The following is a 230,686-nucleotide window of genomic DNA, read 5'->3' on the forward strand; positions in this document are numbered from 1 at the left end:
GGCGCATTTCGTCGATCTCGGCGGCGGTCTTGAAGTCGAGCAGTTCGACCTGGAACACGAGGTCGGAATTGGCCGGGATCGGGCCAGAGGCCTGCGCGCCATAGCCCAGCGCCGCGGGAATGCAGAGACGCAGGATGCCACCGCGCCCGATCATCTGGAGCCCCTGCGAAAAGCCGGGAATGACCTCGCCGACCGGCATGGGCGATTGCATGGACTGGTCGAAGACCGTCCCCGTCGCAGCCAGATAGCCGATATAGTTGACCAGCACGGTCGCATCGGCGGACGGCTTCGGCCCCTCGGCGGCACGCAGCACCGTATAGCCCAGGCCAGCCGGCGTGCGCGCGGCGCATTGCCGCTGGGCCGCCGGAATGACGGGGTTGAGAGGCAGGGGGATGATTCCGCCATTCGCCGCCACCGACTGGCTCGGGGCGGCGGGGACCGCCTTGTTCGTCTGCGCCGCCGCATGGACGGGCGCCGCCGCCAGCAAGGGGAAGGACAGGGTGGCGAGGAGATGGCCCAGGGCCCGCGATGAAAGCGTCATGCCCGACGCCGTAATCGGCCTTGCGGCGGCAGATCAAGGGGTGCCGCCCTTCGGCTCTATCGCGCCGTCTTTCGCATGAGTTGCATCAAGGCGGCGTCGAGCGCCGACAGGAAACGGGAGCGGTCCTCCTTGCCGAAGGGCGGCGGCCCGCCGATGCGGTCTCCCCCGGCCCGCAAGTCGCTCATGATCGCGCGGACGGCGACCGCATTGCCGATCGAACTGGTGGTGAACGGCTTGCCGTTCGGCGCGATCACCGCCGCGCCGGCCTTCAGACAGCGATCCGCAAGCAAAATGTCCGCCGTGACGACCACCGCCGCCCCGTCCGCCCGTTCGGCGATCCAGTCATCGGCGGCGTCGAAACCGTCGCCGACCACGATGCGGCTGATCAGCGGGTGCTGCGGAATGCGCAGATGCGCGTTGCTGACCACCGTGACCGGCACGGATAGCCGATAAGCGACGCGATAGATTTCCTCCTTTACCGGGCAGGCGTCGGCGTCGACCAGGATATGGGGGCGGTTCTGCACGGCGGGCCCTTGCCATGACCGAGTGTCGGACGGCAAGCACCCCCCTGCGGAACCCTTTGGCGGCCGCCGTCAGAATTTGGCGCGCACGCCGATCCGGTAGAAGCGACCCAGCGTGTCGTAGAGCGCCGGATTGACGTCCAGCCCGGTATTGGTCTGGGGCGAAGGTTCGGGGTCGTGGTCGAGCAGATTGTCGACCTTGAAGAACATGCTGACCGCGGGCGTGACGTTCAGCGACCCGCCGATATCGAGATAGAAGGCCCCCTTCATGAAGTTGCGGTCGATGGTCGGGTTGTTGCCGGTCGATACCGGGCAATTGGTCGAGCAGACGACATATTGGTTGCCGATCACGCCGTCGCTGAACCAGCGCTCCTGGATCAGCAGGCTGAATTTCTCGGTGTCGTAGCTCTGGATCGCCAGCCATTTCCAGTCGGGCGTCGCACCCGAATTGGCGCCCGCGCTGTCCACAGGGATCGTGCCGGGCAGGCCGGGATCGGTGACGAACTTGATGACGTGCGTGGCGAGCGCGCGCAGCGTCAGGTTGCCGTTCAGCCCCAGCGGATTGCGCCACTGATAACTGCCCTCGATATCGAAGCCGCTGGTCTTGATCGAGGCGAGGTTGAACGCCTGGACGTTGACGAAAATTGGGCCCCGCCGTGTTCTGGAGATTGAAGGCGCCGCACGTCTCGGTATTGCCCTGGAAGCACAGGTTGACGATCTGCGCCGCCGACAGGCTGGACACGACGTCGTTCACCTTGATCGTGTAATAGTCGAACGACAGGCTGAGCCCCGGCAGCCAGCTGGGCCGGGACAGGACGACGCCCGCCTCGGTGCTGCGTGCGATTTCGGGGCGGAGATTGGGATTGCCCAGGGTGTTCTGGATGATCAGCACCTGGGTATTGCGAAACGGATCGGTAAAGTTGGGGACCGTCGTCGTGGTCGGCGCGGCGAACAGTTCCGACAGGTTGGGAGCACGAACGTCGCGCGAGGTGACGGCGCGAAGGCGGAACCCGTCGAGCGGCGTGTCCCAGGTGCCGCCGAGTTTCCAGGCATAGACCGCGCCCGAGGTCGAATAATGCGTCGCACGCCCCGCCGCGTTCAGATTGGCGCGGCCCAGCACCTCCGAATTCACGATCGGCAGGTTCAGTTCCAGGAAGCTCTCATACACATCATATTTGCCCGAGCCGTTCTTGTAATTGCCGGCATACCAGTTGCTGCCCACCGCCGAATTGAGCGAGGGGTCGGCAGGATAGAGGGGGGAATTGGGGCTTATATCGGAGACGCCCGCGCCATAAGGGTCGGCGTTCACGCGATACGCCTCGCGCCGATATTCGATGCCGGTCGCGATCGACAGCGGCCCGGCCCACAGGTCGATCAGGTTGCCCGAGATCGTGCCCGCCGCCACGTCCTGGGTCTGGCGGGTATGCTGGAACGGCCCATTGGCGGGGACGATATAGGCGAGTGCCGTGGCGGAGGGCACCGCGCCGCCGAAGATGTTGATCGGCTGGCATCCGCTGGCCCGCGCGGCGGCGTCGGCGCAGACGATCTGGCCGTTGATCGTGGTGGCGTTGATCGCCTGGTTATAGCGGCCGGTCAGGCTGATATTGTCGACATCGATGTCGGTGACGTTGATCCCGTGCTCGTAATAGACATCGTAGTTCCAGGTGCCGCCGAACACCTCGGCCTTGCCCTTCAGCCCGCCGACGAAGCGGTACTGGCGCCGGTCGGTATTGACCTTGATGTTGGGCAGGATCGCATTGCTGAGGCCATAGCCGAACTGGGTGATGCCGTTCGCCGCGCACTGCTGCTGGATGGATGCGGGCAGATAGGGGTTGGCGCACTGGATCGTAAGCCCGGTCTTGGCCGCACCGGGATTGGGCTGGTTGCTGGTCTTCACCTGCGCGATGTTGGCGGTGACGTAGAGTTCGGCATCGGGCGCGATGTCATAGCCGATCCGGGTATAGCCGTTGATCCGCTCCAGCGCGGATTGCAGCGAGGTGCCCGATCCGACATGCCCCGACTGGTCGCCGCCGACACAGAAGCCGACATAGCATCCGACGACATTGCCCGCCGCGTTCTTCGCGGGCACGCCGTTCGAGCCATATTGGAAGGGGAAGGGGTTGCCATTGGCATCGAACGCGGTGCCCTGAAGCGGTCCGGAACTGATCAGGCCATATTTGGTGTATTGATAGGCTTGGCCATGGTCGCGGTAGAGGAATTGCGGCGTGCTGCCGTTGCGGATGCCGGTATCGACCAGGGTGGTGGCGCGATACCAGTCGCGACTTCCGGCCAGGTCCTCGCCAAAATTGCCGGGCCCGACACCCTGATCCTTGGCATATTCGCCGCTGAGGATCAGGTGCAGCCTGTCCCCGGCCAGCGACTTGCCGAACGCCGCCTGGGCCAGCACCTGACCATCGTCGCCATAGGTGGTGACGCCGGATTGCAAATTGCCCTTGAAGCCGGTGAAGCGCGTATCGGTGATGAAGTTGATGACGCCGCCCACCGCGTCCGATCCCCAGGAGGCTGAGGCGCCGCCGGTGACGACGTCGACCCGCTTGATCAGCAGTTGCGGAAACTGGCTGATATCGGGAACGCCGGTGACGTTCGCGCCGACCACCCGCTGCCCGTCGAGCAATGTCAGGGTGCGGATCGTGCCCAGCCCGCGCAGCGAGAAGGAACTGAGGCCCTGCTGGCCGCTCGACGTGCTGAACGTGCCGGTGGTCGCGCCGGTCGACCCCTGGAGCGAAGGCAATTGCGCGACGGTGTTGAAGATATTGGGCTGGGCGTTTTGCTGGATCTGCTCCTCGCCGATCACCGTGGTCGGGGTGGGGGCGTTATAGCCGTTCGCGATGATGCGCGTGCCGGTGACGATGATGTCCTTGGCGCTGGTCGTCTCTTCCTGCGGCTCGGGAGTGGCAGCGGGTGCCTGTTGCATGGGTGCGGCCCAGGCGGGCGTCGCGACCAGCGCCAGCGCAAGCGCCGCGAGGCTGGTAGCGTTACCGGATTTCGTCGTGACGCCAAGGCGCCGCTTGCCCATTTTCATCGATCCATCCCCTCATCGCGATCGGACCGCCCCCGTTCGACGGCGCGGTCCTTTCTTATCCCCCATCTTATCGCGGCGGCCGGGGCGGAGCATATACGACCATGGTCGGTATGGTGATCGCTCAGGGATGCGCGGCGTAGAGCGCGTGATGGGTCAGGATGAATAAGGTCCGCCCGTCCGCGCCGCCGAACAGCAATTGAAGAGGGCGGTCGGGCACGTCGATCCGCCCCTGCTCCCGCCCGTCCGCGCCATAGACGAAGATCTGGGCGTTCGCGACATAGACGCGGCCGTCCGGCCCTGTCGCGACACTCTCCCCACCACGATTGGCGAAGGGTTTCAGGTCGGTGACGGTGCCGCCAACGCCCAGCAGACCGGTATATGTCCGATCTTCCGATCCGTTGGCGATCGCGATCCGACTGCCGGGCTTTCCGACGATGAAGCCATAGGTGTCGAGCGTATCGGAAAAGCGCCAGCCGCGATGGTCCGCCGGCCCCTGTTGCCACACCCGGAACGCGGGCAGGGCAATACTGCCATCGGGGGCGACATAGGATGTCGGTTTGGCGGCGGCGATGTCACGCGCGAACATCTCGGCCAGCGTCGTGAAGCGGTCGGTGGCGGGGTCATATTGATCCCGGAACTCGCCATTGTTCCACAGGCTGGCGGGCATGGCGATCCGGGCTCCGGGCGGCGTCGCGGTGGTTGGCGACAGCGGTGCGATGGTGGCGGGCGCCTTCGGATCGATGCTGTAGACGGTCGCTGCCGCACCCGCCGAGGACAGCACCATCAGCTTGCCCGATCCATCGACCGCCAGGTTGACCGGATCGAGCGGAGCCTCCGATACGATCGACAACCCTTCCGCCTCGCTCCAGCCATGGATGCGGTGGAAATAGCGGTCGACGAAATAGAGCTTGCCGCTCGTATCCGTTGCACCGCCGCCCAGCGAATAGAAGCCATCGGCCAGACGGCGGACCGTCGTCAACGACGGGGAGGGGGCGGGCAGGGGCGCGGGAGTGACGTCCAGCGTCGCGAATTCGCGCTCGCGGACCTCGGCCCCCCGCGTGATGTCGCGGATCGCATTCCCATAGGGATATTTGCTGGCCCGCAAATAGGTGCCGCAGGCATCCGCCTGGCAGGTCGCAAAGCCGCTCTCGGCATTCACATGGACGTTGCGGAAACGGATCTCGTTCTCGCCATAAAGCGCGACCGCCGCCCGTGCAGGCTGGAGCGAGCGGGTGACGCGATAGGCGTGGAGGTTCGCGAACAGCACATCGTGCGAATTGCGTATCTCGAAGGCGACGGCATCGCGGCTCTCGCCCGCCTCCTCCTCGGTCTGCGGTGCCAGGAACTCCCAATGCGCGACGCGGTCCAGCACGATCTCGGCACGACGGTGATGCTCGGCGGAGAGTTGATAGACATGGCCCGGCGTTTCGGTGTCCGACACCGTCATGCCCGCCGAGGCATAGGTGTCGGGCGTCCACAGCCCGTTGAACGTACCGCCGCCGCCATCGGTCACCCACAGGCTGGGATAATGGCCGTCCCAGCGCTGCATCGGGTCGGGATCGCCGGTGTGATCGGCGTTATACGGATCGAAGCGGCTGCCATCGGCACGGAAGGTGCCGTGGCCGCCCTGGAACTTCACGTCATCGACCAGCGAGCGTTCGCCCGCGCGCCAGAGCAGCGCCGTCGCACGGGGATTGCGTCCGCCCGGCGCCAGCCCCAGGCCGGAGACGATCGCATCGCCGCCACGAGCGCTCTCGATCACTCCCTTGGCGCTGCCGACCCCGCGAAAGGCGGGACTGTCGTCGGTCAGGACGATCTGGGTCAGGCTGGGGTGCAGGCCGATCAGGACGCTGTCGGGGCGCAGGCGCAGCGTGTCGCTGACCCGGTAGAAACCGGCGGGGAAGTAGAGGACTGCATGGCTGTCGATTGCCGTTTGCAACGCGGCGGTGTCGTCGGTCGCGTCATCGCCCTTCACCCCAAGAGCGCGGACATTGGTCCAGTCCTCGACCGGCGGCAGCGACCGTATCGCGCGCGCGGCGACCCTGGGCGTGGACGACAAGGGTGTCGCATCGACCTTCGTCTCGTACCGCCCGGTCTGGCCTAGCGAAGGCACCGCCATGCCGTGGGTGAAGCGGCTTACCTGATAGCGGCGCGACGGACCTGCGACGTCGCGGCCGCTCTCGCGGAAACGGGCGAAGACGGGCGTGTCGATCGCGGTCGCCCCCTCGAACCCGATCTGGGTATAGGCATTGTCCTCGTTGCTGATGATGACGCCCGCGCGGCGAACCCGCTCGAACCGGACATGCTTGCCCCATAGCCAGTCGCCATAGCCCCGGTCGATCTCGATCCCGACGGGCGTGTCGCGGATCACCGTATTGACCAGCGTCAGCCCCGCCTCATGCTCGCGGATGGCGGCGTCACGCTGTCCGTCGAAGCTGGAATCAAGCAGCGTATAGGACCAGGCGGGCGAGGGCTTCTCGGTAAGGATACCATATCGTCCGCCATGGAAATGCAGGTCCTGCCCGAGATTGCCGACCTGATAGATGCCCGCCAGCGCATCGCCCAATCGAAAGTCGATATGCGCCAGATAGCTATGCTGCGCGGTGTGGAAACGGACTGCCGTAGCCGCCGGGTTGCCCGCGCCGATCTCGAAATCGACATTGGCCATGGCGGAATAGAAGGTGCCCGAATTGGCGTCGGCGATGGTCGGGTCGAAGGGCACGCTGGTCGGCGGCGGCACGGGAACGCGGGGGGCGTCCTTGCCCGCTTGCGGTGGCAGAGTGCCGGTAAAGAAGACCATGCTCCCGACTCCCTGCTGGAAACCCGGCGTTCGGGGGGCGAGCACGAAAACAGGGCGCGTCCTGCCCACGCCGAACAGCCGGACGCCGGGCCGCATATAGAGGGTGCGGCTCAGGCGATAACGGCCCGACGGCAGGAAGACGATGCCGCCGCCGCCCTGGCCCGCGACACGGTCGATCGCCTGCTGGATCGCCGCGCCATCGTCGCTTCGCCCATCACCCTTCGCCTGGACGGTCACCGCACGGGGATCGTCCGGCGCACGGGTGAAGACGGAGACACGGTCCGCCGCCAGCGCGGGCAATGCCGCGCTCCCGACCAACAGCAGCGAGACGGCAAGGCGAAGGCGGCGCGGCATGGCGGTCATCCTCTTGGACAGGAACGGATCGGGGACAGGGGAATTGCGATAGGCAAGTGCGCGATCGGGCGCGATTGCGACAAAGGTCGTAATGGCGTTTCGGCCGACCACGTCGGATAGCGGTGATCGGACAGGTGCGGCAGGAATGCCGGATGAAAGGACAGGGGTGACGGGTGACGGCGGGCAAAGGAATCGAAGCGGCGACCGACCCCTATGGCATCGTGGTGATGGGGGTTAGCGGCACCGGCAAGTCTACGCTGTCGCAGCGGTTGGGGGCCGAACTCCATTGCCCGGTGCTGGAGGGCGATGATTATCATTCGGCGGCGAATGTCGCCAAGATGCGCAGCGGCCATCCCCTGACCGATGCGGATCGCTGGCCCTGGCTCGACCGGCTGGGGGCGGCGATCGGGACGGAGGCGAAACGCGGCGGCGTGGCGGTTGCGGCGTGTTCCGCGCTCAAGCGAAGCTATCGCGAACGGCTGCGAAGTGCGGCGGGATTGCCCTTGTTCTTCGTGCTGCTTGATACCGATACCGATGAGATCGCGCGGCGGATGCGCGGACGTGCGGGGCACTATATGCCGCCCAGCCTGCTCGACAGCCAGTTGGCGACGCTGGAGCGCCCTCTGCCGGGCGAATGCGCGCTGACGCTCGATGCCGGGCATTCCCCCGATCGGCTGGTCGCGGAGGCGCTGACCTGGATCGACGGGGCGAGGCACGCCTGAGGTCCTCACGGCATCAGCCGTTTGCGCCCCTGCGACAAATGCCACCGCATGGCGAGTGCCGCTCCGTCCGCGTCGCGCGCCCGGATCGCGTCGACGATGGCGTCGTGCTCCTCCATCATCGCGCCGATCACCTCGGGCGGGCGCGAGCGCGAGATGTCGACCCCGGCGCGCAGGATGTGCATCACCTCGTCGTGCAAATGATCGAAGACCGGCAGGAAGGCCGAGTTGCCGGTCGCCTCGACGATCGCGCGGTGAAGCCACCAGTCCTCGTCGTGCGCGGGCGCATCCGACAACAGGGCGGCGCGGAGCGCGGCAAGTGCCTTCTCGATCTCGTCCAACTGGTCGCTCGACCGCCGGATCGCGGCCAGCCGCGCCGCCTCCGCCTCCAGCACGAAGCGTACCTCATAGGTGCCCAGGGTCTTGGCGAGTTCGTCCATCGGCATATGCGTGCCCAGCCGCTCCGACGGGCGGCGCTTGACATAGGAGCCCGCGCCACGCCGCGCTTCGGTAATCCCGTCAGAGGCGAGCCGGGCCAGCGCCTCGCGCACGATGGTGCGTGACATGCCGAACGTCTCGGCCAGCCTCGCTTCGGAAGGCAGGCGGTCGCCGATCCCCAGCCCCTCGTCGTTGATGATGCGGACGATCGCCGTATAGGCCCGGTCCGCCAGCCGCCCCTCGTTCATGCCCACCCCCGTTCAGACGATATGGCTCAGGATCATCACCAGCGCGAGGCCGACGACCGAGATCACCGTCTCCAGCATCGACCAGGTGCGGAAGGTGTCGGCGGTGCTGGTCCCGACATAGCTTTTGACCAGCCAGAAGCCGGGATCGTTGACATGGCTGAAGAACACCGACCCCGCACCGATCGCCAGCACGACCAGCTCGGGCGCGACACCCGATCCCGCCACCACGCCGGGCATGATGCCGACCGCAGTGATGGTCGCGACCGTCGCCGATCCCGCCGCCAGCCTGATCCCCACCGCGACCAGCCAGCCGAGCAGCAGCGGCGAGATGGCGTACATGGTCACCAGCCGCGCGAGCAGATCGGACAGCCCCGCGCTGACCAGTACCTGTTTCAATGCGCCGCCAGCACCGATCGCGAGAAGGATGGCGCCCGCCGCGCCCATGGTCTCGTGCCAGACCGCATCCTGAATCTTCGCCTCGCGCAGCCGACGTCCGAACAACAGGGGCAGGGCGAGCAGATTGGTGACGAGCAGCGCGATCACCGGATTGCTGGCGGCTACCAACCAGGCGCTGCCCTTCCATGCCGAGGATAGCTGACCCAGTTCCCCGGTCGCGATCAGCAGCACGGGGAGCAGGACGATGAACAGCGCCGCCCCCAGGCCCGGTGTCGCAACATCCAGGCGGTGATCGCCCAGCACCGGCGGGGCCAGCCGCACACCCGGCGTCACGATGCGCGCCAGCGCCGGGCCCGCGATGATCGCGGTCGGGATGGCGATCAGGATGCCGTACAGCATCGTCCTGCCCAGATTGGCCCCCAGCGCCTCGACCGCCAGCAACGGACCCGGATGCGGGGGGACCAGCGCATGGACCACGCCCAGCCCGGCGAGCGCGGGCATGATGAGGCGCAGCTTGGCCGCGTCGCGCGCCGGGCCATCCGGTGCGTCCATCGCCTCCGCCGCCGCCACGACGATCGGCAGCAACAGGACCAGACCGGTCTCGAAGAACAGCGGCAGGCCGATCAGGATCGCGATGCCCAGGGTCGCCCAGGGAGCGGCTCTCGCGCCGGTCAGTCGCAGGGCGCTTTGGGCCAGTGCGGCGGCGGCGCCCGACAAATGCAGCATCGCGCCCAGCGACAGGCCGAGCGCGACGACGAGGCCGGTTCCGCCGACGATATCGCCCACGCCCTTTTGCACCGCCTTGGCGATATCGGCCAGCGGCAGTCCGGCGAGAAGCCCGACCGCGAAGGCACCGCATAGCAGCCCGATAAAAGGATGGAGCCGCCCGCGAACGATCATCAGGACCGCCAGCATTATGCCTGCCAGCGCGGCGGCGATCAGCCTGACGTCACCGTCCGTCATCGCATCGCCCGTCGCAAGACGATGGTCATGCTTCGTGGATCGCGCATCGACACCCCTCCTTCGGCATTGGGGCGGTGCGTTCACCTGCCCATGGCTCATGCCGAGTTGTACGACAGGTTTCTGCGATCCGGCAACATAAAAGGGCTTGATCATGAACAATGGCTGGGCGCATGGTGAAAACCTGTCCAACCGAATCCCTCCATATGGGGCGCGTTCGGGGGACGATCGGACCATGTCGGCGTGCACGACCGACAACCGATGGCCAACGAGCCGCATGGAGGAGGATGACGATGGAAGGGATGCACTCGATCGCCCGTCAGCCCGCAAGTCCGGGCCTTGCCACACCCATGGCGGCGGCACTCGCGCAATTGACTCCGACCCAGATGAAGGTCCTGCGCGGCGTTCATTCGGGCCTGCTCAACAAGCAGATCGCGTTCGATCTGGGCATCGCCGAGGCGACGGTGAAGGCGCACATGACCGCGTTGATGCGCAAGCTGAACGTGCGCAACCGGACCCAGGTGGCGATCGCGGCACAGGCGCTCAGCCTCCACGCCTGATACCGGGCTTGATCCAGTTTGGCGACGTCGACGGCCCGGCGGTTACGATGAGGCCGAAACAGGGAGAGGATCATGAAAGCGAACTGGCTGCTCGGCGCGGCGGTGGTGATGGCGTTCGCGCCGTCGATGGCGACACCGGCCGCGGCACAATCCTCGAGATCGGTCTATAGAACCGCCCCGTCCGACCCGCAGGCGGTGACGATCCGTGGCGTAGGCGATGGCCGTGCCGACGATAGCTCGGCGATCCAGCAGGGGATCGATGCGGCGGCGAAGAGCGGCCATGGCGGCATCGTCTTCCTGCCGTCCGGTCGATACCGGATCAGCCGCACGATTATCCTGCGCTCGGGCGTGCGGATATTCGGCGTCGGCGCGACCCGGCCCGAAATCCTGCTGGGCGATGCCACGCCGGGTTTCGGATCGGGGATCGCCGCCATGCTGACCTTTTCGGGTGAGGACCAGTATCGCGCGGGCAAGCCGCCGGTGCCGGTGCCGACGACGGTGCCGTTCGACGAAAGCCTGTTCGACGCGACGTCGACCACCTTTTATTCCGCGCTGGCCAATATCGATTTCCGTATCGGAGCGGGCAATGCGGGCGCGGTGGCGGTGCGCTTCCGCGTCGCCCAGCATGGCTATCTGCGCCATGTCGACTTCCATCTGGGATCGGGCTTCGCCGGTATCTATCAGGCGGGGAATGCGGCCCAAGGCCTGCGCTTTTTCGGGGGACGATATGGTATCGTTACCGAGAAGACCTCGCCCGCCTGGCAGTTCACGCTGATAGATTCCGATTTCGTCGGGCAGCGCGAGGCGGCGATCCGCGAGCATGAGGTCGACCTGACGCTGGTCAACGTCGCGATCCGCGATACGCCGGTCGGGATCGAGATAGATCGCGGCTATTCGGACTCGCTCTGGGGCAAGCAGGTGCGGTTCGAGAATGTCCGCGATGCGGGCGTACTGATCTCGTCGGAAAAGAGTGTGTTCACGCAGATCGGGTTCGACGATGCGGTGGGGATCACGACGCCGGTCTTCGCGCGCTTCCGCGACAGCGGCCGGACGGTGAAAGGCGCGGGAGCGCGCTACCGCGTCGCGGACTTCTCCTACGGCCTGAAGGTCCCGGCGCTGGGTGAGATGGGCGACTTCGCGACGGATGTGCGCATGACGCCGCTGGCCAAGGCACCCGCCCGGCCCCGTCCCGCCATCCCAGCGCTGCCCGCCATGAACGCCTGGACCAATGTCCGTGACCTGGGCGTCAAGGGCGACGACACGACCGACGATACCGCCGCACTGCAACGCGCGATCGATACGCACCGCGTGCTTTACCTGCCGATGGGACGCTACCGGGTCGGCGACACGCTGAAGCTGCGGCCGGACAGCGTGCTGATCGCACTGCATCCCAGCCTGACGCATATCTATCTGGCGGATGACTCGCCCCCCTATCGCGGGGTCGGTTCCGCTCGCGCGCTGATCGAGAGTGCAAAGGGTGGGGCGGGGATGATCTCCGGCGTCGGGCTTTGGACCGGCGGCGTCAATCCGCGCGCCACCGCGCTTCTGTGGAAGGCGGGCGAGGCTTCGCTGGTGGATGACGTTAAGATCCAGGGTGGCGGCGGCACCGTGCTGACGCCCGGCAGTCCGATCGGCTTCGGCAGCGATCGCGCGCGGTTCGACGGCCAATATCCCAGCATCTGGGTGACGGACGGCGGCGGGGGTACGTTCAACGCGCTATGGTCGCCCAATACGCTGGCGTCGGCGGGCTTCCATGTCTCGAACACCACGACGCCGGGCCATGTCTATCAGCTTTCGGCCGAGCATCACTACCGCGCCGAGATCGTGCTGGATCATGTCGCGAACTGGGAGTTCCTCGCCCCCCAGACCGAGCAGGAGGTGCGCGACGGGGTCAATGCCGTCTCGACCGAATTCCGCCACAGCCGCAACATCCTGTTCGCCAATTACCATGGCTATCGCGTGACACGCACCGCCAAGCCGATGGACGCGGCGGTCAGGCTCTACGATTCGGGCGATATCCGTTTCCGCAACGTCCATGTGAACGCCGAGAGCGGCTTTGCCAGTTGCGACGAAAAGGGGTGCGGCACCTTCATTCGCGCCAGCAAATATCCGTTCGAGAACGCGATCAAGGACATGACCCGCCAGACCGAGGTGCGCGAGCGCGAGTTCGCCAGCCTGGACGTGCCGCCCGCGCCCGCAACGGCGGCGGTCCAGTCCGCCGTGGCGGTGTCGCCGGGCGTTCGCAGGCTGGCGGACGGCTTCTACTCGATCGCCGGAGGCGCGATGGATGCCAAGGGCAAGCTCTATTTCATCGATCGTTTCTTTCAGCGCATCTATGGCTGGTCGACGGCAGAGGGGCTGAACATCGTCGCCGACGCGCCGCTCGACGCGGTCAATCTGGCGGTCGATCGGTCCGGGCGATTGCTGGTCCTGTCCTCGGCGGGGCGTGACGGCACGGTGTACAGCATCGATCCCGCCCGCCCGGCGGCGGTCACGGTCATTCCGCCGACGCCATCGCGCCCGCATCAGGGAGCGACGACGCTGCTGCCGGTCAATGTCTGGGCCAATGGCGAGTTCGCCGACCGGATCGACCCGAAAAGCTATGCTTATCCGACCATGGCCGACCTCTTCACCGCCAAGATGGGCGAGGCCAAGGCGCAGGAATATGTGTCACCCGATGGTTCGCTGGTGCTCCCGGCCTTCCGCGTGTGGAACCAGGGGCCGGACGATCACCGGGGCTGGCGCTGGTCGGATACCCTGGATGCCCATGGTTTCGCATCCGCGCCCAGCGGCGGCGAGGTCGTCGTCACCAACGAGTCCGAGAACCGGACCTATGCCGGACGGGTTGGGGCGGACGGCATTGTCACCGATTTCCGCGTGCTGGCCGAACGGGGCGGGGAGAGCGTGACGCGCGATGCGGCGGGCAATCTCTATGTCGCGAACGGGCAGGTTTTCGTCTATGCGCCGGACGGTCGATTGCTACGCCGGATCTACGTGCCCGAGCGGCCGCTGCAACTGGTGATGGACAAGGACGGTGCCGGACGGTTGTTCGTCCTGACGCACCATTCGCTCTACGCCGTCGATCTTTGACCGTTTCAACGCCCCCATACGCCGGGTACGGCATGCCACCGCCTGGGCGATGGCCGCCGCAATGGCGCGGTCGTCCCCGGTGTCGGGGTGGGAGTCGCATCCCCGGAAGGACAAGCCCGTCACCGGCACGAAGCTGATCCGCCGTTCGCCTTCGTTCTTTAGCCGGTCGGCCACCTTGTCGACCTCGGCAGCGATTTCGCCATCGGCCAGATCGGTCGCCCAGAGGACGAAATACGCCTTGGGGTATTTGCGCCGCAGGTCATGGACGAAGGCGACATAGCGGCCTTCGAAATCGCGGTGCAGCGCATCGCGATCGGGCCAGCGTTCCCCGGCCTTCAATGGCGTGGTGAAGTCGTTGGTGGCCAGGGCGATGACGACGATCTGCGGGTTCCAGCCCGGAGAGCTTGCCGCGATATCGGAGTCGAACAGGGCGAAGGGATAGGCCTCCGGCAGCGTCGGCGCGGCAAAGCCGCCATAGTTGCGCACGATCCCCCGGCCCGAAATGGCGTTGACCTGATAGTCCGCGTCATAGCGCGCCGCCGTCACGCCCGCCGGGCCGAGCGAGGTGTTCGTCGTCTCCCAAATGGCGTCCTGGCCGCATTGCCGGGTGAGCGAGGTGTTTCCGTAGCCGACCGTGTGGGAGTCCCCGATGAACTCGATCTGTCGGGCGCGGGGATGTGGAGCGGCGAGGGGCGTCGTGCCGCCGGGGGCGAACAGGCCTCGAAACTCGGTCGGCCCCGCCTGGCTTTCGCTGACCACATCGACGCGGATGCGGTGTTCGCCCGCGCCCTGGGCGGTAACACGATACAGGCCGGGCGCGGGGCGGACGAGCGATATGGGCGCGCCGCCATCGATCGCGATGCGAAGCGAGACGGCACCCGGCCCAATCCCCAGATCGACGGCTGGCCCACGGAAGGCTCCCTCCCAATAGGTGCCGGGCCATTGCCGACGATAGCTGGTCCCATCGACCACGCGTCCGCCGTTATGGAGGGGCAGGGGATGCCCCGCTGGTGCCTCCGCCGCCAGCGGTCGGATCGCGCCCTGCGGACCGGTTCGAGCCTGCGAATCGGAAGGCAGGCCGGTCAGCAGCAACAGGCTGGCGGGGATTAGGCTGCGAAGCATCGTCTCTCCTAAAGGGACATTGTTCGTCTTGCCCCCCACGGATTGCTAACTCCGTCGATATCCGGTGCAATCAAAATCATCGGCCGGATTTGCCTTGTTGACAGTTTCGTCATGAAACCGGCACGGCAGGGAAAAGCGATAGGAGAGATTTGACGATGGCGTTTTCCCGGAGCCTGGCCATGATCGTGGCCGCGACCGCCCTGAGCAGCGGCGCGATCGGACAGCAGGCGGCCCCCGTCGCGCCCGACGCCGCAGCGGTGGCGCATCCCGATCTGTGGCCGAAGCTGTCCCTGAAGCGCCAGCGTGATCCCAAGGTCGAAGCGCGGGTCGAGCAGATCCTGTCGCGGATGAGCGTCGAGGACAAGGTGGGTCAGTTGATCCAAGTCGACATCGCCTCGATCACGCCCAAGGACCTGGAGACCTATAAGCTCGGCTCGATCCTGAACGGCGGCAATTCCGCGCCCAATAACGACGAATTCGCGCCCGCGCCCGAATGGCTGAGGCTGTTCGACGCCTTCTGGGACGCCTCGATGAAGCGCAACGACGGTCGCCCGCAGGTGCCGTTGATCTGGGGCACGGACGCGGTGCACGGCGCGAACAATATCGTCGGCGCGACGCTGTTCCCGCATAATATCGGGTTGGGTGCGGCGCGCGATCCAGAACTGATCCGCAAGATCGGCGCAGCGACGGCGGCGGAGACGGCGGCGACCGGCATCGACTGGAGCTTCGCGCCGACCGTCGCGGTGGTGCAGGACGACCGGTGGGGTCGCACCTACGAAAGCTATTCGGAAGATCCCGCGATCGTCGAATCCTATGCCGGACAGATGGTCGAGGGCATTCAGGGCCGGGTCGGCGGCGACTTCATGAAGCCCGGCCACGTCATTTCCTCGATCAAGCATTTCCTGGGCGATGGCGGGACCGGCGGGCGGGACCAGGGCGATACGCGCGTCTCGGAGGAGGTGCTGCGCGATGTGCACGCCGCCGGTTATCGCAGCGGCCTGGTCGCCGGCGCGCTGACCGTGATGCCCAGCTTCTCCAGTTGGAACGGCACCAAGATGACGGGCAACAAGAGCCTGTTGACCGGCGTGCTGAAGGACCGGCTGGGCTTTGACGGCTTCACCATCGGCGACTGGAACGCCCATGGGCAGGTGCCGGGTTGCAGCAACGAGGATTGCCCGGCGGCGATCAATGCCGGGCTCGACATGTTCATGTACTCCGGGGCGGGCTGGAAACAGCTCTATGACAACACGCTGCGCGAGGCGAAGGACGGAACCATCCCCGCCGCGCGTCTGGACGATGCGGTGCGCCGCATCCTGCGGGTGAAGATGCTGGCCGGTTCATTCGAGGCGGGCCGCCCGTCCTCCCGGCCCCTCAGCGGGCAGTTCAAGCTGATCGGCGCGCCCGAGCATCGCGCCATCGCCCGTCAGGCGGTGCGGGAGTCGCTGGTTCTGCTCAAGAACAATGGCGGTGTCTTGCCGCTGAAACCGGGTGCGAACATCCTGGTTGCGGGTCGCGGCGCGGACAATATCGGTCAACAGGCGGGCGGCTGGTCGATCACCTGGCAGGGAACCGGCGTCACCAACGCCAATTTCCCCAACGGCCAGTCCATCTGGTCGGGGATCGACGAGGCGGTGCGCGCGGGCGGCGGCAAGGCGACGCTGGCGGTCGATGGCCGCTATGCGACCAAACCCGACGTCGCCATCATGGTGTTCGGCGAGACCCCCTATGCCGAATTCACCGGCGACCGTCCGACATTGGAATATAGCCCGGAGGACAAGAGCGACCTCGCGCTGCTCAAGAAATTCAAGGCCGCCGGTATCCCGGTCGTCGCGGTGTTCCTGTCGGGCCGTCCACTCTGGGTGAATCCGGAGCTGAATGCGGCGGACGCCTTCGTCGCGGCCTTCCTGCCGGGAACCGAGGGCGGCGGCGTGGCCGATGTCCTGATCGCGGGGAGGGACGGCAAGCCGCGCCATGATTTCCACGGCAAGCTCAGCTTCTCCTGGCCCAAGCGCCTCGACCAATATGTCCTGAACAAGCGCGACCCCGGCTATGATCCGCTGTTCCCGATCGGCTATGGCCTGACCTATGCGCAAGGCGGAACGGTGCCGATGCTGAGCGAGGCGCGTCCGGCGGTCGCGGCGGGGGATCAGAACGCCCTGTTCGTGCGGGGCCGCGTCGTCGCAGGGGCGCGGCTGGACCTGGGCGGCGCGGTGCAGCAGAGCCGTATCGACCGCGCCGCACAGGAGGACAGCCTGCGCTTCGCCTTTGCGGGTAGCGGCCCGGCCCGCGCCGCGATCGAGGAGGCCAAGCCGATCGACGTGACGCGCGAGTCCAATGGGCAGTTGAGCCTGTTGCTCGATTACCGCGTGACGGCGGCGCCCACGGGCGAGGTCACTCTGGGCATGGAGGGCGGCAAGGCGGCGTCGGTGCCGATCACCGGTGCGCTCAAGGGCGCGCTCGGCGAATGGCGGCAGTTGGCGGTGCCGTTGCGCTGCTTCGCCGATGGCGGGGTGGACATGGCCGCCGTATCCCGGCCCTGGGTGCTATCGACCTCGGGCAAGCTGACGCTCGATATCTCTTCGATCCGGATCGCCAGTGCGCCTCCGGGGCCGGTGAGTTGCGGCGTGCGATGAGCCGGGGTGGTTGGCAGGGGGCGACCGGTCGCGGTCATCCCCCGCCTTGCTCGGCGTTCTCCAGACGAAATTCGACGCCGTCCCAGAAACGCTTCAGGCGATCCAGCGCATGTTGCCTGATGCGGCCGACCTCGTCGTCGGTCATCGCCTGAACCCCGGTCGCCTGCAACCGGCCGAAGTCGCGCAACATGCTCTGCGCCGTTGCGCGACAGGCGCCCACCGGGTCCTTGTCGCCGACAAGCAGCAGCGCGTACAGATTCTCCATGATGAAACCATGGGCGGCCAGATTGCCCGCAATGGCCTCCGCGAATTCGTCGTCCAACACCGATCTCCTTACGCCTTGGTAAGCGTCGGAGCGCGTTGGAAGTTGCAGGCCCCGCCGATCAGAGCCGAAGGCGCAATTCCGCCAGCAGCGTGCGCGGCTCGCCGGGAAAGCTGCCGGTCTGTGCGGAAAAGCCCGAGGCGGTATAGCGTTTGTCGAACAGGTTATCGACGCGCAGCATCAACTCCGCGATCCCCAGGCTTTTGGTGATCGAGGCATCGAAGATCATATAGGGCTGCACCGTCTGGCCCGACAAACTGATCCGGCTGGACAGATATTCGCCGCCGAAGCCGATCGCCGTGCCGATCGGCGCGATCTGGTAGCGTGTCCAGAAACCGAGCTGATGGCGCGGCGCATTGGCGAAGCGATCGCCGACCGCGTTGGTCAGCGACTGCCCCGCCACCGTGCCGGTGATCTTCGTGTCGTTATAGGCATAGTTGGCCAGCAGCACCCAATCGGGTGTCAGGTCCGTCGACAGGTCGAACTCGAACCCCTTGCTCGTTACTTCTCCGATCGGACGGAGTTGATCCACGCCGTTGACCGGCGGCTGGGACGGATCGACCTGAAGCAGGTTGCGCCGGATGATCCGGTAGAGCGCGGCATTGGCCTGAAGTCGCCCGTCCAGCAGCACCGACTTGACCCCCGCTTCGATCTGCCCGCCCGTCACCGGGGCGAAGGGGCCGCCCGCATCGACATTCTGACTGGCGGCGCTTTGCGGCTCGAAGCTGCCGGACCAACTCGCATAGAGCGACAATTGCTCCTGGGGCTTGAAGATCGCTCCTCCGCGATAGGTGAAGCGGCCATCGCGATAGGCCGAGCTTGCCGTCGTCCGTCCGCCGGTGGCGGTCGTCACGGCGTCATCGAACCGGTCATAGCGAACGCCGCCGACGATCAGCAGAGCGTCGGTGATGCTGATCTGGTCCTGAAGATAGCCGCCCTGCCGCTTGGTCCGCGTATCGGTGACGGCGAAGGGCAGGACGGCGACGCGCGCGACGTCGCGCCCGGTGACGGTGTAGACCGGCTTGCTCAGCGACAGCGGCGTGACCCCGTTCCGCAGGATCCGCGAGTCGAGGATGCTGGTCTCGTCATACCAGTCGGCACCGGCCTGGAATTTGTGGGTCATGCCCGCAATTTGGACTTTCGCGGTCGCGTTGGCCATGAACGACAGGCCGTCGACGCTGCGGATCTGGTCGCGGAACTCGCGCGCGATCAGATCTTTGCTCCCCGCCACGAAGCCGCGCGGTTCGTGATATTGCTGCGTCTCGGTCGCGTCGAAATAGCGGGCGCCCGCGTCGAACGTCACCGCATCGCCGATCGTGGTGGCGTAACGCGCCTGATAGGCCTGCGATTTCAGATGGAGGAAGTCGGTCGGCTCATTGGCGTTCCAGCGGATGTCGCCCAGGAAGTTGCCGTCATTGTCGACCGGCACGCCGCGAAGGCGGTTGGCCCGAAGGAAATTTGTCATAGACGGTCGCCTGGACGGTCAGCTTGCCGCCCGAATTGGTTCGGAACGACAACCCGCCATCGCCGATCAGCGCGCTGTTCTTCGTATTGTAGCGAAAAGGCTTCATTGCTTCATAGAAGCCGCCGATGCGATAGGTGACGACTCCCTCCGCATCGACCTTGCCCGTCGCCTCCGACGAAATGCCCGCCCGGTCATAGTTGCCGAGCGTCGCGACCATGCGCAATGCGCTCACCTCGCTCGGTGTCTTGGAGACATAGTTGACGATCCCACCCGGAGAGCCGGGGCCGAAGAAGAGACCCGCCGGACCTTTCAATACCTCGACGCGGCTGATGTTGAACAGTTGCGGGACCGAGAAGCCGATAAAGGGATTGCCGCGTTGCCCGTCGTAGAAGGACTGGTCCTGTCGAAAGCCGCGAAAGGTGACCCCGGCATAGCTGAACGCAGTGACGCCCGAGATATTGCGATAAATGTCGGTCGCATCCCGCGCGCCCTGATCCGTGAACAGGTCGGAATTGATGACCTGCAACGCCTGCGGGATGTTCAACGGGTCTTCGGCGGCCTTTCCGAGCGTGGTGGTATCGACCCGGTACAGACGCTGCGCCCGCCCGGTGACGACGACTTCCCTGTCTTGACCCGCGTCTTCTTCGACACGGTCGGACGGGAGGCCGGGCGGCTGTGCCATAGCGGGCATGCACACCAGTGCCGCGACCCAGCCAGCCGCCATCGTAACAAATTTCACATGCCACCCCTTTATTGCTATCGCCTCGCATTAACGAAATTAGGATTCCGATGCAACCGTGATGGTCGATGGTCGATGAAGACAGGCAACCGACCGGGGCTTGTGCATCGATCGCGCAGTGCCCGCCATCTTCCGTGAACGGAATGCGTTAAGGCGAGATCATGACCGACGCATCGCTCCCCGCCGCCCTCAGCAAGGGCTCTTCCGAATATCGACGCCTGACCCTGGCGATGCTCTTCGCCGGGTTCGCGACCTTTTCCACACTTTACGCGGTGCAGCCCTTATTGCCGGAACTCGCCCGGCATTATCGCCTGAGCGCCGAGGCCGCCTCGCTCGCCGTGTCGATGGCGACCGGGCCGCTGGCCATCGGCATTCTGGTGGCGGGGGCGCTTTCCGATCGATGGGGACGCCGCTCGCTGATGACGATCGCCATGATGGCGGCGGCGATCCTGACCCTCGCCAGCGCGGTCGCGCCAAGTTGGTACGCGCTGCTCGCGCTGCGGCTGCTGGCCGGACTGGCGTTGGCGGGGGTCCCTGCGGTCGCCATGGCCTATGTCGCCGAGGAGGTGGATGCGGGTTCGATCGGCTCGGCCATGGGCCTTTACATCGCGGGAAGCGCGCTGGGCGGAATGGGCGGCCGGTTGGTCGCCAGCCTCGTCGCGGCGGTGGCCGATTGGCGCTGGGCGATCGCGGCGGTGGGTCTGGCGGGGCTGGCCATGGCGGAGGCGTTCCGCCGTCTGGCCCCCGTGTCCCGGCGGTTCGTCGCGGGCGAGGCCGATTGGCTTTCGCTGCCGCGCGGTGCCGTGACCCTGTTTCGCGATCCGGCGCTGCGGCTGCTTTATGCCGAGAGCTTCCTGCTGATGGGCATGTTCGTCACGGTCTACAACTATGCCGGATTCCATCTGCTGGGACCGCCCTATCATCTGGGACAGGCGACGGTGGGGGCGGTCTTCCTCCTCTATGTCCTGGGATCATTGAGTTCGAGCTTGTTCGGCGGCCTGGCGGGTAGGGTCGGGCGGCGAAGGATATTCTGGCTTCCCACTGCGCTGCTGATCGGCGGGGTCGCGCTGACCCTGGCTGCGCCCCTCTGGCTCGTCGTCGCGGGGATCGCCGTCGTGACGATCGGCTTTTTCGGAGCGCACTCGATCGCCAGCGCCTGGGTCGGCAGGCGCGGCGGTGCGATGCGGGGGCAGGCGGCGGCGTGGTATCTATTCTTTTATTACATGGGGTCGAGCATATTGGGCTCCGCCGGGGGGATCGCCTGGACGTACAGGGGTTGGCCCGGTGTGGTCGGTTTCAGCCTGATGCTGGGACTGTTTGCGCTGATCGGCAGCCTGCTGCTGTTCTGGGTCCGACCCCTGACGGTCGAGCCGGTTTCGACGCCGGTCGTGCCGCCTCAGGCGTGATCGACCTCGCCGGAAGGTCGGACTATCGGCGATGGTCTCAACCGTCACGGTCCAAGGGCAGACGATGAAACGCTAAGTCGTTGCCGCAAGGGTCGATCGAGGGCAGGGAGGGGCATGTCCCCATCCGGCCCCGAACCGATCCCGTCACGATCATCGCCTCCTTTATCGCTTTTCGGGCTCGCCAATGTCGGGGGCGTGATCGCGTATCTGCCGCTGCTGACCTTGCTGGTACCCTTGAAGGTGGAGGCGATCAGTCCGGACGGGCGGATCGCGCTTCTGTCGCTGATCGCCGTGTCGGGCGCCGTGGTGGCGAGCCTCGCCAATATCCTGTTCGGCTGGCTCAGCGATCGGTCGGCGCAGGCGGGCCGGGGTCGGCGGCTATGGATAGCGATCGGCTTGGTCGGGATACTGGCAAGCTATGCTTTGATCGGTCTGGCGACGACCCCCGTCTCGGTGGTCGCGGCGATCCTGTGCTTTCAATTGGCAGTCAACGCCGTGCTTGCACCGTTGATGGCGATCATGGCCGAGGAAATCCCGGATGCGAAGCGGGGCATGGCCGGAGCATTGATCGCGCTGGGCAATCCGGCGGCGGCGGCGCTGTCCGCATGGTTGGTCGGCGAAGCGATGCTGGGAGAGGGCGGGCGGCTCGCGGTCGTCGGCGGAATGATCGCGGTCTGCGTCTTACCGCTGCTCCTGACCCGCGCGCGGGCGCTCAACGCGCCGATGGTTCCCGAGACGGCGCGATCACGCCCCCCTCGTCGGGACTTGTGGATCGCGGGCCTGTCCAGGCTGCTGATCCAGATTGCGGGGGTCGTGCCCCAAGGCTATCTCCTTTATTATTTCCAGACGATCGTGCCGCCCGCCGAGCGCGTCGATCTGCCTCGCTGGATCGGGCAGGTCTTCACATTGGGCTTCATCGTACCCCTGCCGATCGCATTGCTGTTCGGCCGCGCGGCGGACAGGCCCGAACGGCGCAAATATGTCCTGCTGCTGGCCGCCCTGGTCGCGGCGGCCGGGTTGGTCGCCATGGCCTCCGCGCAAAGCCGGGAGGCGGGGGCGGCGGCCTTCATCCTCTACACCGCCGGATCGTCGGTGTTCGCCGCGCTGCATTCGGGCCTCAGCTTTCAGTTGCTGCCCGATCCGCGTCATCGTGGAAGGGATTTGGGGCTGTTCAACCTGACCAATACCCTGCCGAGCCTTTTGGGAGCGATGCTCGCCTGGGTGTTCGCGACGCCGCAGGATTTCGACACCGTCCTGCTGGTGCTGGCCCTGATCACCATGTCGGGTGGGTTGGCGATCCTGGGTGTAAGGACATGGCGATGATGGGCTGTCCCGGCGTCACGGATGATCGGCGTTCCGACTGGGCGAGCGGGTGAAGGAATTGTAGAACCGCGATATGCTGAAGTTCCTGCGCCTGCTGACGGCACTGATCGCCTGTGTCCTTTCCAACGCCGCTCTGGCGGAATGTCGCATGGGCGCTGTGGATGCCTTGCCCGAACGCGCCCTCATCCATCTGCCTTCAAAGCCCTCGACCGTCGCGATGCCGTTGCTGGTGCTTCTCCACGGCAGCACCAGCAACGGTGCGGAGATGCTGCGGGACAGCGGGCTGGCCGAAACCGCGGACCGCCATGGCTTCATCGTCGTGGCGCCAAACGGGGGTATCCCGGCGGGCCGTGGCTTCGTCTGGATTATTCCCGGTGTCCCGACCGTCACGGGCGCATTGCCGCCGAGGACGGCTCGTGACGACATCGGCTATCTGACCGGGCTGGTGGACCGCATGATCGCGACCGGCTGTGTTGATGGCGCGCGGGTCTATGCGACGGGCCTGTCCGGTGGCGGGCGTATGACCTCGCTGCTGGGTTGCCACGTGCCGCACCGATTTGCCGCGATCGCGCCGGTCGTCGGCTTGCGGGCGGGTCGGCCGCTCGAAGGCGATCCCGACCGCGTCGATCCCTCGACGTGCCGCCCCGGAATTCCGATGCCCGTCCTCGCCTTTTCGGGCGACGCCGATACGACCAACCCCATCAGCGGCGGTGGTGCGCCCTATTGGCGATATTCGCAGACCACGGCGCTCGCGCGCTGGGCCGCGCTGAATGGCTGTTCGCGCCCCTATGCCCGGACCATCGACGCGAGCGACTATGAGCAGGGCTATACGCTGTGCAGGGGTGATGCGACCGTCGCAGTGCGCGTGAAGCGGGGCGGGGGGCATAGCTGGTCCACCGTCGATAACGAGGCGATGTGGGCATTCTTGTCCCACCATACGCGCTGACCTGCGGCGGTCAGGCGGCGAGGGCATAGCGGCGGCAATGGTCGAGATAGCCCGCCTCATGGCTACCCGCGAGCGACACGACGCTTTCCCACAGCCATGACGGGGTATCGAGCGCGCCCCGCCGATCCGCCTCCAACGTCTCCAGCCAGTCGCAACGGGTCCGGTCATCCATCTGCCGTGCATGGGCCTTGCCCACGACGAAAGCGAGATGACGCGCGGCCTTCACCGCCTCGCCCTGACTGAACTGGTCGACCTCCAGCTTCAGGTCATGCGGGGTCAATTCGCGGATGAAGAGCGAGCGCTCCAGCATATGCACCGGCATCATCCGCGCGCCCAGATAGGGGGACATTGCGTTCGCCGCCGTCACGACACGCTCGGCATCGTCCTTCGGCATGGCCGCGCCCGGTGCGGCGGGGGCGATGGGGGTGGTCGCTTCCTTCAGGTCGATCAGGGCATAGGACCAGTTGCCCTTGCCGGTCTTGAGCCCCACGATCGCAGCATAGCGCAGCAGGCCCAGCGAACTACACCCCTTCATCCAATAGGCCGCATCGACCAGGCGAACCCCACGCCCCTTTGGCTTGCCCTTCAGCGACAGGACCATCCGGGCGACGTCCTCATCGGCGAACAGCGTGGTCAGGGCCTCGCGTTCCTCTGGCGTCAAATCCCAGAATTTCTTGCCGAGCGGGATACGCGGCTCGACGGCGTCCAGCCGTTCCTTGGCAAGGTGCCGCCAACGTCGCCCCAATGCCTCCCGCTCGACGCTGCGGACGATCTCGGACTCGGCGCCCGGATCATCGCTGCCCGGATCGCGCATTGCGGCGGCATAGCCTTCGACCATTTCCTCCATCATCCGCATGGTGACGACGCCGGGCAGGTCGGAGCCACGCGCCGCCGTCGCCAGCGACAGCCCCAACCGGATCAGGTCATGCGCGGGATTGCCGATAACGGCCTGATCCAGATCGCGGATCTGGATTTCCACCGCGCCCTCGCCGTTCGCGACGGGCCCGAGATTGCCGAGATGGCAGTCGCCGCAAATCCAGATGTCCGGTCCCCGAGGAACCCGTCGGGCGGAAGGCGATTCCGCCAGCCATTCATAGAATTTCGCCGTATTGCCGCGAACATAGGCATAGGCGGATCGGGCCATTTTAAGGGTGCGTTTGGCCTCGAGAATGGCGAGACGTTCGGTGGGAAGGGGCATTTATGATGGAGCCTCGGACGATGGTTGAAGCAATAACGCCGCACGGCCCCAAAAGTGACAAAACATTGCTGAGCGGCATGCTACCTCGCCGAGCCGACGACCGCGCGCGTCACATCTCCCATCAGGCGCATGCGGGCGGGAATGGATTCCCGCGTGCTGGCGATCATGACGGCAACGGCGTAGCGGTGGCCATCGGGCGCGACCAACAGACCGACGTCGTTGTATCCCGTCGAAAGGCTGCCCAGATCCTGCCCGGTCCCCGTCTTGTGCGCGAGCGTCCAGCCGGGACGAAGCCCGGACTTGAGGCGGAGCGGCCCGGTCTTGCTCGAGCGCATGAGCGTCAGAAGCGAAGACGTCGATCCTGGGGTCAACAGCTTGCCCTGTGCCAGGAGCGAAAGGCCGAGCGTGACGCCGTTCGCCGACGCGCCGTCCATCGGTGCGGCCAGATAGCGACGCAGCGCCTTTTCCCGCGCTTCGTAAGTCATCGCGGCGCGGGCCTGGAGGAAGCCCCAGCCGCCGGCCCATTCGGGTCGCCATTGCAAACCGGTGGTCCGCGCCTGCAATTCCCGCTCGCCGGGGCCGAACTTGACGCCCGCTACGCCCTTTTGGGACAGCATGCGATTGATCGCATCGGGTCCGCCGACCCGCCACAGGAGCACATCGTTGCATGTATTGTCGCTGCGCGTCATGGCCCCTCGCAGCAACTCGCCGATGGTCGTCCGATAGCCCGTCTTGCCGACAAGGGCGCGGATCGGTTGGTGAAAGACGGTCAGGTCCGATCGATTGACGGTGATCGGATCGGAGAGCGACAGGCGACCACGATCGACCGCATCCATGACGGCGATCGCGACCCACAGCTTGCTGACGCTTTGTTGCGGGCGGGGACGGTCGCCTTCCCACGCCACGACCCAGCCTTCATCGATATCGCGAACGCTGATGCCCACCTCGCCCTTGAAGGTGCTGCCAAGAGCCTGAACCGCGTTGAGCAGGTCGGCGGAGGGCTGGGCGCGGGCGGGACGGGCCGGGACCGGCCTGGGACGCGGCGCGGCGGGGGCGGTGGTCTCGACCGTGATCGGTACGGCGGCGGGTGGCACGGGTTGGCTGACGGTGGGTACGCATGCGGACGACAGGATCACACAGGCGAGCACAGCGGTGCCGCCGAGCAGCGATTTCGATACCAACGCAACTTCCCTTTTTCGGCGTCTTTTAGCGGTCCGTCGGGAAAGCGACACCCGATCCCTTTTGTGTTCGACGCTCCTGTCGGTCCGCTCGTCGCAGGGCGGCGTCGGTGACGACCAAAAGCCGAAACAGGCTGGAACATTCGCGCAGCGCATGGCTTGGCGGTCCGAACATCGAAAGGCTGATCCATGTCCTCGTCCACACCCATCTGGTTCATCACGGGCTGCTCGACCGGCTTCGGTCGCGAACTGGCGAAGCTGGTCCTGAAGCAGGGAGCGCGGGCGGTCGTCACGGCGCGGCGGATCGGCGATGTGGCCGATATCGTCGAGGAGCATCAGGAGAAGGCGCTGGCGCTGGAACTCGACGTGACGAACGACGAGCAGATCGCGCCGGCGGTGAAGGCGGGACAGGAGCGCTTCGGCGGGATCGATGTGCTGGTGAACAATGCGGGCTATGGATATCAGAGCACGATCGAGGAAGGCGATGACGACGCGATCCGCAGGCAGTTCGATGTCAACGTCTTCGGCCTGTTCGCCCTGACCCGTGCCGTCCTGCCCATCATGCGGGCCGCGCGCCGGGGGCATGTCATCAACATCACGTCGGTGGCGGGGCTGATCGGCTATCCGGGTTCAGGCTATTACGCGGCGTCGAAACATGCGGTGGAGGGCTGGTCCGATGCGCTCGCGGTCGAAGTCCGGCCGCTGGGCATTCACGTGACCTGCGTCGAGCCCGGCCCTTTCCGGACCGACTGGGCGGGACGTTCACTTCAACAGACGCCCAGCCGGATCGCGGACTATGCCGAGACGGCGGGCAAAAGGCTGGCGAGCACGCGGGACATCAGCGGCTCCCAGGCGGGCGACCCGGTCCGGGCGGCCGAGGCAATGATCGCGATCACGCAGCAGACGAACCCGCCTCGCCATCTGGTGCTGGGCCGCTGGGGCTTCGACGCGGTCACTGACCGGCTGAAGCAACGTCATGCCGAGATCGAAGCGAATCGCGACCTCAGCCTGTGTGCCGATTTCCCCGAAAGCTGAGCCTTGGCGGTCCAGGCCGCCAGGGCGTCATGCCGCCCGGCGGCTGGCCGGGGTTCCGCTATGAAGCCACGCCTCCGCCTTGGCCAGAGCGGGCTGGTCGTCCACGTCGATCCAGTCGACATCGCTGCAATCCAGCGTACGGGCCGTCCCTTGCTCCGCCAAGACGCGCATCCCCTCGGTCAGCGAGGGGGCATCGAGCCCATGGAGGGCGTCGAACAGACTGTGTCCGATGGCAAAGACGCCGGTGTCGAAACAGTCATAGTCGCCCAAGCCCTTGCCGATCTCGACGATCCGCTCGCCCTGGGTCCGGACGCAGGTGACGTCGTCCAGATCGACCCAGTCGCTGTCGATCCGACGATCGGTCGCCAGCCGGGCCCCGCCACCCGAACCCGCTTCGGCGGTGCGCCGATAGAGTTCGGGATCGGCAAGGTGATCGCACATGGCGAGCAGCGCGTCCCGGCCGGCGAGCAGAGGTTCGGCCGCGAGCAGCGATACGCCGTTGGGCTTGCGGTAATCCGCCACCCGCACCGTCTCCACGGCAATCGGCCAATTCCCGGCGGCGAGGTGGCGCTCGATGCTTTCCACACCATAGCCGAGCACCACCACCGCTCGCCGCAATCCCGCTATCGCCAGCCCGTGCAGTGCATGGTCGATCAGCGCCCGGCCGCCCACATGGCACAGCGGCTTGTACGGGGCGGCGGAACGCAGGCGGCTGCCTTCGCCCGCCGCCAGCAGGATCGCGGTATCGATCATCTTACTGGATCGTGATGAAGTCTTCGACCGCCTGGGCGGCAAGATCGTCGGTCATCTGGGTGCGGGGATGCTTGCAGAAATAGGCAGATGCCGCGTCGATCGGACCGGCGAGGCCACGATCCTTGGCGAGCTTGGCGCAACGGATCATGTCGATGGCGACGCCCGCGCTGTTCGGGCTGTCCTCGACCGAGAGGCGGAGTTCGAGGTTCATCGGCACGCCGCCGAACATCGAGCCTTCCATGCGCAGGAAGCAGACCTTGTTGTCGTTCTGCCACGGCACATAGTCCGACGGGCCGATATGGACATTCTCATCGTCCAGCCGCTCGGCGGCGACCGACTGAACCGCCTCGGTCTTGGAAATCTTCTTCGAGGCGAGGCGGCGATGGTTCGACATGTTGAGGAAGTCGGTATTGCCGCCGGTGTTCAGCTGATAGGTGCGCTCCAGCTTGACGCCGCGCTTGGCGAACAGATCGGTCAGCACGCGGTGGACGATGGTCGCGCCGAGCTGTGCCTTGATGTCGTCGCCGATGATCGGCACGCCCGCCGCTTCGAACTTCGCCGCCCATTCGGGGTTGCTGGCGATGAAGACGGGGATGTTGTTGACGAAGGCGACGCCCGCCTCCAGCGCGCATTCGGCGTAGAATTCGCTCGCCTTCTGGCTGCCGACGGGCAGGTAGTTCATCAGCACGTCGGTCTTGGACTCGCGCAGCGCCGCGACGACCTCCTCCTTGGTCGGTTCCGGCGCGTCGGCGAGCAGGAAGGTGCGGTCGTCCTGATACTCGGCCATATGCTCGGCCACGCCGTCCAGGATCTTGCCCATGCGCACGGTCGCGCCGGTCGTCTCGATCGTTTCGCAGAAGATGGCGGTGCAGTTCGGCTTGGCGAAGATCGCCTCGGCCACGTCCTTGCCCACCTTGCGGGTGTCGACATCCCAGGCCGCGACGACCTTGATATCGCTGGGCCGATAGCCGCCCAGGTCCCAGTGCATCAGGCCGATCGTATCATTTGCCCCGTCGCGATAGTGCGACAGTCCCTGAACCAGTGAGCTGGCACAATTGCCGACGCCGACCACAGCGATATTGATGCTCGTCATTGGGTGTTCATGTCCTTCGAGTGGATCAGGTTTTGTTGATGGAAAGGGGTGTCGGGCCGGATCAGTCGGCGCTCCACCTGGCGATGCCAGACCAGCCCGATGAGCAGGACCAGCGTCAGCGGCCCGAGTTCGGCCCACCAGAACCAGCGGGGATCGCCCGCCAGACAGGCGAGGAAGATGGTATAGACGCGGACATTGGCGCTCAGCAGGCTCATCAACCGCATCGGCGGGACGGCCGCGACGCCATAGGTGGTGGCGAGCGACATGGGATCGCTCTGACGCCCCAACGCCACGTCGAAGCGTCCGGCAAAGCGTTCCAGCGTCCCCGCGACCCAATCATAACAGCGGACCAGCGGGTTGCGGCTGTGCGGCGTAGCGGCGGGGGCGGTCAGCCCCTTGCACCGGCGGTGGAACCGCGCCCGCTCGCTTTCATAATAGTTGGACTGGACGGCATGGGCCGCTCCGGCGGCGATCGCGAGCAGCCAGCCGCCCATCGTTCCGATCGACCAGGCCAGAACGATATAGATCAGCGCGAAGACGCCATGGTCGCACAGGCCGTCCAATGCCCGGCCGAGCGGACTCGCCGTACCCGTCGCGCGAGCGATCATCCCGTCCAGCCCATCGGCGATCAGCCAGCAGATGGAGAGGATCAGGCCGAACAGGACGAAACGCCAATCCTGCCACTGGGCATAGCTGATCGCCGCCGATGCCCCGAGAAGGAGGCCGCCGACCGACACCATATTGGCCGATATCCGGCGGGCAACGAACCAAGGCAGCAGCAAATCGGCCGCTGGGTGTACGATCCAGAGATTGGTCGGATCCTCGATCCGGCGATCCCGCGACCGGTCCGGTGGGGGACGTGTCATGCAGATGTCACATACAGCGCCTCCACGAGGTCCGGCAAGCGATTTGCCTGACCTTCCAATAAAAAGACCGGTCGCGTCGCTTTTCGGACGCGCGATGGAGCCGGGGGACGTCCAGCGCCATCCGCCAAGCTCGTTTTCGTAGAGGCCGCGTGCGATCAACGACTTGTGCGAGGTGCGGTCGCCGTTAGCTTGGGCGGCGGACAAAGGGGGAAGATCATGCGCGACTTCATGCTCGGACTGGCGATCACGGCTTCGGTCCTGGCTCAGCCCGCCGCGGCGCGGCAGGTGAAGGTCGAAGAGGTATCGATCGACCAGTTGCAGGCGATAATGGCGAAGGGGCAGGCGACCAGCGCCGATATCACACGCGCCTATCTGGCCCGGATCGCGGCGATGGATCGCAAGGGCCCGACCTTGCGCAGCGTCATCGCGCTCAACCCCGATGCCGTTGCCCAGGCCCGCATACTCGACGAGGAACGACGGCGCGGCCGGGTTCGCGGACCGCTGCATGGCATTCCGATCCTGATCAAGGACAATATCGAGACCGCCGATCGGGCCCCGACGACGGCGGGCAGCCTTGCCCTGGCCGACAACGTCACCGGACGCGATGCGCCGGTGGTCGCGCTGCTGCGGCGGGCGGGGGCGGTCATCCTGGGCAAGACGAACCTGTCGGAATGGGCCAATATCCGCTCGACCCATTCGATGAGCGGATGGAGCGCGGTCGGCGGGCTGGTGCGCAACCCCTATGCACTCGATCGTACCGCCTGTGGCTCGTCCTCGGGTTCGGGGGCCGCCGTCGCGGCGAGCTTCGCGGCGATCGCGGTCGGCACCGAGACCGATGGATCGGTGGTCTGCCCCTCGTCGGTCAACGGCCTGGTCGGGTTCAAGCCCTCGATCGGTCTGGTCAGTCGTACCCATGTCGTGCCGATCAGCCATAGCCAGGATACGCCGGGCCCCATGGGTCGCAGCGTCCGGGACGTCGCGACGATGCTGTCGGCCATGGTGGGCCGCGATCCCGCCGATCCGGCGACGGCGAAGGCCATGGCCCGCGACTATACGACCGGCCTGTCGACCAGCGCCTTGTCGGGAATGCGAGTCGGGGTGATCCGGCCCAAATCGATGTCGGCACCCCTGCGCGAGCGGTATGATCAAGCTCTGGACACGCTCAGGGCGGCGGGTGCCATTCTGGTCGATGTGACGGTGCCCGAACTAAAGGGGCTGGGCGATGCCGAACAGACCGTGCTGATGACCGAGTTGAAGGCCGATCTCGACGCCTATCTCGCCACCACGCCCGCCGCCGTGAAGACACGGACACTCGATCAGGTCATCGCCTTCAATCGCGAGCACGCGGTCGAGGAAATGCCGTTCTTCGCACAGGAATTGTTCGAGAAGGCGGCGAAGACGAAGGGCTTGAAGGATCCCGCCTATCTCGAAGCCCGGCGGACATCCCTGCGGCTGGCGGGCGAGGACGGTATCGATGCGATGTTGAAGACGGCGCGCGTGCAGGTGCTGGTCGCGCCGACCTATGATGCGGCGTGGCTGAGCGATCCGATACAGGGCGATCAGTATGACGGACCCTCGGCCTCCGAACTGCCGGCGGTGGCGGGGTATCCGCATCTGACCGTACCGATGGGGCTGGTCCGGGGAATGCCGGTCGGCCTGTCCTTCATCGCTAACGGAGATGCCGACGCGGTCGTGCTGGGGGCGGGCTATGCCTATGAACAGCGTGCCAGGGCCCGGCGGGTGCCGCGCTATCTGCCGCAGGCCGATGTGGGGAAGGGACTGGACGGACGGCAAGAAAAAGGCCCCGGCGGGAACCGGGGCCTTTCTCGTTCAGGGCGAAGCGCGTTTAGAAGGTGCCGCGCAGACCGATCAGGAACTGGCGACCGGGCTTGTACTGGGTGAAGGTCGCATTCTCGAACTGGAAATAGGACCGCAGCGTCGCATTGGTGAAGTTGGCGACGTTGATGGTCAACTGCGGCGCACCGGGGATACCGAAAATCTTGTCGAGGTCGAACGCCGACGAGAAGTCGTAGGTGGTATAGTCGGTCCCGAACAATGCGGCGGCGGGGATGCCGTTCTGCGCCGCGCCGCTATTCTGCGATCCCTGCCGCGAGGTGGTGGCGACGCGCAGCATCACGCCGTTCTTCTCGTAATAACCGGTGATGTTGTAGGTGAAGGGCGCGACGCCGAAGGCGATGGCCGGGCCGTCGCTGCGCTGGTCGACGATCGTGGCGTTGGCGTTGAAGCCGAAGCCCGTGATGCCGATCGCGCGGGTCAGGAAGTCGAGCGGCTGGACCCACTGGAACTCCAGGCCATTGATGGTCAGCTTGTTGGGCACGTTGACCTGCGACGTGACCTGGACCTGCGCCTGACCGGGCCCGCCGCGCGCGTTGATCGCGATCTGCTGCGTCGGGTTCAGCGTGTCATAGGTGATGCCATACTGCGCCAGGTTGGAGAAGGGCACGGTGTTGATCGCCGTCGTCGTGAAACCCTCGATCGACTTGCGGAAGGCATTGAAGCTGACCACGCCCTCACGACCGGTGTAATATTCGAAGCCCAGGTCGAGATTGGTCGACAGATAGGGCGCGAGCGCCGGGTTGCCGATCGACGCCTGATCCGCCGAGGGCGCGCCGAAATTGACGCCCGGAAGCTGCGCCGACGGATCGGGCCGGGTCATGGTGCGCGATCCGGCGACGCGGACCACCGCATGTTCGCCGACATCATAGGCGAAGGTCGCGGCGGGCAGCCATTCGGAATAGACGTTGCGCGTCTCGGCGATGTTGACGATGTTCGGATAGCGGCTGCCATCCGGGAGCGACCCGCCGCCCGCCGGCGCGTTGCGCGGATCGGGCAGCGAGACGCGGCCCGAGATCGTCTGGATCGTGTTGACGTAGCGCAGGCCGACATTGAAGCGTAGCGTGTTGCCGCCCAGGTCCTGCGCGCCGTTCAGGGTCGCGAAGGCCGACTTGACGACTTCGCGGATGAAGCCGCCGCTGGCGCCGGTGTTCGCCGCACCCGTCTCCGGCGCATTGTCATGAAAATACTGGTAGTTGCTGGCGGCGGCGAAGGCGGGCCAGTCGACCGTCACGAATCCGGCAGGGCCCGGCTTCAGATAGCTGGGTGCGGCGCTGTTGGGGATCAGCGATCCACCATAGCTGACCTGGCCGTTCGTGCCCGAACTGAAACCCGTGCCATAACCCGGATAGGTCGGATAACCGGCGGGCGCAGCACCAGGGGCGTTCAGTCCTTCGCACGGCGGCTGGGAGTTGGGCGAGGGGACGGCGACGTTGGGATTGTTGCCGCACACCGCATTCTGCCAGAACTGGCTGTTGTCGAAACCGCGGATCTGGCGCGACGTATTGTCATAGGCACCGCCGACCTTCAGGTTCAGCGCGGTGTCGCCCCAGGTCAGGTCGCCCCGGAACCCCTTGTTGATGTTGAGGCGGCGTTCGTCCTGAAGGTTGACGCGACTGCCCGCATACCAGCCGAAATTCTTCGGATCGTTCAGATCGAGCGCGCTGCTGATCGTCGGCAGGCCACCATCGTTCGAATAGGTGACGGTATTGCCGACGCCCAGCGGCGTAGACATCCCGACGGTCGGGCTTTCGCGGTGGAAGGTCGAGCGCGCGTAGTTGCCCTGGAAGTTCAGCTTGAGCTTGTCAGCAATCTCCCATTCGCCGCCGGGATTGACGCTCCAGAGGTGTGTCGTCTCGGTATAGGGGCGGAATTCGTTGAAGAACTGGACATTGGCGAAGGTGCCGCCGGTGACCGTGCAGCCCGCGCTGCAATCCGCCTTGTCGAACGTCAGATTGGTCGGGATGATCGCGCCGTTGCGGACGATCCACGCCATGTTCTCACGGGTCAGTTCGTTCTTCTTGTAGCCATAGAGGCCATCGAGATAGAAATGCAGCGTATCGGTCGGGCGATACTCCGCGCTGACGATCGCGTTGACGCGGTCGCGCGGACCCCGGATGCTGGTGAAGCGGCCAAGACGCGGCAACAGGCCGTTGTCGATCTGCTGGATCGTCGCGCCCGGATTGTTGGCTAGCAGGAAGGCGGAGTCGATCGTCGTACCAGGGACCAGCCCGCCCCCGGCTCCGTTCGGAACCACCGCCGGAATCGTCCAGTTGCCGCCGCCGGTGCCGTTGCATCCGGTCGCCGCGCCACACTGCGCGGCGGTCAGGGCAGGGTTAGTGTAGCCGATCGTCTCATACCCGCGCGTGTCGGTGAAGATACGCTGCGCCGAGACGCCCGCCAGGATGCCGAAGGTGTCGTTGCGCCAGCTTCCGATCAGCGATCCACGCGCGCCGATGCGATCTTCCGGCGTCTGCTTTGTGCCCTGGATGTTATAGGCCAGGAACGGCCCATTGCGGTCGAACGGCCGGGCCGAGCGCAGGTCGATATTGCCCGCCGCGCCACCTTCCAGCAGGTCGGCGGTGTAGCTCTTGTTCACGGTCAGCTTGGTGAACAGGTCGGTCGGGAAGAAGCTGAGATCGACCGAGCGGTCGGTGCCTTGCGCGTCAGTCGCGCCCGACGAGGCGACAGCGATCGGCGCGCCGTTCAGCGTAACGTTGGTGAAATTCGAACCGAGCCCGCGAATGGCGACGTTGGTGCCCTCGCCGGTCACGTCGCGGGTGATGGTGACGCCGGGAATGCGGTTGAAGGATTCCGCGATGTTGGTGTCGGGAAACTTGCCGATATCCTCGGCGAAGATCGAGTCGGTGAAGCCGGTCGAGGCGCGCTTGGCGTTGGTCGACTTGGCAAGGCTGGAGCGATAGCCGGTGACGACGATATCCTCGCTCGGCGTCCCCTGGGTCTGGTCGGTCTGCGGCGCCGGCGGCGTCGAGGGGCCGCTGTCCTGGCCATCCGCCGGGACCTGTTCCTGGGGTGGGGGAACAGCCTGGGCCAGGGCCGTAGAGGCGGTCACCGCGCCGACCGCCGTGGCGCACAGCAGCGTCAGGCGGCACAGACGGATATGGGGTGTGGATTTCATGTCAGGTCCTCTCTGTCGACCCGCTGCCGTTCGTCGCGGCATGCGGGGGCATTCATGTGATGATGAAGATGATCGAAGCGCCGCGATCAGGCGGTGGAGGCGGGTTGTCGTCGAAAGGGCGCGCGGCATCGGTCGAAGCCGGAAATGCTATTGCCCTGGAAACCATTCCGCTTCCCCCTCATGGCCGTCTGGCGCGGCATTGCTGATAGCGCTATCGATATGCCTATCGGTCAGGAAGTCAAATGCAAATTGGTTAGGCCGAACTGGGGAGCAGGAAATTCACAATGAAGTCACGATCGGGCGCGGCGTAGGGCTTGCTTCGACCCTACATAGTCGTGATTGCGTAAGAAAAACGTCCATTATCAATGAAGAAAATTCGCTTTTGGCAATCGGACGGACCAAACGGCAATCGTTGGTCAGATGGAAGGGCTTGGCGATTCGGCCGGCGTGCGACGACGCTGATGAGGCTCACCGGTCCGTCCGCGGACCCTGTCATTTCTAATGGGCTTGACCAGGCGCATATGGAAATTGCTGCGACCTGTACCACGCCAGATCATGCTCGGGGGGGCGAACGCCCGAGGGAAGCGGGCGATGGTTGACCGACATCCAATAGGCCAGGCTCGCATCCCGCCACCAGCGCGCCTCGCGTCCCTGAACGGCGAGATAGGTCGCGGTCTTCTGCCAGCGCTCCGCATCGATCCGGTCGCGTAGGCCGTCCCACTGCCGCTGCATCTGTTCGACATAGGCGACGCCCCGATCGTAACGCGCCACCAGATTTGTCCACAGGGTCTGCCCATTGGCCATGCGCCGGTCCCATGACACGTGATGGAACCAGAGGAGCATCGACTCCGGCGTCGTCTCGGGCTTGGCGAATACCCTGGCGACGGGCCCGGCATATTGGCCGACCGCGTTGCTGCCCGACGCAGTCCGATCGAATCCGATCCCGGCGGCGTCGGCCCGGTGATAATAGACGGGGTTCCATTCTGGCCGTGCCAGTTCCGACACCCAGGGGCCGGGCCCATAATGGTGGCCGGTCGCCATCAGGTGCGCCAGCCCGAATGCGCCGGTATAGTCGACGACCGCTTCGCGCGATCCCATCATCATGGCAGTGATCGTGTCGACGATCTGGGGATCGGTGCCGAAGGTCTGCGCGACCCATGCGCGGGCGATCCCCTCCGCCGACAGGTCGGGGTCCCAGGCGAGGCGACCGAAGGCATACCAATTGGCTTGGTTGAAGGTCGATCCGCTCCAGTCCCGGTCACGCCCGATATTCGCGACGCCCGCCATGCCGGACAGCTTGTGGTGCTCGGCTTGCCCGTCGACGACATCGGCCACCGTCTCGCCCGGCTTCTGCCCGGTGCGGGCGTCGAGTGTCTCCGTAAAGAGCGGGCCGAGATAGGCCAGGTGGGTCGCGAAGCCGAGATACTCCTTGGTGATCTGGAACTCGATCATCAGCGGCGTGCGCGGCATGGCGCCGAACAGCGGGTGGAAGGGCTCGCGCGGCTGGAAATCGATCGCGCCGTTCTTCACCTGAACCAGCACATTGTCGGCGAATTTGCCGTCCAAAGGCTTGAATTCGGTATAGGCCTGCTTCGCGCGATCCTCGGGGTCGGTCTCGGCATAGACGAAAGCCCGCCACATCACGATACCGCCATGGTCGCGCACGGCGGCGGCGAGCATGTTCGCGCCGTCGGCATGGCTCGCGCCATAATCGCGCGGGCCTGGCTGGCCCTCGCTATTGGCCTTGACCAGAAAGCCGCCGAAGTCGGGAATCGCGCGGTAGATTTCGTCCGCCTTGGCCTTCCACCAGGCCGCGACCGCCGGATCGCGCGGGTCGGCGGTCTTCAGTCCTCCGAGTTCGATGGGCGCGGAGAAGCGGACCGACAGGTAGACGCGGATACCCCATGGCCGGAACACTTCCGCCAGCGCCGCCGCCTTGGCGATATAGGCGGGGGTCAGGCTGTCGGCCTTGGCGTTGACGTTGTTGAGGACCGTGCCGTTGATCCCGATCGACGCATTGGCGCGGGCATAGTCGGTATAGCGCGGATCACGAAAGTCGGGGAGCGTCCACCAGTCCCAGAGCGATTGCCCGGCATAGCCACGCTCCACCGATCCATCCAGATTGTCCCAGTGGTTGAGGACGCGCAGTTTCACCTTGGGGCTGGAGCGGAGAGTTAGAGCGTCGGTTTTGCCGCCCGTCGCAAGATGGCGGATGAGCGCGAATGCCCCATATAGAACGCCCCGATCGCTATTGCCCGCGATGAGGAGGACCCGCTGCCCGTCCAGCGTCACATTGCGAATCAGATAGCCCTCATCACCCAGATTTTCGGCGGTGAGACGCAGTGACTGAAGACCGGAAGCCGACGTGGTTCCGATGACGATGGGCGGGGTTACGGCGGAAATGTCGCGACGAAGCTCAGATTCCGCCAGGCGGAGGGTGGGCGTATCGCCTAACCGCTTTATATTTATCTGTCTGACCGATGAAGGGGCTGGGCGCAGCCAAAGGGCATAGCCATCATCCGCACGCGCAGAAATCGGCAGCGTTGCCAGCGGGATAGACAGCGCTCCCAGCAATAGACGTATCCGGTTCATGCCATTCTCTCCCGCTGCACCGCCGATTGACAAGCTGGCGCTTGATCATCACGGTACCGCTATCAGACCAATTGGCAAGTCGATTGAACGACTTTTGGACAGAGGAGAGGGTGCGATGGCCCATAAACCGGACCTGCCCCACCGGGTCGTGGCGATGAATGCCCCCGCGCACGCCCTTCGCGCCTCGTCCGCCCATGGGTTTCTCGATGCCGCTCGTGGCGACGCCATCGCCGTCGTCATCGATATCGCCTGAAGGACCGTTCATGCCCAAAATCGTTGCCGCCCGCCTGATCGTGACCTCGCCGGGGCGCAATTTCGTCACGCTGAAGATCGAATGCGACGACGGCACCACCGGTCTGGGCGACGCGACGCTCAACGGACGTGAACTCGCGGTGGCCAGCTATCTTCAGGATCATGTCATTCCCTGCCTGATCGGCCGCGACGCGCATCGGATCGAGGATATCTGGCAGTATCTCTACAAGGGCGCCTATTGGCGGCGCGGCCCGGTAACGATGACGGCGATCGCGGCGGTCGACATGGCGCTGTGGGATATCAAGGGCAAACTCGCCGGCATGCCGGTCTATCAACTCCTTGGCGGCGCATCGCGCGAGGCGTGCCTCGTCTATTGCCACGCCAACGGCACCACTATCGAGGATACGATCGCCACCGCAATCCGTCACCGGGACGAGGGCTATCGCGCGATCCGTCTGCAATGCGGGGTGCCGGGGCTTGCTTCGACCTATGGCGTCGCCAAGGCGGGGCAGCGCTACGAACCCGCCGATGCCGATCTGCCGAGCGAGAGCGTCTGGTCGACCGAGAAATATCTGCGGATCGTCCCCGAACTATTCGCCGCCGCGCGTGAGGCTTTGGGTTGGGACGTGCATCTGCTTCACGATGTGCACCACCGGCTGACGCCGATCGAGGCCGGGCGACTGGGCAAGGATTTGGAGCCCTATCGTCCCTTTTGGATCGAGGATGCGACCCCTGCCGAGAACCAGGACGCCTTCCGCCTGATCCGCCAGCATACCACCACGCCGATCGCGGTGGGCGAGGTGTTCGATTCGATCTGGGATGCCAAGCATCTGATCGAAAACCAGTTGATCGACTATATCCGCGCGACCGTGGTCCATGCGGGTGGCCTGACCCATTTGCGGCGGATCGCGGCGCTGGCCGAATTGTATCAGGTCCGCACCGGCTGTCACGGCGCGACCGATCTGTCGCCCGTCACGATGGCGGCGGCGCTGCACTTCGGCCTGTCGGTGCCCAATTTCGGCATTCAGGAGCATATGCCCCATACAGAGGAGACGGATGCGGTCTTCCCGCATCATTACCGGTTCGAGGACGGCATGATGCATCCTGGCGACGCGCTGGGCCTGGGGGTCGAGATCGACGAGGAACGGGCAGCGACCTATCCCTATAAGCGCGCCTATCTGCCGGTGAACCGCCTGGAAGACGGCACGCTGTGGAGCTGGTGATATGAGCGACCTGACCCAGGCGGCCGAGACCGCGCCGGACACCGCCGCCCACGCCGTACCTCCGCCGCGCGGTCGGGTGCGATGGGTGATTTGCGGCCTGCTCTTCGCGGCGGTGGTGCTCAGCTATATCGACCGGCTGGTATTGGGGGTGCTCAAGCCGCAGCTTACCGCGCTCTATGGTTGGACCAATAGCGGCTATGGCGACGTCACGGGCTATTTCCAGGTCGCCTATGGCTTCGGCTTCCTGTTGTTCGGCTGGCTGATCGACCGGATCGGACCGCGCGCGGGGTATCTGGTGGCAATGGGGGCGTGGACGGTCGGGCATTTCGCCCAGACGCTCGTCACCTCGACCACCGGTTTCGCCATCGCCCGCATTCCGCTGGCCTTTGGCGAGGCGGGCACCTTTCCCTCCGCGCTGGCCGCCGCGTCGCAATGGTTTCCGAAGAAGGAACGTGCGTTCGCGATCGGTATCTTCAACGCCGGGGCGAATGTCGGGGCGGTGGTCACGCCGCTGCTGATTGGTTTCCTGATCGCCGATCTGGTGCTCGACTGGCGCTGGGCGTTCATCATCACCGGACTGTTCAACCTCGTCTGGCTGACCGCTTGGTGGCGGCTCTACCATCCGCCGCACGCCCATCCGCGGATCACGCCCGAGGAACGCGCCTGGATCGAGGCGGAGCCGGTCGAAACCACGGGCCGCGCGGGGTTCCTGACCGTCATGCGGCACCGGGAAGCCTGGTCCTATATGACCGGGCGCTTCCTGATCGATCCGGTGTGGTGGACATTCCTCTTCTGGCTGCCGGACTTTTTCCACAGCCGCTATGGCTATGACCTGAAGAGCTTCGGGCCGCCGCTGGTCGCCATTTACATCATGGCCGATGTCGGGGCGATCGTCGGCGGCTGGTATTCTTCACGCCTGCTCAAGCAGGGGATCGCGACCGGTCGGGCCCGCAAGCGGGCGATGTTCGTCTGCGCGCTGTTCGCACTGCCGGTCATGTTCGCGGCGCAGGCCAGCAGCATCTGGATCGCGGTGGCGATGATCGGTCTGGCCTGTGCCGCGCATCAGGGGTTTTCGACCAATTTGTTCGCACTGCCCGGCGATCAGTTCCCGCGTTATGCGCAAGGGACACTGATCGGCCTTGGCGGGTTCGCCGGGGCGACAGGCGGGTTCATCGCGTCGAAGGCGCTGGGCGTCCTGCTCGACCGGGTGGGCAGCTATCAGCCCTTCTTCATCGCGTGCGGCGTGGCCTATCTGGTCGCACTGCTGATCTTCCATCTGCTCAATCCGCGCTACCGGGACGTGCGGATCGCGACGTAAGGGCGGACAGGATCCCGGCGGCGGGCCGGGATCCTGTCCTTGGCGAGCGTCAGGCGCCGACGTTCAGCGACGCGGCGTCCAGATCGACCTCCAGTTCACGCGGCCAGAAGCGCAACTCGCCGCATTTCGCGACGAATGCCTTGGCCTCTTTCGCCTTGGCGAGGGCGATGAAGCCCTCGTCGCGGTCCGTCACTCCGGCGGCCTGGAACAGCGCCTCTGCATCGGCACTGTGACCGATGAACTTGCAATGCGCGAAGGCGTCCGCGACGAAGTCCTTTGCGGTCGCATCCTTGGCCAGCATCGTCACTCCGGCCGAGGACGGCAGGACCGCCACTGCGTCGTAGAGCACCGAGGGGCCGCCATCGATCTTCTGCTTGGCCGCGACCCTGGTCCCGTCGTCCAGCGTCACGCCACCGATCTTGGGCGCCACGACCTCCCACAGACCGCCCACGGTGTCGAGCGCCTTGGTCAGTCCGGTGAAGAGCTCGGCACTCGACCCATCGGTCAGCAAGATGCCCATCTTGCGCCCCTTGAAGTCCTTCGGGCCATTGGCGACGATGCTCAGCTTGGGCGATGGCGAAAGTTCGAGGGTCGGCTTGGCCGCCTTGGCGGATTCGGGCAGGTCGAGGCCCAGGCCATCCGCCACGGTCGCCGCCAGACCTTCGTCGATCAGCCGCAGGTGGGAGACGGCACGGGCGCGGATATCGACGCGCTCGACCTTCGACAGTTCGAATACCAGGGCGTCGCCGATATGCTTTTGTTCGATCGGCAACTGGCTGACGAAGAACTGACGTGCCTGGCTATAATGGTCGGAGAAGGTCTCCGCCCGGATACGCTGCTTGGTGCCCTGCACCTCGGCGGGGTAGCTGCGATAGCCGATGGTCGGATTTTCACGCGGGCCGCCGTCCGGACCCCAGCTATTGGGCTCGTAATTGGCGCGCCCCTTGGGATTGTGCATCGCCATATGGCCGTCTTGCTGGAAATTCATCACCGGACAGCGCGGCGCATTGACCGGGATATGGGTAAAGTTCGGCCCGCCCAGTCGCTTCAACTGCGTATCGAGATAGGAGAAGTTGCGCCCGTGCAGTAGCGGATCGTCCGAGAAGTCGATGCCCGGCACGACATTCTGAGTGCAGAAAGCGACCTGTTCGGTGCTGGCGAAGAAATTGTCCACATTTCGGTTGAGGGTCAGCGTCCCGATGATGCGGACGGGAACATCCTCTTCCGGGATCAGCTTGGTCGAATCGAGGTGGTCGAAGGGCAGCTTGTCGGCCGTTTCCTGATCGAACAGCTGCACGCCCAGATCCCATTGCGGGAAGTCGCCGCCCTCGATCGCCTGCCACAGGTCGCGGCGGTGGAAATCGGGATCGGCGCCGTTGATCTTGACCGCCTCGTTCCAGAGGACCGATTGCAGCCCCTGGCGGGGTTTCCAGTGGAATTTGACGAAGGTCGACTTGCCCTCCGCGTTGACCAGCCGGAAGCTGTGGACGCCGAAGCCCTCCATCGTGCGGAAGGAGCGGGGGATCGTCCGGTCGGACATCTGCCACATCACCATGTGCCACGCCTCGGGGCTGAGGCTCGCAAAGTCCCAGTAATTGTCATGCGCCGACTGGGCCTGTGGAAAGGCTCGGTCGGGTTCCTGCTTCACGGCATGTACAAGGTCCGGAAACTTGATCGGGTCCTGGATGAAGAACACCGGGATATTGTTGCCGACGATGTCCCAATTGCCCTGCTTGGTATAGAATTTGACGGCAAAGCCCCGCACGTCACGGGCGAGGTCCATCGACCCCTTGTTGCCCGCCACGGTCGAGAAGCGGACGAAGACCTCGGTCTGCTGCCCCACCTCGCTCAGCACATCGGCACGGGTATAGTCGGCCAGGCTGTCGGTCAGCTCGAACACGCCGTGCGCGCCATAGCCGCGCGCATGGACGACGCGCTCGGGAATGCGCTCATGATCGAAGTGGAAGATCTTCTCACGCAGGATGAAGTCTTCGAGCAGCGTCGGGCCGCGCTCACCGGCGCGCAGGCTGTTCTGGTCATCGGCAACCGGCACGCCCTGCTGCGTGGTCATCGTCCGTGCGGGGTCCTCGGTCGTCTGCTGCGTTTCCCCGCCATGCCCCTGGGGTTCGGCATAATGGGTCGGCATCTCGGCACCGGCGGGGAGGGGCGGGGCCTTGGCGGGCGTTTCGCCCTTGAGCTTTCCGGCATCGCCCTTGCTGCTCTTATTCGCCATGTTGCTCTCTTTCGCTATTGATCGGGATCATCCCGTCAACGCGCGAATCCCGACTTCGCCCGACATTTAAATGATTGATATGCGTCAAGTCGGGTTCGGCAGTGGACCTCGATGGTTCAGGGGATCAGGCGATTTTGGCGGAGTTGCTGGAAAAGGGCGTAGAACGCATCGTCGGTCGGTCGATAGTCGGTGAAGCCCAGGCGACGGCTCTTGCTCATGTCGGTCACCACTTCGATCGGGCGGCCGAGGTCCGCGTCGGTGTGCCATGGCGAGGCCAGCCGGTTCAAATCCGGCTCGACCAGCCCATCGCGCTCGGCGATCCGACGCCAGAGTGCCGCGTCGTCCGCCATTTGCTGTTCCAGAGGACGGACCGTGCCGTCGAAGGGGGCAGGCGTGACCCCGAACCACGCGGCGATACGGCCCCACATCCATTGCCACCGAAAGACATCGCCATTGACGACATTGAAGGCTTCGTCATGCGCCGCCTCCGTCTCGGTCGCCCAGAGGAGATGGCGGGCGAGTTGGCGGGCGTCGGTCATGTCGGTCAGCCCGGACCACTGCGCTGCGGAGCCCGGAAAAGTGAAGGGTCGCCCCGTCTCGCGGCATAGCGTCGCATAGACGGCGAGCGTCGTCCCCATGTTCATCGCATTGCCCACGGCCAGCCCGATGACCGTATGGGGCCGGTGGACGCTCCAGGTAAAACCGTCGCGGGCGGCGGCGGCGAAGACCTCGTCCTCCTGCGCGTAATAGAAATTCTCGACGTCCAGCCGCCCCTGTTCCTCGCGGAAAGGCGTCTGCGGCAGCGTGCCCTTCCCATAGGCTTCGAACGGGCCGAGATAATGCTTGAGCCCGGTGACCAGCGCGACATGGCGTGGCCCCTTGGGCTTGGGGAGGCCGTCGAGCAGGTTGCGAACCATCGCGCCGTTCACGCGGATATTCTCCGCCTCGCTGTCCTGGCGCAGCCATGTGGTAATGAAGACGGCATCGGGGTTCAGGTCGCGTAACGCCTCATCCGTGGCGGTCGCATCCTGCAGGTCGGCTGCGACCGGACGGACGCCGTTCTGTTCGTGAGGGCGACGGGCGAGCCCGTGAACGTCCCAACCCTGTTCCACGAGCAGTTTCGCCGTCGCGCTGCCCACGATACCGCTCGCGCCCACCACCAATGCCGTTTTCGTCATGAAGAACTCCTTGTCGCCAGAGAGTTAGGCATGGCTGGACAGGTGTTCCAGAAGGCACCATCTGGTGCCCTGGGTACCAGGGAGTAACCATGTGAAGCCAGGCACGGCGGACGACGAATGGCGGGAAGACTGCGCACCCCGGCGCGTCTTGGAACTCTTTGCCACCAAATGGACGAGCATGGTCCTGCACACCCTCCATGCCCGCCATCAGGGGGCGGCGCGGACCGGCATATTGCTCCGCAGCCTGCCGGGCATCTCGAAGAAGATGCTGACCCAAACCGTCCGCGACATGGAAACGAGCGGCCTGATCAGTCGCCACGTCCAAAGCGCGATCCCGCCGATGGTCGAGTATCGTCTGACGGAATTGGGCCGACGTTTCGTGGAGCCGGTCGAATTGCTGTACGGCTGGGGTCGGGACAATGCCGACGCGCTGGACCAGTTGTTACCGCGCCCCGGTTCCCGACGCGGTTAGCGGCCTTTCGATCGAACGCTCCGCGTGCAGCGCCACGGCTTCGCATAGGGCGTGGGTGGCGATGATCGCATCCGCCTGGGTTCGGCCGCCGTCGCGCACCGCCGTCAGGAAGGCGGTGCACATCGCCTCGAATCCGCGCTGTTGCCCGACCGGCGTCCAGTCCCCCCGGCGATGGCGGCATTCGGTGCCGTCCATATGGACCTGCTCGGAAATGTTGAGAACGGAGCGCCGCATGCCGTTCCCCATCACATCCAGCCGCTCTTCGTTCAGCCCGCTGTCCCGGTGCATGGTCCCGATCGCGGTGAAGTCCCGACCCGCCAGCATCAGGGTGACCGCCGTCAGCATTCCGCGCTCCACCTGGGTTTCGATGGACTGACGCTCCACCACGCCCGGCGCCAGGAAGAGAAGCGTGTCGATGACATGAATGAAGTCGTCGAAGATCACCCGGCGCGGCGTATCGGGCTGCCTATGGCGGTGCTTTTCCATGACGATCAGGTTCGCTGACGATCCCCGGAGCTCGGTATAGCTGGGTGCGAAACGGCGGTTGAAGCCGACGCTTAGTAACGTCTGCTGTCGCGCGGACAGGGCCACCAGTCGCTCGGCCTCCGCCAGATTGTCGGCAAGCGGCTTGTCCACGAATGTCGGTATCCGACGCTCCAGCAATGTGCGTACCAATGCGGGATGCGCTTCGGTTGCGGCGTGAACGAAGGCGGCGTCGAAGTCCGCGCCATCGATCGCATCCGCAAGGCTGTGATGCAAGGATGCGGCGTGGAAGGCCTTGGCCGCATGGTCGAGGACCTGCGCGTCGCGGGTCACCAGATGCAGTTCGATGTCGGGCCGCGTGCTCAATATCGGCAGATAGGCCTTGCGCGCGATATCGCCCAAACCGATGACCAGCACGCGCATTTCCATCTCCCTCGCTATCATGGCGGATTGCGCCACCTATCGCGAATGTCTACCAAATTCGGGTGCATCCTGTCCCATCCGATCCTTTCGAGGCGCGCGTCGAATTGTGCGACGCGCTGGATCGTATCGGGTCGGAGGACCGGGACGCGCTGAGCGAGCTTTATCGGATGACATCGGCCAGGCTGTTCGGCATCTGCCTGCGCATCTGCGGTGATCGCAGCGCGGCCGAGGATGTCCTCCACGATGTCTATGCGACGATCTGGAAAAGGGCCGGGGCCTATGAGCCGGGTCCCGCAAGCCCGATGGCCTGGCTCGCGACGATCGCGCGCAACCGTTCGATCGATTGGGTCCGGGCGCGGCGCAAGCGTCCCACGTCGCCGATCGATGAGGCGGCGGAGATCGCGGACGAGACACCCGACCAGGCCCTGACCGCTGAACGGACCGAAACCGCACGGCGTCTGCACGAATGCCTGGAGGCGCTGGAGGGGCGGCAAAGGGACGCTATCCGAACCGCCTTTTTCGACGGCAAGACCTATGCCGAACTGGCCGATGCCAAGGGGGTCCCGCTCAGTACGATGAAGAGCTGGGTCCGGCGCGGGCTGATGCAGTTGCGGGGGTGCGTCGGTGACGACTGAGCCCGATCCCGACATGATGGCCGCCGAACTGGTGCTGGGTTTGCTCGACGGAGAGGAACGCGCGGCGGCGCTTCGTCGCACCCTATCGGATCGCGATTTCGCGCGGGAGGTGGATTGGTGGCGCCGTCACCTTGGCGATCTGTTCGACGAGTATCGCCCGGTCCAGGCACCGCAGGATATCGTAGATCGGATCGCGGCACCGCCACCTTCCGCCTCACGGCGCCCGCTATGGGCGGCGGTTGCCGTGGCGATGGCGGTTGCGGCTGTCCTCCTGCTTCTCGTGCTCCAGCGACCGGAGCCGGTTTCACTCCCCCGGCCTGAGGCTCCATCCTCGAACGTCATGATCGCCGCGCTGGCGCCGAGCGACAAGCGCCTCACCCCGACCGGCGCGACGGTCGATACGGATCGGGGTGAGATTCGGGTCGCCGCGACCGAGCTGGCACCGCCGGACAAGGCCGCACAGCTCTGGATCATTCGGGATGGCACGCCGCGGTCGCTGGGGCTGCTGAACCGGGCGGGAGCGACGCGGATCGCGCTCCCCATCGGCGAGCGGGCGAACCTTCGGAGCGGGGCCGTGCTGGCCATTTCGATCGAGCCGCCAGGCGGATCGCCGAAGCCGGTGCCGACCGGTCCGGTCGTCGCCACCGGCACGCTCGCAGCAACCTGATCTAGAAGAGCAGCGCCCCGCCGGTGACGAGGCGCAGGCCGGGAGAGGCGTGATTGAGGCCCGCGACGGCCAGAACGTCCAATTGCATGACCTTTGTCGGTCGCCACGCGGCGGACAGCGCGGCCAAGGCCATCGTTTCGTGCTGATCAGGTTCGTTGTCGCGCTCCAGCGATAGCTCGGCGGTCGCGGTGACCTTTTCGGTGAATTTGTACCGCAGCCCGGTGATCTCGCTATAGGCCAGGTGTCGACCCATTCCTGACTGATTGGCGGCGGCATCCGCCTCGCCGGTCAAGGCGATACCGAGTTTCTCGGTCAGGTCATATTGGACCGGCACGATCACGCCGGTCGACCAGGTCCCCGCACCGACGGGATAGCGACCGGTAGGGGCGGTGACATAGGCCTGGACTCCGGCGGAAAAAGCCTTGCCCTTCTGCCCGACCAGATGCTGGCGGATCGCGAAGGTCAGATCGCCAATGCCGGTCACGCTATCGATGCTGCCGTCGGCCTTGTCCCGCGTGCGATCGCGGCCATAACCCACCCAGTCGAGTTGCAACTCGGTGTTCTTGCCGACGCCGACACGCGTCAGGATATCGGCGGTGACGATCCGGTCCTCCCGCTGGTCGGGTTGATCGTCGCGTTGCCAGTCCAGGGTCGAAACCTCGACATGGACGCGACCGGGCTCTGTAGTGCAACTGGAGCCGCCGATGCTCGGGCGGGTGGGGCAGAAGCGGGGTTCGTCATCTTCGGCGAACACGGGCGCTGCGGCGAGCGTCGCCATGACGCCGGCGGCCGCCATCATCGTACGTGCCACCCGCATCATATTCCCCCTAACCATTTGAAATACGACTTAGCCCTTTGTCCCGTCACCGTCCAACGCATCAATAGGGCGGGGATGTCCGGGCACGTTGCTCGCGCGCGGCGGAGGTCCACCAGGCCAGATCGTCTGCGAAGCGTGGAAAGGCGCGGGTCAGCGCGGCTCCGCCGTCGCCGGTCGGCTTTCCCTCTGCATCCAGTGTTTGGCTGATCCCGCCGACGGTCAGCGTGCTGGAGACGACCACCATACCCATCTCCGACAGCGTTCCATGCCAGGCGACGCTGGCATGCGCCCCCGCCAGCCGCCCCGCCGAATAGCTGGCGATCGCGGCGGGGCGCCAGAACCATTCCTCCAGGAAATGGTCCGTCAGGTTCTTGAGGCCCGGCTGCTGTCCCCAATTATATTCGCCGGTCACGAAGACGAAGGCATCCGCGTCGCGGATTTTGCTCGCCAGCCGCTCCATGGCCTCCGGCGCTTCACCCTTCGGATATTCCTTGTACATGCGGTCCAGCATCGGAAGGCCGATCGCCTTGGCGTCGATCAACTCAGGCTCCGCACCGCGCTCGGTGAAGGAGCGGACGAGGAAATCCGCCAGACGGATACCCTGTCGATCCGAGCGGTAGGAGCCGTAGAGGATCAGAATGCGGTCGGCCATCGCTCACCTCCGGGTCGTGGAACGACAGGATCAACGCCAGTGCGGGTCGGACGATCCCGCGCGCCTCATCCCTTCGCCGCGATCGCCCCCAGTTCCTCCAAGTCGAGGTCATGTTCTAGGTCATGCAACGTCTCGTCATCGATCCGCCCGGCGCGGTGCAGACGGACCAGTTCGGCGCGCCCCGCCTGCACGGCGGCGATGATGACGTTGAAATGGCTTTCGATTGCGACGGTGCGCTCCTCCGCCGTCCCTGCGAAATTCTCGCCCGCCGTCGCGCGCGTGCGATATCGGCGGAGCAATTGCGGATGGATGACCTGTCCTTCGGCGTCATGCGCCTCGCGCTCCACCGCCGCCAACTGGGCCCGGAACATCGCATGTTCGGCGGCATGAAGATCGAGTGACGGGCGGGATGCCTCGTCCTCGGCCGGCTTCGCCCACCGGATCATCCAACCGAGCGACGTACCCTGGACCAGCACCGTGACCAGGATGGCCACGAAGGCGGTCACCAGCATCAGGTCGCGGGCGGGCATGGTTTCGGGCAGGGACAGGGCGACGGCGAGCGTCACCACGCCGCGCATCCCCGCCCAACTCATCACCAGCGCGGCGCGATGTCCGAGCGGGCGGGCACTTCTCCATCCCATCCGGCGCAGTGCCGCGACGATCGCGTCGATGCCGAAAATCCATAGGAACCGTGCCACGATGACCGCCACCACGATCCACAGCACGGGCGCCGCCATCCGTTCGAGGAACGCCGCCGGATCGCCGACCCGCTCCAGCAAGCCGCGCAAGGACAGGCCGATCAGCGTGAACACCGCCGCTTCCAGCAGGAAAACCAGCACCTGCCAGAAGGCCAGCGCGCGGATGCGCACGCTCGCGCTGAAGACGACATGCTGGTGCCAGCCACAGGTCAGGCCGGCGGTTACCACTGCGATGACGCCGGAGACATGGAGCAACTCCCCAGCGATATAGGCGCTCCAGCATACCAGCAAAGTCGCCGCGATCATCAGCGTGTCGTCGCCCAGACGCCGGAGCAGCAGCACCCACAGCGTCCCGATCGCCGCGCCGACCGCAACGCCGCCGATGACCAGCAGGAAGAAACTGCCGGTCGCCGTGCCCAGGCTGAACGTCCCCGTGAGCACGGCGGCCACCGCGAAGCGGAACAGGACAAGCCCGGCCGCATCGTTCAACAGGCTTTCCCCCTCCAACAGGGTGGACAGCCTTCGCGGGAGCCGCACGCGCTGAAGCACGGCCCGCGCCGATACCGCGTCAGGGGGCGAGAGGATCGCACCCAATGCGACACAGGCCGCCCATGGCAGATCGGGCGCGAGCAATCTGGCGACTACCGCGACGACCGCCGTCGTGAAGAAGACGGCTCCGACGGCCAGCGACAATATACCCGCCATATGGCGGCGAAACGCAGCGATGGCGGTGAACCAAGCCCCGTCCATCAGCAGCGGCGGCAGGAACAAGACCAGCACCAGTTCGGGATCGATCGCGATGCTCGGCAGGCCCGGAACGAACGCGATGGCCCCGCCGCCCAGGATCAGTGCGGCAGCGGGCGGCAATGACAGGCGGTGCGCGAGATAGTGCAGACCGATCACCACGAGAAACATCGCGATGATCAACTCAAAACCCGCCGCTGCATGCATATCGCCGCTCCCCCGATTTGGCTTATCGGGGCAAAGCGGAAAAAGCCCGCCTAATCAATATGGATGCGCACCGACCCTGGAGGAAGTTCGACTACGGGCCCGTCCGACCGAAGGCCCAACCGCTTGCGATCCCCCGCGCGCGTTCCTCCAGCCTTTGCCAGACGGCACGCTCTTCCGCCGCATCGGCCAGCGCGCGATGCTCCGGCGTGGCTTGCTTGGTGGCGGTCGCCCATGCGACCAGATCCGTCGTCATCGGCTCCAGCCGCTCGGGCGGCAGCACGTCATGCAGGATGCGCGTCGCGCTCTCCCGCAAAGCGACATCGGTATCCTTCAGTCGCAGGGCGTGCCGGGGCAATCCCGCCGTGCGCAGCAACAGGCTGAGCCATTTCCCGTCCCAGGACGGTGCGCTGGCAAAGAGATCATGGCCGGAAAGCTGTTCCAGCATTCGACGCGCGACCATGTCATGGGGTGCGCCTTCGTTGTTCAAGGTCGCAGGCGAAATCCCGTGGATACGCTCCGCCGCCTCATCCCAGTCGTCCCAGGTCGGGGCGGGGGCGATCAGGTGGCTTTCCGACCGGCCATCCTCAAATATCCAGGCGACTTCGATCGGGTGACTCTTGTCGGAAAGCGAGGATGCCTCGAAATCCAGAAAGACGTTCATCGGTCGTCCTCCAGGCCCGCATACCAAGGCGCATAGATGGTATTACGCGCCATCCGGCGGTTCAGGTCCAGGCTGCCATCATCCCACCAGACCGGCCCGCGCTCGCCCAGGCCCGTCTTGGCAGACTGTACCCTGGAACGCGCGAGGCGAAGCGCCGCGTCGTCGCCCCTTTGCATCGCGCCACGCACCGCGCGCCGCGCATTCATGAGGTCGTCGACAAGCGCCTGCCGTTCTTCTGCCCCCAGATGGGGATTGCTCGTCCGCCACAACCGTCCCCGGACGACGATGTAACGGCCATCCGGTGTCGTCGGTGGCGCGCCATCGGCGGTCCGCGTCACTCGTTGCCGGCCTCCCGCTGCTGGGCGGCGCGTTCGGTAAGGGTCTTCAACGTTTTGTCGAAGCGTCCTTCGCGTTCGGCCTGGCGGAGGAACTGGACCTCATCGACCAGGATCTCGGATGGCGTCGGCGACCGGGCGAACTGCGCCGCCACGGCGTCGGCAAAGGCGTCGAGTGGCATATAGCCGGGCCGGTTGGCCTGCCCCGGCGTCAGGTCGGTCTGAACGCCCGGCGGGGCCAGTTCGATGATCTCGACTTTGCCCGCCAACTGGGTCCGCAGCGACACGGTGTAGGAATGGATGGCCGCCTTGGTCGCCGAATAGGTCGGTGCGGCAACGAGGGGCACATAGGCAAGCCCGGACGTGACGTTGACGATCGCGGCATCGGGAACGCCGATAAGATGGTCGATCAGCGCATTGGTCAGGCGGATGGGGCCCAGAATGTTGATCGCGAGGGTCGCCTCGGCATCGGACAGGTCGCGACGTCGCGTCAGGTCCTCGAACTTCATGATCCCGGCATTGTTGAACAGCACGTTCAGAGCGGGGAAATCTCTGACGATCTTCCGAGCGAACGCATCGACCGCTTCGGCATCCTCGACGTCCAGGACGGCGGTATGGATACGCTCACGCCCGGCGGCGGCGCGGTCCAGCGCGTCCTGACGCCGCCCGGCGATGATTACGGTATCGCCCCGATCGTGGAAGCGATGGGCCAGCGCCTCGCCTATGCCGCTGCCGCCGCCGGTCATCAGGATGGTGTTGCCGCTGGTCTTCATGCCGGATCGCTTTCAATTGCTGTGGTGCCGTGTGGGCCAAGGGGCGGCGGTTCACCGATCGCGATGGAGCAGCCCCCTGGCCGGGTCGATGGCCTGTCAACTCAAGCGGTGAAGGCACGTTCCGGTTGCGTGAATTTTCCGTCACGACATTCCAAGTTGCTGGCGCCGTTGTTCAAATCTCCAGCCTCAGCGACGCGCGAACGGTTCGGGGGGCACCCGGATAGATCCACAACCGGCTGTAGGAGCTGGCCGCATAGCGCGCGTCGAACAAATTGTCGGCCTCCAAACGGAACCGCAAGCTGTCGGTCACGGGCGCTTCGATGGCCGCCTTCGCCTTGGCATATTCGGGCAGGACCAGCGGCTGGGCGTCGAGCGATCCCGCCCGGTCGCCGACATAGGCGACACCGCCGCTCAACTGCCATTCCCGTCCGGCAAAGGGCAGGCGGTGGACGACGAGGACGGTACCCGAATGTTCGGGCACGCCGAGGACGGCGGGCGTGGCGAAGCTCTTGTCGTCGTTGCGCGCATCGACCCAGCTATAATTCGCGATGACCTGCCAGCGATTGCCCAGGCGCAGCGACGCATCCGCCTCGATCCCCCGGCTGTTCAACTGGCCCACGGGGGCGTTGAAGCCCGGATCGACGGGATCGGTCGTCAGGATATTGCTCTTGGAGATGTCGAACCAGGTCATTCCGACATCCAGTCCGGCCCAGCGTCCGGCGATGCCGACTTCATAGCCACGCGCTTCCTCGGGCTGGAAACCTTCCCCGGTCCGTCCGGTCCCTGAGTTCAGCAGGAAGGACTCGCCCCAATTGGCATGGACCGAAACATGGTCGTCCACGGCATAGCGGGCGCCCGCGCGGAACTTGACCGGCTGCTCGACGATCCGGCCCACGCCGCCGGTCTGGTTGTTGACGATCTTCTGCCGATAGGGATCGACCCGGGCACCGCCCACCAGGGTCAGCCGGTCGGTCACCGCCCACATGTCCTGGACATAGACCGTCCCCGCCCAACGGTTCTCATCATTATTGGTGAAGGGCAGCAGCGGCGCAGTGGTACCGCCGTAGCTCGATGCCGGATCGTAGAGATCCACCGCATAGGGCGACGCGGCGGAGGGATTGCGTCGCATCCACCGCTCGCCATAGGTCATACGATAGCCCTTGAGGCCCAGGCTGACCTGGTGCCGCCCGATCCGCCCGGCCAGTTCCATCCGGGCGGCCAGATCGTCGATCACGAAGTCGCGCGACCGCCGTTGCCGCCAGACCTGTGTGCCAACGATCCGCGACTGATCCGCCGAGAAGCCCTTGAGCGATCCGGTCCGCCAGACGATGCCGCCATTGAGCGTCCAGCCGTCACCCAGTTGCGCCAGTCCCGTCACCTGATGCCGCTCGTTGCGGAAGCGGGTGAGGCCGTTCGACGGCTCGCCATAATAGTTGGAACGGGGCAGGGCGTTGGCATCGTTGCCGACGGCCGGAATACCCCGGTCGAAGGGCGTGTCGAACTGCATGAACTCGGCGAGATAGGTCAGCCGTACCGCGTCGCTGGGCCGCCAGGTGAGCGAGGGCGACACGACTCGGCGGCGCAGCGTGATCGTGTCGCGCCACCCGTCGCTATCCTCCGCCGCGACGACGATGCGGGCGGCCAGGCTGTCGGACAGCGGCCCGGTGGAGTCGATCTCCGCGCGCCGGGTATTGAACGAGCCATAGGTGATCGTGGCCCGCGCGGCGGGCGCGAAGCGCGGTACCTTGGACACGATGTTGACACGGCCACCCGGATCGATGTCGCCGAAGATCGCCCCCGCCGGGCCTTTCAGTACTTCGATCCGCTCGACGGTCGCCGGATCGCGCGGCGGCACCATGCCGCGATTGGCGATGAACCCGTCGACATAGAATTCCGCACCGCCGTCCGGTGTGCCCAGAAAGCCCCGGATCGCGAAATTGTCGAGCACGCCGCCGCGATTATTCTGCTGGCTGAACCCGCTGACGAGTTCCAGTGCATCGTTCAGCCGATAGGTTCCGGCCGCCTGCAACACATCCTGCTCGAGCGATCGGCTCGACTGAGACATGCGCTCGGTCGCCGGATCGGAGGACAGGGTGCGGTCGATCGTGCTCCGTGTTCCGAGCACCACGATATCGCTGCGCGTCTCGGTCTCCTCGCGCGCCTCCCCCTCCTTCTGTTCCGCCAGCGCGGGGGTCGCACACCATGCCATTGCCAAGCCCAATGCGGAGATACGAAGACGCGAACTGGCCAGTGCAGTGAACATGGATGCTCCAGATAGGGAAGTGTCGACTACCCCTTGATGAAAGGGTATGTTGCAACGTCTCATAATCAGCGAGCGTGGCAAATCAACTGCTCAATTTGGAGGCAGCACGGTGGGGCTTGCCGGTCGAGCCATAAGATAATGGCCCGGTTTTCCTGCGAAAACCGAGCCATTGCCATGTGTCGCCTGAAGCGAGCGCCGTCAGTCGGAGCCGAAGATATCGCGTGTGAACAGCTTTTCGGGGACATCGGCCAGTTCGGGCGCGTTGCGGTTGGCGATGATGACATCGGACTCCGCCTTGAACGCGTCGAGATCGCGGATCACGCGCGATCCGAAGAACCTGGTCTTCCTCCAGCGCGGGCTCGTAGACGATCACTTCGATGCCCTTGGCCTTGACCCGCTTCATGATCCCCTGGATCGACGACTGGCGGAAATTGTCCGATCCCGCCTTCATGGTCAGGCGATAGACGCCCATCTTGCGCGGTGCGCGGGCGATGATCTGATCCGCCAGGAAATCCTTGCGGGTGCGGTTCGCGTCCACGATCGCGCGGATCAGGTTCTGCGGCACTTCCGAATAATTGGCGAGGAGCTGCTTGGTATCCTTGGGAAGGCAATAGCCACCATAGCCGAAGCTCGGATTGTTGTAATGCGTGCCGACGCGGGGGTCGAGGCCGACGCCCTCGATGATCTGGCGCGTGTCCATGCCGCCCGCGATCGCATAGCTGTCGAGTTCGTTGAAGAAGGCGACGCGCATGGCGAGATAGGTGTTGGCGAACAGCTTGATCGCCTCGGCCTCGCGTGCGTCGGTGAACAGGACGGGGGCGTCCTTCTTCTCGGCACCCTGGACAAGCAGTTCGGCGAAGATGCGTGCCCGCTCAGACCGTTCGCCGACGATCACGCGCGACGGATGGAGATTGTCGTACAGCGCCCGGCCTTCGCGCAGGAATTCCGGGCTAAAGATCACCTGCGTCGTGTTCAGGCGCGCGCGGACGTCGTCGACGAAGCCGACCGGGATGGTCGACTTGACGATGACGGTCGCGTCGGGCGCATGCTCCTTCGCCAACTGGATCACCGCCTCGACCGAGCCGGTGTTGAACTTGTTCGTCTCGACGTCATAGTTGGTCGGCGTCGCCACGATGACATAGTCCGCAGCCGCCAGCGCCTCGGCCGCATCGGTGGTCGCCGACAGGTTCAGCGTGCGGTTGGTCAGGAACTCCTCCAACTCGGCGTCGATGATCGGGGAGATGCGCGCGTTGACCTGCGCCACACGCTCTTCCGATATGTCGACCGCAACGACCTGATTATGCTGCGCCAGGAGAACGGCATTGGACATGCCGACATAGCCGAGGCCGAAAACAGCGATCTTCATTCGTCAAACCCCATATCCGTGGGTGGAGCCCGTTCAGGTCCGGTACGTCACTGCGACTAGCCGTCCCGGTCGATCGACCACAACCCCATTTCATGACGCGAAAGACAGGCAATTTGCCCAAGCGCGGGACTTTTATTGTTAAGCACTTAACCCTTGTCCCACGCTCCAGGAAATTAATTGATGCTGCAGTGCGATGCAATCTTGACTTTTCCGAACGTGCGAGGGTCCACCCCGGTTTAGCGATGGTGGACGCCTGATTAACGGCGCGTTGCCAAAAATTCAGGCTTTTCGACCTATTCCACGGTGAGACGCTGCTGCGGCGCAAAATATCTAGTCCCGCAGCGGCCTTGGGGCTACATTCTGCCTCATTCAAAGAAATCAGGGCAGGTCGGCTATCATGGATATGGGAAGATTCCATAGCAAGGCGCCGATGCAGAGGGTAAGGCGCTTGAGTATTCCAGCTTCGATATTGCGCTTTCGGGCGCTGATTACCCTCATCCTGATAGATTTGATCTGTGTCGCGGCAGGTTTTGCTGGAGCCGCCTATTTCCGCTTCGTCCTTTTGGGTCACACCCGCTGGACGCTTGCGATTGTGACATTGTTGTCAGTTTACTTCCTGACTTCCTTCTCGATCCGCGCCTATGATCAGGAAAACCTGACCAATCCGCGCCATGCTGCAGCGCAAGGTGCCAAGGCGCTGCTGCTCTCGGTCTGTGCGGTCATCCTGGTGGCCTTCGTTTTTCAGGCCAGCGAGGATTTTCCCCGCGTCGTCATAGCCCTGGGCGCGCTGATCGGGACCCTGCTGATCGCCTCCGCCCGTTATGCCTTCGTCCGAAATATGGCACAGCTTATCGGCGGCAACCCCTTTACCGTTATGCTGCTTCACGATGGCCGCTCGCCGATTCCGCAGGGAGAGTTTTCGCAGGTCATCGAGACCGGCGATCGTTTCGACCCCAATCTGCACGACCCGATCATGTATGATCGCCTCGCCCGGCTGGTCGCCAGTGCCGATCGCGTCGTGGTGGCATGTGCGCCCGATACGCGGATCGCCTGGGCGAATGCGTTGAAGGGGACGGGTGTCCAGAGCGAGATCTTCGTACCCGAACTCAGCCAGCTCGCGCCGCTCGGCATCTCTTCCTGTGCCGCGACGCCGACCATGATCGTGGCGGTCGGGCCGCTCGGTCTTTTCGATCGCTTTCTGAAGCGTCTGTTCGATATCGCGGTGTCGGGACTGGCACTGTTCCTGCTCGCGCCGGTGCTGGGGATCATTGCCCTGCTCGTTCGCCTGGACAGTCCGGGGCCGATCCTGTTCCGACAGGTTCGCATCGGATGGGGGAACGAGATGTTCCACATCCTCAAGTTCCGCAGCATGTATGTCGAGGGCAGCGATGGGGCGGGGCATCGCTCCGCCTCGCGCGATGACGACCGCATCACGCGCGTCGGGCGGTTCATCCGCATGACAAGCATGGACGAGCTTCCCCAGATCATCAACGTGCTGAAGGGCGATATGAGCATCGTCGGCCCGCGCCCCCATGCGCTGGGTTCGCGCGCGGCCGAGAAGCTGTTCTGGGAAGTCGATGGGCGCTATTGGCAGCGCCACTCGGTCAAGCCGGGCTTGACCGGTCTGGCGCAGGTGCGGGGGTATCGCGGTGCCACCCTGATCGAGGACGATCTGCGCAACCGACTGCAGGCCGATCTCGAATATCTGGAGCATTGGTCGATCTGGCGCGACATACGGATCGTGCTTCAGACGTTCCAGGTTCTGCTCCACCGCAACGCCTATTGAGGATGCGGCGGGGACGGAGGGCCTCGCTTGGCCCCTTGGTTCTGGCCGAATAGCGCGATCGACGTGGCCGATCTGGAGCGGACTTGCGGCTGTTCTCCCGTCCATCGGACCAATGAGATAAATCGCATTCCTGCCTAATAGGGTCCCGAATGGGGAAGGGGGCCCTACTTATCCCTTCAGCTTCGACGGCGCATATTCCTGATAGGAATGGCCCAATATGCCCATGGTCAGCCCGGCCCCCCGCAGCAGGTGGACCATCGCCCGTCCGCCCCAATAGGGCGAAACCAGCATCGCGGGCGACATCGCCGCGCCCAGGCCCATGCGGACCACGCCACGGGCCAGTTGCTTGGCCTTCTCACCACGCGACCCCTCGATCCGGGTCGCGACGGCGAAGGTGTTGCCCAGCCGATACTGGCGCTGCCGCTGCCACTTCATGGTCAGCCGGTTGACCGGGAACATGTCGTAGACGAGCGCCTGATCCGACCAGTGGATTCGGATACCCCGTCGCCAGGCCTGGTTGAAGAACAGATAGTCGCTGCCGCCGGTGAAGCGCATCCGCGCATCGAAGCGCAGATCGAGTTCGCGAAACCGCGCCAGATCGAACATGACGTTGTTCGACGCCGCGAAGTTCAGTCTCTGGCCCTCGGCATAGCGTTTGCGATCGTAAAGACGGCTGCGACGCAGCCAGTCGTCCACCGGCCCCTCGAAAACGGGCTCGATCGGTCCATAGACGCAATCGGCGCCGGTCGCCTCGCGCGTCCGCAGCATCGAATCGAGCCAGCCATCGACCGGCCATTCGTCGTCGTCCAGGAAACAGAAGAGCTCGGTCCCTTCGGGCGCGCTGTCCATCGCGCGATTGCGGGCGATGGGGATGCCCTGCTGCGGCTCGACGACATAATGGAGGTCATATTCGGGGCGACCGGCATGGGCCATCACCGCCTCTCGGCTGCTGCCCGACGCGTCGTTATCGACGACCACGATGCTGAGCCGCCAGGGTCGCGCGGGGTCGCAATGCTGGTTCCGCATGATGCGAAGCAGCTTGTCGATCCCCTCCGGTCGCCGAAAGGTCAGGACGCCCAAAGTGATGTGGATCGGGGCGCGGTCGGCGGACATGGCGCTCACCGGCCCAGCAGCGACCGGGCCGCGCCGGTGATGCGCTTGCGGATGACCTGCGTCGTCAGATTCTGCCGGGTCCAGCCCATGCCGCGTGCCTCGCGTGCGACGCGATCGATCTCGGCCAGCGTGTCGGTAATGCCCAGATGCGCATCGGCTATGCCGCCGGTGACCAGGCTCTTGCCCATCCGGCCCAATCCGTCGAACCGACGCGCCAGATGCAGGCCGGTCGCCATCATGATCTGCGGCTTCAGCGACTTGGCGCGATCAGTGTTGGTGTAGCGATTATTCTCGTGCAGCCGCTGGAAGGTCAGCGGGGTCTCGACCAGCACGCCTGGTGCCAGATAGGCCGCCGCGAACTTCAGGTAATTGTCGCTCAGCACGACGTCGTCGGCCAGCGGCATCGGCAGGATCTGCGACAGGATCGACCGATGGAAGGTCAGGCCGGACGTCGGAACGGGCAGGGTCGGGAAGCCACCCGCGCGCATCGTCTCGCGCTTGTCGATCGGCGTGATCGCGATCTCGTCGGGAACCGCCCCGCCTTCGTCATTCGTCACGCGGTCGAAACACCAGCCGACCTGCCGCTGGGCATAGATGTCGGCGATGCGCGTCAGTTTGCCGGGAAGAAAGAAATCGTCCGCGTCGAGCATCATCAGCACGTCGCCGGTCGACGCCGCAAAGCCCGCATTGAAGCTGGAGGCCTGTCCGCCATTGGGCTTGAGCACCGGCGTCACCGCGTCGCCATAGCTGGCGATCACCGAACGGGATTCGTCGGTCGATCCGTCATCGACCACGATGATTTCCGCGCCGAGGTGATTTTGCGACAACACGCTGTCGATGCAGGCGCGCAAATACCGGGCATAATTATAATTGTTGATGAGGACCGACAGCTTCATTGCACTTCCCCGTTTGCCCTCAAAAACATGTCGCTCTGCAGCATTAGCATAAGCGGGCGCATGTCCGCGATGACGAACCATTGCTGTCCCATAAGAAAATTCATTCCGGCTGATCCGCCGTCACCGCCTCGTCGGCACCGATCCGGCCATAACGGGCGACGATGCGCAGGTTGCTGCGAATGACGCGCGCGGGATTGCCGGCGACCAGCGAATTGGGGGGAACGTCCTTCGTCACCACCGATCCCGAGCCGATGACGCATTCGTCTCCGATCCGAATCCCCGGCAGGATGATGCTGCGCGCGCCGATGAAGCAGCGACGGCCGATCCAGGTGTCCAGGTACAGGCCGCGCGTCAGATCATGCGTCAGGATCGCCGCGTCGAACGCGACGTAGCTCTCCTCGCCGATATGCAGCCCTTTCGGGTTCGTCCGATCGAACTTCGCCGATAGGGAGAATTGCGCGGTGGGGTGGATGTCCATCCCCCAGAACCGGACATACCAGAAGCGCTTGGCTTCCACGAAGATGTTGCGCAGCTTCTTGAGGCGGTTGAGGCCCCATTGCGGCTTGGCTCCGCTGGTGCGTGCCACGATCAGTTCCTCCGATAATCCGCGAGGACGCGGTCGTAATAGTCTTCGAGCAGGCGGGTCTGCGCATGCAGGTCGAAACGCTCCGCCACCCATTCCGGGGCCCGCCGATGGAAAGCACACCAGCGGTCGTCGTCCGACAACAGGCCACCGACGGCGTTGACCATCGCGGCAACGTCCCGCTCTTCCGCGAGCAGTCCGGTGCGCCCTTCCTCCACCGCCTCGCCGACGCCGCCCGAACGGAAGGCGATCACCGGGGTGCCCACCGCCTGCGCCTCCAGATTGGCGATCCCGAATGCCTCGGCATGGCCGTTGTCCAGCGTCACGCTGCCGTGCAGATAGAGTTGCGCCCGGCCCAACTCGGCACGGATCGCGTTCTGGCTGAGGCGGGCGTGATGGGTCACGCGCGGCAGGTTGGCGCGGGCATAGTCCAGCGTCACCGCCGCTTCGGGGCCGTCGCCGATCATCACATAATCGACCGGAACGCCCCGAGCCGCGACGCGGGCCAGCGCATCGATCATGTAGCGATAGCCCTTATACTCGACGAAGCGCGCGATCGACACGACGCGGCCCGGGATGCGGGGGCTGGGATCGGGGTGGAAGAGGCCGCGATCGACGCCGATATAATGGCGATGGATGGACTCCGCCGGGAAGCCCAGGTCGAGCAACCGGTCGCGGATGAAGTCCGAAACCGCGATATGATAACCGCCCGCGCCCGCCATCTGCGCACGCCCCTTCGCAAAGAAGCGGACCTGGTTGAACCCGCCCGGCTTTTTCGGATCGCCGCGATAGGTCGCGTCGAAACCGTGGAAGGTCGTCACCAACGGCTTGTCCATCGCTCGGGCGAGCGGGGAGAGGACATAGCCATTCTTGCCGAAATGCGCATGGATCAGATCGGCACGGGCCAGCGGGGGAAACAGGGCAGGCGCCGCGATCCGTGGGATCTTCAACAAAAGCGACCCCGCCTTCATCAGCGGCGAATTCGCGATGGAATGGACGGGCAGGTCGGTTTCCGCACCATGGCCGTCACCCATGCGCTGGCCGACCAGAAATTCGGGCGAATAGCGTTCATAGCCGCGCGCCTGCGCCAGCACGAAAGCCTGACTGGGTGGAAGAAAGCGCTCGACGAAGATCGCGACACGCTTGCCGTCACGGCTCGGTGCGGCGCTCATCGGCCGGGCCCCGCCTGACGCAAAGCGCCCGCCAGCGCATCGAGCGCGGGCAGGGGCACCATATTCTCGTCATAGAGCAGCGCGCGGGCGCGACAGCCATGGCCCTGCGCCGCCTCGGCCTTGCTGAACTTCTCGCGAAGACCCCAGGTCGTCACCCCGCGCAACGTGCCCGAGGCCGATACGGTACGGACGAGGTCGGCGAAGGTCCGGCCATAGACGTCGGGATCGGGATCGCGCAGACGATGCGCGAACTTGCACGACCCGTCCATCTCCGTGATGTAGGTGCCCAGACCCAGCCGCTTGGTCTCACGCAGGAAGGCGCTCAGCGCGGGAGCGTCGAGGCGGTCGAAACCGGGACGGAAATGGGCCTGAAGGCCGATGGCATGGACCGGGACATTGGCGGCGCGCAATTCCCGCAACATGTCGAGCATCATCGCCCGCCGCGCATCGTAATTGGCGCCCGCCTTTTCGAGATGGGTTTCGTTGATGACGAGCGTCGCCTTCGGATCGGCCCGGTGCGCGCGCTCGAACGCCTCGCGCACATGGTCCTTGCCGAGCAGGCGATAGAAGACCGACGGTCGCCACTGGGCGGAGTCATATTCCATCACTTCGTTGACCACGTCCCAGGCATAGACCTGACCGCGAAAATGGCCGACCGTCTCGTCAATATGACGGTTCATCGCGTCGCGAAGCTCGGCGGGATCGGTGATCGCGTCGACCCAACGGGGCACGCGGTACCAGACCAACGTATGGCCATAGAGGCCCGCACCGATCTCCTTGGCGAAGGCGGCGATCTTGTCCGCATCGTTGAACTGGACATGGCCCGGCTGCTTTTCGGTGCCCACCCATTTCAAGGCATTGCGCGGGGTCAGCGACGAGCAATGGCGGCGAAACAATTCGCGCATGGCGGGGTCGCGCAAATCCTCGATATCGATCGCCGCGCCGAACCGGATCCCGCGCGTGAGATTGCGCAGGCTGAGGTCGTCGGCCGCCGCGCTCGGCCTCCCCATCGTCAGCGCCGTCGCGCCGCCACCCAGGAGCAATCCACGCCGGGTCAAGGCCATGTCCTTGGCACCCTTCGCCATTACCGCGCCCCGGCGCTGCGGATGATCGAATCGAGATGCTGCATCAATCGCTGGCGCCCGGGCGGGACCACGTCGCCACCCGGGGGCGGCGCGAGATCGCTGGCAAGAAGCGTGTGAAGCTCCTCTGCGGTCCGCGCGACATAGAGGCCGGGCCGCCCCTCCAGCTGCGACACGGTCGCCATCTGGTGATCGTTGCGATGTTCGCCATGCGCGGCGAGGCGCGGGAAGAGAATGGCGGGGCGACCGACCCGCTGACAGGTCAGGATCGTGCCGATACCGGCATGGGCGACCACGACCCGCGCGCGCCCGAAATAGGCGTCGACATCCAGCGGGCGGATGCGCGGACTCCATTCGATATTGCGGGGGACATAGGTCGACTTGCCGGTCTGGGCGAAGATCGGTTCGTCCAGGGTCGGGGCGATGGCGTCGATCGCCTCGATCAGCCGGTCGAAGGGCAGTTGCGTGCCGACGGTGACGAAGATCACAATACGGCCCCCGCGTGATGCGGCCCGTTCGGCTTGGCGAGATGGGACCATTGGGTCAGCCATTCGGTCGCGACGAATCGCGCCAATGTCCCACTTTTGGACAGTTGCTCGACATTGGCGACGCTGTCGATCCACACGGTTCGCGCGCCGATCAGACGTCCGGCGAGAAGACAGAAGAAACCAGGGGCCGCGCCGGTGGAGATGATGACGGCGGGACGTAGCGAGAATACGGTGCCGAACGACCGGATGAGGCACTTGAGGCTTTGAAGGGGTTCGTTGCGGTTGCAGTCGGGCAGGACGATCCCGTCGGTGATGCCCGCTTTTTCGAGCAGGTCCGGCTCGGTCGTCGCGAAGCGGGTGGCATGGGTGTCGAGCATGCTGCGGAGCAGCATCATCTGCTCCCAATGGCCGCCCTGCGATGCGACCGCGAGAACCCGAGGGCCTGATCGGCCGTCTGCGGATTTGCCGTTCAAAGCCATCTCGCAACCTCCCATTGCAAAGGGCGATCCTGTTCGCCCGACACCCCGCGACATGCGGCGTGTCTTTGAGGCGGTAGCCTATATCAGGTGCTTCGTAACCCGCAAAAGCCAACATTTATGGGACAGTTGCGGTGCAGCAAAATTTGCCCGAAGACGGTGCCGGCTGTACGGGCGCGCCTGTCCTATGACGGATCGGTGGCGTTCCGGGGGACGATGCGCATTACCTTGCGTCAAGGTCGGAGACACCGGTACACAGCCGGATGACCAACCACGGCGCAGGATATCAAATGGTCGGGACGGAGATACGAGTATGAACCCGCTGGTGCCTGTCGAACAGGATTCGGCCAAGATCATCGATATCGGCGCGGTCATGAATGCGGTCCGTCGGCGTATCATTCCCATCGCGATCACGATGGCGATCGTCCTGGTGCTCACCGCGATCAGCTACAAGATGGCCACCCCGCGCTACAGCGCCGAAGGGCAGGTGGGTATCGAGCGGACCAACGAGGAAATCGTCAACGCGCAGCAGGATCAGCGCCAGCAGCCGCTGACAACAGACTCGTCTTCGGTCGACACCGAAGTCGCGCAGATCCTGTCACCCGAAACGCTGGGGCGCGTCGTCGACCGGCTCGGCCTTGCAAAGAACCCGAACTTCGTCGGCACCGATCCGCTCGATCCGACGACCGCACGGAACAACGCGATCGGTGCGCTGACCGGGCAATTGTCGGCGAAGCGTGCGGGCACCTCCTATGCGATCGACGTCAGCTTTTCGTCGACCGATCCCGTTCTGGCGGCAAAGATCGTCAACACGGTCATGGACGAGTATCTGAACCGTCAGCAGATCCAGAAGCGTGACGAGCGGAACAAGGAAATCGCCCTGCTCAGCTCGCGCATCGCCAGCGCGCGCGGCGAATTGCAGGGTGCCGAAACCGAGGTCGCCCGTTTCCGTGCCGCGACCAACCTGGTCGATATCCAGAACCAGAGCACCAATGCGCAGCAGTCGATCGCAGTGCTGAACCAGCAGCTGGCCGACGCGCAGGCGCAACAGGCGGTGGCGGAAGCGCGCAACACCGCCCGCAGCGCCAGCAGCGCGGGCGCGGGGTCCGCCGTGACGTCGCCCGTGTTGCAGCAGCTCCGTACCGAAGAGGCGGCCTTAAGCGCGCAGCAGGCGTCGCTGTCCGAGCGTTATGGCGACCGCCATCCGCAGGTCATCGAAATCAACGAAAAGCTGCGCGAAACGCGCCGTCAGATCACCAGCGAAACCGCGCGGGTCCGCCAGAGCCTCGCCGCCGAAGCGGATGTGGCGCGTCGCCGGACCTCCTCGATCGTCTCGTCGCTGGGTGCGCAGAAGGGGCAGTTGCTGGAGGGCAATGCCGCCTCGGTCCGTCTTGGCGAATTGGAACGCAAGGCGACGACGCTGAAGGGCCTCTACGAGGCGCTGCTCGAACGGTATCAGCAGGCAGTCGCCCGCCAGGGCACCGAGCGTAGCGCGGCGTACATCATTGCCCGTGCCTTCGTTCCGCAAAAGCCGGACAGCCCCAAGAAGATCGTCTATGGCGGCGGTGGCCTGCTCGCCGCGATGCTCGCGGGGGCGCTGGTCCTTGCCGGGCTCGAAATGGCGGAGAATGGCTTCACCACGCGCCGCCAGGTGGAGCGGGCGCTCGGCCTGCCGGTATTGGCGTCGATCCCCGACCTGAGGACGCTCGACCGCAACCGGATCAAGTCGCCGACTCCGGCGACGATCAGCCATCATCTGGTGGAGCATCCGGGCAGCGTCTTCTCCGAGGCGTATCGCTCGATCCGTACGGCGTTGAAGGTCGGGCGCGAGGAGCAGTCGGTGAAGGTCGTCGCCATATCCTCGGCCCTGCCGGGGGAAGGCAAGACCTCGACCTCCTTCTCGCTGGCGCGTTCCTCGGCGCTGGCGGGGATCACGACGGTGCTGGTCGATTGCGATCTGCGTCGCCAGGCAACCAGCCGCCAGATGGAAGGTGCGATTCAATACGGGCTCGCCGACCTGCTGCGTGGCGAGGCGACGCTGGATCAGGTGCTGGTCCGCGACAGCGCCAGCGGAGCCTTCCTGTTGCCGCAGCGTCCGACCACCGGCGACACCGGCTATGACTTGATCGCGTCCAGTGCGATGCAGAACCTGGTCGAATTGCTCCGTGAGCGTTTCGATCTGGTGATCCTCGACACCGCGCCGTTGCTGGCGATCGCGGACTCCCGCGCGATCGCCTCGATGGCGGATGTCGCGCTGCTCGCGGTCCGGTGGCGCAAGACGCCCGCTCCCGCGGTTCGACTGGCGCTGGACCATCTGTCGATGGCGGATGCGCGCATCGGCGGTATCCTCATGACCATGGTCGATTTGAAGGCGCAGCGTCGCGCGGGTGCCGGTGACGAGCTCCGTTATTACGATCGTTATTCCAGCTATTATAACTGATCCCTGGGACCAGCCGGATCGGTAGCGATCCGATCTGTAGAGCCGCCAGTGCCTTCGTGGTGCTGGCGGCTTTTCGCTATCCGGCACCGCCGGTTCGAGCAGCCCCAGCCCTGTCCGGGACGCCCGTTGCCGCATAAGGCGTTGCAATGCGCGCATACCCCGATTAGGGCGACGCCACTTCCAGCCAACCCCCTATCAGGAGCTGCGTGACCATCATGGCCGCGAACCGTACCTTTTCGATCATCAAGCCCGATGCGACCCGTCGCAACCTGACCGGCGCCGTCACCAAGATGCTGGAGGAAGCGGGCCTGCGCGTCGTCGCGTCCAAGCGCATCCAAATGACCCGCGAGCAGGCCGAGGGCTTCTACGCCGTCCACAAGGAGCGCCCCTTCTTCAACGATCTGGTCGAGTTCATGATCTCGGGCCCGGTCGTCGTGCAGGTGCTCGAGGGCGAGAACGCCATGCAACGCAACCGCGACATCATGGGCGCGACCAACCCCGCCAATGCCGAGCCCGGCACGATCCGCAAGGAACTGGCCGAGTCGATCGAGGCCAACACGGTCCATGGTTCGGACTCGGATGAGAATGCGGCGATCGAGATCGCCTATTTCTTCAAGCCGGAAGAGATCGTCGGCTGATGGAATGGCGGCTGCGACGGGCGAGGGCGGGCGATGCGCACGCTTTGTCGCTCGTCGCAGCCGCGACGTTCCTGGAAACCTTTGTCGGGATCATCGCCGGTCCCGACATGGTCCGCCACTGTTCGACGAACAGCTCGCCGACCAAGTTCGACCGATGGATCGCCGATCCGCAATGCGTAGCCACGCTGGCCGAACATCGCGATGGCGCGGCGCCCGTCGGCTATACGCTGCTGACCCCGCCCGACCTTCCTGTCGAGACTTACGAACGCGATATCGAATTGCGCCGCATCTATACGCTGCTGCCCGCGCGCGGCACCGGTCTGGGCCATGCCCTGATGGCTCGGGCGATCGATGACGCACGGGCGTTGGGGGGCAAGCGGATACTATTGGGCGTGCTGGGCATCAACCATGTCGCGCGCGCCTTTTACGAGCGGGAAGGCTTCGAGCTCGCGGGCATGCGCCAGTTTCAGGTCGGCGACACGGTTTTTGACGACGCGATCTACGCCCGCGCCATCTAATCGTTCAGGGTCGGGCGCTGGCCCATGCCGCCGCCAGCTTGGCGGGTGTGCCCACCCGGTCCCGCAGCCGCAATCCCTCCAGGCGTAGCGTGCGACCGCGTAGCAGGCGTCCTTCGGTCCGCCAGATGATGTCATAGAGACCCGTCGCCGTCCGTGCGGTATCGCCGTCCCAGTAACGTGCGGTGATCAGCACCGGCAAACGCCCCTCGCGTTCGTCCGACCCGCCATCGGTCAGCGCCAGCAGCGGCGCCGCTATCGGTGCCGCCTCGATCGCGGGGGCGGAGAGGGGCGTCTGACGCTCGATCCCGGAGCCCTTGGGAAATTCGATGGTCAGGTCCGACAGGTCATGGCGGGGATCGCGAAGCGCGATACGGCGTCCGCCCTGTTCGACATCGGCCAGCAGATCGAGCCGACCACGCTCATGTCGCTGCGCACTGGCGGTGGCGGCCTTGTCCGCCGCGTCGCTCCGCCGTTGCGACCAGTTGAGATAGAGGGTCAGCGCGGCGACCATCAGCCCCGCCACCGCCACGAACTCCGCCAGCGTCAACAGTCGCCGCCGCGACCGCGCGCCGGGCGACGATGCGTCCCCGGCCTTGTCGCTCATCGTCCGCCCGCTTCCAGCAGAGCGGTCGGCGCGACCAATTCCCAACTCCGCGCGATCCGATCCTCGACCAGCCTCCAGTCGACATCGCCGCCCAACGGAATATCCGCCCAGCAGGGCTCGTTGCTGGGATCGGCGGTGCAGACGTGCAGCGTGGCCGCTTCGGTCGACACACGAACGAACGCCTCTCCCTCAACCAGGAAGCATGCTTCGCCATCCTTTGCTTCCTCGGTCGTGCCGGGCAACAGCATGGCGATGTCACGGACGCGGGAGAGGGGATCGGTCATCGGCGCACAAACTCCGTCAGGACGCGAGGATAGAGACGATGCTCCTCGACCAGCACGCGCGCCGCCAAGGCATCGGCGTCGTCGCCGGGCAGGATCGGCACTTCCGCCTGGCCCAGCACCTCGCCATCATCCAGTTCCTCGGTCACGATATGTACCGAGCACCCCGCCTTGTCGTCGCCCGCCGCGATCGCGCGAGCATGAGTGTCCAGCCCCTTGTACAGCGGCAATAACGACGGATGGATGTTGACGATCCGTCCGCGCCACTTCGCGACGAAATCGCCCGACAAGAGCCGCATGTAACCGGCCAGCGCGATCACCTCCACGCCCGCCTCACGAAGCGCGGCGTCGATCGCGGCCTCATAGGTGGGCTTGCCGATTCCCTTGGGCGACAGGGCGAAGGTCGCGATGCCCTGCTCGGCGGCCCAGGCGAGCCCCGCAGCCTCGGGCTTGTCGGACGCGACGAGCGCCACGGTATAGGCCGCACCCTCCGCCTGCGAGGCGACGACGAGCGACTGCATATTGGAGCCGCGGCCCGAAATCAGGATGCCGACCTTGACCGGCGTGTCAGGCCGCATGGGTCGCCGTCCAGTCGGCCTTGGCGCTCCAGGTGCCCGCCGAGCCCTTGACGGTGCAGCCGCGTTCGCCTGCCTCGACCCGGCCGATCGTCACGACCGTCTCGCCCGCCGTGCGCAGCGTTTCGGCCAGCGCCTCGGCCTGGTCGGCAGCCACGATCACCGCCATGCCGATCCCGCAATTGAAGGTGCGGGCCATTTCCTCGGGCTCGATCCCGCCCTGGGCCTGGAGGAAGGCCATCAGGCGGGGCTGTTCCCAGCCATCGGCATCGACCACTGCGTGAGCCCCCACGGGCAGGACACGCGGGATGTTTTCGAGCAGCCCGCCGCCGGTGATGTGAGCCAGCCCCTTGATGGTCCCCGCCTTGAGCGAGGGGAGCAGCGAGCGGACATAGATGCGAGTCGGGGCCATCAGCGCCTCGATCAGCAACCGCTCCTGATCGAACAGGGCCGGTCGGTCGAGCTTCCACCCCTTGTCCGCCGCCAGCCGCCGGACGAGCGAGAAGCCGTTGGAATGGACGCCCGACGAAGCCAGGCCCAGGATCACGTCGCCGTCCGCAATGCTCGCCCCGGTCAGCACCTGGGTCCGCTCCACCGCGCCGACGCAGAAGCCGGCCAGATCGTAGTCGCCGGGAGCATACATGCCGGGCATCTCCGCGGTTTCGCCACCGATCAGCGCGCAGCCCGCGATGCGGCAGCCCTCGGCGATCGAAGCGATTACTCGCTCGGGAACATCGCCCTCCAGCTTGGCGGTCGCGTAATAATCGAGGAAGAACAGGGGCTCCGCGCCCTGGACCACCAGGTCGTTGGCGCACATGGCCACCAGGTCGATGCCGACGCCGTCGTGGCGATCATGCTCGATGGCGAGCTTCAACTTGGTGCCCACGCCGTCATTCGCCGCGACCAGCAGGGGATCGGTGAAACCCGCCGCCTTGAGGTCGAAGAAACCGCCGAATCCTCCCAGGTCCGCATCGGCCCCGGGCCGCCGCGTCGCCTTGGCCAGCGGGCCGATCGCGCGGACCAGCGCATTGCCCGCGGCGATCGAAACCCCCGCATCGGCATAGGTGTAGGACGTGCCGGAAGCGGCGGGCGACGGGGTGGCGGACGGCGTGCTGTTGTCGGTCATGTTTGCCCGTTAGCTATATCGCGCTTGGATTTCCACGCCTGCTTCGCCAAAAGGCCGCGATGCGTTTGCGATTGCCCTCCGTGATGTTCGGTCTGGCCGCTCTTGCCGGCCTAGGCGTCGGGGGCGGTGCCGTGCTTGCCCAGATCGAGGGGCAGGCGCGCGGCGTCACCCCGATCGACAGTGGCGGCGCCTATGAGGTGACCGGCGTGTCCGTCGACGTGGCGGGCAAGACGGCGGAGGCCGCGCGTCTGGGCGGCTGGCGGATCGCGCAGCGCAAGGCATGGGCCGTACTGGCGCAGCGGCTGGGGCGTGGCGGCGTCGGCGCGTCCGATGGCCTGCTCGATTCGCTGGTCAGCGGCATCGTCGTCGAGAATGAGCAGATCGGCCCGAATCGCTATGTCGCGCGGCTGGGCGTGCTGTTCGATCGGGTGCGGGCGGCGGGCGTGCTGGGCGTGTCCGCCTATGCCGACCGGTCGCCGCCGATGCTGGTCCTGCCGCTTCAGGTGTCGGGCGGCACGCCGCAGATGTTCGAGGCGCGGACGCCCTGGCAACAGGCCTGGGCGCGTTTCCGCACCGGCAACAGTTCGATCGACTATATCCGGCCATCGGGCACGGGTTCGGACCCGCTGCTGCTGAATGCCGGGCAAATCGGGCGGCGGTCGCGCGGCTGGTGGCGGACGATCCTCGACCAATATGGTGCGTCCGACATCCTGATCCCCGTCGTTCATCTCTATCGCCAATGGCCCGGTGGCCCGGTGATCGGCCTGTTCGAGGCGCGGCATGGACCCGACAATGCCCTGATCGACACGGTGACGCTGCGGGTCGGGAGCACGGACGCGATCAACCAGTTGCTCGATACCGGCGTGGCCCGCCTGGACGGCATCTATCAGCGCGCCCTGGCCAGCGGGATGCTGCATCCCGACGCGACGCTGAACCCGCCGCCCAAGCCCGAGGAAACGGTGATCGACGATACCTCACCGGGCGAGGAACCGATTTCGGGCCTGGATGCGGTCATCGGCTCGACGGGTGCGGGGATCGCCGTCACGCTGCAATATGACGCGCCCAGCGCCAGTGCGGTGGCGAACGCAGAAAGTCTTATCCGCTCCATTCCCGGCGTCGTGCGCGCAGGCACGACCAGCCTGGCGCTGGGTGGCGTATCGCTGATGGCCGTCACCTATGACGGTGATCCCGAGCAGCTTCGTCGTGCGCTGGAACAACGCGGATTGCAGGTGTCCGGCTCGGGCACGACCTTGCGCATCCGGCGCGCGGCTCAGGTGCCCGCGCCCGCGCTCCCTTCGGATAATGCGATTACCGGATGAACCAGATGGCGTTGCCGCTGCAATGGCCGGCGGACCCCCGATCAGATGCGTTTCTGCTGACCGATTCGAACCGGATGGCGGCCAGGATGCTCGACCAGTGGGAGGCGTGGCCGACCATGGCCGCGATCCTGACCGGGCCGCGCAAGTCGGGCCGGTCGCTGCTCGCCCGCATCTTCGCCGCGCGCAGCGGTGGCACGATCATAGACGATGCCGAACGCATGCCGGAGGTGCAGATCTTCCACGCCTGGAACAATGCCCAGGCGGAGCGTCGGCCGCTGCTGATCGTCGCGGACGCGCCGCCGCCCCGCTGGCAGGTCAAGCTGCCCGACCTTCGCTCGCGCCTCGCCAACAGCAGCCTGGCCGAGATCGCCGCACCCCGACGACGAACTGGTCGCGGCGCTGTTCGAGCTGCTGTTCCAGCGGCGCGGGCTGGATGCCCGTCCCGATCTGATCGAGTGGCTGACGCTGCGGATCGAGCGTAGTCACCTTTCTGTCATCCGAGCAGTGGATATGCTGGATCAGGGGGCGATGGAACGGCGTGCGCGCTTGTCCATTCCCCTTGCACGATCCACCCTGACTGCGGCTGGCCTGATCGCCGAGCCGTAAGCCGCAAGCGAGCAAAGATGACCCGTCCAGCCCATATCGCGCAAATGTCCGAACCGGACGACGACCATTTCGCGGCTGAGCCGAACGGGCGGTATTTCAACCGCGAACTCTCCTGGCTGGCGTTCAACCGCCGCGTGCTGGAGGAAGCGTGCAACAGCGCGCATCCGCTGCTGGAGCGTCTGCGGTTCCTGTCGATCTCCGGATCGAACCTGGACGAATTCTTCATGGTCCGCGTTGCGGGGCTGAAGGGACAGCAGGCGCAGGACGTCGAGCAGCGCTCGGTCGACGGACTGACCCCGGCACAACAGTTGAGCGGTATCGTCGCCGAGGCGGATCGCCTGATGGCCAGCCAGCAGGAAGTATGGGGGGACCTGCGCGTCCTGTTGGACGAGGCGGGGATATTCGTCCTGCGGCGTGACGCGATCGACCAGGAAGCCAGCGCCTGGCTGGAAACCCATGTCCGGGAGCAGATATTCCCGATCCTGACGCCCCAGGCGCTCGACCCGGCCCATCCCTTTCCGTTCATTCCCAACAAGGGTCTGTCGATGATCTTCGACCTGACCCGCGTGTCGGACAAGGCACCGATCCGCGAGTTGGTGATGATCCCCGCGACGATGCCGCGCTTCGTCCGATTGCCGGGAGAGGGCGCGCGCTATGTCGCGATCGAGACGATCCTGCGGCGCTTCTCTGGGCTGCTGTTCCCCGGCTATGTCGTCAACGGTGCCGCGACCTTCCGCGTGCTGCGCGACAGCGATATCGAGATCGAGGAAGAGGCCGAGGATCTGGTCCGTTACTTCGTCAATGCGATCAAGCGACGTCGGCGCGGTCGGGTGATCCGGCTGGAGCTTGAGACGGGCATGCCGGACGAGTTGGCCGATGTGCTGCGTGACGAACTGGGCGGGGCCGACGCGATCATCACCGAGAGCGGCAATCTGCTGGGCATCGGCGACCTCGACATGTTGGTCGACGAGAACCGGCCCGACCTGAAATTCCCGCCCTATGCACCGCGCTTTCCCGAGCGAATCCGCGAATTTGCGGGCGATTGCTTCGCCGCGATCAAGGCCAAGGACATCGTCGTCCACCACCCGTACGAGACGTTCGAGGTGGTCATAGCCTTTCTGAAGCAGGCCGCCGCCGATCCCGATGTGGTGGCGATCAAGCAGACGCTCTATCGCGCGGGCAAGCAGTCGGCGGTGATCAACGCGCTGATCGCCGCTGCCGAGGCGGGCAAGTCGGTCACCGCCATCGTGGAACTGAAGGCGCGGTTCGACGAAGAGCAGAATCTCTACTGGGCCTCCGCCCTGGAACGCGCGGGCGTGCAGGTCGTCTATGGCTTCATCGACTGGAAGACCCATGCGAAGGTGTCGATGGTGGTGCGGCGCGAAGGGAACGACTTCCGCACCTATTGCCACTTCGGCACCGGCAATTATCACCCGATTACCGCGCGCATCTACACCGATATCAGCTTCTTCACCGCGGACCCGCTGATCGGGCGCGATGCGGCGCAGATGTTCAACTATATCACCGGCTATGTCGAACCGGCGGCCATGAACCGGGTCAGCCTGTCGCCGCGCGACCTCCGCCACAATTTGATGGCCTTGATCGATGCCGAGATCGCCCATGCCCGCGCCGGTCGTTCCGGTAGCCTGTGGGCGAAGGTCAACTCGCTGGTCGACCCGCAGGTCATCGAAAAGCTCTATGAGGCGAGCGGTGCGGGGGTGGAGATCGACCTGATCGTACGCGGCATCTGCTGCCTGCGCCCCGGCGTTCCCGGCATGTCCGAAAATATCCGGGTCAAGTCGGTCGTCGGCCGCTTCCTGGAGCATAGCCGCATCTGGGCGTTCGGCGACGGAAAGCCGCTGCCGCATGACGCGGCCAAGGTCTTCATCTCCTCGGCAGACTGGATGCCGCGCAATTTCGACCGGCGGGTCGAATATATGCTGCCCATCCTGAACCCGACCGTCCATGACCAGATATTGGACCAGGTGATGGTCGCCAATCTGCTGGACAATGAACAGAGCTGGGAACTGGAGCCGGACGGCAGCTATGTTCGCGAAGAGCCGGGCGACCAGCGTCCCTTCAACCTGCATCGGTATTTCATGACCAATCCTTCCCTATCCGGGCGCGGCGCCGCGCTCGACACCAGCAAGGCGGTGCCGACCCTGTCGCTCCGGCGGCAACGTTGACGCGGCTTCGCTGATCGATGGCGGAACCTCGCGCGCCGCGTACGGCGATCATCGACATCGGGTCCAACTCGGTCCGTCTGGTCGTCTATCAGGGACCGGCACGGCTGCCCGCGATCCTGTTCAACGAGAAGGTGATGGCCGGGCTGGGACGCGGTCTGGCCGCCACTGGGGCGATCGATCCCGCCGCCCTGGCCAAGGCGCAGGTGGCCGTGGCGCGCTTCGCCATACTGGCGCGGGAAATGGGGGTGACGAGCCTTCGCACCGTGGCGACGGCGGCCGTGCGCGATGCGGCCAATGGCGGCGAGTTGATCGCCTGTGCCGAGTCGCTGGGGCTAGAAGTCGAACTGCTGTCGGGCGAGCAGGAGGCCAAGGCGGCGGGCGAGGGCGTCCTGTCGGCCATTCCCGACGCGGACGGCATTGTCGGCGATCTTGGTGGCGGCAGCCTTGAACTGGTTCGCGTTCGGGAAGGGGATGTCGAGGATCGCGTATCCTTCCCGTTGGGCGTTTTGCGCATTCCTGCCTTACGCGAACGCGGCGGGAAGGCGTTCGAGCGGCACATCGCCCGGCTGATCGAGGATGCGGGCTGGGAAGGCCGGGGCAGGGGGCTGCCCTTCTATATGGTCGGCGGCTCGTGGCGCGCGCTGGCGCGGCTGGACATGACGCTGGCCGATTATCCCCTGCCGGTGCTTCATCATTACGAACTTACGCCGGTCGATATCCTGCGTCTGTCGCGGACCATTCCGCATCTCGGCAAGGCGCGCCTGCGTGAAGTGCAGGGCCTGTCGTCCAGTCGCGCCGCCACGCTGGGCGATGCGACCGCGCTGCTCAGCGTGTTGCTCAAGCATCTGGGGAGCAGCACCACGGTCGTCTCCGCCTTCGGTCTGCGGGAAGGGTTGTTGTTCGGCGCGCTCGACGCCCGGACACGTTCGCTCGATCCGCTGATCGTCGCGGCGCGGGAGGAGGGGCGGTTGCTGGGCCGCTTTCCCGAGCATGGCGATCTGCTCGACGGCTGGATCTCGCCCTTGTTCGAGGAGGAAGCGGCAGCCGATGCCCGGCTCCGTCATGCCGCCTGTCTGCTCGCCGATGTCGGTTGGCGTGCCAATCCCGAATTTCGGGCCGAACGCGGCGTGGAGATCGCCCTGCACGGCAATTGGGTGGGGATCGACGCGACCGGGCGCGCCATGCTCGCACAGGCGCTTCACACCAGTCTGGGCGGCGGGCTGGCCGTGCCCGTGCCGCTGACGGAACTGGCGACCCCGGCCCAGTTGAAACAGGCGACGAACTGGGGCCTGGCGATGCGGCTGGGTCAACGGCTGAGCGGCGGTCTGGCCGGGCCATTGGAGCGCACCGGGCTGGTCATGGGCGACACGACGCTCGCGCTCGCCATGCGGGATGAGGATCGGGGCTTTTATGGCGAAGCGGTCGAGCGCCGCCACGCCGCATTGGCCACGGCCTTGGGAAGGACGGCGGAGCGGATCAGCCGCACTTGAAGCGGATGATCCGACCCTGTGCGTCGGTCTCGACGTTCAGCCGGTCGGGCCGGAAGTCCATCGTGACGACCGTGTCGGGCGCGATGACCCGCAAAGTGCGCGCGCCGGAGGTCTTCATGACCTGATCCCGCATCGATTCGGCCCAGACCTTGCCGACGAGCCTGGCAACCTTGCCATCGCCACAGCCGAGATCGTCGGTCATGGTTTCCGTCCTGGGCGCGGGGGCACAAGCGGCGAGACCGAACGAAACGGCCAGGGCGAGGACGCGGATCATGATTCTTCCTCCGCGGTGCGGACCATCTTCAACTTGCCGCCCTTGACGACGAAGCCGGTCCGCCCCTCGACCAGATCGAGCGCATCGCGGCCGAACTGCTCGAATCGCCAGCCATCCAGTATCGAAAGGCCGCTGCGAACCCCCGCCGCGAGCATTTCCAGATCGTCGGCGCGGGCAAGAAGGCGCGGTGCCACATCGATGTCGCGCGCGCGGATCTTGAGCAACAACTTGAGCAGATCGGCCACCAGGGCACCCTCACGCCCCATGCCCGGCTTGCGATCGTCGCGCGCGGGCAGTTCGTCGGCGCCCAGCGGCGCGGCACTTTCCAGCGCATCCATCAGGCGACTGCCGATATCGTTGCTCGCCCATGTCGCCGACAACCCGCGCACCTTCGCCAGATCGACCTGCTTGCGCGGCGGATGGCCCGCCAGATCGGCCAGCGTCTCGTCCTTGACGATACGGCCGCGCGGCAGGTCCTTGGCCTGCGCCTCCAACTCGCGCCAACGGGCCAGCGCCTTCAGGCGGCCCAGCATGTCGGGCTTGCGGCCCGATACGCGCACCCGCTTCCAGGCGCAGTCGGGATCATTGGCATAGTGCGACGGATCGGCGAGCCGCTCCATTTCCTGATCCAGCCATGCCCCGCGCCCGGTCTTGCGCAGCCGCTCCAGCATCTTGGGAAAGATCGCCGACAAATGCGTGACGTCGCCGATCGCATAATCGACCTGGCGCTGGTCGAGCGGGCGGCGTGACCAGTCGGTGAAGCGCGCGCCCTTGTCGACCTGGATACCAAGCCAGCTGTCGACCAGGTTCGAATAGCCGATCTGTTCGCCTTGCCCCAGCGCCATCGCCGCGATCTGCGTGTCGAACAGCGGATGCGGGGTCTTGCCGGTCAGGTTATAGATGATCTCGATATCCTGCCCACCGGCATGAAAGACCTTGAGCACCGCGTCATTGTTGACCAGCAGGTCGAGCAGCGGCGTCATGTCCAGCCCCGGCGCCTTCGGATCGATCGCCGCCGCTTCCTCGGTGTCGGCGATCTGGATCAGGCAGAGCTCGGGCCAATAGGTGCTCTCGCGCATGAATTCGGTATCGACCATGACATAGTCGGCTTGCGACAGGCGGGCACAGAGATTGGCGAGCGTGGCGCTGTCGGTAATCAACGGATGAACGTGCATCGCCTGCACATAGCCCGGCCCGCGCGGGTTGACAAAGAGGAACGCGCGGGCGGCCCATTCGGGCACATTGGGATTGACAAAAGGGGGGTAGGCGGGGAAGCGGCTGGGCTTTCCCAGACGTTCAGAGAATGTTCGCCATGCACGCCTATCGTACTCATAACTGTGCCGCGCTGACGGCCGAAGCCGTGGGCCAGACGGTCCGCCTGTCCGGCTGGGTCCATCGCAAGCGCGATCATGGCGGCGTGCTGTTCGTCGACCTGCGCGACCATTACGGCATCACCCAGATCGTCGCGGATAGCGACACGCCCGCGCTCGCCATCCTGGAGAGCGTTCGGGTCGAGTCGGTCGTGACGATCGACGGCGTGGTCAAGGCGCGCTCGGCGGGCACGGTGAACCCTAACCTCGCGACCGGTGAGATCGAGGTGTTCGCGCGCGGCGCGACCATCCTTTCCGCCGCCGAGGAACTGCCCATGCCGGTGGCGGGCGAGCAGGAATATCCCGAGGATATCCGCCTCCGTTACCGCTTCCTCGACCTGCGTCGCGAGACGCTGCACGCCAATATCGTGCGCCGGACTCAGGTGATTTCCGACATGCGGCGTCGCATGGAGACGGCGGGCTTCACCGAATATTCGACCCCGATCCTCACCGCTTCCTCGCCCGAGGGTGCGCGCGACTTTCTGGTGCCAAGCCGCATCCATCCGGGCAAGTTCTACGCGCTGCCCCAGGCGCCGCAGCAATATAAGCAGTTGCTGATGGTCGCGGGCTTCGACCGCTATTTCCAGATCGCGCCCTGCTTCCGCGACGAAGACCCGCGCGCCGACCGTCTGCCGGGCGAATTCTACCAGCTCGACCTGGAGATGAGCTTCGTCACCCAGGAAGAGGTGTGGGAGACGATGGAGCCGGTGATCGGCGGCATCTTCGAGAAGTTCGCCGACGGTCGTACCGTCACCCCGATCGGCCAGTTCCCGCGTATTCCCTATTCGGAATCGATGCTGAAATACGGCAACGACAAGCCCGACCTGCGTAATCCGCTGATCATCACCGATGTCTCGGAGCATTTCACCAGCTCGGGCTTCGGGCTGTTCGAGAAGATCGTCGGCTCGGGCGGCGTCGTCCGCGCGATCCCGGCGCCGGGCACCGCCGAGAAGAGCCGCAAATTCTTCGACGAGATGAACGAGTGGGCTCGTGCCGAGGGCCATGCGGGACTTGGCTATGTCACTCGCAAGGGCGGCGAGTTCGGCGGCCCGATCGCCAAGAACCACGGCACCGAGGGGATGGAGGCGATCTATGCCGCGCTCGGCCTGGGCCCCGATGACGGCCTGTTCTTCGCGGCGGGCAAGGTCGAGGCGGCCACCAAGCTGGCAGGGCTCGCGCGCACGCGGGTCGCCGAGCAACTCGGCCTGATCGAGGAGGGCGCGTTCCGCCTGTGCTGGATCGTCGACTTCCCCTTCTACGAATGGGATGAGGACGAGAAGAAGGTCGAGTTCGCGCACAACCCGTTCTCGATGCCGCAGGGGGGGATGGAGGCGCTCAACTCCGCCGATCCGTTATCGCTCAAGGCGTATCAGTATGACCTGGTCTGCAACGGTTTCGAGATCGCCTCGGGTTCGATCCGCAACCAGAGCCCTGAACTCATGGTCAAGGCGTTCGAGCTGGTTGGCCTGTCCAAGGCCGATGTCGAGGAGCGCTTCGGCGGCCTCTACCGGGCCTTCCAGTATGGCGCGCCGCCGCATGGTGGCATGGCGGCGGGCGTCGACCGCATTGTCATGCTGATCTGCGGCGCTCAGAATCTGCGCGAAATCTCGCTGTTCCCGATGAACCAGCGCGCGGAAGATCTGCTGATGGGTGCCCCCAGCCTGCCCAGCACCAAGCAGATGCGCGAATTGTCGCTCCGCTCGACCGCCGAGCCGAAAAAGGATGTGGATCAGGTCGTCGCCGCTTCGGCGGGCTGATCCCGTCACTATCGCTGCGTAAAAAAGGGCGGGCACCGATTTCGGCGTCCGCCCTTTTCGTGTCGTGTCCGGGCCAGGGGCCCGGACCGACTCCCTTAAGCCGTGGCCAGCGCTGGAGTAGCGGGCTTGAACTCGCCCTGCTCATCCATGACGTGCAGCACGCCGTCCGCGATCGCGAAATAAGCGCCACGCAGGGTCAGCTTGCCGGCTTCCTCGCGGCTGGTGACGAAGGGGAAGGTGCGCAGATTGGCGATCGACGTGCGGACCGACTCCAGTTCCATCTCGCGCATCGCATCGGGACCGTCGCCATGCTTGGCGATGACCTTTTCGCGGGCGCCGTCGAGCAGGCTCACCCAGTCGGAAACGAAGCCGCCCTCACCCTGTGGGGCATGCGCGAAGCCTTGCGTCAGCGCCGCCTTGCAGCCGCCACAGGCGCCATGGCCCATGACGACGACATCGGTCACTTCGAGCTGCGTCACCGCGAATTCCAGCGCCGCCGACACGCCGTGATGACCACCACCCGTCTCGAACGGGGGCACGAGGTTGGCGACGTTGCGCACGACGAAGATTTCGCCGGGCAGCGTGTCGAAAATCTGGGCCGGATCGACGCGGCTGTCGGAGCAGGCGATCACCATCACCTTCGGGCTCTGGCCTTCCTTCAATTCGGCCCAGCGGTCGCGCTGGCGACGCCAATCGGAAGTCCGAAAGCGCTGATAGCCATCCACGAGGTCGTTAAAGTCGGTCATTGCTCTCTCTTATCCAGTTCAGGAAATCATGCTCTAGCAGGCGAACCCGAGCGTGGCCGTTTCGGTTCCATATCAAATTGTGTCTGTCGCGCGATACCTTGGACGCGCATCGCAGGCATTGTGTCCGGCGGGGACCATCGCTATTTCGCGGGGCATGAACGAGTTGACACCGTTGGTCGCGCCGGTGCGCGCGCGCAAGCCGGACTGGATCCGCGTCAAGGCTCCGACCAGCGCCGGGTTCGCCGCCACGCGCGAGCTGATGCGGGCCAAGAGCCTGACGACCGTCTGCGAAGAGGCCGCCTGTCCGAACATCGGCGAATGCTGGTCGAAGAAGCATGCGACCGTCATGATCCTGGGCGACACCTGCACCCGCGCCTGCGCCTTCTGCAACGTGAAGACCGGCATGCCGCGCAAGGTCGACGCGATGGAGCCGCAGAATGTCGCGGATGCCGCCGCGCAGATGGGGCTGAACCATATCGTCGTCACCTCGGTCGACCGGGACGACCTGCCCGATGGCGGCGCATCGCAGTTCGTGAAGGTGATTGAGGCACTGCGTCGCACCACGCCGAACACGACCATCGAAATCCTGACGCCGGACTTCCGCAACAAGGCGCAGGCCGCGATCGAGTCGATCGTCGAGGCGCGGCCCGATGTCTACAACCATAACCTGGAAACGGTCCCCCGGCTCTATCCGACGATCCGGCCGGGTGCGCGCTATTATGCGTCGCTGCGCCTGCTGGAGAGCGTGAAGCGCCACGACCCGTCGATATTCACCAAGTCGGGCGTGATGCTGGGCCTGGGCGAAGAGCGGCTGGAGGTGCATCAGGTGATGGACGACATGCGCTCGGCCGACATCGATTTCCTGACCATGGGCCAGTATCTCCAGCCGACGCCGCGCCATGCCAAGGTCGCCGAGTTCGTCACACCCAAGGCGTTCGACGCCTATGCCTCGATCGCGCGCGCCAAGGGCTTCCTGCTGGTCGCCAGCTCGCCGCTGACGCGCTCCAGCTATCATGCGGGCGACGATTTCGAGCGGCTGCGGGCGGCGCGCGAGGCGAAGCTGGCTGCCAAACGCTGATGCCCAAGCATAGCGAGACACGGCATCTGCCCTATACGCCGGAGCAGATGTTCGATTTGGTCGCCGATGTGGCGCGCTACCCGGAATTCCTGCCCTGGGTTTCCGCGATGCGCGTCCGATCGGACTCGGATAGCGAGACGGTGGCCGACATGATCGTCGGCTTCAAGGGGCTGCGCGAGACCTTCACCAGCCGCGTGACCAAGACCCGCCCCGAGTCGATCGACGTCGATTATCTCGACGGGCCGCTCAAATATCTGCGCAACAACTGGCGTTTCCGGCCCCAGGAACAGGGTTGCGCGGTCGACTTCACCGTCGACTTCGCGTTCAAGAACCGGGTGTTCGAGATGCTGGCGGGGCAGGTGTTCGGCACCGCACTCCGCCGCATGATCGGCGCGTTCGAGGATCGCGCCGCCAAGCTTTACGGCAGCAGCAACTCCAGCGCCAACAGCGCCGCCTGAAGCCGGATCGCGCCGCGCCCGATGTCGCCGAATTCGTGGCGCTCGGCCTTTACATCCTCGGGGTCGCCGTCACGTAGCGCACGGGCGAAGACGACGGTGCCGACCGGCTTCTTCGCCGTACCGCCGCCGGGGCCCGCCACGCCAGTGATCGCCACCGCCACATCGGCCTCGCTGGCCGCCAGCGCGCCCTGCGCCATACCCCAGGCGGTCGCCGTCGATACCGCGCCGAACGTGTCGATTACCTCGGGATTGACCTTGAGCATCGCGATCTTGGCCTGGTTCGAATAGGTGACGAACCCCGCCTCGACCACGTCGGACGATCCCGGAATTTCGGTCAGTGCGGCGGACACCAGCCCACCGGTGCAGCTTTCGGCCAAGGCGACGCGGCGACCCGCCGCGCGGTTCTCGGTCACGACCCGTTCGGCCAGGGCGATCAATTCCCGGGGCAGCAGCACGTCCATCAGCGGTTCCCGTTCGTGCAAAGCGGCAGATCGGGCACGGCGACCTGCCGCCCTCGTGCCTTTTCCGTCTTGAGATATTGCAGCGCGGTCACGACGACCGACGCCATGTTGCGCGGGGGCAGGGGGGCCAACTGCGTCACCAGCCGGTCGATCGTCCCGCAGTCCTCCAGCCCGATCCGCCCGACGATGAACGGCACGAGCAGCGAGGTCAGCAACGGACGGGCGTAATCCGACTGCAACAGCGTATCGATCGCCGGGTCCGACAGCTTGACGATCGCGGCACGGGCGGCAGGCCAGGCCTGATCCGCCGCGCTCTCATATTTGGCGATGAGGGTGCCTCCACCCCGGATCAGGCTAGTGGCGGGCAGTCGTGCTCCGCATACCCGACCGGTTTCGCGCAATATGTCGGGCATGGCGACCAGCGTCATCGCCTCCGCCTCGGGCGCGGTGATGCAGGAGCGGGCCTGAGCGCTCGCGATCTCCGGAGCGATCAATGCCGCAAGCGCGACGATCAGACCCAAGCGCTTCATGCGGGCATTCCCCCGGGGAGGCGCACGGTGGCGATCGCCTGCGCCGCGATGCCTTCGCCGCGTCCGGTAAAGCCCAGGCGTTCGGTCGTCGTGGCCTTCAGGCTGACCCGGCTCCGCTCGATGTTCAGCAGGCCGGCGATCCGTTCGACCATGGCGGCGCGGTGAGGGCCGATCTTGGGCGCTTCGCAGATGATGGTCAGGTCGACGAAATCGATCCGCCCGCCCTTATCGGCGATCAGCTTGGCGGCATGTTGCAGGAACTGGCCCGACTCGGCCCCCTTCCATTGCGGATCGCTCGGCGGAAAATGGGTGCCGATGTCGCCCGCCGCGATCGTGCCGAGCAGCGCGTCGGTCAGCGCATGGAGCGCGACATCGGCATCGCTATGTCCCGACAGCCCCTGATGATGCGGGATCAGCACGCCGCCCAGCCAGAGTTCTTCGCCATCTTCCAGACGGTGAACGTCGAAACCCATCGCGGTCCGGGTTTCCCATGCCAGTCGCATATCAGCGCCGGCCAAGTCGTCGGGATAGGTGATTTTCTCGAGCATGGCATCGCCCTGCACCAAAGCGACGCGCCCGCCAAGCCGTCGCACCATCTGCGCATCGTCGGTCGCCTCGGCATCGGCGGGCCATGCAGCATGGGCGGCGATGACCGATTGCAGGTGAAAGCCCTGCGGGGTCTGCACCCGGACGACGCCGTTACGCGGTACGGTTTCGCCCAGATGGACGCCGTCCGGCCGCAGGCTTTCCCGCGCCAGCGTATCCGCGACCGGCAGCACCGGCATCGCGCCATCGGCCGCTTCCAGCCCAGCCAGAACGCGGTCGATCACGTCGTGCGAGAGGCAGGGGCGAGCGGCGTCGTGGATCAGCACCTTCTCGACCCCGGCGAGAGCGAGTTGCCGCAAACCGTTCGCCACCGATTCGCGGCGGCTGGCCCCACCGGCCTCGCACCAGGCGCTTGGCAGAAGGTTGCGCACCGTCTCCAACTGATCCGCCGCGACCATGGTCAGCACGGGGCCAATCGCGGGATGTGCGGCAAAGGCGGCATGGCTCCATGCCAGCATCGGACGGCCGCCCAGATCGCGAAACTGTTTCGGTATGCCGCCGCCCATCCGACTGCCGCCACCCGCCGCGACGATCAATGCGGCGATCTTTCCATTCTCGCTCATAAGGCCGCGACCTAGCGGCTTTTCGCCCGTACCGCCAATCTTGCCTCGTGGTGCATGTTCGCGTAGAGGGACTGCTTATTTTTCAGGCAGTATGATGCGTAATCTCGCCCCCATTCAGGTCGGTCCGGTGACGATCGACAGCCCCGTCGTTCTGGCGCCGATGACCGGCGTCACCGACATGCCGTTTCGCACGCTGGTCCGCCGCTATGGTTCGGGCTTGAACGTGACCGAGATGATCGCCAGCCAAGCCGCCATCCGCGAGACGCGTCAATCGATCCAGAAGGCCGCATGGCATCCGCTGGAGGAGCCGGTGTCGATGCAGCTGGTCGGCTGCACGCCCTATGAAATGGGTGAGGCGGCCAGGCTGAACGCCGATCGCGGCGCGGCGATCATCGACATCAATATGGGCTGTCCGGTACGCAAGGTCGTCAACGGCGATGCGGGCTCGGCTTTGATGCGCGACCTGAAACTGGCGGCGGAGATCATTCGTGCGACGGTGGAGGCGGTGGATGTGCCGGTGACGCTGAAAATGCGGATGGGCTGGTGCCATGACAGCCTGAACGCCCCCGAATTGTCGCGCATCGCCGAGGATATCGGCGTGAAAATGATCACCGTCCATGGTCGCACCCGCAACCAGATGTACAAGGGGCAGGCGGACTGGGCCTTCATCCGCCAGGTGAAGGATGCGGTATCCATCCCCGTCATCGCCAATGGCGACATCTGTTCGGTGGACGATGCCGACATGGCGCTGGACCAGTCGGGCGCGGACGGAGTGATGATCGGGCGTGGCGCCTATGGTCGCCCTTGGCTGTTGGGGCAGGTCATGCATTGGTTCGCAACCGGCGAACGTCGCGAGGATCCGCCGCTGGGCGAACAATATCGTGTCGTTGCCGAACATTATGACGCGATGCTTGACCATTATGGTACCGAGACGGGCGTCAACATGGCCCGCAAGCATATCGGCTGGTACACACGCGGACTTCACGGCTCCGCCGAGTTCCGCAACAAGGTCAATCAGGAAGCCAGTGCCGACCGCGTCAAGGCGATGCTGTACGACTTCTACGTGCCGCAGATCGAGCTTGCAGCCGCGGCCTGATACGACGCGCCATGGCCGACCGGGTTTCGCGGCATTGTTCGCCGCCCTGCCGGTCGCGGTCGTGGTGGTCGATCCAGAGGATCGGATCGCCCATGCCAACGGGCTTGCCGAACAGCTGTTGAACCTGTCCGAGCGGTTGATGATCGGACAGCCGCTGGCGGCGATCCTGCCCCCGCCCGATGCGCCTCGCAGTCGCGACGGGCATGGCTTCGCCGTGTACGACACGGTCATCGCGACACCGCGCGGCCACAAGATCCGGGTCGATTTTGTCGAAGCGCAAATCCCCGATCATACGGGCTGGCGAGCGATCACCCTGCACAGCGCCGGACAGTCGCGCCGTCTGGCCCATGCCTCGGAACGCAGCGCCGGTGCGCGGGCCGCCATAGGCGCCGCCGCGATGCTCGCGCACGAGATCAAGAACCCGCTGTCCGGCATCCGGGGTGCGGCGCAACTCCTCAACGGTGGCGAGTTGACCACGCTGATCACCACCGAGGTGGACCGGATCGCCGCGCTCATCGATCGGATGCAGGATTTCAGCGATACCAGACCCTTGCCGCTGGCATCGGAGAATATCTATCCGCTGCTCGCCCATGCGCGGGGGGTGGCGCTGGCCGGTTTCGCGCGTGGTATCCAGATCGAGGAGCGGTTCGACCCTTCGTTGCCGCCCGCGCGGATCAATCGCGACGCCTTGCTTCAGATCGTCATCAACCTGTTGAAGAACGCGCGCGAAGCGGTTCGGTCCGTGCGCAACCCCCGGATCATCCTGACGACCGCCTATCGTCATGGCATGTCGGTCAGCACGGACGATGGACGGACCCGCCTGCCTCTGCCCATCGAAATCTGCGTGATCGACAATGGCCCGGGCGCGCCTCCGGACATCGCGGACCACATGTTCGATCCCTTCGTCTCCAGCCGCCGCGAGGGGCAGGGGCTCGGCCTTGCCCTTGTCGACAAGCTGGTCCGCGACATGAGCGGCATCATTCAATATGCAAGAGAGGGCTCGCCCGAAATGACCGTCCTGCGTCTGTTGCTGCCCCGGGCCGCCGTATGAGCCATGTCCTGGTCGTCGATGACGACGCCGCGATCCGCACCGTGGTCGGGCAGGCGCTGCGCCGCGCAGGGCATGAAGTCACGACGGTGGAAACGCTGGCCCGGCTCGACAAGATGCTGGCGGGCGGCGCGCCGGACATATTGGTGACGGACGTCATCCTGCCCGACGGTGACGGGATCGACCATATCCGAAGCGTCGCCCAGCGTTTTCCAACCCTGCCCATCATCATCCTGTCAGCGCAGAATACCCTGACCACGGCGGTGCGCGCGGCGGAGGTGGGCGCCTATGAATATCTGCCGAAGCCCTTCGACCTCGACGCGCTGACCAATGCGGTGGCGGGGGCGCTGGCGCGGCGGGGGGTGCTGGTCGAGGACGCCTTGCCGGACGACGATCGCGCGCTTCCGCTGATCGGTCGCTCGCAGGCGATGCAAAGCGTGTATCGCATCATCGCGCGCGTGATCGCGACCGACCTCACCGTGCTGATCTCCGGCGAGTCGGGAACCGGCAAGGAACTGGTCGCGCGGGCGATCCACGATCTGGGCCCGCGCCGCGCGGCCCCGTTCCTGGCGATCAACATGGCCGCGATCCCGCGCGAATTGATCGAGGCCGAGTTGTTCGGCCATGAACGCGGCGCGTTCACCGGCGCGGCACAGCGCAATGCAGGGCGCTTCGAACAGGCGGCCGGCGGCACCCTGTTCCTCGACGAAATCGGCGACATGCCGATGGAGGCGCAGACCCGGTTGCTGCGGGTCCTCCAGTCGGGCGAGTTCACCACCGTGGGCGGCGCGCGGACGATCCGTACCGATGTCCGCATCGTCGCGGCGACGAACCGCGATCTCGGCCAACAGGTCGTATCCGGCCAGTTCCGCGAAGACCTGTTCTACCGTCTCAACGTCGTCCCCATCGCACTCCCCGCCTTGCGCGAGCGGCGACAGGATATCCCCTTGCTGGCCCGGCATTTCCTGGAGAACGCCGCGTTGCAGGGTCTGCCGAGGCGGCGGATCGACAGTCAGGCGGTCGATGTGCTGGTGGCGCATGACTGGCCCGGCAATGTGCGCGAACTGGAGAATATGATGCGTCGCCTCGCCGTCCTGGCGCGCGACGAGGTGATCGATGCGGAGGCGATCCGCGCGATGATGGGCGAAGCGCGTCAGTCGCCTCATGGTCCGGACGACGCGCATGGCGGCGATCTGGCGGCTGCGGTCCGCAGCTATCTCGCGCGGCTTGCCGTGGAGCGTCCCGCGTCGCTGGATGACGGCTCGCTTTACGACCGTGTCATCGGCGAGGTCGAACGCCCGTTGATCGAAGCGATGCTGGCGCGACACGGCGGCAATCAACTTCGAACCGCCCGCGCGATGGGGATCAATCGCAATACCCTGCGCAAGCGGCTCGACACGCTTCACATTCCGGTCAGTGGCGATGACGAGTCGGCGGATTGACTAACGAAATTTTTACGAATTGTGGCTTGCAGGTCACGCTTCACGTTGTACGATTGCAACGATGTTGGCGTCCCTGAAGCCTGCCGGTCCCATCGAACCGCCGCGATCCCGCTTCGCGGTGACACCGGCGGTGGAGGTGGCGATCGTTATCGGTGCGATCGCCATCGCCGCCGGAGCCTATTGGTTCATCGACCAGCGGCATGATGCGCAGGGACTGATTGCGCCGCCGGTCATCGCCGGTCTGCTGGCCCTCAATCTCGTGCCGGGCATTCTGCTCCTGATGCTGCTCGGGCGGCGGGTCGCCATGCGGCGCGCGGCGGAGTCTGCGGTCGGCGGGGGCGGGCGGCTTCATGTCCGACTGGTGGCGATCTTCTCGCTCACTGCCAGCGTCCCCATCCTGCTGACCGTCGTGACGGCGTCGGTGATGTTCCAGTCGTCGGCGGAATTCTGGATTTCCGACCGCGCCCGCAAGGCGTTCAGCGACGCGATGGACATCGCCCGCCAGTCGCAGCAGCAGATCATCAACCGCTGGGTCTTTGCCGGGCGCGCCATGTCGCAGGACCTGGGGCGCAACCTGCCGGTGCTGCGCGAGAACCGGCGCGACTTCCACGATTATCTGGTCCAGCAGACGATCGTGCGCGACATGGAGGAGGCGGTCCTCTTCTCCTATGATCCCAAACAGGGCTTCAAATTCTACGACTTCTTCAATCAGCCGACCGATGCAAGCTTCCGAGAGTTGGTGACGCCCGAAATGATGGGCCAGGCCAGCCGGTCGAACCGGCCCGAAGTCGGTATCAACGAACAACGCGTCTGGGTCGTCACGCCCCTGCCGGACAGCAGCGGGATCATGCTCTACGTCGGGACCAGCGTGAACGCCGCGTTCCTGAGCAAACAGCATTTCGCCGCCGAAGATGTAGTCGAGGGCTATCGCGCGTTGCAGGGCCGGGCCCGGTCTCTCCAGCTGAAGTTCAACATCGCTTTGTTCTTCGTCGCCCTGCTAATCGTCGGGATCGCGGTGTGGATCGCGCTGGCGGTGGCCGATCGGCTGGTGCGACCGGTGGGCGAACTGGTCGATGCGGCCCGGCGCATCGCGGGCGGTGACCTGACCGCCCGCGTGCCCGATCCCCGCACCCGCGACGAGGTCGGCACGCTGGCCAATGCGTTCAACCAGATGACCGGCCAGTTGGAACAGCAGAATACCGAACTGGTCACCGCCAACGCCCAACTCGACAATCGCCGTGCGCTGATCGAGGCGGTGATGGCGGGGGTTTCGGCGGGCGTCGTCGCGATCGGTGCCGATCGCCAGGTCCGGATCGCCAACAACTCCGCCGACATGCTGCTCGGCGTAGAGCCGGGCGGACTGATCGGCCATCGCCTGATCGAGGTCGCCCCCGAACTGGACGCACTGCTCGACCAGGGGCGGCGGGAGGCGACGGTGCAGGTCGCGCTGCACGGCGACATGCGGACGCTGGCGGTGCGGATCGCGCAGACGGCGGACGGGCCGATCCTGACCTTCGATGACATCACGCAGCAATTGCTCGATCAGCGCCGGGCCGCCTGGTCGGATGTCGCACGGCGCATCGCGCATGAGATCAAGAACCCGCTGACCCCCATCCAGTTGGCGGCGGAGAGGCTCCAGCGGCGCTATGGCAAGGTCATCGATCCGCAGGACGAAACCTTCGGTCGCCTGACCGAGACGATCGTCCGTCAGGTTGGCGACCTGCGCCGGATGGTCGACGAATTCTCCTCCTTCGCGCGTATGCCCAAACCGGTCTTTCGCGAGGAAGCGATCGCGGACATCTGCGCCCAGGCGATGTTCCTCCATGAGGTCGCCCATCCCGAGATCCGCTTCGAGATGGAGCAGGACGAGCCCGCGCCGATGATGGTTTGTGACCGGCGGCAGATGAGCCAGGCGCTGACCAACATCGTCAAGAATGCGGTGGAGGCGATCGAGGCGCGGCCGGACGGGATGAAGGGCGGCCATGTCATGCTGACCGTCGGGCAGCAGGGGGGCATGGTGACGATTACCGTTGCCGATAACGGCGTCGGCCTGCCGCCCGAGCGCGACAGGATCATAGAGCCCTATATGACGACGCGCGCGCGCGGCACCGGCCTGGGCCTCGCCATCGTCAACAAGATCATCGCGGAACATGCCGGCACGATCGGCTTTTCCGACAATCCTACCGGCGGCACCATCGTTTCGATGATGTTCGATGCCGGCGCCCTGGCGGCGCTGGATCAGGGTGGCGCCGAACCCGAACTGGCTGGGGAGGGCCAGCTCACCGCTTTGACTCGTACTCGGACGTAAAGAATCATGGCTTTGGACATTCTCGTCGTCGATGACGAACTCGATATCCGCGAACTGGTCGCCGGCGTGCTGGAGGATGAGGGCTATGACGCCCGAGTCGCCGCCGACAGCGATGCCGCGCTGGAGGCTGTGGCCGTGCGGCGACCGTCGCTGGTACTGCTCGACGTCTGGTTGCAGGGCTCGAAGCTCGACGGTCTGGAACTGCTCGATGAGATCAAGCGGCGCGACCCCTCGATCCCTGTGCTGGTCATTTCGGGCCACGGCAACCTCGACACGGCGGTGGCGGCGATCCGGAAAGGGGCCGCAGACTTCATCGAAAAGCCGTTCGAGGCCGAACGCCTGTTGCTGATGGTCGGGCGCGCGACCGAGACCGAGCGGTTGCGGCGCGAGAACGCCTCGCTGCGCGCCAGTGCCGGGCGGGAAACCGATCTCACCGGTTCCTCCAGCGCGATCAACGGCATCCGCGCCACCCTGAAGCGTGTTGCCGCGACCGGAAGCCGCGTGCTGATCATGGGCGCGGCGGGTGTCGGCAAGGAAGTCGCGGCGCGGCTACTCCACGGCTGGAGCAACCGGTCGAGTGCGCCTTTCGTGGTCGTCAGTGCGGCGCGCATGACGCCCGAGCGCGTCGATGAAGAATTGTTCGGGGTGGAGGAGGGGGGGGACCTCGTCCGCACCGGGCTGCTGGAACAGGCGCATGGCGGCACCTTGTTCCTGGACGAGATCGCCGACATGCCGATCGCGACCCAGGCGCGTATCCTGCGCGTGTTGACCGACCAGAGCTTCACGCGCGTCGGCGGTACGCGGGTGGTGAAGGTCGATGTCCGCGTCGTCTCCGCCACGGCGCGCGACCTGACGCAGGAGATCGCCGAGGGCAGGTTCCGCGAGGACCTTTATTATCGCCTCAACGTCGTGCCGGTGACCATCCCTTCGCTGTCCGAACGGCGGGAAGACATCCCGCCGCTGGTCGAGCATTTCATGGCGCATTACGCCACCGAACGCCGCGTCCGCACGCCCGAGATCGCGCCCGATGCGATGGTCGCGATGCAATCCTATGACTGGCCGGGCAATGTCCGCCAGCTTCGCAACGTGGTCGAGCGGACCATCATCCTGGCACCGGGCGACCGCGTCGGCCGCATCGACCTGGACCTGTTGCCCGCCGAAGTGCTGGGAGAGGGGGCCGATATGGGGGGCGGGGGCGCCACCGCCATCATGGGTGCTCCCTTGCGCGAGGCGCGTGAGAGTTGGGAGCGCGAATATTTGCGCGTCCAGATCCGGCGTTTTTCGGGCAACATCTCCCGCACCGCCAGCTTCATCGGGATGGAACGGTCCGCGCTCCACCGCAAGCTGAAGCTGCTGGGGATCAGCGAGACGCGCGACGAGTGACGCAATGGTCATGCGCTCGCCTCTGGACGAATGCCCCTCGAAACCATAGATATTGGCCGCGCCCGGCACACGGGCGCGGTTCCGACGCCGGGAAACGGCGCTATTCGCGGGCACGGACCCGCCAAGAATAAGGGCTCGACCATGGCCGACAAATCAGGTTCGCTTCAGGACCTCTTTCTGAATGCGCTGCGCCGCTCGAAGGCGCCGGTTACCATGTTCCTCGTCAAGGGTGTGAAGCTCCAGGGCATCGTGACCTGGTTCGACAATTTCTCGGTGCTGCTGCGCCGGGACGGACAGTCGCAGCTGATCTACAAGCATGCCATCTCCACCATCATGCCGTCCGGTCCGCTGGACGTGGCCGCGATCGTCGACGGCGTGAACGAACAGCAGCGCAAGAACCCGCTGTTGCAGGAAATCTTTCTCAACGCGGTGCGCAAATCCGAAGACCCCGTCACCATGTTCCTGATCAACGGCGTCATGCTGCAGGGTCAGATTGCGGGCTTCGACCTGTTCTGCATGCTGCTCCAGCGTGAGGGCATGGCGCAGTTGGTCTATAAGCATGCCGTCTCGACCATTCAGCCCGCCCGGCCGCTGAATCTGGCCGAAGAGCAGGCGGGATCGACCGAGGATTGAGTACCGGTTTCGATCGCGATCGCGGTGAATTCACGCGGGGTGCCCGCACCGTCATCGTCCTGCCGGATCAGGGCGATGCGGCGCGGGATGCCGATGCGCGTCTGGACGAAACCGCTGGCCTGGCCATGGCGATCGGCCTGGATGTGGTCGAGCGCATCGCGCTGCGTGTCCGGGCCCCCAAACCCGCGACCCTGATCGGCAGCGGCCAGGTCGAACAGGTCGCCCAGCAGGTCCGGATGGAGGAGGCGCAACTCGTCGTGTTCGACGGAGCGCTTACGCCCGTTCAGCAGCGCAATCTCGAAACCGCGCTTGAGGCCAAGGTCATCGACCGAACCGGCCTGATCCTGGAGATTTTCGGTGAGCGCGCCGCGACCGCCGAGGGGCGGTTGCAAGTCGAACTGGCGCATCTGGATTATCAGGCCGGTCGATTGGTTCGTAGCTGGACCCACCTTGAGCGTCAGCGCGGCGGTTTCGGCTTCCTGGGCGGCCCCGGCGAAACGCAGATCGAGGCCGACCGCCGGATGATCCGCGACCGCATGGCGCGCCTGCGTCGCGAGTTGGATCAAGTCAGCCGGACGCGGGGCCTCCACCGCGATCGGCGTCAGCGCGCACCTTGGCCGATCATCGCGCTGGTCGGCTATACCAACGCCGGAAAATCGACACTTTTCAATCGCCTGACTGGCGCTCATGTCATGGCGAAAGACCTGTTGTTCGCGACGCTCGACCCGACCTTGCGGCAGATCCAGTTGCCGGGCATCGATAAGGCGATCCTGTCGGACACGGTGGGCTTCGTTTCCGACCTGCCGACCCAGTTGGTCGCCGCGTTCAAGGCGACGCTGGAAGAGGTGGTGTCCGCAGACCTGCTGATCCATGTCCGCGATATCGCGCATCCCGATAGCGAAGCCCAGCGAGCGGATGTCGAGGCGGTGCTGACCGAGATCGGTGTCGATCCCGAAACCCCGCGCTTCGAGGCGTGGAACAAGATGGATCTCGTCGAAGGCGATCTGCGAGACGACCTCCTCGCGGAGGCCGAGCGGCGTTCCAACATCGTTGCCGTATCGGCGATGACGGGGGAGGGCATCGATGACCTGATCGAGCAGGTAGCGCAGGCGTTGACCTCCGGCCACCGCCGCTACCGCGTGACGCTCGACGCAGGCGACGGGGCGGGGGCGGCATGGCTGCATGCCCATGGCGAAGTGCTGGATCAGGCGATCGAGGGCGAACAGGCGGTTTATGACGTTCGCCTGTCGCCGCCCGATTATGACCGGTTCACCCGCCGCGGCGCTTGACCCTCTGCCACAAGGCTTCCTTGCCTTCCAGGTCGAGCGCCGCAAAGCCTTCGCCGGCTTCCTGCTCCATTGCACGGAAGCGACGCTCGAACTTGAGGTTGCCGTTACGCAACGCCGCCTCGGCGTCGATGCCATGGTGGCGCGCCCAGTTGACCACGGCGAACAGCAGATCGCCAAATTCCTCTTCGAGCGTCTCCGGCGGCGCTTCGGCGATTTCCTGCAATTCCTCGTCGATCTTGGCGCGCGCGCCCTGCGGATCGGGCCAGTCGAAGCCGACCCTGGCGGCACGGTTTTGCAGCTTCTCGGCCCGCATGAGCGCAGGTAGGCCGAGCGCCACACCGTCGAGCGTACCGCTCGCCGCCTTGGCGCGTCGCTCCTCGGCCTTGATCTGCTCCCAAAGATGATGACCGCCTTCGGCGACGTCGCCGAAGATATGCGGATGGCGTCGCTCCATCTTGTCGCTGATCGCGGTCACGACATCCGGGAGGGAGAAATGGCCGAGGTCGGCGGCGATCTGGGCATGGAAGACGACTTGCAGTAGCAGATCGCCGAGTTCGTCCTTCAAGTCCGCCATGTCGCCACGCGCAATCGCGTCCGCGACTTCATGTGCTTCCTCGATCGTATAGGGCGCGATGCTCTCGAAGCTCTGGGCAACGTCCCATTCGCAGCCCGTTTGGGGGTCGCGCAGGCGCTTCATGATAGTCAGCAGGCGATCCACCGAACCCTACTCCTTGTTCCCGCAATCTAGAAAAGGCATAACCGTCGCCAGATAGAAATGACACCGTCTGCTAGCAGCGGGGGCAGCGTGGAGCCATCCAAGCAGCGCAGCGCTGCCCCCGCTGATGCGACACCCCTCGGCTCCTGAACCCGGACCCGCTGCGCCAGCAGCGGGCTCGGTCAGCCCGGTTTCCAGGCGGCTACCCTTTCCCGAAACTCCATGTCCGATGGCGCATTTCGGGAAAAGGCAATCGAGAACATATTTCGGGAAGTCCGTCTTGGAAGCATGCGGCCCAGACGGTCGGTGGCCGGGAGTCTTACCCGACCTTCGTCGTCTAATCGCGCTGGTTGCAAGACTTATGTGATCTGTCGCTGCCGGAAGCATGGTCGTCTTCGCGGTCGGCATGAGCCGCCGCATGATGGGGCTTCGCGGGTGACCCTTCCTATGTTTTCGGCGCACTGGAGCGCTGACAGGCGACTGGTGCAACGAACGTCGCGGAATGGATCAGCCTACGTCCCGGCAGGACGTCTCGTTGGCGCCTTGCGACGCTGGCGAGTTGGGGATCAGATGGTGGCAGCTGTGCTCCGGAACGGTTCGCCGGTGGTCAGCATGCTATGCATGATGACGGCGAGCTTGCGGGCAACGGCCACTGCGGCGCGCTTGAAGCCGAGCCGCTCCCGCAGCGTCAGACCCCAGCTACGCAGATCGGACTCTGCCCGGCTGGGCGTCCTGTCGAGACTGGACCGATGCGCGGGACGAAAATGGGGGCACGAAGCCCCCATCAGGCGCTTATCCTGCCGACGCTTCACGCTCCAGCAGGTCCTGGTCGACTTCATCGGATAGGGAAAGTGCTTCCTCTCCGTTGAGCCGCATTGCCGTTTGATGGGAGTAGGCATCCAGGATCAGGTAGGCCGCCTCATCGCTACGCCCCTGCGCGATGATAATCAGTCGCGCGTTGCCGAGACACGCCCTCCTAGCGAGTTCGACGGCATGTTGGTGGGCCTCCTCATACTCGTCGTCGCACTCGGTGAGGTTCTCGTATTCCTCGGTATCCGGGTTGAACTAACCGGTGTAGCAACCCGCGTAATGGTCGCGCTCCCTTAGGGCTTCCTCAATCCGCTTGATAACCGCGAAGCCAGCCCGTTGGGCCACCCAATAGCCTGCTTCGTGCGGGGCGTAGGTGAAGGACCTGTTGGGAAAAGTTTGACGACGCCAAGCCAGCGACGGGACGCGGCGCTCGGCGTGATGAGGGATTACCAGGTCTCGCAGCGCCGTGCCTGCGTGCTGATCGGCGTCGATCCTAAGACGGTCCGGCGAGATCAATGATGACGCTTACCGGGAGAACCTGTGCCTGGTGGGCGACACCAGCATCTCGGGCGTGCGGGTGGCCCGCGAGCTGGACCAGCAGGGCGATCCTGAAGTGGGCCAGCGAGAACCGGGTCGAGTGGCATTACATTGATCCCGGCAGGCCGCAGAAGAATGCGTTCATTGAATCGTTCAATGGGTCGCTGCGCGACGAGCTCCTGAATGAGGAGTTGTTCGACAGCCTCGCCGACGCTCGGCGTAAACTGGCTGTCTGGCGCTATGACTACAACAACGTCAGGCCGCACTCGTCACTGGCAAACCGAACGCCGGCACAAGCGCGCCGGGCGTTCCTGCAAGATGGAAGCGTCACGCCCGGCGCGATTGTGCCGGTGGGGCAGCACGAATATCAAACCGGCAGACTCTCGTTATGACCGCGGGACCAGCGGGGGGCAGGTCAGTCACGGCAGGCGCGGTATCCGGTCATCCTGTCTGCTGGTGGACGTACTCTCCCAAGCCACGCCCAACGAGTTCATCGTTGGAAAGGCGGGGACCTCGCTTGAGGCGTTGATTGCCCAGTTTGCGGCGATCCAGCTTCGGCCCAGGGGGCACGGGCGAGGGGGCCTTGAACATCCCGGCGGGCTGCGCGGTACGCGCAGGCTCGTTGTTGTTGCGCTTGGCGTGGTGCGGCTGCACTTGCTGGATGGCGTGAGCGAGGGCCAGTGCCGCGTCGAGGTGTTTGTTGTCGATCACCGGCGCCTGGTTCACCCGGCGCATCTTGTCGAAGACGCGGTAGGGCAGGGCCTCACCCTCGTGCTGGATCTCGAGGCGGCCGTCCGGATATTCGCAAACGTCGACCTTCTTGCGTGCGAGCCCCTGTGCGACCGGGGACGGCTCCAGGATGAACATCGCCTTGTTGTAATGAAGGGTGAGGGCGCCGGTGACGGTGCGCTGCTCGCGCCAGACCATCTCGGCTTCGAGGTTCTCGTGGATGGCGAGCGGCCGGTGCAGATCGCGCGGGTCGAACGGCGCCTTGGCGAACCGTTGATTGTGCTGCACCATGTAGGAGGGGAGGAAGGCGTTGGCTTCGTCGATGGTGTTGATGCGGTGGAGCCGCATCGCCTTGACGAGCCGGTCCTGCAGCGTGGCATTGGCGCGCTCCACACGGCCCTTCGCCTGCGGCGAGTTTGCGCAGATCAGCTCGATGTTCAGCCGGTCCAGCGCGCGCCCAAGATGGGTCATCCCGTCGCCGTTTGCCGAGGCCGTGTTGTTGCGGAAGGCGCTGTGCTTGTCCGTATAGAAGGCGACCGGCTTGCCGTGCCGCTCAAGGTACGTCCTCGTCGCGCGCATGTAGGAAAACGTGCTCTCGCTCTCGACCATCTCGAGGTGCCTCAGCTCGCTCGTGGCGTCGTCGATGAACACCAGCAGCGTGCATTGCGGGCCGCGTTCCTCGAACCACCAATGTTTTGAGCCGTCGACCTGGACCAGCTCGCCGCGACAGTCGCGCCGGTAGCGGGGCTGATAGGGGCGAGGGCGCCTAGCTGCGCGGTCTTTCCAGAGGCCGGCTTCCATCATGATCTGTCGCAGCGTTTCACACGACAGTCCCAGACCATGGCGCTCGGCGAGGTACTCGCGCGCGAGCGTCGGGCCGAAGTCGGCATAGTGTTCGCGCACCAGCGCGACCACCTCGGCGCGGAAGGCATCGCTAAAGCGCCGGTTGCGCGGCCGCCCGCGCTTGCGCGAGACGAGGCCCGCAGCGCCTTCATGCCGAAGACGGCGGAGCAGCCGGTAAATTTGCCGCCGCTGGAGGCCCAGCAGTTCCATCGCGTCCGGGATCCGGATCTCGCCGCGGTCGACCCGCATCAACGTGTCGAACCGGGTGATCTCTGTAGCACCCATCGTCAGCACCGTCATATCATGCGCGTCCTCGTTGCCGAGGAAGGCTATGACACCGGCGACCCGCTGACAGCACCGGGAGTGCCGTTTCGATCTAGCGGAGTGGTGTCATTTGTATCTGGTGCTTACACTCTTTAGGTTTGATAATATATATTATGTAAAACAATGCTAGTTGGGTTCGTTGAGGATGAGGACGCCTTGCTCCACCCTCCACGACCGCAGCCGTCGCAGCACATTCATTCCGATGACGTCCTGATTGCCGAAGCTGGGCGATACGATCGCGCCGACGTCGTTCAATTCGATGGGCCCGATCGCGAGATGGCGGATCGTCGTATGATCGGCAGTGACCCTGCCATTCGCGGTTTCGACCATCGTAGCGAACGGGCTTTCGCCCAGGTCGAGCCCGGCGGCCTTGGCTGTCGCCTGCGACAAGGCGGTCGTCGTGGCGCCGCTATCGATCAGCATACGTCGTTGGACACCGTTGATCCGGACATCTGCCCAGAAATGTCCGTCCTCCGCCACCGCGATACGTACCACGCCCTCCGGCGCGCCACGGCCCGGCAGAAGGCTACTCAGCCGGTCACGCTGTGCGACAATCAGAAAGGCCATGCCGAAGATACCGACCCACATCAACGCCATACGCAGCGTCTGGCCGATCGGAATGCGCCGAGCCGCCAACGCGCTCAGCGGCAGCAGGAGGATCAGGCCATAGTATAGGAAGTCCATGACCCGATCCGTGCTCACGGTATCAGTTCCAATCCGTCATAGGCCGGACGAACAGCGAGCGGCAGTTCGCCGCACAGTGTGGCATAGTCCATCGAATGATCCATATGGATCAACATGCTCTGTCGCGGTTCGAGTTCGTCAATCCATTCGAGAACCGTCGGAAGATCGGCATGCGCGGGATGCGGATGGCGTCGCAGCGCATCCACGACCCATAGATCGACATGACGATAGAGATTCGCCATCGGTTCTGTTAACTGATGAAAATCAGTAGCATAACCAATGCTCCGGCCATCGCAGTCGAAGCGCAGCCCCGCAGAGAATATCCGACCATGCGGCTGATCGAGCGACCGGATACGGATTGGCCCGATCGCGATATCGTCCTCCAGCACCGTCATGGTGGCGGTCGGCGGATAGCCCGTCTTCCCCTGAAACACATAACCGAAGCGGCGTTGCAAGGCTTCCGCCGTCGCGGGGCGTGCGTAACCGGCAACCGGATGCCCCAGCGCATGGTAGATCTGCCGGACGTCGTCGATGCCGTGGCAATGATCGGCGTGGTCATGCGTCCAGATGATCGCATCCACCGTCCCGACCTCGGCAGCAAGCAACTGCTCGCGCATATCGGGCCCCGTGTCGAGCAGGATGCGCGTTCCGTCATGCTCGATCAGCGCCGAGCATCGCATACGCCGATTGCGGGGCTCGGTAGGGTCGCATGCCCCCCAGTCATTGCCGATCCGGGGGACGCCGGAGGAGGTGCCGCAACCCAGAATGCGAATCTTCACGCGGCGGTCTTCGCGAACAGACGATGGAAGTTTTCCGCCGTAGCCCGGGTCAGGACGTCCAATGGCTCACCACGCAGGTCCGCGAGGAACGCTGCGGTGTCGGCGACGAAGGACGGCTCCCCCGTCTTCCCCCGATGCGGAACGGGGGCCAGGAACGGAGCATCGGTTTCGACCAGCAACCGGTCGAGCGGCAGGCGCGCGGCGGTGGCCTGCAACTCCTTGGCGTTCTTGAAGGTCACGATACCCGAAATGGATATATAAAAGCCTAACGCCAAAGCCTTATCGGCGAAATCTCCGCTCGCCGTGAAACAGTGGATGACGCCGGAATAGGCCCCCTTCCCCATTTCCTCGGCCAGGATTGCGGCGGTATCGTCCTCTGCATCGCGCGTGTGTACGACCAGCGGCAGACCGGTTTCGCGACAGGCGGCGATGTGCGCGCGAAAGCTCGCCTGTTGTTGTTCGCGGTCGCTGTGATCGTAATAATAGTCCAGCCCGCTTTCGCCGATGCCGACGACGCGCGGATGCGCGGCACGCTCGACCAGCTTGGCGGTGTCGACATGGGCATGGGCGTCGGCCTCATGCGGGTGGATGCCGATCGTCGCCCACACATCGGGTTCGCGCTCGGCCGTGGCGATCACCGCATCCCATTCGCTCTCGCGAGTCGATATGTTGAGCATGGCCGTGACCCCACGGTCCCGCGCGCGGGTCAGGATTGCCGCCTGATCCTCGACCAGCCCCTTGTAGTTGAGGTGGCAGTGGCTGTCGGCCAGCATCAGGCGTCGGCCTCGGCCGGGATTTCGAGACGGGGAAAGGCTGGCGTCGGCGGCGACAGGGCAATACCGCTGGATGCGCGGCGGGCATACCAGCCGTCATCGTCGATCGCCGCATGATCGCGCTCCTCGGCCCCCAGCGTGTCGAGCACCAGCCCTGCCCCACGCGGCGTGACCGGCAGAATGGCGATGGCGAGCATCCGGATCGCGCGGACCAAGGTTCCCAGCACGGCATGCATCCGCTCCGGGTCGGTCTTGCGCAGCGACCATGGCGCCTGCACATCGATATACTGGTTGCAGGCATAGACGCCGCGCATCCACGCCTCGATCCCCTGGCTCAGCATCAGGTCATCGAACGCGGTCTTCAACCCGGCACAGGCGACCACGACCTCCTCGATCAGGACAGCATCGGCGGGGTCGGCGCGACCCGGTTCGGGAAGTTCGCCGTTTAAATTCTTGGCAATGAACGACAAGGTCCGCTGGGCGAGATTGCCGAAGCTGTTGGCCAGTTCGGCGTTGACACGCGTCACGATCGCTTCGGCGGAATAGGAACCGTCCTGCCCGAAGCTGACCTCCCGCAGGAAGAAATAACGCAGTGCATCGACGCCGAAGGCATCCGCCAGCCCCATCGGATCGACGACATTGCCGACCGACTTGGACATCTTCTCGCCCCGGTGGAGCAGGAAACCATGGCCGAACACCGACTGCGGCAAAGGCAGCTCCGCCGACATCAGGAATGCGGGCCAATAGACGGTGTGGAAACGGACGATATCCTTTCCGATCAGGTGTAGATTGGCGGGCCAGAAACGCGCCAATTCGCTGTCCTTATTCGGATAGCCCGTCCCGGTCAGATAGTTGGTCAGCGCATCGACCCAGACATACATGACATGGCCGGGGCTGTCCGGCACCGGCACCCCCCAGTCGAAGCTCGTGCGCGATACCGAGAGATCGGACAGCCCGCCCTCGACGAAGCGCATCACCTCGTTCCGGCGGCTTTCCGGGCGGATGAAGTCGGGATTGTCGCGATAGAGATCGAGCAGTGGCTGCTGGTATTTCGACAAACGGAAGAACCAAGTTTCCTCCGCTGTCCATTCGACCGGCGTTCCCTGCGGCGACAGCTTGGTGCCGTCTTCCCCGGTGGTCAGTTCGGACTCGTCGTAAAAGGCCTCGTCACGGACCGAATACCAGCCTTCATAGCGATCGAGATACAGGTCGCCCTTGTCCTGCATCGCCTTCCAGATGGCCTGGCTGGCGGCATAATGATCTGCGTCTACCGTGCGGATGAAACGATCATAGCTGATATCAAGACGATCAGCCATCACGTGGAAATGACTGGACATTTCGTCGGCGAACGCGCGCGTGGAAATGCCGCGCGCGCGCGCCGCCTGGGCCATTTTCAGGCCGTGCTCGTCGGTGCCCGTCTGGAACAGCACGTCGCGCCCCGCCTGGCGCTGGAACCGCGCGATGACGTCCGCTGCGACCATTTCATAGGCGTGGCCGATATGCGGACGGCCATTGGGATAGTGGATCGCGGTGGTGATATAGAATGGATCGGCCATGCCCGGTCCCTAGAACATCGCTTCGTGCAGGTGAAGCCCGACCGGCTCAGCCGCGCAAAGTCCAGGCCAGCCATAGCCAGCCGAGAATCAGGATCGTCCCGCCAATGGGCGTCACCGCGCCCAGCCAGCGCGGCGCACCGAACGCCATCGCATAGAGGGTGCCCGCGAAAATCCCACTGCCGATGACGAAAGCCCATGCGACACCCCGCGCCTCCATGCGAAGCGCGACAAGTGCGGCAACCGCATGGATGAGTTGATACTGGCCGCCGGTCCGCAGCCACTCGACCGCGATCCCTTCGGCCCGGTGCGCGCCGAACGCCCCCGCCGCGATGGCGATCGCGCCCGACAAGGCCGCCAGGATACCCAGTAACGCCATGATCAGACCTTTCGTTCGTCCTGCGTGATGATCCTGTCGTTGGCCGCCCGCAGGTCCCCCGACGCGGCCTGTGCCGCCAGCCGTTCCTTGTCGCGCGCCCGGTACATGGTTTCGACCCGATCGATCTCGGCACGATCGATCTTCAGGCTGTCCATCGCCAGGCGCGCCATCTTCACCGCCGACTCGAGAACCTCCCGAACCACATAGGAGGCAGGCCCGCCCTTCAGCCGCAGGACGGCGCGGCGATCATAGGCGCGCACGAACAGCGAAGCGTTGGGGAAGGCCGCATGGACGCTTTCCAGAAGCTCCAGCGTGATCTGATCCTCGTCGAGGCAGAAGAGGATCAACTCGGCCTCCGCCGCCCCGGCCTGTCGCAGCAGGTCCAACCGGGTGCCGTCGCCATAATAGACCTTGGCCCCGAACTCGGCGGCGATGTCGATCATCTCGATGTCGCGGTCGATCAGGGTGACGGGAATGTCGCTGGCGATCAGCATCTGGGCCACCGTCTGTCCGAACCGGCCATAGCCGACGATCAGGGCGTTGGCGCCGTCGGTGACCGGGCCCTCGCGCTTCTCGCCGCGCATGATGACTGGTTCTTCGCGGATGCGGCGAGTGGCCGCCATCAGGAACGGGGTCGTCGCCATCGAAAGGGTGATGATCGCCCCGAACAGGCTCGCCGCCTCGGGCGCGATCAGATAGCCCGCCTTCGCCTGCGCGAACAGGACGAAGCCGAATTCGCCGCCCTGGCTCATCAGCAGCCCGAGCGCGAAGGCCGAGCGCCAGTTCATCCGGAAGGCAAGGCCGATCACGAAGATAACGAAGGTCTTCGTCGCGATCAGCGCCAGGGCCATGACTGCGACGAAAATCGGCCGCTCGATGATCGCGGGCAGATTGAGCATCATCCCGACCGCCAGGAAGAACAGGCCGAGCAGGATCGATCGGAACGGCTCGACATCCGCCTCCAGTTCGTGCCGATACGGACTGTCGGCCAGCATCACCCCGGCGATGAACGCCCCCAGCGCGGTCGAGAGGCCGAGCAACTCCATGACCGCGGCGCTGGCGATGACGGTAAAGAGTCCGGCGAAGACGAACATCTCCCGCTCGCCCATATTGCCGATCAGCCGGAACAGCGGGCGTAGCAGGAAGCGGCCCGCCACGATCAGGCCGATGATCGCCGCCCCTGTCTCCAGCGCCAATATCCATCCCGGAGGACCGGCATGATCCGCCGGATTCCGCGACATGGCGGCAACGATCGTGATCAGCGGGACGATCGACAGGTCCTGAAACAGCAGGATCGAGAAGGCCCGCTCGCCAAAGGGGGTGCGCAACCGCCCGGAGGATTGCAGCATCGGCAGGACCTGCGCCGTCGAGGACAGGGCGAGCGGCAGGCCGAGCGCCAGGGCGGCTTCCATCGAGAAATGGGCGAGCAGCACGATGCCCGTGATCGCCAGGCCGCATGCCGTTACCTGAAGCAGGCCCAGACCGAAAATCTCATGCTTCATCCGCCACAAGCGGGCCGGGTTCAACTCCAGCCCGACGATGAACAGCAGGAGCGTGATGCCGATCTCGGCGATGCCCAGCTTGGACTCCGCGTCCCCGACCAGCCCGAGGACATGCGGGCCGACGACCGCCCCCGCGACGAGATAACCTAGCGTCGCACCTAGACCGAGGCGACGAAAGACCAAAACGAACGCCAGGCCAAAGCCCAGCAGGATCGCCCCATCCCTCAGCAGCGAAATCTCGCTGTGCATCAGCGGGGACCCTGCGCCACGGCGTCTTGGGCCGCATCCTGGGCGGCCTGTGCGGCGGCCTCAAATGCCAGGCGGATGGAGGGATGGCGTGCGCTATAGGTCAAGGCGGGCGCGAAGACATTCATGCCAGGCCAGTCGGGGACTTCCCTCCGCGTACCGGCCAGCCATTCGGCCAGGGAATCGCGCGCAGCTGCCAGCTCGGTCACGCTGCGACCGATGACACTCGCGGACAACAGCGCCGACGATGCCTGTCCCAAGGCGCAGGCCCTGACCAGCATGCCGATCTCCGCCACCCGGCCATCGGCGTCCAGATTGAGATCCACGGTGACCCGGCTCCCGCAAATGGGTGAGCGGCGCTCGACGCTGGCCATCGGGTCGGGCAGGCGCCGATCATGCGGAATGGCGGTGGTCAGCCGCAGGATCTCGGCATTGTAGAGAGGGGCGTTCATGATGGGGTCTCGCTGGCATTGGCCGTGCCGCTGTCGTTGGATGGGGTCGGCGCGCCGAAGACGGGCAGGCCGCGACGACGGCGGTCGACGAAGTCGGCAATGCCCGCGCTGGTGGCATTGAGCAGCTTATAGGTGCGGCTCTTCACCATCCATTCGGGTCGCCTTGCCGGGCCGCCGCTGACGGTGTCGATCATCAAAGCGACGACCAGGAAGACGAGGCTGGCGAGGATCAATCCCTTGAGCGCGCCGAAGCCGAACCCCAGCGCGCGGTCCACCGGGCCCAGGACAGAGGTGCGCGTCCGGCTGCCGATCGCGCGAGCGACCATGCGACCACCCAGATAGGTGACGCCGACGATCAACGCGAAGGCCAGCACGGCCGATCCCGACACCGTCCCCACCACTCCGGTCAGCGCCTGCGCCAGCGGGATATGGAATAATTTGAGCGCCGCGACGATCGCGACCCAGGCGAACAGCGCCAGAACCTCGGTCACAAAGCCACGCAGAAAGCCTTGAATGGCCGCGCCGAACACTGCAATCAGGACAAGAATATCGAGTGCGGTCAATGCTTTCTATCCCGTACCTTATCCCGAGCGTTACAAACGGGCCATCTCCGCTATGGGCTGAGGAACAGACATGGCGGCGCCTGGCGCTCTTCGCTACCCCCGGCCCAGCATATGGTCAACGAACTCGGCCAATGTCCGGAAACCCGTCATCCGCAAGCCCGCCTTCGTCCCCCGCCATCGCGCGCGGTACCATCGCCTTTTCGAAGCCGAGCTTGCCCGCCTCCTTCAACCGCAACGGGCCATGGGCGACCGAGCGGACTTCCCCAGAAAGGGCGATCTCGCCGAAGACGATCGCGTCGCCTGGCACCGGCCGCTCCGACAGCGCCGAAATGAGTGCGGCGGCGACGGCCAGATCGGCGGCGGGGTCCTGCACCCGGTATCCGCCCGCGATATTCAGATAGACTTCCGCCGAGGAAAAGCTCAGCCCGCACCGCGCCTCCAGCACCGCCAGGATCATGGCGAGGCGGCCCGTGTCCCACCCCACCACCGCCCGCCGTGGCGTCGCACCCGATGCCAGTCGGACGGTCAGCGCCTGGATTTCGACCAACACCGGCCGCGTCCCTTCCAGCGCCGGAAAGACCGTCGCCCCGGTGACGCCTTCCTCACGACTGGTCAGGAACAGCGACGAGGGATTGCCGACCTCGGTCAGCCCTTCGGTCTGCATCGCGAAGACGCCGATTTCGTCGGTCCCGCCGAAGCGGTTCTTGATGGCGCGAAGGATACGATATTGATGGCTGCGTTCGCCCTCGAAGGCGAGGACGGTGTCGACCATATGCTCCAGCACGCGCGGACCCGCGATCGATCCGTCCTTGGTCACATGGCCGACCAGCACCACGGCGGTGCCGCGTTCCTTGGCGAAGCGGATGAGTTCCTGGCCCGATGCCCGGACCTGGCTCACCGTCCCCGGCGCGCCCTCGATCAGGTCGGAATGCATGGTCTGGATCGAGTCGATGATGAGCAAGGCGGGCGGCGTGCCGATCGACAAGGTGGTTAGGATATCGCGAACCGACGTCGCCGCCGCCAGCCGGACCGGAGCCTGCCCCAGGCCCAGCCGCCGGGCCCGCAGACGCACCTGATCGGCCGCCTCCTCGCCCGAGACATAGGCGACCGGCCGCCCCGCCATGGCCAGCTTCGCCGCCGCTTGAAGGAGCAATGTCGACTTGCCGATACCCGGATCGCCGCCGATCAGGGTCGCCGACCCTTCGACAAATCCGCCACCCAGCGCACGGTCCAGCTCGCCAATGCCCGTCTCCATCCGGTCGGGGAGTGGAATGTCGGCGTCGAGCCCGACAAGCTGGATCGCCCGGCCCCCGCCCTGAAGATTATGCTTGGCCGCGAAAGGCGTGACCTGAACCGGGGCCTCTTCCAGCATCGTGTTCCATTCGGAACAATCGGGGCATTGCCCCTGCCAACGGGACGATACCGATCCGCAGGCTTGGCAGACATAGCGCTTTTGAACCTTGGCCATGCTTTCCATCTAATCGGCCCGGAACGAAAATGGAACATCGTTCGCGATCCGGCTCGGGATAGTTTTTGATGGTCTATAGTTTTTGATGGTCTATATCGCTATGGGGCGGCCTCCATGACCCCAGACCCGTTTCGCGTCGCGTTGTTCAGCGGCAACTATAATTATACCCGCGACGGCGCGAACCAGACGCTGAACCGGCTGGTCGGGCATCTGCTCGATCGCGGTGTGGCGGTCCGTGTCTATTCGCCGACCTCTGCGACGCCCGCCTTTCCGCCGGTCGGCGATCTGGTCGACGTGCCCGCCTTTCCGATGCCGTTTCGCGCCGATTACAAGCTGGCGCGCGGCCTGCCTGCCAAGGTGCGCGCCGATCTGGAGGCGTTCGCCCCCAATATCGTCCATGTTTCCGCACCCGAATTTCTGGGCCATGCGGCGGTTCGATGGGCGCGGGAAAAGGGCGTGGCGTCGATCGCGTCGGTCCATACGCGGTTCGAGACCTATCCGGCCTATTACGGCCTGGGCTTTCTGGAGCCGGCGATCATCCGGTTGCTCACCCGTTTCTACAACCGGTTCGACCGGATCGTCGCGCCCAGCCCCAGCATGATCGCGCTGTTGCGTGGCTGGGGCGTGACGCCGCCGATGGGCATCTGGTCGCGCGGGATCGATCATGACCGGTTCCAACCCTCGCGCCGGAGCCTGGAATGGCGGCGGTCATTGGGTATCGCGGACCACGAGGTGGCGATCGGTTTCCTGGGGCGATTGGTCAAGGAAAAGGGCCTCGACGTCTTTGCCGAGGCGCTGGCGGAGCTTCGCCGTCGTGGCGTGCCGCACAAGGTGCTGGTCGTCGGCAAGGGGCCCGCACAGGAGTGGTTCGCCAAGGCGACACCCGATGCGATCTTCGCGGGCTATCAGACCGGGGACGATCTGGGCCGTGCCGTCGCGTCGATGGACATCTTCTTCAACCCCAGCGTCACCGAGACGTTCGGCAACGTCACGACGGAGGCGATGGCGGCGGGCGTACCCGTGGTGGCCGCCAATGCGACCGGCGCGATGGATCTCGTCGCGGATGGGGAGACCGGCTATCTGGTCGGCGCGCGCGATATCCCGGGCTATGCCGACGCGCTGGAGCGGATCGCGACCGACGCCGCCCTGCGCCGCCGGTTCAGCGAGGCGGGGCACGCCCGCGTCGCCGATTACCGATGGGACAAGGTCAACGACGCCGTCCTCGAAGCCTATCGCGCGCTGTTCGCCGAGCGAGGCTGAGTCACCCCTCGCGCCAATCGAAGGTCAGCGGCGCCTCGCGAAAGGCGAAGCGGTCGAGGTGGCTGGACACGACCTCCCGCATCCGGGCGGCGTCTTCGCCGTCCGGCACCGTCAGGACGATATCCAGCGTCTCGCTATCCGCTCGCATGTCCAGCTTCGATCCATTGGGGAACAGGATCGTGCCTTCCTCCGGCGTGAAGTGGACTTCCATCTTGTGCGACCAGTGCTTGGCAAGCTGCTGGAGGTAGCGGCTGGCCGATAGGGTCGGCACGCGTGCGACGGACCGGCTCATTTCAGGCGCTCCACCTTTTGGGCGAGTTCGTCGATCATGGCAGCGACGTCATGGATCATCGCCTGGGACGCATCGCCCGCGCCGAAGCGTTCGCCCAGCGCCATTTTCAGCCCGCCCATGGCCCGCCGGATCGGCGCGGCATCGACGCGCTGCCGGTGCTCGCCCAGCGCCTGGAGACGCGCCAGCAATGCCTCGACCTGCTCGGCATTCTCCGAGAGGTGCGTACGACCGGAGTCGGTGGCCGCGAAACGTTTCTTGGCCCCTTCCGAGCGCTGTTCCTCGATAAAGCCCATCTCGTCGAGCAGGGTGATGGTCGGATAGATGACGCCGGGGCTGGGCGCATAGGCGCCGCCGGTCATTGCCTCGATCTCGCGGATCAGGTCGTAACCATGGCGCGGTTCGTCGGCGATCAGCTTCAGCAGGATGAGGCGCAACTCGCCGCCGTCGAACATTCGCCGGCTGCGCCCGCCAGGGCCCCGGCGACGATGCTCTCCGTCGTTAAGCCGCTCGCCCCAGTGGAAGAAGCGCTCGACGTCCATCTCCGGTGCGAAGCCATGCCGTGCGGCGTGATGGCGACGATGACCGCCGCCGTGTGAAAAACGAAACATGAAGAGTCCTCGATATGAATTGATGCACTCAAGATATATCTCAGGGTCGCCACGTCAAGATGCTTTGCGATATATCTTCAGACGTCAGGGTGACGTCGCGCTCCGCACCCCTTACATGATGCTCATGGCCGATCTGTTCGCGGGCATGGAGCCCGCCCCCCTTCCCTCAACCGTCCCTGTGGATGCGCCGCTGGCCGATCGTCTGCGCCCTGCCCAACTGAGCGAGGTCGTGGGACAGGATCACCTGACCGGGCCGGAGGGCGCGATCGGGCGGATGGTCGCGGCGCAGCGACTGTCGTCGATGATCCTGTGGGGGCCGCCGGGTACGGGCAAGACGACGATCGCGCGCCTGCTGGCGGCGGCGGTCGGCTTGCGATTCGCGTCGATCTCCGCGGTGTTCTCGGGCGTGGCGGACCTGAAGAAGGTTTTCGCGGAGGCGCGCGAACATTCCCGCATGGGCCAGCGGACGCTGTTGTTCGTGGACGAGATCCACCGCTTCAATCGGGCCCAGCAGGACGGGTTTCTGCCCTTTGTGGAGGATGGCACGGTCACGCTGGTCGGCGCGACGACCGAGAACCCGTCTTTCGAGCTCAACGCGGCATTGCTCAGCCGGGCACAGGTGCTGATCCTCCATCGGCTGGGCCAGACCGCGCTCGAACAGTTGCTCACGCGTGCGGAGGCGGAGATGGAGCGCCCCCTGCCTCTGCAATCGGCGGCGCGAGAGGCGCTGATCGCCAGTGCGGACGGCGACGGTCGGTTCCTGCTCAACCAGGCCGAGACGTTGTTCGCCGTCGACCTGCCCGAACCGCTCGACGCCGCTGGGCTGTCGGCCTTCCTGCAAAGGCGGGTCGCGGTCTATGACAAGGATCGCGAGGGGCATTACAACCTCATCTCGGCGCTCCACAAATCGATCCGGGGATCGGACCCCCAGGCCGCGCTCTATTATCTCGCCCGGATGCTGACGGCGGGCGAGGAGCCGCTCTACCTGCTGCGTCGCCTGACCCGGACCGCGATCGAGGATATCGGGCTGGCCGATCCGCAGGCGCTCAACCAGTGTCTGGCCGCCAAGGATGCCTATGAGTTTCTGGGCTCTCCGGAGGGGGAATTGGCGATCGTCCAGGCCTGCCTCTACTTGGCCACCGCGCCCAAATCGAACGCGGCGTATAAGGCGCAGAAGCAGGCGTGGCGGATCGCCAAGGAGACCGGGTCGCTGATGCCGCCCGCCAACATCCTGAACGCGCCGACGAAGCTGATGAAGCAGATCGGCTATGGCGCGAACTATCAATATGACCATGACGCAGAGGGCGGCTTTTCGGGCGCAAATTACTGGCCCGACGAATTGCCGCCGCAGGACTTCTACGCGCCTTCGGGGCGTGGCCTGGAGAAGCGCATCGCCGAGCGGATGGCATGGTGGGACGAGCGACGGCGGGCCCTGCGCGATCAGGACGGGGAGGTTGGTGATCGCGGCTGACCGTTTCACCGGCTTTGTCGCGATCGACTGGTCGGGCGCTCATGGCTCCTCGCATAACGGCATCCGCCTGGCGATGTGCGAGGTCGGACAGACGGCGCCGGAAATCGTCGCGCCGCCGGGCCGTCCCTGGTCGAGGGAGGGCGTCGCCGACTGGGTGCTGGAACGCGCCGCCGAGCCGTTGCTGATCGGCTTCGACTTCAGCTTTTCGGCGCCTTTCGTCGCCCGTGGCGCGCATCTGCCCGGCGAGACCCCGACCGCCGATGCGCGCGCACTCTGGGCCTATGTCGACGAGAGCTGTGACGATCCCGATCTCGGCGCGCGGAGCTTTTTGGAGGCGCGGCGCGGGCGGCATTTCTATTTCGGTGTCGCAGACGGAAAAAAGGCCGACTTCCTCCATTGGCGCGCCTGCGAGGTGGCGGCAGATGGCGGGCGGAAGCCCTCGACAGTCTATGACGCGATCGGCGCGTCGCAGGTCGCCAAGGCGAGCTTCGCCGGGATGCGCTTGCTTCGCCGGCTCGACGGTCGGGTACCGGTCTGGCCGTTCGATCCCGTGCCGCCGGCGGGCGCATTGGTGGTCGAAATCTATACATCCATCGCCGCCAGAGACGCCGGGCGCCCGCGCGGGCGAAGCAAGATGCGCAGCGCCGAAGCTCTGGACGACGCGCTGACCCATCTGGGCAGCGAACCGCATGGGACGCTGCAACGCTATGACGATCACAGCACCGATGCGATCCTGACTTCGGCCTGGCTGCGCAAGATGGCGGGACGCGATGATCTCTGGCATCCGGCGGGCCTTTCTCCCCTGATCGCGCGAACGGAGGGCTGGACCTTCGGCGTTTCTTGAAGCATGGAGCCGACGACGCCGGATTAGCACAGCGGTAGTGCAGCGGTTTTGTAAACCGAAGGTCGGGGGTTCGATCCCCTCATCCGGCACCATTTCCTATCGTCTCGCCGTTTCGCCATGGGCACCAAAAGCCCGGCGCTGCGTTACAGTGGCGGAATGATCAAGGTCGCCAGCTATAATATCCGCAAGGGGATCGGCGCCGATCGCAGGCGCAATCCCGACCGCATCATGGATGTCTTGCGCGAGGTCGATGCCGACGTCATCGCCTTGCAGGAGGCGGACCGGCGCTTCGGCGACCGCGAAGGCGTCCTTCCCCTGCACCTGCTCGACGAGCACAGCGACTGGAAGCCCATCGTCTATGGCATGAAGGCTCGCTCGCTGGGCTGGCACGGCAATACGATACTGGTCCGCAAGTCGACACAGGTCCTGGACTACGAGGCGATCCACCTTCCCTCTCTGGAACCTCGCGGCGCCGTGATGGCCGATTTGCGGACATCGGGCGGGGTGATCCGTGTCGTGGGCATGCATCTCGACCTGTCCGGGCTGTGGCGGCGGCGGCAGGCGGCGGCGATCCTGTCCCACCTGTCGAGTTGCCTGCATCGCCATCCGACCGTGATGATGGGCGACCTCAACGAATGGACGCGCGGGGCCGGGTGCCTTCGCGATTTCTGCCGCGACTTCACCATGGCGGATACCGGGCCGAGCTTTCACGCGCGGCGCCCGATCGGACGACTCGATCGGATCATGGTGTCGTCCGACCTCCGCATCGCCGATTGCGGCGTTCACGCCAGCCCGACCTCGCGAAAGGCGTCGGACCATCTGCCGATCTGGGCCAGGATCGGATCGCGCTGATGCGCGAAAAGGAACTGCGGCTGGCGCTGGTCTGCTATGGCGGGATCAGCCTGGCCGTCTATATGCACGGCATCATTAAGGAAATCTGGCACGTCGTCCGCGCCAGCCGCGCCTCACATGAGGGCGATCCGCCCGCCTCGGCGGTCGAGGCGGTCTATCACGATCTGCTCGACGAAATGGCGGAGCGGGGCGGCGTGCGGGTCCGCATCCTGGCCGACATCATCGCGGGTGCGAGTGCGGGTGGGATCAACGGCATCTTCCTGGGACAGGCCCTGTCCACCGGCCAGTCGCTCGATCCGCTGACCGACCTGTGGCTGGAAGCGGCGGATATCGAATCGCTGATCGCTCCCGACGCCGCCCCGACCTCGCGCTTTTCCAAGATGTGGGCACTCCCGATCGCGTGGATGGCGGCCGGACGCAGCGGCGAGAAGGTCGAAGGGTTGGACGAGGAGACCCGCGAGGAAGTGCGGCGCAAGCTGGGCCACCTCGTCCGTTCGCGCTGGTTCGAGCCGCCCTTCGCCGCCGATGATTTCACCGCGCGTCTGCTGGAGGCGTTCGACCGGATGGCGGCGGCCCCGGTGGGCAAGAGGCTGTTGCCGCCCGGTCAGCCGCTCGACCTGTTCGTCACCGTCACCGATTTCACCGGCCAGCCGCAGCGGCTTCGGCTCCATTCGCCGGGCGAGGTGGTGGAGACCGAGCACCGCATGGTCGTGGACTTCACCGACCGTGGCGAGGGCAAGCTGGCGGCGGTTCCCGAACTGGTCTTCGCCGCACGCGCGACCTCCAGCTTTCCGGGCGCCTTCCCGCCCTTCACGGTCGCCGAACTCGACCGCGTGCTGGCGGCGCGCGACCAGTCCTGGCCGGAGCGGGATGAATTTCTTCGCCGCGTCCTTCCGCGTCATCATGCGGCGGGCGCAGCGGACAAGGCGGTGCTGATCGACGGATCGGTGCTGGTCAACGCCCCCTTTCGCCCCGCCATCGACGCGCTGGGTCGCCGTCCGGCCCGGCGACAGGTCGACCGGCGCTTCGTTTATATCGACCCCTTCCCCGGCATGCATTTCCGCCTTCCCGGCGGGGGCGAGCATCCCGGATTTTTCCAGACGATCATCGGCGCGATCAGCGAATTGCCCCGGCAACAGCCGATCCGCGACAATCTGGAAGCGATTGCCGCGCGCTCCGGCCGGATCGACCGGATGCAGGCGATCCTCGCTGCGATCCGCGAGGACGTGGAGCAGGAGATCGAGCAGCTTTTCGGTCGCACCTTCTTCCTCGACCGCCCCACCGCCGCCCGGTTGGCGTCGTGGCGGGTCCGCGCCCAGGCCGCCGCCGCCGCCAAGGCCGGGTTCGGCTATGCCGCCTATGGGCACCTGAAGGTCGCGGGCGTCATCGACTCGATCGCGACGATGCTGTCCGAGGCGATTGGTGAGGACGGAGCGCAACGACGCGCGCGGCTTCGCGCGATGGTCGAACGGACGCTTGCCGCCCGCAGCGCCGATGGCGAAGCGATCAGCTTTACCGGCGGGCCGAGCAACGGCGCGAAGGCCTTTCTGCGCGGCTTCGACCTGGGTTTCCGCATCCGCCGGCTGCGGCTGCTCGCCCGCCGCCTTACCGAGTTGGAGGGCGAACATAGCGAAGCCGAACTCGCCCCGATCCGCGATGCCCTCTACGAATCGCTCGCGGAATATCTGGAGCGGCAGGGCGGAGGCGCTGACCACGACCTGGCCCAGGCGGTGCGTTCCGCGCGCGATCAGGGCGATGTCGTACTGGATCGTCTGGAGAAACGGCTCGACCTGATCCGGCTCGACGGAGAGACGGATACGCGGCTTGCAGGCGCGCTGGCCGGGCTCCCCCGTGCGGCGCGACGGACGCTGCTCCTGACCTATCTGGGCTTTCCCTATTTCGACGTCGCGACCCTGCCGCTTCTTCAGGGCGAAGGGCTGGACGAATTCGATCCGATCAAGGTCGATCGGATCGCACCGGACGATGCGACCGCCATCCGTTCCGGCGGGGCGGAGGCGACGTTGAAGGGTATCCAGTTCCTGACCTTCGGCGCCTTCTTCAGCCGCAGCTATCGCGAGAACGACTATCTCTGGGGGCGGCTGCACGGTGCCGAGCGGATGATCGACATCGCCGTCTCCACCCTGCCCCCGACCATCAAGCTGAAGCCCGGTGCGGTGGCCGCGTTCAAGCGGCGTGCCTTCCTGGCGATCCTGGACGAGGAGGAGGATCGCCTGACCGCGATCGGCCCCCTGATCGCCTCGCTTCGCCGTGAGATCGGCTGAAGGCTGGTCATGCCGGGACAACGCGGCTAGACCCCGACGCCAGGCGATGATCGACCGATCATGGGTCGGCTCGACAGGGGTTAGGCGGAGAAGCGCATGCAGTTCCTGAAAATGCTGTTCTGGTGTCTGCTGGCGTTTCTGGCCGCGGCCTTCACGCTGGGGAACTGGACGACCGTGCCGATCCGGCTGGTCGGCGGACTGGTGGCGGACGTGAACCTGCCGCTGCTGCTGTTCCTGACCTTTCTGCTGGGGCTGGTGCCGACGCTGATCTGGCAACATGCGGCCCGCTGGCGGTTGCGACAGCGGTTGAACGCGAGCGAGCGGGCGCTCGCCGCCGCGACCGCGACGACCGAAACCGGCCCCTATGTCGTCCCGACCGAACCTGCCCCCCTCCCCATCCAGCCGACGGTCTGACCTTCCATGAGCAATCGCATCTATGTCGCGATCGATACGCCCGATCTGGCCCGTGCCCAGGCACTGGCGCAGAAGGTCCGCCATCATGTCGGCGGTCTTAAGCTGGGGCTCGAATTTTTCTGTGCGCACGGCGCGACGGGCGTGCGGGAGATGGCGCATATCGGCTTGCCTATCTTCCTCGACCTGAAGCTGCATGACATTCCCAACACCGTGGCGAAGGCGGTGCAGTCGCTCGGCCCCCTCGCGCCTGCGATCCTGACCGTCCATGCGGCGGGCGGTCGCGCGATGCTAGAGGATGCCAAGGCGGCGGCACCGACGGGAACCAAGGTGGTCGCGGTCACCATGCTGACCAGCCTGGATGCCAGCGACCTGTCCGACACCGGCGTCACGGGCGCCCCCGCCGATCATGTCCGCCGCCTCGCCGATCTGGCGGCGGAAGCGGGTGTCGACGGGATCGTCTGTTCGGGCGAAGAGGTCGCGGCGATTCGCAAGGCGTGGCCCAAGGGCTTTTTTGTCGTCCCCGGCGTCCGCCCCGCGAACGGCCTGATCGGCGATCAGAAGCGCGTCGTCACGCCGCGCGCCGCGATCGATGCGGGCGCGTCGATCCTCGTCATCGGTCGCCCGATCACCCAGGCCGAAGACCCCGATGCCGCCGCACGGGCGATCGCCTCCACGCTGTAAGACGTTTCTCGACTCCTCCCACTCGGGAAAGCGATCATGCCGACCACTGCCAAGATTTGCGGACTGACGACGATCGCGACCCTCGATGCGGCATTGGGCGGCGGGGCCAGCCATGTCGGCTTCGTCTTCTTTCCCGCCTCGCCCCGGCATCTGACCTTCGACGTCGCCGCTGGGCTGGCGGGGCGCGTGCCCGATCATGTCCAGCGCGTCGGGGTCTTCGTCGATCCCGACGACCAACTGCTCGAAGCCGCCGTCCGTGCGGGGATGCTGGACGCGATCCAGCTTCACCGCACCGCGCCCGCCCGCGTCGCCGCGATCCGCGCGAAGTTCGACCGGGAGGTATGGGCCGCCGTCGCGATCAAGCAGCGCGCCGATGTCGACAAGGCCCGCGACTATGCCGGTGCCGCCACGCTGATCCTCTACGACGCCAAGACCCCGGACGACGCCTCGCTGCCGGGCGGCATGGGGCTGCGTTTCGACTGGAGCCTGCTCGACGGGGTTCGCCATCCCCTACGCTGGGCTTTGTCGGGCGGGCTGGATGCGGGCAACGTCGCCGAAGCCATACGCCGGACCGGCACGCCGCTGGTCGATGTCTCCTCGGGCGTCGAGAGCGCGCCGGGCGTCAAGGATATGGACAAGATCGCCGCGTTCCTTAAAGCCGTTGCGACAAATCAGTGACAGGATCGTTTGCAGGGCACGCCCCGCCTACGCCCAAGGAATACGAGATGAACGCCCCCAACTCCTTCCGCGCCCAGCCCGACGAGCGCGGCCATTTCGGTGAATTCGGCGGCCGCTATGTCGCCGAGACGCTGATGCCGCTGATCCTCGACCTGGAGCACGAATATCGCGCGGCGCAGGTGGACCCGGCCTTCAAGGCCGAGTTCGACGGGCTGATGACCCATTATGTCGGCCGTCCCAGCCCGATGTACTATGCCGAGCGCCTGACCGAGATGTTCCGCGAGACCGCGCCCGAGGGCAAGGGCCCCAAGGTCTATTTCAAGCGCGAGGAACTGAACCACACCGGCGCGCACAAGATCAACAACTGCATCGGCCAGATCCTGCTCGCCAGGCGGATGGGCAAGACGCGGATCATCGCGGAGACGGGCGCGGGCCAGCATGGCGTCGCGACCGCGACCGTGGCGGCGCGCTTCGGCCTGCCCTGCACCATCTTCATGGGTGCGCGCGATATCGAACGGCAGGCGCCCAATGTCTTCCGCATGAAACTGCTCGGTGCGGAGGTTCGCCCGGTGACTTCGGGCGCGCAGACGCTGAAGGATGCGATGAACGAGGCGTTGCGCGACTGGGTCGCCAACGTCCACGACACCTTCTACATCATCGGCACGGCGGCGGGCCCGCATCCCTATCCGGAGATGGTCCGCGACTTCCAGTCGGTGATCGGCACCGAGTCGCGGGCGCAGATCCTAGAGGCGGAGGGTCGCCTGCCCGATCTGCTGGTCGCGGCGGTCGGCGGCGGATCGAACGCGATCGGGCTGTTCCATCCCTTCCTCGACGATCCTGACGTTGCGATGCTGGGGATCGAGGCGGCGGGCCATGGCCTTGCCACCACCCAGCACGCTGCCAGCCTGACCGGCGGCAAGCCCGGTATCCTGCACGGCAACAAGACCTATCTGTTGCAGGACGAGGACGGTCAGATCACCGAGGCGCACTCGATCTCGGCGGGGCTCGACTATCCGGGTATCGGGCCCGAGCATAGCTGGCTGAACGACACCGGACGCGTGATCTATGAGGGGATCACCGACAGCGAGGCGTTGGAGGCATTCCAGCTCTGCTGCAAGATCGAGGGGATCATCCCTGCGCTCGAAAGCAGCCATGCGCTGGCGGGCCTGATCAAGCGTGCGCCGACGATGGACCGCGACCAGATCGCCCTCGTCAACATATCCGGTCGGGGTGACAAGGACATCTTCACCGTCGCCGACGCCATGGGAGTGAAGATGTGAGCCGGATCGCCGACCGTTTCGCCCGTTGCGCTCAAGCGGGCCGTGCCGCGCTGGTGACCTTCGTCACGGCGGGCGACCCGACGCCGGGCGATACCGCCGCGATCCTAGACGCGCTGGTCGAGGGCGGCGCCGATGTGATCGAACTGGGCATGCCCTTCACCGATCCGATGGCCGATGGCCCCGCCATCCAGAAGGCGAATATCCGCAGCCTGGGCGCGGGCACCCGCACCGCCGATGTGCTGTCGATCGCCTCCGCCTTCCGGGCGCGCCACCCGGAGGTACCACTGGTCCTGATGGGCTATGCCAATCCGATGACGGTGCGCGGCCCCGAATGGTTTGCCAGGGCCGCCGCCGAAGCGGGTGTGGACGGTGTGATATGCGTCGACGTTCCCGCGGAGGAAGACGATGCGCTGGGCGTCGCTCTTCGCGCCGAGGGCGTCGCCTCGATCCGCCTCGCCACCCCGACCAGCGATGCCGCGCGCCTGCCGACGATTTTGACGGGCGCGGACGGCTTCCTCTATTATGTCTCGGTCGCCGGTATCACGGGGCAACAACAGGCCGCGCAATCCTCAATCGAGGAAGCCGTGACCCGGTTGAAGGCGGCGACGCATCTGCCCGTGGCGGTCGGCTTCGGCGTTCGGACCCCGGAACAGGCGGCGGCGATCGGTCGCGTGGCGGATGGCGTCGTGGTCGGCTCGGCGATCGTCGATCTGGTCGGCGAGCATGGCGCCGCTGCGCACGCCCCGGTCCGCGCCTATATTGAAACTCTGTCGTCGGCGCTGGCCGACGCGCGCAAGGAACTCGCATGAGCTGGCTCAACAGCGTCCGCAACGTCATCCCCTTCGTCGTCAAGAAGGAGACGCCCGACAATCTCTGGCACAAGTGCAAGGGATGCGGGCAGATGGTCTTCACCAAGGAGCTGGAAGACAATCTGAACGTCTGCCCGAAGTGCGACCATCATGATCGCATCGGACCCAAGGTGCGTTTCCGCCATCTGCTGGACGAAGGCAGTTGCAGCGAACTGCCCGCCGCCAAGGTGCCGGAGGACCCGCTCAAGTTCCGCGACTCGAAGCGCTATGCCGATCGCCTGAAGGCCGCGCGTGTCAGCGCCGCCGAGACGGACGCGCTGATCAATGCGCGCGGCACGATCCTGGGCCACAAGGTCGTGGTCGGGGTTCAGGACTTCGCGTTCATGGGCGGATCGATGGGCCTGGCGGTCGGCGAGGCATTCGTGCGCGGCGTCGAAGCGGCGATCGCGGACCAATGCCCCTATGTCATCTTCACTGCCTCGGGCGGCGCGCGTATGCAGGAAGGCATTCTCAGCCTGATGCAGATGCCGCGCACCACGGTCGCGATCCAGATGCTGCACGATGCGGGCCTGCCCTATATCGTCGTGCTGACCGACCCGACCTCAGGCGGCGTGATGGCGGCCTATGCGATGCTGGGCGACGTGCAGATCGCCGAGCCCAAGGCGACTTTGGCCTTTACCGGTCGCCGGGTGATCGAGAACACGATCCGCGAAAAGCTGCCCGACGATTTCCAGACCTCGGAATATTATCTCGACCACGGGATGCTCGACATGGTCGTCCATCGCCGCGATCTGCGCGAGCGTCTGGCGACGGTCATCGGCTATCTGACGGCGTCGCGTCAGGCGGCCTGATCCGTCGCTTTTCACCGCATATAGCTTTAGAGGGGCGGGCCGAGAGGTCCGCCTCTTTCATATCATTTGCCAAGAGACCGGCCGATGCCCGACCATGCCCGTTCCGACCACCCGGCCGTCCAGGCGCAACTCGATCGCTTATGGTCGCTGTCGCCGGGCGCGGACATATTGGGGCTGGAGCGGATCGCGACATTGCTCGCCCGGCTGGGCGACCCGCACCATCATCTGCCCCCGGTGTTCCACGTCGCCGGGACCAACGGCAAGGGGTCGACCTGCGCCTTTCTGCGCGCGGCGATCGAGGCGTCGGGGCAGAGCGTCCATGTCTATTCCAGCCCGCACCTCGTCCGCTTCAACGAGCGTATCCGCATCAACGGCGCGCTGATCGGGGATGACGCCCTTGCCGCCATGCTGGACGAGGTGCTGGGTCATGCCGAAGGGATCGGCGCCAGCTTCTTCGAGGTGACCACGGCGGCGGCTTTCCTGTCCTTCGCCCGCACGCCCGCTGCGGCGGCGATCATTGAGGTGGGATTGGGCGGACGTCTGGACGCGACCAACGTCCTGCCCCCGCCCGCCGTCTGCGGCATCGCGGCCCTCGGTGTCGATCACGAAGCGTTTCTGGGGCGGAGCCTGACCGGCATCGCACGGGAAAAGGCCGGGATCGCGAAGCCCGGCACGCCGCTCGTCACGATGGATTATCCCCGCACCTTGCAGGAGGCGATCGCGGAGGTGGCGGCGAGCGCGGGTGCGCCCGTGGTGACGCGGGGCCGTGACTGGTTCAGCCAGACACGCGGTCGCTCGGTCGAGTATCGTGACGGGCGCTCCGAGCTGACCTTGCCGCGTCCCGCACTGACCGGCGGGCACCAATCGCGGAATCTGGCCCTGGCGGTGGCGATGATCCGGCACCAGAAGGCGGTGTCCGTCCCCGAAGACGCCTTGCGAACCGCCGCGACGCAAGCGCGCTGGCCCGCCCGGATGCAGAAAATGCGCTCCGGCCCGCTCACCGCTCATCTGCCGGAGGGCAGCGAATGTTGGCTCGACGGCGCGCATAATCCTTCGGCGGCGACACCGGTGGCCCGCGCGATGAGCGGCTGGCGATCGCAGGGGCCCAGCGCGCTGATATTGGGCATGCTCGCGAACAAGGAGGCCGGGCCGGTTCTTCAGAAGCTCGGCGCGATGGTGGATGTGGTCGTGACGGTCCCCGTCCCCGATCACGCCAGCCACGAGCCGGAAGATCTCGCCGCACAGGCCCATGCCATGGGGATCGACGCCATCGCGGCTGGCGATCCGACGGAGGCGCTGGCGATCATCGCCGATCGTTTCCGCCAGCCTGCCCGTGTGTTGATCGCGGGTTCATTGTACCTTGCCGGACAGGGTCCTCGCCCTGAACGATGAGGTGCCGGATTGATGCGACGAACGATCGTTGCCGATCGCCTTATTTGCGATTGACTATCAATAGCGAGCAATTAGCATGGGCTTCGTAATCACGGAGTCCCAGCCGATGGCCGAAACCACCACCCTTGCCACCACGCTTCCCCATATGCTTCCGGCCTGCCCCTATGCGCGGATCGCGCTGTTCGCGGTCCGGAGGATGGGCGCGCATGGGCTCTCCGACGCGCGCGCCGCGCATACCCTGTTCACCGTGTTCGGGCAGGATTTCCGGCGGCCGCTGCTCCTGATGCGGACGCTGATGGCCGACCTGGCGGCGCATGCCACGGGCCAGATCGCGATCGCGCCGTGCTGCTGCGCGCGGATGACGGCGGCGGAGGCGGCGCTGATCACCATCCTCGCGCAGATGGAAACCGCGCCGGAAAAGGCCCGCTTCCTGATGGCCGACCTGCTAGGCGTTCGGCGGGTCGACGGCGTGTTGGCGAGCGCGGCGGCGGTCAGCGCCGCCTTCGCCGACGAGGGGCGGCCGATCAGCTTCTGACCGGCTCCCCGCGACGGGCGTCGCCTTCCCCCTTGACGCCCGCGCTGCCGATCGAACGGTCGATCAATCCGGAACGTGCCATCCACCAGAACAGGATGACACCCGGCGCGGCGACCACGGTGGTCAGCAGGTAGAAATCGACATAGCCGAACCGCTCGACCAGCGCCCCCGCCGTTGTCCCGCTCAGAATCCGCCCCACGATGCTCGCCGCCGCCGAGATCAGGGCATATTGCGCGGCGGTGAAGCGCAGATCGGTCAGCGCCGAGAAATAGGCGACCACCGTCACCCCGCCGATACCGCTGGAGAAATTCTCGAACCCGATCGCGCCCGCCATGCCCCAGTTGGAATGGCCCAGCGCGGCAAGTCCCGCAAAGGACAGGTTGGACACCGCCATCAGGACCAGACTGATCAGCACCGACCGCTTCATGCCCAGCCGCGCATAGAGGATCCCGCCGACGAACACACCGATCAGCAAGGCCCAGAAGCCGACGCCGACATCGTAAAGCGCGATCTCATCCTTGCTGAACCCCAGATCGTTGAACAGCAATCGGAAGGTCAGATTGGCAAGCGTATCGCCGATCTTGTGGACCAGGATGAAGGCCAGGATGATCGCCGCCCCCTGTCGCCGGAAGAACTCGGCAAAGGGTCCGACGACGGCGCGCACGATCCCCTCGGTCGGGCGCTTCGCGGTAATTTCGCTATGCCGCGCGGGCTCGCCCATCAACAGGGCGGTCAGGACAGCGGGCAATGCGAAGGCGCAGCTGACCAGATAGGCGACGCTCCACCCCGCGCGCGTCGCCACGACCAGCGACAGCGACGCGACCAGCGCCGATCCGATCCGCCAGCCATATTGGCCCATGCCCGCGCCCACGCCGAATTGGCGCGGTTCGAGAAGCTCGATTCGATAGGCATCGATGACGATGTCGAATGTCGCGCCCGCGATCCCCAGCGCGATCGCCGCCATCGCGGTTTGCGCCAGCGACACGCGCGGGTCGGTCAACCCCAGTCCGACCGCCGCCAGGCACACCAGGCCGGCAACCACCAGCAGCCAGGATACCCGCTGGCCGAGCCGGTGAAGGACGGGAATCTTCACCCCCTCCACGATCCAGGCCCAGAGGAATTTGAAGTTATAGGCGAGAATGACGAGCGCGAAGGCCGTGACGCTCTTCTTTTCGATCCCCGCCTCCGCCAGTCGGCTCGACAGGGTCGCGTTGATCATCGTCAGCGGGAAGGCGGAGGATATGCCCAGCGCCAGAGAGGCCAGCGGGGCCGCCTCGACATAGGGCCGTACTCCATCCAGCCACCGCGCACTCGCCATATGAAACCGATCCGCCCTATCGCAAAGCGCGGACCGTAGAGGGCTTGGCCGCGCCCGGCAACGGGGGGTTGATCAGGCGCGGGCGAACAGACGAAATCCGGCGGGCAGACGGCCAGGCGATTTGCCGGTCCGCCGCTCCTCGATCGCCGCGATGGCACCCAGCAGTTCGCGCGAGCCATAGGGCTTCATCAGGATGCCCTCGGCCAGATCCTCCACCCCGTCCGGTGGCGTGCCGGTCAGGAACAGGACGGGGATGTCACGGGCGTGCGCGGCCCTGGCCACGTCGACGCCGCTGCCGTCCGCCAGCCGGACATCCGCGAGCACCAGGTCGATGGCGGTGCCGCCCTCGATCAGGGTGACGGCCTTGCTGACCTGATCGACAGTGGCGACGATCTCATAATCGGCATCGACTAGCACATGCTCGGTATCGAACGCGACCAGCGGTTCGTCCTCGACCACGAGCAGCTTGACCAGCTGCGGCTTTTTTCGCCCGAAGAATTTCATCCCTCTATCGGCCCGTCTTTCTTGCCCCACTCCTCGCCGTAACGCTTTGTCCAGCCGAAACGACGCAATTAATTTCCTTTGGCTCATACCCTATGTATCAGCGTCGATCATGACATCAGATCAACGTATCGCCAAGCTGCTGGCCCGGGCCGGTGTCGCATCGCGTCGAGAGGTCGAGCGGATGATCGCCGAGGGGCGGATCGCTCTGAACGGCACGGTCATCGACACGCCCGCGACCCTGCTTTCCTCGCTCGATGGCGTCACGGTGGACGGCGACCCCGTCGCCGCGCCCGAGCCGACCCGGCTGTTCCTGTTCAACAAGCCGACCGGGCTTCTCGTGACCGAGCGGGATCCGATGGGGCGGCCGACCATCTATGATCGGCTTCCCGCAGGATTGCCCCGGCTGGTGCCCGTCGGACGGCTGGACGTGAACACCGAAGGGTTGCTGCTGCTGACCACCGACGGCGGGTTCAAGCGCCAATTGGAACTGCCCGCGACCGGCGTGGAGCGAACCTATCGCGCGCGTGCCTATGGCGAGGTGAGCCAGGCGCAGCTCGAGGAGCTGATCCACGGCATCGAGATCGACGGCATCCGCTATGGCCAGATCGACGCCAATCTGGAGCGGCGGACGGGCGCCAATGTCTGGATCGAGATGACGCTGCGTGAGGGCAAGAACCGCGAAGTCCGCCGCGTCCTCGAGCATCTGGGCCTGCAGGTCAGCCGGCTGATCCGACTGCGCTATGGCCCCTTCGTCCTCGAAGACCTGCCGGTCGGCGAAATCGGCGAGGTGAAGGGATCGGCGATCGTCGAGTTTCGCAGGACGCTGGAGGGCGGCATTCCCGCCGACGCCGTTCGTCCCACGCCACGCGCGGGCTTTCGTGCGCCGCCGACCCGGACGGCCCCGCCCCGCGCGCGCCCGGATCGTGACGATGGGGAGCGCCGCGATCGGACGTCCCGGCCCGCAGGCGCGGGCGGCGAGCGTCCCGCGCGTGACAGCCGGTTTGCCCCGAGCGAACGCCGTGGTGAGCGTCCGACCGGGCGGCCCACCTCTGGCGATCGGGCCAAGCCTTCCGCCAGCCGGGGAGCCGGGGTCCGTGAAGAGCGAGGCGAACGGCCCGCGCGCGGCGCCGGATCGCCGTCGGCGCGGCAAGACCGGTTCACGCCCCACAACCGTAGTGGCGAGCGCGGCAAGCCCTTCGCCAACCGCGCATCCGACGACCGCCCGCAGCGCGGCGAGCGTCCCGCACGCGGAAAGGGATCGCCATCTCCGCGACCGGACCGGTTCACGCCCAATGAGCGCGGCGGTGAGCGTCCGGCCGGGCGTCCCACCGGTGGCGACCGGGGCAAGCCCTTCGCCAAGCGTACGACCGACCAGCGCCCGGAACGCGGCGATCGGTCGGATCGCGGCGGCGCGTCCCCTTCGGCGCGGCCGGGTCGCCCCGCGCGTGACGGGCGGAGCAACAACCGACCGACCGGCGGACCTGGCGGTCGTCCGCGGGGAGGACGCTGATGCGAGTCATTGCCGGACAATGGCGGGGCCGCCCGCTGGTGGCGCCGAAGGGCGACGTGACCCGACCGACCGCTGATCGGACACGGGAGGCGCTGTTCTCCATGCTGACCGCCCGGCTGGGTGATTTCGAGGGGCTGGCGGTCGGCGACTTCTTCGCGGGTTCGGGCGCGCTGGGAATCGAGGCGCTGTCGCGCGGGGCCGGTTCGTGCCTGTTCGTCGAGCAGGATCGCAGCGCGCTGGATGCTCTCCGCGCCAATCTCGACAAGCTGGGCGCCAAGGGCGACGTTCGCGCCGCCTCGGTCATGGCGCTGGGGCCCGCGCGCCAGCCACTCGACCTGATCCTGATGGACCCGCCCTATGGCACCGGTGCGGGCAGCGTGGCGCTCGACAAGCTGGCGCGGCTCGGCTGGGTCGGCGCGGGCACCTGGGTGAGCATCGAGACCGCCAAGCAGGAAGAGATCGAGGTCGCGGGCTTCACCGTCGATGCCTCACGCATCCATGGCAAGGCGCGGCTGACCCTGTTGCGTCAGGCCTGAACGGTCCTTCCGCGCATCACGGCAAGCCCGGCGAGGCTGAGCAGACCGGCGGCGACCAGATAACCGCCGACCAAGTTCAGCCCGCCGCGCTCGGTCAGCGCCTGTGCGGCGATGGGCGCCAGCGCGCCGCCGATGATGCCGCCCAGATTGAACGTCATCGACACGCCGGTATAGCGCACCCCCGCCGGGAACAAGGCGGGCAGCCATCCGCCGAGCGGCCCATAGGCGAAGCCCATGACGAACAAGGCCAGCGCCAGCCAGACGAACACGACGGCCAGGGACCCCGCGCCCAGCATCGGCCCCATGATCAGCCCGACGAGCACGCAACCGGCGAAACCGAGCGCCAGCATCATCGGCGCGCCGCGTCGATCGGCCATCACGCTGGAGATGATGACGCCCAGCGCCAGGAACAGGATCGCGACGAGCTGAACGCCCAGAAATCCTTCGCGTGGATAGCCCAGCACGGTCGTGCCGTAGCCGAGCGCGAAGGCGGTCGCGAGATAGAAGATCGCGAAGCACGCGACCACGCCCCCCGTCCCCGCCAGCAACGCGCGGCCATGATCCTGCACCAGCGTGGCGAAGGGAATGCGGGGCAAGGCCTCGGTCCGCTTGGCCTCGGCGAAATCGGGTGTCTCGGTCAGGCGAAGCCGGACCCATAGCCCCAGGATCACCAGCACCGCGCTCGCCAGAAACGGCAGGCGCCAGCCCCAGGCGCGGAACTGCGCATCGGTCAGGATCAGGCCGAGCAGCAGGAAGAACCCGTTCGCCAGGATGAACCCCACCGGCGCACCCAGCGGCGGGAACATGCCCCAGGTGTTGCGGCGACCCGGCGGCGCATTCTCGACGGCGAGCAACGCCGCGCCGCCCCATTCTCCGCCCAGGCCAAGCCCCTGCCCCAACCGCGCCATGCAGAGCAGCAGAGGCGCGACCCATCCGGCCTGCGCATAGGTCGGGAGAAAGGCGATAGCGACCGTCGAACCGCCCATCAGCATCAGGCTGACCACCAGGGTCGACTTGCGCCCTACCCGGTCGCCGAAATGACCGAAGGCGATGGCACCAACCGGACGCGCGACGAAGGCCAGGCCGAAACTGGCATAGGACAGCAGCAACTGCGCCGTCGCGGACGACGCCGGAAAGAATAGCGGGCCGAAGACCAGCGCCGCCGCCGTCGCATAGATATAGAAATCATAGAATTCGACCGCCGTACCGGTCAGGCTGGCCAGCAGGATATGACGGTGCGACGGGGGCGATGCTTGGGTCATGCATCGCCCGTGCAGAAGCGGAACGGTTCCGTAAAGACCTATCCGGTCAAAATCGCCCGGATCGCGGGGCTCATCGCCGATTTAACGGCTCAGCACGCCCGCCAGCCCCAGCATCATCCAGTATAGCAGGCCCGACAGCAGCATCGCGGCGGGCAGCGTCAGGACCCAGGCGAGCACCATGTTGCGGATCGTCCGCACCTGAAGCCCCGCACCGTTCGCGACCGAGGCGCCCGCCACGCCCGAGGTCAGGATATGGGTGGTCGAGACGGGGCGGCCCATGAACTCCGCCATCAGAATGGTCGCCGCGGTCGTCAGTTCGGCGGCGGCTCCCATGCCATAGGTCAGATGGGTCTTGCCGATCCGCTCGCCGACCGTGACCACGATCCGCTTCCACCCGACCATCGTGCCCAGGCCCAGCGCCAGCGCGACCGTTACCTTCACCCATAGCGGGATATAGCGGGTGCCGCGCTCCAGTTCCTTGGCATAGCCGTCAAGCGACTCGATCTCGGTCGCGGTGAAGCGGCTCTTCGCCCCTTCGCTCTTGGTGATCATCCGCGTGGTATCGAGGACCAAATACATGTCGTTGCGCAGATTGGGCACGACGGCGGCCGGCACGCGGCTGAGCGCACCATAATTGCCGATCCGGTCGCCAATATCGCGGGAGAGAATGGCAAGGCCGGTATAGACTTCGGGTTTGTCGACCGCCTTCGCACGAACACCGGCGACGACCGCCGCGCGCGCCTGGTCGATCGAGGGGTTCGTGCCCGCACCATGCGCGGCATAGGCGGCAGAGGCGACCTGCGCACTCCGCACGAAGGCGGGCATGGCGCTCTCCGGCAAGGTGCGGTTCAACGCATAGGCCGTCGGCGCGCAGCCGATGAGGATCAGCATGATGAGCCCCATGCCCTTCTGCCCGTCATTCCCGCCATGCGCGAAGCTGACCGCCGTGCAGGTGAAGATCAGCAGCGCACGGATGCCGCGCGGCGGCGGGGCGTTCCCCTCCGGCTCCCGATACAGGCGGTCGTTGCGAAGGAAACGCTTCATCACCAGCAACAGCAGCAGTGCACCTGCAAAGCCGATCAGCGGGCTGAACAACAGGGCCGACAGCACCTTCTGCACCTGAGCCATGTCCACGCCCGACGTGCCGGGAATATCGGACAATAGCTGGTTGGCGAGGCCCACGCCCAGGATCGATCCGATCAGCGCATGGCTGGACGAATTGGGCAGGCCGACCGCCCAGGTGGCCAGGTTCCACAGCACTGCCGCCAGCAGCAGCGCGAAGATCATCGCGAAGCCCGCTCCCGATCCGACATGGAGCATCAGATCGATCGGCAACAGCGTGATGATCGAATAGGCGACCGCCCCGGTCGAGAAGAGGACCCCGAGGAAATTGAAGAAACCCGACCAGACGACCGCCAGCGGCGCGGGCATGGAATGGGTATAGATCACCGTCGCCACGGCGTTGGCGGTGTCGTGAAACCCGTTCACGAACTCGAACCCCAGCGCGATCAGCAGCGCCAGGCCGAGAAAGGCGAAGACGCCGATCGCCATCGGCTCGCCGACCCGGGCGGTATCGACGAGGATGCTATAGCCAGCGTAGCCGAGGCCGCCGACCAGCAGCCCGGCGAATATCCAGCGCCCCATGGGATGGAGTCCGGCATCGAGGCGCGGTCCGCGAGCGCGGGATTCGGATTGGCCACCGGCGAGCGCAAAACTTGTCATGACGATACTGCGTTGCGCCCCCGAAGTGACACTTTGATGACGACGACCGCTATCGATTTCGGTCTGTCCCGCAAAGAAACACGACCGGGCGAGACGACGCGTCGCCCGGTCGTCGGTTTCCTATGATCCTATTGATTGCTGGCGAGCGCGACCGGGGCCTGCGTCGTCAGCGCGGCGACCTTGATCGCGGCATCGGCGCGCATTTCCTTGCGGCACCGTGCCACGTCGGCGTTGATGATTAGGTCGGTGGTCATCGGACCGCAGGCGAGGCTCGTGGCATGACGGATACGAGCGTCCAGCATCGTGCGGTGATCCGCCCGACGCAGATCGAGATCGGCACGGGCGATAGCGGCGGTGACGGTCTGGCGCTCCGCTGCCTGGACGGAAGGCGCGAAAACAACGGCCGCCAAGGCGACCGCGCAGAGATTCTTCATCAGTTTCAGCTCCTGCATCGGGTCATGCCCGTCACGGGTCCGTGGGTACATCCGAAGCACCCCGGTCCTCGTCGGCACGCAGCGCTTCCTAGGCGGGATGCGTGTAGCTTTCGCGTCTGGCGTGCGACGCCATGATGACGATTGCACCCCGAGCCGCGCGAAACATATGCTGCCCGTGGTTGCCCCGGCTGCAAACGTTCCCTAACTGTTCGCGATGACCGTTGCCTCTTCCGATCCCGCCGCGTCGCTGGCCGATTATCCCTATCTGCGGACGCTCAACCCGGCCCAGCGTGAAGCGGTGCTGACCACCGACGGCCCCGTGCTGGTGCTGGCGGGCGCGGGGACCGGCAAGACCGCGGCGCTGACCGCCCGGCTGGCGCATCTGCTCTATACGCGCAAGGCCTGGCCGTCGGAGATCCTGTCGGTGACCTTCACCAACAAGGCCGCCCGGGAAATGCGCGAACGTGTCGGGCGGCTGGTCGGCGATGCGGTGGAGGGGATGCCATGGCTTGGCACCTTCCATGCGATCGGTGCCAAGATGCTGCGCCGTCACGCCGAACTGGTCGGGCTACAATCCAACTTCACCATTCTGGACACCGACGATCAGCTCCGGCTGCTCAAGCAACTGATCATCGCGGCGGATATCGACGAGAAGCGTTTTCCGGCGCGGGCGCTGGGCGGCCTGATCGACGAGTGGAAGAACAAGGGGCTGGTCCCCGGCGACATCGACGCGGGCGAGGCGGAACGCTACGCCAACGGACAGGGGGCCGATCTCTACCGGCAATATCAGGACCGGTTGCGCAGTGTGAACGCCTGCGACTTCGGCGACCTGCTGCTCCATATGCTCACCATATTGAAGACGCATCGCGACGTGCTGGAGCATTATCAGCAGCGTTTCCGCTACATCATGGTGGACGAGTATCAGGACACCAACAGCGTCCAGTATCTGTGGCTGCGGTTGCTGGCCCAGGCACGCAAGAACATCGCGTGCGTCGGCGATGACGACCAGTCCATCTATTCGTGGCGCGGCGCGCAGGTGGAGAATATCCTGCGGTTCGAGCGGGACTTTCCCGGCGCGAAGGTCATTCGGCTGGAACAGAATTACCGCTCGACCCCGCATATCCTGGGTGCGGCGTCGGGGGTGATCGCGAATAATGGCGGAAGGCTGGGCAAGACGCTGTGGACCGAACTCGACGTCGGCGAGAAGGTGCGTGTGCTCGGCGTCTGGGACGGTCCCGAGGAAGCACGGCGCGTCGGCGAGGAGATCGAATCGGCGAAGCGCTCCGGCACCTCTTACGGCGATATCGCGATCCTCGTCCGTGCCTCGCACCAGACCCGCGAATTCGAGGACCGGTTCATTGCGATCGGCCTGCCCTATCGGATCGTCGGCGGCTTCCGCTTCTACGAGCGCGCCGAAATCCGCGATGCGCTCGCCTATCTGCGCATCGTCAACCAGCCATCTGACGATCTGGCGTTCGAGCGGATCGTCAACGTTCCCAAGCGGGGACTGGGCGACAAGGCGCTGGCGAAGATCCACCAATTGGCGCGGGCGGAGGGGTTACCGCTGACCATCGCATCGGCGCGCATCCTCGATACCGATGAACTGACCCCGCAGGCGCGGCGGAGCCTGGGCAATCTGATCGGCGATATCGCCCGCTGGCGCGACATGGCGCGCGACCTCGCCCATCCCGAACTGGCGCGGCAGATGCTGGACGAGAGCGGCTATACCGCCATGTACCAGAACGAGAAGTCGGCCGAGGCCGCCGGGCGGCTGGAGAACCTGTCCGAACTCGTCCGCGCAATGGAGGATTACGAGTCGCTCGGCGCGTTCCTGGAGCATGTCTCACTGGTAATGGACCGCGATGGCGACCAGCGCGAGCCCGAGGTGACGATCATGACGATCCACGCCGCCAAGGGGCTGGAGTTCGACACGGTGTTCCTGGCCGGATGGGAGGAAGGACTGTTCCCCTCGCAACGCGCGATCGACGAGGGCGGTACGCGCAGCCTGGAGGAGGAGCGCCGCCTGGCCTATGTCGCCATCACCCGGGCGCGGCGCAAGGCGGTCATCCTCCACGCCGCCAACCGCCGCATCTATGGTCAATGGACCTCCAGCCTGCCCAGCCGCTTCGTCGGCGAATTGCCGCCTGAGCATATCGACAGCGAGACGAGCATGACCGGCGGCGAAAGCCTGTGGCGCGCCAACTGGTCCGAACATGCCGACCCCTTCGCCGATGTCGGTCGCGGCACCGGACGGGGGCCGGGATGGCAGCGTGCGGCGAACAGCCAGAACTCACTCCAGGGTCGCCCCGCCCGCGTGGTCGAGTCGCGTGCGCCGTCCGTGGGCCTGGGCCAGAAGGGGCGTGACGACCTGAGCCTGGGAGAACGGGTGTTCCACCAGAAATTCGGCTATGGTCAGATCGCGGCGATCGAGGGCAATAAGCTGGAGATCGACTTCGAACAGGCGGGTCGCAAGCGGGTGATGGACAGTTTCGTCACCAAGGGGTGATGCACCCCCGACGCCGTTCAGGAACCATATCAATTCGGGTCCGTATCGGTCGCATGGCCCGATTGTCCGGGCATGGAGGATAGGATCGATGGGCTTTCGTCGTCTGGCCATCGCAGCAATCTCGACCGCCGTCGTCGTCACGGCCGTTCCCGCCACCGCGCAATCCGCCGCCGACGATGCGCGGTTCCGCGCGGCGCAGGCGCGGTTCGACCGGGAATATCAAATCTATCGGCAGGAGGTGGACCTGTATCAGTCCCGCCGCGACCGGGGCGGATATGACGATGGCGACTATCGCCCCGCTCCGCCGCCGCCCGGAGGCCCCGGCGGATATCGCGTCGCCCCGCCGCGTCCCGCCGATGGCTATGACGGCAATGGCGAGCCCTATTATGATCCGGTCGGCGACTATCGCGACGGCCCGCAATATCGGGAGCGCGTGCTCCAGCCGCAGGACCGCGTCTATGCCGGAACCGATGGCCGCTATTATTGCCGCCGTTCGGACGGGACGACCGGCCTGATCATCGGCGGTGCGGCCGGTGGTATCCTCGGCAATCTGGTCGGTGGTCGCAGCAGCACGATCGCGACGCTGCTGGGTGCTGCGGGCGGCGCGCTGGCCGGTCGTTCGATCGACCAGAACCAGGTCCGCTGTCGCTGACGGGACCGGTGCCGCGCTCCGTCTTCGGAGCGCGGCACCATCCGAATGAGGTCAGGCCGGCTCGACCATCATGAGAGCGGCATTCTGATACTTTTCCGCCTCACGCTCGAACAGCGAACTGGCGGCGAAGCGACGCGGCGTCAGACGTAGAGAACCCAGGCCCGCCAGCTTGAACGTCCCCATCTTCTCCTCGCGCGGCGGCTTGCCATCGCGCTCGATCGTCGTCGCATCGACGTAAAGTTCGTCGTGGCGGGTGAAGATCACGTGCGGCGCCAGCACCACCTCGCCGCGATTGTACAAGGCAGACACTGCCTGCATCTTGACGATCGCTTCGAAGATGATGGCCGGAGCGCCAGCCGCCGGCTCAGCCGGACGGCGCTCGGTCGTCGTCATATCGGTCATGCCCTGCATTTGCCCATCCTGCCGCAATGCAGCAAGAAGATTATTGCCGCATACGTCATACGGGAAGCAACCGAGCGGCGCTACCCGCCCGGCCTTCCGACCTCAACGCTTGGGCGTATCCATCAGCTTCTGCGCAAAATAGACCATCTGCTGCGCGTTCAGCCGCGCCCCTTGCGCGATATCGGCATCGCCCGAATGGCCGCCCGCCGTGTCCTCGTAAAAGAGATAGGGGATGCCGTATTCCGCCAGCCGCGCGGCAAACTTGCGCGCATGCTGCGGCCCGACGCGGTCGTCCTTGGTCGTCGTCCAGATATAGGGCTCGGGATAGGCGACGCCTTTGCGGATATTGGCATAGGGCGAAATCTTGCGAAGGAACGCGGCCTCTTCGGGCACGTCGATCGAGCCATATTCGTCTTTCCACGAATCGCCCGCCGCGATCTTCTGGTAACGCACCATGTCGAGCAACGGCACCTGGATCGTCACCGCCTTCCACAATTCGGGATGCTGGGTCAGCTCGACACCCATGAGCAGCCCGCCATTCGACCCGCCATAGATGCCCAGCTTCTGCGCGCTGGTGATGTGCCGCGCGAACAGGTCCTTCGCGACCGAGGCGAAATCGTCATAGATGATCTGGCGCCTGGTCTTCCGACCGGCATCATGCCATTTCGGCCCGAACTCCCCGCCGCCCCGGATATTGGCGAGCACGAACGCCCCGCCCCGCTCGGTCCAGATCTTGCCGGTCGCGCCGAGATAGGTGGGCAGCCGGGCGATCTCGAACCCGCCATAGGCGGTCATCAACGTCGGCGTCGTGCCGTCCAGCTTCGCGCCCTTGGGCAGGACGACGAAATACGGGATCTTCGTCCCGTCGGTGGAGGTCGCCTCATATTGATGAACGGTGGTGCCGGCCGCATCGAACCGCGCGGGCAGCGTCTTGAGCACCTGCGGCGCGGCGGCGCGACCCGCATCGAAACGGGATAGCACGGTCGGCGTCGTGAACCCCGCCGTCGCGAGATAGACGATATCCGAACGGTCGCTGGTGCTGACCACATCGACCGCCATATTATCCGGCACCTGGACCGCCGTGGACACCCAAGCCGCCCCCTGCGGCGAGAACACGCTCGCACGGCCCCGGACATTGTCGATATAGGTGACGACCACCCGGTCCCTGGTGGTCGTAACGCCTTCCACCGCCTGCCGATCGGTCGGCGTGAACAGCGCGCGCGGTGCGATCCGGCCCACTTCCAATTCGGACAGCGGCGCCCAGACCACCGAGCCCGCCGGATGCTCGCCCCAGGGATCGCTGGTCTGGAAGATCACGCGCCCGTCGACCATGCCGGACGGAAAGGCGCGCGCGGGCATGGCGATGGGCTTCGCGCCGCCCGTCGGCGTCCAGAACAGCTTGTCGCCGCCGAAGAAGGTCTGCCGCCGCTCGATCACCACGGCACGGTTGCCCTTCGCATCGGTCAACACGCTGGCATAGGTGCCGAGTTCGTCCGAGGGCTCGCCCCGGAAAATCTCGGTCGCCTGCGACAGGGGGGCGCCGCGCTTCACCATCTTCACGACGAAGGGATAGCTGGACTTGGTCAGCGTGCCCTGCCCCCAGTCGCGGCTGACCAGCAGTGTGTCCTTGTCCAGCCACGCCGCCCCCTGCTTCGAGGTCGACAGGCGGAAGCCGTCCGGTACGAACTGCCCGGTTTCCATGTCGAATTCGCGATATTCGATCGCGTCCTCACCGCCCTCGGACAGCGCGACCAGGCAAAGACGCTCCTCGGGGCTGAGACAGTTGACGCCCTTCCACACCCATTTCTTGCCCTCCGCCTTGCTCAGCGCGTCGAGGTCGAGCAGCGTCGTCCACTTCGGATCGGGCGAGGCATAGTCGGCCTCGGTCGTCCACCGCCACAGGCCCTGCGGGTGATCGGCATCGCGCCAGAAATTGACGATCCGGCCATACATCTGCCCCGGCATCGGAATGCGATCCTTGGCAGAGGCGATGGCCAATGCCTCGCCATAGAAGGTCTGATAGCGCGGATCGTTCTGAAGCCGCGGCAGGGTCTTGGCATTCTCCGCCTCCACCCAGGACAGGGCCTTGGCGCCGTCCTTGTCCTCCAGCCAGATATAGGGATCATTCTCGGTCATCTGGTTCGTCTGCGCCATCGCCGCTCCCGTCGCAATCTGGCTGGCGAACATCGATCCCGCCAGCATCCACCGCCATCCCCGCATCCGTTACGCTCCGTCCTATGCTCCGATGGGCGGGAATGTGACTTCATCACGCGATACTGGCAATGCGTTACGGCAGCTTTATTGTCGTTGCGGCCTTAGCACCGGGAAGAACGACGAAAATCGAAGCGTCGATCGACATGTGCTGCCAGCGCCCGGACGGAACGGCTTATCGGGCGGCCCGTTCACGTCGCACCTTTCCCGCACGAATGCTCAGGAGCAGACGATGCCATATGTGAAGACGCGCGACGGTACCGACATTTATGTCAAGGATTGGGGCGAGGGTCGTCCCGTCGTCCTGCTCCATGGCTGGCCGCTGTCCGCTGATATGTGGGACGCGCAGATGATGGCACTGGCCGAGGCGGGTTTCCGCGCGATTGCCTATGACCGTCGCGGCTTCGGGCGTTCGGGCCAGCCCTGGTCGGGCTATGACTATGACACGCTGTCGGACGATCTGGCCGATGTGCTGGAGGCGACGGGGGCACAGGATGCGGCGGTCATCGGCTTCTCGATGGGCGGCGGCGAAGTCGCGCGCTATATGAGCCGTCACGGCGGCAAGGGCGTGATCGCCGCCGGTCTGATCGCCTCGGTCGTGCCTTACATGCCCAAGACCGATGACAACCCCCAGGGCACCGACCAGTCGGTATTCGACCAGATCGGCCAGGGCCTGCGCGATGACCGTGCGCATTTCCTGCGCCACACCTTCTTCAAGCAGTTCTTCGGCGTCGGCTATATCACCAGCCCGGTCAGCGACGAGGTGCTCGACTGGGCGACCAGCGTCGCGATGCAGGCGGGGCTCAAGCCCACTTTGGCCTGTGCGGAAGCGTTCAGCCAGACCGACTTCCGTCCCGACCTGCCCGCCTTCCGCGTGCCGACCCTGATCGTCCATGGCACCGGCGACCAGACGGTGCCGATCGACCCGGCGGGGCGCGCGGCGGCGGCGGGCATCGCCCATTCGCAGCTCGTGGAATATGACGGTGCGCCGCACGGCCTGAACGTCACGCATGGCGATCGCCTGACCAGCGACCTGCTGACCTTCCTGGGTCGATGACAGGGAAAGGGCGGCCTTGCGGGGCCGCCCTTCTCATTTGAGCGGAACGATGACCTCGTCCGGATGGGCGACGTTCAGTTCCTTGCGCACCATCTCGTCCACCATGTCCGGATTGGCATGGTCGGGGTCGAGCAGGGCGACGCGGTTCTTCAGCACCGTCCGCTTCTTGTCGAGCGCGGCATAATCCTGCTCACGCTTCACCAGCTGGCGCTGATACTCGCCATAAGCGAGCAGACCGTTGCGCCCCAGCACCGCATAGGCGCCGAAGAACGCAACGATGGTCAGGCCAAGGGCGGGCAAGGCTGCCCGCCGCATGGTCCGCATGAAAGGCGTCGACTTTCTGGTCACAGCGGCCATTGTCGTACCGACGCCCCTCGATTTCAAGCGCGGATCAACACGTCACGGCCCGCATAGCGCGCCGCATCGCCCAGCTCCTCCTCGATACGGATCAGCTGGTTGTACTTGGCGAGCCGGTCCGAACGCGCGAGACTGCCCGTCTTGATCTGACCGCAGTTGGTGGCGACCGCCAGATCGGCGATGGTCGAATCCTCGGTTTCGCCCGAACGGTGCGACATGACGGCGGTGTAGCGCGAACGCTGCGCCAGCGACACGGCCTCCAGCGTCTCGGTCAGCGTGCCGATCTGATTGACCTTGACCAGCAGCGAGTTGGCATAGCCGCCGTCGATGCCCTGCTTCAGACGCTTCGGATTGGTGACGAACAGATCGTCGCCGACCAGCTGGACCTTGTCGCCGATCAGGTCGGTCAGCGCCTTCCAGCCTTCCCAATCATCCTCGGCCATGCCGTCTTCGATCGACAGGATCGGATATTAGTCGGGTCAGGTTGGCGAGATATTCGGCCATCTCATGGCTCGACAGAATCTTGCCCTCGCCCGAGATATTGTACTTGCCGTCCTTGAAGAACTCGGTCGCCGCGCAGTCGAGCGCGATCATCACGTCGTCGCCCGGCTTGTACCCGGCCTTCTCGACCGAGGCCATGATGAAGTCGAGCGCTTCGGTGGTCGAGGCGATGTTGGGGGCGAAACCGCCCTCGTCGCCCACGCCGGTCGCCAAGCCCTTTTCGTGCAGCGCCTTCTTCAGCGTGTGGAAGATTTCCGAACCGCAGCGGACCGCCTCCATGATGCTGTCCGCCCCGACGGGCATGATCATGAATTCCTGGAAGTCGATCGGATTGTCGGCATGCTCGCCGCCGTTGATGATGTTCATCATCGGCACGGGCAGCAGATGGGCCGAGACGCCGCCGACATATTTGTATAGCGGCAGGCCACGCGCTTCCGCCGCGGCCTTCGCCGCCGCCAGGCTGACGCCCAGGATCGCGTTGGCACCCAGGCGGCCCTTGTTCTCGGTGCCGTCCAGCTCGATCATCGTACGGTCGAGATCGGCCTGATCCTCGGCGTCGAGGCCGATGATGGCGTCGGCGATCTCGTCATTCACCGCCTCGACAGCGGCTTCGACGCCCTTGCCCATCCAGCGGCTCTTGTCGCCGTCACGCTTTTCGACCGCCTCATGCGCGCCGGTCGACGCGCCCGAGGGCACGGCCGCACGGCCGAAACTGCCGTCTTCGAGCAGAACGTCCACCTCGACCGTGGGATTGCCACGGCTGTCCAGGATCTGGCGCCCGTGGATGTCGATGATTGCGGTCACGTAACGATGCTCCTACATCAGCCTTGAAGGTCTCGGCGCGGCTCTAACCTGTGACAGGGCGAAGGGCAATTGCGGGAAAAGCATGGAACCGTCGTTCCGCCGCCGGGGTTAAGAGGCGAACTGCCCGGTCATCCGGGCCAAAGAGGAAAGGATTTCCCATGGCCGACACGGACAATATCTTCCCGCCGTCGCAAGGCGGCACCCCCGGTTTCGCGACCAACACCGCCAGCGCACCCGAAGTCGCAGCCCCCAACGCCGCGCCCGAGGCGTTGGGCACGGACGATGCCGCCAAGAGCACGAACACCCTGTCCGAGGCCAAGCAGCAGGTAAAGGAAGGTGCGACCAAGGTTCAGCAACAGGCGGTCGACAAGATTCACGCGCTCGCGGGCGACGGCAAGGCCAAGGCCGGGTCAGCGCTCGATCAGGTGGCGCAACTCCTGAACGATGCCGCCGGTCAGGTGGATGAGAAGCTGGGCAGCCAATATGGCCAATATGCCCGCTCTGCCGCCGACACCGTCACGTCCTTCTCGGGTGCGATCAAGGACAAGGATGTCGAGGAACTGATCGACGACGCCCGCGCTTTCGTGACGAAAAGCCCGGCGGTTGCGATCGGCATCGCTGCCGCGCTCGGCTTTGTGCTGGCCCGCGTCGTCCAGTCGGGCGTTGAGACCCGCCAGTCGGTCGACGCTGCCGCGTGACCCGCGTCACCGCTCCCCTGTCGGCGGCGAGGTCGGACCCGGAGACGCTGACGTCGCTGGTATCGCAACTGGTCGATGACGGCCGTTCCTATATCACGGCGGAAATCGATCTGGCTAAGGCCCGCGCCTCGGACAAGATCGGGCGCTTTCGCAGTGCAGCGATCTTTCTCGGGGCGGCCGCCGTCTTGGCGCTGGCTGCGCTGATCGCGCTGCTGGTCGGGTTGATCTTCGCGCTGGCCCCGACGACGGGACCGTTGGGCGCGACGCTGATCGTGGTCGGGCTCGTTCTGGTCGTCGCCGGGATCCTGGCGATGGTGGGCAAGTCCTGCCTGTCGGGAGGGAAGACATGACCGTCGCCGAAGCCGAAGTCCGGGCCGCCGCCGCGCGTGAGCGGATGAACCACACCGTGTCGCGTCTCCAGGCGCGGTTGGAGCCCCAAGCCCTGGCTGCGCAAGCCAGGGAAGCCGGGCTGTCCGCTGCCAAGTCGAGCCTGGATTGCGCGAAGAGCAATCCGGCCACCGTCGCGGGCGGCGTCGCGGCTCTTGGCCTGTTGCTCAATCGTCGGCGGATCGCCCGCCTGTTCAAGCGCAAGCGCTGATTTGGCCCGCCGATGGGTGACCATCGGCGACATAGCCCAGAAGGATGTTCGCAATGACCACCGAAACCCAGAACGAACAGCAGACCGACCGCCTTCGCGAGAAGCTGGACCATGGTCGCGAAACCGCATCGCAGGCCTATCACGATGCCAAGGACAAGGCCGGTGAGCTGGCGCACAAGACCGCCCAGACCATTGAGGCCAATCCGCTGGGCATTCTGGTCGGCGGCCTGGCCGTCGGCGTGATCGCAGGCGCGCTGCTGCCGCGATCCGCGCGCGAGAAGGAATTGCTCGCCCCGCTCGGCAAGAAGCTTGGCGAGACGATCCGTCAGGCGACGCAGGCGGCGCGCGAAACGGGCCTGCGTGAGCTGGAGAATGCCGGCCTGACCAAGGATGCAGCAAAGGATCGTGCCCGCTCGCTGCTCGATGATGTCGTCAAGGTGGCCAGCAACGCCAGCACGGCGGCGGCGAAGGCCGCGACGAACAAGTCGACCGACACGGCAATCTGATGACGTTGGAAAGGGCGCTTGGCGGCCTGACAGGATCGCCCAGTGCCCTTTCCTTCATGTGGCAATGAACGGTGGCTTGCGGGCGGCGGGCGGGCTTTCTACCAAGATGGCTTGTCCGCTTTTGAACGGGATATCCGCTTGCGCCACCTTTCCCTCGCCGCCCTGCTCGTTTCGCTTCCCCTCCCCGCCGCGCCGCTGGCCGCACAGGCTATTCCCCCGTCCCCTGTCCTCCCCGGCGAAGGACAGCAGGACGCGCGACTGAAGCAGCTTTTCCATGACAGCGACGAAGCCAGTCTGGCGCGCAGCCCGATCAACGGGTTGTTCCGGGGCGATATGCGCCGCGCCGACCGGATCGGCGATTTCTTCTCCGACACCTGGATCGCAGCGGAGCGCGCGGCAGCGGAAAGCGATTTGAAGCGCCTCGGCCAGATCGACCGTGCCAAGCTGACCCCGACGAACCAGATTGCCTATGACGTGTTTCGCCAACAGACCGAGACGACGCTGAAGGGACTCGATCCGTCGCTTGTTGCGCTGACCATCGTGCGTCCGATGGACCATTTCTTTGGTATCCAGACCTTCTACCCCGAATTCGCCTCGGGCCAGGGCGCGGCCCCGTTCAACACGGTGGCGGATTACGACAATAACCTGAAGCGCAACGTCGAATATGCCTATCTGCTGGACGAGGCGATCGAGCGCTTTCGGCAGGGCATGAAGACCGGCGTCGTGCAGCCCAAGCTGGTCGTGCGCAACATGATCGCGCAGTTCGACAATCTGCTGGCGGTACCGGTCGAGAAATCCACCTTTTACGGCCCGCTCAAGCGTTTCCCCGCCACGATCCCGACCGCCGAGCAGGCCCGGCTAAAGACGGCCTATGCGACCCAGATCCACGACGTCATCGTTCCCGCCGAAAAGCGGATGCGGACCTTCCTGGCCGACACCTATCTTCCCGCCGCACGCGACTCGGTCGGGCTTGTCGGAATGCCCGGCGGTGACAAGCTCTATTCCTATCTGATCGAGCAGAACACGACCCTGCCGCTCAAGGCCGAGGAGGTGCACCAGCTCGGCCTGTCGGAAGTCGCGCGTATCCTGAAGGCGATGGAAGTCCAAAAGCAGGCTGTCGGTTTCAAGGGCAGCCTGCCCGAATTCTTCACCTTCCTGCGCACCGATGCGCGTTTCCAGCCCAAATCGGCGGCGCAGTTGCGCGAAGGCTATGAGGCGATCGGGCGGCGCGTCGATGCGCGCATCCGCGAGCAATTCTCGCTGATCCCCAAGACCGCACTCGAAATCCGGCCGGTCCCCGCCTTCAAGGAAAAGACGGACGCGGGCGGCTCCTATCAGGGCGGCACGCCGGACGGGACGCGGCCCGGCGTATTCTACTACAACACCTATGATCTTCCCTCCCGCTATATGTGGGAGATGGAAACGCTCTATCTGCACGAGGCGGTACCGGGGCATCATTTCCAGATCAGCCTGGCGCAGGAAAATGCGGCGCTGCCCGCCTTCATGCGGTTCGGCGGCAACACCGCTTATGCCGAAGGCTGGGCGCTCTATGCCGAGACGCTCTGGCCCGAACTCGGAATGGAGACCGACCCCTATCAGCGGATGGGCGGCCTGAACGACGAGATGCTGCGCGCGATGCGGCTCGTGGTCGATACCGGCATTCACGCAAAGGGTTGGACCCGCGATCAGGCGATCGACTATATGCTCGCCAACTCCCCCATGGCGCGAACCGACGCGACGGCCGAGGTCGAGCGCTACATCGCCATTCCGGGTCAGGCTCTCGCCTACAAGATCGGACAGTTGACCATCAGCCGCCTGAAGGCCCAGGCCAAGGCGGAGTTGGGCGCCAAGTTCGATCCGCGGCGCTTCCATGCCGAAGTGCTGGACACCGGCGCATTGCCCATGCCGGTTCTGGAAAAGAAGATCGCCGACTGGATCGCCGCCGAAAAGAAGCGCTGATACCTGTCTCAATTCCTCCCCTGTAAGGGGAGGTGGCAGGCCGGAGGCCTGACGGAGGGGTATCCCGCTCGATGGGCCGATACCTCTCCACCTGCCCTATGGAACGTGGCGCTTCTCCAGCTTCCGGGCCAGCGTCCTGCGGTGCATGCCGAGCCGACGCGCCGTTTCGGAAATGTTGAAGTTGGTTTCGGCCAGCGTCTCGTTGATCCGCTCCCATTCCAGCGTCTTGATCGAACTGGGCCGGTCGGTGATCGCGGTCGTCGTATCGCCGCCCGCCTTGTGGAAGGCGGCTTCGATGTCGTCGGTGTTGGAAGGCTTGGCAAGATAATGGCACGCGCCGAGCTTGATTGCCTCGACCGCCGTCGCGATGCTCGCAAAGCCGGTCAGCACGACGATCAGCATCTCCGGGTCATGTGCATGGAGCGTCTGGACGCAGGCCAGCCCCGAAGCCTGACCGAGCTTCAGGTCGACCACCGCATAGCGCGGCGTCGTTTCCGACAGGATCCCGACCAGCGCATCCGGGCCATGCGCCACCCACACGCGGTAGCCCCGCCGCTCGAACGAGCGTTGCAGCGTGCGCGCGAAGGTCTCGTCATCCTCGACGATCACCAGGGACCGTTCCTCGTCCATCATGCCTCCCGATCCGATAAGCCGATCATGCTCAGAGGTAGTGTCAGGGTGACGACCGCGCCACCCTCCGGCCGATTGGCGGCCTCGACTCGTCCGCCCAGCTTACGCACGACGCTGGAGACGAGGAACAGGCCGACGCCATGCCCTTCTCCCTTGGTCGATTGCTGCGGGCGACCGACCTGCGACAGGGTGGAAGACGTGAAGCCCGGCCCCCGATCGGTGACCCGGACGGCGACTGCCCCGCCCTCGCGCATGACGGACAGCCCCACCCAATGCGGCGATGCCTCCGCCGCATTGTCGAGCACGTTCCACACCGCCTGCTTGATCGCGGGATCGGACACGATCGCCGCGTCATCGTCGGTCCGCTGATAATCGAGCGCCACTTGGGCATGGCTTTGCCGCCACTCACCGACGATCGTGTCGATGAAGCGTCCGACCTCGGACAGTTCCGCCGCCTCGCCGCGCGGCTCTCCGGCGGATTGAAGAATGCGGGTGACGATCGCCTTGCACCGCTGGACCTCGGCCTGCATCTCGGCGATCTCGCCCATGAGCTCGGCGTCGTCGCGCAGCTTGGGCACCCGCCGCCAATCGCTCAGGATTACCGACAGGCTGGCCAACGGCGTGCCAAGCTCATGCGCCGCACCCGAGGCGAGCAGGCCCATGCGGACGATATGCTCCTCCTCCGACGCCTGCTCGCGCAGGTCAGCCAGCCGCGCCGCGCTCTGGCGGAGATTGTGGCTGATGCGGGTGACGAACAGGATCAGCAGGCCCGCGACGATCGCAAAGCTCAACCAATTGCCCAGCGTATGCAGTCCCGCGATGTCGCCGAACAGCCATGGCGGAAATGCCAGCGGCCGATGGTGGAGCGATAGCAGGCCGAAGCAGACACCGGTGATCCCCGCCAGAGCCCAGGCGGACCAGGTCTCCAGCAGGACCGCGCCCAGCACCACTTGGATCAGATAGAGCGAGATGAACGGATTGGTCGCGCCACCCGCCAGGAATAGCTGGAGCGTCAGCGTGCCGACATCGAACATCAGGGCGAAGAGCAGTTCGGTGTTGGTGATCCGGTGGAAGCGCAGGCGGAAATGGCTGAGCAGATTGATCGCCACCGCCATGCCGAGCACGCCCAACATGGCCACCACGGGAAGCTGAACGCCCATGACCCGGTTGACGAACAGGATCGTCACCAACTGTCCCGCCACCGCCATCCAGCGCAGGTGGATCAGCTGGCGCATATTCGCCGTCCCCGCGGTCGCATCCGCTTCGCGCGGACGGATGGTGAACGGCAGGAAAGGCGGGACGCCCGTCACTCGCGGCCCCGCCTCCACAGGATGACCAGCCCGACGACGGTCAGGATCGCCAGCGCGAACCAGGTCAGCGCATAGGACAAATGACTGTTGCGGAAGGCGACGACCGTCAGCCCGCCGATCGGATAGCCGCCCGGATTGGGCGTGGCGTCGGCGTCGATGAAATAGGGGGCGACGGGGCCCAATTGCTTGGCGGCGGCGATCGCCTCGACATCGCGCGAATACCAGCGATCGGCGACCGGGTCGTTCGAGCGGAGAAACGCCCCTTTCGGCTCGCTGATCCGGACGAGCCCGGTGATGCGGACCGGTCCGTTCCGGCGGTCATGATCGGCCCGGCGCTCGGCGGGCACGAAACCACGGTTGACGAGGATGGTGAAGCGCGGTCCGACCAGCGGCGTCAGGACCCAATAGCCCGGCCCCCGCTCGGTCACCGCCTGGACGAACGTCTCGCGGTCGTTGCGGAAGGTGCCGGTCGCGGTGACCCGGCGATAGACGTCCTGGGGACCGGCGGTCGGGGGAGCCGCAACGGGCGCGGCGTGGAGCCGGGCATCGACCTTGGCGATCAGGTCTAGCTTCCACACCCGGCGCTGCAACTGCCACACGCCAAGCGACAGAAAAGCCGCGATCAGGGCCAGGCCTATCGCGGTCAGGATCGCCGGCACCAGCGGCGAGCGGCCGCGCCGCTCTCCGCTGACGCCAGCATCGGCCATTACATGCCGCCGCCCAGTTGGGCGGCCATGTCCGGCATCATGTTGGTGTTCATGTGATACATGACCCAGATCGATCCGCTCAGCGTGATGACGACCAGAACAGCGGTAAACACCAGCGCCATCATCGTCCAGCCACCCTCCGACTTGGTGTTCATGTGGAGGAAGTAGATCATGTGGACGACGATCTGGACGAAGGCGAGGCCCATGATGACCAAGGCGGTCGTCTGGGTATCGCCCAGCGCGCCGGTCATGACCGCCCAGAACGGGACGGCCGTCAGGATCACCGACAGCACGAAGCCGATCATGTAACCCTTGAGCGAACCATGCCCATGGGTGTCGCCATGTGCGTGGAGATCATGGTCCAGATTGGCGTGGTCGCTATGACCATGGGGGGGATGAGCGCTCAACGGAGAACTCCCAGAAGATAGACAAAGGTGAAGACGCCGATCCAGACGACGTCCAGGAAGTGCCAGAACATCGACAGGCACATCAGGCGACGCTTATTCGCTTCGATCAGTCCGAAGCGGCCAACCTGCACCATCAGCGTGACCAGCCAGATCGAGCCGAAGGTGACGTGCAGACCGTGCGTGCCGACCAGCGTGAAGAAGGACGACAGGAAGGCCGAACGCTGCGGACCCGCGCCCTCATGAATGAGGTTGGCGAATTCGTACAGTTCGATCGACAGGAAGGCGAGACCGAACAGGCCGGTAATGCCCAGCCAGATCAGCGTGTTCGACTTCTGGTTCTTCTCCATCGCGATCATGGCGAAGCCATAGGTGATCGACGACAAGAGCAGCATCGAGGTGTTGAGCGCGACCAGCGGAAGCTCGAAAATCTCCCGCGGCGTCGGCCCGCCCGCATAGCTGGTGCCGAGCACGCCGTAAGTGGCGAACAGGATGGCGAAGATGAGACAATCGCTCATCAGGTACATCCAGAAACCGATGGCGGTCGAGCCACCGGATTCGTGATGATGATCCTCGTCCTCGACCAGATAATAGGTCGGGTTCTTGGCCGGATCGGCGCTCAGAACGTCGGTCGACATGGATCAGGCTCCCTGCCCGAGCAGGCGACGCCGCTCGCTTTCCGTTGCCACGACTTCTTCGACGGGGATGTAATAGTCGCGGTCATAGTTGAACGTGTGCCAGATGGCGACGACGACGACACCCAGCAGCGCGATGGCGGCCAGCCACCACATGTACCAGATCATACCGAAGCCGAAGGCAGTCGACAGACCCGCGATGATGACGCCGGTGCCCGTGTTCTTGGGCATGTGGATCGCGCGATAGCCTTCGGTCGGCGCCTCGGCCTTCTTGTCCTTCATGTCGTACCAGGCGTCCAGTTCATGGATGACGGGAGTGAAGGCGAAGTTGTAATCCGGCGGCGGCGACGAGGTCGCCCATTCCAGCGTGCGGCCGTTCCAGGGATCGCCCGTCACGTCGCGCAGCTCCTCCTTCTTCCAGATCGACACGCCGATCTGAACCAGGAAGGCCCCGATACCGCCCGCGATCATCAGCGCACCCAGCAGGGCGACGACGAAGTAGATCTGCAACGACGGATCCTCGAAATGGTGCAGACGACGGGTCACGCCCATCAGGCCCATGATGTAGAGCGGCGTGAATGCGACCCAGAAGCCGATGACCCACAGCCAGAACGACACCTTGCCCCAGAACTGGTTGAGCTTGAACCCGAAGGCCTTGGGCCACCAGTAGTTGATCGCCGCAAAGGCCCCGAACAGCACGCCGCCGATGATCACGTTGTGGAAGTGCGCGATCAGGAACAGCGAATTGTGCAGCACGAAGTCGGCGGGCGGAACGGCCAGCAGGACGCCGGTCATGCCACCGATGGTGAAGGTCAGCATGAACGCGATGGTCCACATCATCGGCAGCTCGAACCGGATGCGCCCCTTATACATGGTGAACAGCCAGTTGAAGATCTTCGCGCCCGTCGGGATCGAGATCACCATGGTGGTGATACCGAAAAACGAGTTGACGCTGGCGCCCGAACCCATGGTGAAGAAGTGGTGCAGCCAGACCAGGTACGACAGGATCGTGATGACGATCGAGGCGTAGACCATCGAGGTATAGCCGAACAAACGCTTCCCCGAAAAGGTCGAGGTCACTTCCGAGAACACGCCGAACAGCGGCAGGATCAGGATGTAAACCTCCGGGTGACCCCAGATCCAGATCAGGTTCACGTACATCATCGGATTGCCGCCGAGATTGTTCGTGAAGAAGTTGGTGCCGACATAGCGGTCGAGCGACAGCAGGACGAGCGTGGCGGTCAGCACGGGGAAGCTGGCGACGATCAGGACGTTCGCGCACAGCGAGGTCCAGCAGAAGACCGGCAGCTTCATCATGGTCATGCCCGGCGCGCGCATCTTGATGATGGTCGCGATCAGGTTGATGCCCGACAGGGTCGTGCCGACACCCGCCACCTGCAATGCCCAGATATAATAATCGACGCCCACGTCAGGACTGAAATCCAGTTCCGACAGCGGCGGGAAGGCCAGCCAGCCGGTCCGCGCGAACTCGCCGATGAAAAGCGAGGCCATGACCAGCACCACGCCGCCTGCGGTCATCCAGAAGCTCAAATTATTGAGATACGGGAAGGACACGTCCCGCGCGCCGATCTGGAGCGGGATGACGTAGTTCATCAGGCCGGTGATGATCGGCATCGCCACGAAGAAGATCATGATGACACCGTGGGCGGTGAACACCTGATCATAATGGTGCGAGTTCAGGAAGCCCTGGTTATCGCCGAACGCGATCGCCTGCTGCCCGCGCATCATCAACGCGTCGGCAAAGCCGCGCAGCAGCATGACGATACCCAGGATCATATACATGATCCCGATGCGCTTGTGATCGACGGTGGTGAACCACTCCTTCCAGAGATAGCCCCACAGCTTGAACTTGGTGATGAGCGCCAGAACTGCGATCCCGCCGACCGCGACACCCAGGAAGGTGCCGACGACGATGGGCTCGTGGATCGGAAGCGACTCGATCGATAGCCGTCCGAAGATGGTCTTTATGATGTTGTCCATGATGGCGTGCCTCAGCCGCGACCCGCACCGGCATGACCAAGGGTCTGCGGGCCGGGGGTCTGCGGAATGGAAAGGAAGGACATGCGGCGGTTCTTCATCTCGCCCGGTTCCTGCACGCCCTTCGACGGCACAGGCTCCTTGCTCTGATGCGGCGACGTCTGGATTTCCTCAGGCGACTTTTCGAGCGCGCCCTTGGTCCGGTCGCCATGCATCGGGCCGGTGTTGTTGACGGGCGGATTGCCCTCACCAACCTTCATCTTGTGCGGATCTCCACCACCGGTCATGCGGTCGTGCATCATCACGTCCGACATGCAGGGCGTGTTCTCGGCGACGCAGCGGTTGACGACGCGGTCGAACAGGCCACCCTGGACGCCGCTGAAATACATGGCGGGCACATACTCGCTGGGACGCTCGACGGCCAGGAAGGCGGCGCGGGTCAACTCACCCTTGCCCTTGGCCTGCCCCGCCTGCGAGGTGCGGACCTTCTCGACCCACTGGTCGAAACCGTTCGCCTGAAGCGCGTAGACCGGGAAGTTCATGCCCGAGAAACCCGCGCCGCTATAGTGCGACGACAGCCCCTTGAACGTACCCTCGCGGTTCATGACCGCGTGCAGCTTCGTCTCCATGCCGGGCATGGTGTAGATCATGCCCGCCATCGCCGGAATGTAGAAGGCGTTCATCACCGAGGTGCCGGTCAGGCGGAACTCGACCGGACGATCCACCGGCAGCGCCAGTTCGTTGACCGTCGCGATGCCCTGCTCCGGATAGATGAACAGCCATTTCCAGTCGAGCGCGACGACCTGCACCTCGAGCGGCTTGACGCCCGTTGCAACCGGCTGGCCGGGGGCAGTCCGCTCGATCGGGCGATACGGATCAAGCAGATGGGTGCTCGTCCACGTCACCGCGCCCAGGCAGATGATGATCAGCAGTGGGGCCGACCAGATCACCAGTTCCAGCATGGTGGAGTGATCGAACTCGGGATCATATTCGGCTTCGGTATTGCTCTTGCGATAGCGCCACGCGAACAGCACCGTCAGCACCATCACCGGAATGATGATCAGCAGCATCAGGGCCGTTGCGATCAGGACCAGATCGCGTTGCTGCACGGCAACGTCACCGGCAGGGTTGAGCACGACCGCGTCGCATCCCCCCAGCATGGCCAGGAGGGGCAAGGCGGCCCAGCGAAGAGGGCGCAGGCGCGCAAGGCTCGACGAATGAGACATATGGGAAGCGCCGCTACGCCTTTGCTGCACGTGCGCACATTGGACAGTTTGTCCAATCCCCGTGGTCGTTCGAAAGGCGCATAGGCGCGGCAGAATGGCGGTCATGCGCGGTCTTTATGCACTGCAACCGACCCGCCTCGATAACTTGGAAGAAGTCAGGACTGGCAGCCGATGAGCGCAGAGTTAACCGCATCGACCTCGACGCCCCTTGAGCGGGACGCGCGGCTGGTCAATGCCCGCGATCCGCATCACGTCGCACCGGGTGACATCGCCATCGGCGTCATCATCGGGCGTACCTCGGAGTTCTTCGACTTCTTCGTCTACGCCATCGCCTCGGTGCTGGTGTTCCCGTCGCTGATCTTTCCCTATGTCGATGCGCTGACCGGTACGCTCTATTCGTTCGCGCTGTTCTCGCTGGCGTTCATCGCGCGCCCGATCGGCACCTTCATCTTCATGGCGGTCGACCGCAGCCTGGGCCGTGGGGTCAAGCTGACCATCGCGCTGTTCCTGCTCGGCGGGTCGACCATGGCGATCGCCTTCCTGCCCGGCTATGCGCAGATCGGGACGTCGGCCGCCGTGCTGCTCGGCATCTTCCGCATCATGCAGGGCCTGGCGCTGGGCGGTGCCTGGGACGGCTTGCCCTCGCTGCTGTCGCTGAACGCGCCGGAGCGTCGGCGCGGCTGGTATGCGATGATCCCGCAGCTTGGCGCGCCGCTCGGCCTTCTGGTCGCCAATGGCCTGTTCGCCTTCTTCCTGACGACGCTGAGCACCGCCGACTTCCTCGATTGGGGCTGGCGCTATCCGTTCTTCGTGGCCTTCGCGATCAACGTCGTGGCGCTGTTCGCGCGTCTCCGCATCGTCGCGACGCCGGAGTTCCAGCGCTTGTTCGAGAGCCGCGAGCTTCAGCCCGCACCGGTCGGCGAGACGATGCGCACCGAGGGCCGCACCGTCCTGCTGGGCGCCTTTGCCCCGCTCGCCAGCTTCGCGATGTTCCATATCGTCACCGTGTTCCCGCTGTCCTGGGTCGTGCTGTTCAACCGTGAAAAGCCGCAGGACTTCATGATGATCGAGATCATCGGCAGCATCGTCGGCGTTCTCGCGATCCTGGCCTCGGGCAAGATCGCCGACCGCGTCGGTCGCCGTACCCTGCTGGGTGCCTCGGCCGCCGCGATCGCGGCCTATGCCGGTTTCGCGCCGCAGTTGCTGGATCAGGGCGGCATGGGTGAGACGGTCTATATCGTCCTGGGCTTCCTGCTGCTGGGGCTGGCCTTCGGCCAGTCGTCGGGCGTCATCAACTCGGGCTTCTCGCCGCTGCGTCGCTATACGGGCGCGGCGATCACCTCGGACCTCGCATGGCTGCTGGGCGCCGGCTTCGCGCCGCTGGCCGCGTTGCTGCTGTCGAGCAATTTCGGGCTTCTGTCGGTCGGTGTCTATCTGCTCTCGGGGGCCGTCGCTACGCTGGCCGCGCTGGGGATCAACAAGGAACTCGCCAAGCGCGCGTCCTGATAGTTTCTTAAGGTCTTGTTTTCGAGGCGGCCGGTGGAGCGATCCACCGGCCGTTTTGTTTTGCCCGCTCCACTCCCTACATTCCCGAAACAGCAGCAAAGATCGGGAGTTGAGCGGAATGAAGAGCCACTGGCGCAAGGTCGCGATGGCCGTCGCGGGTTCGGGGTTCGCGATGGTGGCTGGCGTGGCCGACGCGCGGGTTCCGGCGGGGATCTGGGCCAACCCGTCCAAGACCGTACAGGTTCGCTTCGCCCCCTGCGGACGAGGGTCGGATGCGCAACGCATGTGCGGCACGGTCGTCTGGGCGAGCGAGCAGGCGAAAGCCGACGCGGCGCGCGGCGGCACGGATCGCCTGATCGGCACGCAGTTGTTCGCCGATTTCGAGGAAGAGGAACCCGGCCGCTGGGCGGGCACCGTCTTCATCCCCGATATCGGTCGGGAGGTCGAGGGCACCATCACCCAAATCGACGCCCGCACCCTGGTGGGCGAGGGTTGCCTCTTCGGTCGGCTGGGATGCCGGGAACAGCGCTGGCAGCGCGTCAAATGACCGCGGCCATGGAACCGGAACCCGTCTGCCGCGTCCCGGACGACAGGCAATAGGGAAGGAACGCCATGGCTGACGATGCATTGACGGTCATCAAGGATACGGTCGAGGACAATATTTCCGATCGCCAGGTGGAGTTCGTGGGCGAAATGGAGGGCGAGGAATATCAGTTCGCCGTCCAATACGACTTGCTCGAAGCGCTGAGCGGCGATGTGCCCGATGGCGATGCGATCGAGATGTTCGAGCGCTATTCGGACGACATTCTCGAAGCGGCGCTGACAGCGCTGGGCCGCGATATGGAGCAGTCGCTGGTGGTGGTCAGCGAGAACGATCTCGACTGACGCTCCGCTACCGGATCAACCGCCGAACAGGCGGTCGATCTGCTGCGCAAGTTCGGCCAGCGTGTAGGGCTTGCGCAGCAGGGCGAAGCCATGGCTCCCCTCATCGGCGATAACCTGGCTATAGCCGCTGGTCAGAAGGATACGCAGCCGGGGGTGGAGGCGACTGATGTCATGGGCGAAGTCGATCCCCGACTGACCGGGCATCATCACATCCGAAAAGACGAGATCGAAGCGCTCGGCATCGCGGTTCAACTCCTCCAGCGCTGCGGCGGCATTGGTCGCGATCACCGTGCGACAGCCGAGCGTCTGTAGCGCCTCCACGGCGAAATGCCCGACCTCGACATTGTCCTCGACCACCAGCACGCAGCATTCGGTTCGCGAAGGGGCGCCCAGCCAGGCGGCGTGACTGTCCGCAACCGGCTGGCCGTCGATCTGCGGCAGCAGGAGGGTGAAGGTCGCGCCCTTGCCGGGCGTGCTCACCACCTGGACATCGCCGCCCGACTGGCGCGCGAAACCGAAAACCTGGCTCAGGCCGAGCCCGGTTCCGGCCCCCAGCTTCTTGGTCGTGAAGAAGGGCTCGAAAATCTGCTCCAGCCGCTCCGCCGGAATGCCTTCGCCGGTGTCGGAGATGGCGATCCGCACCTGCGCCTTGCTGTGCGCATCCTGCTGCGAGCGGACGGATATGGTCAGCCTCCCCTGCCCCGCCATCGCGTCGCGGGCATTGACTGCCATGTTGACGATCGCGGTGTCGAGCTGGCTGCGGTCGACATGCGCATGACAGGGTGTCGCGGGAAGGTCGATGTCGAGCCGGACGCCGGGGCCCGACAAGGTCGTGATCATGTCGGTCAGGGTGGTGATGCTGGCGCCGACGTCCACGATCTCCGGGGTCAGCGGTTGGCGCCGGGCGAAGGCGAGCAGTTGCGCGGTCAGCTTGGCGGCACGGTCCGCCGCATCGGCGATCGCGTCCATGTGGCGCTGACGACGCTCTGCGGGGAATTCGGGACGGCGGATGAGATCGATCGAGCCCCGGATGACGGTCAACAGGTTGTTGAAGTCGTGCGCGACGCTACCGGTCAACTGCCCGATCGCCTCCAGCTTCTGTGCCTGGCGTAGCTGTTCCTCCGTCGCGCGTAGAGCCTCCTCCGCCATTTTCTGATGGGTGATGTGGCGGCCCACCGCGAAGACTTCGTATGCGCTGGCCGCACCGACCCAGGCGATCCATTCGTCATGGCCGTCGGCATGGCGCATCCGCAATTCGATACGCGAACTGGCCTCGGTCAGCGACGTCGCTAGGGCCGCGTGGGCCGCGACGACATCGTCCGGGTGGATCAGGGCCATGATAGATCGCCCGATCAGGTCGCCACCTTCATAGCCCAATATGGTGTGCCACGCCGGATTGATCCGATGGATGACGCCATCGGAAGCGACAACCGCCAACAGATCGGGCGACACGTCCCACATCCGGTCGCGCTCTGCGGTACGCTCGACGATACGCTGCTCCAGCGTCACGTTCAGCGCGCGCAATTCCTCCAGAGCATAGGACAATTGCATCTGACTTTCGCGCAGGGCGGCATCGGCATGGACGCGAGCGGTGGTCTCGTTGGTGAAGATGAACAGACCCGCGACCTTCCCCATGCCGTCCAGCACACGTGAATAGGAGAAGGTCCAGAAAGTATGCGCCTCGCCCCGATCGGTATCCAGTTTCCAGGGCAGATCGACGAAGCGCTGCGTCTGCCCGGCGAGCGCAGCGTCGATGATCGGCCGGGCCTGTTCCAGCGCGTCCGCCCATACCTCATCGAACCGCGAGCCCATCGCCCAGGACAGGCGCGGCCCGAGCAGCGGGAAATAGGTTTCGTTGAAGAAGAAATGCAGGTCCGGGCCCCAGGCCAGGATCATCGATTCCGGGGAATTGAGGACCAGGCTGATCGCCACGCGGAACGCCTCCGGCCACTCCTGCGGTGGTCCCAGGGGGTGGCCGGTCCAGTCCCGCGCCAGGATCAGGCGCGTCGCCTCACCCCCTCCCTCCAGAAAGGCAAGCTGCGGATCGAGCGGGAGCGCGTTCATGGTCATGCTGCTAGCAAGTCGAAACCGGGTTCGCCACCATCGTCCGGCAATTCCCGGCCCCCTTAAAGTTCTTCGCCCGCCAGCGTCGCGGCGGCCTGAATAACCGCCAAATGGGTCAGACCCTGCGGCATGTTGCCCAGATAATGGCCGGTTTTCGGATCGATCATCTCCGCATAGAGTCCGCATCCCCGGCTATCGAGCGCCTCGGTCGCGGCGTCGAACGCCTGTTGCGCCGCCTCCGTCTGTCCCAAGATCGCCCGCGCCTCGATCATCCAGAAGGTGCAGGCGAGGAAGCAGCCTTCCTCCTTGTGCATACCGGAATAGCGATAGTGGAAGGCCCCTTCCGCCAGTTCGCGGTCCAGCGCATCCAGCGTCCGCGCCAGCCGGTCCTGCCCGTCGAAGCGAAACCGCACCGCCAGCGCCAGGCTGGCGTCCAGCGCATCGCTGTCGGGATGCATCAGATAGGCGCCGCGCTTCTCCGACCAGCAATGCTCGCCGATCCATTGCTCGATCCGATCGCGCTCGCGCGCCCAGCGGTCGCGGCAGGTCGTAGGGATCTGTCCCTCATCGGCCAGTTCGACCGCGCGGGCCAGCGCCTGCCAGCAACTGATCTTCGACATGGTGTAATGGCGCTCCTCGGGCAATTCCCAGATGCCCGCATCCGGCAGGCGCCAACGATCAGCGCAGCTATCCGCCAGATGCGAAAGCGTTTCCGCGCTGGATGTGTCCAGGAAATTGCCGCACGCGACGAAGCGGCTCGCCGTCTCGAAGATATCGCCATAGATGCCGTGCTGATGCTGGCCGCCCGCCAGATTGCCGACACGCACCGGGCGGGAATGGCGATAACCGCTCACCGCGATCTCGCGTTCGGGCGGCACGGGCTGGCCCTCCAGCGTGTAGCAGACCTGCGGATCGCCTTCGCCCAGCCGCTTGAGCAGCCAAGTGAAGGCGGCCTTGGCCTCGCCATGCGCGCCGATGCGCAGGAAGGCTTTGATCGTGTAGCCCGCGTCGCGGACCCAGGCGTAGCGATAATCGTAATTCTTGGCGCCCCCTACCCCCTCGGGCAGCGAGGTGGTCGCCGCCGCCGTGATCGCGCCGGTCGGTGAGTAGAGCAGCAGCTTGAGCGCCAGCGCGTTGCGCAGGATGCGGTCGCGATGCTTCTCCGGCACGGTCAGATTCTCCGACCATTGCCGCCACTCGAAATCGGACAGGTCGATACGGGCGTCGACCTGCTCGATGTCCTGACAGACCAGCGGTTCGTCCTCGCCCGCGATGATCGCGATCCGCGCCCGGTCGCCCGGCCCGACCGCGGCGGTGCCCGTCACCAGCCCGTCCTCGACATGATCGATCGTCACATGCGAGCAGTGGCGGAACACGCCCAGCACCCGGTCGACATGGAAGACATTGTGCCCCCCGGCGGGCGCAAAATAGGGGCTGACCGTGTCGGCGCGGCGACTGAAGCGCAGGGTGATGGCGAAGCGGACATAACCGTCCAACCCCTCGACCCGCCGCGCCAGTTCCGCCCAGGGCAGTCGTCCGGCAGGGCCGCTGTTGATCGACTCGACCAGCTTGGCCCGGCCGCTCGCCGTCGTGAAGATCGTCTCCAGCACATTGCTGCTGGGGCGATAGGCGCGCTCGACGGTGAAGGGCTCGACAGGTGTGATCGAGAAGAGGCCGCCCCGCTCCCCATCGACCAGCCGGTCGAACAGCGGCGCGGAATCCATATTGGGCACGCACCACCAGTCGATCGAACCGTCCGCCCCGCTCAATGCGACGCTTCGCCCGTCCCCCATCGCGGCATAGTTTTCGAGATCGAGAAACCCGTCGGCGTCGCGGAGCGGATCGGCATGCTGATCGGGCAGGGTCACGTCGGCACAAGCTCCGCAAATGTCGGGAATGATGCAGGTTAGGTCGTGGAAACTCGTCAGACGCGTTAAATCTCCGTGGGACCTTCCCGGCATTGGCGCGTTGCAGCACCCGAACCGTCATTTGGGAGTATCGGCATGAGCCTGGCATCGGCACTGGGATTCGGCACGAAGAAGATTCGCTACGCCATGGTGGGTGCGGGTGACATCACCCAATCGGCGATGATGCCCGGCATAAGCCACACCGGCAATTCGGAGTTGACCGCGATCGTCACCGGTGACGCCGAGAAGGGACGCCTGCTCGCCAAGAAATATGGGGTCGAGCATGTCTATTCCTATGACGAGTTCGACAAGCTGCTGACCGCCAATGTCTGCGACGCGATCTATCTGGCGACGCCCAATTGGCGTCACGCGGAATTCGCCATCCCCGCGCTCGACGCCGGTATCCATGTGCTGTGCGAAAAGCCGCTGGAGATTTCGGTCGAGAAGGCCCGCACCATCCAGGATGCGGAGCGTCGGTCGAAGGCGAAGCTGATGACCGCCTATCGCCTGCATTTCGAACCCGGCACGCTGGATGCGATCGAGAAGATCCGCAACGGCGAACTGGGCGAACTGGTCGCCTTCACCTCCTGCTTCGGACAGAAGCTGGACCCCGACAATCACCGTGCCAAGCATGGGCTGGAAGCCGGGCCGCTGTTCGACATGGCCCCCTATCCGATCAACGCCATCCGCTATCTCTTCGGCGCCGAGCCGGTCGCGGTTGAGAGCGCCGTCGCCACGCGCCAGCCTAGCGCCGGGCTTGGCGATCTGGACGACACCTTCGCCGTCGTGCTGCGCATGCCCGGCGACAAGCTGGCCAGCTTCACCGTCAGCTATGCGATGAACAATGTCGACAGCCTGATCGTCGCGGGGATGAAGGGTTCGATCCATATGAGCCCGGCCTATGGCTTTCAGGCCGCGATCGAGCACGACGTCACCATCGGCGACAAGCAGAGCCATGAGAAATTCAAGCACACCGACCATTTCGGTGGCGAGATGCGCTATTTCTCCAACTGCATCCTGAACGATCGCGATCCCGAGCCGGATGCGGAAGAGGGCCTGTCGGACCTGCGGGTCATCGAGGGGATCGTGAAGGCGATGCAGACCGGCCAGCGCGTCGAACTGCCGCCCTTCACCCGCACCCGCCGCATCGACACGGCCAGCCAGCGCCAGACCCTGTCGGCGGTCAGCGCCCCCGAACCGGTCAAGGCCAAATCCCCAACCGGCTCGAATTGATCGGTATCAAGCCGATTTCGGCGGAGCGGAACGGCGATATCAATCGTTACGCTCGCGATGACACATAGTGTGTCGGGTTAGGGAGATGACGGTGGAAGATCGGGAAGAGCAGCTCCGCCAGCGGGCCTATGGCATTTGGCAGGCCGAGGGTGAGCCCCATGGCCGCGATCGCGAGCATTGGGAAATGGCCGAACGCGACCTCGCCCCCGCCCCGTCCGAAGCGTCCGACACGCCCGAGGTGGTGACGGAGGACGCCCCGAAGCCCGCCCAAAAGCCGGCACCTTCGCGTCGCAAGAAGGCGGAGGCTACCGCCATATCCGAACCCTCTTCCGAGGCGGAGCCCACCGCCAAGCCGAAAGCGCGCAAGCCCCGCGCCACCAAGACGGGCTGACCGGATGCCCCGATGGCGATCGGATCGGCCATCGGGGTACGCCCCCATGTTTCCCGCAATCCTGCCGTGTTGCCCTGTCGCATAGTCGTTCGACTTTTGCCGGAGACCTTCCTTGACCGCATTGCCCGACCAGATTCTTCCCGGCTCGCCGCACCCGCTCGGTGCCACCTTCGATGGTGAGGGCGTCAATTTCGCCGTCTTCTCGGCCAATGCCGACCGGATCGAGCTTTGCGTATTCGACCCGCAAGGCAAGCGCGAGCTGAAGCGCTATACGCTGCCCGAATGCACCGATGAGATTTGGCATGGCTATCTGCCCGATGTCGGTCCGGGCCTGCTCTACGGCTACCGCGCCCACGGCCCTTACGAGCCGGAGGCCGGTCATCGCTTCAATCCCAACAAGCTGTTGCTCGATCCCTATGCGCGCAAGCTGCATGGCGAGATCAAGTGGACCGACGCGCTGCACGGCTATCAGATCCGGTCCAAGAAAGAGGATCTCAGCTTCGACAAGCGTGATAGCGCCGCCGCCATGCCCAAGGCAGTGGTGGTGGACGATCACTTCGACTGGTCGCGCGACGTGAAGCCCAACACCCCCTGGTCGGAAACCGTCATCTACGAGGCCCATGTGAAGGGCCTGACCAAGCTGATGGAACTGGTTCCCCCGCGCGAGCGGGGCACCTATGCGGGACTCGGCCATCCGGCGGTCATCAAGCATCTGAAGCGGATCGGCGTCACCGCGATCGAACTCCTCCCGATCCACAGCTTCACCCAGGACCGGTTCCTTCAGGAAAAGGGGCTGCGCAATTACTGGGGCTACAACACCCTTGGTTTCTTCGCGCCCGAGCAGGCCTATTTCGCGACCGACACCCAGGATGAACTGCGCCGCGCGGTGCACAAGCTGCACAAGGCGGGGATCGAGGTGATCCTCGACGTCGTCTACAACCATACTTGCGAGGGATCGGAAAAGGGCCCGACCCTGTCCTGGCGCGGGCTGGACAATGCCAGCTATTATAGGCTGGTCCAGGATCAGCCGCGCTATACGATCAACGACACCGGCACCGGCAACACGTTGAACCTGTCCAAGGCGCGGGTGATCCAGATGGTGGCGGACTCGCTGCGCTATTGGGCGACCAGCTTCGGCGTGGACGGTTTCCGCTTCGACCTGGGCCTGACGCTGGGGCGCGAGGCGGACGGCTTCGATCCGGGTTCGGCCTTTTTCGACGTGCTGCGGCAGGACCCGGTGCTGGGGCGGCTGAAGCTGCTGACCGAGCCTTGGGACGTGGGACCGGGCGGCTATCAGCTCGGCAATTTCCCGCCCGGCTTCTCCGAGTGGAACGACAAATATCGCGACACGGTGCGCAAATTCTGGCGAGGCGACCCCGGCCAGCGCGGCGAACTGGCAGCGCGCCTGTCGGGTTCGGGCGACCTGTTCGACCGGCGGGCGCGACGTCCCTGGGCCAGCCTCAACATGCTCGCCGCGCATGACGGTTTCACGCTCGCGGATACCGTGATGTACGAGGAACGGCATAACGAGGCGAACAAGGAAGACAATCGCGACGGCCATTCGGAAAATTACTCGCGCAACTGGGGCGCGGAAGGGCCGACCGAGGACGAGAGCATCAACGCCGCGCGCGGTCGCGTGATGCGGTCGATGATGACGACCCTCCTCGCCTCGCTGGGCACGCCGATGATCGTGGCGGGCGACGAGTTCGGCCGGACGCAGCAGGGCAACAACAACGCCTATTGCCAGGACAATGAGATCAGCTGGCTCGACTGGAAGGCCGCCGCGTCCGAAGAGGGCGAGGCGATGATCGCCTTCACCGCGCGGCTTGCCGAACTGCGCCGCCGCTATCAGGTGCTGCGTGCGCCGCAATTCCTGTACGGGCAGGATACGCCGGGCCATGGCATCAACGATATCGAATGGTGGGACGAGCGCGGCGAGCAGTTGAGCGCCGAGGATTGGGACAATCCCGAGGGTCGCGCGCTGATGATGCGCCGCGCCGCCGCGACCGAGGACGGCGCGGTGGAGGCGGTATCGCTGCTGCTCAACGCCTCGCCCGATCCGATCACCTTCACCCTGCCCGCGCCCCATGTCTCACGCACCATCCTGATCGACAGCGCCAAGCCCGAACAGGGCGAGGTCGAGATTGAGGACAGCTATGAGGTCGAACCGCAGAGCGCGGTCCTGATCACATGGCGGGACGTGGTGTCCGCATGACGCATTGGGGCCCCGAACTGCGAGACGGCGCGGATACCCGGTTCCGCCTATGGGCGCCGGATCGGGACGCGGTGACACTGGAGATCGACGGCGCGCCATCGGTGCCGATGACCCGCGACGATGAGGGCTGGTTCACCGCCGAGGCCGCCGCCGGACCGGGCAGCCGATACCGCTTCCGGCTGGACGCCGATCTGGCGGTGCCCGATCCCGCTTCACGCCTCCAGTCGGGCGGTGTCCATGGCTGGAGCGTGGTGGTGGACCCAAGCTTCGCCTGGAGCGCGACCGAATGGCGCGGGCGGCCTTGGGAAGAAACGGTGCTGGTGGAGGTTCATGCGGGCACGCTGGGCGGCTTTGCCGGTATCCGCGAGCAACTCTCCGCCATCGCCGCGTCGGGGATCACCGCGATCGAGGTGATGCCGATCAACGCCTTCGGTGGGACCCGCAACTGGGGCTATGACGGCGTCCTGCCCTATGCCGTGGCGGAACCCTATGGCTCACCGGCGGAATTGAAGACGCTGGTCGATACCGCCCATGGCCTGGGGCTCTCCGTCTTCCTCGACGTGGTGTATAATCACTTCGGCCCGGACGGGAATTACCTGAACGCCTATGCCGGGGCCTTCTTCCATCCCGAGATCGACACCCCTTGGGGCGGCGCGGTGGCGGTGGATGCCGATCCGGTGCATCGATTCTTCGTCGACAACGCCCTGATGTGGTTGCGCGACTATCGGATCGACGGACTGCGCTTCGATGCGGTCCATGCCATCGCCAATGACGGCTTTCTCGACCGGATGGCGAGCGAGATCCGTGCCGCCCTGCCCGAACGCCATGTGCATCTCGTTCTGGAAAACGAGAAGAACGATGCCGAACGATTGGGGCCGGGCCGCTATGACGCACAATGGAACGACGATTTCCACAATGTCCTGCATGTCCTGCTGACGGGTGAAACCAGTGCCTATTATGGCGATTTCGCCGAACGCCCCGCCGAACGGCTCGCGCGCTGTTTGAAGGATGGGTTCATCTATCAGGGCGAAGGCTCGCCCAATCATGACGGCGCGCCGCGCGGCAAGCCGTCCGGCCATCTGCCGAGCACCGCCTTCGTCGCCTTTCTGCAAAATCACGATCAGGTCGGCAACCGCGCCATGGGCGAGCGGCTGATACACCTGACCGATCGAGACAGGTTGCGCGCGGCGACCGCGTTGCTGTTGCTCGGCCCGCAAATCCCCCTGTTGTTCATGGGTGAGGATGAAGGCAGCGAAAGCCCCTTCCTGTTCTTCACCGACTTTCACGACGAGCTGGCCGATGCGGTGCGCGAAGGCCGCCGTCGTGAATTCGCCAAGTTCGATGCCTTCGCCGACGAGGAAGCGCGCAAGAATATTCCCGATCCCAATGCCGCCGCGACCTTCGAGGCTTCGATCCCCAAGCCCGGCCCCGCCGCCGGGGAATGGCGCGCGCTGTATCGCGAATTGCTGAGCCTGCGCCGGACGCACATCGTCCCCCGCCTGAAAGGCGCGGTCGGGCTGTCGGCGGAAGTGCAGGGCGATGCGGGCGTCAAGGCGCGCTGGCGGATGGCCGATGGTGCGACGCTGACCATCGCGATCGACCTGGGCGACGCGCCGACATTGCCCGAGGGGGAAGAAGGCAATCCGATCTATCGTGAGGGCGACCGCTTCGCCGCCTGGATCGAGACATGAGCGATCTTCACGCCCGCGCCGAAGCGGCCGGACTGTCGCTGCAATGGCAGGATGCCAAGGGAAAGATGCAGACGGTATCCGACGAGGTGCTGACGGCCATTCTCGAACGGCTGGATACCGATACGGGCGAGCCGACCTTCCTGTCCGGGGATGTGGGGCGGGAACTCGCCCTGCCTCAGTGCTGGAAGGCTGGCCCTGCGCTACTGACGCTGGAGATCGGCGAAACCCTCTCAGTCACCTTGGCGGGGGACGGCGAAGACATTCGCCTGCCTGCCCAGACTCTATCGGGCTATCATCGGCTGGAGCAGGACGGGCGACAGGTCACGCTCGCCATTGCCCCGCCGCGATGCCCGGCACCGCCAGCCGGGCGCCATTGGGGCAGCGCGGTCCAGATACCGTCCTTGCGCGAAGGCGGCGGTGCTTATGGCGATTTCGCCAGCCTGGCCGAGGCAGCCTGGGCTCTCGGACAAGCCGGAGCAGCCGCACTGGCGATCAGTCCGGTCCATGCGCTTTTCCCGGCGGATGCAAGCCGCTTCAGCCCCTATGCCCCCTCAAGCCGCCTGTTCCGCAACATCTGGCTCGCCCCGGCGGGGGAGCCGGTCGTTCAGGAGGACGAGCTGATCGACTGGGCCAGCGCCGCGCCCGATCGGATGCGGGACTTGCGGCTGGCCTATGACCGGCTTTCCGAAGTCGAGCAGCAGGCGTTCGCCGACTGGCGCGAGCGGGCCGGAGAGAGGCTGGAGGCTCAGGCCCGCTATGACGCGCTCCACGCCTATTTCCACCAGCGGGACCGCGCCGCCGGATGGCCCGATTGGCCTAGCGCCTATCATGATCCGACCGGCGACGCGGTGGCGGCTTTCGCCGCCGAGCACCAAGACGCGATCCGCTTCCATGCATTCGCACAGTGGCATGCCGACCGTGCGTTGCAGACGGCTTCGGATGCCGCGCGTGCGAGCGGCATGGCGATCGGCCTGATCGCCGACCTCGCCATCGGCGTCGCGGGCAACGGGGCCGATGGCTGGAGCCGGCCGCAGGATCTGCTGACCGGCCTGTCGATCGGCGCACCGCCCGATCCGCTGGGCCCGAACGGACAGAATTGGGGGATCACTGCCCTCTCCCCCTTCGCGCTGCGCCGAAAGGGTTTTGCCCCCTTCATCCAGACGCTTCGTGCCGTCTTCGCCCATGCGGGCGGGGTGCGGATCGACCACGCGCTGGGGCTGTGTCGCCTGTGGGTGGTGCCTGATGGCGCCCCCGCCGATCAGGGTGCCTATCTGGCGATGCCCTTCGCCGACATGCTGCGCATCCTGAAGATCGAGGCGCACCGAGCCAATGACGGGCGCGGGGCGATCGTGATCGGGGAAGATTTAGGCACCGTACCTCCGGGCTTTCGCGATGTGATGGCGGACGCCGGGATGCTCGGGATGCGCGTCCTGCCGTTCGAGCGGGACGAGGATGGTGCCTTCACGCCGCCCGACCGCTGGGACGAACAGGCGATCGCGATGACCGCGACGCACGACATCCCGACCGTCGCGGGATGGTGGAAGGGGCGCGATCTGGAATGGCGCGCGCAAATCGCCGGGCATCCTGTCGCGACCGAGGATCGCCGGACCCGTGCCGAGGAACGGACGGCGCTTTGGCAGAGCCTCGGCAAAGGGGAACCCGAGCCGGTGGACCCCGTTCCGGTCGTAGAGGCAGCCGTGCGCGGCGTGGCTTCGACCCCCTGCCCGCTCGCCATCGTTCCGATCGAGGACCTGTTGGGACTGGACGAGCAACCCAATCTGCCCGGCACCACGGACGAGCATCCCAACTGGCGCCGCCGCCTGCCAAGTGAACTGGCCTCCGCTCTCTGCGATCCCGCCGTCTCGCGTCGGATCGCGATCCTCAACGCCCGCTGACCGGCCTCTCGCCCAAAAGGACTGCGCCCATGACCCCGCGCGCGACATACCGCTTTCAGTTTCACATGGGCTTCCCCTTTGCCGAGGCGGAGGCGCTGATCCCCTATCTCGACCGGCTGGGGATCAGTCATGTCTATGCCTCGCCGATCACCACCGCGGCGGCGGGATCGATGCATGGTTACGACGTGATCGACCCGACCCGGATCAACCCCGAATTGGGCGGCGAAGCGGCATTCCGCAGCCTGTCCGAAGCGGCGCGTCGGCACGGGATGGGCGTCATCATCGATATCGTCCCCAACCATATGGGCGTAGCGGGCGGCGGAAATCGCTGGTGGAACGATGTGCTGGCCCATGGACAGGCCAGCCGCTATGCGCGGTTCTTCGACATCGACTGGTCGCGCAAGCTGGTCCTGCCGATCCTGGGCGAGCCGCTGACGAAGGTGATCGCGGACGGTCAGATCACCGTCGAGCGTCGTGAGGGACGTGCGGAGATCGTGGCGTATGGCGAACACCGCCTGCCCCTCTGCGACGAGGATCAGGACGCGGCGGAGACCATCGCCCTGCCGGAATTGCTCGACCGGCAGCATTACCGACTGGCGTCATGGCGCGTATCCAATGACGAACTGAATTGGCGGCGCTTTTTCACCATCAACGATCTGGCCGGGCTGCGCGTCGAGGACGATGCGGTTTTCGAGGAAACGCATGCGCTGTATTTCCGCCTGTATGAGGAGGGGCTGATCGACGGCGTTCGGATCGACCATGTCGACGGACTGACCGATCCCTTCGGCTATTGCCGCAGACTTCGCGCGCGTTTCGATGCCATCGCCCGCGATGACGGCAACCGCGCCTATATCGTGGTGGAGAAGATCCTCGCCGCCGATGAAGCGATGGGCAGCGACTGGGGCGTCGACGGCACCAGCGGCTATGACTTCATGGAAGAGGTTGCCGCGCTTCTCCACGCTCCCGAAGGGACCCGTCCGCTGGGCGAGCTATGGGCCCAGTTGAGCGGTCGCTCGGTCGAATTCGCACCGGAGGAATTGCAGGCGCGCCAGGACCTGTTGTCCTGGCAGTTCGCGGGGCAGTTGGACCAATGTGTCGCCGCCTTTGCAAAGCTCCTCGCCTCGGTGCCCGAGCTTGAGGGTGCGATCACCACCGCGATGCTGCGGCGCGCGATCGAGCGCCTGCTTTGGGTCTTTCCCGTCTATCGCACCTATGGCCCCGACGCGCCCGAAACCGATGAACCGATCCGGGCCGAAGTGCGCCAACGGGTCGCCCGCTTCGTGCCGCCGGGGGAAGCTTTCGTGGTGGACCGGATACTGGATTGGCTTTCCGGCGAAGGACCGGGCGACGAAGTCCTTTTGAGCGAAGCGGTACGGCGCTTTCAGCAGCTGTCCGCCCCCATCGCGGCGAAGGCGGTCGAGGACACGGCCTTTTATCGCCATGCCATCCTCCTCTCGCGCAACGATGTCGGGTTCGATGCGGGCCGGTTGAGCCTGTCCGTCGCCGCATTCCATGAACGCATGGCGGGTCGGGCGGAGCGCTTTCCCCATGCCATGCTGACCACGGCGACGCACGACCACAAGCGTGGCGAGGATGTCCGCGCACGGCTCGCGGTGCTTAGCGCGATACCGGATCGATGGCGCGAGCAGGTCAAGCAATGGGAACGACAGACCATGGCTCTATCGGAGGGCCTCGACCCGGCGGACTGGTATATGCTGATCCAGACGCTGGTCGGCGCATGGCCCGAGCCCGACGACATGGCCGACTTCGCCGAGCGCATCGCCGCCTGGCAGGAGAAGTCGCTCCGCGAGGCGAAGCTCCGTTCGTCCTGGGAAGCCCCGGACAGCGACTATGAAGCCCGATGCAACGCGCTGGCCAAGGCGCTGATCGAGGAGGACGCCGGGGCGGAATTCCGCGACGGGATGACGCGATTGCTGGCCGATATCGCACCGGCGGCGCGGGCCAATAGCCTGGTGCAGGTCGCCTTGCGCTACACGATGCCCGGCATTCCCGATTGCTATCAGGGCACCGAGTTCGCCGATCTGAGCCTGGTCGATCCCGACAATCGTCGTCCCGTCGACTATGCCGCACGCGAGCAGGCGCTGGAAAGTGGGGGCGTCGCCAAGCAGGCACTGATCGCCGACCTGCTTCGCCTTCGCCGGGCCGACCCCGACTTGTTCACGACCGGCTCCTACCATCCCCTGCCGATCACCGGACATGGACGCGACCGGGCGATCGCCTTCGAGCGGCGACAGGGCGCTACCAGCCTGCTCTGCGTCTCCGGCCTGAGGCTGGCGGCCTTGATGGATGCGGATGGCCGGATCGACTGGCGCGATACGGAGGTCGCGTTGCCCGAGGGCCCCAAGCGTCTGGCGGAGCTGCTGAACGACGGGCCGGTCTGGTATCAATTGCGTCCGGCCTGACGATGGACGAACTGCCCCCGGACTTCTATGCGCGCGACGTCGATCAGGTCGCGCGCGCGCTGATCGGGGTTACACTGACGGTCGGGGGCGTCGGCGGCCCGATCGTGGAGACCGAGGCCTATGACATGGCCGACCCCGCTTCGCACAGCTTCATCGGTCGGACCGCACGCAACGCGGCGATGTTCGGGCCGCCGGGTAGTGCCTATGTCTATCGCATCTACGGTCTTCACCACTGCCTGAACATCGTCTGTGGCACACCGGGCAGCGCCGTGCTGATCCGCGCCATCGAACCGCGTCAGGGCCTGGACGTGATGCAGACCCGGCGCGGTGCGCGGATCGCGCCCCGGCTGCTTTGCGCGGGACCGGGGCGGCTATGCGCCGCCCTGGCGATCGACCGCGATCTCGACGGCGTCTCGCTGACGTCGCCGCCTTTCCTTCTGACCCAAGCGTCCGGGCAGTCCGATATCGTCAGCGGTCCCCGCATCGGCATTTCGCAGGCCGTGGACCGGCAACGACGCTATGGCGCGAGGCATTCGCCCTGGCTCAGCCGTCCCTTTCCGAACGAAAGCGCCGCATCGCAACATAGATAAACGCAACTTTCGACCGCAGCGCACAAACTAATTTCCTTGCTCTTGGCCGTATTTCGACACAGCCTCCTGTCATAACAAGAAAAGGGCGAGTCGATGGAGTGGATCAAGGTCCTGGCGGTTGTCGCCATGGTCTATGGCATTTGGGCGGCCTATCGTTCGCTGGGCGCTCCTGTTCGTCATGACGGCGCTCGTTATTTCCGCCAGCCGGACGGTAGTTTCCGCCGGTGGTATGGCGGTCGGCGCTTTACCGCTTCGGAAGTGGGAATGCCCGATCAGGGCTGATTGTCCGCCGGTCAGCTACCGTACACATCCGCCGGGTTAGGGGATGGTCTTTGCGGCCCGATCTTCGGGTCGATCGAGGACTTCGGCCTTCATGTTTGCCAATCCGGGCGTTCCCCTGCCCCTGGTCATCATCGTCATTGCCTTCGTCGCCGCCGGTATCCTGGCGCGGCGGGTGCCGATTTTGCGGGTGGCGATCAGTCTGGTCAGTTGGGTCCTGCTGGCGGGCCTGCTGTTCGTCGTGCTGCAACAGCGCGAACAATTCGATCCCTATATCCAGCGCGCGATGCAGATCCTGAACTTGCAGGATCAAAGCGTCGTCGGCGACACGGTGCGCATCCGCATGGCGCCTGACGGGCATTTCTGGGCGCGGGTGACGATCGACGGCGTCACCCGCCGGATGCTGGTCGATAGCGGCGCGACCCTGACCGCTTTGTCGACCGACACCGCGCGTGCGGCGGGGCTCCGTCCCGCCGCGCCGGTCTTTCCGGTGGTGCTCAACACCGCGAATGGGATGATCCGCGCACAAACCGCACGCGTCCAGTCGCTGCGCATCGGCACGATCCGCGCCGACAATGTCCCCGTCGTCGTGTCGGCGGCATTCGGCGAGACCGACGTGCTGGGCATGAATTTCCTGTCCCGGCTGAAGAGTTGGCGCGTCGAGGGCTCGACCCTGATCCTGGAGCCCCATCATCCCCAGCCGCCGGCGGAGCCCTCATGACGGGTCGGCGGAAAGCTGATGGAGATCAACGTAATTGACGCTCCTGCCGATTGACTTGACGATGTAGCTTTTTCATGCCCGAACCCATGACCACTCCCCTGTCGCGTATGCTGTCGCTCCCGCCGCAGCTCGACCGATATGTTGCCCAGGCCCTGGACGCGGGCGACTTTCCCGATGAGCAGGCCCTGTTGCGCGCCGCGATCGAGCGGCTGCGTATGGAAAGCGGCCCCGTCGATCCCAAGAGCTGGCTGATCGGGGGCGGCGAATGTGGGCAGCGGGTGCGCGACCATGACTGGTCGGCGACGCCGCTCGGCCCGATCTGCGGATGGCCGGGCGAGTTGCGCACCACGGTCGCCAATATCGTCCATTCGCCGATCGCCAAGGTTCTGATGTGGGGCGATGCCCATGTCATGATCTACAACGACGCCTATCGTGCGATCGTGGGGCCGCGCCATCCTGCGGCCTTTGGCGGACTGGTGCCGGATGTCTGGCCCGAAATCTGGGACTGGAACCAGTCTATTCTGGACCGCGGCTTTCAGGGTGAGGACGTCGCCTATCGCGACCAGACCCTGATCGTCACGCGCGCGGGCGTCCAGGAAGAGGTGGTGTTCGACCTTTATTACACCCCGGTCTATGTCGAGCGGAATTCGGTCGGCGGCGTGATGTGCACCGTCGTCGAGAATACCGGGCGGGTCGCGGCGGAGCGCCGCCTGGCCGAGAGCGAGGCGGAGTTGCGGGTCATCACCGATTCGCTTCCGATGCTGGTCGCCTTTGTCGACCGGGATCAGTGCTACCGTTTCGCCAACGACTATTACCGCGATTTCCTCGGCGTCGATCCCAATGCGATGATCGGGACCCGGATCGCCGATGTCCTGACCGAAGAGGATTATGCCGAGCGTCTGCCCCTGATCGAGCGCGCGCTGGCGGGCGAAGAGGTGGTGGCCGACGTCCATATCCACCACCGGGACGGCAGCCGTCGCCGGGCCGAGACCCGCTATCTCCCCCGGCGCGACGCGGATGGCAGCGTGGTCGGCTTCCATATCCTGGTGTTCGACGTCGATGAGCGGATGCGCCATGCCGACGCGATCGAGCGGAGCAATCGCCGCTTCCGCGCCGCGATGGACGCGGTGCACGGCGTGCTGTGGACCAACAGCGCGGATGGCCGGATGGTCGGCGAGCAGCCCGGCTGGGCGGCGATCACGGGCCAGACACTTAAGGAATATCAGGGTTTCGGCTGGGCGAACGCGGTGCATCCCGATGACGCCGCCGCCACCGTCGCCGCCTGGAACGAGGCGGTCGCCGCCAAGGGCCAGTTCATCCATGAACATCGTGTCCGCCGTCACGACGGCGTCTGGCGCACCTATGCCATCCGCGCTCTGCCGATCATCGGCGCGGACGGCGAACTGATCGAGTGGGTCGGGGTCCATACCGACATCACCGAACAGCGCGCCGCCGAACAGGCCCTGCGCGATCAGGCGAATGTGCTCGCGCGCCAGGTCCATCACCGCGAACGCGCCGAGGCGCAACTCCGCCAGCTCAACGAGACGCTGGAGAGCCGCGTCATCGAGGAGATCGCCGAGCGACGCCAGGCCGAGATGAAGCTCGCCCAGGCGCAGAAGATGGAGACGATCGGCAAGCTGACCGGCGGTGTCGCCCACGATTTCAACAACCTGCTTCAGGTCGTGTCGGGCAATCTCCAGTTGCTCGGCAAGGACGTGGCGGGCAACGACCGCGCCGAACAGCGCGTCGCCAATGCCATGGCGGGCGTCTCTCGCGGGTCGAAGCTCGCGGCGCAGTTGCTCGCCTTCGGCCGTCGCCAGGCGTTGGAGCCCAAGGTCGTCAACGTCACCCGCTTCGTTCAAGGGATGGACGACATGCTCCGCCGTGCGATCGGCGAGGGCGTGGAGATCGAGACGATCGTCGGTGGCGGTCTGTGGAACACCTTCATCGATCCCAACCAGATCGAGAATGCGCTGCTGAACCTGGCAATCAACGCGCGCGACGCGATGAATGGCCAGGGCAAGCTGACCATTGAGTTGAGCAACGCCCATCTCGACGACGATTACGCGCGCACCCATGACGAGGTGACGCCGGGCCAATATGTGATGCTGGCCGTGTCCGACACCGGCAGCGGTATGTCGGAAGAGATCATCCAGAAGGTCTTCGAGCCCTTTTTCTCGACCAAGAGCGAAGGCAAGGGATCGGGCCTCGGGCTGTCGATGGTCTATGGCTTCGTCAAACAGTCGGGCGGCCATGTGAAGATCTATTCCGAGATCGGCCATGGCACGACGATCAAGCTCTATCTGCCCCGCGCGATGGAGGCCGAGGATGTCGAGATCGCGGTCGATACCGGCCCGATCACCGGCGGCTCCGAAACGGTTCTGGTCGTCGAGGACGATGCCGAGGTGCGCGGGACCGTGGTCGAGTTGCTGTCGGACCTGGGCTACCGCGTGCTGAAGGCGGTGGATGCGCAGAGCGCGCTCAACGTCATCGAGAGCGGCATTCCGATCGACATCCTCTTCACCGATGTCGTCATGCCCGGCACGCTGAAAAGCCCCGAACTCGCCCGCAAGGCGCGCGAGCGGCTGCCTGATATCGCGGTCCTCTTCACCTCGGGTTACACCGAGAATTCGATCGTCCATGGCGGGCGGCTGGACAAGGGCGTCGAGCTTTTGTCCAAGCCCTATACCCGTGAGGCGCTGGCGCGGAAATTCCGCCATGTGCTCGCCAATCAGCGGCAGCGGCGCATGGCGGTATCCGGCGCGCCGCGGGACTTGCCCGGGCGGGATGCCAAGGCGACGGACGAACCGACGCCGCGACCGCTGCATGACGGGCGAACGATCCTTTTGGTGGAGGATGACGATCTGATCCGCGCCAACACGGCGGAAACATTGCAGGAAGCGGGCTTCGTCGTCGTCCACGCGGTGACGGCGGAAGAGGCGATGACGGCGCTGCAAACCGCGCAGATCGACGTGCTGGTGACCGACCTGAACCTGCCGGGCGAATCGGGCATCGAGCTTGCCAAGCGTTCGCGGCAGCTTCGCCCGAGCCTGTCGGTCGTCTTCGCGACGGGGGATGGCGGTATGGCGGCGGAGGCGGCGGACATGAACGCCGCGCTGCTGACCAAGCCCTATACGGCGGATCGGCTGATCGCCGCGATCCGTGGTCAGCTTGAAATTATGGAGCAGGCGACCCGGGCTTGATCCGGGCCGCCTACCCCTTTTCGGTCGGGCTCATGCCGGAGGGGGGCGGCAGAGGAACCCTTGCGAAACCGTGTGTCGGTTAACGGGCCTTCCAGCCCTCGATAGCGGCGAAGGTGATGATCACCGCCAGCACCAGCAGAGCACCCTGCAATTCCAGTGCGGTCAAATCGAACTCCATCGTCATCGGCTATCTCCCGAGTGATGTCCAAACCCCAGTGTCCGGATGGCTCTCCCCCTGGGGAGAGCACGAACGCACACCAATTCGGCGAGAAGGATGATCCGACGCTCGGTCGCGGCGGCATCCTGCCTCTGCGATCAGTAAATACGCTTTGAGTTTTGCTGTCGTGCAGCGAAAACGTGACAAATCATGTCCGGCAATGCGCAAGGCGAATTTCAGCGCAAAGCCCGCCTTCCGCACGGTTGGCGAGGGTCAGCACACCGCCTTCCGCCGCGACCACCCGCGCGACGATCGACAGGCCCAGGCCGAAACCCACCGTATCGCGCCGCCGCGCGGTATCCAGCCGGACGAACGGCTCCAGCACCAGCTCCAGCGACTCCTCCGGGATACCCGGCCCGTCATCTTCGACCCGGATACGGACATCGTCGCCCGGATCGGTCCGCAGCGTGATGATCGCATGTTCGCCGTAATGCAGCGCGTTCTCGACCAGATTGGTGAGCGCGCGCTTCATCCCGAAGCGGCGCAGGCGGCAATCGAAATGGTCGGGCCCGACATAGCGGACATCGCGACCGTGATCGGCGGCATCGTCGGCCAGATTGGCGCACAGGATCGCCAGGTCGGTCAGTTCGGGTTGCTCGGCATCGCCCTCGCCGCCCAGAAACGCCATGAGGGAGGAAACCATCGCCTCCATCTCCTCGATATCCCTGCCGATCGCCTCGCGCACGTCATCGTCGCGAATGGCATCGGCGCGCAGCCTGAGCCGGGCGAGCGGAGTGCGCAGGTCGTGGCCGACCGCCGCCAGCGCCCTTGTCCGCTCTTCGATCAACCGACCGATCCGCGCCTGCATCCGGTTGAAGGCGCGGGTCACGTGGCGCACCTCGCCCGGCCCGCGTTCGGGGACGAGCAACGCCGCCCCCTTTCCCCCGCCCTGCCCGCGTCCCAAAGTATCGGCGGCGCGGGCGAGTGTCCTCAGCGGATGCAGAATCCGCCCGATCAACGCACCGCTCAGCAGCATCAGTGCGATCGCCGGGATCAACGCGAGAAGCACGCGCCCGAGCGCCAGGTCGAGCGTCCGGACCCCTTCGCGCATCCGGAAGCTCAACAGCGACCCATCGTCCAGCCGCAAATCCCCCGACACCACCGAAGTCCGCCCCGGGGAGGTCAGCCGAAGATGAATGTCCGTCGCCGCCAGCGAAGGCTCCCAATCGACGATCTGGCGACGCATGCTGTCCATCGCGGGCGCGATGGTGGGTCGGGGCGGCGCTACCGACGACCAACTGACGATATAGCGGTCGGTGGTCAGTTCCTCCGCCACCTCGGGCCGCTCGAAGGCGCGCCGCTCGTTCAGCACCCGGCGCGCGACGATCAGATGCTCGGCCAGCCGCCGCGCCTCGTCATCGCGGACCGAGACATGGCTGGCCCGCTCGTAGAGATAGGTGGAGACCGCGAACTCGATCGTCACCGCCAGCAGCAGGATCGCGACGATCCGGCCGAGCAGGCCGACCGAGGGGCGGATCACCGCCGTTCCACCGGCACGTTGAGCATATAGCCGACGCCGCGTACGGTGACGATCGGCGCGGCGCCCCCGGCCCCCGACAATTTGCGGCGCAGGCGGCTGACCAGCACGTCGATGCTGCGGTCCGAACTATCACCGATCCGCGCCCGCGACAGCTCGATCAGGCGCTCACGTGCGACGACCCGCTGCGCATTGTCGAGAAAGGCGACCAGCAGATCGAACTCCGCGCCGGTCAACTCCACCTGCGCGCCCGATGGCGACATCAGCTCGCGACGCGGCAGATTCGCGGTCCAGCCGTCGAAACCCAATATGCCCGCTTCCCGTTCGCCCGGCGCGTTCTCCAGCCCGCCGCGACGCAGCACGGCACGGATCCGCGCCACCAGTTCGCGCGTGCCGAACGGCTTGGCCAGGTAATCGTCCGCACCCAGTTCCAGACCGACGACCCGGTCGACCTCGCTGCCCTTGGCGCTGATGAAGATGATCGGGACCGCCTTCTTCTGACGAATCTGGCGGCACAGATCGATGCCGCTGGTGCCGGGCAGCATGATGTCGAGCAGGATCAGGTCGATCTGCCCGACCTCCAGCGCCTGCCACATCTCGGGCGCGGCATTGGCCAGCTTGACGGCGAAACCATTCTCCTGAAGCGCGCGGGCGGTCAGGGTGCGGAGGGCGGGATCGTCCTCGACGATCAGGATGGTGGGCGGGGTCACCCCGCTTGGCTAGGCAGGTGCGCCGCCCACGTCAACGACCGCATCGGCCTGATTCCCGTCAAGACGCTGCAAATGCGTGGCATATCGTGCCGCGCGCGCGGCATATCCATTGGCGGACAGCCGCAGCCCGGCGATCTGCTCCGGCGCCAGCGCGCGGACGGCGCGGGCGGGCACGCCGACGATCAGGCTGCCGGGCGGAAACACCTTCCCCTCGGTCACCAGCGCCCCCGCCCCGACCAGCGATCCGGCGCCGATCACCGCATCGTTCAGAACCGTGGCGCCCATGCCGATCAGGCATCCATCCCCGACGGTGCAGCCATGCAGGATCGCCTTGTGCCCGATGGTGCAGTCCGCCCCGATGGTCAGCGGGCTGCCGGGATCGGAGTGAAGCACCGCCCCATCCTGCACATTGCTGCGCGCCCCGACACGGATCGGGCCGTTATCGGCGCGAAGCACCGCGCCGAACCAGAGGCTGACCTGTTCCTCCAGGATCGCCTGTCCGACGACATCGGCGGACGGGGCGATCCAGGCGGAGGGATGGACGACCGGGCGATCCTCGCCCATGGCATAAAGCGGCATTCAGCCATTCTCCTGCTGTTTGGCCCGCCGACGATAAAGGTGGAGCAGCGGCTCGGTATAGCCATTGGGTTGCGCGACCCCCTCGAAGATCAGCGCGCGGGCCGCTTGCAGGGCCAGCCCGTGGCCACCCGACCCGGTCATCGGGCGATAGGCCGGTTTGCCCCGATTCTGTGCATCGACCTTAGCCGCCATGCGCGCCAGCGCCGCCTCCACCTGGTCATCGGTGACGATACCGTGATGCAGCCAGTTGGCGATATGCTGTGACGAAATGCGCAATGTCGCGCGGTCTTCCATCAGGCCGATATCGTGCAGGTCGGGCACCTTGGAACAGCCCACCCCCTGATCGACCCAGCGGACGACATAGCCGAGCAGCCCTTGGGCGTTATTGTCCAGTTCGTCGGCGATCTCTTCCGCCGTCCAGTCCGGCTGGACCGCGACCGGCGGGGTCAGCAGGCGTTCGAGCGCCGCCACCGGCTCGTTCGCCCGTTCCGCCTGGCGAGCGGCGAGGTCGACGCGATGATAATGGGTCGCATGCAACGTCGCGGCGGTAGGCGACGGCACCCATGCGGTCGTCGCCCCCGAGCGCGGATGCGCGATCTTCTGCGCCAGCATGTCCGCCATCCGGTCGAGCGCGGCCCACATGCCCTTGCCGATCTGCGCCCGCCCCGCAAAGCCGCAGGCCAGGCCGATCTGGACATTGCGATCCTCATAGGCCGCGATCCACGGGGTCTCCTTCATCGCGCCCTTGCGGAGCATCGGCCCGGCGTGCATCGCGCTATGGATCTCATCCCCGGTCCGGTCGAGAAAGCCCGTGTTGATGAAGACGATCCGGTGCCGCACGGCATGGATACAGGCGGCGAGATTGGCCGAAGTCCGGCGCTCCTCGTCCATCACGCCGATCTTGATCCGGTGCCGCGCCAGGCCCAGCATGTCCTCGACCGCGTCGAACAAGCGGTCGGCGAAGGCGGCCTCGTCCGGTCCGTGCATCTTGGGCTTGACGATATAGATCGAACCGAAGCGACCGTTGCGCCGAGGCTCTCCGTTCAAGCCGTCGCGCATCGCGATCAGGCTGGTGACGACGGCGTCGATGATCCCCTCCGGCGCCTCGCTGCCGTCCGGCAGGTAGACCGCAGGGGTCGTCATCAGATGACCGACATTGCGGACGAACAACAGGCTGCGCCCCGGCAGTGTGAAGGACGATCCGTCGGGCGCCCGATAGGACCGATCGGCGTTCAGCGTCCGGGTCAGCATTCGGCCACCTTTGTCGACTTGCGCGGTCAGGCTGCCGTCGATCAGCCCGAGCCAGTTGGCATAGCCAGCGACCTTGTCCGCCGCATCGACCGCCGCGACCGAATCCTCCAGATCGCAAATGGTGGTCAGTGCGGACTCCAGCACGATATCGGCGATGCCCGCCGGGTCGGTGCGACCGATGGGGTGCGACGGATCGACGATGATCTCGATATGCAGACCATGATGGCGGAACAGCCAACCCTTCTCGCTGCGACCACGATATTGGGTGGGATCACGAAGACGGACGGTCGCCGTCTCCAAGTCCGTCACGCCGTCCCATCCGCCCTCGATCGGAAGCGCCTCGTCCAGAAAGGCGCGTGCCCAGCCTATGACGGCCACGCCGCGTTCCAGGTCATAGCCCGCCGCATCCGAGGGTGGCGCAAGGGCGTCGGTGCCATACAAGGCATCGTAAAGGCTGCCCCAACGCGCATTGGCCGCATTGAGCAGGAAACGGGCGTTCAGAATCGGCACGACGAGTTGCGGCCCCGCCAAGCTGGCGACCTCCTCATCGACACCTTCCGGCGAAATGGCGAAAGGTTCGGGTTCGGGCACGAGATAGCCGATCTCGCTCAGGAAGCGCCGTTGGTTGCCGCCATCGACCGAGCCGCCCTGACGGTACCAGTGATCGATCCGATCCTGTAGCGCATCCCGGCGACGCAAAAGCTCGGCGTTTTCCTGCGCGAAACGGTTGAGGATATCCCGAAACCCGGCCCAGAAACGTTGCGGATCGACGCCGCTCCCCGGCAGCGCGCGCTCCTCCAGGAACCGGACGAGCGCGGGAGCGACGGACAGGCCGTGGCGATCGATCATGCTGCTTTCCTCAACCATGTCCCAACTCCGTTGCGATGGGGCCATGATAGGGTGTCGCCATTCCTCCCGGTAGTCGGCATAATCGAAGCGCTGTCGATCGCAGGAGGAACGAATGGACCCCGACATCGCGCTGTTCGTGGATGTGGTGCGCGAGGGCAGCCTTGCGGCAGCGGCACGGGTCTGGCGACTGTCGCCTGCCATGGTGTCGAAGCGGATCGCCCGACTGGAGTCGCGGTTCGGGGTCCGCCTGCTCCACCGTACGACGCGCAGATTGGCGCTGACGCAGAGCGGAGCCGCCTTCCATGCCGAGGTCGCCCCCCTGATCGCCGGGCTTCGCGCCGCGCAGGATCGCATGGCGCAGGCCGCGTCCGAGCCGGCGGGGCCGCTTCATGTCACCGCGCCGACCTCCTTCGGTCGCCTCTGGATCGCCCCCTATCTGCCCACGTTCCTGGAACGGCATCCCGCCGTGCGGTTGCGGATCGACCTGACCGATGATTTCGTGGACGTGATCGGTGGGCGGATCGACATCGCCTTTCGTATCACCGCGACACCGCCCAGCGGGGTCGCGGCGCACGGGCTGACCGTCAACCGCCGCATCCTGTGCGCCAGTCCGGCCTATCTGGAACGCGCCGGAGCCCCGGAAAACATCGAGGATCTGGCGGCGCATCGCCTGCTCGCCGCGTCGGGGCAACTCCCCTGGCGGTTGGCGGGCGTGACCGTGACGGGGGAGAGCTGGATCGAGACGAACTCCAGCGAGGTCGTGCGCGAACTGGCGCTGGCAGGCGCCGGGATCGCGCTACGGTCCTTGTGGGACGTGTCCGATGCCTTGGCCGATGGGCGGCTGGTCCGAATCATTCCCCGACACGAGGGCGCGGCGTCGGTGGCCCTATGGGCGCTCCATGCGAATGTCGGCACGCCCGCCGCCGTGCCCGCATTGATCGCGCACCTGACCGAATGCTGGCGGGACACCGCGTGGATGACATGACGTCCCCGTCATTTTCCCGTGCATCGCCCCGCATCCGCCTCTAGGCAGGGCGAAAGGATCGATAGGGAGTAAAGGGTCGATGGCAGGGGGTCTGGTCGCATTGCTGGACGACGTGGCGGCGATCGCCAAGCTGGCGGCGGCATCGCTGGACGATGTCGCGGGTGCCTCCGCGCGCGCCGGTGCCAAGGCGGCGGGCGTCGTCATCGACGATACCGCCGTCACGCCGCGCTATGTCGTCGGGCTGGCGCCACAGCGGGAATTGCCGATCATCGGCAAGATCGCGCTCGGGTCGCTGCGCAACAAGCTGCTGTTCCTGCTGCCCGCCGCCTTGCTGCTCAGCGCCTTCGCGCCATGGGCGATCACCCCGATCCTGATGGCGGGCGGCGCGTTCCTGTGCTTCGAGGCGAGCGAGAAGATCGTCGAAAGCCTGATGGGCGGCCATGCCGAAGCCGAAGAGGCCGCCACCGTCGACGCCAAGACGCTGGAGGATCGCCAGGTCTCGGGTGCGATCCGCACCGACCTGATCCTGTCGGCGGAGATCATGGCGATCGCCCTGTCGGAACTGCCCGACCTATCGATCGGGACGCAGGCGATCGCGCTGGCTCTGGTCGGGATCGCGATCACGGTCGGCGTCTATGGCCTGGTCGCCGCCATCGTGAAGATGGACGATATCGGCCTTCACCTCGCGCAGCGGCAGAGCCCCGCCGCGCAGACGATCGGTCGCGGACTGGTCAAGGCGATGCCGGTGGTGCTCCGCGTGCTGGCGGTCGTCGGTACCGCCGCGATGGTCTGGGTCGGCGGCGGGATCATCGTGCACGGCATGGAGGAGTTCGGCTTCACCACCCTTCCCCACCTGATCCACGACCCGGCGCACCATGTCGGCGAGGCCGTGCCCGTCGCCGGATCGGCTGTGGCCTGGGTCGTCGGCGCGATCGGTTCGGCGATCATCGGCCTGATCGTCGGTGGGGTGATCGTGGGCGTGCTCCACCTGATCCCCCGCAAGGCCGCACACTAAAACCGATCGACGTACGTGCTATTCCTACTTCCCTCTCCCCTCGATGAGGGGCGAAGGGAAAAGAAGGGCATAGGCGAATGTGAATTGGCCCCCGGTCCAGTCAGGCACCGCGCACCCCCTCCGCCTCCATCAGGCCGGGAGCCAGCATCCGTCCGACGACGCAAACCGTCTTACCGACATGATCGACCGGCACGCGCGGCAGTCGCAATTCCAGCTCCCCGCCGCTGTCGCATTGCAGGATGAAGGCGCCGTGGCGGCGAAGCAGACGACCGGTGAAGGTTCGCGCTGACGGGAAGAGGTCGTTATCCATCACCCTCGGCAATCGCCGACTCCCGCGCCCGGTTCCCGCGCCATCACGACGCCCGCCCTACCCGGTCGCGACCCTCGCCCTTGGCACGGTAGAGCGCATGGTCGGCGCGGCGGATCATCGTCTCGACATCCTCGCCGTTGCGCCACTGCGCCACGCCCGCGCTGAAGGTGACGGGGATCGCGCGGTCGTCGACGATGATGGGCCGCTCCGCCACGTCCCTGCGTAACCGCTCGACAATGGCCGACGCGGCATCGAGCGAGGCGGCGGGAAAGAGGATCGCGATCTCCTCTCCGCCATAACGCGCGATGCGGTCCGCGCTCCGAACGCCGTGACGCAGGCGGGTGGCGATCTCGATCAGCACCTCGTCCCCCGCGCCATGCCCATATCGGTCGTTGATCCGCTTGAAATGGTCGAGGTCGAGCAGCGCGAAGGCGAAGTCGCCGCCCTCGCGAACTGCGCGCTCCCGCTCCGCGTCGATCGCGGTCATCAGGGTTCGCCGGTTGGCCAGCCCGGTCAGCGGATCGGTGCTCGCCAACCGGTCGAGCTGCGCGTTGGCGGCGCGCAGCGCGCCGGTCCGCTCCTCGACCATCGCCTCCAACATGCGGGCCCGGCGTCGGATCACGGCGGTCACGAACCAGATGACCACGCCCAGCGACAGCATCACCAGAAGGGCAAGCCCGGCCCGCGCCGGCCAGGCCTCGTACCATTCGGGCTCCACGATCACACGGATGCGACGGGTCACGGTCCGCGCGTTCAGGCCCGGCACCGACGCCCGCAATTCCAGTTCATAGCGGCCGGCAGGCAGATTGGTGTAGGTCGCGCTGGCGGGGGTGCCGGAGGGCACGCCCATCCATTGCCGGTCGAACCCGTACAGGCGATAGCCGTATCGGATTTCCTCCGGCGCGGCATAATCGGTCAGCGCGAAGCCGATGCGTACCGTCCGCTCGTCCCCGTTCAAACGCAGGGCGAAATCCGACGAAACCGGATCGACCGGCAGCGGACGCCCGTCCACCTCGGCGCCGCCGACGATCAGTTGCGCGGTATCGGCATGGGCCTTCTGCTCCAGCAAAAGGTCGGGCTGGAGCACCAGCAATCCCTCGGGCGACCCGAACAGCAGCGATCCGTCCGCCGTTCGCGCGGCAGCCCGCTGGTTGAAGGCACTCATGGTCAGGCCGTCGCGACGGCTCATCACACGGACGCGGCGGCCGGTCGGATCGATCAGCGATATCCCACCGGTGCTCGCAGCCCATAGGCGATGACGGCGATCCATGACGAGCGAGGCGACATTGTCCCCCGCAAGACCCTGTGCCTCGGCGATCGCCCGGAACCGCCAGCCGCCGGGCGCGGCACGGCCATATCCCACGCCGCCATAGGTCCCGACCCAGATGTCCCGACCGGACGGGACGATCGAGCCCGCATAGTCCTGCGGCAAGCTGGTCGGGTCCCCCGCCCGGCTGGCAAAATTGGTGAAGCGTCCGGTCCGCAGGTCGAGCCGACCGATACCGCCCGGCGTCGCGACCAGTGCCGTCCGATCCGGCTGGACGACGATGTTGATCACCTCGTTGTTCGGCAGGCTGTGGGGGTCGGCGATGTCGTGCTGGAAATGCCGAACAGCGCCATCGGCACGACGGCGGACGAACAGGCCCTTATAGGTACCCACCAAGAGGGCGTCCGGCGTCTCGGCCAGCGAAATCACGGGCAGGTCGCCCAACCCCGACACCGTGACCGGGCGTTGCCTCAGGTCCTCGGGATCGATCGCCACGACGCCGCGCGCGCCAACCAGGATCGTCCCGTCATCCGATTCCAGCAGCGCCTTGATATCCTGACCGGCGTGGCGGCCCTCCAGATTGACCCGGCGCACGCGCCCCGCCGTCCGATCGAGCCGGTCGACCGCGCCCTTGCTGAGCCCCAGCCAGATCCGTTCCCGGCGATCGACCATGATCCCGCGAACATTGTCGTCCGACAGCGACATGCGCGGATCGGGCATCGCCGATCCGATGCGCAGAACCCCGCCGCCCGGCCCCGAGGTGCGCGCCGCCCCCAATTCGGTCGCGGCCCAGATCCCGCCCGCTCCGTCCTGCGCCAGCGAGCGAACCGTATCCCCCACCAACGACAGCGGATTGGCCGCCAGATGACGGATCGGCCAGGCTGCAAAGCCGCGCGCGGGGTCGATGAGGACGATCCCCAACCCGTCGGTGCCCACCCATATCCGCCCCCGCGCATCCTGTATCAACGCCCGAATGGTCCGGTGGCCGATCAGAGCCGACGCGCCATCCAGCCCCGGCAGCGCACGGAACGGCTCCTGCCCGTTCGCCAGATAAAGCCCGTCCGCACCTGTCCCGATCCACAGCCGTCCCTCCCGGTCACGCAGGATCGACCAGACGTCGCTGCTACCGCGATCGCCGCCCAGTTCGACCAGTGTGAAACGACCCGTACCGGGGTGCCGGACCCACAAGCCCTCCTCGCACCCGACCCATAGGGTCCCATCCGAATCGCGAAGGATGGAAAAGGACCCCAGCGGGCGACCGTCCGTCGCGTGGATCGCCTGTTCGGCCATAGGGTCGATTGCGTCGGCACGACGTACATAATGATGCACGCCCCCGTCCGAACTCAGATACGCACCCCCCTGCCCGTCGGGCGTGAAGCCATAGATACGGGTACCGATCCGTCCCCGCATCGCCTTCAAACGGATGAACCGACCGGTTCGCGGGTCGTAACGCGCCGTACCCCCGACATTGGTCCCGACCAGCATGCTGCCGTCGGGAAGCGCCAGCAGCGAGCGGACATAATTGTCCGGTAGCGAATAGGGATCGGACAGGCGCTGCTTGAAACGGCGGACCCGCTGGCCGTCATAGCGGACCAGCCCGCCACGCGTGCCGATCCACATGTTGCCGTCCGGCGCGCGCGCGATGGTGGTCGCCGTGATGTGCGGAAGCCCGGTATCGCCGCCTAGCCGCGTGAAGGCGGCCCATTGCCACTTCTCCCACGCATTCACACCGGCCGCGCCCGCCGATGGCAGGAGGGCGAGGAGGAACAGGGCGGCGGCACCGAAAGATCGAACGCGGTTCAAGGGGTTAGTCCGGGTCTTTTTTGACATATGACAAGTTGAAAGGACGTTAACCCTGTTGCGGCTGTCCGCAACGAATTTAACCTATGGGCCGTGTTCTGGGTCTTGACCTATGCGCATTGTTCCTGTTTCGTTTCGCGGCGCGCAGGAGGCGAGCAGCAGGACGAAATGGCTCCCCACTGCCATCCCATTCCCCCGACACCGATCCGTCAGCGATCGGGCACGGACGCAAGATCATCCATGTGGATATGGACGCCTTCTATGCCTCGGTCGAACAGCGTGACGATCCGGCGTTGCGGGGCAAGCCCGTGGCGGTGGGCGGATCGCGGGCGCGGGGCGTCGTCGCGGCGGCGAGCTACGAGGCGCGGGCCTTTGGCGTGCGCTCCGCCATGCCCTCGGTCACGGCGTTGCGGCGGTGCTCGGAACTGGTGTTCGTGCCGCCCCGGTTCGAGGTCTATCGCGAGGTCTCCGGCCAGATCCGGGCGATCTTCGCGCGCTATACCGAATGGATCGAGCCGCTGTCGCTGGACGAGGCCTATCTGGACGTGACCGAGGATCGCGCCGGACTGGGCTCGGCAACGGCAATCGCCAATGCGATCCGCGCCGCGATCCTGGCCGAAACCGGGCTGACCGCATCGGCGGGGGTCAGCTATAACAAGTTCATCGCCAAGCTCGCCTCGGACCAGAACAAGCCGAACGGCATCTGCATCATCCCGCCATCGCATGGCGAGTCCTTCGTCGCGGGATTGCCGGTCAAACGCTTCCACGGGGTCGGGCCGGTCACGGCGCGCAAGATGGAGGCTTTGGGCATCCTGACCGGCCAGGATCTGCGCGACAGGCCGCTGGAGTTCCTGCAACGCCATTTCGGCAGCTATGCCGATTATCTGTTCGGCGCCGCGCGCGGGATCGATCACCGCCCCGTCCGTGCCCATCGCATCGCCAAATCGGTCGGTGCGGAGCGGACGTTCGAGAATGACCTGAGCGACCGCGAAGCCCTTCACGCCGCGCTCGACCGGGTGGTTGACGCCGCCTGGACCCGGATCGAGCGGAGCGGCGCCGCGGGGCGGACCGTCACGCTGAAGCTGCGGCATAGCGATTTCCGCACCATCACGCGCGCCCGCTCGACGGGAAAACCCATCATGGACCGCGCGCTCTTCGCCGCCATGGGTCGCGAATTGCTCGATCAGCAATTGCCGGTCGCGGGTGGCGTCCGACTTCTCGGGCTGACCCTGTCGGGGCTTCATCATAGGGAAGAGGACGACACGACGCCGCCGATCCAACCCGAACTGCCTCTCTGATCAGGCGGCCAGCCCGGCCTTCTCCCGGTCGCTTCGATCCAGGTCGAGTGTCAGGATCGCCACCGCCCCCGTGCCGCGGCCGGCGCTGCGAAGTTCCAGCGTGCCGCCCATCGCCGCCATCGAATTGGCGCACCAATGAAGGCCGAGGCCGCCTGACTTGTCGGTACGGGTCGAAAATCCGGGCAGGAAAAGCTGCGTCACCATGCCCGGCTCGAACCCCTCGCCGTCATCGATGATCCGTGTTGCGATCCGACCATCGACGGGGGGCAGTATCTCGACCAGGATCGAGCCATACCCCCGCCCGGTCGCCACGATCGCCTCGACCGCGTTGGACAGCAGATTGCCGATCACCTGGCTCAGGATCACCCGATTGGCCAGGACATAGGCGGAATGGGCCGGAAAGGTGAAGCCGATCGACACCGACTGGGCATAGCGGGCGATCGTCGCGTTGCGCGCGATGATGTCGGTGATGTCGCAGCGCTCCCGTCCGGGCCGCTCATGGGCACGCGCCTGTTGCGCGCCGATGATTTCCAGCGTCTGGCGCATCGCGTCGCGCCCGAGCTCCAACTGCCCGCGAACGGCGTCCCGCGCCATGGCCTCGGCGTCCAGCGCCGTTCGGAGGAAGGACACCAGCTTCGCCCGCCGCTCCGGCGCGATATCGTCCCGCGCCAGTTCGGCCAGCGCCCTGTCCATCAAGATCCGGTCACCCCGATCTTCCGGTGTCAGCCCGACGCTCAGGATGGTGCCGAGCGGGGCCAGCGCGTTGCGGACATTGTGGAGCACCGCGACCGCGCTTTCGGATCGTCCGAGCGCGAAGCTCTGGATTTCATTCTGTTCGCGCAAATCCTTCAACTGGCTGAGCATCGCGTTGAAGCTGCGGCCGAGCGCTCCGAACTCGTCATCGCCACGCCCGCCATCCTCGAAGGGCAGGAGCGCGCCCGATGCCTGGACGCGCCGCATATGCCGCTCCACCCGTCCAAGCGGTGCGAGGACGAGCGATCCCAGCGCCCGTCGCAGCATCAGCAGCATGAAGACCAACAACAGGATCGACCCTGCGACCGCCAACAGCAGCACCCGGCGCCCGAGTAGCACGACCTCGCGCGAAACCCGCAGGGTCGCCGTCGCGATGGGCCGCCCGTCCGCGCTGCGGATCGGTGACGCGATATCGATGACCCCTGCGTGACGTCGGACGATATCGGTCCCGGCCGTCGCCGATTGGTCTATCCGCGCCGCCCGACCGAGCACGTCCGACAGATGTACGGCGGTCAGTCGCCGTGCCATCGCGACATGGCCGATGGTCCGGCCATTCCTGTCCATGACCGCTGCCAGCCCAAGGGCCATCACCTCCCCTCCAACCGGCAGATAGAAGCCCGCTCTCGATCCCGTTCGGGCAAGGTCGATCCGGTTCAGTGCCTCCGCCAGCCTGACCGCCGTGCTATCTTGGCCATTCCATTCCATCCCTGATCCGGCACGCATCGCCCAGTCTTTCGCGGATACCGGACGATAGGCGACCGCATCGACCGCATGGGCGGCGAAGACCGACCGGGCCCAGGCATCGCGGGCCCGATCCGACGCCGCGCTCTGGGCATACTCGCGTGCGATCCCTTCCATCGTCTCGGGAAATTCGGCGAGGACGGTTTGCAAACGGTGGTGATATCCTGCCGTCGCCCGCTCTTCCAATTCGGCAAATCCAGGCGAGATGACGAAGGCGAGCATCGCCGTCAGCGCCACCGCGCCGCCGATCCCGGCCAGGGTCAGGACCGACACCATGGTATCGCGGAGCGATCGCGGCCGGACCCTAGCGCCCAGCCATCGCCGCACGCGGTTCATCCGGATCAGCTCAGCGCGCCTTCGACCATGGCCTCGCCACCGGTGCCGGACGAAAAGGTCAGCCATTGTTGGGCCGCCAGCACGCGCGCCTCCTCCGCCGGGACCGGGCGGGAGAAGAGAAAGCCCTGCAAATGGCTCGCCCCCGCGACGCGCAGCGCCTGGGCCTGTGCCTCGGTCTCGACTCCTTCGGCGACCACGCCCAGTCCCAGTGCGCGGCCCAGATGGATGATCGAATGGACGATCGCCGCCGACTCCCGCTCACGCCCCATGCCGTCGATAAAGCTGCGATCGATCTTCAGACAGTCGAGTGCAAATTTGCGGATATTGTACAGGCTGGAATAGCCGGTCCCGAAATCGTCGAGGGCGATGCGAAAGCCCAGGCTGCGCAGTTCGCAAAGGGTCTTGGAGGCGCGCTCGGCATCGTCGAAGATCGCGGTTTCGGTGATCTCGATCTGCACCCGTCCCGGATCGACGCCCGCACGCCGGACGCTGTCCATGATATGGCCGACGAAGTGCGAGCGGCGGAACTGGATCGGACTGAAATTCACCGAGACATATTGCCCCGGCCAGTGGCGCAACTCCGCCAGCGCATGGTCGAGGACCCAGTCGCCCAGATCGTGGATCAGATGGCTTTCCTCGGCGATCGGAATGAAGATCGCGGGACTGACCGCGCCGTGGTCCGGCGTGTTCCAGCGGACCAGCGCCTCGAACCCGACGACGTCCAGCGCGCCGCGTCCGACGATCGGCTGAAAGGACAGGCTGAGTTCGTCGCGCGCGATCGCCTGGGTCAGCCCCGCTTCGATCTCACGGCGGATGCGGATGCTCTCGTCCATATGCGTATCGAAGACCCGCACCACACCCCGCCCGGAGCGCTTCGCATCGTTCAACGCCATGTCCGCCTGCCGCACCAGATCGGTCGGATCGCGATCCGCCCGCCCGCTGCTCATCACCAGACCGCAGGACGCGCCGCAGCGCACGGCATGGCCCAGAATGTTGAAGCTGGTCGCACAGGCCGCCACGATCCGCTCGCAGGCCGCGATCGCCTCCGCCTCATCCTTCGCATCGAAGAACAGCCCGAATTCGTCGCCGCCCAGCCGGGCGACCATCGTGCCCGACGGCACCGCATGCTGGATCGCGGCGAAGACCTCGCGGATCAGTTCGTCCCCGGCCAGATGCCCGAGCGTGTCGTTGACCATCTTGAACCGGTCGAGATCGAGCATCGCGGTGGCGAAATTGCGCGCCTGCCGCCCGCGCTCGGTCAAGGCCCGCAAAAAGGCGACGCGGTTCGGCGCGTCGGTCAGCGCGTCGTGCATCGCGATATGCATGGCGCGGCTTTCATTGGCTTCCAGCTCGGCGCTCTTTTCCTCCAGCGCCGCGACCTGCGCGGCCAACAGTCCCCGTGCGACCGCCAGTTCCCGGTCGATGTGCCAGCGGCGGGACAAGGCCAGCGCCATCTGCAATATCTCGGCAACTTCGAAAGGCTTGGGGATGTAGAAGATCTTGTCGGCGGGCCCGGCCACCTTGCTGATCTCGACGGGGGAGAAATCGGAATAGCCGGTGACGATCACCAGATGAATGTCGGGATCGAGTGCCCGGATCCGCCGTGCCGTCTCCCGCCCGTCGATGCCCGGCGGCATGCGGATATCGATGAATGCGACCGCGAAGGGGCGATCCTCCGCCATTGCCCGCTCGACCGCCGCGACGGCTTCCAGCCCCTGATGGCAGTGAAGCGGCTCGAACGCGACGGCGGCCTCGTCGTTCGCTTGCGCTTCGTCATGATCGAACGCGCCGAACAGGTCCGTCGCCATCGCGTTCAGCGCGTCGCGGGTTTCCGCCGCAACGCCGCGCCTGCCCGAAAAACAGAAGGCGTAGCTGTCATGAACCGCTGGTTCGTCGTCGACGATCAGAATGCGCATCCGGCTACCATCAGTCCCTCGTTACTCGGCACGGGGTCGATGGTAACCGATCATGCTTAATCTGACGTAAACGGGCAGTTATTCGACCGTCACGCTCTTTGCCAGGTTGCGCGGCTGGTCGACATCGGTGCCCTTGGCCACCGCGACATGATAGGCCAATAGCTGGACCGGCACCGCATAGACGATCGGGGCGATCAGGGGATGTACCTTCGGCATGGTGATCGTCGCGATGCAACCCTCGCCCGCCGCCTCGATCCCGTCATAGTCCGAAATGAGCACAACCCGGCCACCACGCGCCTGAACCTCCTGCATGTTCGACACGGTCTTTTCGAACAGGGGGCCGGAGGGGGCGATGACGATGACCGGCACGGATTCGTCGATCAGGGCGATGGGGCCATGCTTCATCTCGCCGGCGGCATAGCCCTCAGCATGGATATAGCTGATCTCCTTCAGCTTCAGCGCGCCTTCCAGCGCCAGCGGATAATCGGTTCCGCGTCCCAGATACAGAACGTCACGCGCGCCCGCGATGGCACCCGCCATGCCCTCGATCGCCTCGTCATAGGCAAGTGCGCCGTTGATCGCGGCGGGGGTCTCCGCCAGATGGCGGACGATCTGCTTCTCCTCGTCCGCCGACAGCCGCCCCTTGGCCTTGGCAAGATTGGCGGCGAGCGCAGCAAGCACGCTCAACTGGCAGGTGAAGGCCTTGGTCGAGGCGACGCCGATCTCCGGCCCGGCATGGGTGGGGAGCAGCAGGTCGGCCTCGCGCGCCATCGAACTGGTCGGTACATTGACCACCGCGGCGATCGTCTGCCCCTCGGACTTGGCGTGACGCAGCGCGGCCAGCGTGTCGGCGGTCTCGCCTGACTGGCTGATGACGATCATCAACCCACCCGGCTCCATCACCGGCGCGCGGTAGCGGAACTCGGACGCGACATCGAGGTCGACGGGCACCCGCGCGAACTGCTCGAACCAATATTTGGCGACCATGCCCGCATAGAAGCTGGTGCCGCACGCGACGATGGTGACGCGCTTGATGCCCGACAGGTCGAAGTCGGGAATGGGCAAGGCGATCTTGCCCTCCAGCCGATGGAGATACGAGCGCAGCGTCTGGGCGACGACGATCGGCTGCTCGTAGATTTCCTTCTGCATGAAGTGGCGGTGATTGCCCTTGTCGATCAGCGCACCGGTGACACCCGACAGGGTGACGGGCCGCTCGACCGGATTGTTGTCGCGGTCATAGACCTGCCCCCCTTCGCGGGTGCAGACGACCCAGTCGCCTTCGTCCAGATAGGCGATACGCTGGGTCAACGGCGCGAGCGCCAGTGCGTCCGAACCAAGATAGGTCTCGTCGTCGCCATAGCCCACCACGAGCGGCGAACCGAGCCGCGCGCCGATCAGCAGGTCGGGCTGGTCGCGGAACAGGATTGCAAGCGCGAAGGCGCCGTGCAGGAGGGGGAGCACTTCCCGGACCGCAGCGACGGGGTCCAGCCCCTGCTCGACCTTCTCGCTGACCAGATGCGCGACGACCTCGGTATCGGTCTCGCTGGTGAACACCCGACCCCGCCCGATCAGCTCGTCGCGCAGGGCCTTGAAATTCTCGATGATGCCGTTGTGGACGACCGCGACATGATCGGTGGCATGCGGGTGAGCGTTGTTGGTGGTCGGGCCGCCATGCGTCGCCCAGCGGGTATGGGCGATGCCGATCGATCCGGGCAGCGGATGGGCCGCCAGTTCCTTGGCCAGGTTGATCAGCTTACCCGAGGCGCGCCGCCGATCGATCCCGCCATGATCGATCGTCGCGATGCCCGCGCTGTCATAGCCGCGATATTCCAGGCGACGCAGACCATCGAGCAGCCGCTCGGCCACATCCTCACCGCCAAGGATTCCTACGATACCGCACATACGCGCTTACTCCCCAGCCTTTTTCGCGGCCTTCTTGGCCATCATCATCTCTCTGAACCGTTTCGCCCAGCCGGGCTTGCTCCGCCGCTCGGCCCGGACGAGGGCCAGCGCGTCCGCCTCGACATCGCTGGTGACCACCGAACCCGCGCCGACGATCGCGCCCGCCCCGACCTTGACCGGTGCGACGAGCGCGGAGTTGGAGCCGATGAAGGCGCCCTCCCCGATTTCCGTACGGTATTTCAGGAAGCCGTCATAATTGCAGGTGATCGTCCCCGCGCCGATATTGGCACCCGCGCCGACCTCGGCATCGCCCAGATAGGTCAGATGGTTCGCCTTGGCGCCGGGCCCGAGCACCGCCTTCTTCATCTCGACGAAATTGCCGACCCGTGCCCCCTCGCGCACATCCGCGCCGGGGCGCAGGCGGGCATAGGGACCGATATCCGCGCCCGTCGCGACGGTCGCGCCCTCCAAATGGCTGAAGGCATGGATCGTCACCCCATCGGCGACCTGGACGCCGGGGCCGAACACGACATGGGGCTCGATCACCACATCGCGACCGATGCGGGTGTCGTGCGAGAACCACACCATCTCCGGCGCGATCAGCGTCGCGCCATCCGCCATGGCACGGGCACGGGCGCGGCTTTGCCACTCACCCTCGACCTGTGCGAGTTCGCCACGGCTGTTGACGCCCGCCACCTCGCCCGCATCGGTTTCGATGACCGCCGAGTGACGCCCATCCGCCGCCGCCAGCGCGATGACGTCGGGCAGATAATATTCGCCCGCCGCATTGTCGTTGCCCACCCGGTCGAGCAGACCGAACAGATCTGCGGAATGGACAGCCATCAGGCCGGAATTGCAGAGGGTTATCGCACGCTCTTCGGCGTTCGCATCCTTATACTCCACAATCCGGTCGAGCCGTCCGCTATCGTCGGCCACCACCCGGCCATAAGCGGCGGGATCGGCGGGACGGAAGGCGAGCACGACCGCCGCCGGCCGATCCTCTTCCCGCAGCCGATCGATCATCCGCCGCATCGTCGCGACCTCGACCAGCGGCACATCGCCATAGAGGATCAGCACATCGCCATCGAAGCCCGTCAACGCCTCGCGCGCCTGCGCGACGGCATGCGCGGTGCCAAGCTGCTCGGCCTGAAGCGCGGTCGCGATACCCAGTGGGGCGACCGCCGCCTCCACCTGTTCGCGCCCCGCACCGGTCACCACGACGACCCGCTCGGGCGACAACCGGCCCACGCTGTCGATCAGGTGGAGCAGCATCGGCCGCCCGGCGATCGGGTGGAGGACCTTGTGCAGGTCCGACTTCATGCGGGTGCCCTTGCCCGCGGCGAGAATGATGGCAGCGACCGGTCTTGTCATGATGGTTGCGCCTGCCATGCTTTTCCGGCCAAGGCCAGTCACAGAACGGCGACGGACAAGATCATGGACGCGAATTCACCAGACGGTTTCCCCTTTTCCATCGTCGGCTTCGACCTGGACGGCACGCTGCTGGATACCAGCGGCGATCTGGCGGCGGCGGTCAACCATGCGCTGGCCTCGATCGGGCGACCGCCGCTGAGCGTCGAGGCGGTCAAGCCGATGATCGGTGGCGGCGCGCGGGCGATGCTTCGCCACGGACTCGACGCCACGGGGGGATATGATACGGAAACCCTCGACCTGCTGCATCGCCGGTTGCTCGACTATTATGAAGGCCATCTCGCCATTCACACCGCGCCCTTTCCCGGTGCGCTGGCCGCGCTCGACCAATTGGCGGCGCGCGGCGTGACCATGGGGATCATGACCAACAAGCTGGAGCATTTCGCCCGCGCCATCCTCGATGCGCTGGGTCTGACCGATTGGTTCGCGGCGATCATCGGCGGCGATACGCTGGGGGTGGCGAAACCCTCGCCGGTGCCGATCCAGGCGCTGGTCGAGCGATGCGGGGGCGGGACGGCGGCCTTTGTCGGCGATTCGATCTTCGACGTGGAGGCCGCCAAGGCCGCCGGGCTGCCGGTCGTCGCCTGTTCCTTCGGCTTTCTGAGCCAGCCGGTCGGGACGCTGGGGGCCGACGCGATCATCGACGGCTATGGTGATCTCATTCCGACGCTGGCGCGGCTTTCCCCTTCCGCCATTTGATCCACAAATGGCGGGCCAGCAGCGGCAGCGGCATCCGGATGGCGTGGGAGCGTAGATAGAAAACGCCCCGCGTCACCGGGTGCCGCCCCCGCCCCCAACCGTCCCGCGCCAGCATCCGGCGACGATAAAGCTGCTCGATCACGGTCGCTCGCCGATAAGCGGGCGGTACCGGCGTGGCATAGATGGCATGGGCCAGTCGCAGGGCGCGGGCAACGGTATCCGAAAGATCATGGCGCGCCGCCTGGCGTTCGACGCCGTCGCATCCACGCTCGCCGATCAAGGCGTGGATATCCCATAGATTGCGAAGCCCGCCGGTCAGATCGCCATCGGCGAACAGATGCGCAGCGGCGTGGACGATCATGTCGGGAAGCGACAGCACGGCCAGACCACCACCCAGCGGCTCGGCTCCGGCGATCAGCGCCGCCGCATCCGGCTTGGGCCGCGCGGTTGGCGGCAGGATGGCGTGGTGGACATCAAGCATCCGGTCCCGCTCGCGGTGGATCAGCGGGGGAAGCTCGTGCATCCACTCCCGATAATAATGATCGTCATAGGGATCGGCCTTCACCCATTCCCACCCGGCCTGCGCCAACAGCGCCTCGGCCTCGGGCAAGGTCGCGCGCGGGATCAGGATGTCGCAATCGCCGATCGACCGTCCCCGTCCCGCCGCCAATCCCGCCGCGACGAACGCGGTACCCTTCAACAGAATGACCGGAATCCCCAGCGGCATCAGCGCCCGCGCCACCCGGTTCGCTTCCCAGAGCGCCGCGCGGCGCGTCTCCTCCGCCTCGGCGCGCGCATCGGCCAGAACCCGTGCTACCGACGCCGGCACTGCCAGTCCGTCGACACGGGAGGCGAGCGTCCCCAACAGCAATTCCGCCCGCGCCACGGTCAGCACATCTGTCCATTCGGTCAGGGGCAGAGCCACCGCCCCGGTCGGCTCGCGAAGCAGCCCCACCAGCCGCTCGACCGGCGTCACAGCGCGTCCCACAACGCCTCCACCGCCGCCACACCCGCCGCACCGTCCGGATAGTCGAGCGCGACGGCGGGCACCTCGGCGCGTAATCGGGTGAGCGCGCGAAACCCCGCCTCGCCCATCGCAACATAGTTCGTCGACGCTTGGGTCAGGCGGACAAAGGCTTCGGCAGGGGGCAGCACCCGGCTGGCGGACGGAAAGCCGAAGCGCGGAAAGACCAGCAGTGCCGGTCGCGCCGGCCGATCCATCGCCGCGATCGCCCGAGCGTCGGGGGCGACATGGCGGATATCGCCCTTGGGCGTGCCGGTGAGCAGAGGGCCGGTGTGGCTGTCCGGCGGGATGACCGCCAGGCTTTCATTCTTCAGGCTGATGGGGCGGGGAAAGGGAACGGCCAGCCCCGTCATCGGGTCGATCAGCGCGAATTCGTCGCCCAGGAAGCGCCAACCGCGCCGCGCCAAGAGCAGCGACAGCGTCGACTTGCCAGCCCCCGAAATGCCACTCATCAGCATCGCCCGATCGTCCCGCGCGACCACCGCCGCGTGGAGCAGCAGATGACGGCGATGACCCAGCGCCATCTGAAGGTTCATCCCCAATTCCGCCGCCAACAGCCCCTGCGCCAGCGGAAGCGGCGCCGCTTCGGGCAGGCGGTAATCGCCCGCGATATGGATGGATGGCCGAAACCGGCGGCGGATGGGCGAAGTCGCCTCCAGACGAACCGTGTAATCGGCGAAGTCGGCGCGCGGATAATCGCGATAGAGCGCCGTCACCGCGTCGATGGGATCGCGCCAGTCCGACCCGATCCGAAAGCCGACCGGCCCGACCCGCAAGGTGACATGATGCCTCACCGCGCGTCGATCAGCCCCGCCGCTTCCAATTCCTCCAGCCGGGCCTGTAGCATCGCGGCCCCCTCACCCGCCGCGTCGCCAACTTCGTATTCCTGCGACAGCCGGGCCAGCAGCGCGTCGGCGGTCAGAGCCTTCTGCGCCAGCACTTCCAATATCTGGGGCGCGGGTTCGGTCAGCAGATGCGTCATGCCCGAGGGCCGATGAAAGACGGCAGTGAACAGATCGAGCGGCTCGACGATCAGCAATTCCGCCCCCGCCGCGCGGTAGCGCGGGCCGCTCATGGCCTCAATTGCCCGGCATCTGCAATGAGGCATAGCAGGTGAAGCCGCCCTGCCCGCGCTGCAACCGCCGGATATAGTTGAGATAGGCCCGGTTGCTCAGAAAATTGGAATTGGGCAGCATCCCGCCCTGCAACGCCTGGCGGACCTCCTCGCCCGTATAGGGGCGGCTTGGCGGCGCGAAGGAGCCCAGGGTTCGCGCCGGGACGGTCGATCCGTCGAGCGCGATATAGCTGCCCGCGCGACCGGGATCGGGCACGGGGATCTGGCAGGTCAGGACTGATCCCGCCGTCTGCGCCAGCGCCGGGCGGATCGCGACCACCGCGCTCGCCCCGACGGCACCGAGCATCAGCATCCGCCGACTGGTGACGGGCGACGTGCCGGCGACGGGCTCAACCCCATTGTCGGGGGCCGGATTTTCGGGGGATGGGGACATGTCATCCATGACGGCGCGGTGTTCCATATTCACGCCCGCCCGACAAGCACCCACGCGAACGGAGGTTGACCCAAGCTGGGAGGAAGACAGGCCGGACGCCGCCCGCTACATCGGCATGCCATGGGATTCGGCATTCGCACCTTATGGGCCATCGTCGTCATCGTCGTCGCTGCGATCGTGGTGTTCATGACCGGCGGCCCCGCCCCGGCGATCATCACCCTGGTCGGCGGCATCGCGGCCGCTCTGGTGGCCAGCGAGGGCGTGCCCCAGAAGGATGAGGAGCAAGCCTCACCCGAGGATGGGCGGGGACCGCTATCACCTCTGCTGGAGGAGGCACTGGACGCGATCGTCGAACCGGTGCTGCTGATCGAAAAGGGGCAGGTCGTCCTCGCCAACCGATCGGCCCGCGCCTTGCTGGGCGCGCATATCGTCGGGGAGGATGCGCGAATCGCGATCCGTCACCCCGCCGCCGCCGATCGCCTGCTGGCCAAGGGAGGCGTGACCGAGCCGGGTCAGCCCATCTCGCTGGTCGGGCTCGGCTCACTGGAACAACGCTGGGAAATGCGGGTCGCGGATACGACCGGGGGCCAGCGCATCGTCCATCTGATCGATCAGACCGCGCATGACGCCGCCGAGCGGATGCGCGTCGATTTCGTCGCCAATGCCAGCCACGAGTTGCGCACCCCCCTGGCCTCCATCCTCGGCTTTATCGAGACACTGGGCGACGAAGCGGGCGACGACCCCGAAATCCGCGCCCGTTTCCTGAAGGTGATGTTCGACGAGGCCCGGCGGATGCAGCGGCTGGTCGAGGATCTGATCTCGCTCAGCCGGATCGAGGCGGACAAATATCGCCAGCCCGCCCAGCCGGTGGATCTGGTCGATCTGGTCGAGGATGTTCACGAGGAATTTCTCGACTCCGGCTCGCCCCGCGCGGCGGATATCGTGTGCGACCTGGGCGAAGACCTGCCGCCGGTCGTGGGCGACCGGGCGCAATTATCGCAGATGCTCCACAATCTAATCGGCAATGCGATGAAATATGGCCGTGCGGACACGCCGGTCCGGGTGACGCTGGAACAGGACGACGCCAAGCTGCGCCTGACCGTCGCGGATCAGGGAGAGGGGATCGCCGCCAATCACCTGCCCCGCCTGACCGAGCGCTTCTACCGGGTCGATTCGGGGCGCAGTCGCAGTATCGGCGGCACCGGCCTGGGCCTGGCGATCGTCAAGCATATCGTCGAGCGGCATCGGGGTCGGTTGGAGATCGCCAGCGAGGTCGGTGTGGGCACGACCATTTCCGTGCGCCTGCCCATCGCGAAAACCGCCACGAAAAGTGTTTCCGAGGACGCTGTCACAAAAGCGCAATAGAAATGTCACACGGGGGTATGGTGAACGTGGCAGCGGCCAGTTCGCACCCGTTCCGGTGGCCTGAGGATCTCGATGCGCCTGCCCTGCCTACTCGCCGCGATGTTCGCGCTGGCGGCCTGTCACGATCAGGCCAATGGCGGCGGCGCGGGCGTGCGCGAGCAGATCACGGCGGTGGGGTCCTCGACCGTCTATCCCTTCACCACCATCATCGCCGAACGCTTCGTCGCCGCCGATCCGGAGGCCAAGGCGCCGGTCATCGAGTCGACGGGCACGGGTGCTGGCATGAAGCTGTTCTGCGCCGGCATCGGGGCGGGACATCCGGACATCGAGAACGCCTCGCGCCGGATGAAGGCGGGCGAGTATCGCGACTGCGCGGCACATGGCGCGGCGGAGGTGCTGGAAATTCCCATCGGGATCGACGGCATCGCCTTCGCCGAATCGAAGCGCGGGCCGCGCATGGCGCTGACCACCGCCGACATCTATCGGGCGATCGGCGCGCATCCGGGCGGCAAGCCCAACCGGGCGCGGACCTGGCGCGACGTGAACCCGGCGCTGCCCGCCATTCCGATCCAGGTCTATGGCCCGCCGGCGACCAGCGGCACCCGCGACGCCCTGGCCGAACTGATCCTGATGCGCGGATGTGACGCGGTCGAGCCGCAGGCGCGGGCGCTCTCCGTGCGCGATCCCGAAGCACACCATCTGCTCTGCACGCGCGTCCGCGATGACGGTGCCTATATCGACGCGGGCGAGAACGATAACCTCATCGTCCAGAAGCTTCAGGCCAATCCGGATGCGCTGGGCGTGTTCGGCTATTCCTATCTGGAGGAGAACCGCCAGACGGTGAACGGCGTCACCATCGACGGGGTCGCACCGACCTATGACGCGATCGCCGCCGATCGTTATCCGGGGTCCCGCCCGCTCTACATCTATGTGAAGAAGGCGCATCTCGACGCCATTCCGGGCCTGCGGCGTTTCCTGACGCTCTATGCCGCGAATTGGGGCGCCAACGGCCCCCTGACGCGGCGCGGCCTGATCGCGTCGCCTGCTGCGGTCCAAGCACAGGCGCGCGCGATCATCACAAGGGAAATTCCACTCGATCCGGCACATCTGCCGTCATGAGCGGCGTAATCCTCCTCATCCTGATCCTGGGGCTGGGCATCATCGCCTGGGCCTCGACGCGGATGCGCGCGCTCGGCTTTCGGCGGCGGTCCAGCACGCGGGTCAGTTCGCTGCCCCATCATCACGGCTGGTATGTCGCGCTGTGGACCGCGGTGCCGCCGATGATCTTCCTCGCCATCTGGTCGGCGACCTCACCCGCGCTCGTCACCGATATGGTGCTGCACGTCCCCGCCGCCGTGCAACTACCCGCGCCGGGTTTCGAGCGGGCGGCGATCCTGTCCGAGGCGCGCGCGCTGGCGGCGGGGCGTGCGCATGGCGCCTTCCACGCGCTGTCGCGGACGCTCGCGCCAGCCTATGATCGGGCGCAGACGCGGATCGACTGGATCGCCACCGCGATCGTCCTGCTGCTGGCGCTGGCGGGGGGCGCCTATGCCTATCTGCGGGTGAAGCCGGGCTTTTCGGCGCGCACCCGGATCGAGCGCGTGGTGCTGGGCCTGCTCCTCGCCGCCTCGCTGATCGCGATCCTGACCACCGCCGGGATCGTCGCCTCCCTGTTGTACGAAGCCGGACGCTTCTTCTCGGTCGTGCCGATCACCGACTTTCTGTTCGGCACCCATTGGAGCCCGCAGGTCATCGACCCGCGCGATCCCGGCGCGTCGCTGGGTGCGGTGCCGCTGTTCTGGGGGACCTTCTTCATCGGCGCGGTGATCGCCATGGCGGTCGCCATCCCTTTCGGCCTGATGAGCGCCATCTACCTGACCCAATATGCCGCACCGCGCGTGCGCCGGATCATGAAGCCCGTGCTGGAGGTGCTCGCGGGCATTCCGACCGTCGTCTATGGCTATTTCGCCGCGCTGACCGTCGCCCCCGCCGTGCGGCAGTTCGCGGTCGCGATCGGCATCGACTGGGCCTCGTCCGAAAGCGCGCTGGCCGCCGGGCTGGTCATGGGGGTGATGATCATCCCCTTCGTCTCGTCCATGGCCGATGACAGCCTGGCCGCGGTCCCCAGTTCGATGCGCGACGGCAGCCTGGCGATGGGCGCGACACCGTCCGAGACGATCACCCGCGTCATGCTGCCCGCCGCCCTGCCCGGCGTCGTCGGCGGTGTCCTGCTCGCGGTCAGCCGCGCGATCGGCGAGACGATGATCGTCGTCATGGCGGCGAGCGGCGTCGCGACGCTGACCGCCAATCCCTTCGCCAGCACGACCACCGTCACGCGCCAGATCGTCGACCTGCTGACCGGCGAGGCGGAGTTCGACAGCCCCAAGACGCTCGCCGCCTTCGCACTGGGCCTGACGCTGTTCGTCATCACCCTGCTCCTCAATATCGTCGCACTGAGCGTGGTGAAGCGGTATCGGGAAAGCTATGAATAGGCCGCCCTCGTCCGCAGACCGCTGGGGCAGCCCGGCGATGGCGCGGCGCTTGCGTCGCCGCTATGCCGCCGAGCGCCGGTTCCGCCGGATAGGCGCGGCGGCGGTCGCGCTTTCGGCGGCATTCCTGGCGTTCCTGCTGATCACGATGATCGCCCAAGGCTTTCGTGGCTTTACCGAAACGCGCGTCGCCTTGCCGATCGATCTGGCGGCGGCGGAGCTTCCCATCGAGCCCGCCCGGTTGAAGGGGCGCGGGGCCGATCTGGCGCTGGCGGGTGCCGGGCTGGAGGATGCGGTCGACCGCGCGGCGACCAACGCCTTCGGGTCGGACGGGATCGACCTGCTGTCGCCCGGCGCGTGGATCGTGGTCCGTGATGCGGTGAAGGCCGATCCCTCGCTCCTTCGTCGAACCACCGATTTCAGCCTGCCCGTCGCCAGCGTCTATGACGTCGCCGCCAAGGGCGAGGGGATGCCGGAGGCCGAGCGGGTCGTCGCCCGGTTGCGGGCGCGCGGGCTGGTGTCGACCGGATGGAATATCGGCTTCCTGCGCGACGCCGATGCGACCGATCCGACGCGGGTCGGCATCTGGGGCGCGGCCAAGGGGTCGCTTCTAACCATGCTGGTCACGCTTGCCCTGGCCTTCCCCATCGGGGTGCTGGCGGCCCTCTATCTGGAGGAATATGCGCCGAAGAACCGCTGGACGGACATGATCGAGGTGTCGATCAACAATCTGGCGGCGGTGCCTTCGATCATCTTTGGCCTGCTGGGGCTGGCGGTGTTCCTGGGGAGCTTCGGGCTTCCCCGCTCCGCGCCTCTGGTCGGTGGACTGACGCTGGCGCTGATGACCATGCCGGTGATCGTCATCGCCGGGCGCAACGCGATCAAGGCGGTGCCGCCGTCGATCCGCGATGCCGCGCTGGCCGTCGGCGCGTCGCGGGTGCAGGTGATCTTCCATCACGTGCTGCCGCTCGCTCTGCCCGGCATCCTGACCGGCACGATCATCGGCATGGCCCGCGCGCTGGGCGAGACCGCGCCGCTGCTGATGATCGGCATGCGCGCCTTCATCGCCGCGCCGCCGCATGGGTTGACCGATCCGGCGACCGTGTTGCCGGTGCAGATCTTCCTATGGTCGGACCAGGTGGACCGGGGCTTCGTCGAGAAGACCTCGGCCGCGATCATCGTCCTTCTCGTCTTCCTGCTCGCGATGAACGGGTTGGCCATCTATCTCCGCAATCGGTTCGAGACACGCTGGTGAGCACCCCCAAGATAACCGCGCGCAACGTCAGCGTGTCTTACGGCGCCAAGCAGGCGATCCACGACATCTCGATCGATGTCGACATGGATCACGTCATCGCGTTCATCGGCCCCTCGGGCTGCGGCAAGTCGACCTTCCTGCGCACGCTCAACCGGATGAACGACACCATCCCGTCGGCACGTGTGTCCGGCGACGTCCGCCTCGACGGGCAGGACATCTATGCGCCCGAAATGGACGTGGTGCAGTTGCGCGCGCGGGTCGGCATGGTGTTCCAGAAGCCCAACCCCTTCCCCAAGTCGATCTATGAGAATGTCGCTTATGGCCCGCGCATCCATGGCCTGGCATCGTCGCGGGCCGAACTGGATGTGATCGTCGAGCGCTCGCTGACCCGTGCGGGCCTGTGGAACGAGGTGAAGGACCGCCTCTCGGAAAGCGGCACCGCGCTGTCGGGCGGCCAGCAACAGCGGCTGTGCATCGCCCGCGCCATCGCGGTCGACCCGGAGGTGATCCTGATGGACGAACCGTGCAGCGCGCTCGATCCGATCGCGACCGCGCGGATCGAGGAGTTGATCCACGACCTTCGCGGCCGCTACGCCATCGCGATCGTCACCCACAACATGCAGCAGGCCGCCCGCGTCTCCCAGCGTACCGCCTTTTTCCACCTCGGCACTTTGGTCGAGTACGGAAAGACGTCCGACATCTTCACCAACCCCAGGGAAGAGCGGACGAAGGACTATATTACCGGCCGGTACGGCTGAGGACGAGGATCATGGACCACACCGTAAAAGCCTTCGACAACGATATCGGCCGCCTGCGCGGGCTTATCAGCCAGATGGGCGGATTGGCAGAGGAGGCGATCGCCAACGCCATCAAGGCGCTGCAACGCTCCGACCTGGAACTGGCGCGCAAGGTTCGCGAGGACGACAAGGCGATCGACCTGATCGAGGCCGAGGTCGAGCGGCTGGCGGTGCGCACCATCGCCCTGCGCGCGCCCATGGCCAACGACCTGCGCGAAGTGGTCGCGGCACTCAAGATCGCCAGCGTCGTGGAGCGCATCGGCGATTATGCCAAGAACATCGCCAAGCGCGTGCCGATGATCGAGAGCGAGGACCGGATCGAGCCGATCTCGATCCTGCCCGCCATGGCGAAGATCGCCTCGGCGATGGTGCATGACGTGCTCGACGCCTTCGCCGCGCGCGATGCCGAGGCGGCGGTCCGGGTCCGCGACAGCGACAACGCACTCGACGATTTCTACGATTCCATCTTCCGCACGCTCGTCACCCATATGGTCGAGAATCCCAAGACGATCGGACAGGTCGCGCACCTGCTGTTCATCGCCAAGAATCTCGAACGGATCGGTGACCATGCGACGAACGTCGCGGAGATGGTCTATTTCGCCGCCACCGGCACCCAGATGGGTGAGCGGGATCGCGGCGGCACACTGCCTTCTTGAGGGAACAGGCACCATGGCACGCGTAAAGATGTTGCTGGTCGAGGACGATGCCGCGCTGGCGGAACTGCTCGTCTTCCATTTCAAGCGCGAGGATTTCGAGGTCGTCCACACACCCGATGGCGAGGAGGCCCTGCTGCTGGCGCGCGAGAGCACGCCGGACATCGTCCTGCTCGACTGGATGGTCGAGGGGATTTCGGGCATCGAGGTCTGCCGCCGCCTTCGCCGCTCGGCCGAGACGGCGAACGTCCCGATCATCATGCTGACCGCGCGCGGCGAGGAAGAGGACCGGGTGCGCGGACTGGAGACGGGCGCGGACGATTATGTCACCAAGCCTTTCTCTCCGCGCGAGCTGGTCGCCCGCGTCGGCGCGGTGCTGCGCCGCGTGCGTCCGGCACTGGCGGGCGAGGCACTGACCTATGCCGATATCGAGATGGACACGGTCGGCCACAAGGTCCGCCGCGCGGGCGAGGTCGTCTCGCTCGGGCCGACCGAATTCCGCCTGCTCAAGCATTTCCTGGAGCATCCGGGCTGGGTCTTCTCGCGCGAGCGGCTGCTCGACGCGGTCTGGGGGCACGATTCCGATATCGAGAGCCGGACGGTCGACGTGCACATCCGCCGTCTGCGCAAGGCGATCAATATCGGCGACCGGCCCGACATCATCCGCACGGTGCGCTCGGCGGGCTATTCGCTCGACGCGGGAGGCTGAAAAAAGCGTCAGGATCGGGTCGCAAGCGAAACGAGGGAGCCAAGTGCGGCATGGGACGTTCTGCCCACGCGCTAACGCACTTGCGCTTCTGAACAGGAGATTCGCATGAAGCTCGTTTTTCTGGCCGCCACCGCGCTGATGGCCATGCCCGCCATGGCCCAGACCACGACCCAGACAGACACCACCGCGCAGGCGGGTGCCTCGACCGACACCACGACCGGTGATACGCAGGCCAATGCCGCCGCGTCCGCCGCGACGATGACCGCAGGCGGCTATCAGCCTGCCCAGCCGCCGATGGCGTCGCCCCCGCCCCCGGGCGCGCCCGTCGTGTTCCAGCAGGCTCCGAGCCCGTCGCAGGCCTATCCGGCCCCGGCTCCGCTGAAGAGCTATCCGATCTGCAAAAAGGGTCAGTATGACCAGTGCCGCCAGCGTGGCGGCAAGTAACCGGCCCTTCACCCGGCTGTAGAAAAATCGCCGGTTCCCTCAGGGGACCGGCGCTTTTCTTATTCCTCGACCAGTTTCATCAGGCGGCGTTCGACGGGCGCGAGTACCGGGCCCAGCTCATGCCCGCGCTTGAGCACCGCCCCGCCCTCGCCGATCAGCGCCCACATGCCCTGGCGGTTGCGCAAGGCGGGACGCTTCTCGATCCGGTATTCGGGCCGCTCGGCGGTTCGGCGAAAGGCGGAGAAGATCGCCGCGTCCCGCCCGAGATCCATGGCATAATCGCGCCAATGCCCCGCCGCCACCATCCGGCCATACAGGTCCAGGATACGGTTGAGTTCGGTCCGCTCGAACCCGACCTGCCCTGGGGACTTGGGAAACGGCAGGACCCCCATCAGGCGCGGTCGCGCTTCTCTTCCTGCTCGGCCAGCACCGCATCCAGTCGTCGCCGCATCGTGTCCAGTTCGCATCGCAGCAGCTCGATCTTCTGCGTCTGCGGATCAAACACATCGGAACAGGGCGTACCATAGGGGACGAAACGCCGTTCGGGCGCGGCGCCGCCTTCGACCACCGTCGGGCGCGCCGGAATGCCGACCATCACCGCGCCCTCGGGCACGTCGCGGGTCACCACCGCATTTGCCCCGACCCGAGCGCGTGAGCCGACGGTGATCGGGCCCAGCACCTGCGCGCCCGAACCGATGATCGCCCCGTCCATCAGCGTCGGGTGACGCTTGCCTGCCACGCCATTGTCCGGACTGGTCCCGCCCAGCGTCACGCATTGATAGATGGTGACGTCGTCACCGATCACCGCCGTCTCGCCAATCACGACAAAGCCATGGTCGATGAAGAAATTGCGCCCGATCTCGGCACCCGGATGGATGTCGATCGCAGTCAGGAAGCGGGTGAAGTGATTGACCAGCCGTGCCAGGAAAAAGGCGCGCGCGCGATAGAGGCGATGCGCGATCCGGTGACCGGCCAGGGCCCAGACGCCCGGATAAAGCAATATCTCCGCGCGCGAATGCGGCGCGGGGTCGCGAGCCCGGATCGAATCGAGATAAGCGGCCAAACGGCTCGGCATGAGCATGTCCCCAGATGCGATAGGTGCATTTAAGCACAGCGGTCCTCGAAATCCAGATAGCGGGACAAGGCGTATCCGCGCGACAAACTCTATCTTTGTTGCAGCGTTGGAGACGACACGGCATGGCCCTGGCCGGACGACCCAAGGAGACATGATGGACCCGACCAGTACCGAGCTGATCCATATCCTGCCCTTCGTGGCGGTCGGCTTTGCCGCACAGGTGGTCGATGGCGCGCTGGGCATGGCGTTCGGCGTGATCTCGAACACGCTGCTCATCAGCCTGGGCGTGCCGCCCGCCGCCGCGTCCGCAGGCGTGCACAGCGTCGAGACCTTCACCACGGCGGTCTCGGGGATCAGCCATGCGGTCCATCGCAACGTCAACTGGCGGCTGTTCCTGCGCCTGATGATCCCGGGCGTGATCGGCGGGGCACTGGGCGCCTATGTCCTGTCGAACATCGACGCGGCGGTGGTGAAGCCGTTCGTGCTCGCCTATCTGACCGCCATCGGCCTCTACCTGTTGGTCCGTGCCTGGCGGCACAAGGCGCATGTGCGGGAGCCGAAAGTGGTCGAGCCTCTGGGCCTTATCGGTGGTTTCCTGGATGCGGCGGGTGGCGGAGGCTGGGGGCCGGTCGTGACCTCCAACCTGCTGGCGCAGGGGGCCGCGCCGCGCACCACCATCGGCACGGTCAACACGGCGGAATTCTTTCTGACCGCGACCATCTCGGCGACCTTCATCACCCAGCTTGGCTGGGGTGCGTTCACCATGGCGACGGTCGGGCTGCTCATCGGCGGCGTCTTCGCCGCACCGTTCGGAGCGATGCTCGCCAAGCGGGTGCCCGCACGCATTCTACTGACGATGGTGGGGGGCATCCTGACGCTGACCAGCTTCTGGGGATTGTATCAGGCGATTGCCGCGTAAATCCTCGGCAGGCCATGGGTCTGGCGGAGGGGGTATCCGGCGGAAAACCCCTCCACCACCGCTTCGCAGCGGCCCCCCTCCCCGTACCGGGGAGGAGTTTTAGGCGATCGCCGAGTGGACGGTCGCCACCGCTTGCATCACCGCAGCGATACGGACGGCGGTCTGGATGGTCTCTGCCGAGGCACCCGCCTTCTTCAGCACCGCCTCATGCGCGTCGATGCACATGCCGCAGCCGTTGATCGCCGAGACCGCGAGGCTGAACAGCTCGAAGTCGATCTTGTCGATCCCCGGTGCACCGATCACGTTCATGCGCAGCTTGGCGGGCATGTTGCGATACTCCTGGTTCCCGGCCAGGTGGGTGAAGCGATAATAAACGTTGTTCATCGCCATGACCGCCGCCGCCGCGCGCGCCGCATTGGCGGCCTCGGGCGAAAGCCTGGGCGCGCATTCGGCCTCGGCGGCCTCGACCAGCGGCTTGTGGCCGGTGCCGTGGGCGCAGGCGAGCAGCAGGCCGTATTTGCGCTGATCGTTCAGCACTGCCTCGTTAAGCAGCGATCCGACATTCAGGCGAATGTCCTTGGCGAAGTCGGGCAACTGCCCGGCAAATTCCTTGAGCGACATGGGATATGCTCCGGATAAACGACGCCCCAGTCCGGGCCGCCGATCATCACGGATCGGCAGCCCTCGCCGGGGCGTCGGGAATGATGGGTCCGGGGACGCGAACGCCCCCGGACGACAGGATTACTCGGCCGCGAGCTGAAGGACGTCGTCGCCCTTGTTCCAGTTGCACGGGCACAGCTCGTCGGTCTGCAGCGCGTCGAGAACACGCAGGGTTTCCTGCGGGTTACGACCGACGTTCAGGCCGTTGATGGTGACGTGCTGAATGACATTGTCGGGGTCGATGATGAAGGTCGCGCGGTAGGCGACATGCTCATTCTTGTCGACGATGCCCAGTGCGTCGGCCAGGACGCGGCCATTGTCCGCGATCCAGGGGAAATCGGCCGCGGCCAGATCCGGGTCCGACTTGCGCCATGCCAGGTGGACATGGGCAGTGTCGGTCGACGCGCCGATCAGCACGGCGTCACGGTCAGCGAAATCATCCTTCAGCTGCGCATAACCGACGATCTCGGTCGGGCAGACGAAGGTGAAGTCCTTCGGCCAGTAGAAGAGGACCTTCCACTTGCCCTCATAGGAGGTGTCGCTGATCGTCTCGCCGGCGGGCAGCGCGTTGGTCCCCTGCTGGACGGGGACGGTGAATGCGGGGAGCTTGTCTCCAACGGTCAACATGGCAATAGCCTCCATTTCTTCCCAAAAATTCGGCTTCAGCCATCCTCTCACACGATCGGCGGTGGGCCGCCTGTATTCGTTGTGGTGACGGATATGGGGACTGGCGCGTTCGATCCAACAAGCTATTTGTCAAATCGCAATCGACTGAGACGATCAATGGCCGCGACCTACCTACCTACGTTAAAACAACTGCAATATCTGGTGGCCTTGCAGGACCACGGTCATTTCGGGCGGGCGGCCGATGCGTGCTTCGTCACGCAATCCACCCTGTCGGCGGGCCTGCGCGAGCTGGAGACGCTGATCGGCGTGACGCTGGTCGAGCGGACCCGGCGCGTCGTGCGCTTCACGCCGCTGGGTGAGCGGATCGCCGACAAGGCGCGGCGCGTGCTGCGTGAGGCGGACGAACTGGGCGACATGGCGCGCGCGGCCGGGCGTCCCTTGTCGGGGGAGATGCGCATGTCGGTCATCCCGACCATCGCCCCCTTCATGCTGCCCCGCATCCTGCCGCGCCTGCGCCGCGACTATCCCGACCTGAAGCTGTTCCTGCGCGAGGAGCCGAGCGGCCCGGCCTGCGAACGCCTTCACAACGGGCGCACCGATTGCGTGCTGCTCGCGCTGCCTTTCGCTTGCGGCGAGGTGACGGCCGAGCCGCTGTTCGACGACCGGCTGTTCGTCGCCTTTCCCACGGACGAGGACCGGTCCCCGCCCGCCGCTATCCCGGCCTCTGCGATCGACGAGGCCCGGCTGCTGCTGCTGGAGGACGGGCATTGCCTGAAGGATCATGCCCTGGCCGCGTGCAACCGCCCCGAATTGCGGGCCGAGGCGACGATGCTGGGCACGTCGCTTCACACTATCGTGCAAATGGTCGATAACGGGCTGGGTATGACGATGCTGCCCGAAATGGCGCTGCGTGCGGGGATATTGGAGAATACCAACATCACCGCCCGCCCGCTGGATGCGGAGAACGCCATGCGCAAGATCGCGCTGGTCTGGCGGCGGGCCAGCCCGCGCGAGAAGGATTTCCGCCTGCTGGCGCAGGTTCTGGGCGAGGCGGCCTGATCGCCCGTCGCCCACCCATCCGCAACCGGAGCGCATCGCACGCGTCTTTGCCTCCGACCCCATTGCTTCAGGAGATGTGTCCCATGCCCCTTACCGCACGACGCCTGCTGGCCGCGCTGCCGCTCGTCGCCCTGATCGGGCTTGGGGCCTGCGGACGAGGCGCGGACCAGAAGGCCGCGCCCGCCACCCCCTCCACCGCCGCGCCCGCCCCCGCCGAAGCGCCGATGATGCCGGATCAGGCGATGGCGCCGACCCGGACCATCCTGGACAATGCCGCCGCCACGCCCTCGCTATCCTCGCTGGTGGCCGCCGTCCGTGCGTCGGGTCTGGCGACCACGTTGGCGGGACCGGGGCCCTATACGCTGTTCGCGCCGTCCAACGAGGCGTTCGGGCGCCTCGCCCCCGGCGTGCAGGAGCAGCTGCTGCAACCCGCCAATCGCGATTCGCTCGTCCGGCTGCTTCGCTTTCACATGCTGCCCGGGACGGTCGGTGTCGCTGAGTTGCAGCGGCGGATCGCGGCGGGCGGCGGCACCGCGACGATCATGACCGTGCAGGGCGAACCCTTGACCGTCACCATGACCCAGTCGGTCATCACGCTGACCGATGCTGGCGGCAACAAAAGCTATATCGAGGCGGGCGATCTGGCGCAGGCGAACGGCGTCATCCACATCGTCAACGGCGTTTTGGTGCCAAAACTGGATTAAGTGCGTTACTCCCCGCAGACCGGTCGTTTCGCTGACGCATCGCCGGTCTGCCCTTCACCATGCGGCGCGATGCGATCCCGCTCCGCCGCCAGAAGAACGGGAGTATGACTTTCATGATGAAGACCTTCGCGATCCTCGCCACCGCCACAGCTCTGACCAGTGTCGGTGTGGCGACGGCCCAGACCACGACGGCCCCCGCCCAAACCGCGCCTGCCCCAACCGCCCCGGCAGCCCCCGCCGCCCCGGCGCAGGCGACGCCCGCCGCCACCGGCACCATCGTCCAGGTTCTGGCCGCCACCCCCGACCGCAGCACGCTGGCCAAGCTGGTGGCCACCGCGGGCCTCACTGCCGATCTGTCCGGCCCCGGCCCCTTCACGGTCTTCGCACCCAGCGACGAGGCGTTCAGCCGCATGCCCCCCGGTGCGCTCGACACGCTCAGCCAGCCCGCGAACAAGGCGACACTCGCCACGATCCTGAAATATCATGTCGTCGCGGGCAAGCTGACCGCCGAGCAGTTGAAGGCGCAGATCACCGCCGGGAACGGCACCGCGACGCTGACCACGCTCGCCGGACAGCCGCTGACCGCGCAGGTCGGGCCGAACGGCAACATCATGCTGACCGATGTCAACGGGCAAAAGGCCTATGTCGACAAGGCGGATGTCGACGCGACCAACGGCGTCGTCCATCTGACCAACGGCATCAACGTGCCCAAGATCGGCTGATCGTACCAAGCAGTGAGACGTGAAAGGCGGCGCTTCGGCTCCGCCTTTTCACACCCGCCGAAGTCAGGCCTGCCAGCGCGACGCCGCCGCCGTGTCGCTCTCGCGCGCTTCGACCCAGCTCGCCCGGTCGCCCCGCGTCTCACGCTTCCAGAAGGGCGCGTCGGTCTTCAGACGGTCGATCAGATAGGCGCACGCGTCCAGCGCGTCGCGGCGATGCGGGGCGGCGGTGACGACCAGCACGATCCGCTCGCCCGGTCGCATCGGACCGACCCGGTGGACGATCGTCGCCGCCTGCAACAACCAGCGCTCGGTCGCGGTCCGCGCGATCCGATCCAGCGCCGTCTCGGTCGCGCCGGGATAATGTTCCAGTTCGAGCACATCGACGCCGTCATCGGCGCGCACCAACCCGCAGAAGCTCGCCACCGCGCCGACATTACCCTGCTCGACCCGCGTCATCTCCCCGGTCAGGTCGATCGGGTCGGGCGAGACATGGACCCGGATCATCCGCCCGTCACCGGCGGAAAGATCGCCACCTCGCGCGCGCCGACGACCGAGGCGTCGAGGCCGACGAAATTCTGGTCGACCGCCGCGCGTAGCCGCTCGGGCTCGGCCAGCGCCTCGGCATAGCCGCCGCCGCGCGCCGCCAGCCAGCGGATCAGATCGGCGACACTCACCACGCCGTCGGGCAGGGCCAGCGCCTCTTCGGCCAGCCCGATCCGCTCACGGACCCAGGCGAAATAAAGGATGGTCATCAGCTATCCATATGCTTGAGGCCGACGCGCAGATAATCCCAGCCGGTGATGAGCGTCAGTACCGCCGCCGCCCACAGCGCGGCGAGCGAGATGCTATGGACCCAGGCCCAGCCGGGCAGCGCGCCCCCCAGGATAAGCCCGCCCAGCGCGATAAGTTGCAACGTCGTCTTCCACTTGGCGAGCCGCGAGACCGGCACCGACACCTGCAATTGCGCCAAGAACTCGCGAAGGCCCGACACCGCGATCTCGCGCAACAGGATGATGAGCCCGGCGACGACGCTCAGCCCGCCGATCACCTGCACCGCGACGAGGACGAGGATGACCGAGGCGACCATGATCTTGTCGGCGATGGGATCCAGGAACATGCCCAGCTTCGACACCGCCCCTTGCGCGCGGGCCAGATAGCCGTCGAAATAATCGGTGATGCCCATCAGGCAGTAGAGCGCGAAGGCGACGCCGTACCCCCATTCCCAATGGGGCTGCCACAACAGCCCCGCGAGCAGGGGTACGGCCACAATTCGCGAGAGCGTCAAAAGGTTGGGCAGCGTGAGCATGACGCCTTCTAACCGCTCGCCCGTCCATGACAAACCGCTTTAAGCGGTTGGCGATGCGGACGGGCATGGCTATGTTGTCGTCATCCTGTTGCCACGATCGGGCCATTTTTCGTTATGCTCAATGCCCTCGGGCTTCTCAAGCGGCGTCGGTTCCTGCCGCTGTTCACCACCCAGTTTCTCGGCGCGTTCAACGACAATCTGTTCAAGACGTCGATGGTGCTGTTCGCCACCTATGCGATCTTCAACGACGCCCATGCGGAGGCGAACTTCAACGCGCTCGCCACCGGCCTGTCGATCGTGCCCTTCGTCCTGCTCTCCGCGCTGTCGGGGCAATTGGCGGACAGCCATGACAAGGCGCGGATCATCCGCATCGTGAAGACCGCCGAGATCGGCATCATGATCGTCGGCGCCTTGGGCCTGATGATCGCCAAGGCGGGCTATATCAATATCGGGCTGGGCCTGATGCTGGGCACCGTGCTGGCGCTGGGGACGCATTCGACCTTTTTCGGGCCGATCAAATACGCGATCCTGCCCCAGCATCTGGAGCCCGACGATATTCTGGGCGGCACCGGGCTGGTCGAGGCGGGGACCTATCTCGCCATCCTGCTCGGCACGGTCGTCGCCGGCTGGGTTCCGATCGAGGCGGCGGCGGCGGGCGTGCTGGTCGTCGCGGTACTCGGCTGGTTCACCGCGCGCCAGGTGCCGCCCGCCCCGCGCGAAGGGCCGCCGCTCAAGCTCAACTTCAACCCCTTCACCGCGTCGTGGCGATTGATCGCCGCCACGCTGCATATCCGGCGGCTGTTCCTGGCGATCGTCGCGATCAGCTTCTTCTGGACGATCGGCTCGGTGCTGATCATCGTCTTCCCGCCGCTTGTCAAGAATGTCCTGACCGCCGACAAGGAGGTGGCGAGCCTGGCCATCGCGATCTTCTCGATCGGGGTCGCCATCGGATCGGTGGTCATCAATACCATGCTGAAGGGCGAGATTTCGGCGCGCTACTCCCCCGTTTCGGTCATCGCGATGGGCGCGTTCGTGGTTCTCTTCTCGATCCTGTGCCGCAACTGGACGCCTGCCCCCGATGGCGGCCTGTATAGCTGGCAGGCCTTTCTGGCCGAGCCGCGCGCGATCGGAATCCTGGCGACGTTGCTCGCCATCGCGACGACCGGGGGCATGTTCGTGGTGCCGCTCTATGCGTTCCTGACGACCACCGTCGAGAAGGACCAGACGGCGCGGACGGTGGCGGCGAACAACATCGTCAACTGCTTCGCCATGACGATCGGCTCGGCGGCGGTGCTCGGCATCAGCGCGGCGGGCGTGACGCCGGAAAACATGCTGTTCCTGGTGGCGGGTATGTGCCTGGTTTCGGCCTGGCTGGCGCTCAGGCTCCACCGGGCTTGCCATGACGGATGCGTCGACCCCGCCTGATCAGAGCAGGAAGCTGTAGATACAGATAAAAAAGGCCGTGAAGCTGAGGACGAACAGGCGGAAATCCTGATCGTCCTCGCGCCGCTGCCTTTGGGTCACGGGCGGCGGCAGCGAACGCCGAAAGGGATGGCGGGCGGCTTCGTTGGTAAGGATGAGGCGGCGTCTCATGGTGAAAATGTTAACGCCGCATTCACCATTTCGGCATCCGCAGAATGGCGCGGAAAATCCTACCCGCTGCCCCGTTCCGAGACAGCGGGCACAGTCTGTCAATGCTGATGCGCCGACGCGGCGCCGATCCCGGTTTCCGACCGGACCCGCTGCGCCGGATAGCCCGCCCTGTCGACCGCCGCACGGCCGGTACGGTCGGTGATCGACACGATCCAGATCGTCAGGAAGGCGAGCGGCATCGAGAAGATGGTCGGCGAACCATAGGGGAAGATCGGCGCGTCATAGCCCAGTATCTTCACCCAGATGGCGGGCGACAGGATCGTCAGGACCAGCGCGGTGAGCAGACCGACCAGTCCCCCCGCCACCACCCCGCGTGTCGTGCAACCCGACCAGAGCAGCGACAGCAGCAGCACCGGGAAATTGGCCGAAGCCGCCAGCGCGAAGGCCAGGCTGACCATGAAGGCGACATTCTGCTTCTCGAACACGATGCCCAGCAGGATCGCCACCACCGCCAGCACCAGGACGGTGATCCGCGAGACGCGGAGTTCGGAGGCGGAGTCCGCCTGCCCCTTCTTGATCACCGTCGCATAAAGGTCATGGCTGACCGCCGACGCGCCCGACAGGGTCAGCCCCGCCACCACCGCCAGGATGGTCGCGAACGCCACCGCCGAGATGAACCCTAGGAACAGATTGCCGCCGACCGCCTGCGCCAGATGGATAGCGGCCATGTTGCTGCCGCCACGCAGCGCCCCGTCGGCATCGAGAAAGCCCGGATCGGTCGCCACCAGCACGATCGCACCGAAGCCGATCACGAAGGTCAGGATGTAGAAATAGCCGATCCAGCCCGTCGCCCACAGCACCGAACTGCGCGCCGCCTTGGCATCCGGAACGGTGAAGAAGCGCATCAGGATATGCGGCAATCCGGCGGTCCCGAACATCAGCGCCGCGCCGATCGAGATGGCGGAGATCGGATCCTTGATGAAGCCGCCCGGCCCCATGATCGCCCGGCCCTTGGCCACCGCTTCGTCCGGCCCCGCACCCGCCAGCGCGGCGAGCGCGGTCTTCACGTCGACCGCACGGGCGAACAGCGCCTCCGGGCTGAACCCGAACCGCGCGAGCACCGCGATCGCCATGAAGCTCGCCGCGCCGAGCAGCATCATCGCCTTGACGATCTGGACCCAGGTCGTCGCCGTCATGCCCCCGAACAGCACATAGAGCGTCATCAGCACCCCGACGATGACCACCGCATAGCCATAGGGCAGCCCGAAGAGCAGCCGGATCAACTGCCCCGCCCCGACCATCTGCGCGATCAGATAGAAGAGGACGACGAGCAGCGTCGAGCATGCGGCAACCATCCGCACCGGCGTCTGCGCGAAGCGGAAGGAGGCGACATCGGCGAAGGTGAACCGCCCCAGGTTACGCAGCCGCTCCGCCATCAGAAAGAGCAGGATCGGCCAGCCGACGAGGAACCCGATCGAATAGATCAGCCCGTCATAGCCATCGGCATAGATCTGCGCCGAAATCCCCAGGAAGGACGCCGCCGACATGAAATCGCCCGCGATCGCCAGCCCGTTCTGGAAGCCGGTGATCCCGCCACCCGCCGTATAGAAGTCGGAGGCGGTCCGCGTCCGCCGCGCCGCCCAGCGGGTGATCGCCAGCGTCAGCGCGACGAAGGCGGCGAACATGCCGATCGCGGTCCAGTTGGTCGCCTGCTGCACCGCCGGGCCGATGGCATGGGCACTCGCCGCCGACGCGGGCAGCAGGGCGAGCGGCACGCCCAGCGCCGGAACGACGCGCCTCATGCCCGTTCCTCCGCGCGTAACTGTTCGATTACGGGATCGAAGTCGCGATTGGCGCGCCAGACATACAGGCCGGTCAGCAGGATCGCGAGCGCGATGACGCCCAGGCCGATGGGGATGCCCCAGCTCGTCGCCCCGCCGCTGATCGAGCGGGCGAGCAAGGCCTTGTCGAAGGCGATGGTCAGGATGAACCCGAAATAGACGATCAGCATGATGATCGTCAGCGCGGTGGTAAAGCGTCCTCGCCGGCGAACGAGCGCGATATAGCGCGGATCTCGGGCCAGCCGGGCGGCGGCATCCTCCATGGCATTCTCCTAACCCCGCGCCGATGGTCGGCGTCGTGGCGGCCATGGTCCCCCGCCCCCGGCGTGGCGTCAAGCGCGATTGGGGCGATAGGCGTTCAGGTCGATACCGTGCCGCGCGACCTTGTCGTAGAATGTCTTGCGCGGAATCCCCAGCACGCCCAGCGCGGCGCGGACATCGCCCGCCACCTCCTCCAGCACGCTGCGGATCGTCGCGCCCTCGAACTGCTCAACCCGCTCGGGCAAAGGCATCGGATCGCCTGACTCCCCGCCCTCAGCGCTCAGGCCCAGCGCGACCCGGTTGGCATAGTTGCGCACCTCGCGCACATTGCCCGGCCAGTCGTGCGACAGCAGCCTTGCCTGGATACCGCCGTCGATCATCGGCACCGGCCGCCCGAACCGCTCCGCCGCTTCGCGCAGGAAATGGGCGAAGAGCAACGGCACATCGGCGCGCCGTTCGCGCAAAGGCGGCACGCGCAGCCGCACCGCATCCAGGCGATAGAGCAGATCGGCCCGGAACCGCCCCTCTTCCACCGCGCGCGCCAGATCGGACTTGGCCGCCGCGACGATGCGCAGGTCGAGCAACTGGGGGTCCTCCGCCCCGATGGCGCGCACCTCGCGCTCCTCGACCACGCGCAGCATCCGGCCTTGCAGCGCGGGGGCCATGCTGTCGACCTCGTCCAGAAACAGCGTGCCGCGATGCGCCGCCGCGATCCGCCCCGGCGTCCGGCCATGCGCCTGGCCGAACAGCTCGTCCTCGGCGATCGCCTCGGGCAGGGCGGCGCAGTCGACCGCCACGAAGGGCCGGGTCCGCCGCGCACTCCAGCGGTGGAGCAGCAGAGCGACCAGTTCCTTGCCGGTCCCCGTCTCCCCCTCGACCAGCACATCGACATCGGCCTGCGCCACCTGCCGCACCGTGTCGCGCAACCGCATCATCGCGGGCGTCTCGCCGATCAGCGGATAGGCTCCTTGCGCCTCCTCCGCCGCCAGCCGCAGGCGGCGATTGTCGAGGACCAGCCGCCGCATCTCCAGCCCGCGCTCGGCACTGGCGATCAGGTGATCGGCGGCAAAGGGCTTGGCGACGAAATCGAACACACCCTGCTTCAACGCGGCGACTGCCATCGGCACGTCGCCATGCCCGGTCATCAAGATGACCGGTATCTTCGCATCGATCGCGGCAATCCGCCGGGCGAGTTCGATCCCGTCGATCCCCGGCATCCGAATGTCGGAGACGACCATGCCCGGAAAATCGGGCGAGACGGTCGCCAGCGCCGCCAGCGGATCGCCATGCGCCTCCACATCGATCCCGGCCAGCTCGAACGACTGGGCCAGCGCCTGGCGAAGCACCGTGTCGTCATCGACCAGCAGGACGCGAAACCCCCCGCTCATGCCCGCCTCGCTCATACCCTGCGCATCCTGATCCGAAAGCCCGCCCCGCCAAGAGTCGAGGGGATGGTTTCCAACATGCCGCCAAACTCCGTCATGATGTCCCGCGCGATCCCCAGCCCCAGGCCGAGCCCATCGGGCTTGCCGGTGACGAAGGGGGTGAAGATGTCCGACGCGATCGCTGGGTCCAGCCCCGGCCCGTTATCCTCGACCGTCAGGTCGATGCCGTCCGCCTGCTCCTCCACCGTCAGGCGGACGCGCGGATCGGGCCGGCCCGCCACCGCATCCAGCGCGTTCTGGAGCAGGTTGACCAGCACCTGTTCCAACCGCACCCGTCCCGCGACCACGATGGGCAGCGCGCCGCCCAGGGGCCGCTCCAGCGCGACCCCCGCGCTGCGGAACCGGTCGCCGATCAGCAGCATCGTGCCGTCCAGCACCTCGTCCAGCGACACCTGCCCCAGTCCTTGCGTACCCCGCCGGGCGAAGCGCCGCATCTCCTGGACGATCGATCCGATCCGCTCGGTCAGCGAAACGATGGTGGCCAGATTGCCTTCCGCCTTGTCCGGCTGGCTGCGCGACAGGAAGGTCCGTGCATTGTCCGCCAGCGTGCGGATCGCCGCCACCGGCTGGTTGATCTCATGCGCGACGCCCGCCGTGATCGAGCCCAGCGACCCCAGCCGGTTGGCCTGCGCCAGTTCCTCGCGCGCCGCGCGGAACCGCTGGTCGGCGCGGATACGTTCCGCGATCTCCACGGTCAGGCGATCGTTGGTGGCGCGCAACTCGGCGGTGCGCCGCGCGACTTCCGCCTCCAGCGCCTCGCGCGCGAGCGCCGCGCGCTCCGCCCGCGTCCGCCGCCAGATCGTCAGCAGGGTCAGCCCGATCAGCCCGACGACGATCAGCACCGTGGCCGACCGGACCCAGCTATCCGCCTCCTGCATCGCGGGCGCGGACGGCAGGACATGGACCAACTGCCAGCCGGGCAACGGCGCGGGCTTTTGACCGACGACATAGCGGGTGCCGTCGCGGGCGATCGCCCGGTCGCCGATGGTCCGCAGCGGACCGGGGCGCAATTGCCGCTCGCCGAACTGCTGGCTTTCGGCGATCTCGGCGCGGGCGATCGCGGTCAGCGGGCGCGTAAGGGTGAATTGCGCTTGGCCATCGGTCGTCACCACGACGACGCCGTGATCGTCGAGCAACAAAGTCTGCCCCGGATCGCTGGCCCACGCCTGCACGATGCGGGCGAACTCGACCTTCACCACCACCACGCCGTCGGGGGCATTGGCGGGACCGATACGGCGCGCCAGAAACAGGCCGGGGCGATGGCTGGTATTGCCGAGCGCGAAATATTCCGACGTTCCGGTGCGCAACGCCTGCCGGAAATAGGGGCGGAAGCTATAGTCGCGACCGACGAAGCTTTCCGGTTCGCCCGCATTGGAGGCGGCGATCGTCCGCCCCTGTCGGTCGATGGCATAGATGACGGGCGCCCCGGTCCGCTCGGCCAGCCCGCGCAGTTTCTCGTTCAGTCGCGCGACGGCCTGGCTCGAACCGTTGCGCAGCGCCGCGCCCACATCGGGATATTCGGCCAGCACGATGGGCAGCAGGCGAAAGCGCTGCAACTCGCTGTTGAGCAATCGCTCCTGCTGACGGGCGATACGGTTCGCATCGGCGCGCAACGACGCCATCGCCTGACGATGCGCATAGACGCGCAGTCCCAGCGATGCCGCCAGTGCGAGCAGGAGGACCGCGATCACCGGCCACGCAAATCGCCGGACGTAGCGCAGCGTCAGGGAGGACGTGTCAGCCATATGTGCGGAATATCGCAACCGAGTGACCAAGGCCATGCGGAATTTCGCGCGATATCGGCCCTCCCTCACCAGTTTTTCCAACCATATCAGTGGCTTGGTATGAATTCCGTAAAATTTTGGAATTGCTCCGTAATCCGGCACAGTGTCCGCAAGACGGAGCGCGGCCCACCGCGCCCGGACCCTTTTTGCAGAGGATGACGAAAGCGATGATCGCCCAGGATTATGCCGTAGCAGAGGCGCCCAAGCGGGCGCGGATCTGGTCGCATCTTTACGTACAGGTCATATTCGCGATCGCGCTGGGCGCGATCATCGGCCATTTCTGGCCGAGCTTCGGCGAGGCGCTGAAGCCGCTTGGCGACGGCTTCATCAAATTGGTGAAGATGATCATCGCCCCCGTCATCTTCCTGACGGTAGTCACCGGCATCGCCGGTATGCGCGAACTCGGCTCGGTCGGTCGCGTCGCGGGCAAGGCCTTTTTCTACTTCATCACCGTATCGACCTTTGCGCTGGTCGTCGGCCTGATCGTCGCCAATGTCGTTCAACCGGGCGCGGGCATGAATGTCGATCCCGCCACGCTGAACGCCGGGTCGGTGACGGAATATGCCGCCAAGGCGCATGACACCACCGTCACCGGCTTCCTGCTGGGCATCATTCCCGACACGCTGGTCAGCGCCTTCACCCAGGGCAATATCCTCCAGGTGCTGATGGTCGCGATCCTGTTCGGCATTGCGATGGCGCTGGTCGGCGAGCCCGCCAAGCCGCTGCTGAACAGCCTGGAGCGGCTGAGCGTCGTCGTCTTCCGTCTGGTCGGCATCCTGATGCGCGCCGCGCCCATCGGCGCCTTCGGTGCGATCGCCTTCACCATCGGCAAATATGGCGTCGGCAGCCTGGTCAGCCTGGGCGCGCTGGTCGCCACCTTCTACCTCACCTCGATCCTGTTCGTCGTCGTCGTGCTGGGCACCATCGCCCGCCTCAACGGCTTCTCCGTCCTGAAACTGATCCGCTACCTCAAGGCCGAGCTGCTGCTCGTCCTCGGCACCTCCTCGTCCGAAGCCGCGCTGCCCAGCCTGCTCCAGAAGATGGAAAAGGCCGGTTGCGAAAAATCGGTCGTCGGCCTGGTCGTGCCGACCGGCTATTCGTTCAACCTGGACGGCACCAACATCTACATGACGCTGGCGGCGCTGTTCATCGCCCAGGCTTGCGGCGTGGACCTGTCGCTGGGTCAGCAGCTGGCGCTGCTGCTCGTCGCGATGCTCAGCTCGAAGGGCGCGGCGGGCGTCACCGGTGCGGGCTTCATCACGCTGGCCGCCACCCTGTCGATCGTGCCCACCGTGCCGCTGGCGGGCATGGCGCTGATCCTGGGCATCGACCGGTTCATGTCGGAATGCCGCAGCCTGACCAACTTCATCGGAAACGCGGTGGCAACCGTCGTCGTCGCCCGTTGGGAAGGCGCACTCGACAAAGACGCGCTTGACGCCGCGCTGAACAACAAGCCCGCCCTTCCGGCGGCACGGGTCGCCATGGCCTGACACGCATCCTGGCCCGGTCGAACGCTGTCGACCGGGCCAGTCCCGTTATGGATGCCAAGAAGGATCGGCGCTACGGCAGATCGATCCGAGTGAGGGGATTGTCATGAAGAAGTTCGTTGGGCTGGCCGGTACGGCTGCCGTCACCGTGATGGGACTGCTCGCCGCGCCCGCCGGTGCCCAGACCGTCACGCCGCAGGCCGCCGCCGAACCAGCCAGTCCGGCCAGCACCGCCTATCCCACCAGCGCGGCGGGCGACGGCAACACCGTCGGCGGCTATAACCAGTCGCGCTGGGCGGAGGACTGGCGGAAATTTTGCGACCCGGCCAAGCGCGACGATGTCATCGACGCACTGAAGTGCGTGAAGCTGACCGAGGATGGCAAATCCTATGTAACCTTCTCGGGCGAGTTGCGCACTCGCGTGAACATCACGACCAACCCCAATCTGCGCGAGGTGGAGCAGCAGCGCCAGGATATCGCCCGCATCGTCGGCGGAGCGGATGTGCATCTGGGCGATCATTTCCGCGTCTTCGGCGAACTGGGCCGCGCGGAACTACAGGGCATCAACCTGGGCACGCCCGCCGGCAATCTGCGCAACCAGCTGGCGGTGCAACAGCTCTTCGCCGAAGTGAAGGGCAAGGCGCTGGGTCTGGATGTCGGGGTGCGCGCCGGGCGGCAAGAGTTCTTCGACGGGCCGCAGCTCCTGACCGTGGGCCGGGACAACAACACGCTCTATTTCGTGCTCGACGGCGTGCGTGCCTATGCGCGCGGCAAGGATGCGCGGGTCGATGTGTTCGATCTCAACTACGTGACCTATGGCTTCAAGGGGATCGGCGACGACAAGACCAACCCCGACGTCCGCTTCAGCGGCGCGACCTTCGGGTTCCGCCTGTCGCCCAAGCTGTTCGGCGGGTCCAAGCTCTATCTCGATCCCTTCATCTGGCGGCTGCGCAACCGCCGCGCGGTCTGGGGTCCGACGACCGCGCTGGAGGAACGCTATTTCCTCGGCCTCCACGCTTATGGCGATGCGGGACCGGTCAATATCGACTGGACGCTCAACCATCAGTTGGGCACGTTCGCCAACCGTCCGATCTCGGCATGGCAGGCCTTCGTCGCCCAGACCTATCGCCTGGGCAAGAAGGCCGATGCGCCCCGCGTCGGGTTCCATTTCGACTATGGCTCGGGCGGCGGCTCCTATGAGCGCACAGGCCAGCTGAATACGACCAACGGCCTGTTCGGTAACAATATCTATTACAGCTACGGCCTGTTCCTGACGCCGACCAACCTGCTGTACGCCGCGCCGAACTTCACCTTCACGCCGATCAAGGGCGTGCGCCTGGCGACCGAATATGGCTTTGCCTGGCGACCGGACGAGTTCGACGCGGTCTATCGCGCGAGCGGTGCGGCGCTGGCGGGCACGCAGAATGTGCGCGGCAAGAAGGTCGCCGAGGTCGCCCGGTTGCAGGCGACCTGGACCATCACGCCACGTCTGTCGTTCGTCGGACGTTACGAACATTTCAAGGCGGACACCGTGTTGCAGCGGGCCAACCTGAAAAGCTCGGACTTCTGGGCGGGGTGGCTCAGCTTCCGCTTCTGACGTCGCGAGAAAAAAACCATCGGGAGATAATAGCATGTCCTACGCCACCGCCGACTCCAGTCGGCATCGCCTGAAATCCATCATCGGGGGGTCGACCGGCAATCTGGTCGAGTGGTTCGACTGGTATGTCTATTCGGCTTTCACCTTATATTTCGCACCGCATTTCTTCCCGTCGGAGAACCGCACCGCACAGCTTCTGAGCGCGGCGGCGGTCTTCGCGGTGGGCTTCGTCATGCGTCCGATCGGCGCCTGGGTGATGGGCATCTATGCCGATCGCAAGGGACGCAAGTCGGGCCTGACCCTGTCGGTCACGCTGATGTGCCTGGGCTCGCTGATCATCGCGGTGACGCCGGGCTATGCCACGATCGGCCTTGCCGCGCCCGCGCTGCTGGTGCTGGCGCGCCTGATGCAGGGCCTGTCGGTCGGCGGCGAATATGGCGCGAGTGCGACCTATCTGTCCGAGATGGCGGGCAAGGATCGGCGCGGTTTCTTCTCGTCGTTCCAATATGTCACGCTGATCTCGGGCCAGTTGCTCGCCATCTGCGTCCTGCTGATCCTTCAGGCGACGATGACCGAGGCGGCGCTGGACGAATGGGGCTGGCGCATTCCCTTCGCGCTGGGCGCGGTGCTGGCGGTGGTCGTCTTCTACATCCGGCGCGGCCTGGCGGAGACCAAGAGCTTCGAGAATACGAAGAAGGAGGGCGCGCCCAAGTCCGGCCTGATCCAGCTGTTCACCAAGCACCCGAAGGAAACGCTGACGGTCATGCTGCTGACCGCGGGCGGCACCCTCGCCTTCTATGCCTATTCGATCTACATGCAGAAGTTCCTGGTCAACACCAGCGGCTTCAGCCGTGAGGTCGCCAGTCAGATCAATGCCGTCACCCTGTTCATCTTCATGCTGCTCCAGCCCGTGGCGGGCGGCCTGTCCGACCGGATTGGGCGCAAGCCGTTGATGGTCGCGTTCGGCATTGCGGGCGTGCTGTTCACCTATCCGATTTTCTCGACGCTGGAGACGACGCGCGATCCGATGGTGGCGGGTGCGCTGGTGATGGCGGCGCTGATCATCGTGACCGGCTACACCTCGATCAACGCGGTGGTGAAGGCCGAGCTGTTCCCCGCCCATATCCGGGCGCTGGGCGTCGCCCTGCCCTATGCGCTGGCCAACACCATCTTCGGCGGCACGGCGGAGTCGGTGGCGCTGCTGTTCAAGCGGTCGGGCTTCGAACAGGGCTTCTACTGGTATGTCACCGCGATGATCGGCATCTCGCTGATCGTCTATCTGCGGATGCGCGATACGGGCAAGAACAGCCAGATCATCGAGGACTGATCCTCATCCACCCCGCGCCGCCAGCACGCGCGACACGATCGGGCCGAGGCTTTCCGCCTTGGCCCGATCCACATGCGAGATATGGGTAATCAGCGCCTGATCGAGCACGGTATCGATCGGTGACGCGGTCCGCACCTCCGGCAGCAGCGCCGCCAGTTCGACCACCAGCGCGCGGGCTTTGGCAGCGTTGGCGACTAGCTGCGCCAGTACCGCGTCGACCTCGACATGCGCTTCCCCCTCGCGCCAGCAGTCATAGTCGGTGACCATGCCGATCAACGCATAGGGAAGCTCGGCCTCGCGCGCGAGCTTCGCCTCGGGCATGGCGGTCATGCCGATGACGTCGGCGCCCCATTGCCGATAAAGATGGCTTTCCGCCCGCGTCGAGAATTGCGGCCCCTCCATCGCGAGATAGGTTCCGCCATGGACGACCGAGGCCCCGGCCCGCTCCGCCGCATGGGCGGCCAGCGTGGAGAGGCGTGGACAGACCGGATCGGCCATCGAGACATGGGCGACCAGCCCCGATCCGAAGAAGCTGGTATCCCGGTGCACGGTCCGGTCGATGAACTGGTCGACCGCGACGAAATGGCCCGGCGGCAATTCTTCGCGCAGCGACCCGATCGCCGAGATCGCCAGCACATCGGTGCAGCCCGCCAGCTTGAGCGCATGGATATTGGCGCGTGCATTAACCTCGGTCGGCGACAGACGATGCCCCCGGCCATGACGCGGCAGGAATACGAAGCGCACCGCACCGATCCGCCCCCGAACGAGCGTATCGGAGGGCGCCCCCCAGGGCGTGTCGAGGACCATCGTCTCGACATCCTCCATCGCATCGATCGCGTAGAGGCCCGACCCGCCGATAATCCCGATCGTCCAGTGCGTCATTCCAAATCCCCGTTTTCCAGCCACCTCCGCTACGCCGCGCCCACCACAAAGCAAAGGGGAGCACGGGAGGATATCCCGCACGCCCCTCGCTCGACCGCGATGGCTGGGGGGATTAGCCGTTCGCGGGAACCGTCGACGACGCCCCACCCTCGCGCAGGCCACCGCCCAGCGCGACATAGAGGGTCACGTCATTCTGGAGCGCGGCGCTGCGCAGCGTCAGCAACTGCTGTTCGGCGGAGAACAGGTTGCGTTCCGCATCCAGCACTTCGAGATAGATGGCGATGCCGTTGGTGTAGCGAAGCCGTGCCGTTCGGGCGAGGCGGCGCTGCGCATCGACCGCGCGGGTCTGCGCCTCGATCTGCTCGGCATAGCGGCGACGGGCGACCAGCGCGTCCGCCACTTCGCGGAACGCGCCCTGCACCGTTCGCTGATAGGCGGCGGTCAGTTCGTCGGCCTGGGCACGGCTGAGCTTCAGTTGCGCGTTGCGGCGACCCCAGTCGAAAATCGGCAGCAAGGCCGCGCCCTGCACCTGATATTGCCGCGAATTGCCGTCGATCAGGCTGCTGAGCGCGGGCGAGACGAAGCCCGCCAGCCCGGTCAGCGAGATGCTGGGCAGGAAGGCCGCGCGCGCCGCACCGATATTGGCGTTGGCCGCCAGCAATTGCTGCTCGGCCTGGAGCACGTCCGGGCGGTTGACCAGCAAGGCCGAGGGCAGACCCGGCCCGATATCCGCAAACTGCTTCTGGTCGCCCAGCCGCCGTCCGGCGGGAAGCGGACCGGCAATCGGTCCGCCGACCAGCACGGTCAGCAGATTCTGCGACTGGGCCACCGTCCGGCGAAGCTCGGCCAACTGCGTCTCGGCCTGGGTCAGCAGCGCCGCCGCCTGATCGTAATCGACGCTGGAGGTGACGCCCGCATCCATGCGACGCTTGGCGATGGCGAGCCCCTCGCGGCGGCTGGTGACGGTCCGCTCGGCGAGCGCGATCTGCTCCTCCGCCGCGCGGATCTGGAGATAGGTCGCGGCGACCTGCCCCACCAGTGACAGGCGGAACGTCCGCTCCGCCTCGATGGTCGCCAGATATTGCCGCCGCTGCGCCTCGGCCAGGTTGCGGACCCGGCCCCAGAAATCCAGCTCGAAGCTGGAAACGCGGGCACCGACCGCGAACTGGTTATAGGTGATCGAGGTCGGGTTCTGCGCGTCCCCTCCACCGGGCAAGGCGTCGCCGAAGCCGAGCGAATTGAGCGGCACGCGGGTCCGCGATGCCGATGCCGACGCATCCAGTGCGGGCAGGCGCTGCGCATCCTGGATGCGATATTGCGCCCTTGCCTGGGCGACACGCGCCACCGCCTGCGCCAGATCGCGATTATTGGCGAGCGCGGCGGCGATATAGGCCTTGAGCTGCTCGTCGGCGAAGAACTCGCGCCAGCCGATCTCGGCCGCCGTCCGGCTGCCCGTCATCGCCTCGGGATAGGAGGCGGACACGGGGGCGACCGGCTGGCGATATTGCGGCGCCAGGTTGCAAGCCGTCAGGGCGCTGGTCAGCGCCAGCGCGGCGGCGATGTGGGAAACGCCCTTACGCATGGGCTGGGCCCTCCTCATCGCCGGTTCGTGTCTCACGCTCGTGCGCTTCCTCTGCGGCATCCTCGGCCTCATGGTCATGTTCGCGGGCCAGCCATTTCTTCGCGGCGATGTAGAAGACCGGCGTGAAGAAGATGCCGAACGCGGTCGCCGCGATCATGCCGCCCATCACGCCGGTCCCGACCGCACGGCGGCTGGCCGCGCCCGCGCCGCTGGCGATGAACAGCGGCACCATGCCCAGGATGAAGGCCAGGCTGGTCATCAGGATGGGGCGCAGGCGCTGCCGCGCCGCCTCGACCGTCGCCTCGAAGGGCGTACGGCCCGCCTGCTGGTCCTCGATGGCGAACTCGACGATCAGGATCGCGTTCTTCGCCGCCAGACCGATGATCGTGATGAGGCCGACATTGAAATACACGTCCGCCGAAAAGCCGCGCAGGATCGTCATCAGCACCGCGCCGAGCACGCCGAACGGCACGACCAGCAATACCGCCAGCGGGATCGCCCAACTTTCGTAAAGCGCGGCGAGCAACAGGAAGACCACGACCAGCGACAGACCCAGCAGCAGGCCGATCTGGCCGCCCGCCTGACGCTCCTCATAGGCGGTGCCGGTCCATTCGAAGCTCATGCCCGCGGGCATCACCTCGCGCGCGATCTTCTCCATCTCGTTCAGCGCGGTGCCGGTCGACTGACCCTGAGCCGCCATGCCCGAGATGGTCAGCGACGGATAACCGTTATACCGCTCCAACTGCTGCGGCCCGTTTTGCCAGCGGACCTTCGTGAAGGACGAGAAGGGCACCATATTGCCCTGCGCATTGCGGACACGCAGCGCCAATACGTCCTCGGGCGACATGCGCTGCGGCGCATCGGCCTGAAGATAGACGCGCAACACATTGCCTTCGCGGACGAAATCGTTGGCATAGGCCGAGCCGAAGGCGATCGACAGCGTCTGGTTCACGTCGGCGATCTGAAGGCCCAGCGCGCGGGCCTGGATGCGATCGATATCGACATAAAGCTGCGGCGCCGGGCCCAGGCCTTCCGGGCGAACGCCCATCAGCGCGGGGTTCTGAGACGCCTTGGCCAGGATCGCGCCCTGCGCCTGTTGCAGCGCGGCCTCGCCCAGACCCGCGCGGTCCTCGATCTTCATCGAAAAGCCGGTCGCATTGCCCAGCGCCTGGATCGGCGGCGGGTCGAGCGCGAAGATCGTCGCTTCGGGAATCGACTGGACGAAGCCCATCGTCTTTCCAACCAGCGTGGTCGAGTTGTTCTCGGTTCCCTTGCGATCCGCCCAGGGCTTCAGGTTGACGAACGAGATACCCGCCGACTGGCCCTGACCGAAGAAGTTGAAGCCGGCGACCGACACGATATCGGACACTTGCGGCTGGGCATGGAGGAACGTCTCGACCTTGGTGATCGCTTCCCCGGTCCGCTCCAGCGTCGCGCCCGGTGCCGCGTCATAGGACACGAAGATATAGCCCTGGTCCTCGGTCGGCAGGAAGCCGCCGGGCACGCGGGTGAACATCAGGCCGGTCAGCACGACGACGACCGCGAACACCGCCAACCAGCGGACGGGGCGCGACATCATCCTCTTGACGCCGCCGGTATATTTCTCCGTGCCCCGACCGAACCTGTCGTTGAACCAGTTGAAGAAGCGGCGCGGCAAGCCGCGGACGCCCGGTCTGGGCTCGGTCCGATTGTCCAGATGCGCATCCTCCTGCTTGAGCAGCGTGGCGCACAAGGCTGGTGTCAGCGTCAACGCGAGGAGCGCGGAGAAGAAGATCGACACGGCCAGCGTCACCGAGAACTGGCGATAGATTCCCCCCGTGGAACCGGGGAAGAAGGCCATCGGAATGAACACCGCGACCAGCACCAGCGTGATGCCGATGATCGCGCCGGTGATCTGGCCCATCGCCTTCACCGTCGCGCGGCGCGGGCTCAGCCCCTCTTCGGACATGATACGCTCGACATTCTCGACGACGACGATCGCGTCGTCGACCAAGATGCCGATCGCCACCACCATGCCGAACAGCGACAGGGTGTTGATCGAGAAGCCGAACGCCAGCAGCCCGATGCATGCCCCGCCCAGCGCGATCGGCACGACGATCGCGGGGATCAGCGTCGCGCGCCAGTTCTGGAGGAACAGGAACATCACCAGGAAGACGAGGATCATCGCCTCGACCAGCGTATGGATCACGCTGTCGACCGAGGCGGTGATGAACGGCGTCGTGGTGAAGGGGACGCTCCAGGTGACGTCGGCGGGGAAGCTCGCCTGAAGCTGCTTCATCTTGGCCGACACCGCGTCCGCCGTCGCCAGCGCGTTCGCGCCGCTCGCCAGTTGGACCGCCAGACCGACCGTCTCCTTGCCGTTCAGGGTCAGGCGGAAACCATAATTGTCCTTGCCCAGCTCGACCCGCGCCACGTCGCCCAGCCGGATCGCCGAGCCATCGGGATTGGCGCGGATGATGATCTGCCGGAACTGCTCGGGCGTCGCGAAGCGGTTCTGGGTGATGATCTGGGCGGTGAACTCCGCCGTGCGGTTCAGCGGCTGCGCACCGATCGAACCGCCCGCCGTCTGGCTGTTCTGCTCCTGCACCGCCGCCAGCGCCTCCGACGCGGACAGGCCGTAGCCCGCCAGCTTCTGCGGATCGAGCCAGATGCGCATCGCATAGGGGGAGCCGAACAATTGCACGTCGCCCACGCCGTCGATCCGGCGAAGCTCGTTGCGGATGTTGTTCTCGGCGAAATTGCCCATCTCGACCGGGCTGGTCTTGCCCGATTTGGAGCTGAGCGTGATGACTTCCAGGAAGCCCGCCGAACTCTCGGTCACCTGAATGCCCAGCGCGCGGACCTCCTGCGGCAGGCGCGGTTCGGCGCGGCTCAGCCGGTCCTGGACCTGTGTGCGCGCGACGTCGAGATCGGTGCCGGGCTTGAAGGTGACGGTGATCTCCGCCGTCCCGTTCGAGCGGCTGGTCGAGGCCATGTAGAGGAAATTGTCGACGCCGTTCAGCTCCTTTTCGATGACGGCGGTCACCGACCGGTCCATCACTTCGGCATCGGCGCCGTTATAGTTGATCGCCAGGTTCAGCGCGGGCGGCGCGACCGAGGGATAGCTCTCGATCGGCAGCAGCCGGAGCGCGATCACGCCGAACAGCGCGATGAAGAGCGCGATCACCCAGGCGAAGACCGGGTGATAGACGAAGAAGCGGTTCATGAGAATCTACTCCGGCGATCAGCGGGCGGCGGCCGGCTGGCCGCCCTGCGCCTGTTGTCCGGCTTGCTGCCCCGGCGCCTGGACGCGGACCTTCTGGCCCGGCTGCACCTTCTGCCACCCCTCGGTGACCACCTTCTCGCCCGGCTTCAGGCCGGACAGGACCACCCAATTGCTGCCGACCTGCCCGCCCAGCGTTACGGCACGCGCCTGGACCGTGCCGGAGCTGTCGACCACCATGACGGAGGCCGCCTGGTTGCTGAGTTGCACCGCGCGCTGCGGCACCGAAATGCCGTTGCGGATGGTGCCCGCATTGACATGGGCGCGGACGAACTGACCGGGCAGCAGCATGCGGTTCTGGTTGGGGAAGCGTGCGCGCAACTGCTGGCTGCCCGTCGTCGGGTCGACCGTCTGCCCGGCAAAATCGATCTGCCCGGTCGGGCCATATTCGGTTCCGTCCTCCAGGGTGAGGCGCACCGTGATGTGCGACAGGTCGGGCAGGTTCAGCCCGCCCGAACGCGCCTGCCGGATCAGGTCGGTCAGCGCCGCGTTCGACTGGGTGAAGACGGCATAGATGGGCGACATCTGGTCCACCTGGGTCAGCGGCGTGGCCTGTGTGGCGCTGACCAGAGCCCCCTCGGTCACCTGCGCGCGACCCACCCGCCCGGCAATGGGCGCACGGACGATCGTATAGCTCAATTGCAACTGCGCGCGCGACAGGGCGGCGCGGGCATCGGCGACGCTGGCATCGGCCTGGCGGAGGTCGGATTGGGCCGCATCGAATTCCTGCGCGCTGACCGCCCGCTCGGCGACCAGCGGCTGGTAACGGCGGACGATCGAGGCGGCGTTGGCGCGCGCCGCCTGCGCCCTGGCGAGCGTCGCCTGAGCCTGCGTCACCTGGGCGCGATAGTCGCGCTGGTCGATGCGGAACAGCGGCTGCCCCTCCGCCACGTCGGTGCCCTCACGATAGAGACGCGCCTCGACGATACCGTCGGTGCGGGCGCGGACCTCGGCGGTGCGAACGGCCTCGATCCGTCCGGGCAGTTCGATGATGTTGGGCACGGCGGCCGACTGGACGGGGATGGCGGTCACCACCGGCGGCGGGGGCGCGGCCTGCTGTTGCTGCCCCCCTTGCCCGCATGCCGCCAACGCAAAAGCCATCGCCAGCGACGACCCGAAGCCGGAAAATTTGGACACGCCGAGAAACTCCCTGAACCACATGACATTTGAGTCATTCAGGTCCCTGTACCTCGCACCCCTAGAAAAGCAACGATGAGGTACAATTAAATTTGACCTACACGGTCGGAGGTCGCAGAAAGGGGATCATGGCCATCATAAAACGGACCGCTGGGCGCCCGACGCGAGAGCAGGCTCAGCATATCGACGATATCATTCTGACCGGCGCCAGAGAGGCGTTCTGCTGCCGGGGCATCGAGGGCACCTCGATGGAGGAAATCGCGTTGTCCGTTGGGGTTAGCAAGCACACCATCTATCGCCGCTATGCGGGCAAGATGGCATTGCTGGACGCCGTGGTGAGCCGCGATCTGGACCGGCTGAGCCGCGCGGTCCTCGACGTCGCATCGGACCCCGATCCGCTGGAGCGGCTCCACACCGCCGCCAGGCGATTCTTTTTCTTCTGCGTCGAGCCCGAGTCGATCCGCTTCATGGCATTTCTGACATCCGAGGCGGTTTTTTCGGATGAATTGCGCGAGCGTTTCGCGGCCTGGGACCGGATCATTTCGGAGCCGCTGATCGCCTGTATGCAAGACGCACAGGATGCGGGCGAATTGCGCAGGGATGAAACGCCGCTCAGCCTGTTCAACCTGCTGACCGACATGCTCGACGGGCCCAGCCGCCGGATGCAGTTCGCCATACCCGATCCGTTCGGCGGCTTGGACCCCGCCGCGTTCTTCGAGCATCGCTGGTCGGTGTTTCTCAAGGTCGCGACCGCAGGCTGAGCGGAACGCGAGCGGCCGCGTGGACGTTGGCGGGCCCATGGCCGATGACCTGCTGATCTTTCGCCCCGATGATGTCGATCTGTCGCGATCCCCGCTTCGGCGGGGCATATCCGAGTCGACCTATGTCTTGGGGGCGTTCAACCCGGGGATGACCCGGATGGCCAGTGGCAACCTGCTGCTGATGGTCCGGGTGGCGGAAGCGTTGAGCGAGCCGGTCGAGGGCGATCATGTCCGCGCCATCCGCTGGACCCGAGCGGGCTATGTTCTCGACCGCTATCCGCTCGACGCGGTCGACATGGCCGATCCCCGGCAATTCGCCATCAGGGGTGGGGCGCATCGTATCCTCGCCCTCACCTCGCTGTCATGGCTATTGCCGGTCGAGTTGACGCCCGATGGCGCGCGGATCGTCGCGGTCCATTACGACAAGGCGATCGAGCCCGAGGCGTCCTGGCAGGATTACGGTGTCGAGGATGCACGGATCAGCCGGGTCGGCGATCGCTGGTACATGACGACTTGCTCGGTTTCAGCGGAGCGGCATTCGACCACTCTCCACCTTTCCGACAATGGGCTGGACTATCGGCTGGCGGGGATCATCCTCGACCATCAGAACAAGGACATGCTGTTCTTCGAGGGGCTGGTCGAAGGGCGCTTCATGGCGCTGACCCGGCCGCTGGGCGAGGTCTATTTCGCCTATCCGGGGGACAGCCCCTTTGTCGGCGGCCCGTCGATCAACTTCGCGACCTCGCCCGATGCGCTCCACTGGAAACCGATGGAGGCGCCCGGTATTCGCGCCCGCAAAAGCTCGACCTCGGCGATGAAGGTCGGCGGCGGCACGCCGCCAATCCTGAGCGAGCAGGGCTGGCTGACCCTATATCATGGGGTGGAACGCCGCGATGCGGTGGGTATCTATCGCAGTTTCTGGGCGCTGTTCGACGCTGACGACCCCACCCGCATCCTGCGGATCGAGGACGACCGCCCGATCCTGGAGGCAGCCCCCACGCTGACCGCCTCCATCGCGCATCAGATGTATCTGCCGACCCCGGTCGTCTTCTCGACGGGTATCGTCGACATGGGCGACCATTATCTGGTCGCCAGCGGCGAGGCCGATCTGGCCTGTCGCATGACCCGCCTGCCCAAGAGCCTGTTCGCATGAGCGCAAGGCCCTGGTGGCAGTCCGCCGTTCTCTATCACATTTATCCCTGGTCCTTTCAGGACAGCGATGGCGACGGGATCGGCGACCTGCGGGGCGTCGAGACGCGGCTGGACTATCTCGTCGAACTCGGGGTCGATGCGATATGGCTTTCTCCCATATTTCCGTCACCTATGGCCGATTTCGGATATGACGTGGCGGATTATTGCGAGATCGATCCCCGTTTCGGAACGCTGGCCGATTTCGACTCGCTGCTCGCGTCCGCCCATGCGCGGGGACTCAAGCTCCTGCTCGACTTCGTGCCCAATCATAGTTCCGACCGGCATCCCTGGTTCGTCGAGAGCCGGTCGTCGCGGGATAACCCCAAGCGTGACTGGTATATCTGGCGCGACGCGGCGCCGGACGGCGGGCCGCCCAACAACTGGATCAGCGATTTCGGTGGCCCCGCCTGGACCTGGGACGAGGCGACCGGGCAATATTATTATCATGCCTTCCTGAAGGAACAGCCCGACCTCAACTGGCGCAATCCGGACGTGCGTGCGGCGATGCTCGACGTGCTGCGCTTCTGGTTCGCGCGCGGGGTCGACGGGTTCCGGATCGACGTGCTGTGGCACATCGTCAAACATGCGGGCTTTCCCGACAATCCGCTCAACCCCGATTGGGACCCCGCGACCGGTGAGATGAACCGGGTGTTCCAGCTTCACTCGACCGACCAGCCCGAAGTGCACGATATCGCCGCCGACATGCGCGCGATCGCCGACGCCTTTGGTCGCGAGGGGGACGAGCGCGTGCTGATCGGCGAGATCTACCTGCCGGTCGAGCGGCTGATGCGCTATTATGGGCAGCGGGGCGAAGGGGTCCATTTGCCCTTCAACTTCCAGTTGATCGACGCGCCCTGGGACACCCGCCATCTCGCCCGGATGATCGCCGAATATGAGGCCGCCCTGCCCCCCGGCGGCTGGCCGAACTGGGTGCTGGGCAATCACGACCGTCCCCGCAGCGCCACCAAGCGCGGCGCGGCGCAGGCGCGGGTCGCGGCCATGCTGCTGCTGACGCTGCGAGGAACGCCGACGCTCTATTATGGGGATGAGCTGGGGATGGAGAATGGCGCCATCCCCGCCGACCGCGTCCGCGATCCCCGCGAATTGCGCGAGCCGGGGTTGGGGCTGGGCCGCGATCCGGTGCGCACGCCGATGCCCTGGGACGACAGCGACCATGGCGGCTTCACTACCGGCGAGCCCTGGCTGCCGCTCGGACAAGACTGGCAGCGGCGAAACGTCGCGAGCGAACTGGTCGAGCTGGGATCGATGCTGGCGCTCCACCGCGCGCTCCTCGCCATCCGCCGGGTGACGCCCGCGCTCGCCACCGGCCCGATCCGGCTGATCGAGGCGGAAGGACCCGTGCTCGCCTATGAGCGCGAACAGGATGGCGAGCGGTTCGTCGTCGCGCTCAATCTGGGTCATACCCCCGCGCCGATCGATTTGCCGCGCAGTCGCCCCTTGCTGTCCACCCTCCCCGGCCCGCTGCCGGGCGGAACGCCGTCCCTGCTTCGCCCCGATGAGGGCCTGATCCTGAAAGTCGACGCCCTGCCATGAAAATCGCGATGATCGCCCCCATTGCGTGGCGCACGCCGCCGCGCGCTTATGGTCCGTGGGAGTTGGTGACGAGCCTGCTGACCGAGGCGCTGGTCGAGCGCGGCGTCGATGTGACCCTGTTCGCGACGCAGGACAGCCTGACGAAGGCGACCCTGGCCGGTCCCGTCCCCGCCCCTTATTCGGAGGACCCAAGCGTCGATGCCAAGGTGTGGGAAATGCGCCATCTCGCCGCCGTGTTCGAGCGCGCGGGCGAGTTCGACCTGATCCACAACCAGGCGGATTTTCCAGCGCACGCCTTTGCCGGGCTGGTCGATACACCGATGGTCACGACGATCCATGGCTTTTCGTCCGAGCGGATCGTGCCGATGTACGAGCCCTATCAGGATCGCGTCCATTATGTCGCGATCTCGGATGCGGACCGGCACCCCCGGCTGCGCTATGCCGAGACCATCCATCACGGCATTCCGATCGAAGAATTTCCTTTCGATCCAATTGGTAACGACGACCTTCTCTTCTTCGGTCGCATCCATCCCGACAAGGGCGCGGCGGAGGCGATCGTGGTCGCCCAGGCGACCGGACGCCGGCTGGTCATGGCGGGGATCGTCCAGGATCAAGGCTATTGGGAGCGGGAAGTCGCCCCCCATGTCGATGGCGAGCGCATCGTCTATCGCGGCCCCGTCGGCGGCGCGGAGCGGACCGCCACGCTCGGCCAGGCCAGGGCGCTGCTCCACCTCATCAATTTCGACGAGCCGTTCGGGCTGTCGGTGGTGGAGGCCATGGCCTGCGGCACCCCGGTCATCGCGATCCGGCGCGGGTCAATGCCCGAGTTGATCGAGGACGGCGTGAACGGCTTTCTGGTCGACAATGTCGACCAAGCCATCGCCGGGCTCGACCGCATTGGCGAGATCGACCGGGCGGCCTGTCGCGCGGTCGCGGCGGATCGCTTTTCGGTCGACCGGATGGCGGACCGCTATCTGGCGCTCTACCGCACCATATTGGGGCGGTGACCGGGGGCGTCAGCCGCGCAGCGACAGCGCCACCGCATCGATCCGGTGGAGCATGGTGACGAAGCTTTCCAGTTCCTCGGGCGTGAACCCGGCGAAGAGTTGCGCTTCCAGCTCCAGCGCCTTGGGCGCGACATCGGCGTAGAGCGTCCGCCCAGCCTCGGTCAGCACCAGCAGGTGCGAGCGGCGGTCGCCGTCATGCGCCGTTCGCTCCAGCAGCCCGCGCCCGACCATCGCGATCGCGGCGCGAGAGACGGTGACCTTGTCCATCCGGCTCCGTTCGCACACCGCCGACTGGGCGACCGCGCCCTCTTCCGCCACGATGGCGATCAGCCGCCACTCCGGAATCGTCAGGCCGAAAAGCTGCTGATAGGCGCTGGCGATATGATCGCTGACCAGGTTCGAGGTGATCGACAGACGATAGGGAAGAAAGCCATCGAGCCGCAATTCGCGAGATCGTAACATTTGACACCAATTCCCCATTCTGCGATTTAGTAACCAACGATACTGGATCAGGAGTTGGACGTCATGGCAACCACCCCGAACAATCCGCTGGGGCTGGACGGCTTCGCTTTCTGCGAATTCACGACCCCCGAACCCGAAGCACTGGCGCGTCAATTCGAGATGATGGGCTTCGTGCCCACCCATCGCCATCCGACCAAGGCGATCACCCGGTACAAGCAGGGCCGCATCACCCTGTTCCTCAATGTCGAGGACAAGGGCCAGGCGGCGGACTTCCGCGCCGAGCATGGCCCCTCGGCCAGCGGCATGGGCTTTTATGTGGCCGATCCGGCGGAGGCGTTCGACCATGCGGTGCGCGGCGGCGCGACCCCGGTCGATGCGGCCCAAGGCTGCCTGACCCCCGATGCCAAGGCCATCGAGGGCATCGGGGGCAGCTATCTCTATCTGGTGAAGGCAGGCGACGACCTGTTCGCCGACTGGAACGAGATCGCCGGCTGGCAGCAGGCGGAGGCGGAGAAGAATGTCGGGCTCGATCTGCTCGACCACCTGACCCATAATGTCCGGCGCGGCGAGATGCGGACATGGTCGGGCTTCTACTCGAAGCTGTTCGGTTTCGAGGAACAGAAATATTTCGACATCAAGGGCAAGGCGACCGGCCTGTTCAGCCAGGCGATGATCGCCCCCGACAAGGCAATCCGCATTCCCCTGAACGAAAGCCAGGACGAGAAGAGCCAGATCGAGGAATTCATCCGCGAATATAATGGCGAAGGCATCCAGCATCTGGCCCTGACGACCGACAATATCTACGAGACGGTCGAAAAGCTGCGCGCCAACGGCGTGCGATTGCAGGACACGATCGAGACCTATTACGAACTGGTCGACAAGCGGGTGCCGAACCATGGCGAGGACCTGGACCGGCTGAAGCGCAATCGCATCCTGATCGACGGCTCGGTCGAGAATGGCGAGGGCATCCTGCTCCAGATCTTCACCGAGACGATGGTCGGCCCGATCTTCTTCGAGATCATCCAGCGCAAGGGCAATGAGGGCTTCGGCAACGGCAATTTCCAGGCGTTGTTCGAGAGCATCGAACTGGACCAGATCCGGCGCGGTGTCATCACGGTGGATGCCTGAGCATCCACCGATGCGCGCACGAAGGTACGCGAGCAAGCCCGGCCAGCGTGGCCCAGCCAGCGCATAAGGCGCGGCCCTTCGACTGACTGCCAAGGCAGTCGCTCAGGACAGGCTTGACCACGTCTGACGCGCTGGCATGTTGTGGAGAGGAAAGAGATGACAACATCCTACATCCCCGGCTTCGGCAACCATGTCGCGACCGAGGCGGTCCCCGGCGCGCTCCCCATCGGCCGCAACTCGCCGCAGCGCCCCGCCTTCGGACTTTATGCCGAACAACTCTCAGGCACCGCCTTCACCGCGCCGCGCCACGAGAACCGCCGTTCCTGGCTCTACCGCCTGCGCCCCACGGCCGAGCATCCGCCCTATGAGCGCTACGACGGCGCGCCGCGCTTCGCCCCCGGCACCAGCGACATCCCCCTGCCCCCGAACCGCCTGCGCTGGGACCCGGTGCCGATGCCGCAGGCGGGGACCGACTGGATCGACGGGATGACGACGATGCTCGCCAACCGCGACCCCGCCGATCTGGAGGGCGTCGCGGTCCATGTCTATGCCTGCAACCGCGACATGGAGAGGGTGTTCGTCGATGCGGACGGCGAGTTGGTCTTCCTGCCGCAAGCCGGGCGGCTGACGATCCTGACCGAACTCGGCCGGATCGACATCGCACCCGGCCAGATCGCGCTGGTGCCGCGCGGCGTGCGGTTCCGTATCGAACTGCCCGATGGCGAAGCAGCGGGTTATGTCGCCGAGAATCACGGCAGCCTGTTCCGCCTGCCCGACCTTGGGCCGATCGGTGCGAACGGCCTGGGCAATTCGCGCGATTTCGAAACGCCGGTCGCCTGGTTCGAGGATCGCGACGAACCCACGCCGGTCGTTCAGAAATTCCTCGGCTCGCTCTGGACGATGACGCTGGACCACAGCCCGCTCGACGTGGTGGCGTGGCACGGCAATCTCGCCCCCTGGCGCTACGACCTGTCGCGCTTCAACACGATCAACACGGTCAGTTTCGACCATCCCGATCCGTCGATCTTCACCCTGCTGACCTCGCCCAGCGACGTGCCCGGTCGCGCCAATGCCGACCTGGTCCTGTTCCCGCCGCGCTGGATGGTGGCGGAGGACACGTTCCGCCCGCCCTGGTTCCACCGCAACGTCATGTCGGAGGCGATGGGCCTCATCACCGGGGCCTATGATGCCAAGGCGGAGGGCTTCCGCCCCGGCGGCCTGTCGCTGCACAATCTGATGGCGGGCCATGGCCCCGACCTGGCGAGTTGGCAGGGAGCGAGCGCCGCCGATCTGAAGCCGCACCGGATCGAGGGGACCATGGCCTTCATGGTCGAAAGCTGCTGGCCCTATCGCCCCACCGCCCATGCGCTGACCCATGCGCAACTCGATTATGACGCGGTGTGGAAGGATTTTCCCAAGGCCCGGCTGCCATGAGCCTGACGCTGCACGGTTACTGGCGGTCGAGCGCGGCGTATCGCGTTCGCCTGGCGCTGGCGTTGAAGGGTCTGTCCCATACCGGCATCGCGCATGACCTGCGCATCGGGGCCCAATGGGAGGCGTCCTATCGCGCGCTTCAGCCGCAGGGGCTGGTGCCGGTGCTCGAAGGCCCGGACGGCGCGCTGATTCAAAGCCCGGCGATCCTCGAATGGCTGGAGGAACGCTATCCCGACCCGCCCCTGCTGCCCAGCGACAGCGCGGGGCGGGCCGTGGTCCGGGCGATGGCGGCGATCATCGCCTGCGACATCCATCCGATCAACAATCTGCGCGTCCTGACGATGCTGCGGCAGGAGATGGGCGCGGATGAAGAGGCCGTCCGCCGCTGGATCGCGCATTGGGTCGGCGAAGGCTTTCAGGCACTGGAAACGCTGATCGCGCGGCATGGCGGGGGCTATGCCTATGGCGACACGCCGACGCTCGCCGACTGCCATCTGTTGCCCCAGGTCTATAATGCCGAGCGGTTCGGGGTGGACCTGAACCCCTACCCCCATCTGACCGCCGCGGCCGCGCGGCTGCGCCAGCGCGTGCCCGAGGCTGCGCCCGAGGTGCAGGGCGACGCGGCATGAGCGACGAACGCCTGTCCGCCACGCCGCCGGGGATCGCGCTCGGCCCGCTCGACACGATCGCCGACGGGGCCGCGCGCAATTTCGTGCTTCAGATGCGCGCGGGCCGGTTCCATGGCTTCATCGTGCGACAAGGGAATGCGGTGCACGGCTATGTCGACCGCTGTCCGCATATGGGCCTGCCACTGGCGCAGCAACTCGACGCCTATCTGACCCCGAACGGACGGCGGATCGCCTGTTCCTGGCACGGCGCGCTCTTCGCGGTCGAGGACGGCGCCTGCCTGGGCGGGCCATGTATGGGACAGCGGCTGACGCCATGGCCGGTCACGGTCCGCGACGGGGCGATCGTCACGGCGTGACGGCCGTCACTTCGGCATGGGCGATCGCCTGTAGCCGCGCGACCAGCCGGGGTTCGAGCCCCAGGTCGCGCGCCGCCCGCTCCTGCTCGCCCAGCCGCCGGACGTCGAAGCCGGTGACCTTTCCGAAGATCACCAGCGCCTCCAGATAATAGCCCGCCGCGCTGGCATGATACTGGTCCCAGGTCCACAGATCGACCTGACCGAAGGCGATGCCGTCATAGGGGTTGGGATCGGCGACCCGCTCCGCCCAGGCGCGGTTCCACGCCTGCCCGACCGGGATGGTGCCCGAAATCTCGGGAAAGCGTCGCAACACCCCGGCATTGGCGACCGCCAGATCCTCGGCCATCGCGGTGACTGCCCGGCCCCGCCACGGGCTGGGCACGCGATAGGTCAGGTCGGCACGGCTCCAGGTCGAGACCAGCTCGACGCGGACCCTGGGGTTGGCCCGCCGCATCATCGCCGCGATCGACCCCGCCGCCTCGGCATGGCGGGTCGGATCGCCGGGGCGTTGCGCGTCGAGCGTGCTATAGCCCTGAAGGATCACCACATCCCAACGCGCATCGATCTCGCGCCGCTTGTGCTCGTAATGAAAAGCGAGGTCGCGCCCGCCCGCCGTCTCCAGACTGACGGTCCAGTCCTGTCCCGCCTGCTCGGCGAAGGTCTTGAACAGCGCAGGCACGCCGCCGATCCCCTCGCGGTTCAGGTCGCGGACCAGATCGGGGCGATAGCGCATGACCGGCGAATTCGCGCCGAAGGTGAAGCTGTTGCCGACGAACAGGATCGATTCGGCTGCGGCGGGCGCCGCCATCGTCATCGCCGCTATCGCCGCTATCCAGCCCTGCGTCCGTCGCATCTTATCCATCCCCATTCGATCCCGTCTTTGCGTCATGTGGCCGAAGCCGACCGGCGCGCGCAACCCGCGACTTGATGGCCTCGGCAATATACCCTATACCCCTATCCGTTATGGCGCATGTCACCACCAGCAAGGAAAAGATCGTCGCGCGCGTCCGGCGCATCGCGGGACAGGTCGCCGCGATCGAGCGATCGGTCGTCGCGGAGGCCGATTGCGCCGAGACGCTTCACCTGGTCGCGGCGGTTCGCGGGGCGGTGGCGGGCCTGATGGACGAACTGGTCGAGGATCATCTCCATGCCCATGTCGCCGCGCCGGGGCAGAGCGATGCGGAGCGCAACGCCGCCGCCGCCGAACTCGCCAAGCTGCTTCGCCGCCATTTCCGCTGAGCCCGATGAGCCCGTACCGTATCGCAAAGGACGATGTCGTGACCACCCACAGCCATGATTATCTGGGCCATGCCCATGACGAAAATGCGCGCCGCACCCGGCTGGTCGTCTGGCTGTCGGCGGGGATGATGGTGGGGGAGATCGTCGCGGGCTATTGGACCGGATCGATGGCGCTGCTGGCCGACGGCTTTCACATGGCGACCCATGTCGGCGCGCTGGGGATCGCGGCCCTCGCCTATTCCTATGCCAAGCGGCATGTCGCCAATCCCCGCTATAGCTGGGGCACCGGCAAGGTCGGCGAGTTGGCGGGGTTCGGATCGGCGATGGTGCTGGGGCTGGTGTCGCTGGGCATCGCCTATGAATCGATCATGCGGTTGAGCGATCCGCACCCCGTCGCGTTCGGCGATGCGATCTTCGTCGCGGTGCTGGGCCTCCTCATCAACCTGATTAGCGCCTGGATGCTGGGCGGCGGGCACGGACATGGCCACGATCAGGGCCACTCGCACGGTCATCATCATCACGGGCACGACCATGCGCATGACCGGCATGGCGGCGACACCAATATGCGTGCGGCCTATATCCATGTGCTCGCCGACGCGCTGACTTCGGTCATGGCGATATTGGCGCTGGTCGCGGGGCGGTATCTGGGCTGGCTGTGGCTGGACCC

At 65.8% G+C, this 230,686-nt stretch carries 203 protein-coding genes, 1 tRNA gene and 7 pseudogenes (2 of these 211 cut by a window edge); 102 read left to right on the forward strand and 109 right to left on the reverse strand.

Translation table 11 applies throughout. From position 1 onward, the window contains the following. From QE379_RS10905 to QE379_RS10920, 4 genes and pseudogenes are all read right to left on the reverse strand, one after another. A protein-coding gene (locus QE379_RS10905; RefSeq protein WP_307000423.1) for an FKBP-type peptidyl-prolyl cis-trans isomerase crosses the window boundary here: on the reverse strand, positions 1-541 show its 5' portion. It extends 47 nt beyond the left edge of the window; the window shows 541 of its 588 coding nt (coding positions 1-541); the start codon lies at positions 539-541; its stop codon lies beyond the left edge, outside the window. Between the two features lie 56 nt (positions 542-597). Further along, a complete protein-coding gene (locus tag QE379_RS10910; RefSeq protein WP_307000425.1) occupies positions 598-1,065 on the reverse strand; it encodes a YaiI/YqxD family protein in 468 nt (155 codons plus the stop codon). A 69-nt stretch (positions 1,066-1,134) separates the two neighbouring features. Beyond that, positions 1,135-4,099: pseudogene (locus tag QE379_RS10915) on the reverse strand (TonB-dependent receptor plug domain-containing protein). Between the two features lie 127 nt (positions 4,100-4,226). Continuing rightward, positions 4,227-7,268 (reverse strand): glycosyl hydrolase family 28-related protein, encoded by a 3,042-nt coding sequence (locus QE379_RS10920; protein WP_307003172.1) that lies wholly within the window; start codon positions 7,266-7,268, stop codon positions 4,227-4,229. 164 nt (positions 7,269-7,432) lie between these two features. Here QE379_RS10920 and QE379_RS10925 point away from each other — a divergent pair, with 164 nt between their 5' ends. Next, positions 7,433-7,981: a gluconokinase gene (locus QE379_RS10925; RefSeq protein ID WP_373461767.1), complete on the forward strand. Its 549-nt coding sequence runs from the start codon at positions 7,433-7,435 to the stop codon at positions 7,979-7,981. 5 nt (positions 7,982-7,986) lie between these two features. On the opposite strand, the gene QE379_RS10930 is transcribed toward QE379_RS10925, so the two are convergent. Together QE379_RS10930 and QE379_RS10935 are read right to left on the reverse strand one after the other, a co-directional pair. Then, positions 7,987-8,664, reverse strand: coding sequence for a FadR/GntR family transcriptional regulator (locus QE379_RS10930; protein ID WP_307000427.1), 678 nt, complete (start codon positions 8,662-8,664; stop codon positions 7,987-7,989). A gap of 12 nt (positions 8,665-8,676) precedes the next feature. After that, positions 8,677-10,023 (reverse strand): gluconate:H+ symporter, encoded by a 1,347-nt coding sequence (locus tag QE379_RS10935; protein WP_307000429.1) that lies wholly within the window; start codon positions 10,021-10,023, stop codon positions 8,677-8,679. Between the two features lie 347 nt (positions 10,024-10,370). Here QE379_RS10935 and QE379_RS10940 point away from each other — a divergent pair, with 347 nt between their 5' ends. Together QE379_RS10940 and QE379_RS10945 are read left to right on the forward strand one after the other, a co-directional pair. Next, positions 10,371-10,580, forward strand: coding sequence for a helix-turn-helix transcriptional regulator (locus QE379_RS10940; RefSeq protein WP_307000432.1), 210 nt, complete (start codon positions 10,371-10,373; stop codon positions 10,578-10,580). Positions 10,581-10,652: 72 nt separating this feature from the next. Then, entirely contained in the window at positions 10,653-13,670 is a 3,018-nt protein-coding gene (locus QE379_RS10945) for a glycosyl hydrolase family 28-related protein (protein ID WP_307000434.1), read from the forward strand. On the opposite strand, the gene QE379_RS10950 is transcribed toward QE379_RS10945, so the two are convergent. Next, on the reverse strand, positions 13,560-14,792 hold the full coding sequence (locus QE379_RS10950; protein ID WP_307000436.1) for an SGNH/GDSL hydrolase family protein: 1,233 nt from the start codon (positions 14,790-14,792) through the stop codon (positions 13,560-13,562). The two genes, QE379_RS10945 and QE379_RS10950, sit on opposite strands and share 111 nt — an antisense overlap. Positions 14,793-14,947: 155 nt before the next feature. Between QE379_RS10950 and QE379_RS10955 the strand changes: the two genes are divergently transcribed. Next, positions 14,948-17,425, forward strand: a complete 2,478-nt coding sequence (locus QE379_RS10955; RefSeq protein ID WP_373461768.1) for an exo 1,3/1,4-beta-D-glucan glucohydrolase — start codon at positions 14,948-14,950, stop codon at positions 17,423-17,425. 34 nt (positions 17,426-17,459) lie between these two features. Here the strand turns inward: QE379_RS10955 and QE379_RS10960 are convergent, their stop codons facing one another. The 3 genes from QE379_RS10960 to QE379_RS10970 all read right to left on the reverse strand — a co-directional run bounded on the left by QE379_RS10960 (position 17,460) and on the right by QE379_RS10970 (position 19,951). After that, on the reverse strand, positions 17,460-17,747 hold the full coding sequence (locus QE379_RS10960; protein ID WP_267433429.1) for a hypothetical protein: 288 nt from the start codon (positions 17,745-17,747) through the stop codon (positions 17,460-17,462). Between the two features lie 61 nt (positions 17,748-17,808). Beyond that, positions 17,809-19,212, reverse strand: a complete 1,404-nt coding sequence (locus QE379_RS10965; RefSeq protein WP_307000442.1) for a TonB-dependent siderophore receptor — start codon at positions 19,210-19,212, stop codon at positions 17,809-17,811. Further along, positions 19,160-19,951, reverse strand: a complete 792-nt coding sequence (locus QE379_RS10970; protein WP_307000444.1) for a TonB-dependent siderophore receptor — start codon at positions 19,949-19,951, stop codon at positions 19,160-19,162. The genes QE379_RS10965 and QE379_RS10970 overlap by 53 nt, the downstream gene beginning before the upstream one ends. 161 nt (positions 19,952-20,112) lie before the next feature. Here QE379_RS10970 and QE379_RS10975 point away from each other — a divergent pair, with 161 nt between their 5' ends. The 3 genes from QE379_RS10975 (at position 20,113) to QE379_RS10985 (ending at position 23,626) form a co-directional block, all read left to right on the forward strand. Next, the gene (locus tag QE379_RS10975) at positions 20,113-21,357 is read left to right on the forward strand and encodes an MFS transporter (protein WP_307000446.1); all 1,245 of its coding nucleotides are present in this window, start codon (positions 20,113-20,115) and stop codon (positions 21,355-21,357) included. A 195-nt stretch (positions 21,358-21,552) separates the two neighbouring features. Continuing rightward, a complete protein-coding gene (locus QE379_RS10980) occupies positions 21,553-22,680 on the forward strand; it encodes an MFS transporter (protein WP_307000448.1) in 1,128 nt (375 codons plus the stop codon). A gap of 73 nt (positions 22,681-22,753) precedes the next feature. Next, a complete protein-coding gene (locus tag QE379_RS10985) occupies positions 22,754-23,626 on the forward strand; it encodes a PHB depolymerase family esterase (RefSeq protein WP_307000450.1) in 873 nt (290 codons plus the stop codon). Between the two features lie 10 nt (positions 23,627-23,636). Here QE379_RS10985 and QE379_RS10990 read toward each other — a convergent pair whose 3' ends face one another. Both QE379_RS10990 and QE379_RS10995 read right to left on the reverse strand, forming a co-directional pair. Further along, complete coding sequence (locus tag QE379_RS10990) at positions 23,637-24,824, reverse strand: DUF2252 family protein (protein ID WP_307000452.1); 1,188 nt, start codon at positions 24,822-24,824, stop codon at positions 23,637-23,639. Between the two features lie 80 nt (positions 24,825-24,904). Next, a complete protein-coding gene (locus QE379_RS10995; protein WP_373461769.1) occupies positions 24,905-26,005 on the reverse strand; it encodes a serine hydrolase in 1,101 nt (366 codons plus the stop codon). Positions 26,006-26,191: 186 nt separating this feature from the next. On the opposite strand from QE379_RS10995, the gene QE379_RS11000 reads away from it, so the two are divergent. Continuing rightward, positions 26,192-27,037 (forward strand): oxidoreductase, encoded by an 846-nt coding sequence (locus tag QE379_RS11000; RefSeq protein ID WP_307000455.1) that lies wholly within the window; start codon positions 26,192-26,194, stop codon positions 27,035-27,037. A gap of 27 nt (positions 27,038-27,064) precedes the next feature. On the opposite strand, the gene QE379_RS11005 is transcribed toward QE379_RS11000, so the two are convergent. From QE379_RS11005 to QE379_RS11015, 3 genes are read right to left on the reverse strand one after another with little or no spacing between them, the layout of a single operon-like run. Continuing rightward, positions 27,065-27,790 (reverse strand): NTP transferase domain-containing protein, encoded by a 726-nt coding sequence (locus tag QE379_RS11005; protein WP_307000458.1) that lies wholly within the window; start codon positions 27,788-27,790, stop codon positions 27,065-27,067. A gap of 1 nt (position 27,791) precedes the next feature. Further along, on the reverse strand, positions 27,792-28,883 hold the full coding sequence (locus QE379_RS11010) for an inositol-3-phosphate synthase (protein WP_307000460.1): 1,092 nt from the start codon (positions 28,881-28,883) through the stop codon (positions 27,792-27,794). Continuing rightward, a complete protein-coding gene (locus QE379_RS11015; RefSeq protein WP_307000462.1) occupies positions 28,880-29,749 on the reverse strand; it encodes a CDP-alcohol phosphatidyltransferase family protein in 870 nt (289 codons plus the stop codon). The genes QE379_RS11010 and QE379_RS11015 overlap by 4 nt, the downstream gene beginning before the upstream one ends. Positions 29,750-29,965: 216 nt before the next feature. On the opposite strand from QE379_RS11015, the gene QE379_RS11020 reads away from it, so the two are divergent. Then, on the forward strand, positions 29,966-31,651 hold the full coding sequence (locus tag QE379_RS11020; protein WP_307000465.1) for an amidase: 1,686 nt from the start codon (positions 29,966-29,968) through the stop codon (positions 31,649-31,651). Here the strand turns inward: QE379_RS11020 and QE379_RS11025 are convergent. Further along, positions 31,596-34,742 (reverse strand): TonB-dependent receptor, encoded by a 3,147-nt coding sequence (locus QE379_RS11025; RefSeq protein ID WP_307000467.1) that lies wholly within the window; start codon positions 34,740-34,742, stop codon positions 31,596-31,598. The genes QE379_RS11020 and QE379_RS11025 overlap by 56 nt on opposite strands. Positions 34,743-34,801: 59 nt before the next feature. On the opposite strand from QE379_RS11025, the gene QE379_RS11030 reads away from it, so the two are divergent. Continuing rightward, positions 34,802-34,948, forward strand: coding sequence for a hypothetical protein (locus tag QE379_RS11030; RefSeq protein WP_307000469.1), 147 nt, complete (start codon positions 34,802-34,804; stop codon positions 34,946-34,948). Positions 34,949-35,240: 292 nt separating this feature from the next. Here QE379_RS11030 and QE379_RS11035 read toward each other — a convergent pair whose 3' ends face one another. After that, on the reverse strand, positions 35,241-37,334 hold the full coding sequence (locus tag QE379_RS11035) for an alpha-glucuronidase family glycosyl hydrolase (RefSeq protein ID WP_307000471.1): 2,094 nt from the start codon (positions 37,332-37,334) through the stop codon (positions 35,241-35,243). A 115-nt stretch (positions 37,335-37,449) separates the two neighbouring features. Between QE379_RS11035 and QE379_RS11040 the strand changes: the two genes are divergently transcribed. Genes QE379_RS11040 through QE379_RS11050 form a run of 3 tightly spaced genes read left to right on the forward strand, consistent with a single transcriptional unit; the run spans position 37,450 to position 40,127 of the window. Further along, positions 37,450-37,587: a hypothetical protein gene (locus tag QE379_RS11040; protein ID WP_307000473.1), complete on the forward strand. Its 138-nt coding sequence runs from the start codon at positions 37,450-37,452 to the stop codon at positions 37,585-37,587. 10 nt (positions 37,588-37,597) lie between these two features. Next, positions 37,598-38,809, forward strand: coding sequence for a D-mannonate dehydratase ManD (gene manD / locus QE379_RS11045; protein ID WP_307000475.1), 1,212 nt, complete (start codon positions 37,598-37,600; stop codon positions 38,807-38,809). Between the two features lies 1 nt (position 38,810). Next, entirely contained in the window at positions 38,811-40,127 is a 1,317-nt protein-coding gene (locus QE379_RS11050) for an MFS transporter (RefSeq protein ID WP_307000477.1), read from the forward strand. Between the two features lie 49 nt (positions 40,128-40,176). On the opposite strand, the gene QE379_RS11055 is transcribed toward QE379_RS11050, so the two are convergent. After that, positions 40,177-42,360, reverse strand: coding sequence for a catalase (locus QE379_RS11055; RefSeq protein ID WP_307000479.1), 2,184 nt, complete (start codon positions 42,358-42,360; stop codon positions 40,177-40,179). Between the two features lie 116 nt (positions 42,361-42,476). Then, on the reverse strand, positions 42,477-43,538 hold the full coding sequence (locus tag QE379_RS11060; protein WP_307000481.1) for an SDR family oxidoreductase: 1,062 nt from the start codon (positions 43,536-43,538) through the stop codon (positions 42,477-42,479). Positions 43,539-43,629: 91 nt separating this feature from the next. Here QE379_RS11060 and QE379_RS11065 point away from each other — a divergent pair, with 91 nt between their 5' ends. Next, complete coding sequence (locus QE379_RS11065) at positions 43,630-44,010, forward strand: helix-turn-helix domain-containing protein (RefSeq protein ID WP_307000483.1); 381 nt, start codon at positions 43,630-43,632, stop codon at positions 44,008-44,010. On the opposite strand, the gene QE379_RS11070 is transcribed toward QE379_RS11065, so the two are convergent. Continuing rightward, positions 43,981-44,916 carry a Gfo/Idh/MocA family protein gene (locus QE379_RS11070; RefSeq protein WP_307000486.1) on the reverse strand — a complete coding sequence of 312 codons (936 nt, stop codon included), beginning with the start codon at positions 44,914-44,916 and terminating at the stop codon, positions 43,981-43,983. The genes QE379_RS11065 and QE379_RS11070 overlap by 30 nt on opposite strands. Before the next feature lie 62 nt (positions 44,917-44,978). On the opposite strand from QE379_RS11070, the gene QE379_RS11075 reads away from it, so the two are divergent. Continuing rightward, positions 44,979-45,551 carry a sigma-70 family RNA polymerase sigma factor gene (locus QE379_RS11075; RefSeq protein WP_307000489.1) on the forward strand — a complete coding sequence of 191 codons (573 nt, stop codon included), beginning with the start codon at positions 44,979-44,981 and terminating at the stop codon, positions 45,549-45,551. Next, complete coding sequence (locus tag QE379_RS11080; RefSeq protein WP_307000491.1) at positions 45,541-46,218, forward strand: anti-sigma factor domain-containing protein; 678 nt, start codon at positions 45,541-45,543, stop codon at positions 46,216-46,218. The genes QE379_RS11075 and QE379_RS11080 overlap by 11 nt, the downstream gene beginning before the upstream one ends. A gap of 1 nt (position 46,219) precedes the next feature. Here the strand turns inward: QE379_RS11080 and QE379_RS11085 are convergent, their stop codons facing one another. The 8 genes and pseudogenes from QE379_RS11085 to QE379_RS11120 all read right to left on the reverse strand — a co-directional run bounded on the left by QE379_RS11085 (position 46,220) and on the right by QE379_RS11120 (position 54,734). Continuing rightward, positions 46,220-47,017, reverse strand: coding sequence for a transporter (locus QE379_RS11085; protein WP_307000493.1), 798 nt, complete (start codon positions 47,015-47,017; stop codon positions 46,220-46,222). A 79-nt stretch (positions 47,018-47,096) separates the two neighbouring features. Further along, complete coding sequence (locus QE379_RS11090; RefSeq protein ID WP_307000495.1) at positions 47,097-47,687, reverse strand: NADPH-dependent FMN reductase; 591 nt, start codon at positions 47,685-47,687, stop codon at positions 47,097-47,099. A 65-nt stretch (positions 47,688-47,752) separates the two neighbouring features. Beyond that, positions 47,753-49,336 carry a Na+/H+ antiporter gene (locus tag QE379_RS11095; RefSeq protein WP_307000497.1) on the reverse strand — a complete coding sequence of 528 codons (1,584 nt, stop codon included), beginning with the start codon at positions 49,334-49,336 and terminating at the stop codon, positions 47,753-47,755. A 91-nt stretch (positions 49,337-49,427) separates the two neighbouring features. Beyond that, positions 49,428-49,997, reverse strand: coding sequence for a transcriptional regulator (locus QE379_RS11100; protein ID WP_307000499.1), 570 nt, complete (start codon positions 49,995-49,997; stop codon positions 49,428-49,430). Further along, positions 49,994-50,335 carry a hypothetical protein gene (locus tag QE379_RS11105; protein WP_307000500.1) on the reverse strand — a complete coding sequence of 114 codons (342 nt, stop codon included), beginning with the start codon at positions 50,333-50,335 and terminating at the stop codon, positions 49,994-49,996. The genes QE379_RS11100 and QE379_RS11105 overlap by 4 nt, the downstream gene beginning before the upstream one ends. Next, the gene (locus QE379_RS11110) at positions 50,332-51,105 is read right to left on the reverse strand and encodes an SDR family oxidoreductase (RefSeq protein ID WP_307000501.1); all 774 of its coding nucleotides are present in this window, start codon (positions 51,103-51,105) and stop codon (positions 50,332-50,334) included. Before QE379_RS11110 ends, QE379_RS11105 begins: the two co-directional genes overlap by 4 nt. Before the next feature lie 172 nt (positions 51,106-51,277). Beyond that, entirely contained in the window at positions 51,278-53,368 is a 2,091-nt protein-coding gene (locus tag QE379_RS11115; protein WP_307000502.1) for a TonB-dependent siderophore receptor, read from the reverse strand. Between the two features lie 198 nt (positions 53,369-53,566). After that, a pseudogene (locus QE379_RS11120) lies at positions 53,567-54,734 on the reverse strand (nucleotide sugar dehydrogenase). A gap of 601 nt (positions 54,735-55,335) precedes the next feature. Between QE379_RS11120 and QE379_RS11125 the strand changes: the two are divergent. Next, the gene (locus QE379_RS11125) at positions 55,336-56,520 is read left to right on the forward strand and encodes a sugar transferase (protein WP_307000503.1); all 1,185 of its coding nucleotides are present in this window, start codon (positions 55,336-55,338) and stop codon (positions 56,518-56,520) included. 168 nt (positions 56,521-56,688) lie between these two features. Here QE379_RS11125 and QE379_RS11130 read toward each other — a convergent pair whose 3' ends face one another. The 7 genes from QE379_RS11130 to QE379_RS11160 form a co-directional block, all read right to left on the reverse strand. Next, on the reverse strand, positions 56,689-57,633 hold the full coding sequence (locus QE379_RS11130; protein ID WP_307003178.1) for a glycosyltransferase family 2 protein: 945 nt from the start codon (positions 57,631-57,633) through the stop codon (positions 56,689-56,691). Between the two features lie 5 nt (positions 57,634-57,638). Beyond that, the gene (locus QE379_RS11135) at positions 57,639-58,529 is read right to left on the reverse strand and encodes a glycosyltransferase family A protein (protein WP_307000504.1); all 891 of its coding nucleotides are present in this window, start codon (positions 58,527-58,529) and stop codon (positions 57,639-57,641) included. Between the two features lie 100 nt (positions 58,530-58,629). Then, on the reverse strand, positions 58,630-59,115 hold the full coding sequence (locus tag QE379_RS11140) for a DapH/DapD/GlmU-related protein (RefSeq protein WP_307000505.1): 486 nt from the start codon (positions 59,113-59,115) through the stop codon (positions 58,630-58,632). 2 nt (positions 59,116-59,117) lie between these two features. Next, positions 59,118-60,284, reverse strand: a complete 1,167-nt coding sequence (locus tag QE379_RS11145) for a glycosyltransferase (RefSeq protein ID WP_307000506.1) — start codon at positions 60,282-60,284, stop codon at positions 59,118-59,120. Continuing rightward, a complete protein-coding gene (locus QE379_RS11150; RefSeq protein WP_307000507.1) occupies positions 60,281-61,348 on the reverse strand; it encodes an endo-1,4-beta-xylanase in 1,068 nt (355 codons plus the stop codon). The genes QE379_RS11145 and QE379_RS11150 overlap by 4 nt, the downstream gene beginning before the upstream one ends. Before the next feature lie 20 nt (positions 61,349-61,368). Next, the gene (locus QE379_RS11155) at positions 61,369-61,854 is read right to left on the reverse strand and encodes a glycosyltransferase (protein WP_307000508.1); all 486 of its coding nucleotides are present in this window, start codon (positions 61,852-61,854) and stop codon (positions 61,369-61,371) included. Next, on the reverse strand, positions 61,851-62,249 hold the full coding sequence (locus tag QE379_RS11160) for a glucuronosyltransferase (RefSeq protein WP_307000510.1): 399 nt from the start codon (positions 62,247-62,249) through the stop codon (positions 61,851-61,853). Before QE379_RS11160 ends, QE379_RS11155 begins: the two co-directional genes overlap by 4 nt. A 394-nt stretch (positions 62,250-62,643) precedes the next feature. On the opposite strand from QE379_RS11160, the gene QE379_RS11165 reads away from it, so the two are divergent. The 3 genes from QE379_RS11165 (at position 62,644) to QE379_RS11175 (ending at position 65,926) form a co-directional block, all read left to right on the forward strand. After that, positions 62,644-64,770, forward strand: coding sequence for an AAA family ATPase (locus tag QE379_RS11165; protein WP_307000513.1), 2,127 nt, complete (start codon positions 62,644-62,646; stop codon positions 64,768-64,770). 215 nt (positions 64,771-64,985) lie between these two features. Then, on the forward strand, positions 64,986-65,408 hold the full coding sequence (gene ndk / locus QE379_RS11170; RefSeq protein ID WP_042482585.1) for a nucleoside-diphosphate kinase: 423 nt from the start codon (positions 64,986-64,988) through the stop codon (positions 65,406-65,408). After that, positions 65,408-65,926, forward strand: a complete 519-nt coding sequence (locus QE379_RS11175; protein ID WP_307000516.1) for a GNAT family N-acetyltransferase — start codon at positions 65,408-65,410, stop codon at positions 65,924-65,926. Before ndk ends, QE379_RS11175 begins: the two co-directional genes overlap by 1 nt. A gap of 4 nt (positions 65,927-65,930) precedes the next feature. Here the strand turns inward: QE379_RS11175 and QE379_RS11180 are convergent, their stop codons facing one another. From QE379_RS11180 to purM, 4 genes are read right to left on the reverse strand one after another with little or no spacing between them, the layout of a single operon-like run. Further along, positions 65,931-66,530, reverse strand: coding sequence for a hypothetical protein (locus QE379_RS11180; protein ID WP_307000520.1), 600 nt, complete (start codon positions 66,528-66,530; stop codon positions 65,931-65,933). Continuing rightward, positions 66,527-66,814, reverse strand: coding sequence for an MmcQ/YjbR family DNA-binding protein (locus tag QE379_RS11185; RefSeq protein ID WP_307000523.1), 288 nt, complete (start codon positions 66,812-66,814; stop codon positions 66,527-66,529). The genes QE379_RS11180 and QE379_RS11185 overlap by 4 nt, the downstream gene beginning before the upstream one ends. Continuing rightward, the gene (gene purN / locus QE379_RS11190) at positions 66,811-67,389 is read right to left on the reverse strand and encodes a phosphoribosylglycinamide formyltransferase (RefSeq protein WP_307000525.1); all 579 of its coding nucleotides are present in this window, start codon (positions 67,387-67,389) and stop codon (positions 66,811-66,813) included. Before purN ends, QE379_RS11185 begins: the two co-directional genes overlap by 4 nt. Continuing rightward, positions 67,379-68,512 (reverse strand): phosphoribosylformylglycinamidine cyclo-ligase, encoded by a 1,134-nt coding sequence (gene purM / locus QE379_RS11195; RefSeq protein WP_307000528.1) that lies wholly within the window; start codon positions 68,510-68,512, stop codon positions 67,379-67,381. The genes purN and purM overlap by 11 nt, the downstream gene beginning before the upstream one ends. Before the next feature lie 59 nt (positions 68,513-68,571). Here purM and QE379_RS11200 point away from each other — a divergent pair, with 59 nt between their 5' ends. The 4 genes and pseudogenes from QE379_RS11200 (at position 68,572) to QE379_RS11215 (ending at position 74,113) form a co-directional block, all read left to right on the forward strand. After that, complete coding sequence (locus tag QE379_RS11200; protein WP_307000531.1) at positions 68,572-69,831, forward strand: heavy-metal-associated domain-containing protein; 1,260 nt, start codon at positions 68,572-68,574, stop codon at positions 69,829-69,831. Continuing rightward, positions 69,828-70,437: pseudogene (locus QE379_RS11205) on the forward strand (chromosomal replication initiator DnaA). The gene QE379_RS11200 and the pseudogene QE379_RS11205 overlap by 4 nt, the downstream one beginning before the upstream one ends. A 17-nt stretch (positions 70,438-70,454) precedes the next feature. Then, positions 70,455-72,623 (forward strand): RNA degradosome polyphosphate kinase, encoded by a 2,169-nt coding sequence (locus QE379_RS11210; RefSeq protein WP_373461771.1) that lies wholly within the window; start codon positions 70,455-70,457, stop codon positions 72,621-72,623. Between the two features lie 17 nt (positions 72,624-72,640). Beyond that, entirely contained in the window at positions 72,641-74,113 is a 1,473-nt protein-coding gene (locus QE379_RS11215; RefSeq protein WP_307000533.1) for a Ppx/GppA family phosphatase, read from the forward strand. Here the strand turns inward: QE379_RS11215 and QE379_RS11220 are convergent. Both QE379_RS11220 and rnd read right to left on the reverse strand, forming a co-directional pair. Further along, positions 74,100-74,315, reverse strand: coding sequence for an I78 family peptidase inhibitor (locus QE379_RS11220; RefSeq protein ID WP_307000536.1), 216 nt, complete (start codon positions 74,313-74,315; stop codon positions 74,100-74,102). The genes QE379_RS11215 and QE379_RS11220 overlap by 14 nt on opposite strands. Before the next feature lie 68 nt (positions 74,316-74,383). Next, a complete protein-coding gene (gene rnd, locus QE379_RS11225; protein ID WP_307003181.1) occupies positions 74,384-75,562 on the reverse strand; it encodes a ribonuclease D in 1,179 nt (392 codons plus the stop codon). 137 nt (positions 75,563-75,699) lie between these two features. Here rnd and aspS point away from each other — a divergent pair, with 137 nt between their 5' ends. After that, positions 75,700-77,514 (forward strand): aspartate--tRNA ligase, encoded by a 1,815-nt coding sequence (gene aspS, locus QE379_RS11230; protein ID WP_307003183.1) that lies wholly within the window; start codon positions 75,700-75,702, stop codon positions 77,512-77,514. A gap of 95 nt (positions 77,515-77,609) precedes the next feature. Here the strand turns inward: aspS and QE379_RS11235 are convergent, their stop codons facing one another. Then, positions 77,610-78,260, reverse strand: a complete 651-nt coding sequence (locus tag QE379_RS11235; RefSeq protein WP_307000539.1) for a carbonic anhydrase — start codon at positions 78,258-78,260, stop codon at positions 77,610-77,612. A 154-nt stretch (positions 78,261-78,414) separates the two neighbouring features. Between QE379_RS11235 and lipA the strand changes: the two genes are divergently transcribed. After that, positions 78,415-79,338: a lipoyl synthase gene (lipA, locus tag QE379_RS11240; protein WP_230480649.1), complete on the forward strand. Its 924-nt coding sequence runs from the start codon at positions 78,415-78,417 to the stop codon at positions 79,336-79,338. Then, positions 79,338-79,796, forward strand: a complete 459-nt coding sequence (locus QE379_RS11245) for a type II toxin-antitoxin system RatA family toxin (protein ID WP_307000541.1) — start codon at positions 79,338-79,340, stop codon at positions 79,794-79,796. Before lipA ends, QE379_RS11245 begins: the two co-directional genes overlap by 1 nt. Here the strand turns inward: QE379_RS11245 and QE379_RS11250 are convergent. The 3 genes from QE379_RS11250 to QE379_RS11260 are packed head-to-tail and all read right to left on the reverse strand — an operon-like array spanning position 79,757 to position 81,956. Further along, a complete protein-coding gene (locus tag QE379_RS11250; RefSeq protein ID WP_307000543.1) occupies positions 79,757-80,257 on the reverse strand; it encodes a CinA family protein in 501 nt (166 codons plus the stop codon). The two genes, QE379_RS11245 and QE379_RS11250, sit on opposite strands and share 40 nt — an antisense overlap. Beyond that, positions 80,257-80,787, reverse strand: a complete 531-nt coding sequence (locus QE379_RS11255; RefSeq protein WP_307000545.1) for a hypothetical protein — start codon at positions 80,785-80,787, stop codon at positions 80,257-80,259. Before QE379_RS11255 ends, QE379_RS11250 begins: the two co-directional genes overlap by 1 nt. Next, a complete protein-coding gene (locus QE379_RS11260; RefSeq protein WP_307000547.1) occupies positions 80,784-81,956 on the reverse strand; it encodes a bifunctional 2-C-methyl-D-erythritol 4-phosphate cytidylyltransferase/2-C-methyl-D-erythritol 2,4-cyclodiphosphate synthase in 1,173 nt (390 codons plus the stop codon). The genes QE379_RS11255 and QE379_RS11260 overlap by 4 nt, the downstream gene beginning before the upstream one ends. Before the next feature lie 91 nt (positions 81,957-82,047). On the opposite strand from QE379_RS11260, the gene dusB reads away from it, so the two are divergent. The 7 genes from dusB to hflX all read left to right on the forward strand — a co-directional run bounded on the left by dusB (position 82,048) and on the right by hflX (position 91,155). Continuing rightward, positions 82,048-83,052, forward strand: coding sequence for a tRNA dihydrouridine synthase DusB (dusB, locus tag QE379_RS11265; protein WP_373461772.1), 1,005 nt, complete (start codon positions 82,048-82,050; stop codon positions 83,050-83,052). Further along, positions 83,036-84,103 (forward strand): nitrogen regulation protein NR(II), encoded by a 1,068-nt coding sequence (locus QE379_RS11270; protein ID WP_307000549.1) that lies wholly within the window; start codon positions 83,036-83,038, stop codon positions 84,101-84,103. The genes dusB and QE379_RS11270 overlap by 17 nt, the downstream gene beginning before the upstream one ends. Continuing rightward, positions 84,100-85,542, forward strand: a complete 1,443-nt coding sequence (ntrC, locus tag QE379_RS11275; protein ID WP_307000553.1) for a nitrogen regulation protein NR(I) — start codon at positions 84,100-84,102, stop codon at positions 85,540-85,542. The genes QE379_RS11270 and ntrC overlap by 4 nt, the downstream gene beginning before the upstream one ends. Positions 85,543-85,603: 61 nt before the next feature. Continuing rightward, complete coding sequence (locus QE379_RS11280; RefSeq protein ID WP_307000555.1) at positions 85,604-87,850, forward strand: ATP-binding protein; 2,247 nt, start codon at positions 85,604-85,606, stop codon at positions 87,848-87,850. Positions 87,851-87,856: 6 nt separating this feature from the next. Further along, positions 87,857-89,233, forward strand: a complete 1,377-nt coding sequence (locus QE379_RS11285; RefSeq protein ID WP_267433375.1) for a sigma-54 dependent transcriptional regulator — start codon at positions 87,857-87,859, stop codon at positions 89,231-89,233. A 30-nt stretch (positions 89,234-89,263) separates the two neighbouring features. Further along, a complete protein-coding gene (gene hfq, locus QE379_RS11290) occupies positions 89,264-89,866 on the forward strand; it encodes an RNA chaperone Hfq (protein ID WP_307000557.1) in 603 nt (200 codons plus the stop codon). Continuing rightward, a complete protein-coding gene (gene hflX, locus QE379_RS11295) occupies positions 89,863-91,155 on the forward strand; it encodes a GTPase HflX (RefSeq protein ID WP_307000560.1) in 1,293 nt (430 codons plus the stop codon). Before hfq ends, hflX begins: the two co-directional genes overlap by 4 nt. Here hflX and mazG read toward each other — a convergent pair. Next, positions 91,136-91,852: a nucleoside triphosphate pyrophosphohydrolase gene (mazG, locus tag QE379_RS11300; RefSeq protein ID WP_307003186.1), complete on the reverse strand. Its 717-nt coding sequence runs from the start codon at positions 91,850-91,852 to the stop codon at positions 91,136-91,138. The genes hflX and mazG overlap by 20 nt on opposite strands. A 584-nt stretch (positions 91,853-92,436) precedes the next feature. After that, positions 92,437-92,601 (reverse strand): annotated as a pseudogene (locus QE379_RS11305) (IS110 family transposase); the annotation flags it as partial. Between the two features lie 596 nt (positions 92,602-93,197). On the opposite strand from QE379_RS11305, the pseudogene QE379_RS11310 reads away from it, so the two are divergent. After that, positions 93,198-93,513: pseudogene (locus QE379_RS11310) on the forward strand (transposase); the annotation flags it as partial. A 145-nt stretch (positions 93,514-93,658) separates the two neighbouring features. On the opposite strand, the gene QE379_RS11315 reads toward QE379_RS11310, so the two are convergent. The 10 genes and pseudogenes from QE379_RS11315 to radA all read right to left on the reverse strand — a co-directional run bounded on the left by QE379_RS11315 (position 93,659) and on the right by radA (position 103,512). Further along, positions 93,659-95,089 (reverse strand): ISNCY family transposase, encoded by a 1,431-nt coding sequence (locus tag QE379_RS11315; protein WP_307000563.1) that lies wholly within the window; start codon positions 95,087-95,089, stop codon positions 93,659-93,661. 150 nt (positions 95,090-95,239) lie between these two features. Beyond that, a complete protein-coding gene (locus tag QE379_RS11320) occupies positions 95,240-95,815 on the reverse strand; it encodes a TIGR02281 family clan AA aspartic protease (protein ID WP_307000566.1) in 576 nt (191 codons plus the stop codon). Then, positions 95,812-96,576, reverse strand: a complete 765-nt coding sequence (locus tag QE379_RS11325) for an MBL fold metallo-hydrolase (RefSeq protein WP_307000569.1) — start codon at positions 96,574-96,576, stop codon at positions 95,812-95,814. Before QE379_RS11325 ends, QE379_RS11320 begins: the two co-directional genes overlap by 4 nt. Further along, positions 96,573-97,349, reverse strand: coding sequence for a TatD family hydrolase (locus tag QE379_RS11330; protein WP_307000571.1), 777 nt, complete (start codon positions 97,347-97,349; stop codon positions 96,573-96,575). Before QE379_RS11330 ends, QE379_RS11325 begins: the two co-directional genes overlap by 4 nt. Next, on the reverse strand, positions 97,349-98,905 hold the full coding sequence (metG, locus tag QE379_RS11335; protein WP_307000574.1) for a methionine--tRNA ligase: 1,557 nt from the start codon (positions 98,903-98,905) through the stop codon (positions 97,349-97,351). Before metG ends, QE379_RS11330 begins: the two co-directional genes overlap by 1 nt. A 46-nt stretch (positions 98,906-98,951) precedes the next feature. Then, on the reverse strand, positions 98,952-99,281 hold the full coding sequence (locus QE379_RS11340) for a DUF423 domain-containing protein (protein ID WP_307000576.1): 330 nt from the start codon (positions 99,279-99,281) through the stop codon (positions 98,952-98,954). Positions 99,282-99,283: 2 nt separating this feature from the next. After that, positions 99,284-101,032 carry a cation:proton antiporter gene (locus QE379_RS11345; protein ID WP_307000578.1) on the reverse strand — a complete coding sequence of 583 codons (1,749 nt, stop codon included), beginning with the start codon at positions 101,030-101,032 and terminating at the stop codon, positions 99,284-99,286. Next, on the reverse strand, positions 101,032-101,481 hold the full coding sequence (locus QE379_RS11350) for an iron-sulfur cluster assembly scaffold protein (protein ID WP_307000580.1): 450 nt from the start codon (positions 101,479-101,481) through the stop codon (positions 101,032-101,034). Before QE379_RS11350 ends, QE379_RS11345 begins: the two co-directional genes overlap by 1 nt. After that, a complete protein-coding gene (locus tag QE379_RS11355) occupies positions 101,478-102,044 on the reverse strand; it encodes a CvpA family protein (RefSeq protein ID WP_307000582.1) in 567 nt (188 codons plus the stop codon). The genes QE379_RS11350 and QE379_RS11355 overlap by 4 nt, the downstream gene beginning before the upstream one ends. Positions 102,045-102,137: 93 nt before the next feature. Further along, positions 102,138-103,512 (reverse strand): annotated as a pseudogene (radA, locus tag QE379_RS11360) (DNA repair protein RadA). Between the two features lie 114 nt (positions 103,513-103,626). Here radA and QE379_RS11365 point away from each other — a divergent pair. After that, the gene (locus tag QE379_RS11365) at positions 103,627-104,772 is read left to right on the forward strand and encodes a glycosyltransferase family 1 protein (protein ID WP_307000584.1); all 1,146 of its coding nucleotides are present in this window, start codon (positions 103,627-103,629) and stop codon (positions 104,770-104,772) included. A gap of 1 nt (position 104,773) precedes the next feature. On the opposite strand, the gene QE379_RS11370 is transcribed toward QE379_RS11365, so the two are convergent. Both QE379_RS11370 and QE379_RS11375 read right to left on the reverse strand, forming a co-directional pair. Further along, complete coding sequence (locus tag QE379_RS11370; protein ID WP_307000586.1) at positions 104,774-105,064, reverse strand: DUF2218 domain-containing protein; 291 nt, start codon at positions 105,062-105,064, stop codon at positions 104,774-104,776. Next, positions 105,061-105,672, reverse strand: a complete 612-nt coding sequence (locus tag QE379_RS11375) for a PadR family transcriptional regulator (protein WP_307000588.1) — start codon at positions 105,670-105,672, stop codon at positions 105,061-105,063. The genes QE379_RS11370 and QE379_RS11375 overlap by 4 nt, the downstream gene beginning before the upstream one ends. Positions 105,673-105,796: 124 nt before the next feature. On the opposite strand from QE379_RS11375, the gene QE379_RS11380 reads away from it, so the two are divergent. The 13 genes from QE379_RS11380 to QE379_RS11440 all read left to right on the forward strand — a co-directional run bounded on the left by QE379_RS11380 (position 105,797) and on the right by QE379_RS11440 (position 117,761). After that, on the forward strand, positions 105,797-107,143 hold the full coding sequence (locus QE379_RS11380; protein ID WP_307000590.1) for a replication-associated recombination protein A: 1,347 nt from the start codon (positions 105,797-105,799) through the stop codon (positions 107,141-107,143). After that, the gene (locus QE379_RS11385) at positions 107,133-107,987 is read left to right on the forward strand and encodes a hypothetical protein (RefSeq protein WP_307003188.1); all 855 of its coding nucleotides are present in this window, start codon (positions 107,133-107,135) and stop codon (positions 107,985-107,987) included. Before QE379_RS11380 ends, QE379_RS11385 begins: the two co-directional genes overlap by 11 nt. Positions 107,988-108,004: 17 nt before the next feature. Continuing rightward, a tRNA-Thr gene (locus QE379_RS11390) sits at positions 108,005-108,079 on the forward strand. A 64-nt stretch (positions 108,080-108,143) separates the two neighbouring features. After that, positions 108,144-108,839, forward strand: a complete 696-nt coding sequence (locus QE379_RS11395) for an endonuclease/exonuclease/phosphatase family protein (RefSeq protein ID WP_307003189.1) — start codon at positions 108,144-108,146, stop codon at positions 108,837-108,839. Then, entirely contained in the window at positions 108,839-111,121 is a 2,283-nt protein-coding gene (locus QE379_RS11400) for a patatin-like protein (RefSeq protein WP_307003192.1), read from the forward strand. The genes QE379_RS11395 and QE379_RS11400 overlap by 1 nt, the downstream gene beginning before the upstream one ends. Positions 111,122-111,217: 96 nt before the next feature. Further along, on the forward strand, positions 111,218-111,535 hold the full coding sequence (locus QE379_RS11405) for a hypothetical protein (RefSeq protein WP_307000592.1): 318 nt from the start codon (positions 111,218-111,220) through the stop codon (positions 111,533-111,535). A 6-nt stretch (positions 111,536-111,541) separates the two neighbouring features. Beyond that, positions 111,542-112,216: an orotidine-5'-phosphate decarboxylase gene (gene pyrF / locus QE379_RS11410; protein ID WP_307000595.1), complete on the forward strand. Its 675-nt coding sequence runs from the start codon at positions 111,542-111,544 to the stop codon at positions 112,214-112,216. 36 nt (positions 112,217-112,252) lie between these two features. After that, positions 112,253-112,894, forward strand: coding sequence for a phosphoribosylanthranilate isomerase (locus QE379_RS11415; RefSeq protein WP_307000597.1), 642 nt, complete (start codon positions 112,253-112,255; stop codon positions 112,892-112,894). Between the two features lie 47 nt (positions 112,895-112,941). Continuing rightward, positions 112,942-114,174: a tryptophan synthase subunit beta gene (gene trpB, locus QE379_RS11420; protein WP_307000599.1), complete on the forward strand. Its 1,233-nt coding sequence runs from the start codon at positions 112,942-112,944 to the stop codon at positions 114,172-114,174. Continuing rightward, entirely contained in the window at positions 114,171-114,983 is an 813-nt protein-coding gene (trpA, locus tag QE379_RS11425; protein WP_307000601.1) for a tryptophan synthase subunit alpha, read from the forward strand. Before trpB ends, trpA begins: the two co-directional genes overlap by 4 nt. Continuing rightward, positions 114,980-115,834 (forward strand): acetyl-CoA carboxylase, carboxyltransferase subunit beta, encoded by an 855-nt coding sequence (gene accD, locus QE379_RS11430; RefSeq protein ID WP_307000603.1) that lies wholly within the window; start codon positions 114,980-114,982, stop codon positions 115,832-115,834. The genes trpA and accD overlap by 4 nt, the downstream gene beginning before the upstream one ends. Before the next feature lie 84 nt (positions 115,835-115,918). Beyond that, positions 115,919-117,226: a folylpolyglutamate synthase/dihydrofolate synthase family protein gene (locus QE379_RS11435; RefSeq protein WP_307000604.1), complete on the forward strand. Its 1,308-nt coding sequence runs from the start codon at positions 115,919-115,921 to the stop codon at positions 117,224-117,226. A 106-nt stretch (positions 117,227-117,332) separates the two neighbouring features. Next, positions 117,333-117,761: a DUF6628 family protein gene (locus QE379_RS11440; RefSeq protein ID WP_307000606.1), complete on the forward strand. Its 429-nt coding sequence runs from the start codon at positions 117,333-117,335 to the stop codon at positions 117,759-117,761. Here the strand turns inward: QE379_RS11440 and QE379_RS11445 are convergent. Then, a complete protein-coding gene (locus QE379_RS11445) occupies positions 117,751-119,079 on the reverse strand; it encodes an MFS transporter (protein WP_307000609.1) in 1,329 nt (442 codons plus the stop codon). The two genes, QE379_RS11440 and QE379_RS11445, sit on opposite strands and share 11 nt — an antisense overlap. Positions 119,080-119,151: 72 nt before the next feature. Beyond that, positions 119,152-119,583, reverse strand: a complete 432-nt coding sequence (locus QE379_RS11450) for a response regulator (protein WP_307000610.1) — start codon at positions 119,581-119,583, stop codon at positions 119,152-119,154. Between the two features lie 109 nt (positions 119,584-119,692). On the opposite strand from QE379_RS11450, the gene QE379_RS11455 reads away from it, so the two are divergent. Both QE379_RS11455 and rsmD read left to right on the forward strand, forming a co-directional pair. Then, positions 119,693-121,093: a pseudouridine synthase gene (locus QE379_RS11455; protein WP_307000612.1), complete on the forward strand. Its 1,401-nt coding sequence runs from the start codon at positions 119,693-119,695 to the stop codon at positions 121,091-121,093. Next, positions 121,093-121,629 (forward strand): 16S rRNA (guanine(966)-N(2))-methyltransferase RsmD, encoded by a 537-nt coding sequence (rsmD, locus tag QE379_RS11460; protein ID WP_307000615.1) that lies wholly within the window; start codon positions 121,093-121,095, stop codon positions 121,627-121,629. Before QE379_RS11455 ends, rsmD begins: the two co-directional genes overlap by 1 nt. Here the strand turns inward: rsmD and QE379_RS11465 are convergent. The 3 genes from QE379_RS11465 to QE379_RS11475 form a co-directional block, all read right to left on the reverse strand. Next, on the reverse strand, positions 121,620-122,891 hold the full coding sequence (locus tag QE379_RS11465) for an MFS transporter (RefSeq protein ID WP_307000617.1): 1,272 nt from the start codon (positions 122,889-122,891) through the stop codon (positions 121,620-121,622). The two genes, rsmD and QE379_RS11465, sit on opposite strands and share 10 nt — an antisense overlap. 81 nt (positions 122,892-122,972) lie before the next feature. Then, on the reverse strand, positions 122,973-124,535 hold the full coding sequence (locus tag QE379_RS11470; RefSeq protein WP_307000619.1) for an inorganic phosphate transporter: 1,563 nt from the start codon (positions 124,533-124,535) through the stop codon (positions 122,973-122,975). Between the two features lie 206 nt (positions 124,536-124,741). Continuing rightward, complete coding sequence (locus QE379_RS11475) at positions 124,742-125,047, reverse strand: UrcA family protein (protein WP_307000621.1); 306 nt, start codon at positions 125,045-125,047, stop codon at positions 124,742-124,744. Positions 125,048-125,261: 214 nt separating this feature from the next. Here QE379_RS11475 and QE379_RS11480 point away from each other — a divergent pair, with 214 nt between their 5' ends. Both QE379_RS11480 and QE379_RS11485 read left to right on the forward strand, forming a co-directional pair. After that, positions 125,262-127,553, forward strand: a complete 2,292-nt coding sequence (locus tag QE379_RS11480) for an ATP-dependent helicase (protein WP_307000623.1) — start codon at positions 125,262-125,264, stop codon at positions 127,551-127,553. Positions 127,554-127,641: 88 nt separating this feature from the next. Then, a complete protein-coding gene (locus tag QE379_RS11485) occupies positions 127,642-128,205 on the forward strand; it encodes a glycine zipper 2TM domain-containing protein (RefSeq protein WP_307000625.1) in 564 nt (187 codons plus the stop codon). Between the two features lie 51 nt (positions 128,206-128,256). On the opposite strand, the gene QE379_RS11490 is transcribed toward QE379_RS11485, so the two are convergent. After that, the gene (locus tag QE379_RS11490; protein WP_373461773.1) at positions 128,257-128,616 is read right to left on the reverse strand and encodes a hypothetical protein; all 360 of its coding nucleotides are present in this window, start codon (positions 128,614-128,616) and stop codon (positions 128,257-128,259) included. Between the two features lie 93 nt (positions 128,617-128,709). Continuing rightward, positions 128,710-130,827 carry a prolyl oligopeptidase family protein gene (locus QE379_RS11495; protein WP_307000627.1) on the reverse strand — a complete coding sequence of 706 codons (2,118 nt, stop codon included), beginning with the start codon at positions 130,825-130,827 and terminating at the stop codon, positions 128,710-128,712. Positions 130,828-131,050: 223 nt separating this feature from the next. Between QE379_RS11495 and QE379_RS11500 the strand changes: the two genes are divergently transcribed. Beyond that, positions 131,051-131,875 carry an alpha/beta fold hydrolase gene (locus tag QE379_RS11500; RefSeq protein ID WP_307000629.1) on the forward strand — a complete coding sequence of 275 codons (825 nt, stop codon included), beginning with the start codon at positions 131,051-131,053 and terminating at the stop codon, positions 131,873-131,875. 33 nt (positions 131,876-131,908) lie between these two features. Here QE379_RS11500 and QE379_RS11505 read toward each other — a convergent pair whose 3' ends face one another. Continuing rightward, positions 131,909-132,199: a septum formation initiator family protein gene (locus tag QE379_RS11505; RefSeq protein WP_267433339.1), complete on the reverse strand. Its 291-nt coding sequence runs from the start codon at positions 132,197-132,199 to the stop codon at positions 131,909-131,911. 56 nt (positions 132,200-132,255) lie between these two features. Continuing rightward, positions 132,256-133,537 (reverse strand): annotated as a pseudogene (eno, locus tag QE379_RS11510) (phosphopyruvate hydratase). 158 nt (positions 133,538-133,695) lie between these two features. Here eno and QE379_RS11515 point away from each other — a divergent pair. From QE379_RS11515 to QE379_RS11535, 5 genes are all read left to right on the forward strand, one after another. Further along, entirely contained in the window at positions 133,696-134,235 is a 540-nt protein-coding gene (locus QE379_RS11515) for a hypothetical protein (protein WP_307000631.1), read from the forward strand. Further along, positions 134,232-134,585 carry a phage holin family protein gene (locus QE379_RS11520; protein WP_307000633.1) on the forward strand — a complete coding sequence of 118 codons (354 nt, stop codon included), beginning with the start codon at positions 134,232-134,234 and terminating at the stop codon, positions 134,583-134,585. Before QE379_RS11515 ends, QE379_RS11520 begins: the two co-directional genes overlap by 4 nt. After that, a complete protein-coding gene (locus tag QE379_RS11525; protein WP_307000635.1) occupies positions 134,582-134,833 on the forward strand; it encodes a phosphatase in 252 nt (83 codons plus the stop codon). The genes QE379_RS11520 and QE379_RS11525 overlap by 4 nt, the downstream gene beginning before the upstream one ends. Positions 134,834-134,886: 53 nt before the next feature. Continuing rightward, positions 134,887-135,339, forward strand: coding sequence for a hypothetical protein (locus QE379_RS11530; RefSeq protein ID WP_307000637.1), 453 nt, complete (start codon positions 134,887-134,889; stop codon positions 135,337-135,339). A gap of 138 nt (positions 135,340-135,477) precedes the next feature. Then, complete coding sequence (locus QE379_RS11535; protein ID WP_307000640.1) at positions 135,478-137,298, forward strand: DUF885 family protein; 1,821 nt, start codon at positions 135,478-135,480, stop codon at positions 137,296-137,298. 96 nt (positions 137,299-137,394) lie between these two features. On the opposite strand, the gene QE379_RS11540 is transcribed toward QE379_RS11535, so the two are convergent. From QE379_RS11540 to cyoA, 7 genes are read right to left on the reverse strand one after another with little or no spacing between them, the layout of a single operon-like run. Then, positions 137,395-137,928 (reverse strand): response regulator transcription factor, encoded by a 534-nt coding sequence (locus QE379_RS11540; protein ID WP_307003195.1) that lies wholly within the window; start codon positions 137,926-137,928, stop codon positions 137,395-137,397. Then, on the reverse strand, positions 137,928-139,238 hold the full coding sequence (locus tag QE379_RS11545) for an ATP-binding protein (RefSeq protein WP_307000644.1): 1,311 nt from the start codon (positions 139,236-139,238) through the stop codon (positions 137,928-137,930). The genes QE379_RS11540 and QE379_RS11545 overlap by 1 nt, the downstream gene beginning before the upstream one ends. Next, positions 139,235-139,945 (reverse strand): SURF1 family protein, encoded by a 711-nt coding sequence (locus tag QE379_RS11550; RefSeq protein ID WP_307000647.1) that lies wholly within the window; start codon positions 139,943-139,945, stop codon positions 139,235-139,237. Before QE379_RS11550 ends, QE379_RS11545 begins: the two co-directional genes overlap by 4 nt. Continuing rightward, entirely contained in the window at positions 139,945-140,352 is a 408-nt protein-coding gene (gene cyoD, locus QE379_RS11555) for a cytochrome o ubiquinol oxidase subunit IV (RefSeq protein ID WP_373461774.1), read from the reverse strand. Before cyoD ends, QE379_RS11550 begins: the two co-directional genes overlap by 1 nt. After that, positions 140,349-140,987, reverse strand: a complete 639-nt coding sequence (cyoC, locus tag QE379_RS11560) for a cytochrome o ubiquinol oxidase subunit III (protein WP_007403230.1) — start codon at positions 140,985-140,987, stop codon at positions 140,349-140,351. The genes cyoD and cyoC overlap by 4 nt, the downstream gene beginning before the upstream one ends. Positions 140,988-140,990: 3 nt before the next feature. Beyond that, positions 140,991-142,985, reverse strand: a complete 1,995-nt coding sequence (gene cyoB, locus QE379_RS11565) for a cytochrome o ubiquinol oxidase subunit I (protein ID WP_307000651.1) — start codon at positions 142,983-142,985, stop codon at positions 140,991-140,993. A gap of 11 nt (positions 142,986-142,996) precedes the next feature. Continuing rightward, positions 142,997-144,208, reverse strand: a complete 1,212-nt coding sequence (cyoA, locus tag QE379_RS11570; RefSeq protein ID WP_307000655.1) for a ubiquinol oxidase subunit II — start codon at positions 144,206-144,208, stop codon at positions 142,997-142,999. A 171-nt stretch (positions 144,209-144,379) separates the two neighbouring features. Here cyoA and QE379_RS11575 point away from each other — a divergent pair, with 171 nt between their 5' ends. The 3 genes from QE379_RS11575 (at position 144,380) to QE379_RS11585 (ending at position 146,599) form a co-directional block, all read left to right on the forward strand. Beyond that, the gene (locus tag QE379_RS11575; protein ID WP_307000657.1) at positions 144,380-145,714 is read left to right on the forward strand and encodes an MFS transporter; all 1,335 of its coding nucleotides are present in this window, start codon (positions 144,380-144,382) and stop codon (positions 145,712-145,714) included. Positions 145,715-145,832: 118 nt separating this feature from the next. Next, positions 145,833-146,261, forward strand: a complete 429-nt coding sequence (locus QE379_RS11580) for a DUF2147 domain-containing protein (protein WP_307000661.1) — start codon at positions 145,833-145,835, stop codon at positions 146,259-146,261. A gap of 65 nt (positions 146,262-146,326) precedes the next feature. Continuing rightward, positions 146,327-146,599: a DUF1488 family protein gene (locus tag QE379_RS11585; RefSeq protein WP_307000663.1), complete on the forward strand. Its 273-nt coding sequence runs from the start codon at positions 146,327-146,329 to the stop codon at positions 146,597-146,599. A 15-nt stretch (positions 146,600-146,614) separates the two neighbouring features. Here the strand turns inward: QE379_RS11585 and QE379_RS11590 are convergent, their stop codons facing one another. Both QE379_RS11590 and QE379_RS11595 read right to left on the reverse strand, forming a co-directional pair. Continuing rightward, the gene (locus QE379_RS11590) at positions 146,615-148,669 is read right to left on the reverse strand and encodes an ATP-binding protein (RefSeq protein ID WP_307000667.1); all 2,055 of its coding nucleotides are present in this window, start codon (positions 148,667-148,669) and stop codon (positions 146,615-146,617) included. Positions 148,670-148,725: 56 nt separating this feature from the next. Further along, positions 148,726-150,531, reverse strand: a complete 1,806-nt coding sequence (locus QE379_RS11595; protein ID WP_307000670.1) for a glycoside hydrolase family 15 protein — start codon at positions 150,529-150,531, stop codon at positions 148,726-148,728. Positions 150,532-150,666: 135 nt separating this feature from the next. Between QE379_RS11595 and QE379_RS11600 the strand changes: the two genes are divergently transcribed. The 10 genes from QE379_RS11600 (at position 150,667) to QE379_RS11645 (ending at position 165,211) form a co-directional block, all read left to right on the forward strand. Next, positions 150,667-151,803: a Gfo/Idh/MocA family protein gene (locus QE379_RS11600; protein ID WP_307000672.1), complete on the forward strand. Its 1,137-nt coding sequence runs from the start codon at positions 150,667-150,669 to the stop codon at positions 151,801-151,803. 85 nt (positions 151,804-151,888) lie between these two features. Beyond that, positions 151,889-152,194, forward strand: a complete 306-nt coding sequence (locus QE379_RS11605) for a DUF2934 domain-containing protein (RefSeq protein WP_307000675.1) — start codon at positions 151,889-151,891, stop codon at positions 152,192-152,194. Positions 152,195-152,306: 112 nt separating this feature from the next. Next, positions 152,307-154,409 (forward strand): glycogen debranching protein GlgX, encoded by a 2,103-nt coding sequence (gene glgX, locus QE379_RS11610; protein WP_307000677.1) that lies wholly within the window; start codon positions 152,307-152,309, stop codon positions 154,407-154,409. Continuing rightward, on the forward strand, positions 154,406-156,100 hold the full coding sequence (treZ, locus tag QE379_RS11615) for a malto-oligosyltrehalose trehalohydrolase (protein ID WP_307000679.1): 1,695 nt from the start codon (positions 154,406-154,408) through the stop codon (positions 156,098-156,100). The genes glgX and treZ overlap by 4 nt, the downstream gene beginning before the upstream one ends. Then, positions 156,097-157,995: a 4-alpha-glucanotransferase gene (malQ, locus tag QE379_RS11620; RefSeq protein ID WP_307000681.1), complete on the forward strand. Its 1,899-nt coding sequence runs from the start codon at positions 156,097-156,099 to the stop codon at positions 157,993-157,995. Before treZ ends, malQ begins: the two co-directional genes overlap by 4 nt. 29 nt (positions 157,996-158,024) lie before the next feature. Further along, entirely contained in the window at positions 158,025-160,418 is a 2,394-nt protein-coding gene (gene treY / locus QE379_RS11625) for a malto-oligosyltrehalose synthase (protein ID WP_307000683.1), read from the forward strand. 2 nt (positions 160,419-160,420) lie between these two features. Next, on the forward strand, positions 160,421-161,008 hold the full coding sequence (locus QE379_RS11630) for a DNA-3-methyladenine glycosylase (protein ID WP_307000685.1): 588 nt from the start codon (positions 160,421-160,423) through the stop codon (positions 161,006-161,008). A 93-nt stretch (positions 161,009-161,101) separates the two neighbouring features. Further along, on the forward strand, positions 161,102-161,290 hold the full coding sequence (locus QE379_RS11635; protein ID WP_267433316.1) for a hypothetical protein: 189 nt from the start codon (positions 161,102-161,104) through the stop codon (positions 161,288-161,290). Positions 161,291-161,381: 91 nt separating this feature from the next. Then, entirely contained in the window at positions 161,382-162,008 is a 627-nt protein-coding gene (locus QE379_RS11640) for a TIGR02281 family clan AA aspartic protease (RefSeq protein ID WP_307000688.1), read from the forward strand. 74 nt (positions 162,009-162,082) lie between these two features. Then, entirely contained in the window at positions 162,083-165,211 is a 3,129-nt protein-coding gene (locus QE379_RS11645) for a PAS domain-containing protein (protein WP_307000690.1), read from the forward strand. A 365-nt stretch (positions 165,212-165,576) separates the two neighbouring features. Here QE379_RS11645 and QE379_RS11650 read toward each other — a convergent pair whose 3' ends face one another. From QE379_RS11650 to QE379_RS11665, 4 genes are read right to left on the reverse strand one after another with little or no spacing between them, the layout of a single operon-like run. After that, positions 165,577-166,908 carry an ATP-binding protein gene (locus QE379_RS11650; RefSeq protein ID WP_307000693.1) on the reverse strand — a complete coding sequence of 444 codons (1,332 nt, stop codon included), beginning with the start codon at positions 166,906-166,908 and terminating at the stop codon, positions 165,577-165,579. Beyond that, the gene (locus tag QE379_RS11655) at positions 166,905-167,615 is read right to left on the reverse strand and encodes a response regulator (protein ID WP_307000695.1); all 711 of its coding nucleotides are present in this window, start codon (positions 167,613-167,615) and stop codon (positions 166,905-166,907) included. Before QE379_RS11655 ends, QE379_RS11650 begins: the two co-directional genes overlap by 4 nt. A 9-nt stretch (positions 167,616-167,624) precedes the next feature. Next, positions 167,625-168,194 (reverse strand): gamma carbonic anhydrase family protein, encoded by a 570-nt coding sequence (locus tag QE379_RS11660; RefSeq protein ID WP_307000698.1) that lies wholly within the window; start codon positions 168,192-168,194, stop codon positions 167,625-167,627. After that, the gene (locus QE379_RS11665; RefSeq protein WP_373461776.1) at positions 168,195-170,294 is read right to left on the reverse strand and encodes a malate synthase G; all 2,100 of its coding nucleotides are present in this window, start codon (positions 170,292-170,294) and stop codon (positions 168,195-168,197) included. A gap of 112 nt (positions 170,295-170,406) precedes the next feature. Between QE379_RS11665 and QE379_RS11670 the strand changes: the two genes are divergently transcribed. Further along, positions 170,407-171,279 (forward strand): LysR family transcriptional regulator, encoded by an 873-nt coding sequence (locus QE379_RS11670; RefSeq protein ID WP_307000703.1) that lies wholly within the window; start codon positions 170,407-170,409, stop codon positions 171,277-171,279. Between the two features lie 79 nt (positions 171,280-171,358). Further along, positions 171,359-172,294: a DUF808 domain-containing protein gene (locus QE379_RS11675; protein WP_307000705.1), complete on the forward strand. Its 936-nt coding sequence runs from the start codon at positions 171,359-171,361 to the stop codon at positions 172,292-172,294. 100 nt (positions 172,295-172,394) lie between these two features. Here the strand turns inward: QE379_RS11675 and QE379_RS11680 are convergent, their stop codons facing one another. Then, positions 172,395-172,604, reverse strand: coding sequence for a DUF5818 domain-containing protein (locus QE379_RS11680; RefSeq protein ID WP_307000707.1), 210 nt, complete (start codon positions 172,602-172,604; stop codon positions 172,395-172,397). Positions 172,605-172,647: 43 nt separating this feature from the next. Then, positions 172,648-175,674, reverse strand: a complete 3,027-nt coding sequence (locus QE379_RS11685) for a ligand-binding sensor domain-containing diguanylate cyclase (RefSeq protein ID WP_307000709.1) — start codon at positions 175,672-175,674, stop codon at positions 172,648-172,650. Between the two features lie 176 nt (positions 175,675-175,850). Between QE379_RS11685 and dinB the strand changes: the two genes are divergently transcribed. Then, entirely contained in the window at positions 175,851-176,969 is a 1,119-nt protein-coding gene (gene dinB, locus QE379_RS11690; RefSeq protein WP_373461859.1) for a DNA polymerase IV, read from the forward strand. On the opposite strand, the gene QE379_RS11695 is transcribed toward dinB, so the two are convergent. The 4 genes from QE379_RS11695 to glmU all read right to left on the reverse strand — a co-directional run bounded on the left by QE379_RS11695 (position 176,970) and on the right by glmU (position 183,991). Further along, positions 176,970-178,790 carry an ATP-binding protein gene (locus QE379_RS11695; RefSeq protein ID WP_307000711.1) on the reverse strand — a complete coding sequence of 607 codons (1,821 nt, stop codon included), beginning with the start codon at positions 178,788-178,790 and terminating at the stop codon, positions 176,970-176,972. It lies immediately after the preceding gene. A 14-nt stretch (positions 178,791-178,804) separates the two neighbouring features. After that, positions 178,805-180,715, reverse strand: coding sequence for a bifunctional diguanylate cyclase/phosphodiesterase (locus tag QE379_RS11700; protein ID WP_307000714.1), 1,911 nt, complete (start codon positions 180,713-180,715; stop codon positions 178,805-178,807). 78 nt (positions 180,716-180,793) lie between these two features. Beyond that, positions 180,794-182,617 carry a glutamine--fructose-6-phosphate transaminase (isomerizing) gene (gene glmS, locus QE379_RS11705; RefSeq protein WP_307000717.1) on the reverse strand — a complete coding sequence of 608 codons (1,824 nt, stop codon included), beginning with the start codon at positions 182,615-182,617 and terminating at the stop codon, positions 180,794-180,796. A gap of 6 nt (positions 182,618-182,623) precedes the next feature. After that, on the reverse strand, positions 182,624-183,991 hold the full coding sequence (gene glmU / locus QE379_RS11710) for a bifunctional UDP-N-acetylglucosamine diphosphorylase/glucosamine-1-phosphate N-acetyltransferase GlmU (RefSeq protein ID WP_307003199.1): 1,368 nt from the start codon (positions 183,989-183,991) through the stop codon (positions 182,624-182,626). Positions 183,992-184,051: 60 nt separating this feature from the next. Between glmU and QE379_RS11715 the strand changes: the two genes are divergently transcribed. Next, complete coding sequence (locus tag QE379_RS11715; protein ID WP_307000719.1) at positions 184,052-184,744, forward strand: HAD-IA family hydrolase; 693 nt, start codon at positions 184,052-184,054, stop codon at positions 184,742-184,744. Here QE379_RS11715 and QE379_RS11720 read toward each other — a convergent pair. The 4 genes from QE379_RS11720 to QE379_RS11735 are packed head-to-tail and all read right to left on the reverse strand — an operon-like array spanning position 184,704 to position 187,285. Then, positions 184,704-185,732: a nucleotidyltransferase family protein gene (locus tag QE379_RS11720; RefSeq protein ID WP_307000721.1), complete on the reverse strand. Its 1,029-nt coding sequence runs from the start codon at positions 185,730-185,732 to the stop codon at positions 184,704-184,706. The genes QE379_RS11715 and QE379_RS11720 overlap by 41 nt on opposite strands. Continuing rightward, the gene (locus QE379_RS11725; RefSeq protein ID WP_307000723.1) at positions 185,717-186,562 is read right to left on the reverse strand and encodes an HprK-related kinase A; all 846 of its coding nucleotides are present in this window, start codon (positions 186,560-186,562) and stop codon (positions 185,717-185,719) included. The genes QE379_RS11720 and QE379_RS11725 overlap by 16 nt, the downstream gene beginning before the upstream one ends. Beyond that, the gene (locus QE379_RS11730; RefSeq protein WP_307000725.1) at positions 186,559-186,843 is read right to left on the reverse strand and encodes an HPr-rel-A system PqqD family peptide chaperone; all 285 of its coding nucleotides are present in this window, start codon (positions 186,841-186,843) and stop codon (positions 186,559-186,561) included. Before QE379_RS11730 ends, QE379_RS11725 begins: the two co-directional genes overlap by 4 nt. A gap of 4 nt (positions 186,844-186,847) precedes the next feature. Beyond that, positions 186,848-187,285, reverse strand: coding sequence for a hypothetical protein (locus QE379_RS11735; protein WP_307000727.1), 438 nt, complete (start codon positions 187,283-187,285; stop codon positions 186,848-186,850). A 111-nt stretch (positions 187,286-187,396) separates the two neighbouring features. Here QE379_RS11735 and QE379_RS11740 point away from each other — a divergent pair, with 111 nt between their 5' ends. The 8 genes from QE379_RS11740 to QE379_RS11775 all read left to right on the forward strand — a co-directional run bounded on the left by QE379_RS11740 (position 187,397) and on the right by QE379_RS11775 (position 194,988). After that, positions 187,397-188,641: a cell wall metabolism sensor histidine kinase WalK gene (locus tag QE379_RS11740; RefSeq protein WP_307000729.1), complete on the forward strand. Its 1,245-nt coding sequence runs from the start codon at positions 187,397-187,399 to the stop codon at positions 188,639-188,641. A 72-nt stretch (positions 188,642-188,713) separates the two neighbouring features. Beyond that, positions 188,714-189,760, forward strand: a complete 1,047-nt coding sequence (locus QE379_RS11745) for a substrate-binding domain-containing protein (protein WP_307000731.1) — start codon at positions 188,714-188,716, stop codon at positions 189,758-189,760. Next, on the forward strand, positions 189,757-191,133 hold the full coding sequence (gene pstC, locus QE379_RS11750; RefSeq protein ID WP_307000733.1) for a phosphate ABC transporter permease subunit PstC: 1,377 nt from the start codon (positions 189,757-189,759) through the stop codon (positions 191,131-191,133). The genes QE379_RS11745 and pstC overlap by 4 nt, the downstream gene beginning before the upstream one ends. Then, positions 191,126-192,385 (forward strand): phosphate ABC transporter permease PstA, encoded by a 1,260-nt coding sequence (gene pstA / locus QE379_RS11755; protein WP_307000735.1) that lies wholly within the window; start codon positions 191,126-191,128, stop codon positions 192,383-192,385. The genes pstC and pstA overlap by 8 nt, the downstream gene beginning before the upstream one ends. Further along, positions 192,382-193,143: a phosphate ABC transporter ATP-binding protein PstB gene (pstB, locus tag QE379_RS11760; RefSeq protein ID WP_307000736.1), complete on the forward strand. Its 762-nt coding sequence runs from the start codon at positions 192,382-192,384 to the stop codon at positions 193,141-193,143. Before pstA ends, pstB begins: the two co-directional genes overlap by 4 nt. An 11-nt stretch (positions 193,144-193,154) precedes the next feature. After that, the gene (gene phoU / locus QE379_RS11765) at positions 193,155-193,838 is read left to right on the forward strand and encodes a phosphate signaling complex protein PhoU (RefSeq protein WP_307000738.1); all 684 of its coding nucleotides are present in this window, start codon (positions 193,155-193,157) and stop codon (positions 193,836-193,838) included. A gap of 13 nt (positions 193,839-193,851) precedes the next feature. Then, positions 193,852-194,544: a phosphate regulon transcriptional regulator PhoB gene (gene phoB / locus QE379_RS11770; protein WP_307000740.1), complete on the forward strand. Its 693-nt coding sequence runs from the start codon at positions 193,852-193,854 to the stop codon at positions 194,542-194,544. Positions 194,545-194,649: 105 nt separating this feature from the next. Then, positions 194,650-194,988 carry a hypothetical protein gene (locus QE379_RS11775; protein WP_307000742.1) on the forward strand — a complete coding sequence of 113 codons (339 nt, stop codon included), beginning with the start codon at positions 194,650-194,652 and terminating at the stop codon, positions 194,986-194,988. A 59-nt stretch (positions 194,989-195,047) separates the two neighbouring features. Here the strand turns inward: QE379_RS11775 and QE379_RS11780 are convergent, their stop codons facing one another. Together QE379_RS11780 and epsC are read right to left on the reverse strand one after the other, a co-directional pair. Further along, the gene (locus QE379_RS11780) at positions 195,048-195,380 is read right to left on the reverse strand and encodes a DUF2794 domain-containing protein (RefSeq protein ID WP_267433289.1); all 333 of its coding nucleotides are present in this window, start codon (positions 195,378-195,380) and stop codon (positions 195,048-195,050) included. Beyond that, positions 195,380-196,063 (reverse strand): serine O-acetyltransferase EpsC, encoded by a 684-nt coding sequence (gene epsC, locus QE379_RS11785; protein WP_307000744.1) that lies wholly within the window; start codon positions 196,061-196,063, stop codon positions 195,380-195,382. The genes QE379_RS11780 and epsC overlap by 1 nt, the downstream gene beginning before the upstream one ends. A 151-nt stretch (positions 196,064-196,214) precedes the next feature. On the opposite strand from epsC, the gene QE379_RS11790 reads away from it, so the two are divergent. After that, positions 196,215-196,982 carry a sulfite exporter TauE/SafE family protein gene (locus QE379_RS11790; RefSeq protein ID WP_373461777.1) on the forward strand — a complete coding sequence of 256 codons (768 nt, stop codon included), beginning with the start codon at positions 196,215-196,217 and terminating at the stop codon, positions 196,980-196,982. A gap of 99 nt (positions 196,983-197,081) precedes the next feature. On the opposite strand, the gene QE379_RS11795 is transcribed toward QE379_RS11790, so the two are convergent. Both QE379_RS11795 and QE379_RS11800 read right to left on the reverse strand, forming a co-directional pair. After that, the gene (locus tag QE379_RS11795) at positions 197,082-197,603 is read right to left on the reverse strand and encodes a carboxymuconolactone decarboxylase family protein (RefSeq protein WP_307000747.1); all 522 of its coding nucleotides are present in this window, start codon (positions 197,601-197,603) and stop codon (positions 197,082-197,084) included. Between the two features lie 120 nt (positions 197,604-197,723). Beyond that, positions 197,724-198,269 (reverse strand): peroxiredoxin, encoded by a 546-nt coding sequence (locus tag QE379_RS11800; RefSeq protein ID WP_007403328.1) that lies wholly within the window; start codon positions 198,267-198,269, stop codon positions 197,724-197,726. Positions 198,270-198,425: 156 nt separating this feature from the next. On the opposite strand from QE379_RS11800, the gene QE379_RS11805 reads away from it, so the two are divergent. From QE379_RS11805 to QE379_RS11815, 3 genes are all read left to right on the forward strand, one after another. Beyond that, positions 198,426-199,328 carry a hydrogen peroxide-inducible genes activator gene (locus QE379_RS11805; protein WP_307000750.1) on the forward strand — a complete coding sequence of 301 codons (903 nt, stop codon included), beginning with the start codon at positions 198,426-198,428 and terminating at the stop codon, positions 199,326-199,328. An 83-nt stretch (positions 199,329-199,411) separates the two neighbouring features. Beyond that, complete coding sequence (locus QE379_RS11810) at positions 199,412-200,032, forward strand: fasciclin domain-containing protein (protein ID WP_307000753.1); 621 nt, start codon at positions 199,412-199,414, stop codon at positions 200,030-200,032. Positions 200,033-200,136: 104 nt separating this feature from the next. Next, a complete protein-coding gene (locus QE379_RS11815; protein ID WP_307000756.1) occupies positions 200,137-200,754 on the forward strand; it encodes a fasciclin domain-containing protein in 618 nt (205 codons plus the stop codon). A 63-nt stretch (positions 200,755-200,817) separates the two neighbouring features. Here QE379_RS11815 and QE379_RS11820 read toward each other — a convergent pair whose 3' ends face one another. The 3 genes from QE379_RS11820 to pgsA are packed head-to-tail and all read right to left on the reverse strand — an operon-like array spanning position 200,818 to position 202,060. Then, positions 200,818-201,258 carry a molybdenum cofactor biosynthesis protein MoaE gene (locus tag QE379_RS11820; RefSeq protein ID WP_307000759.1) on the reverse strand — a complete coding sequence of 147 codons (441 nt, stop codon included), beginning with the start codon at positions 201,256-201,258 and terminating at the stop codon, positions 200,818-200,820. Beyond that, a complete protein-coding gene (gene moaD / locus QE379_RS11825) occupies positions 201,255-201,506 on the reverse strand; it encodes a molybdopterin converting factor subunit 1 (protein ID WP_307000762.1) in 252 nt (83 codons plus the stop codon). Before moaD ends, QE379_RS11820 begins: the two co-directional genes overlap by 4 nt. Next, entirely contained in the window at positions 201,506-202,060 is a 555-nt protein-coding gene (gene pgsA, locus QE379_RS11830) for a CDP-diacylglycerol--glycerol-3-phosphate 3-phosphatidyltransferase (protein WP_307000764.1), read from the reverse strand. Before pgsA ends, moaD begins: the two co-directional genes overlap by 1 nt. A 114-nt stretch (positions 202,061-202,174) precedes the next feature. On the opposite strand from pgsA, the gene QE379_RS11835 reads away from it, so the two are divergent. Continuing rightward, on the forward strand, positions 202,175-203,485 hold the full coding sequence (locus QE379_RS11835) for an MFS transporter (RefSeq protein ID WP_307000767.1): 1,311 nt from the start codon (positions 202,175-202,177) through the stop codon (positions 203,483-203,485). Here the strand turns inward: QE379_RS11835 and QE379_RS11840 are convergent, their stop codons facing one another. The 5 genes from QE379_RS11840 to QE379_RS11860 all read right to left on the reverse strand — a co-directional run bounded on the left by QE379_RS11840 (position 203,486) and on the right by QE379_RS11860 (position 208,945). Next, the gene (locus QE379_RS11840) at positions 203,486-203,653 is read right to left on the reverse strand and encodes a hypothetical protein (RefSeq protein ID WP_307000769.1); all 168 of its coding nucleotides are present in this window, start codon (positions 203,651-203,653) and stop codon (positions 203,486-203,488) included. Positions 203,654-203,751: 98 nt separating this feature from the next. After that, on the reverse strand, positions 203,752-205,455 hold the full coding sequence (locus QE379_RS11845; protein WP_307000772.1) for a cation acetate symporter: 1,704 nt from the start codon (positions 205,453-205,455) through the stop codon (positions 203,752-203,754). After that, the gene (locus QE379_RS11850; RefSeq protein ID WP_307000774.1) at positions 205,452-205,757 is read right to left on the reverse strand and encodes a DUF485 domain-containing protein; all 306 of its coding nucleotides are present in this window, start codon (positions 205,755-205,757) and stop codon (positions 205,452-205,454) included. Before QE379_RS11850 ends, QE379_RS11845 begins: the two co-directional genes overlap by 4 nt. 69 nt (positions 205,758-205,826) lie before the next feature. Further along, entirely contained in the window at positions 205,827-207,158 is a 1,332-nt protein-coding gene (locus QE379_RS11855) for a sigma-54 dependent transcriptional regulator (protein WP_307000777.1), read from the reverse strand. Then, entirely contained in the window at positions 207,155-208,945 is a 1,791-nt protein-coding gene (locus QE379_RS11860) for an ATP-binding protein (protein ID WP_307000779.1), read from the reverse strand. The genes QE379_RS11855 and QE379_RS11860 overlap by 4 nt, the downstream gene beginning before the upstream one ends. A 206-nt stretch (positions 208,946-209,151) precedes the next feature. On the opposite strand from QE379_RS11860, the gene QE379_RS11865 reads away from it, so the two are divergent. The 3 genes from QE379_RS11865 to QE379_RS11875 all read left to right on the forward strand — a co-directional run bounded on the left by QE379_RS11865 (position 209,152) and on the right by QE379_RS11875 (position 213,395). Next, a complete protein-coding gene (locus tag QE379_RS11865; protein ID WP_307003201.1) occupies positions 209,152-210,474 on the forward strand; it encodes a dicarboxylate/amino acid:cation symporter in 1,323 nt (440 codons plus the stop codon). Positions 210,475-210,577: 103 nt separating this feature from the next. Continuing rightward, positions 210,578-212,068: an alginate export family protein gene (locus QE379_RS11870; RefSeq protein WP_307000781.1), complete on the forward strand. Its 1,491-nt coding sequence runs from the start codon at positions 210,578-210,580 to the stop codon at positions 212,066-212,068. Positions 212,069-212,102: 34 nt separating this feature from the next. After that, entirely contained in the window at positions 212,103-213,395 is a 1,293-nt protein-coding gene (locus tag QE379_RS11875) for an MFS transporter (protein WP_307000783.1), read from the forward strand. A gap of 3 nt (positions 213,396-213,398) precedes the next feature. Here QE379_RS11875 and mtnP read toward each other — a convergent pair whose 3' ends face one another. The 4 genes from mtnP to QE379_RS11895 all read right to left on the reverse strand — a co-directional run bounded on the left by mtnP (position 213,399) and on the right by QE379_RS11895 (position 220,258). Further along, the gene (mtnP, locus tag QE379_RS11880; protein WP_307000785.1) at positions 213,399-214,277 is read right to left on the reverse strand and encodes an S-methyl-5'-thioadenosine phosphorylase; all 879 of its coding nucleotides are present in this window, start codon (positions 214,275-214,277) and stop codon (positions 213,399-213,401) included. 112 nt (positions 214,278-214,389) lie between these two features. Beyond that, entirely contained in the window at positions 214,390-215,859 is a 1,470-nt protein-coding gene (locus tag QE379_RS11885; protein WP_307000787.1) for an efflux transporter outer membrane subunit, read from the reverse strand. Continuing rightward, on the reverse strand, positions 215,852-219,064 hold the full coding sequence (locus QE379_RS11890; RefSeq protein ID WP_307000789.1) for a multidrug efflux RND transporter permease subunit: 3,213 nt from the start codon (positions 219,062-219,064) through the stop codon (positions 215,852-215,854). The genes QE379_RS11885 and QE379_RS11890 overlap by 8 nt, the downstream gene beginning before the upstream one ends. Before the next feature lie 18 nt (positions 219,065-219,082). Beyond that, positions 219,083-220,258 (reverse strand): efflux RND transporter periplasmic adaptor subunit, encoded by a 1,176-nt coding sequence (locus QE379_RS11895; protein WP_307000791.1) that lies wholly within the window; start codon positions 220,256-220,258, stop codon positions 219,083-219,085. Between the two features lie 128 nt (positions 220,259-220,386). On the opposite strand from QE379_RS11895, the gene QE379_RS11900 reads away from it, so the two are divergent. The 4 genes from QE379_RS11900 to QE379_RS11915 are packed head-to-tail and all read left to right on the forward strand — an operon-like array spanning position 220,387 to position 224,771. Then, positions 220,387-221,019 carry a TetR/AcrR family transcriptional regulator gene (locus QE379_RS11900; RefSeq protein WP_307000795.1) on the forward strand — a complete coding sequence of 211 codons (633 nt, stop codon included), beginning with the start codon at positions 220,387-220,389 and terminating at the stop codon, positions 221,017-221,019. A 37-nt stretch (positions 221,020-221,056) separates the two neighbouring features. Further along, a complete protein-coding gene (locus tag QE379_RS11905; protein ID WP_307000797.1) occupies positions 221,057-222,172 on the forward strand; it encodes a glycosidase in 1,116 nt (371 codons plus the stop codon). Further along, the gene (locus QE379_RS11910; RefSeq protein ID WP_307000799.1) at positions 222,169-223,764 is read left to right on the forward strand and encodes an alpha-amylase family glycosyl hydrolase; all 1,596 of its coding nucleotides are present in this window, start codon (positions 222,169-222,171) and stop codon (positions 223,762-223,764) included. The genes QE379_RS11905 and QE379_RS11910 overlap by 4 nt, the downstream gene beginning before the upstream one ends. Further along, positions 223,761-224,771, forward strand: coding sequence for a glycosyltransferase family 4 protein (locus tag QE379_RS11915; protein WP_307000801.1), 1,011 nt, complete (start codon positions 223,761-223,763; stop codon positions 224,769-224,771). Before QE379_RS11910 ends, QE379_RS11915 begins: the two co-directional genes overlap by 4 nt. A gap of 9 nt (positions 224,772-224,780) precedes the next feature. Here QE379_RS11915 and QE379_RS11920 read toward each other — a convergent pair whose 3' ends face one another. Beyond that, positions 224,781-225,233, reverse strand: a complete 453-nt coding sequence (locus QE379_RS11920) for a MarR family winged helix-turn-helix transcriptional regulator (protein ID WP_307000803.1) — start codon at positions 225,231-225,233, stop codon at positions 224,781-224,783. A 63-nt stretch (positions 225,234-225,296) separates the two neighbouring features. Between QE379_RS11920 and hppD the strand changes: the two genes are divergently transcribed. The 4 genes from hppD (at position 225,297) to QE379_RS11940 (ending at position 228,780) form a co-directional block, all read left to right on the forward strand. Then, positions 225,297-226,361: a 4-hydroxyphenylpyruvate dioxygenase gene (hppD, locus tag QE379_RS11925; protein WP_307000805.1), complete on the forward strand. Its 1,065-nt coding sequence runs from the start codon at positions 225,297-225,299 to the stop codon at positions 226,359-226,361. A gap of 156 nt (positions 226,362-226,517) precedes the next feature. Beyond that, the gene (hmgA, locus tag QE379_RS11930; RefSeq protein ID WP_307000807.1) at positions 226,518-227,795 is read left to right on the forward strand and encodes a homogentisate 1,2-dioxygenase; all 1,278 of its coding nucleotides are present in this window, start codon (positions 226,518-226,520) and stop codon (positions 227,793-227,795) included. Next, a complete protein-coding gene (gene maiA, locus QE379_RS11935; RefSeq protein WP_307000809.1) occupies positions 227,792-228,424 on the forward strand; it encodes a maleylacetoacetate isomerase in 633 nt (210 codons plus the stop codon). Before hmgA ends, maiA begins: the two co-directional genes overlap by 4 nt. Then, positions 228,421-228,780: a Rieske (2Fe-2S) protein gene (locus tag QE379_RS11940; RefSeq protein ID WP_307000811.1), complete on the forward strand. Its 360-nt coding sequence runs from the start codon at positions 228,421-228,423 to the stop codon at positions 228,778-228,780. Before maiA ends, QE379_RS11940 begins: the two co-directional genes overlap by 4 nt. Here QE379_RS11940 and QE379_RS11945 read toward each other — a convergent pair. Then, the gene (locus tag QE379_RS11945) at positions 228,770-229,633 is read right to left on the reverse strand and encodes a PEP-CTERM sorting domain-containing protein (RefSeq protein ID WP_307000813.1); all 864 of its coding nucleotides are present in this window, start codon (positions 229,631-229,633) and stop codon (positions 228,770-228,772) included. The two genes, QE379_RS11940 and QE379_RS11945, sit on opposite strands and share 11 nt — an antisense overlap. A 110-nt stretch (positions 229,634-229,743) precedes the next feature. Here QE379_RS11945 and QE379_RS11950 point away from each other — a divergent pair, with 110 nt between their 5' ends. Together QE379_RS11950 and dmeF are read left to right on the forward strand one after the other, a co-directional pair. Then, complete coding sequence (locus QE379_RS11950; protein WP_307000814.1) at positions 229,744-230,019, forward strand: metal/formaldehyde-sensitive transcriptional repressor; 276 nt, start codon at positions 229,744-229,746, stop codon at positions 230,017-230,019. A gap of 5 nt (positions 230,020-230,024) precedes the next feature. Continuing rightward, a protein-coding gene (gene dmeF / locus QE379_RS11955) for a CDF family Co(II)/Ni(II) efflux transporter DmeF (RefSeq protein WP_307000816.1) crosses the window boundary here: on the forward strand, positions 230,025-230,686 show its 5' portion. 298 nt of this gene lie beyond the right edge of the window; only the first 662 of its 960 coding nucleotides appear in the window; it begins with the start codon at positions 230,025-230,027; the stop codon falls past the right edge of the window.

It is taken from the genome of Sphingomonas sp. SORGH_AS_0879 (assembly GCF_030819175.1).
In the GTDB taxonomy this organism is placed as follows: Bacteria; Pseudomonadota; Alphaproteobacteria; order Sphingomonadales; family Sphingomonadaceae; genus Sphingomonas.

What these genes read in the sequence shown, in the direction of transcription:
- QE379_RS10920 (WP_307003172.1), bottom strand. Translation starts at nt 7,268, where the DNA reads ATGACCGCCATGCCGCGCCGCCTTCGCCTTGCCGTCTCGCTGCTGTTG.
- QE379_RS10930 (WP_307000427.1), bottom strand. Translation starts at nt 8,664, where the DNA reads ATGAACGAGGGGCGGCTGGCGGACCGGGCCTATACGGCGATCGTCCGC.
- QE379_RS10935 (WP_307000429.1), bottom strand. Translation starts at nt 10,023, where the DNA reads ATGACGGACGGTGACGTCAGGCTGATCGCCGCCGCGCTGGCAGGCATA.
- QE379_RS10940 (WP_307000432.1), top strand. Translation starts at nt 10,371, where the DNA reads ATGGCGGCGGCACTCGCGCAATTGACTCCGACCCAGATGAAGGTCCTG.
- QE379_RS10945 (WP_307000434.1), top strand. Translation starts at nt 10,653, where the DNA reads ATGAAAGCGAACTGGCTGCTCGGCGCGGCGGTGGTGATGGCGTTCGCG.
- QE379_RS10950 (WP_307000436.1), bottom strand. Translation starts at nt 14,792, where the DNA reads ATGCTTCGCAGCCTAATCCCCGCCAGCCTGTTGCTGCTGACCGGCCTG.
- QE379_RS10955 (WP_373461768.1), top strand. Translation starts at nt 14,948, where the DNA reads ATGGCGTTTTCCCGGAGCCTGGCCATGATCGTGGCCGCGACCGCCCTG.
- QE379_RS10965 (WP_307000442.1), bottom strand. Translation starts at nt 19,212, where the DNA reads ATGACAAATTTCCTTCGGGCCAACCGCCTTCGCGGCGTGCCGGTCGAC.
- QE379_RS10975 (WP_307000446.1), top strand. Translation starts at nt 20,113, where the DNA reads ATGACCGACGCATCGCTCCCCGCCGCCCTCAGCAAGGGCTCTTCCGAA.
- QE379_RS10985 (WP_307000450.1), top strand. Translation starts at nt 22,754, where the DNA reads ATGCTGAAGTTCCTGCGCCTGCTGACGGCACTGATCGCCTGTGTCCTT.
- QE379_RS10990 (WP_307000452.1), bottom strand. Translation starts at nt 24,824, where the DNA reads ATGCCCCTTCCCACCGAACGTCTCGCCATTCTCGAGGCCAAACGCACC.
- QE379_RS11000 (WP_307000455.1), top strand. Translation starts at nt 26,192, where the DNA reads ATGTCCTCGTCCACACCCATCTGGTTCATCACGGGCTGCTCGACCGGC.
- QE379_RS11005 (WP_307000458.1), bottom strand. Translation starts at nt 27,790, where the DNA reads ATGATCGATACCGCGATCCTGCTGGCGGCGGGCGAAGGCAGCCGCCTG.
- QE379_RS11010 (WP_307000460.1), bottom strand. Translation starts at nt 28,883, where the DNA reads ATGACGAGCATCAATATCGCTGTGGTCGGCGTCGGCAATTGTGCCAGC.
- QE379_RS11015 (WP_307000462.1), bottom strand. Translation starts at nt 29,749, where the DNA reads ATGACACGTCCCCCACCGGACCGGTCGCGGGATCGCCGGATCGAGGAT.
- QE379_RS11020 (WP_307000465.1), top strand. Translation starts at nt 29,966, where the DNA reads ATGCGCGACTTCATGCTCGGACTGGCGATCACGGCTTCGGTCCTGGCT.
- QE379_RS11025 (WP_307000467.1), bottom strand. Translation starts at nt 34,742, where the DNA reads ATGAAATCCACACCCCATATCCGTCTGTGCCGCCTGACGCTGCTGTGC.
- QE379_RS11030 (WP_307000469.1), top strand. Translation starts at nt 34,802, where the DNA reads ATGATGAAGATGATCGAAGCGCCGCGATCAGGCGGTGGAGGCGGGTTG.
- QE379_RS11035 (WP_307000471.1), bottom strand. Translation starts at nt 37,334, where the DNA reads ATGAACCGGATACGTCTATTGCTGGGAGCGCTGTCTATCCCGCTGGCA.
- QE379_RS11040 (WP_307000473.1), top strand. Translation starts at nt 37,450, where the DNA reads ATGGCCCATAAACCGGACCTGCCCCACCGGGTCGTGGCGATGAATGCC.
- manD (WP_307000475.1), top strand. Translation starts at nt 37,598, where the DNA reads ATGCCCAAAATCGTTGCCGCCCGCCTGATCGTGACCTCGCCGGGGCGC.
- QE379_RS11050 (WP_307000477.1), top strand. Translation starts at nt 38,811, where the DNA reads ATGAGCGACCTGACCCAGGCGGCCGAGACCGCGCCGGACACCGCCGCC.
- QE379_RS11055 (WP_307000479.1), bottom strand. Translation starts at nt 42,360, where the DNA reads ATGGCGAATAAGAGCAGCAAGGGCGATGCCGGAAAGCTCAAGGGCGAA.
- QE379_RS11060 (WP_307000481.1), bottom strand. Translation starts at nt 43,538, where the DNA reads ATGACGAAAACGGCATTGGTGGTGGGCGCGAGCGGTATCGTGGGCAGC.
- QE379_RS11070 (WP_307000486.1), bottom strand. Translation starts at nt 44,916, where the DNA reads ATGCGCGTGCTGGTCATCGGTTTGGGCGATATCGCGCGCAAGGCCTAT.
- QE379_RS11085 (WP_307000493.1), bottom strand. Translation starts at nt 47,017, where the DNA reads ATGATGGCGGCCGCCGGCGTCATGGCGACGCTCGCCGCAGCGCCCGTG.
- QE379_RS11090 (WP_307000495.1), bottom strand. Translation starts at nt 47,687, where the DNA reads ATGGCCGACCGCATTCTGATCCTCTACGGCTCCTACCGCTCGGATCGA.
- QE379_RS11095 (WP_307000497.1), bottom strand. Translation starts at nt 49,336, where the DNA reads ATGCATGCAGCGGCGGGTTTTGAGTTGATCATCGCGATGTTTCTCGTG.
- QE379_RS11100 (WP_307000499.1), bottom strand. Translation starts at nt 49,997, where the DNA reads ATGAACGTCTTTCTGGATTTCGAGGCATCCTCGCTTTCCGACAAGAGT.
- QE379_RS11110 (WP_307000501.1), bottom strand. Translation starts at nt 51,105, where the DNA reads ATGAAGACCAGCGGCAACACCATCCTGATGACCGGCGGCGGCAGCGGC.
- QE379_RS11115 (WP_307000502.1), bottom strand. Translation starts at nt 53,368, where the DNA reads ATGTTCACTGCACTGGCCAGTTCGCGTCTTCGTATCTCCGCATTGGGC.
- QE379_RS11130 (WP_307003178.1), bottom strand. Translation starts at nt 57,633, where the DNA reads ATGTCCGCCGACCGCGCCCCGATCCACATCACTTTGGGCGTCCTGACC.
- QE379_RS11135 (WP_307000504.1), bottom strand. Translation starts at nt 58,529, where the DNA reads ATGAAGCTGTCGGTCCTCATCAACAATTATAATTATGCCCGGTATTTG.
- QE379_RS11145 (WP_307000506.1), bottom strand. Translation starts at nt 60,284, where the DNA reads ATGAGCGCCGCACCGAGCCGTGACGGCAAGCGTGTCGCGATCTTCGTC.
- QE379_RS11150 (WP_307000507.1), bottom strand. Translation starts at nt 61,348, where the DNA reads ATGGCCTTGACCCGGCGTGGATTGCTCCTGGGTGGCGGCGCGACGGCG.
- QE379_RS11160 (WP_307000510.1), bottom strand. Translation starts at nt 62,249, where the DNA reads ATGATGCTGCTCCGCAGCATGCTCGACACCCATGCCACCCGCTTCGCG.
- QE379_RS11165 (WP_307000513.1), top strand. Translation starts at nt 62,644, where the DNA reads ATGAACCCGCTGGTGCCTGTCGAACAGGATTCGGCCAAGATCATCGAT.
- ndk (WP_042482585.1), top strand. Translation starts at nt 64,986, where the DNA reads ATGGCCGCGAACCGTACCTTTTCGATCATCAAGCCCGATGCGACCCGT.
- QE379_RS11175 (WP_307000516.1), top strand. Translation starts at nt 65,408, where the DNA reads ATGGAATGGCGGCTGCGACGGGCGAGGGCGGGCGATGCGCACGCTTTG.
- QE379_RS11180 (WP_307000520.1), bottom strand. Translation starts at nt 66,530, where the DNA reads ATGAGCGACAAGGCCGGGGACGCATCGTCGCCCGGCGCGCGGTCGCGG.
- QE379_RS11185 (WP_307000523.1), bottom strand. Translation starts at nt 66,814, where the DNA reads ATGACCGATCCCCTCTCCCGCGTCCGTGACATCGCCATGCTGTTGCCC.
- purN (WP_307000525.1), bottom strand. Translation starts at nt 67,389, where the DNA reads ATGCGGCCTGACACGCCGGTCAAGGTCGGCATCCTGATTTCGGGCCGC.
- purM (WP_307000528.1), bottom strand. Translation starts at nt 68,512, where the DNA reads ATGACCGACAACAGCACGCCGTCCGCCACCCCGTCGCCCGCCGCTTCC.
- QE379_RS11200 (WP_307000531.1), top strand. Translation starts at nt 68,572, where the DNA reads ATGCGTTTGCGATTGCCCTCCGTGATGTTCGGTCTGGCCGCTCTTGCC.
- QE379_RS11210 (WP_373461771.1), top strand. Translation starts at nt 70,455, where the DNA reads ATGACCCGTCCAGCCCATATCGCGCAAATGTCCGAACCGGACGACGAC.
- QE379_RS11215 (WP_307000533.1), top strand. Translation starts at nt 72,641, where the DNA reads ATGGCGGAACCTCGCGCGCCGCGTACGGCGATCATCGACATCGGGTCC.
- QE379_RS11220 (WP_307000536.1), bottom strand. Translation starts at nt 74,315, where the DNA reads ATGACCGACGATCTCGGCTGTGGCGATGGCAAGGTTGCCAGGCTCGTC.
- rnd (WP_307003181.1), bottom strand. Translation starts at nt 75,562, where the DNA reads ATGCACGTTCATCCGTTGATTACCGACAGCGCCACGCTCGCCAATCTC.
- aspS (WP_307003183.1), top strand. Translation starts at nt 75,700, where the DNA reads ATGCACGCCTATCGTACTCATAACTGTGCCGCGCTGACGGCCGAAGCC.
- QE379_RS11235 (WP_307000539.1), bottom strand. Translation starts at nt 78,260, where the DNA reads ATGACCGACTTTAACGACCTCGTGGATGGCTATCAGCGCTTTCGGACT.
- lipA (WP_230480649.1), top strand. Translation starts at nt 78,415, where the DNA reads ATGAACGAGTTGACACCGTTGGTCGCGCCGGTGCGCGCGCGCAAGCCG.
- QE379_RS11245 (WP_307000541.1), top strand. Translation starts at nt 79,338, where the DNA reads ATGCCCAAGCATAGCGAGACACGGCATCTGCCCTATACGCCGGAGCAG.
- QE379_RS11250 (WP_307000543.1), bottom strand. Translation starts at nt 80,257, where the DNA reads ATGGACGTGCTGCTGCCCCGGGAATTGATCGCCCTGGCCGAACGGGTC.
- QE379_RS11255 (WP_307000545.1), bottom strand. Translation starts at nt 80,787, where the DNA reads ATGAAGCGCTTGGGTCTGATCGTCGCGCTTGCGGCATTGATCGCTCCG.
- QE379_RS11260 (WP_307000547.1), bottom strand. Translation starts at nt 81,956, where the DNA reads ATGAGCGAGAATGGAAAGATCGCCGCATTGATCGTCGCGGCGGGTGGC.
- dusB (WP_373461772.1), top strand. Translation starts at nt 82,048, where the DNA reads ATGATGCGTAATCTCGCCCCCATTCAGGTCGGTCCGGTGACGATCGAC.
- ntrC (WP_307000553.1), top strand. Translation starts at nt 84,100, where the DNA reads ATGAGCCATGTCCTGGTCGTCGATGACGACGCCGCGATCCGCACCGTG.
- QE379_RS11280 (WP_307000555.1), top strand. Translation starts at nt 85,604, where the DNA reads ATGTTGGCGTCCCTGAAGCCTGCCGGTCCCATCGAACCGCCGCGATCC.
- QE379_RS11285 (WP_267433375.1), top strand. Translation starts at nt 87,857, where the DNA reads ATGGCTTTGGACATTCTCGTCGTCGATGACGAACTCGATATCCGCGAA.
- hfq (WP_307000557.1), top strand. Translation starts at nt 89,264, where the DNA reads ATGCCCCTCGAAACCATAGATATTGGCCGCGCCCGGCACACGGGCGCG.
- mazG (WP_307003186.1), bottom strand. Translation starts at nt 91,852, where the DNA reads ATGAAGCGCCTGCGCGACCCCCAAACGGGCTGCGAATGGGACGTTGCC.
- QE379_RS11315 (WP_307000563.1), bottom strand. Translation starts at nt 95,089, where the DNA reads ATGACGGTGCTGACGATGGGTGCTACAGAGATCACCCGGTTCGACACG.
- QE379_RS11330 (WP_307000571.1), bottom strand. Translation starts at nt 97,349, where the DNA reads ATGCTGGCCGACAGCCACTGCCACCTCAACTACAAGGGGCTGGTCGAG.
- metG (WP_307000574.1), bottom strand. Translation starts at nt 98,905, where the DNA reads ATGGCCGATCCATTCTATATCACCACCGCGATCCACTATCCCAATGGC.
- QE379_RS11340 (WP_307000576.1), bottom strand. Translation starts at nt 99,281, where the DNA reads ATGGCGTTACTGGGTATCCTGGCGGCCTTGTCGGGCGCGATCGCCATC.
- QE379_RS11345 (WP_307000578.1), bottom strand. Translation starts at nt 101,032, where the DNA reads ATGCACAGCGAGATTTCGCTGCTGAGGGATGGGGCGATCCTGCTGGGC.
- QE379_RS11350 (WP_307000580.1), bottom strand. Translation starts at nt 101,481, where the DNA reads ATGAACGCCCCTCTCTACAATGCCGAGATCCTGCGGCTGACCACCGCC.
- QE379_RS11365 (WP_307000584.1), top strand. Translation starts at nt 103,627, where the DNA reads ATGACCCCAGACCCGTTTCGCGTCGCGTTGTTCAGCGGCAACTATAAT.
- QE379_RS11370 (WP_307000586.1), bottom strand. Translation starts at nt 105,064, where the DNA reads ATGAGCCGGTCCGTCGCACGCGTGCCGACCCTATCGGCCAGCCGCTAC.
- QE379_RS11375 (WP_307000588.1), bottom strand. Translation starts at nt 105,672, where the DNA reads ATGTTTCGTTTTTCACACGGCGGCGGTCATCGTCGCCATCACGCCGCA.
- QE379_RS11380 (WP_307000590.1), top strand. Translation starts at nt 105,797, where the DNA reads ATGGCCGATCTGTTCGCGGGCATGGAGCCCGCCCCCCTTCCCTCAACC.
- QE379_RS11395 (WP_307003189.1), top strand. Translation starts at nt 108,144, where the DNA reads ATGATCAAGGTCGCCAGCTATAATATCCGCAAGGGGATCGGCGCCGAT.
- QE379_RS11400 (WP_307003192.1), top strand. Translation starts at nt 108,839, where the DNA reads ATGCGCGAAAAGGAACTGCGGCTGGCGCTGGTCTGCTATGGCGGGATC.
- QE379_RS11405 (WP_307000592.1), top strand. Translation starts at nt 111,218, where the DNA reads ATGCAGTTCCTGAAAATGCTGTTCTGGTGTCTGCTGGCGTTTCTGGCC.
- pyrF (WP_307000595.1), top strand. Translation starts at nt 111,542, where the DNA reads ATGAGCAATCGCATCTATGTCGCGATCGATACGCCCGATCTGGCCCGT.
- QE379_RS11415 (WP_307000597.1), top strand. Translation starts at nt 112,253, where the DNA reads ATGCCGACCACTGCCAAGATTTGCGGACTGACGACGATCGCGACCCTC.
- trpB (WP_307000599.1), top strand. Translation starts at nt 112,942, where the DNA reads ATGAACGCCCCCAACTCCTTCCGCGCCCAGCCCGACGAGCGCGGCCAT.
- accD (WP_307000603.1), top strand. Translation starts at nt 114,980, where the DNA reads ATGAGCTGGCTCAACAGCGTCCGCAACGTCATCCCCTTCGTCGTCAAG.
- QE379_RS11435 (WP_307000604.1), top strand. Translation starts at nt 115,919, where the DNA reads ATGCCCGACCATGCCCGTTCCGACCACCCGGCCGTCCAGGCGCAACTC.
- QE379_RS11440 (WP_307000606.1), top strand. Translation starts at nt 117,333, where the DNA reads ATGGCCGAAACCACCACCCTTGCCACCACGCTTCCCCATATGCTTCCG.
- QE379_RS11445 (WP_307000609.1), bottom strand. Translation starts at nt 119,079, where the DNA reads ATGGCGAGTGCGCGGTGGCTGGATGGAGTACGGCCCTATGTCGAGGCG.
- QE379_RS11450 (WP_307000610.1), bottom strand. Translation starts at nt 119,583, where the DNA reads ATGAAATTCTTCGGGCGAAAAAAGCCGCAGCTGGTCAAGCTGCTCGTG.
- QE379_RS11455 (WP_307000612.1), top strand. Translation starts at nt 119,693, where the DNA reads ATGACATCAGATCAACGTATCGCCAAGCTGCTGGCCCGGGCCGGTGTC.
- rsmD (WP_307000615.1), top strand. Translation starts at nt 121,093, where the DNA reads ATGCGAGTCATTGCCGGACAATGGCGGGGCCGCCCGCTGGTGGCGCCG.
- QE379_RS11465 (WP_307000617.1), bottom strand. Translation starts at nt 122,891, where the DNA reads ATGACCCAAGCATCGCCCCCGTCGCACCGTCATATCCTGCTGGCCAGC.
- QE379_RS11470 (WP_307000619.1), bottom strand. Translation starts at nt 124,535, where the DNA reads ATGGGGCGCTGGATATTCGCCGGGCTGCTGGTCGGCGGCCTCGGCTAC.
- QE379_RS11475 (WP_307000621.1), bottom strand. Translation starts at nt 125,047, where the DNA reads ATGAAGAATCTCTGCGCGGTCGCCTTGGCGGCCGTTGTTTTCGCGCCT.
- QE379_RS11480 (WP_307000623.1), top strand. Translation starts at nt 125,262, where the DNA reads ATGACCGTTGCCTCTTCCGATCCCGCCGCGTCGCTGGCCGATTATCCC.
- QE379_RS11485 (WP_307000625.1), top strand. Translation starts at nt 127,642, where the DNA reads ATGGGCTTTCGTCGTCTGGCCATCGCAGCAATCTCGACCGCCGTCGTC.
- QE379_RS11490 (WP_373461773.1), bottom strand. Translation starts at nt 128,616, where the DNA reads ATGCAGGGCATGACCGATATGACGACGACCGAGCGCCGTCCGGCTGAG.
- QE379_RS11495 (WP_307000627.1), bottom strand. Translation starts at nt 130,827, where the DNA reads ATGCGGGGATGGCGGTGGATGCTGGCGGGATCGATGTTCGCCAGCCAG.
- QE379_RS11500 (WP_307000629.1), top strand. Translation starts at nt 131,051, where the DNA reads ATGCCATATGTGAAGACGCGCGACGGTACCGACATTTATGTCAAGGAT.
- QE379_RS11505 (WP_267433339.1), bottom strand. Translation starts at nt 132,199, where the DNA reads ATGCGGACCATGCGGCGGGCAGCCTTGCCCGCCCTTGGCCTGACCATC.
- QE379_RS11515 (WP_307000631.1), top strand. Translation starts at nt 133,696, where the DNA reads ATGGCCGACACGGACAATATCTTCCCGCCGTCGCAAGGCGGCACCCCC.
- QE379_RS11525 (WP_307000635.1), top strand. Translation starts at nt 134,582, where the DNA reads ATGACCGTCGCCGAAGCCGAAGTCCGGGCCGCCGCCGCGCGTGAGCGG.
- QE379_RS11530 (WP_307000637.1), top strand. Translation starts at nt 134,887, where the DNA reads ATGACCACCGAAACCCAGAACGAACAGCAGACCGACCGCCTTCGCGAG.
- QE379_RS11540 (WP_307003195.1), bottom strand. Translation starts at nt 137,928, where the DNA reads ATGGACGAGGAACGGTCCCTGGTGATCGTCGAGGATGACGAGACCTTC.
- QE379_RS11550 (WP_307000647.1), bottom strand. Translation starts at nt 139,945, where the DNA reads ATGGCCGATGCTGGCGTCAGCGGAGAGCGGCGCGGCCGCTCGCCGCTG.
- cyoC (WP_007403230.1), bottom strand. Translation starts at nt 140,987, where the DNA reads ATGTCGACCGACGTTCTGAGCGCCGATCCGGCCAAGAACCCGACCTAT.
- cyoB (WP_307000651.1), bottom strand. Translation starts at nt 142,985, where the DNA reads ATGGACAACATCATAAAGACCATCTTCGGACGGCTATCGATCGAGTCG.
- cyoA (WP_307000655.1), bottom strand. Translation starts at nt 144,208, where the DNA reads ATGTCTCATTCGTCGAGCCTTGCGCGCCTGCGCCCTCTTCGCTGGGCC.
- QE379_RS11575 (WP_307000657.1), top strand. Translation starts at nt 144,380, where the DNA reads ATGAGCGCAGAGTTAACCGCATCGACCTCGACGCCCCTTGAGCGGGAC.
- QE379_RS11580 (WP_307000661.1), top strand. Translation starts at nt 145,833, where the DNA reads ATGAAGAGCCACTGGCGCAAGGTCGCGATGGCCGTCGCGGGTTCGGGG.
- QE379_RS11585 (WP_307000663.1), top strand. Translation starts at nt 146,327, where the DNA reads ATGGCTGACGATGCATTGACGGTCATCAAGGATACGGTCGAGGACAAT.
- QE379_RS11590 (WP_307000667.1), bottom strand. Translation starts at nt 148,669, where the DNA reads ATGACCATGAACGCGCTCCCGCTCGATCCGCAGCTTGCCTTTCTGGAG.
- QE379_RS11600 (WP_307000672.1), top strand. Translation starts at nt 150,667, where the DNA reads ATGAGCCTGGCATCGGCACTGGGATTCGGCACGAAGAAGATTCGCTAC.
- QE379_RS11605 (WP_307000675.1), top strand. Translation starts at nt 151,889, where the DNA reads ATGACGGTGGAAGATCGGGAAGAGCAGCTCCGCCAGCGGGCCTATGGC.
- treZ (WP_307000679.1), top strand. Translation starts at nt 154,406, where the DNA reads ATGACGCATTGGGGCCCCGAACTGCGAGACGGCGCGGATACCCGGTTC.
- malQ (WP_307000681.1), top strand. Translation starts at nt 156,097, where the DNA reads ATGAGCGATCTTCACGCCCGCGCCGAAGCGGCCGGACTGTCGCTGCAA.
- treY (WP_307000683.1), top strand. Translation starts at nt 158,025, where the DNA reads ATGACCCCGCGCGCGACATACCGCTTTCAGTTTCACATGGGCTTCCCC.
- QE379_RS11630 (WP_307000685.1), top strand. Translation starts at nt 160,421, where the DNA reads ATGGACGAACTGCCCCCGGACTTCTATGCGCGCGACGTCGATCAGGTC.
- QE379_RS11635 (WP_267433316.1), top strand. Translation starts at nt 161,102, where the DNA reads ATGGAGTGGATCAAGGTCCTGGCGGTTGTCGCCATGGTCTATGGCATT.
- QE379_RS11640 (WP_307000688.1), top strand. Translation starts at nt 161,382, where the DNA reads ATGTTTGCCAATCCGGGCGTTCCCCTGCCCCTGGTCATCATCGTCATT.
- QE379_RS11645 (WP_307000690.1), top strand. Translation starts at nt 162,083, where the DNA reads ATGCCCGAACCCATGACCACTCCCCTGTCGCGTATGCTGTCGCTCCCG.
- QE379_RS11660 (WP_307000698.1), bottom strand. Translation starts at nt 168,194, where the DNA reads ATGCCGCTTTATGCCATGGGCGAGGATCGCCCGGTCGTCCATCCCTCC.
- QE379_RS11665 (WP_373461776.1), bottom strand. Translation starts at nt 170,294, where the DNA reads ATGATCGATCGCCACGGCCTGTCCGTCGCTCCCGCGCTCGTCCGGTTC.
- QE379_RS11670 (WP_307000703.1), top strand. Translation starts at nt 170,407, where the DNA reads ATGGACCCCGACATCGCGCTGTTCGTGGATGTGGTGCGCGAGGGCAGC.
- QE379_RS11675 (WP_307000705.1), top strand. Translation starts at nt 171,359, where the DNA reads ATGGCAGGGGGTCTGGTCGCATTGCTGGACGACGTGGCGGCGATCGCC.
- QE379_RS11680 (WP_307000707.1), bottom strand. Translation starts at nt 172,604, where the DNA reads ATGGATAACGACCTCTTCCCGTCAGCGCGAACCTTCACCGGTCGTCTG.
- QE379_RS11700 (WP_307000714.1), bottom strand. Translation starts at nt 180,715, where the DNA reads ATGCGCATTCTGATCGTCGACGACGAACCAGCGGTTCATGACAGCTAC.
- glmS (WP_307000717.1), bottom strand. Translation starts at nt 182,617, where the DNA reads ATGTGCGGTATCGTAGGAATCCTTGGCGGTGAGGATGTGGCCGAGCGG.
- QE379_RS11715 (WP_307000719.1), top strand. Translation starts at nt 184,052, where the DNA reads ATGGACGCGAATTCACCAGACGGTTTCCCCTTTTCCATCGTCGGCTTC.
- QE379_RS11730 (WP_307000725.1), bottom strand. Translation starts at nt 186,843, where the DNA reads ATGAGCGGCCCGCGCTACCGCGCGGCGGGGGCGGAATTGCTGATCGTC.
- QE379_RS11735 (WP_307000727.1), bottom strand. Translation starts at nt 187,285, where the DNA reads ATGGATGACATGTCCCCATCCCCCGAAAATCCGGCCCCCGACAATGGG.
- QE379_RS11740 (WP_307000729.1), top strand. Translation starts at nt 187,397, where the DNA reads ATGGGATTCGGCATTCGCACCTTATGGGCCATCGTCGTCATCGTCGTC.
- QE379_RS11745 (WP_307000731.1), top strand. Translation starts at nt 188,714, where the DNA reads ATGCGCCTGCCCTGCCTACTCGCCGCGATGTTCGCGCTGGCGGCCTGT.
- pstC (WP_307000733.1), top strand. Translation starts at nt 189,757, where the DNA reads ATGAGCGGCGTAATCCTCCTCATCCTGATCCTGGGGCTGGGCATCATC.
- pstA (WP_307000735.1), top strand. Translation starts at nt 191,126, where the DNA reads ATGAATAGGCCGCCCTCGTCCGCAGACCGCTGGGGCAGCCCGGCGATG.
- phoU (WP_307000738.1), top strand. Translation starts at nt 193,155, where the DNA reads ATGGACCACACCGTAAAAGCCTTCGACAACGATATCGGCCGCCTGCGC.
- phoB (WP_307000740.1), top strand. Translation starts at nt 193,852, where the DNA reads ATGGCACGCGTAAAGATGTTGCTGGTCGAGGACGATGCCGCGCTGGCG.
- QE379_RS11775 (WP_307000742.1), top strand. Translation starts at nt 194,650, where the DNA reads ATGAAGCTCGTTTTTCTGGCCGCCACCGCGCTGATGGCCATGCCCGCC.
- QE379_RS11780 (WP_267433289.1), bottom strand. Translation starts at nt 195,380, where the DNA reads ATGGGGGTCCTGCCGTTTCCCAAGTCCCCAGGGCAGGTCGGGTTCGAG.
- epsC (WP_307000744.1), bottom strand. Translation starts at nt 196,063, where the DNA reads ATGCCGAGCCGTTTGGCCGCTTATCTCGATTCGATCCGGGCTCGCGAC.
- QE379_RS11790 (WP_373461777.1), top strand. Translation starts at nt 196,215, where the DNA reads ATGATGGACCCGACCAGTACCGAGCTGATCCATATCCTGCCCTTCGTG.
- QE379_RS11795 (WP_307000747.1), bottom strand. Translation starts at nt 197,603, where the DNA reads ATGTCGCTCAAGGAATTTGCCGGGCAGTTGCCCGACTTCGCCAAGGAC.
- QE379_RS11800 (WP_007403328.1), bottom strand. Translation starts at nt 198,269, where the DNA reads ATGTTGACCGTTGGAGACAAGCTCCCCGCATTCACCGTCCCCGTCCAG.
- QE379_RS11805 (WP_307000750.1), top strand. Translation starts at nt 198,426, where the DNA reads ATGGCCGCGACCTACCTACCTACGTTAAAACAACTGCAATATCTGGTG.
- QE379_RS11810 (WP_307000753.1), top strand. Translation starts at nt 199,412, where the DNA reads ATGCCCCTTACCGCACGACGCCTGCTGGCCGCGCTGCCGCTCGTCGCC.
- QE379_RS11815 (WP_307000756.1), top strand. Translation starts at nt 200,137, where the DNA reads ATGACTTTCATGATGAAGACCTTCGCGATCCTCGCCACCGCCACAGCT.
- QE379_RS11820 (WP_307000759.1), bottom strand. Translation starts at nt 201,258, where the DNA reads ATGATCCGGGTCCATGTCTCGCCCGACCCGATCGACCTGACCGGGGAG.
- moaD (WP_307000762.1), bottom strand. Translation starts at nt 201,506, where the DNA reads ATGACCATCCTTTATTTCGCCTGGGTCCGTGAGCGGATCGGGCTGGCC.
- pgsA (WP_307000764.1), bottom strand. Translation starts at nt 202,060, where the DNA reads ATGCTCACGCTGCCCAACCTTTTGACGCTCTCGCGAATTGTGGCCGTA.
- QE379_RS11835 (WP_307000767.1), top strand. Translation starts at nt 202,175, where the DNA reads ATGCTCAATGCCCTCGGGCTTCTCAAGCGGCGTCGGTTCCTGCCGCTG.
- QE379_RS11840 (WP_307000769.1), bottom strand. Translation starts at nt 203,653, where the DNA reads ATGAGACGCCGCCTCATCCTTACCAACGAAGCCGCCCGCCATCCCTTT.
- QE379_RS11845 (WP_307000772.1), bottom strand. Translation starts at nt 205,455, where the DNA reads ATGAGGCGCGTCGTTCCGGCGCTGGGCGTGCCGCTCGCCCTGCTGCCC.
- QE379_RS11850 (WP_307000774.1), bottom strand. Translation starts at nt 205,757, where the DNA reads ATGGAGGATGCCGCCGCCCGGCTGGCCCGAGATCCGCGCTATATCGCG.
- QE379_RS11855 (WP_307000777.1), bottom strand. Translation starts at nt 207,158, where the DNA reads ATGAGCGAGGCGGGCATGAGCGGGGGGTTTCGCGTCCTGCTGGTCGAT.
- QE379_RS11860 (WP_307000779.1), bottom strand. Translation starts at nt 208,945, where the DNA reads ATGGCTGACACGTCCTCCCTGACGCTGCGCTACGTCCGGCGATTTGCG.
- QE379_RS11865 (WP_307003201.1), top strand. Translation starts at nt 209,152, where the DNA reads ATGATCGCCCAGGATTATGCCGTAGCAGAGGCGCCCAAGCGGGCGCGG.
- QE379_RS11870 (WP_307000781.1), top strand. Translation starts at nt 210,578, where the DNA reads ATGAAGAAGTTCGTTGGGCTGGCCGGTACGGCTGCCGTCACCGTGATG.
- QE379_RS11875 (WP_307000783.1), top strand. Translation starts at nt 212,103, where the DNA reads ATGTCCTACGCCACCGCCGACTCCAGTCGGCATCGCCTGAAATCCATC.
- mtnP (WP_307000785.1), bottom strand. Translation starts at nt 214,277, where the DNA reads ATGACGCACTGGACGATCGGGATTATCGGCGGGTCGGGCCTCTACGCG.
- QE379_RS11885 (WP_307000787.1), bottom strand. Translation starts at nt 215,859, where the DNA reads ATGCGTAAGGGCGTTTCCCACATCGCCGCCGCGCTGGCGCTGACCAGC.
- QE379_RS11890 (WP_307000789.1), bottom strand. Translation starts at nt 219,064, where the DNA reads ATGAACCGCTTCTTCGTCTATCACCCGGTCTTCGCCTGGGTGATCGCG.
- QE379_RS11900 (WP_307000795.1), top strand. Translation starts at nt 220,387, where the DNA reads ATGGCCATCATAAAACGGACCGCTGGGCGCCCGACGCGAGAGCAGGCT.
- QE379_RS11905 (WP_307000797.1), top strand. Translation starts at nt 221,057, where the DNA reads ATGGCCGATGACCTGCTGATCTTTCGCCCCGATGATGTCGATCTGTCG.
- QE379_RS11910 (WP_307000799.1), top strand. Translation starts at nt 222,169, where the DNA reads ATGAGCGCAAGGCCCTGGTGGCAGTCCGCCGTTCTCTATCACATTTAT.
- QE379_RS11915 (WP_307000801.1), top strand. Translation starts at nt 223,761, where the DNA reads ATGAAAATCGCGATGATCGCCCCCATTGCGTGGCGCACGCCGCCGCGC.
- QE379_RS11920 (WP_307000803.1), bottom strand. Translation starts at nt 225,233, where the DNA reads ATGTTACGATCTCGCGAATTGCGGCTCGATGGCTTTCTTCCCTATCGT.
- hppD (WP_307000805.1), top strand. Translation starts at nt 225,297, where the DNA reads ATGGCAACCACCCCGAACAATCCGCTGGGGCTGGACGGCTTCGCTTTC.
- hmgA (WP_307000807.1), top strand. Translation starts at nt 226,518, where the DNA reads ATGACAACATCCTACATCCCCGGCTTCGGCAACCATGTCGCGACCGAG.
- maiA (WP_307000809.1), top strand. Translation starts at nt 227,792, where the DNA reads ATGAGCCTGACGCTGCACGGTTACTGGCGGTCGAGCGCGGCGTATCGC.
- QE379_RS11940 (WP_307000811.1), top strand. Translation starts at nt 228,421, where the DNA reads ATGAGCGACGAACGCCTGTCCGCCACGCCGCCGGGGATCGCGCTCGGC.
- QE379_RS11945 (WP_307000813.1), bottom strand. Translation starts at nt 229,633, where the DNA reads ATGCGACGGACGCAGGGCTGGATAGCGGCGATAGCGGCGATGACGATG.
- QE379_RS11950 (WP_307000814.1), top strand. Translation starts at nt 229,744, where the DNA reads ATGGCGCATGTCACCACCAGCAAGGAAAAGATCGTCGCGCGCGTCCGG.